The organism is Bradyrhizobium oligotrophicum S58 (assembly GCF_000344805.1).
In the GTDB taxonomy this organism is placed as follows: Bacteria; Pseudomonadota; Alphaproteobacteria; order Rhizobiales; family Xanthobacteraceae; genus Bradyrhizobium; species Bradyrhizobium oligotrophicum.
The window spans coordinates 3,195,001-3,425,686 of the sequence record NC_020453.1; the positions used below are offsets into that span (position 1 = coordinate 3,195,001).

172 protein-coding genes, 1 tRNA gene and 5 pseudogenes (2 of these 178 running past the window's edge) are annotated in these 230,686 nt (G+C 65.4%); 104 read left to right on the forward strand and 74 right to left on the reverse strand.

The window, feature by feature from the left end:
• Positions 1–619, reverse strand: partial view of a polysaccharide biosynthesis/export family protein gene (locus S58_RS13930; RefSeq protein WP_015665964.1) — the 5' portion only. Its footprint begins 563 nt before the window's first position; 619 of the gene's 1,182 nt are visible here — the first part of the coding sequence; it begins with the start codon at positions 617–619; its stop codon lies off the left edge, out of view.
• Between the two features lie 639 nt (positions 620–1,258).
• Between S58_RS13930 and S58_RS13935 the strand changes: the two genes are divergently transcribed.
• The 3 genes from S58_RS13935 to S58_RS13940 all read left to right on the forward strand — a co-directional run bounded on the left by S58_RS13935 (position 1,259) and on the right by S58_RS13940 (position 3,818).
• Complete coding sequence (locus S58_RS13935; protein ID WP_015665965.1) at positions 1,259–1,537, forward strand: hypothetical protein; 279 nt, start codon at positions 1,259–1,261, stop codon at positions 1,535–1,537.
• 448 nt (positions 1,538–1,985) lie between these two features.
• Positions 1,986–2,333: a hypothetical protein gene (locus S58_RS36425; RefSeq protein ID WP_244440762.1), complete on the forward strand. Its 348-nt coding sequence runs from the start codon at positions 1,986–1,988 to the stop codon at positions 2,331–2,333.
• A gap of 1,101 nt (positions 2,334–3,434) precedes the next feature.
• Positions 3,435–3,818 (forward strand): H-NS histone family protein, encoded by a 384-nt coding sequence (locus tag S58_RS13940; RefSeq protein WP_015665967.1) that lies wholly within the window; start codon positions 3,435–3,437, stop codon positions 3,816–3,818.
• Between the two features lie 410 nt (positions 3,819–4,228).
• On the opposite strand, the gene S58_RS13945 is transcribed toward S58_RS13940, so the two are convergent.
• Positions 4,229–5,704 carry an undecaprenyl-phosphate glucose phosphotransferase gene (locus S58_RS13945; RefSeq protein ID WP_052351209.1) on the reverse strand — a complete coding sequence of 492 codons (1,476 nt, stop codon included), beginning with the start codon at positions 5,702–5,704 and terminating at the stop codon, positions 4,229–4,231.
• 452 nt (positions 5,705–6,156) lie between these two features.
• Between S58_RS13945 and S58_RS13950 the strand changes: the two genes are divergently transcribed.
• Together S58_RS13950 and S58_RS13955 are read left to right on the forward strand one after the other, a co-directional pair.
• Positions 6,157–6,954 carry a sugar phosphate nucleotidyltransferase gene (locus S58_RS13950; protein ID WP_015665969.1) on the forward strand — a complete coding sequence of 266 codons (798 nt, stop codon included), beginning with the start codon at positions 6,157–6,159 and terminating at the stop codon, positions 6,952–6,954.
• Positions 6,951–7,604, forward strand: a complete 654-nt coding sequence (locus S58_RS13955; protein ID WP_015665970.1) for a PIG-L deacetylase family protein — start codon at positions 6,951–6,953, stop codon at positions 7,602–7,604. Before S58_RS13950 ends, S58_RS13955 begins: the two co-directional genes overlap by 4 nt.
• Before the next feature lie 207 nt (positions 7,605–7,811).
• Here the strand turns inward: S58_RS13955 and S58_RS13960 are convergent, their stop codons facing one another.
• Positions 7,812–8,912: a hypothetical protein gene (locus tag S58_RS13960; protein WP_015665971.1), complete on the reverse strand. Its 1,101-nt coding sequence runs from the start codon at positions 8,910–8,912 to the stop codon at positions 7,812–7,814.
• 324 nt (positions 8,913–9,236) lie between these two features.
• Here S58_RS13960 and S58_RS13965 point away from each other — a divergent pair, with 324 nt between their 5' ends.
• The 10 genes from S58_RS13965 to asnB all read left to right on the forward strand — a co-directional run bounded on the left by S58_RS13965 (position 9,237) and on the right by asnB (position 22,088).
• A complete protein-coding gene (locus tag S58_RS13965; protein WP_042340734.1) occupies positions 9,237–10,274 on the forward strand; it encodes an NAD-dependent epimerase/dehydratase family protein in 1,038 nt (345 codons plus the stop codon).
• Positions 10,275–10,326: 52 nt separating this feature from the next.
• Positions 10,327–11,589: a class I SAM-dependent methyltransferase gene (locus tag S58_RS13970; RefSeq protein ID WP_015665973.1), complete on the forward strand. Its 1,263-nt coding sequence runs from the start codon at positions 10,327–10,329 to the stop codon at positions 11,587–11,589.
• Between the two features lie 111 nt (positions 11,590–11,700).
• Entirely contained in the window at positions 11,701–12,243 is a 543-nt protein-coding gene (locus tag S58_RS13975) for a dTDP-4-dehydrorhamnose 3,5-epimerase family protein (protein ID WP_015665974.1), read from the forward strand.
• 77 nt (positions 12,244–12,320) lie between these two features.
• Positions 12,321–13,586 (forward strand): DUF4910 domain-containing protein, encoded by a 1,266-nt coding sequence (locus S58_RS13980; protein ID WP_015665975.1) that lies wholly within the window; start codon positions 12,321–12,323, stop codon positions 13,584–13,586.
• Between the two features lie 69 nt (positions 13,587–13,655).
• Complete coding sequence (locus S58_RS13985) at positions 13,656–14,813, forward strand: glycosyltransferase family protein (protein ID WP_015665976.1); 1,158 nt, start codon at positions 13,656–13,658, stop codon at positions 14,811–14,813.
• A 183-nt stretch (positions 14,814–14,996) separates the two neighbouring features.
• Positions 14,997–16,496, forward strand: coding sequence for a lipopolysaccharide biosynthesis protein (locus tag S58_RS13990; RefSeq protein ID WP_015665977.1), 1,500 nt, complete (start codon positions 14,997–14,999; stop codon positions 16,494–16,496).
• A 103-nt stretch (positions 16,497–16,599) separates the two neighbouring features.
• Entirely contained in the window at positions 16,600–17,940 is a 1,341-nt protein-coding gene (locus S58_RS13995) for a glycosyltransferase family 4 protein (protein ID WP_015665978.1), read from the forward strand.
• Entirely contained in the window at positions 17,937–18,995 is a 1,059-nt protein-coding gene (locus tag S58_RS14000) for a Gfo/Idh/MocA family protein (RefSeq protein WP_015665979.1), read from the forward strand. Before S58_RS13995 ends, S58_RS14000 begins: the two co-directional genes overlap by 4 nt.
• Positions 18,992–20,023: an NAD-dependent epimerase/dehydratase family protein gene (locus S58_RS14005; protein ID WP_015665980.1), complete on the forward strand. Its 1,032-nt coding sequence runs from the start codon at positions 18,992–18,994 to the stop codon at positions 20,021–20,023. Before S58_RS14000 ends, S58_RS14005 begins: the two co-directional genes overlap by 4 nt.
• 124 nt (positions 20,024–20,147) lie before the next feature.
• On the forward strand, positions 20,148–22,088 hold the full coding sequence (gene asnB / locus S58_RS14010; RefSeq protein ID WP_015665981.1) for an asparagine synthase (glutamine-hydrolyzing): 1,941 nt from the start codon (positions 20,148–20,150) through the stop codon (positions 22,086–22,088).
• Here asnB and S58_RS14015 read toward each other — a convergent pair.
• From S58_RS14015 to S58_RS14035, 5 genes are all read right to left on the reverse strand, one after another.
• Positions 22,026–22,958, reverse strand: a complete 933-nt coding sequence (locus S58_RS14015; RefSeq protein WP_015665982.1) for a thioesterase domain-containing protein — start codon at positions 22,956–22,958, stop codon at positions 22,026–22,028. The two genes, asnB and S58_RS14015, sit on opposite strands and share 63 nt — an antisense overlap.
• A complete protein-coding gene (locus S58_RS14020; protein WP_015665983.1) occupies positions 22,955–24,160 on the reverse strand; it encodes an NAD(P)-binding domain-containing protein in 1,206 nt (401 codons plus the stop codon). Before S58_RS14020 ends, S58_RS14015 begins: the two co-directional genes overlap by 4 nt.
• 12 nt (positions 24,161–24,172) lie before the next feature.
• A complete protein-coding gene (locus S58_RS14025; RefSeq protein ID WP_015665984.1) occupies positions 24,173–25,477 on the reverse strand; it encodes a hypothetical protein in 1,305 nt (434 codons plus the stop codon).
• Positions 25,474–26,694: an acyltransferase family protein gene (locus S58_RS14030; protein WP_015665985.1), complete on the reverse strand. Its 1,221-nt coding sequence runs from the start codon at positions 26,692–26,694 to the stop codon at positions 25,474–25,476. The genes S58_RS14025 and S58_RS14030 overlap by 4 nt, the downstream gene beginning before the upstream one ends.
• An 81-nt stretch (positions 26,695–26,775) precedes the next feature.
• Entirely contained in the window at positions 26,776–27,726 is a 951-nt protein-coding gene (locus S58_RS14035; protein ID WP_015665986.1) for a glycosyltransferase, read from the reverse strand.
• A gap of 325 nt (positions 27,727–28,051) precedes the next feature.
• Here S58_RS14035 and S58_RS14040 point away from each other — a divergent pair, with 325 nt between their 5' ends.
• Entirely contained in the window at positions 28,052–29,998 is a 1,947-nt protein-coding gene (locus S58_RS14040) for a right-handed parallel beta-helix repeat-containing protein (protein WP_144058314.1), read from the forward strand.
• Between the two features lie 41 nt (positions 29,999–30,039).
• Here the strand turns inward: S58_RS14040 and S58_RS14045 are convergent, their stop codons facing one another.
• The gene (locus S58_RS14045; RefSeq protein ID WP_015665988.1) at positions 30,040–31,428 is read right to left on the reverse strand and encodes an O-antigen ligase family protein; all 1,389 of its coding nucleotides are present in this window, start codon (positions 31,426–31,428) and stop codon (positions 30,040–30,042) included.
• A 286-nt stretch (positions 31,429–31,714) separates the two neighbouring features.
• On the opposite strand from S58_RS14045, the gene S58_RS14050 reads away from it, so the two are divergent.
• The 3 genes from S58_RS14050 (at position 31,715) to S58_RS14060 (ending at position 34,471) form a co-directional block, all read left to right on the forward strand.
• Positions 31,715–32,920, forward strand: a complete 1,206-nt coding sequence (locus S58_RS14050; protein WP_015665989.1) for a WecB/TagA/CpsF family glycosyltransferase — start codon at positions 31,715–31,717, stop codon at positions 32,918–32,920.
• 136 nt (positions 32,921–33,056) lie between these two features.
• Positions 33,057–34,088 carry an OpgC domain-containing protein gene (opgC, locus tag S58_RS14055; RefSeq protein WP_083938583.1) on the forward strand — a complete coding sequence of 344 codons (1,032 nt, stop codon included), beginning with the start codon at positions 33,057–33,059 and terminating at the stop codon, positions 34,086–34,088.
• Positions 34,089–34,210: 122 nt separating this feature from the next.
• Positions 34,211–34,471 carry a hypothetical protein gene (locus S58_RS14060; RefSeq protein ID WP_015665991.1) on the forward strand — a complete coding sequence of 87 codons (261 nt, stop codon included), beginning with the start codon at positions 34,211–34,213 and terminating at the stop codon, positions 34,469–34,471.
• A 52-nt stretch (positions 34,472–34,523) separates the two neighbouring features.
• On the opposite strand, the gene S58_RS14065 is transcribed toward S58_RS14060, so the two are convergent.
• The 4 genes from S58_RS14065 to S58_RS14080 all read right to left on the reverse strand — a co-directional run bounded on the left by S58_RS14065 (position 34,524) and on the right by S58_RS14080 (position 41,216).
• A complete protein-coding gene (locus S58_RS14065) occupies positions 34,524–36,884 on the reverse strand; it encodes a polysaccharide biosynthesis tyrosine autokinase (protein WP_015665992.1) in 2,361 nt (786 codons plus the stop codon).
• 1,150 nt (positions 36,885–38,034) lie between these two features.
• Positions 38,035–39,060 carry a class II aldolase/adducin family protein gene (locus tag S58_RS14070; protein WP_015665993.1) on the reverse strand — a complete coding sequence of 342 codons (1,026 nt, stop codon included), beginning with the start codon at positions 39,058–39,060 and terminating at the stop codon, positions 38,035–38,037.
• A gap of 15 nt (positions 39,061–39,075) precedes the next feature.
• A complete protein-coding gene (locus S58_RS14075; protein WP_015665994.1) occupies positions 39,076–39,945 on the reverse strand; it encodes a TIGR01459 family HAD-type hydrolase in 870 nt (289 codons plus the stop codon).
• On the reverse strand, positions 39,942–41,216 hold the full coding sequence (locus S58_RS14080; RefSeq protein ID WP_015665995.1) for an FGGY-family carbohydrate kinase: 1,275 nt from the start codon (positions 41,214–41,216) through the stop codon (positions 39,942–39,944). The genes S58_RS14075 and S58_RS14080 overlap by 4 nt, the downstream gene beginning before the upstream one ends.
• Positions 41,217–41,358: 142 nt before the next feature.
• On the opposite strand from S58_RS14080, the gene S58_RS14085 reads away from it, so the two are divergent.
• The 10 genes from S58_RS14085 (at position 41,359) to S58_RS14130 (ending at position 52,843) form a co-directional block, all read left to right on the forward strand.
• Entirely contained in the window at positions 41,359–42,348 is a 990-nt protein-coding gene (locus S58_RS14085; RefSeq protein WP_015665996.1) for a sugar-binding transcriptional regulator, read from the forward strand.
• A 36-nt stretch (positions 42,349–42,384) separates the two neighbouring features.
• Positions 42,385–43,824, forward strand: coding sequence for an extracellular solute-binding protein (locus S58_RS14090; RefSeq protein WP_015665997.1), 1,440 nt, complete (start codon positions 42,385–42,387; stop codon positions 43,822–43,824).
• Positions 43,825–43,928: 104 nt separating this feature from the next.
• Positions 43,929–44,855 carry a carbohydrate ABC transporter permease gene (locus S58_RS14095; protein ID WP_173424426.1) on the forward strand — a complete coding sequence of 309 codons (927 nt, stop codon included), beginning with the start codon at positions 43,929–43,931 and terminating at the stop codon, positions 44,853–44,855.
• A 10-nt stretch (positions 44,856–44,865) separates the two neighbouring features.
• Complete coding sequence (locus tag S58_RS14100; protein ID WP_015665999.1) at positions 44,866–45,723, forward strand: carbohydrate ABC transporter permease; 858 nt, start codon at positions 44,866–44,868, stop codon at positions 45,721–45,723.
• A 7-nt stretch (positions 45,724–45,730) separates the two neighbouring features.
• Positions 45,731–46,828, forward strand: a complete 1,098-nt coding sequence (locus tag S58_RS14105; protein ID WP_015666000.1) for an ABC transporter ATP-binding protein — start codon at positions 45,731–45,733, stop codon at positions 46,826–46,828.
• 11 nt (positions 46,829–46,839) lie between these two features.
• The gene (locus tag S58_RS14110) at positions 46,840–47,949 is read left to right on the forward strand and encodes an ABC transporter ATP-binding protein (protein ID WP_015666001.1); all 1,110 of its coding nucleotides are present in this window, start codon (positions 46,840–46,842) and stop codon (positions 47,947–47,949) included.
• A 2-nt stretch (positions 47,950–47,951) separates the two neighbouring features.
• Positions 47,952–49,532, forward strand: coding sequence for an FGGY-family carbohydrate kinase (locus S58_RS14115; protein WP_015666002.1), 1,581 nt, complete (start codon positions 47,952–47,954; stop codon positions 49,530–49,532).
• A complete protein-coding gene (locus S58_RS14120) occupies positions 49,525–50,565 on the forward strand; it encodes a 2-hydroxyacid dehydrogenase (RefSeq protein ID WP_015666003.1) in 1,041 nt (346 codons plus the stop codon). Before S58_RS14115 ends, S58_RS14120 begins: the two co-directional genes overlap by 8 nt.
• Before the next feature lie 14 nt (positions 50,566–50,579).
• Positions 50,580–51,338 carry a class II aldolase/adducin family protein gene (locus S58_RS14125; RefSeq protein ID WP_015666004.1) on the forward strand — a complete coding sequence of 253 codons (759 nt, stop codon included), beginning with the start codon at positions 50,580–50,582 and terminating at the stop codon, positions 51,336–51,338.
• Complete coding sequence (locus S58_RS14130) at positions 51,335–52,843, forward strand: glycerol-3-phosphate dehydrogenase (RefSeq protein WP_015666005.1); 1,509 nt, start codon at positions 51,335–51,337, stop codon at positions 52,841–52,843. Before S58_RS14125 ends, S58_RS14130 begins: the two co-directional genes overlap by 4 nt.
• Positions 52,844–52,919: 76 nt before the next feature.
• Here the strand turns inward: S58_RS14130 and S58_RS14135 are convergent, their stop codons facing one another.
• The 4 genes from S58_RS14135 to S58_RS14150 form a co-directional block, all read right to left on the reverse strand.
• Positions 52,920–53,900: an ABC transporter permease gene (locus S58_RS14135; RefSeq protein WP_015666006.1), complete on the reverse strand. Its 981-nt coding sequence runs from the start codon at positions 53,898–53,900 to the stop codon at positions 52,920–52,922.
• A complete protein-coding gene (locus S58_RS14140) occupies positions 53,897–54,877 on the reverse strand; it encodes an ABC transporter permease (protein WP_015666007.1) in 981 nt (326 codons plus the stop codon). Before S58_RS14140 ends, S58_RS14135 begins: the two co-directional genes overlap by 4 nt.
• Positions 54,874–56,415 carry a sugar ABC transporter ATP-binding protein gene (locus tag S58_RS14145; protein WP_015666008.1) on the reverse strand — a complete coding sequence of 514 codons (1,542 nt, stop codon included), beginning with the start codon at positions 56,413–56,415 and terminating at the stop codon, positions 54,874–54,876. Before S58_RS14145 ends, S58_RS14140 begins: the two co-directional genes overlap by 4 nt.
• Before the next feature lie 150 nt (positions 56,416–56,565).
• On the reverse strand, positions 56,566–57,702 hold the full coding sequence (locus S58_RS14150) for a sugar ABC transporter substrate-binding protein (RefSeq protein WP_015666009.1): 1,137 nt from the start codon (positions 57,700–57,702) through the stop codon (positions 56,566–56,568).
• A gap of 224 nt (positions 57,703–57,926) precedes the next feature.
• Between S58_RS14150 and S58_RS14155 the strand changes: the two genes are divergently transcribed.
• From S58_RS14155 to S58_RS14255, 21 genes are all read left to right on the forward strand, one after another.
• A complete protein-coding gene (locus S58_RS14155) occupies positions 57,927–58,952 on the forward strand; it encodes a LacI family DNA-binding transcriptional regulator (RefSeq protein WP_015666010.1) in 1,026 nt (341 codons plus the stop codon).
• 226 nt (positions 58,953–59,178) lie between these two features.
• Entirely contained in the window at positions 59,179–60,429 is a 1,251-nt protein-coding gene (locus S58_RS14160; RefSeq protein WP_015666011.1) for an ABC transporter substrate-binding protein, read from the forward strand.
• Between the two features lie 123 nt (positions 60,430–60,552).
• Positions 60,553–61,377 carry an AraC family transcriptional regulator gene (locus S58_RS14165; RefSeq protein WP_015666012.1) on the forward strand — a complete coding sequence of 275 codons (825 nt, stop codon included), beginning with the start codon at positions 60,553–60,555 and terminating at the stop codon, positions 61,375–61,377.
• Positions 61,378–61,660: 283 nt separating this feature from the next.
• Positions 61,661–62,671 carry a branched-chain amino acid ABC transporter permease gene (locus S58_RS14170; protein WP_015666013.1) on the forward strand — a complete coding sequence of 337 codons (1,011 nt, stop codon included), beginning with the start codon at positions 61,661–61,663 and terminating at the stop codon, positions 62,669–62,671.
• Between the two features lies 1 nt (position 62,672).
• Positions 62,673–63,761: a branched-chain amino acid ABC transporter permease gene (locus S58_RS14175; RefSeq protein ID WP_015666014.1), complete on the forward strand. Its 1,089-nt coding sequence runs from the start codon at positions 62,673–62,675 to the stop codon at positions 63,759–63,761.
• Positions 63,754–64,536, forward strand: coding sequence for an ABC transporter ATP-binding protein (locus S58_RS14180; RefSeq protein ID WP_015666015.1), 783 nt, complete (start codon positions 63,754–63,756; stop codon positions 64,534–64,536). Before S58_RS14175 ends, S58_RS14180 begins: the two co-directional genes overlap by 8 nt.
• Positions 64,529–66,745 (forward strand): ABC transporter permease, encoded by a 2,217-nt coding sequence (locus S58_RS14185; RefSeq protein ID WP_015666016.1) that lies wholly within the window; start codon positions 64,529–64,531, stop codon positions 66,743–66,745. The genes S58_RS14180 and S58_RS14185 overlap by 8 nt, the downstream gene beginning before the upstream one ends.
• A 5-nt stretch (positions 66,746–66,750) precedes the next feature.
• Positions 66,751–67,596, forward strand: coding sequence for a phosphoenolpyruvate hydrolase family protein (locus S58_RS14190; RefSeq protein WP_042339458.1), 846 nt, complete (start codon positions 66,751–66,753; stop codon positions 67,594–67,596).
• 75 nt (positions 67,597–67,671) lie between these two features.
• Positions 67,672–70,566 carry a flotillin family protein gene (locus S58_RS14195; RefSeq protein WP_015666018.1) on the forward strand — a complete coding sequence of 965 codons (2,895 nt, stop codon included), beginning with the start codon at positions 67,672–67,674 and terminating at the stop codon, positions 70,564–70,566.
• Positions 70,567–70,572: 6 nt separating this feature from the next.
• Entirely contained in the window at positions 70,573–71,010 is a 438-nt protein-coding gene (locus tag S58_RS14200; protein WP_015666019.1) for an SRPBCC family protein, read from the forward strand.
• A 3-nt stretch (positions 71,011–71,013) separates the two neighbouring features.
• Positions 71,014–71,457, forward strand: coding sequence for an SRPBCC family protein (locus S58_RS14205; RefSeq protein WP_015666020.1), 444 nt, complete (start codon positions 71,014–71,016; stop codon positions 71,455–71,457).
• Between the two features lie 16 nt (positions 71,458–71,473).
• Positions 71,474–72,295: an FAD binding domain-containing protein gene (locus S58_RS14210; RefSeq protein ID WP_015666021.1), complete on the forward strand. Its 822-nt coding sequence runs from the start codon at positions 71,474–71,476 to the stop codon at positions 72,293–72,295.
• Between the two features lie 3 nt (positions 72,296–72,298).
• Positions 72,299–72,778: a (2Fe-2S)-binding protein gene (locus S58_RS14215; protein WP_015666022.1), complete on the forward strand. Its 480-nt coding sequence runs from the start codon at positions 72,299–72,301 to the stop codon at positions 72,776–72,778.
• Between the two features lie 12 nt (positions 72,779–72,790).
• A complete protein-coding gene (locus tag S58_RS14220; RefSeq protein ID WP_015666023.1) occupies positions 72,791–74,359 on the forward strand; it encodes a xanthine dehydrogenase family protein molybdopterin-binding subunit in 1,569 nt (522 codons plus the stop codon).
• A 1-nt stretch (position 74,360) separates the two neighbouring features.
• The gene (locus tag S58_RS14225) at positions 74,361–75,383 is read left to right on the forward strand and encodes a xanthine dehydrogenase family protein molybdopterin-binding subunit (protein ID WP_015666024.1); all 1,023 of its coding nucleotides are present in this window, start codon (positions 74,361–74,363) and stop codon (positions 75,381–75,383) included.
• Positions 75,384–75,389: 6 nt separating this feature from the next.
• On the forward strand, positions 75,390–76,271 hold the full coding sequence (locus S58_RS14230) for an AAA family ATPase (protein WP_015666025.1): 882 nt from the start codon (positions 75,390–75,392) through the stop codon (positions 76,269–76,271).
• Positions 76,268–77,386: a VWA domain-containing protein gene (locus S58_RS14235; protein WP_015666026.1), complete on the forward strand. Its 1,119-nt coding sequence runs from the start codon at positions 76,268–76,270 to the stop codon at positions 77,384–77,386. The genes S58_RS14230 and S58_RS14235 overlap by 4 nt, the downstream gene beginning before the upstream one ends.
• Complete coding sequence (locus tag S58_RS14240; RefSeq protein WP_015666027.1) at positions 77,383–78,270, forward strand: amidohydrolase family protein; 888 nt, start codon at positions 77,383–77,385, stop codon at positions 78,268–78,270. The genes S58_RS14235 and S58_RS14240 overlap by 4 nt, the downstream gene beginning before the upstream one ends.
• A gap of 39 nt (positions 78,271–78,309) precedes the next feature.
• A complete protein-coding gene (locus tag S58_RS14245; protein WP_015666028.1) occupies positions 78,310–79,158 on the forward strand; it encodes an MBL fold metallo-hydrolase in 849 nt (282 codons plus the stop codon).
• Positions 79,159–79,176: 18 nt separating this feature from the next.
• Positions 79,177–80,781 (forward strand): isochorismatase family protein, encoded by a 1,605-nt coding sequence (locus S58_RS14250; protein WP_015666029.1) that lies wholly within the window; start codon positions 79,177–79,179, stop codon positions 80,779–80,781.
• Between the two features lie 3 nt (positions 80,782–80,784).
• A complete protein-coding gene (locus S58_RS14255) occupies positions 80,785–81,411 on the forward strand; it encodes an FMN-dependent NADH-azoreductase (protein WP_015666030.1) in 627 nt (208 codons plus the stop codon).
• An 84-nt stretch (positions 81,412–81,495) separates the two neighbouring features.
• Here the strand turns inward: S58_RS14255 and S58_RS14260 are convergent, their stop codons facing one another.
• Together S58_RS14260 and S58_RS39465 are read right to left on the reverse strand one after the other, a co-directional pair.
• Positions 81,496–84,687 (reverse strand): DEAD/DEAH box helicase, encoded by a 3,192-nt coding sequence (locus S58_RS14260; RefSeq protein ID WP_244440765.1) that lies wholly within the window; start codon positions 84,685–84,687, stop codon positions 81,496–81,498.
• A 224-nt stretch (positions 84,688–84,911) separates the two neighbouring features.
• Positions 84,912–85,247, reverse strand: coding sequence for a response regulator (locus tag S58_RS39465; RefSeq protein ID WP_015666032.1), 336 nt, complete (start codon positions 85,245–85,247; stop codon positions 84,912–84,914).
• 174 nt (positions 85,248–85,421) lie between these two features.
• Between S58_RS39465 and S58_RS14270 the strand changes: the two genes are divergently transcribed.
• Positions 85,422–86,426, forward strand: coding sequence for a chemotaxis protein CheB (locus S58_RS14270; protein WP_015666033.1), 1,005 nt, complete (start codon positions 85,422–85,424; stop codon positions 86,424–86,426).
• Between the two features lie 6 nt (positions 86,427–86,432).
• On the forward strand, positions 86,433–86,723 hold the full coding sequence (locus S58_RS14275) for a hypothetical protein (RefSeq protein WP_015666034.1): 291 nt from the start codon (positions 86,433–86,435) through the stop codon (positions 86,721–86,723).
• Between the two features lie 33 nt (positions 86,724–86,756).
• Here S58_RS14275 and S58_RS14280 read toward each other — a convergent pair whose 3' ends face one another.
• Entirely contained in the window at positions 86,757–86,975 is a 219-nt protein-coding gene (locus tag S58_RS14280) for a hypothetical protein (protein WP_015666035.1), read from the reverse strand.
• Positions 86,976–87,148: 173 nt separating this feature from the next.
• Between S58_RS14280 and S58_RS14285 the strand changes: the two genes are divergently transcribed.
• Together S58_RS14285 and S58_RS14295 are read left to right on the forward strand one after the other, a co-directional pair.
• On the forward strand, positions 87,149–90,319 hold the full coding sequence (locus S58_RS14285) for a CheR family methyltransferase (protein ID WP_042339464.1): 3,171 nt from the start codon (positions 87,149–87,151) through the stop codon (positions 90,317–90,319).
• Positions 90,316–91,061 (forward strand): annotated as a pseudogene (locus S58_RS14295) (Crp/Fnr family transcriptional regulator). The gene S58_RS14285 and the pseudogene S58_RS14295 overlap by 4 nt, the downstream one beginning before the upstream one ends.
• A 720-nt stretch (positions 91,062–91,781) precedes the next feature.
• Here the strand turns inward: S58_RS14295 and S58_RS37540 are convergent.
• Both S58_RS37540 and S58_RS36435 read right to left on the reverse strand, forming a co-directional pair.
• Positions 91,782–92,222, reverse strand: a complete 441-nt coding sequence (locus S58_RS37540) for a hypothetical protein (RefSeq protein WP_015666040.1) — start codon at positions 92,220–92,222, stop codon at positions 91,782–91,784.
• The gene (locus tag S58_RS36435) at positions 92,191–92,985 is read right to left on the reverse strand and encodes a thioesterase II family protein (RefSeq protein ID WP_083938586.1); all 795 of its coding nucleotides are present in this window, start codon (positions 92,983–92,985) and stop codon (positions 92,191–92,193) included. Before S58_RS36435 ends, S58_RS37540 begins: the two co-directional genes overlap by 32 nt.
• 278 nt (positions 92,986–93,263) lie before the next feature.
• Between S58_RS36435 and S58_RS14310 the strand changes: the two genes are divergently transcribed.
• The 7 genes from S58_RS14310 (at position 93,264) to S58_RS14345 (ending at position 134,777) form a co-directional block, all read left to right on the forward strand.
• Complete coding sequence (locus S58_RS14310; RefSeq protein ID WP_015666042.1) at positions 93,264–93,488, forward strand: MbtH family protein; 225 nt, start codon at positions 93,264–93,266, stop codon at positions 93,486–93,488.
• Positions 93,489–93,890: 402 nt separating this feature from the next.
• Positions 93,891–95,993, forward strand: a complete 2,103-nt coding sequence (locus tag S58_RS14315; protein WP_015666043.1) for an AMP-binding protein — start codon at positions 93,891–93,893, stop codon at positions 95,991–95,993.
• A gap of 184 nt (positions 95,994–96,177) precedes the next feature.
• On the forward strand, positions 96,178–108,438 hold the full coding sequence (locus S58_RS14325) for a non-ribosomal peptide synthetase (RefSeq protein WP_015666044.1): 12,261 nt from the start codon (positions 96,178–96,180) through the stop codon (positions 108,436–108,438).
• Positions 108,438–120,836 carry a non-ribosomal peptide synthetase gene (locus S58_RS14330; protein ID WP_015666045.1) on the forward strand — a complete coding sequence of 4,133 codons (12,399 nt, stop codon included), beginning with the start codon at positions 108,438–108,440 and terminating at the stop codon, positions 120,834–120,836. Before S58_RS14325 ends, S58_RS14330 begins: the two co-directional genes overlap by 1 nt.
• 15 nt (positions 120,837–120,851) lie before the next feature.
• Entirely contained in the window at positions 120,852–127,259 is a 6,408-nt protein-coding gene (locus S58_RS36440) for a non-ribosomal peptide synthetase (protein ID WP_052351212.1), read from the forward strand.
• 15 nt (positions 127,260–127,274) lie between these two features.
• Entirely contained in the window at positions 127,275–133,316 is a 6,042-nt protein-coding gene (locus S58_RS14340) for a non-ribosomal peptide synthetase (RefSeq protein ID WP_015666047.1), read from the forward strand.
• 24 nt (positions 133,317–133,340) lie between these two features.
• A complete protein-coding gene (locus S58_RS14345) occupies positions 133,341–134,777 on the forward strand; it encodes an MATE family efflux transporter (protein WP_015666048.1) in 1,437 nt (478 codons plus the stop codon).
• A gap of 211 nt (positions 134,778–134,988) precedes the next feature.
• On the opposite strand, the gene S58_RS14350 is transcribed toward S58_RS14345, so the two are convergent.
• The 4 genes from S58_RS14350 to S58_RS14365 all read right to left on the reverse strand — a co-directional run bounded on the left by S58_RS14350 (position 134,989) and on the right by S58_RS14365 (position 140,523).
• Entirely contained in the window at positions 134,989–138,162 is a 3,174-nt protein-coding gene (locus S58_RS14350) for an efflux RND transporter permease subunit (RefSeq protein WP_015666049.1), read from the reverse strand.
• Positions 138,159–139,583: an efflux RND transporter periplasmic adaptor subunit gene (locus S58_RS14355; RefSeq protein WP_015666050.1), complete on the reverse strand. Its 1,425-nt coding sequence runs from the start codon at positions 139,581–139,583 to the stop codon at positions 138,159–138,161. Before S58_RS14355 ends, S58_RS14350 begins: the two co-directional genes overlap by 4 nt.
• Before the next feature lie 78 nt (positions 139,584–139,661).
• Positions 139,662–140,054, reverse strand: a complete 393-nt coding sequence (locus tag S58_RS14360; protein ID WP_015666051.1) for a FixH family protein — start codon at positions 140,052–140,054, stop codon at positions 139,662–139,664.
• Between the two features lie 100 nt (positions 140,055–140,154).
• Positions 140,155–140,523 (reverse strand): hypothetical protein, encoded by a 369-nt coding sequence (locus tag S58_RS14365; protein WP_015666052.1) that lies wholly within the window; start codon positions 140,521–140,523, stop codon positions 140,155–140,157.
• A gap of 323 nt (positions 140,524–140,846) precedes the next feature.
• Between S58_RS14365 and S58_RS14370 the strand changes: the two genes are divergently transcribed.
• The 3 genes and pseudogenes from S58_RS14370 (at position 140,847) to S58_RS36445 (ending at position 141,896) form a co-directional block, all read left to right on the forward strand.
• Complete coding sequence (locus tag S58_RS14370) at positions 140,847–141,371, forward strand: gamma-glutamyltransferase (protein WP_277996612.1); 525 nt, start codon at positions 140,847–140,849, stop codon at positions 141,369–141,371.
• Positions 141,372–141,489: 118 nt separating this feature from the next.
• Positions 141,490–141,655, forward strand: a pseudogene (locus S58_RS38995) (TrbI/VirB10 family protein); the annotation flags it as partial.
• A pseudogene (locus S58_RS36445) lies at positions 141,653–141,896 on the forward strand (DUF2274 domain-containing protein). The pseudogenes S58_RS38995 and S58_RS36445, both read left to right, overlap by 3 nt.
• 83 nt (positions 141,897–141,979) lie before the next feature.
• On the opposite strand, the gene S58_RS39315 reads toward S58_RS36445, so the two are convergent.
• Both S58_RS39315 and S58_RS39320 read right to left on the reverse strand, forming a co-directional pair.
• Positions 141,980–142,390 carry an aldo/keto reductase gene (locus tag S58_RS39315; protein WP_277996607.1) on the reverse strand — a complete coding sequence of 137 codons (411 nt, stop codon included), beginning with the start codon at positions 142,388–142,390 and terminating at the stop codon, positions 141,980–141,982.
• Between the two features lie 82 nt (positions 142,391–142,472).
• Positions 142,473–142,994: pseudogene (locus S58_RS39320) on the reverse strand (aldo/keto reductase); the annotation flags it as partial.
• A 348-nt stretch (positions 142,995–143,342) separates the two neighbouring features.
• Between S58_RS39320 and S58_RS14380 the strand changes: the two are divergent.
• Positions 143,343–143,639 (forward strand): HU family DNA-binding protein, encoded by a 297-nt coding sequence (locus tag S58_RS14380; RefSeq protein WP_015666056.1) that lies wholly within the window; start codon positions 143,343–143,345, stop codon positions 143,637–143,639.
• A 2-nt stretch (positions 143,640–143,641) separates the two neighbouring features.
• Here S58_RS14380 and S58_RS37545 read toward each other — a convergent pair whose 3' ends face one another.
• The gene (locus S58_RS37545; protein ID WP_144058315.1) at positions 143,642–143,863 is read right to left on the reverse strand and encodes a hypothetical protein; all 222 of its coding nucleotides are present in this window, start codon (positions 143,861–143,863) and stop codon (positions 143,642–143,644) included.
• Between the two features lie 74 nt (positions 143,864–143,937).
• On the reverse strand, positions 143,938–144,960 hold the full coding sequence (locus tag S58_RS14385; protein ID WP_244440766.1) for an MBL fold metallo-hydrolase: 1,023 nt from the start codon (positions 144,958–144,960) through the stop codon (positions 143,938–143,940).
• 238 nt (positions 144,961–145,198) lie between these two features.
• On the opposite strand from S58_RS14385, the gene S58_RS14390 reads away from it, so the two are divergent.
• The gene (locus S58_RS14390; protein WP_015666058.1) at positions 145,199–145,693 is read left to right on the forward strand and encodes a MarR family winged helix-turn-helix transcriptional regulator; all 495 of its coding nucleotides are present in this window, start codon (positions 145,199–145,201) and stop codon (positions 145,691–145,693) included.
• A gap of 126 nt (positions 145,694–145,819) precedes the next feature.
• Here the strand turns inward: S58_RS14390 and S58_RS14395 are convergent, their stop codons facing one another.
• Both S58_RS14395 and S58_RS39325 read right to left on the reverse strand, forming a co-directional pair.
• Complete coding sequence (locus S58_RS14395; protein ID WP_244440807.1) at positions 145,820–146,515, reverse strand: LysR substrate-binding domain-containing protein; 696 nt, start codon at positions 146,513–146,515, stop codon at positions 145,820–145,822.
• Positions 146,516–146,557: 42 nt separating this feature from the next.
• A pseudogene (locus tag S58_RS39325) lies at positions 146,558–146,719 on the reverse strand (LysR family transcriptional regulator); the annotation flags it as partial.
• A 241-nt stretch (positions 146,720–146,960) separates the two neighbouring features.
• On the opposite strand from S58_RS39325, the gene dusA reads away from it, so the two are divergent.
• Positions 146,961–147,980: a tRNA dihydrouridine(20/20a) synthase DusA gene (gene dusA, locus S58_RS14400; protein ID WP_083938590.1), complete on the forward strand. Its 1,020-nt coding sequence runs from the start codon at positions 146,961–146,963 to the stop codon at positions 147,978–147,980.
• A gap of 5 nt (positions 147,981–147,985) precedes the next feature.
• Here the strand turns inward: dusA and S58_RS14405 are convergent, their stop codons facing one another.
• The 7 genes from S58_RS14405 to S58_RS14430 all read right to left on the reverse strand — a co-directional run bounded on the left by S58_RS14405 (position 147,986) and on the right by S58_RS14430 (position 156,803).
• Positions 147,986–149,083: a pyridoxal phosphate-dependent aminotransferase gene (locus S58_RS14405; RefSeq protein ID WP_015666061.1), complete on the reverse strand. Its 1,098-nt coding sequence runs from the start codon at positions 149,081–149,083 to the stop codon at positions 147,986–147,988.
• Positions 149,084–149,208: 125 nt separating this feature from the next.
• The gene (locus S58_RS14410; protein ID WP_015666062.1) at positions 149,209–149,745 is read right to left on the reverse strand and encodes a TIGR02281 family clan AA aspartic protease; all 537 of its coding nucleotides are present in this window, start codon (positions 149,743–149,745) and stop codon (positions 149,209–149,211) included.
• Between the two features lie 28 nt (positions 149,746–149,773).
• Positions 149,774–149,971, reverse strand: a complete 198-nt coding sequence (locus tag S58_RS36005; RefSeq protein ID WP_015666063.1) for a DUF1289 domain-containing protein — start codon at positions 149,969–149,971, stop codon at positions 149,774–149,776.
• 47 nt (positions 149,972–150,018) lie between these two features.
• On the reverse strand, positions 150,019–151,614 hold the full coding sequence (locus S58_RS14415; RefSeq protein WP_015666064.1) for a sensor histidine kinase: 1,596 nt from the start codon (positions 151,612–151,614) through the stop codon (positions 150,019–150,021).
• Positions 151,615–151,733: 119 nt separating this feature from the next.
• Entirely contained in the window at positions 151,734–153,182 is a 1,449-nt protein-coding gene (locus S58_RS14420) for a PepSY domain-containing protein (protein WP_015666065.1), read from the reverse strand.
• 7 nt (positions 153,183–153,189) lie between these two features.
• On the reverse strand, positions 153,190–155,586 hold the full coding sequence (locus S58_RS14425) for a TonB-dependent receptor (protein ID WP_042339479.1): 2,397 nt from the start codon (positions 155,584–155,586) through the stop codon (positions 153,190–153,192).
• Positions 155,587–155,933: 347 nt separating this feature from the next.
• Positions 155,934–156,803, reverse strand: a complete 870-nt coding sequence (locus tag S58_RS14430; protein WP_015666068.1) for an NAD(P)-dependent oxidoreductase — start codon at positions 156,801–156,803, stop codon at positions 155,934–155,936.
• A gap of 264 nt (positions 156,804–157,067) precedes the next feature.
• Here S58_RS14430 and S58_RS14435 point away from each other — a divergent pair, with 264 nt between their 5' ends.
• From S58_RS14435 to S58_RS14450, 4 genes are all read left to right on the forward strand, one after another.
• Complete coding sequence (locus S58_RS14435; RefSeq protein ID WP_015666069.1) at positions 157,068–157,514, forward strand: VOC family protein; 447 nt, start codon at positions 157,068–157,070, stop codon at positions 157,512–157,514.
• Positions 157,515–157,646: 132 nt separating this feature from the next.
• Complete coding sequence (locus tag S58_RS14440; RefSeq protein WP_015666070.1) at positions 157,647–158,777, forward strand: Mrp/NBP35 family ATP-binding protein; 1,131 nt, start codon at positions 157,647–157,649, stop codon at positions 158,775–158,777.
• Between the two features lie 177 nt (positions 158,778–158,954).
• Positions 158,955–160,046, forward strand: coding sequence for a TRAP transporter substrate-binding protein (locus S58_RS14445; RefSeq protein WP_015666071.1), 1,092 nt, complete (start codon positions 158,955–158,957; stop codon positions 160,044–160,046).
• A gap of 180 nt (positions 160,047–160,226) precedes the next feature.
• Positions 160,227–161,315, forward strand: coding sequence for a TRAP transporter substrate-binding protein (locus tag S58_RS14450; RefSeq protein WP_015666072.1), 1,089 nt, complete (start codon positions 160,227–160,229; stop codon positions 161,313–161,315).
• A gap of 105 nt (positions 161,316–161,420) precedes the next feature.
• Here S58_RS14450 and S58_RS14455 read toward each other — a convergent pair whose 3' ends face one another.
• From S58_RS14455 to S58_RS14495, 9 genes are all read right to left on the reverse strand, one after another.
• Positions 161,421–163,097: a TRAP transporter large permease gene (locus tag S58_RS14455; protein ID WP_015666073.1), complete on the reverse strand. Its 1,677-nt coding sequence runs from the start codon at positions 163,095–163,097 to the stop codon at positions 161,421–161,423.
• 23 nt (positions 163,098–163,120) lie between these two features.
• Positions 163,121–163,702 (reverse strand): TRAP transporter small permease subunit, encoded by a 582-nt coding sequence (locus tag S58_RS14460; RefSeq protein WP_015666074.1) that lies wholly within the window; start codon positions 163,700–163,702, stop codon positions 163,121–163,123.
• 327 nt (positions 163,703–164,029) lie between these two features.
• On the reverse strand, positions 164,030–164,920 hold the full coding sequence (locus S58_RS14465) for a cation diffusion facilitator family transporter (protein ID WP_042340750.1): 891 nt from the start codon (positions 164,918–164,920) through the stop codon (positions 164,030–164,032).
• A gap of 263 nt (positions 164,921–165,183) precedes the next feature.
• Entirely contained in the window at positions 165,184–165,459 is a 276-nt protein-coding gene (locus S58_RS14470) for a hypothetical protein (RefSeq protein WP_015666076.1), read from the reverse strand.
• A gap of 236 nt (positions 165,460–165,695) precedes the next feature.
• Positions 165,696–166,091 carry a nuclear transport factor 2 family protein gene (locus tag S58_RS14475; protein ID WP_015666077.1) on the reverse strand — a complete coding sequence of 132 codons (396 nt, stop codon included), beginning with the start codon at positions 166,089–166,091 and terminating at the stop codon, positions 165,696–165,698.
• 161 nt (positions 166,092–166,252) lie between these two features.
• A complete protein-coding gene (locus S58_RS14480) occupies positions 166,253–166,933 on the reverse strand; it encodes a spermidine synthase (protein ID WP_015666078.1) in 681 nt (226 codons plus the stop codon).
• A gap of 4 nt (positions 166,934–166,937) precedes the next feature.
• Positions 166,938–167,969 carry a GTP 3',8-cyclase MoaA gene (moaA, locus tag S58_RS14485; RefSeq protein WP_015666079.1) on the reverse strand — a complete coding sequence of 344 codons (1,032 nt, stop codon included), beginning with the start codon at positions 167,967–167,969 and terminating at the stop codon, positions 166,938–166,940.
• 171 nt (positions 167,970–168,140) lie between these two features.
• The gene (locus S58_RS14490) at positions 168,141–168,623 is read right to left on the reverse strand and encodes a hypothetical protein (RefSeq protein WP_015666080.1); all 483 of its coding nucleotides are present in this window, start codon (positions 168,621–168,623) and stop codon (positions 168,141–168,143) included.
• Between the two features lie 220 nt (positions 168,624–168,843).
• On the reverse strand, positions 168,844–169,530 hold the full coding sequence (locus S58_RS14495; protein WP_015666081.1) for an HAD family hydrolase: 687 nt from the start codon (positions 169,528–169,530) through the stop codon (positions 168,844–168,846).
• Positions 169,531–169,696: 166 nt separating this feature from the next.
• Between S58_RS14495 and rpiA the strand changes: the two genes are divergently transcribed.
• Genes rpiA through gor form a run of 3 tightly spaced genes read left to right on the forward strand, consistent with a single transcriptional unit; the run spans position 169,697 to position 172,391 of the window.
• Positions 169,697–170,395: a ribose-5-phosphate isomerase RpiA gene (rpiA, locus tag S58_RS14500; RefSeq protein WP_144058509.1), complete on the forward strand. Its 699-nt coding sequence runs from the start codon at positions 169,697–169,699 to the stop codon at positions 170,393–170,395.
• Between the two features lie 49 nt (positions 170,396–170,444).
• Positions 170,445–170,972 (forward strand): DUF2059 domain-containing protein, encoded by a 528-nt coding sequence (locus S58_RS14505; RefSeq protein WP_015666083.1) that lies wholly within the window; start codon positions 170,445–170,447, stop codon positions 170,970–170,972.
• Positions 170,973–171,005: 33 nt separating this feature from the next.
• Complete coding sequence (gor, locus tag S58_RS14510; protein ID WP_015666084.1) at positions 171,006–172,391, forward strand: glutathione-disulfide reductase; 1,386 nt, start codon at positions 171,006–171,008, stop codon at positions 172,389–172,391.
• Between the two features lie 155 nt (positions 172,392–172,546).
• Here the strand turns inward: gor and S58_RS14515 are convergent, their stop codons facing one another.
• Genes S58_RS14515 through S58_RS14525 form a run of 3 tightly spaced genes read right to left on the reverse strand, consistent with a single transcriptional unit; the run spans position 172,547 to position 173,530 of the window.
• Entirely contained in the window at positions 172,547–172,765 is a 219-nt protein-coding gene (locus S58_RS14515) for a hypothetical protein (RefSeq protein ID WP_015666085.1), read from the reverse strand.
• A 34-nt stretch (positions 172,766–172,799) separates the two neighbouring features.
• Positions 172,800–173,210, reverse strand: coding sequence for an SRPBCC family protein (locus tag S58_RS14520; RefSeq protein WP_015666086.1), 411 nt, complete (start codon positions 173,208–173,210; stop codon positions 172,800–172,802).
• Positions 173,207–173,530, reverse strand: coding sequence for an ArsR/SmtB family transcription factor (locus S58_RS14525; RefSeq protein WP_015666087.1), 324 nt, complete (start codon positions 173,528–173,530; stop codon positions 173,207–173,209). The genes S58_RS14520 and S58_RS14525 overlap by 4 nt, the downstream gene beginning before the upstream one ends.
• 320 nt (positions 173,531–173,850) lie before the next feature.
• On the opposite strand from S58_RS14525, the gene S58_RS14530 reads away from it, so the two are divergent.
• Together S58_RS14530 and S58_RS14535 are read left to right on the forward strand one after the other, a co-directional pair.
• Complete coding sequence (locus S58_RS14530) at positions 173,851–174,033, forward strand: hypothetical protein (RefSeq protein WP_015666088.1); 183 nt, start codon at positions 173,851–173,853, stop codon at positions 174,031–174,033.
• Positions 174,034–174,074: 41 nt separating this feature from the next.
• Positions 174,075–174,803, forward strand: coding sequence for a sulfite exporter TauE/SafE family protein (locus S58_RS14535; protein WP_015666089.1), 729 nt, complete (start codon positions 174,075–174,077; stop codon positions 174,801–174,803).
• Positions 174,804–174,896: 93 nt separating this feature from the next.
• On the opposite strand, the gene S58_RS14540 is transcribed toward S58_RS14535, so the two are convergent.
• Positions 174,897–176,609 (reverse strand): jacalin-like lectin, encoded by a 1,713-nt coding sequence (locus S58_RS14540; RefSeq protein WP_015666090.1) that lies wholly within the window; start codon positions 176,607–176,609, stop codon positions 174,897–174,899.
• A gap of 495 nt (positions 176,610–177,104) precedes the next feature.
• Positions 177,105–177,620, reverse strand: coding sequence for a calcium/calmodulin dependent protein kinase II association-domain protein (locus S58_RS14545; protein ID WP_015666091.1), 516 nt, complete (start codon positions 177,618–177,620; stop codon positions 177,105–177,107).
• 203 nt (positions 177,621–177,823) lie between these two features.
• Here S58_RS14545 and S58_RS14550 point away from each other — a divergent pair, with 203 nt between their 5' ends.
• From S58_RS14550 to S58_RS14570, 5 genes are all read left to right on the forward strand, one after another.
• Positions 177,824–179,167 (forward strand): sensor histidine kinase, encoded by a 1,344-nt coding sequence (locus S58_RS14550; protein ID WP_244440767.1) that lies wholly within the window; start codon positions 177,824–177,826, stop codon positions 179,165–179,167.
• Between the two features lie 13 nt (positions 179,168–179,180).
• Entirely contained in the window at positions 179,181–179,681 is a 501-nt protein-coding gene (locus S58_RS14555) for a DUF4265 domain-containing protein (RefSeq protein WP_015666093.1), read from the forward strand.
• An 872-nt stretch (positions 179,682–180,553) separates the two neighbouring features.
• Positions 180,554–181,942 (forward strand): class II 3-deoxy-7-phosphoheptulonate synthase, encoded by a 1,389-nt coding sequence (locus S58_RS14560; protein WP_015666094.1) that lies wholly within the window; start codon positions 180,554–180,556, stop codon positions 181,940–181,942.
• Positions 181,942–182,295 (forward strand): diacylglycerol kinase, encoded by a 354-nt coding sequence (locus tag S58_RS14565; protein ID WP_015666095.1) that lies wholly within the window; start codon positions 181,942–181,944, stop codon positions 182,293–182,295. The genes S58_RS14560 and S58_RS14565 overlap by 1 nt, the downstream gene beginning before the upstream one ends.
• 12 nt (positions 182,296–182,307) lie before the next feature.
• The gene (locus tag S58_RS14570; protein WP_015666096.1) at positions 182,308–183,708 is read left to right on the forward strand and encodes a nitrilase-related carbon-nitrogen hydrolase; all 1,401 of its coding nucleotides are present in this window, start codon (positions 182,308–182,310) and stop codon (positions 183,706–183,708) included.
• Positions 183,709–183,731: 23 nt separating this feature from the next.
• On the opposite strand, the gene S58_RS14575 is transcribed toward S58_RS14570, so the two are convergent.
• Together S58_RS14575 and S58_RS14580 are read right to left on the reverse strand one after the other, a co-directional pair.
• Positions 183,732–184,895 carry a DUF2865 domain-containing protein gene (locus S58_RS14575; protein ID WP_015666097.1) on the reverse strand — a complete coding sequence of 388 codons (1,164 nt, stop codon included), beginning with the start codon at positions 184,893–184,895 and terminating at the stop codon, positions 183,732–183,734.
• 153 nt (positions 184,896–185,048) lie between these two features.
• Positions 185,049–185,357, reverse strand: a complete 309-nt coding sequence (locus tag S58_RS14580) for a hypothetical protein (RefSeq protein ID WP_015666098.1) — start codon at positions 185,355–185,357, stop codon at positions 185,049–185,051.
• A 372-nt stretch (positions 185,358–185,729) separates the two neighbouring features.
• On the opposite strand from S58_RS14580, the gene cysS reads away from it, so the two are divergent.
• From cysS to S58_RS14600, 4 genes are all read left to right on the forward strand, one after another.
• Positions 185,730–187,139 carry a cysteine--tRNA ligase gene (cysS, locus tag S58_RS14585; protein WP_015666099.1) on the forward strand — a complete coding sequence of 470 codons (1,410 nt, stop codon included), beginning with the start codon at positions 185,730–185,732 and terminating at the stop codon, positions 187,137–187,139.
• Positions 187,140–187,253: 114 nt separating this feature from the next.
• The gene (locus S58_RS14590) at positions 187,254–187,757 is read left to right on the forward strand and encodes a GNAT family N-acetyltransferase (RefSeq protein ID WP_015666100.1); all 504 of its coding nucleotides are present in this window, start codon (positions 187,254–187,256) and stop codon (positions 187,755–187,757) included.
• The gene (cimA, locus tag S58_RS14595; protein ID WP_015666101.1) at positions 187,754–189,367 is read left to right on the forward strand and encodes a citramalate synthase; all 1,614 of its coding nucleotides are present in this window, start codon (positions 187,754–187,756) and stop codon (positions 189,365–189,367) included. Before S58_RS14590 ends, cimA begins: the two co-directional genes overlap by 4 nt.
• A 116-nt stretch (positions 189,368–189,483) precedes the next feature.
• Positions 189,484–189,861 (forward strand): VOC family protein, encoded by a 378-nt coding sequence (locus tag S58_RS14600; protein WP_015666102.1) that lies wholly within the window; start codon positions 189,484–189,486, stop codon positions 189,859–189,861.
• 3 nt (positions 189,862–189,864) lie between these two features.
• Here the strand turns inward: S58_RS14600 and S58_RS14605 are convergent, their stop codons facing one another.
• The gene (locus tag S58_RS14605) at positions 189,865–190,467 is read right to left on the reverse strand and encodes an LOG family protein (RefSeq protein WP_015666103.1); all 603 of its coding nucleotides are present in this window, start codon (positions 190,465–190,467) and stop codon (positions 189,865–189,867) included.
• Positions 190,468–190,710: 243 nt separating this feature from the next.
• Between S58_RS14605 and S58_RS14610 the strand changes: the two genes are divergently transcribed.
• The 13 genes from S58_RS14610 (at position 190,711) to S58_RS14670 (ending at position 206,916) form a co-directional block, all read left to right on the forward strand.
• Positions 190,711–192,669, forward strand: a complete 1,959-nt coding sequence (locus S58_RS14610; RefSeq protein WP_015666104.1) for an ABCB family ABC transporter ATP-binding protein/permease — start codon at positions 190,711–190,713, stop codon at positions 192,667–192,669.
• A 101-nt stretch (positions 192,670–192,770) separates the two neighbouring features.
• Entirely contained in the window at positions 192,771–193,487 is a 717-nt protein-coding gene (locus S58_RS14615) for a phosphatidylserine decarboxylase (protein ID WP_277996613.1), read from the forward strand.
• An 87-nt stretch (positions 193,488–193,574) separates the two neighbouring features.
• Positions 193,575–194,468, forward strand: a complete 894-nt coding sequence (locus S58_RS14620; protein WP_015666106.1) for a CDP-alcohol phosphatidyltransferase family protein — start codon at positions 193,575–193,577, stop codon at positions 194,466–194,468.
• Positions 194,469–194,579: 111 nt separating this feature from the next.
• Entirely contained in the window at positions 194,580–195,299 is a 720-nt protein-coding gene (locus tag S58_RS14625) for an RraA family protein (RefSeq protein WP_015666107.1), read from the forward strand.
• A gap of 255 nt (positions 195,300–195,554) precedes the next feature.
• On the forward strand, positions 195,555–197,750 hold the full coding sequence (locus S58_RS14630) for a hybrid sensor histidine kinase/response regulator (RefSeq protein ID WP_042339489.1): 2,196 nt from the start codon (positions 195,555–195,557) through the stop codon (positions 197,748–197,750).
• Positions 197,747–198,109: an Hpt domain-containing protein gene (locus S58_RS14635; protein ID WP_015666109.1), complete on the forward strand. Its 363-nt coding sequence runs from the start codon at positions 197,747–197,749 to the stop codon at positions 198,107–198,109. The genes S58_RS14630 and S58_RS14635 overlap by 4 nt, the downstream gene beginning before the upstream one ends.
• 155 nt (positions 198,110–198,264) lie before the next feature.
• On the forward strand, positions 198,265–199,038 hold the full coding sequence (locus tag S58_RS14640) for a motility protein A (protein WP_015666110.1): 774 nt from the start codon (positions 198,265–198,267) through the stop codon (positions 199,036–199,038).
• Positions 199,039–199,074: 36 nt separating this feature from the next.
• Positions 199,075–199,905, forward strand: a complete 831-nt coding sequence (locus tag S58_RS14645) for an OmpA/MotB family protein (protein ID WP_015666111.1) — start codon at positions 199,075–199,077, stop codon at positions 199,903–199,905.
• Positions 199,906–200,175: 270 nt separating this feature from the next.
• The gene (locus S58_RS14650; protein WP_015666112.1) at positions 200,176–202,074 is read left to right on the forward strand and encodes a potassium transporter Kup; all 1,899 of its coding nucleotides are present in this window, start codon (positions 200,176–200,178) and stop codon (positions 202,072–202,074) included.
• Between the two features lie 153 nt (positions 202,075–202,227).
• A complete protein-coding gene (locus tag S58_RS14655) occupies positions 202,228–204,150 on the forward strand; it encodes a potassium transporter Kup (protein ID WP_015666113.1) in 1,923 nt (640 codons plus the stop codon).
• Positions 204,151–204,246: 96 nt separating this feature from the next.
• Positions 204,247–204,576, forward strand: a complete 330-nt coding sequence (locus tag S58_RS14660; RefSeq protein WP_015666114.1) for a rhodanese-like domain-containing protein — start codon at positions 204,247–204,249, stop codon at positions 204,574–204,576.
• 9 nt (positions 204,577–204,585) lie between these two features.
• Complete coding sequence (locus S58_RS14665) at positions 204,586–205,749, forward strand: aminotransferase (protein ID WP_015666115.1); 1,164 nt, start codon at positions 204,586–204,588, stop codon at positions 205,747–205,749.
• 66 nt (positions 205,750–205,815) lie between these two features.
• Positions 205,816–206,916, forward strand: coding sequence for a polyamine ABC transporter substrate-binding protein (locus S58_RS14670; RefSeq protein WP_042339494.1), 1,101 nt, complete (start codon positions 205,816–205,818; stop codon positions 206,914–206,916).
• A gap of 133 nt (positions 206,917–207,049) precedes the next feature.
• Here the strand turns inward: S58_RS14670 and S58_RS14675 are convergent, their stop codons facing one another.
• The 7 genes from S58_RS14675 to S58_RS14705 all read right to left on the reverse strand — a co-directional run bounded on the left by S58_RS14675 (position 207,050) and on the right by S58_RS14705 (position 212,374).
• On the reverse strand, positions 207,050–207,427 hold the full coding sequence (locus S58_RS14675; protein WP_015666117.1) for a VOC family protein: 378 nt from the start codon (positions 207,425–207,427) through the stop codon (positions 207,050–207,052).
• A gap of 156 nt (positions 207,428–207,583) precedes the next feature.
• Entirely contained in the window at positions 207,584–208,516 is a 933-nt protein-coding gene (locus S58_RS14680) for a lipid A biosynthesis lauroyl acyltransferase (RefSeq protein ID WP_015666118.1), read from the reverse strand.
• A 16-nt stretch (positions 208,517–208,532) separates the two neighbouring features.
• On the reverse strand, positions 208,533–209,810 hold the full coding sequence (locus S58_RS14685) for a beta-ketoacyl-ACP synthase (protein WP_042339496.1): 1,278 nt from the start codon (positions 209,808–209,810) through the stop codon (positions 208,533–208,535).
• A gap of 34 nt (positions 209,811–209,844) precedes the next feature.
• Positions 209,845–211,047: a beta-ketoacyl-ACP synthase gene (locus S58_RS14690; protein WP_015666120.1), complete on the reverse strand. Its 1,203-nt coding sequence runs from the start codon at positions 211,045–211,047 to the stop codon at positions 209,845–209,847.
• Complete coding sequence (locus S58_RS14695) at positions 211,044–211,514, reverse strand: 3-hydroxyacyl-ACP dehydratase FabZ family protein (RefSeq protein WP_015666121.1); 471 nt, start codon at positions 211,512–211,514, stop codon at positions 211,044–211,046. Before S58_RS14695 ends, S58_RS14690 begins: the two co-directional genes overlap by 4 nt.
• 9 nt (positions 211,515–211,523) lie before the next feature.
• Positions 211,524–211,805 (reverse strand): acyl carrier protein, encoded by a 282-nt coding sequence (locus S58_RS14700; RefSeq protein WP_006609130.1) that lies wholly within the window; start codon positions 211,803–211,805, stop codon positions 211,524–211,526.
• Positions 211,806–212,023: 218 nt separating this feature from the next.
• A complete protein-coding gene (locus S58_RS14705) occupies positions 212,024–212,374 on the reverse strand; it encodes a hypothetical protein (RefSeq protein ID WP_015666122.1) in 351 nt (116 codons plus the stop codon).
• A gap of 238 nt (positions 212,375–212,612) precedes the next feature.
• On the opposite strand from S58_RS14705, the gene S58_RS14710 reads away from it, so the two are divergent.
• Complete coding sequence (locus S58_RS14710; protein ID WP_015666123.1) at positions 212,613–213,239, forward strand: ParB-like protein; 627 nt, start codon at positions 212,613–212,615, stop codon at positions 213,237–213,239.
• Positions 213,240–213,244: 5 nt separating this feature from the next.
• Here S58_RS14710 and S58_RS14715 read toward each other — a convergent pair whose 3' ends face one another.
• The 6 genes from S58_RS14715 to S58_RS14740 form a co-directional block, all read right to left on the reverse strand.
• Complete coding sequence (locus S58_RS14715) at positions 213,245–213,829, reverse strand: peroxidase-related enzyme (protein WP_015666124.1); 585 nt, start codon at positions 213,827–213,829, stop codon at positions 213,245–213,247.
• A gap of 72 nt (positions 213,830–213,901) precedes the next feature.
• The gene (locus tag S58_RS14720) at positions 213,902–214,759 is read right to left on the reverse strand and encodes an efflux RND transporter periplasmic adaptor subunit (RefSeq protein WP_144058510.1); all 858 of its coding nucleotides are present in this window, start codon (positions 214,757–214,759) and stop codon (positions 213,902–213,904) included.
• 5 nt (positions 214,760–214,764) lie between these two features.
• Complete coding sequence (locus S58_RS14725; RefSeq protein WP_015666126.1) at positions 214,765–214,974, reverse strand: DUF1656 domain-containing protein; 210 nt, start codon at positions 214,972–214,974, stop codon at positions 214,765–214,767.
• Positions 214,971–217,019 (reverse strand): FUSC family protein, encoded by a 2,049-nt coding sequence (locus S58_RS14730; RefSeq protein WP_042339501.1) that lies wholly within the window; start codon positions 217,017–217,019, stop codon positions 214,971–214,973. The genes S58_RS14725 and S58_RS14730 overlap by 4 nt, the downstream gene beginning before the upstream one ends.
• A complete protein-coding gene (locus tag S58_RS14735) occupies positions 217,007–217,501 on the reverse strand; it encodes a MarR family winged helix-turn-helix transcriptional regulator (protein ID WP_015666128.1) in 495 nt (164 codons plus the stop codon). Before S58_RS14735 ends, S58_RS14730 begins: the two co-directional genes overlap by 13 nt.
• Positions 217,502–217,616: 115 nt before the next feature.
• Positions 217,617–219,371: an ATP-binding protein gene (locus tag S58_RS14740; RefSeq protein ID WP_015666129.1), complete on the reverse strand. Its 1,755-nt coding sequence runs from the start codon at positions 219,369–219,371 to the stop codon at positions 217,617–217,619.
• Between the two features lie 470 nt (positions 219,372–219,841).
• Here S58_RS14740 and S58_RS14745 point away from each other — a divergent pair, with 470 nt between their 5' ends.
• Positions 219,842–220,363, forward strand: coding sequence for an Hsp20/alpha crystallin family protein (locus S58_RS14745; RefSeq protein WP_015666130.1), 522 nt, complete (start codon positions 219,842–219,844; stop codon positions 220,361–220,363).
• A 181-nt stretch (positions 220,364–220,544) separates the two neighbouring features.
• Positions 220,545–221,462: a 3,4-dihydroxyphenylacetate 2,3-dioxygenase gene (hpaD, locus tag S58_RS14750; protein ID WP_015666131.1), complete on the forward strand. Its 918-nt coding sequence runs from the start codon at positions 220,545–220,547 to the stop codon at positions 221,460–221,462.
• Between the two features lie 13 nt (positions 221,463–221,475).
• Here hpaD and S58_RS14755 read toward each other — a convergent pair whose 3' ends face one another.
• A complete protein-coding gene (locus S58_RS14755) occupies positions 221,476–221,925 on the reverse strand; it encodes an NUDIX hydrolase (RefSeq protein ID WP_015666132.1) in 450 nt (149 codons plus the stop codon).
• A gap of 241 nt (positions 221,926–222,166) precedes the next feature.
• Between S58_RS14755 and S58_RS14760 the strand changes: the two genes are divergently transcribed.
• Positions 222,167–222,685 carry a hypothetical protein gene (locus S58_RS14760; protein ID WP_015666133.1) on the forward strand — a complete coding sequence of 173 codons (519 nt, stop codon included), beginning with the start codon at positions 222,167–222,169 and terminating at the stop codon, positions 222,683–222,685.
• A gap of 40 nt (positions 222,686–222,725) precedes the next feature.
• Here S58_RS14760 and S58_RS38405 read toward each other — a convergent pair whose 3' ends face one another.
• Complete coding sequence (locus tag S58_RS38405; RefSeq protein WP_015666134.1) at positions 222,726–222,881, reverse strand: hypothetical protein; 156 nt, start codon at positions 222,879–222,881, stop codon at positions 222,726–222,728.
• 123 nt (positions 222,882–223,004) lie between these two features.
• On the opposite strand from S58_RS38405, the gene S58_RS14765 reads away from it, so the two are divergent.
• Entirely contained in the window at positions 223,005–224,459 is a 1,455-nt protein-coding gene (locus tag S58_RS14765) for a sulfotransferase family protein (protein ID WP_244440768.1), read from the forward strand.
• 106 nt (positions 224,460–224,565) lie between these two features.
• On the opposite strand, the gene S58_RS14770 is transcribed toward S58_RS14765, so the two are convergent.
• Both S58_RS14770 and S58_RS14775 read right to left on the reverse strand, forming a co-directional pair.
• Positions 224,566–224,639, reverse strand: a tRNA-Gln gene (locus tag S58_RS14770).
• 195 nt (positions 224,640–224,834) lie between these two features.
• Positions 224,835–225,560 (reverse strand): TetR/AcrR family transcriptional regulator, encoded by a 726-nt coding sequence (locus S58_RS14775; RefSeq protein WP_015666136.1) that lies wholly within the window; start codon positions 225,558–225,560, stop codon positions 224,835–224,837.
• A gap of 168 nt (positions 225,561–225,728) precedes the next feature.
• Between S58_RS14775 and S58_RS14780 the strand changes: the two genes are divergently transcribed.
• On the forward strand, positions 225,729–228,008 hold the full coding sequence (locus tag S58_RS14780; RefSeq protein WP_015666137.1) for an arylsulfatase: 2,280 nt from the start codon (positions 225,729–225,731) through the stop codon (positions 228,006–228,008).
• 21 nt (positions 228,009–228,029) lie between these two features.
• On the opposite strand, the gene S58_RS14785 is transcribed toward S58_RS14780, so the two are convergent.
• Positions 228,030–230,686: the 3' portion of an efflux RND transporter permease subunit gene (locus tag S58_RS14785; RefSeq protein WP_015666138.1), read on the reverse strand. 490 nt of this gene lie beyond the right edge of the window; the window shows 2,657 of its 3,147 coding nt (coding positions 491–3,147); its start codon lies beyond the right edge, outside the window; its stop codon occupies positions 228,030–228,032.

Consider the following 230,686-nt stretch of genomic DNA (forward strand, 5'->3'; position numbering starts at 1 on the left):
CGATCGCCTCGTGCTTCGGCCCGCCGGCGCGTGCAACCACCGCCAGGAGCCGCTCGCCCACGCTGTTGAGGGCCAGCACGCCCGGCGTGTTGACGTCGCCGAGAACGCTGACCACGCTCGAATGCTGCTGGTTCAGGCTGACCACGACCTGCGGCTCCAACGCGCGCTTCTGCAGCCGGAAGACGATCTCCTGCTCGATCTGGGGGAGAGTCCGGCCGGCAGCGGCGATCTCGCCTGCATAGGGCACGCGGATGTTGCCTTGCTGGTCCACCGCCTGCGCCGGCAGATCGACGAAGTTGCCCGGACGGGCGCCGGCGGCGGTCGGCGGCGTGAACAGTCCGCCCGGTGCCGCTTCGAAAATCGAGACGTTCAGGACGTCACCGATCCCGGCGACCTGCACCGGCTTCGGCCGCTTGTCCGGAAACACGCCCTGGAAGGTAATGAGATTGGGCTGCGACAGGAAGCCGATGGTGTCAGAGCTGACATCGACCAGGGCATAGGGGAGCGCCGTGTTCGATCGGACGCTGGCGGTGGCATTGTCGCTGACCGCGTCGCTCGTCGGACCCGTCCCAGGCAGCCAGGAGCAGGCCGGCAGAACCGCCAGCAATGCGACGACCATCAGGGCGCGCGACCCCCGGCAAAGGCTGTAAGAACCGCGTGGGCTCACAGCGCCATCGCAGATCGAGGATCCGGCGAGGCCGGCCGATCCGCGCGCTCCGGACGGATTGATTAAATCGTTCAAACGCATCCCCGGATACGACAAAAATACGTTTCCCCACGCCACTCCCTCCGCCCCCCGGAGGAAGAACGCCGTCCTACCTAGTTCCCAACCTACCCGGCGGCCAATCCAGGCGAAAGCGCACCCCTGTTCGTCCAGGGCCGCTTTTGCCGCGCCGTGCCAATTAGGTCACAGTCTGGCCGCACCAAATTACCTTCATGGGGACTAGATCGTCACCGATGTGCCGAGCCTGCGGAGCGGCGTGGCTTCGACCTAATGGAACCCGTAAAATTCTAGACAGAAAGCCGTTGATCAACGGTTATCCGAGTCGTTCGCGCCACGCCTGAACGCAGGGGCGCAGGCGGTGCGTCGCCGCGTCGCACGACGCGAGCTTGCCGGGCCGGAACGGTCCCGGGCTGTCGGTCGTGTCATCGGCAGGGCCGGGCAGGGGGCAGCGGCCGGCTATCAGTTGTCCGCGGCTGCCATTCAAGTCTATGGTGCTGCAGCAGCCGCTGAGCGTCTTGCAAGGGGAGCACGTCGTTGTCGAACGTCATCAGGATCGCAGCCGTCACGCTTGCCGCTGCGCTTGCCGGCTTGCCTGGCACCGCGTCGGCGCGTGGGCTCTATCCGCTCACCGAGTGCGGCCCGGATCTCAGCCGGCTGTGCCGGCTGCACGGCGCGTTCGAGGCCACTCCGTTTCGCTACAATCTTGCGATCTATCCCGGGTGCATCCGGCGCGTGGCGGTGGAGACCCGCTGGGGTGCGCAGTATCGCCGCGCCGTGGTCTGCGGGGCGCCGCAACGACCGATGGTCTGGTGAGTTCGAGCCGTCTTTCGCGATGGAGCCGGGTGCTCTCTGTCTGTAGCCTCTCGGCGCCCCCCTATGGTCGCCCATGCGGAGCCGCGGGGAGTATCCAGTGGACGTAATCTACTGGTTGTGTTTTATATTTTTCACAATCTGAAATTAAATTATTTACTCGACCAATTGCGGAGACGATCGAAATAAAAAAGCGTCGCCAGAACACACTTAAGCTTCAATCGTCGCGGAATAAAGTGGGTTAATAAGTCCTTTCGGAGACGCGGTAAGAATTTACTGTAGCCGCAATGAGTACCGGAAGTGTTTAATATCTTGCCTTCAAGATGGTAAATTAACTTGTCGCGAGTGGTTAATTTAATCCTGATCCTCGAATTCGTGCGTTCCTGCGATGACAGTTCGCCGGCGTTCGATAAAAAATCCCTTAGAACTCGCAAGCGAGTGGGGTCCGTCCTTGTGTGACGAGCTTTGTACAGCGTTGATTGAGGATCATGTGATGGATATTGGCGGCGGCGGGCCATTGAATGCCGTTATGAAATCATTAAACAAAATACGTGCTACAAAATCTCGCTTCCGTCGGCTGGCGTCGGGCAATTCAAGCCAATCAGCTTTGCTCTCGCAGATCGAGCTCTGTGACATCCTCCTCAACGAAATTCGCTCGATCAGTTCCTGCGTGGAGAAGCGGGCGGAGAAGTCCGGTGCCCCCAGCCGCCGCCCGATGGCAAACAGGCGTCACCGCGGCACTGCTCACCTGGTGGCGCCGCGTCGCCCCGCGCCGGGCCGCACCAAGCAGCGGAAATGACGAGCAGCCCGCGTCATCGGTCGCCCCTCGGCGACCGATGACCTTTGGCGGCCAACAGTGCAATTCGCCGTTGCGCCGACGCCCAGGGAGCTGCAGCGGGGCGACGGCTACGACGCCTCGCAGTCCGACAGCGATAGCCTCTCGGCGGCCTTCCGGTGACCGAGTTCATCGAGATCTGCGTTTCAAGATTTTTCGCTGATTCGGAAATCATTGCCGAATGTATCCCGGAGGACGTCCGGGCGCCGGCAGAGAACGCACCGGTCTGCAGTCTTGCGGCCGATCCGCTTCGCAGCCGATCCGTTGTGTCCCGTGATCCCTGAGTGCAACCTGCGGGCGGCATTCTGAGCGGTGGGCAACGCGCGAGCATCCGGTGTCGGGCATAACGAAAGGCGGGCAGGGCGATCGTCGGCTCCCGGGACTGGTCCCTCCGGTCGACCGTGCCTTCATTCATTCAATCGATCGTCGGCAAGCCCCACCTCCAGCCGAAGCCGACAACGCTCCAGTGCGGCAATTCGTCATGGCGTGGGCGTGGGGCGTGTTTGCTCAGCGGAAGACGATGGTCGACGTTGGCAGGAGCATCAGTTCGATGTTCGGCAAATGAATGCATCTCGGCGGCTTCGTGGCATATTCCCGGTGTCGTGCGTAATTAAACCTGCATCCGGCATTTTGCGCGGATACAAAATATCTCGATCCGGGTTATCGGCTTCGTCGCTCGAATAGGTTGTATGCATTCGTCAGTCGCTGTGCATGACAGCGTGCGGCAAACGACTCGGCCGCGAAAATGCGTCTCACTCCGCCCTTGGGACTACGTGATTTCGGCGCGATCTTGCCGCATAGCAGCGAAAATCCGAGCCGATCTCGTCGATTTGATGTTTTCCAATCCCGTGCAGCCCGCCAAGGTCGCTCGGTGTAATTTGTACGCCACATTTTCTGCGAGCGGGGTTGCAGGTTGATATTTGATTGAGTTACAACCATTCGCGTCGGTCGAGTGAATATGACTGAAATATTCAGTTTTTCCGACAGCGAACCACTTGCGGATCGAAATACCGAATTATATGACATTAATCCGGCAGGATAGAGATCACAGATAAAGGTCGCTGTATGTCCACCAAGAAGATCGATTTCGAGACGATGTCTTTCGATGACCTCTGGTCGCTCCATGAGCAGATCAGCCAGATCCTCGCTGTGAGGATCACGTCGGAGAAGCGCGAGCTCGAACGTCGTCTGGCGGTTCTCAACCGCAGTCGCGGTGCCATCGAGGGGGCGACCAACGAAGGCGCGCAGTCCTACGGCTCCAGTGGCAAGGCGCGACGCAAATATCCGAGGGTCCTGCCGAAATATCGCAATCCGCAGACCTCCGAGACCTGGTCGGGCCGCGGAAAGCAGCCGCGCTGGCTGGTCGCTGCGATCAAGACCGGACATCGGATCGAGGAGTTCGCGATCAACGGCGCAAGTGCCCCGAAGGGCCGCCGTCAGCGGGCCTGATCGCTTGCGGTTCAGTCACCGCCCTGTTGTGCATGGCAATCGGCGTTGCTCGTAAAGCTTGCATCTGATTCGTCATCGCGGCATCGGCCGAACGGCACTCTCAGCGATGGTGACGACGAGATACTGGGACGCTCGTCAGTCTCGTGACCGCAGGGCGCCGGGCGCCGCCGGCCGGAAGATGAGCCCCACCACCGAACGATCTCCTGAGGTCAGCAGCGGCCGTGATCGGGCGGCATCCAGTGAATCGCGCGGGCGTCGCGTTTCCAAAGCCCGCAGCGTCCAGCCGCGCGACATTGACGACCATCGGGAAATGAAAGTGGTTGCGTACGATCGATTCTCTTCTGGAGCCTCGATCGGAAGCTCGCGCGACGCGTGCGCCGCAGAATCGCTTGGAGCTCTACACCCCGGAGCTAGTAGGCGTTGTCGCCGCGGATCAGCTCGATCGGCGTCCTGAGCAGGATGGCGATGTCCAGCGACAGGCTCCAATTGTCGATGTACCAGAGGTCGAACTCGACCCGTTGTTCGATGGACGCGCGGGTCGGTGTCGGTCCCCTGCAGCCGTGCACCTGGGCCCATCCCGTCAGCCCCGGCTTGACGCGCCGGCGGAACGCGTAATTGCGCACCAGCTTGTCGAATTCGTTGTCATGCGCCAGTGCGTGCGGACGGGGGCCGACCAGGGACATGCTCCCGTTCAGCACGTTGAGCAGCTGAGGCAGCTCGTCGATGCTGGTCCGGCGCAGCCATGCGCCCAGGCGGGTGAACCTGCTGTCGCCGATCCGGGCCTGAACGATGGAGGGGCCGTCCTCGAGCACGTACATGGTGCGGAATTTGTAGATCTGGAAGGCTCGGCCGTTGAAGCCGCAGCGCTGCTGTCGGAACAGCACCGGTCCCTGCGAATCGAGCTTGATGGCGATTGCGACCAGCAGCAGCAGCGGCGACAGCAGTGCCAGCGCCATTCCGGCCATCACGACGTCCATGAGCCGCTTCGTCGCGTGCTCGAGCGGGCTCATCAAGCCACGGTGCAACTCGACGCAGACGGCGCTGCCCAGTTCGCGGCGCGGACGCTTGAATATCTCCGAGGCCGTTCCGACGGGGACGAAGCTCACCGGAAACGGCAGAACTCTCAGCTCGGCGCCCAGCGTGCGCAGATCGGACCATGGGGCGGGACTGGCGCCGACCACGATCTCCTCGATGTCGGAGCCGCGCACATAATCGATCACGCTTGAAACGATATGTTGTCGCTGGTTGGGATCCGCGCCGGGCTCAGGAAGCAGGAAGTGCCTCTTGACGCGGAAGCCGGTATCCGTGAGCGCCTGAGCCAGGCCCGCATTGTCCTTGCCCGCGTCGTCGGTGATCAGCACGACGTTCCGGCCAGAGAACCGTTTCTCCGCCAAACCCTTCGCCAGCAGATATTCGGTGATTCGGCGATTCAGGATCAGCGCCATGATCCCGAAAATGGCGAACACGATGCTGGTGCCGCGCGAGAATTCGCTGCCGATCTTCAGCGCGAACAGGGCGCCGGCCAGCACGAGGAACGCGGTGATCCAGGTCAGGCAAGCCGCGCGGATCTGGCGTGGCAGGATCAGGAGCTCGGCCGGGCGATACATTCCCCGGATCTTCATCATCGAGACGAACAGGGCTGAGACCAGGATCGCCAGCCCGACCGATTTACTGACGTCGTTCGCCCCTGCAGCGTCCTGCAGGTGATACAGAAATCCGGACAGGACGCTGGATGCGGTGATGGTGGCGATGTCCGCCGCGATCGCGAAGGGCTCGACGGCGGCGTAATGGACCGGCCATTTGCGCCCTTGGAATTGCCGTTCCGCCAGGATGGCGGCGGGCATGCCGTTCCTATCGAGAGTCTCGGGCTGATCCGCGTAATGCATGGGAATATGGGTTGTTCGAAACTCGGTTAATATGGCGGCTCGGCCGTCATTATATAAATCAACATTTAATTTAAACAAATAAAATCGCCGGGGAAATGCGCTGCCGCGGCAGAATGGTCTCGCGATACCGTGCTGCGGTAGCAGGTGGCGGAATGCGACGGCCCCGAGCCGAAAAACGCCGAAAGGCTGCGTGATTTCAGAGGGCCGCGAACGGCATGCTCAGTCGGGCGATGCGGTCGGTCATACCAGGCGTGTGGCAGATTAATGTCGGTGAAACTGATATTTCAATGGCCGTCCCTGAAAATGCTGTTTAAAGTAGAAAATAATCGGGCTATTAAATTTGCGTGCGAGCCAAACGTTCGCCTGGCATTGGTTTTCCGCGACCGAGTCCGGCGAGCTTGGAAGATAATGATGCCCATTTCCAAGATTATGAATCCGAAGGACGTCGAGCCATGAAGGTCGTGTTGTTCTGTGGCGGACTTGGTACGCGGATCAGGGAATATTCCGAAAGCGTCCCGAAGCCGATGATTCCGATCGGCCATCAGCCCATCCTGTGGCATGTGATGCAGTACTACAGCCAGTATGGCCATCGGGACTTCGTGCTGTGCCTCGGCTACAAGGCCAACGTCGTCAAGGACTACTTCCTGAACTACAATCAGGCGGCCACCACCGACTGTACGATCTCGCAGTTCGGCAAGAAGGTCGAGCTGCTGGGCGAACGCCCGGCCGATTGGCGGGTCTCGCTGGTCGATACCGGCATCTGGCGCAACATCGGCCAGCGGCTGCGGGCCGTCCGTCACATGGTGCAGGACGAGGACATCTTCCTGGCCAACTACAGTGACGGCCTGACCGATGCGCCGCTCCCGGACATGATCGACAAGTTCAAGCGCAGCGGGATGATCGGCTGTTTCATCGCCATCCATCCGCCGATCAGCTTCCACCTCGCCGAGTTCGACGGCGACGGCAAGGTTGGTCGCATGGCCGCGAGCAACGATTCCGACATCTGGATCAACGGCGGCTACTTCATCTTCCGCAAGGAGATCTTCGACTACATCGAGGAGGGCGACGAACTCGTCGTGCAGCCGTTCAAGCGGCTCATCGACCAGGGCCTGCTGATGGCCTATCGCTACGAAGGATTCTGGCGGGCCATGGACACGCTGCGGGACCGCCAGGTGCTCGAGGAAATGATCGAGCGTGGCGACACCCCGTGGCATCTCGGCACCAGCCTTCCGGCGGTGGTCAACGGATGAGAGCGCTGCAGCTTGCCGGTCGTGGTGACCGGCTGTCGGTCCTGTGTCTCGGTGCGCATTCGGACGACATCGAGATCGGCGCAGGAGGCACGCTTCTGACCTGGCTCGACCAGGGCGTTCGCCTGGAGGTTCATTGGTGCGTGCTGAGCGGCAATGACGAGCGTGGCGTCGAGGCGAGGGCGTCGGCCGACGATTTTCTCGCGGAAGCGGCCGGCCGCAATCTCGACATCATGAATTTCCGCGACGGGTTTTTCCCGGAGCAGGGCGAGGAGATCAAGGCCTGGTTCGAGCAGCTGAAGGGCCGGATCAATCCCGACGTCATCCTCGCCCACCGCCGCGATGATGCGCATCAGGATCATCGCCAGGTCAACCGGCTGGTCTGGAACACGTTCCGCGATCATCTCGTGCTCGAATACGAAATTCCGAAATGGGATGGTGACCTCGGGCGGCCCAACATCTACATGCCGGTCTCTGAATTCGTCATGAAGCGGAAGGTCGCGTTGCTGATGTCGCATTTCGGCAGCCAGCGCTCCAAGCAGTGGTTCGACCCCGAAACATTCATGGGCCTGGCGCGGCTGCGGGGCATGGAATGCCGTGCTCCCGAGCGCTATGCCGAGGCGTTCGTCGTCCGCAAGCTGTCGCTGGGGTGATCGGCGCGGTCGGTCGCCGTTCGCGGCATCATAGGCGCATCAGTTTCTGAGAAGCGGCGGGCAGACATCACGGCCATCCTGCCGCGATGTCTCGGCGTGCGGACAAGCACCTCGGCTACAGCGTTGGTGCGAACCTGAGCGTCGTTATCCGACGCAGCCAGGCGAGCCAGCGGCTACGTCTTGACGCGTGGGCCGGCGCGATCGCGCTCAGCCGGCCGCACGCCTGGGAAGTTCGACGGCTTCGTGCGATGGCGGCGTCCCGATCGCCGTGGCCGGCACCTTCTCGAGCCAGACTTCGCGCCACCAGGCGAAGATGCCGCGCGGGCAGAACAGGCGGTTCTCGCTGTAGCGTGATTGGCAGTAGACGCCGTCGAGGATGACGGCGGGCGTCTTCATCCGCCTGATGTAGCCGGTCCGCTCGTCGATGAATTTCTCGACGCGGGTGCGCACCCGGAACACTTTTCCACAATAGGGCACCATCTCGGCGTCGAAGCCCATGCCGCGATTGTTGGTCTGCTTGTCGATGGTGGCGAGGATGTCCTTGTGCGGGCGCACGCGGACGAGGTCGCCCGGCTGCAGCCCGAGATGCGCGATCGGCGCGTCCTTGTCGGTTGCGAGGTCTCCACGCCGCCGCGGGAACGGCACGCCGCCCCACAGCGACTGGAAGCGGTCGTAGATCCATCGCGCCGGACGTCCGAGCCTCGGCCGGCGCGCCATCGTGGCGCCGACATAGGCGAAGTAGAGCAGGCCGCGGAACATCTTGCCCGCAGACACATTGCCGGACGCGATGTCCTCGGCATATTGCCGTGCGTCCCACCATTTGAGCGGCTGGGTGTAGCTCGGCAACTCGGTGGCCTGACAGGCATAGCGAGGACCTTTTCCCGGCGCCTGGTCGGACGACTTGGTCGCGTCCCACACGTCGCGCGCCGTGCATCCGCCGGACGGCTGGCGGGCTGCCGCATGGTCGCGGCCGGCCGCCGCGGCCTGGGCCGGGTCGACCGGGGACAGCCACGCCTCTTTCCAGAAGATCAGGCAGGCCGCCTGACAGCCGCCATAGGCCTCACCGTCGCAGCGAAGCTCGAGATGGACCGCGTTGGGCAGCCGCCGGCCGAGCCATTCGCCGGTGTTGTAGCCGGTCACCGTATCGCAGGTCTTGTGGGCGCGCTTGTAGACCTGGAAGCGCTGGCCGCACCATTTGAACATCTGGGGCATGAACGGCAGCCCTTCGAGGCGCCCGTTCGCATCGAGTGTAGCAAGGATCTCCTCCTTGCTGCGAACCTCAACCCAGTCGCCGGCCGATAGCGTCATGCTCTGTCTCTCAAATCTTCAAGGAATGCGTCTGAATTAAAGCAGGCGAGGTTTGCGGTTCCGATTTGTCGGATTCATGGCAAGCATTTAATTTGACGGAATATGATTAATTCGCGCGGCGGCCGGCGGCTGGCCCGCAGGTTGGCCGTCGTGCCGTATTTTGGCTTGAATCAAGTGCATTTGGCTGTCTCTCGGCTCGTCGCACTCGCGCCGCCGTCGGTGCTCCGGGGTGTGGATGGACTGGACGCGAGCAAATATAATCAATTATAATGCGATGCAGGTAATTTAAATCGTGCTTTGGTTGATGCGCAAGGGGTGACGAATTTGAGAGTGCTCATCACTGGAAACATGGGCTATGTCGGCCCCGAGGTCGCAAAGCATCTGCGGGCGCAGCGGCCGGATGCCATCCTGCACGGCTTCGACAATGCCTACTTCGCGCACTGCCTGACCGGAGCCCCGGTCCTTCCCGAGCGCTATCTCGACGAGCAGTTCCATGGCGACGTCCGCGAGATGTCGCTGGACCTGCGCGGCTACGATGCCGTGGTCCAGCTGGCTGCGATCTCGAACGACCCGATGGGCAATCGCTTCCAGGACGTGACGCTGGACATCAACCAGAACACCACCGTGTCGCTCGCCAAGGCGGCTGCGGCGGCGGGCGTAAAGAACTTCGTGTTCGCCTCGAGCTGCAGCGTCTACGGCATCGCCGACGGACCGCCGCGCAAGGAGAGCGACCCGCTCAATCCGATCACCGCCTATGCCAAGTCGAAGATCGGATCGGAGCAGGAGCTGGCGGCGATCGACACCGGCATGACCATCACATGCCTGCGCTTTGCGACCGCCTGCGGCATGTCGGATCGGCTGAGGCTCGATCTGGTCCTCAATGATTTCGTGGCCTGTGCGCTCACGCGCCGGCAGATCAGCGTGCTCTCCGACGGCACGCCGTGGCGCCCGCTGATCGACGTGGCCGACATGGCGCGGGCGATCGATTGGGCCGTCGACCGGCCGGCTGACACAGGCGGCCGCTTCCTCACCGTCAATGCCGGTTCGGACGACCGCAACTACCAGGTCAAGGATCTCGCCAACGCCGTGGCCGCTCGAGTGCCGGGCACCGATGTGTCGATCAATATCTCCGCGCCGGTGGACAGCCGCTCCTACAAGGTCGATTTCGGCCTGTACCGGAAGCTTGCGCCCGATCACCAGCCAAGGGTGACGCTGGAGCAGTCGATCAGGAATCTGATCGATGGCCTCAAGCGAATGAATTTCAAGGATGCCGATTTTCGCTCATCCGATCTGATCCGTCTCAAGGTCCTGCAGGACCATATGGAGACGTCCAGGATCAACGACCGGCTGCAATGGATCTGATGCCGCGCGGCGCGCCGGGCAGGCCTTCGCTTCGACCGATAGTGGAGAAACCATGGAACTGACCCTTCCCACGGCCGTGGGCGTCGCGCCCAAGTGCCGGCATTGCGGCGATGATCTCACGCTCAAGCTGATCGACCTCGGCGCCTCGCCGGTCGCCAACGACTACGTGGATCCGGCCAATTACATGCGGGCCGAGCCGTTCTACCCGCTGGAGACGTTCGTCTGCCGCGAGTGCCGTCTGGCACAGACGCGCGACCTCTTGGCCGCGTCCGAGATCTTCCGGGCGGACTATGCCTACTTCTCCTCGCATTCGACCTCGTGGCTCGAGCACGCGCGGAGCTATGTCGAAGTCGTGACCGAGCGCTTCAAGCTCGGTCCGGCATCGCGCCATGTCGAGATCGCATCGAACGACGGCTACCTGCTGCAATACTCGCTTCAGAAGGGGATCAGCTGTCTCGGCGTCGAGCCTTGCGAGAGCGTCGCGCTGGCTGCGCGCGCGAAGGGCATCGAGACCCGGGTCGAATTCTTCGGCCGTGGCTCCGCGACGCTTCTTCGGGAGGAGGGATGGTCGGCCGATCTGGTTACGGCGAACAACGTGCTCGCCCATGTTCCGGACATCAATGACTTCGTCGGCGGGGTCAAGATCCTGCTGGCTCCGGAAGGGGTCGCGACCTTCGAGGTCCAGCATCTGCTGACGCTGATGCAGCGGCACCAGTTCGATACGATCTATCACGAGCACTTTTCCTACCTGTCGCTGATCGCCGGCTTGCGCATCTTCGCCCGGGCGGGCCTGCGCGTGTTCGACGTCGAACTCCCCGAAACCCATGGCGGTTCGATCAGGTTCTTCGTCTGCCACGAGGGCGCGTCGCATGCCGAGAGCCCGAACGTCGCCGATGTCCTGGCGCGGGAGCGGGCCTACGGCCTGCACGAGGACGCGATCTACATGGCCTGGAACGAACAGGTCAAAGAGACGAAGCGCGCGCTTCTCGAACTCCTGACGGCGCTGAAGCGCGACAACAAGAAGATCGTCGCCTACGGCGCGCCGGCCAAGGGTGTCACGCTGCTCAACTACTGCGGCGTCCGGACCGATTTTCTCGACTTCACGGTCGATCGCGCCCCGTCCAAGCAGGGACGCTACATGCCGGGCGTACGCATTCCGATCCTGCCGCCGGAAGCGATCTTCGAAGCCAGGCCCGACTACGTCCTGATCCTGCCCTGGAACATCAAGAACGAGATCAAGGCGCAGATCGCGGAGATCCGCAACTGGGGCGGTCGTTTCATCGTGCCCGTGCCCAAGGCGACCATCGAGGATTAGCGGGCGTCATCGCTCGTCGTCGGGCGCCCTGCATACAGAGGGCGTCCCTTTGACGAGGAAATTGTCGAGATCGACGGCACCGCCGGATCATTGCGCGAAAGAGTTGTTGCCATGAGGTTTGTCCAGCTGGGACGGTCGGATGCGCGGCTGATCGAGCTCACGGTCCGCGCCGACGAGCGTGGCAGCTTCACGCGGACCTGGTGTGCGAAGACCTTCGCTGACGAGGGCATCGACTTCCAGCCGGTTCAGGGCAATAGCTCGGTGACCCGTATCAGCGGAAGCGTGCGCGGCATGCATTTTCAGCGCGCGCCGAAGCCCGACGCCAAGATCGTGCGCTGCTCCGCCGGACTCATCCATGACGTCATCGTCGATATCAGGCCGAATTCGCCGACGCGGGGCGAGATCTATGCCTGTGAGCTCGGGCCGACCACAGCGCGGATGCTCTACATTCCCGCAGGCTTTGCCCACGGCTTCCAGGCGCTCACCGACGACGTGACGGTCGAGTACCTGATGGGCATCGAATATGTCGAGGATCTGTCGGATGGTTTCCGCCACGATGATCCGATGATCGGGATCAAGTGGCCGCAGCCCGTGACCGTCCTGTCGGCGAAGGATGCCGCCTGGCCATTGCTTGCAGAACGAGGTCTGTGGTGAACCGGCACGTGCAGATGGCGGCAACGCCAGGCCATCGTGGCGGTCTGGACCGTAGGCCCGGAATCGACCTCCACGCGATGATCCGCGACATGTTTCCGATCAATCGGAGCCTTACCGGGGCGGGCGTTCGCCAAACGCTTGCGATCATCGCGCGCCATATCGATCTCACCGTTCACGAGGTGGCGACGGGCACCCCCGTGCTCGACTGGCACGTGCCGATGGAGTGGAATATCCGCGGCGGCACGATCAGAACGCTCGATGGGCGATGCCTGGTCGATTTCGCCCAGAATAACCTTCACATCATGGGGTACAGCAAGCCGGTTCACGGTGTTTTCAGCCGGGCCGAGCTCGCGCGCCACGTGCACGCGCTGCCGGATCAGCCCGACCTCATTCCATACCGCACCGGCTACTACGCCGATGATTGGGGTTTCTGTCTGCCCGACCGGCTCTGGCAGACGATGACGGACGATTCCTACCAGGTCGATATCGACAGCGATCTGTCGCCGGGCGCGATGACCTATGGCGAGTTCTTCGTTCCCGGCGAGACCCAGGACGAGGTCCTGATCACCTGCCACGTCTGCCATCCCAGTCTCGCCAACGACAATCTCTCGGGCATTGCCGTCGCGACCGCGCTGGCCGCGTTACGGGCAGGGCGACGAGGGCGGCTCGGCTATCGCTTCCTGTTCCTGCCGGCAACCATCGGCGCCATCACCTGGCTTGCACGCAACGAGGCGCGTCTCGATCGCATCGTGCATGGGCTGGTGCTGACCTGCCTCGGAGACGACGGCCCGTTCCACTACAAGCAGAGCCGCAGGGAAGGGGCGACGATCGATCGCGCCGTCGCACATGTCCTCGCCCAGGCCGGCGCGCCGCATGCGATCATGCCGTTCAATCCCTACGGCTATGACGAGCGTCAGTTTTGTTCGCCCGGCTTCGACCTTCCGGTCGGATGCTTCATGCGCGGCGTTCACGGCACTTTTCCGGAATATCACACCTCGGCAGATGACCTCGATTTCGTGAAGCCCGAGGCGCTCGACGGCTCCTTTGCCGTCTTGGACACGCTGTTGGACCTGCTCGATCGCGACTGCACCTATGAGCGCATCGATGGCCGAGGCGAGCCGCAACTCGGCCGGCGCGGGCTGTACCGCGCGATCGCTGGACAGCGCGAAGCCGGCGGCGCCACCCAGATGGACCTGTTGTGGTTCCTCAACCTGGCCGACGGCCGGCACAGCCTGCTCGATATGGCCATCCGTGCCGATGTCCCTTTCGGACGGATCGAGGCTGCCGCGCGGCTGGCCCTGGACGCCGATCTCGTCCGTCCAGTTGCCGCGCGTGAAGCGTGATGCGGTCGTTCGGGCTCAGTCGTGAGACCGCGGCGACCGGCCGCGCAGAGGCGCGCCAAGGAGGTGTCGATGGTCGACCAGCCTGACAAGCCGCGGGTTCTGATCTTTTCGCTGAGGAATATCTTCGGCAGGGCGCTCAACCGCGGCCCGCATTATGAGTTCGAAGACATCATCCGTGAGATCGATTCCGCCGAACTGGTCGCGCCAAAGGTCGACCCGGCCAGCCGACGTGCGAGCTTGGCCACCCGGCTCGCTTATCACGCACCTGTCGCACTGAACCCCGGCATCCCCAAAATAGCAGCCAAGGGGCCTTACGATCTCCTGTTCACGATCTGCGGCTTTCCGCAGGATCTGCTCATGTTCAATGCGGTGGAGCATCTGCGGGATGTCTGCAAGACTTCGGTCTGCCTTCTCGACGAGCTCTGGGCCAAGGACATCCACAAGCACCGCCATTTCCTGCCGATCCTCGCCAAGTTCGACGTCGTGCTTCAGTATCACAGCTCGAGCGTCAAGCCGCTCAGCGAGCTGATCGGGCCGCGATGCCGGTACTTTCCGCCGGGCGTGGATGCGAGCCTGTTCTGCCCCTATCCTGATCCGCCCGCGCGCGTGGTCGACGTCTACAGCATGGGGCGGCGGCCGGCCGCCGTGCATCAGAAGCTGCTCGGCATGGCCCGCGATGCCGGTCTGTTCTACGTCCACGATACGATCAGCGGGAGCCAGGCGATCGAGCCGCGGGAACATCGTGCGCAGGTCGCCAGCATCGCCAAGCGAAGCAGATACTTTCTGGTCAATCCCGGGAAGTTCGACAGCCCCGAGGAAACCGGCCATCAGGTCGAGTTCGGCTACCGCTATTTCGAAGGTGCGGCTTCCGGCGCCATCATGCTCGGCGAGCGACCGAACAACGCGGTATTTCCTGGCCTGTTCGATTGGCCGGACGCCGTGATCGAGGTGCCGCAGCAGTCCGGCGAGATCGACCGGGTGATCAGCGAACTGGATCGCGATCCCGGACGCCAGGACCGCATACGGCGCACCGGCATGGAGCAGGCGCTGATGCGGCATGACTGGGTGTATCGGTGGGAGACGGTCCTGGAGGCGGCCGGCCTGCGACCGCTGCCAGGGCTCGCCGCACGGAAGCATCGCCTCGCGACGCTGGCCGGCCTGGTTTCCGGCCATCGTCCAATCGGGCCGTCTGAATTTAATCATGAGCGGCGATTATCGGCACGGTGACATTTAATCCTTTTCTCCGCCACAAAGAAACGTCATCGATCCGCTGTTGCCCCGAACTTGGTGCAATCTTTTCGCGATAGCTCGTTTTCGACCGCTGGATATTTCATGCCGCTGATGGACCTGACCTGCGCGCGACACAGCATCCCAAGGTCCGCCGCCAAGACCAAAGGCGATTGATCCGACATGTCTGAAGTCGTCGCCGCCTATTTCGAAGAGCACCGGGAATCGAAGGATCTGGGACGCCGCGCCCTGCGCGGCGGCATCATCTCCATCGTCATTCAGTACGGCAACGCTGCGCTTCAGATCGTCGCCGCCATCGTTCTGGCCCGGCTGCTCGCGCCGGAGGATTTCGGTCTCGTCGCCATCGTCAGCGTGCTGACGAGCTTTGCTCCGCTCCTGATCGATTTCGGCCTGCTCGATGCGACGGCGCAGAGAAGCCGGATCACGCCGGCCCAGGTCAGCGGTCTCTTCTGGGTCAGCGCCGGCATTGGCGTGACGGTCGCTGTGATCGTCGCGGCGTGCAGTCCGTTGATTGCCTGGATCTACGGTGATCCGCGGCTGCAGCCCATCGCGCTGTGTATCGCGATCACCTTCGTGCTGTCCGGACTGACCAATCAGCACATGGCGCTGCTACGGCGCACGATGCAGTTCGGCCGCATCGGTCAGATTCAGCTGTTCGGCACGCTCACCGGCACCGTGGTCGCCATCGCCGCCGCGGTCGCCGGATACGGCTATTGGGCCCTGGTGCTGCGTCCGATCACGACGTCGGTCTGCGTCGTCGTTGCGGCATGGTCGGCCTGCCGCTGGCGCCCCGGTGCCCCGGTGTTCGACGACGAGGTCAAATCGATGGTCCGGTTCGGCCTCCACGTCGTCGGCTTCACCGTCGCCTACACGCTGTCCCGTGCCGTGGACCGGATCGCGCTCGGTCTGCTCTACCGGCCCGATCAGGTCGGCTATTACCAGAACGCGATGAACCTGTACGACAACTCGGTTTATGCCGCGCTCAATCAGACACATGCCGTCGGAAGCGCGGCCCTCAGCAAGCTGCAGTCGAATCCGGCCGCGCTGCGGCAGAAATACGAGGCGGCGCTCTCGATCCTGGCCTTTTTCCTGATGCCGGTTGCAGCGATCCTTTCCGTCACCGCCGAGGACCTGACCGTCGTCCTGCTGGGCCAGAAGTGGCAGGCCGCCGGTGCGCTGCTGAGCATCATCGCTCTGCGCGGCATCTCGCATGTGGTCGAGGGCTCGCAGGGCTGGCTGCATTTGTCGCTCGGGAGAGCCGACCGGTGGCAGACATGGGGCATCATCTCCCTCGTGGTGCAGGTGATAGCCGTGCTCGCCGGCCTGCCTTTTGGTCCGGTCGGGGTGGCCTGGGGTGTCGTGATCGGATGCTCGCTGATCGCGCTGCCGTCGGTCATCTATGCGGGCCGCCCGCTCGACATCGGCGCCGAGCTCGTGATCCGGGCCGTGGGTCCGCAGACGATCGGCGCGGTTGCGGCCACGGCCGCTGGCTGGTGGCTGCAAGCGGCGGTTCTGACCGGTTATCCCGCGTTGGTGCGCATGATCCTGTCGGGCTGCTTCTGCAGCTGTCTCTATCTCGCGGTTGTCGTCGGTGTGTTCCGGCACCGCGAGCCGCTCCGGATCGCAGGTACGATCATCCAGGATTTCATCAGGAAGCGATGACCAGCGGGTGAAAGCAGCCTCAGACTGCACGCGGCGGGTCCTATTAACCCTCGCCGTCAATTAAATTGAAATATATGATCCGGTCGTGATTTAATCGTTTTAAATGGCCATGCCCCACGACACCGCAATTTCCGATGTAGTCGACCTCCGGCCTGCGCCGCCGGCACGGCGCGATGTATCGCGGCCCCAGGACAGTGTCGGGGATCGGCGTCGTCTCAACATTCTCTACGTCTCGCACATGCCGGCAAGTCCGCCGCGGTTCGGGGCGCAGGCACGCATGCACGGACTGATGACGCAGCTCGCGCGCCGCCACGATCTCACGGCGGTGATGCTGGTGGACGACGCCTTCGATATCGACGAGTGCCAGCAGGCGATGCAGTCGTATTGCCGGGACGTCGTTCTGGTGCGCAATCCCGATGGGGGCGATGGTCTCGGCAAACGGCTCCTGCAGCTGCGCTCGCTGGTGTCGGTCAACAGCTTCGACCGGCTGCGCGTCGCACGGCCCGAACTGCAGCAGGTGCTGGATCGGGTGCTGCGCGCGACCCGGTTCGACATCGTCAACCTCGAGTTTCCCTACCTCGGTCAATTCGATTTCCGCCAGGCTCCGGCCGGCGAGAGACCGCCGCGGCTGATCGTGGACTCCCATGAGATCGCCTACGATCTGGCGCGGCAGTTTGCGGCCACCGGCGCCAGCGTCGGCCGCCGGCTCTATGCCGGTGCGAATTGGCGCAAGCTGCGCCGCGAGGAGCTCACGATCTATGGTGCGGCCGACGGCGTCTATCTGTGCAGTACGGATGACGAAAAGCGTCTGCACGACGATCTTCCCAACACCTGCACGGCGGTGATCCCGAACGCGGCCGATATCGAGTTCTATCAGCCACGCAGCACGGACCCGGCGCCGGACGGCCGCACCATCGTGTATTTCGGGCTGCTGTCGACCGTGCCGAACATCGATGCCGTCATCCACTTCGTCCAGGACATCTGGCCGCGCATCGCCGATGCGCATCCTGACGCGCGTTGCAAGATCATCGGTGGCCGGCCGCCGCCGTCGTTGCTGGAACTGGCGGGACCGCGGATCGAACTGACCGGCTTCGTTCCGGACCTGCGACCGCATCTCGCGTCAGCCGCGGCTATCGTCGTTCCGCTGCGCCTCGGTGGCGGAACGCGGCTGAAGATCGTCGAGGCGATGGCGATGGGCAAGGCGATCGTTTCGACCAGCCTGGGTGCGGAGGGGATCGAAGCCATGGCTGGGCGCGACATGCTGATCGAGAACGAGCCTGCAGCGTTCGCCGACGCCGTCAACCGGCTGCTTGCCGAGCCCTCGCTTGCGGCGCGCATCGGCAGCGCCGCGCGGCAGGTGGCCGTCGACAAATACGCGTGGAGCGCGGCCGCGCAGGCGCTGGAGAGCTTCTACCGCGAGATCCTGGAGACCACGCCGTCATGAAGGCCGCGCTCATCGGGGCCGGGCAGATCGCCCGCCAGCACCTGGCCTGCCTCAACACCCTGCCGGGAGTTCAACTCGCCGCCATCTGCGATCTGTCGCCGGCGACCGCGGAAGCTGCGGCCGAGCGCTATGCGATCCCGTCCTGGTACACCGATCACCGGGCGATGCTCGACGCGGTACGTCCTGACGTCGTGCATGTGACGACGCCGCCGACCTCGCATTTCCGCCTGGCGCTTGATGCGCTCGAGGCCGGTGCGCATGTGATCGTGGAGAAGCCGGCGACCTCGACCTTCGAGGAGCTGCAGATCCTGACCCTGCGCGCCAAGCAGACCGGTCGCCATGTCGTCGAGGACTACAACTACGTCTTCAACCGCGCGCCGCAGGAGATCCTGCGTCGCATCGAGACCGGCGAGTTCGGCGCGGTCACCCATGTCGACGTGCTGATCTGCCTCGACATCCTCGGCCCCGACGGCTTTGCCGATCCCAACTCGCCGCATCCGGCGCTCAACCTGGCCGGCGGCGCGATCGCCGATTTCCTGCCGCATCTCGCCTCGCTGTCGCATGCGTTCCTCGGTCCGCATCGCAATGCGCAGACGGTCTGGAGCAAGCGCAAACCGTCGCCGCTGCCGTTCGACGAGTTTCGCTGCGTGGTCGAGGCCGAGCGCAGCACGGCGACGCTCGGCTTCAGCGCGAGCGCGCAGCCGGATGCCTTCTGGCTGCGGGTCTATGGCGAGCGGATGCAGGCCACCGCCAATCTGTTCGAGACGCGGCTGACCTTCGACGGACCGCGCAACGTGCCGAAGCCGCTGCGCCCGTTCTTCAGCGGCCTGGAGGAGGGCGGCGACATCCGGCGTGCGGCGCTGTCGACCTTGCTGCGCAAGTTCAAGGGCCCGGGCGCCTATGAGGGGCTATGGGAATGCCTGGCGCGCACCTATCAGGCGCTGGCCGCGGGCGTAGCGTTGCCGATCACGAGTGAAGACGTGCTCGAGGTGAACCGCATGGTGGAGGCGATGAAGCCGAGGGAGCAGGTGAAGATGAAGGAGCCGGCGATATGAAAGCGCTCGTCACCGGCGCCAATGGCTTTCTCGGCCGGCACGTCGTCAACGCGTTGCTCGCGCGTGGCATCGAAGTTCGCGCCATGGTGCGTCCTGCGACCCGCGTGGAGCCGCTCGGCTGGCCGTCGTCCGTCGATATCGTCAGGGCCGACCTGCGCACGTCGCGTGATCTTGCTGATGCATTCGAGAATGTCGATGTGCTGATCCATCTGGCGGCCGTGGTCTCCGGAGGCGAGGACGCGCAGTTCGCCGGCACGGTCGGTGGCACCGAGCGGCTGCTCGAGGCGATGTCGGGCACGGCGTGTCGCCGGCTGGTGCTGTGCAGCAGCTTCTCGGTCTACGACTACACGGCGACGCGCGATGTGCTCGATGAGACTTCACCGCTGCAGCAGACGCCTGATGTCTACACCCGCGGCGGCTACACCGTCGCCAAATGGTGGCAGGAGCGGGTGACGCGCCGCTACGTCGAGAAGCACGGCTGGGATCTCACCGTGCTCCGCCCTGGATTCATCTGGGGACGGGAGCACGGCTATCTCGCGGCGCTGGGACAGCAGATCGGACGACATCACGTCGTCATCGGGCCGTTGACCCGCATCCCGATGACCCATGTCGAGAACTGCGCCGACGTCTTCGCCTTGGCGGCCGCCGACGCTCGCGCGCGCGGTCAGACGCTGAACATCGTCGATGGTCCGGGCGAGCAGGTCTGGACCTATTTGTCCGATTACCTCAGCGGAAGTGGTGAGCGCGGCTTGCGGCTGCCTGTTCCTCATTGGCTCGCCAGTGCGATCGTGCGGCTGGCCTTCGCCACCGTCTTCAGGCGGGCGACGAAGGTGCCGGCGATCCTGACGCCCAAGAAGTTCGATGCGATGCTCAAGCCGCTGCGCTTCGACAATCGAAGGCTGAGAGAGACGCTCGGCTGGACCCCGCCGCTCGACTACAAGCAATGCCTGGCGCGGACCTATGGCCCGGTGCCGACGCCGGCCGAAGCGCCAGCGTCGTGGTCTCCCGGAACGCCTGCGTCGATTTGAGCTCCGCGATGATCAGGCGACGACGAGGTGAAGCGCTGCTGTCATCGAGATTGGCGAGCTCTGCGTCGCATATGTTCTGCATCCTTCGTCATTGTGATCAGCACATTGCAAACGGAACGGCCTGATGTGTGGCATCGCCGGGATCATCGGCCGAACGGATGACGCCAACCGCGCAGCGCTGCAGCGGATGAACGACGCCATGCTGCACCGGGGACCGGATGCCGGAGGCACGTGGGCCTCGGAGCCGGACGAGCGTGGTTGGGGCGCGCTGCTCGCGCACCGCCGCCTGGCCATCCTCGATCTGTCGCCTGCCGGCGCGCAGCCGATGACGGACCCGGTGACCGGGCACGTCATCGTCTTCAATGGTGAGATCTACAACTTCGCCGATCTGCGGCAACGCCTGATCGCCGGGGGGCAGCAGTTCAGCTCCACCGGCGACACCGCGGTGATGTTGCGCGCGCTCGGCCTGCACGGTCCCGAAGCCGTGGCGTGGCTGCGCGGCATGTTCGCATTCGCCTGCTGGGATCCGCGTGAGCGCCGGCTGCTGCTGGCGCGCGATCCCCTCGGCATCAAGCCGCTCTATGTTGCCCGCGCGACAAGTCCAGACGCCGGCTGGTCGCTGGCCTTCGCGTCGGAGCTGCGCGCTCTGCTGGCGTCGGGTCTCCTGGGCAAGGCGCAGCTCGATCCGCAGGGGCTCGCCAGCGGGGTGTGGAACGGCTTTGTCGTCGGCCCCGGCACGGCGGTGAGGGGGGTCGAGCTGCTGTCTCCCGGACATCTGACCGTGTTTGACGGCGTCGGAAACACGCTCCGCGACGAGGATTTCTGGTCGATCCCAGGACATACGCCCGAACCGAGCATGGATGAGGAGCAACTGGCCGACGTGCTGGAGGAGGGGCTGCGGCTGCATCTGGCCAGCGACGTGCCGCTGGCTGTCTTCCTGTCGGGCGGTATCGATTCCTCGGTCATGGCCAATCTGGCGCAGCGCGCGGCGAAGAGCCCGATCCACACCTTCACGCTGGCGTTCGAGGAGCAGGAGCTGAACGAGGGGCCGATCGCGCGGCAGATTGCGACAGCCATCGGCACAGAGCATCACGAGGTGGTGCTGACCGAGCAGCACTTCGTCGACAATCTCGACGCCGCGCTCGACAGCCTCGACCAGCCGACCTTCGATGGCCTGAACTCCTACTACATGTCGCACGCGATCCGCGGCGCCGGCTTCACGGTGGCGCTCTCGGGGACAGGGGGCGACGAGCTGTTTGGCGGCTATACGTCGTTCCGCGACCTGCCCGTCCTGCAGCGATGGTCGCAACGAACCGCATGGGTACCGGCCGGCTTGAAGGTGGCCGCGGCAGCGCTGGCCTCGCGGATGCTGTCGCCGTCCGGCAGCGCCGTCGCCTCGCAGACGCGCTGGGCCAAGCTCCCCGACATGGTCCGCCGCAGCGATGATCTAATGGCGCTCTATCAGATGGCGTATGCGCTGTTCCTTCCCGGCTTCCAGCGCGAGCTGCTGGCGCCAGACCTCGTGGCGACATTGAGCGACGGACTGCCCGCCGCGATGAAGGCGAAGCTGAACCGGGAGACCCGCGCGCGCACACCGCTTTCAGCGATCAGCGTCATGGAGCAGCGCCTGTTCCTCGGCGAGCGGCTGTTGCGTGACAACGACGTCGCGAGCATGGCGGCCTCGCTGGAGCAGCGTGTGCCGCTGGTGGATCAGGTGCTGTTCGAAAGCGTCGATCGGCTGCCGGACCAGAAACGCTATGAGCCGTTGCGCAGCAAGGCGATGCTGAGGCGAATCGGCCTGCGCGGACTGGACCCGGCCTTGTTCGATCGGCCGAAGAGCGGCTTCGTGCTGCCGCTGGATCGCTGGATTCGCCGTGGTCTGCAGGACGCGATGGATCAGACGTTGCGCGATCCGCAGGCGGTTGCGCCGGTTGGCCTCGACCCTGCAGCCGTGGAGCGGCTCTGGCGCGCCTTCCTGGACGGCGCACCGGGCCTCTATTGGTCACGCGTGTGGTCGATCTACGTGTTCGTGCGGTGGTGTCACCGCCACCGCGTGTTCCGCTGAGACGAGAGGGACGTGCGGGGTGCCCCCGTCATCATCTCGGTGCTGCTGTGACGATGACGATCGAACCCCTGGCCCCTTGCGCCAGCCGGACGTCGCCCTGACGAACCTTTCATGCAACGCGCCGACATTCTCGGCATCGAACAAGGTGTGATGCTTGCCTGGAATGTCGGCGATGTCGATATCGGGACATCGCCGTCGCCATGCTTGATCGTGTTCTGCTGCAAATCCGGTGCGCAGCAGGATGGTGGGCGCTCCCAATGTGACGGGATTTCGATCGGCCGATCCCATCCAGGGGGCAACGATCCTGATCAGGAGACGCATGCTGAGCTCCTGCTCGAAGATCGGATCGAGCGCGAACAGCAGCGGCAATCCTGGGGAGCAGCGTCGAGCGATCCAGGGCAGCCGATCGCCTGGCGCCCTCGCCAGACTGCGCCACAACCTCGAACGCATGAAACGCGCGAGATCGCCCAGGCGGAAGCCACGCAGTTGTTCCAACGCCAGCTCCAGAGCGCGCCGCTTCCATCCTGGCGAGGGGCGCGACGATTCGATCATCGTTGAATCGATGGCGCACAGACCGGCGATGTCACGGCCCTGCGCCTGAAGCCGAAGGCCGACCGCGTAGCCAAGGTGCCCGCCGATCGAGACGCCGACGATTCTGATCGGTCCGGCCGGTATCGTTGCTGCGATCTTGACCGCGATGTCGTCGATCAGCGCGTCCGCCGAGTAGCCTTCCGTGATGTAGCGTCGCCATCCCGGATAGTCGATCACCATGATGTCGATGAGATCATCGGGACCGTTCCGAAATACGTTTAGGTCGGGTGCGTCACCACCCGCTGCGGGCAGGAATGCTATCGCGGCACGCGGACTCATGCGGCCAGCGATGCTTTCGGTGCGATGCGACCGGACAGGACATGCGCGCTATAGTCTGCGCCCACCACGAATCGGAACAGCGGTCCGAAACTCATTGCCGATGCCGGACCGATGAAATGAAGTCCCGGCACCGACGATTCGAACGAGGCGTCGAGCCTCGGATAGCGCTTCAGGCGCGTGATTGAGGCGCGCATTTCGTCTTCGATGAAAGAGAGGCGGTCGACGTCGATATCATAGCCGGTGCCGGCCACGACGTGGTCGACCACGAGCCGTCGTTCGAGGTTGTTCTTTGACGTATCGCGCAATGTCAGCGCCACGCGCCCGTCGGCTTCAAGCGCCTGGACGACATTGATGCTGCAATGAATCGGAAACTTGTCTTCGACGCGGCTGCGAAGCCACCATGCGCCCTCTGGCGGGAGATGGTTGCGCGTAAAGCGTGTGCGCCACGTGTCGGGCAAGCTGTGCATGGCTCCCGGAAAATGCGTCAAGGTCCAGGCCTTGGGGCCGGTCCCCAGACCTGCAATGGGCGAGCGCATTCGTCGCCACAGGCTGCGCTCGCGCGACACGCGGGTCTGCCAGAAAATTTCGTCTTCGCGCACCAGGAGCTGCGGCCGCGCGCCCGCCTCGAAGAGCAGCGCAGCGGCCTCGAGCGCGGATTGTCCGGCGCCGACGACGGCGATGTCGCGCCCCTTGAAGGCGGCGAAGCTGCTGACATCGGAGGTATGGACGACCAGCGGAGTGGGTAACGTCGCGAGGAGATCAGGGACGTATGCAAATCCCGACAGCCCCGTCGCGATCACGACGCGCTCAGCCTCGCAGCGGCTGCCGTCAGCGAGGCTGAGACCAAAGCCGCCGGCCTGGCGATCGAGGCGCGCGACGTCGATGTCCTCGACCCAGGGCACGACGTTCTGCTGAAACCACTGGCCGTACGCCGCGAAGTTCTGCATCGAGCACGGCTCGAACGTCTCGAGCCCGCGCGGCCCGTTGTAGTCGGCAAAGCTGTAGCCGGGCATCGGCGCCGAGATGTTCGTCCCGAAGCAGTACGATTTCAGGTATCGGTCGCCGCCGGTCTCGGCGATGCGCGACCAGAACTGCATCGGACGTCCAAAAATGCGGTGGTCGATGGCCTGCCCGGCGAGGTGTGCGGCGAGCGAAAGACCGTAGGGTCCCGCTCCGATGATTGCGACTGAGACCTTCTTCACGAGCGCTGCCTCTCACATACTCTCGTTGAACACACGCCGGGTCGGCAAGGCCGCTCGCGGTTTCGCGCGCATGAAGCGCGGCAGGGATCTGAGACCGAGGTAGACTTCCGAAAACGCGTGAACGATACCCGGCAGGAGGTCGTCGCGGTCAGCGGCAAAATCGACGGCATGGCCCGCATGCTGTTTCATCCAGCCGTACCATTTGCGAAATTCCTGGTTCGATATGCGCGCGGTGAGCACCTGAGCGACAAGGATTGCCCGCAGAGTGAAGCGATCGCGAAAGACCGCCTGCCTGTCGTCTTGCGTCTGCGCCTTTGCGACTTCCAAGCACAGCGATGCGCTGTCACCGATCGCATCCAGGCAGGCGAGAAGTGGCAGCGGCATGCCGCGGCTGATGTCCATTCCAACCTGGCTGAACATGCGCGGGTTGAAGTCGATGATGGCCCAATGACCGTCGAACCAGACGAATTCGGCTTCGAACAGGCCGAAATAGCCGAGCTCGCGGCAGAGATGGCGAATGAGATCAGGCAGATGCTCGGGCGAGGGCTGTGACTCGAAGCAGACGCCCACGCCTACGGGCTGTGAGCGCTGAAACACCTTTCTTGCGGCTCGGGTCACGAACAGCTCGGTCGAGCGGTCGATGAAGCCGGTGATCGACAGGACGCCCTCGCTTCTCACGCGAACGAACTGCTGCAGGAGAGGCCGCTTGGCGTCGGGCAGCAGTGGAGTGTCGGTGACCCGTTCCTGCTCGCGATCGAGGAAACTGCGATATTGCCGGATCAGCTCCTCGGGTGAACTGACCACCACGCCTTTGTCGTTGCGAACGCGATGAACGTGGGTCCGCGGTTTTATCAGGATCGGAAACGGCAGGTTCGGCGCCAGTGCGGCGAGTTCTTCCAGGCTGGTCGGGTCCCAGCTCGGCAGCACCGCCAGCCCCGCGCTGATCGCCGCATCGGAGAAGAGCTTCTTGTCGAGGATACGCCGGAGGCTCGAAAGCGGCGGATGATATAAGCGGAAATGCGGCTGCAGCATTGCTGCGTTTTCCGCGTAGATCCACGCGGTCTCGTCCGAGGTGGGGAGCAGGATATGTCCGGGATTGGACCTGCCGATCGCGAGCAGCCGCTCGAGGAATCGCGGGCTGTCGCTCTCGGGCGGCGCCGAAAAGGTGCGTTTGGCGTAGCGCGACCAGGCTGCCGCGCCGAGGCGCTCGCTCGAGACGACATTGACGTCGAAGCCCCTCGCGCCGAGGCTGCGGACGGCCGCGATGGTGCCGCCGGCGCCTGCGGTCGCCAGAATGACGGAAAGTCCCTCACTCATGACGGCACCCCGTTGCGGCTTTGTCGTTCGGTCGACGCTGGCCTGAGCTTGTGTCGGAGTTGCCTGAAATACGGCTCGATGAAGCGTTCGAGCGCCGCGGCATAGATGATCGAGAGCAGCAACGTCAGCGGAAAAAGCAGATAGGGTTTGGCGGCGATGGCCGGGAGGTTCTTGTCGATCGCCCTGATGATCACATTGTGGATCAGGTAGATCGCGTAGGAATAGGTCCCGAGCGTCATCAGCCAGGAGCGATTGAGGTTTCGGAACAGGGGTGAATTAGAGAAGCGGACTGCGAAATAGAACAGCGGCATCAGGGCCAGGCCCTGGATGCTGTAACGGGCGGTCTCCCGAAACGTCGGGTCGCGGTAGAGCAGGGAGACCAGCAGCGCGGCTGCCGCGCCCAGCATCAGCGCCCATTGCGCTAATGACATCGCGCCGGACGTCGATCGCCGTCGCACAGGATTGATGACGAGCGCCAGGAGGCAGCCATAGGCAATCGAGTCGATGCGCGTATCCGAGCCGTAATAGGTGCGGTCAGGAAAGAAGCCGGGGGCGTGCACCAGATGGATGCGCCAGGCGAGAACGGCGAGACAGACGGCCCCGAGCACCGCGCCGATGGTGCGAGGGCGTAGCGCCGATCCCAGCAACAGGGTCATCAGCAGCGGATAGACGATGTAGAAATGCTCCTCGACCGCGAGCGACCACAGGATCCCGGTGCCGTCGGGGACCGTGTTGCCGGGATCGAAGAACAGGCCATAGTAGTTGGCGAAATACAGCAGTTGCGCCGCCAATCCCTTGGCAGTGATCCCGCCGTCGAGCAGGCCGGCTGAGGTAAGCCCATAGGCGATCGCCAATGTGAGCAGCAGGGGCGGCATCAGCCGGAACACGCGACGGGCGTAAAAGCGCGGGATGTCGAGGGTGCCGGTGCGCTCGTGCTCGGACAGCATGAGGGTCGAGATCAGAAAGCCGCTCAGGAAGAAGAAGATGGTGACGCCGAGGCCGCCGGGGATCAGCGTCTGCAGCCCGGAATGACCCAGGACGACGATCAGCACCGACAGCGCGCGAATGCCATCCAGCGACGGAATGACAGCGGATCCGCTGATCTGCGCGTGCGTCGGGAGAGCCGCCGCGCCGAACGTGGCGTTGTCATCGGAGATCCCGGCCGGCGAAGGTATCGAGGCGGCGCGGAATTGGCTGAACGCGAGAGTCTTGGCCATGGTGTCCAGAAAAATGGGTCGGAGATAAATTTCGGCTTGGCAAATGTTGCTTCGACACCGCCGTCATCGGCCGGGCGAAGATCACCTTGCGTCGGCGACGGGATGGCTGGCGCTCCACAGTTGAGCCCGCTCCGCATTGATCCGCGCCGTGGCGGCGCGTTTGCCGAGCCGCAGGCAGGTTTTCTGGTAGGTGCGGAGGAAGCGCCTGAACTCGAGATCGTCATAGCGCGGCAGGCCCTTCAGCCAGCTGCGGAAGTAGCCCCACAGCATCGCCGCGCTGCCGATCAGCGCGGGATAGGCGGGCAGGTGATAGACCGCCACCGCGAGATGATAGAGCGGCGACGTCCCCATGAAGTACTGGCCGAAGCCTTTGCGCAGACGTCCGGTCCAGATCCCGTTGTGGCTCGCACCCTGCGGCCGCAGATGGACGAAGCGCAGCGCTTCGGTATCGATGCTCTCGGCGATCCAGCCGAGCATGCGGCAGCGGTGGCAGTCGATGCCGTCCCACATCACCTGGCGCACGAAGCCACCGATCTCCTGGAAGCACGAAACACGGTAGAACTTGGTCATGCCGACCGACATCTCGTCGCCGCAGACCTCGGGCTCCAAGGCACCGGTCTGGGGATGGACGAACCACGGCTTGCCCGAGGTCGTCCCGACCCTTGGATCGGCCTCCATCCGTTCCATCAGTAGTTCGAAGTAGCGCGGGGGCAGGTCGAGGTCCATGTCGAGCTTGCAGAGATAGTCGAAATCCTCGAGCCGCACGGTGTCCATGCCGGCATAGAAGGCTTCGATCACACCAGGGCCGACCTTGCGCCCGCCGCGATCGGCGCGGCGCACGACGCGCAGATAGGGCAGCCGCTGGGCGTAGTCCTCGAGAATGGCCGGGGTCTCGTCGGTCGATCCGTCATCGACGACGATCCACAGCGCGGGCGGCACCGATTGCGCCGCCACGCTGTCGAGCGTCCGGCGGAGATATTGTGCCTCGTCCCGGCACGGCGAGATCAGCAGGTAGCGGCGCGATGGCGTCACGTATGAAATCCCTTTATGGAAGCACGGAACACCGGCGCATCCTTTTGGAACAGGTGGGCATGCCGGCGCCGTTGAATAAATTAAATCGTGATTTAATATTATGTTGCGGCCCGTGTCAAAATCATGGTGTTTTTAAATCTGCTGCCCAGCCGCACCGCGTCCCGTCCCGTCAATCGGGCCCGGTCCGCTCAACGAGACCAGCTTTACGGAGAGCATGCGCGTCGTGATCCCCAGCAAAACGCAAACGCCGCTTCTACCATGCCGTTCGGACTGGCTTCGAGCGACCGGCAAGCGGGGCCGCATCTGTCTTGCGGCGACGCTCGCCATGCTGATCGTTCATGGCCTCTCGGAGCCGCGCGCCGCGGCCGGCGAGACAGCCGTGCCGACCGGGGCGCCGGCATTGGCTGGCAGCCTGCTACCGGCAGAGCGAATGGTCGCGTGGAATCCCGGCCTGATGTCGGTGGGCGGGATTCCGAACCGCACCACCATCTATCGGACGCTGTCTCCGACCGGGAAGGACGACACCAGCGCGATCCAGGCCGCGCTGAGCAGTGCACCCGTTGGCCAGGTCGTGATGCTCGGGTCCGGCACCTTCATCGTCAATGAGCCGCTCTTGATCAATCGCCCGGTCACGCTGCGCGGCGCGGGCGCGGGCACGACGAGGCTGCTGAAGTCCAATGGCGCGCGTGCCAGAACGCCGGCAGTCATCGCCGGCACCAGCGGCATCCTGACGCCGGTCGATCCGAGCTCATACCGCTACGATCCCAAGCCGGTCATCATCGTCGGGCCCTCACGCTGGAACAATGGGCCTGACAGCAGCGCCTCGCAGAACCTGCTGGTGGACGGCGCTCAGGGGGCGACCACCATCAGACTGACCAATACAGCTGGCCTCAGGGCCGGCGACGTCGTGCTGTTGGACGAAGCCTCGGGCGCATCGTGGCAGGCGACGCCAGCGGGCTTCCCGGGGGCCGCGAAGGTCTGGCAAGGCGACCGCGTCGCCTGGAACATGCATGATCCCGTCCAGCCCGGCGACGACAATGGCGGTGCGAATGCCGAGGGCCCCTATGATCAGACACCCGGCGTGCTGCCGAAATCGATGACGTGGTTCGCGCGGCCCGACCGCGCCACCGCCGAGATCAAGGAGATCGCATCAGTTTCCGGCAGCGCCGTGACGTTCACCTCGCCGCTGACGATCAGCTATCGCATCAGTCACCAGGCGCAGCTTACGCCCTACAGCACCGATCCAAACAGCGGCGGCCACGCTGCGAACAATCTCGACATCCACATCGCCCATGCCGGCGTTGAAAACCTGAGCATCCTGGGTGGCGCGGATGGTGCGTTGAGGTTCGAGGCTGCGGCCTATTCCTGGGCCAAATCCATCGAAGTGACGCAGTGGCTCGGCGAGGGCGTGGCGATCGACAATTCGTTCCGGGTCGAGCTCCGCGACTCCCATATTCACGCGGGGTCATGGCCTCAGCCCGGCGGCGCCGGATACGCGATCAGCCTTGCCTGGGGCTCGTCGGAGGTGCTGATCGAAAACAACATCCTGGTCGACGTCTGCAAGAACATGGTGTTCCGTTCATCCGGCGCGGGCAGTGTCGTCGGCTACAACTATGTCGACGACTCGTTCGATTTCGACAATCCGGGCTGGGTCGAAGTCGGCATCAATGCCTCGCACATGGCCGGCTCCCACCACGTCCTGTTCGAAGGCAATCTGTCGCACAATGCCGACAGCGACTACACGCATGGCAACGCCATCTATCTGACCTTCTTCCGCAATCATTTGACGGGCCAGCGCCAGCGCCTCGACGACCGTTCAGGCATCCGCACGGCCGGTCTTGCGTATGGGTCGTGGTGGGACTCCTTCGTCGGCAACGTGCTCGGCCGCCCCGGGCGTATGCGTGGCTGGACCTACGATGATCCTTCGATGCGGAGCAATACGGCGCTCTGGGGGAGGGGCGGCGTCGGGAGTGTCTGGATGCTGGGTTACGATCCGGAGCGCTGGACGATGGCGCCCGATCCGAAGACATTGGCAACGGTGATCCGCGGCGGTAATTTCGACTATCTCACCAGCAAAACGGTCTGGGCCGACGGCCTGCCGGCACAGCCGCTGCCGCCGTCGCTTTATTTGAACGCCAAGCCCGGCTTCTTCGGCAACCTTCCCTGGCCTTGGGTGGATCCCACCGGTGACGCCAAGCTCCAAACGCTGCCCGCCAAGGCGAGGCTCGATGCGGGCACACCGTTCGCCGTCGCGCCTGGAGCAACCCAATAGGGCTGCTGTGAGCGAGGTCCTGACGTTCCGGCACGAGATCGTCAGAAACGGACGCCGAGCCGCGGCCTCCACGCCAATCGTGGGCGACCGGAACGAACCGGCATTCTAGGCACCGGCTGATGAGCGGGCACGGCTCGCTGCGACCGGCGCCAGTACCGCGCGGCCTCGACCGTCACCAGGACGAACACGACCCAGGAGACGTCGAAAGCGCGCAGCCACAAGGTTTCGAGGAAATTGTAGACCATGACGAACAGGGCGACGGACAACAGAATCCAGGCTCGCTTGGCGTCGTAGTTCATCACGCGCCCGATGACGTGAACGGTCGTCACGAGAAAGACGAGGAGCAGGCCGAGACCGACGTAGCCAAGTTCCAGAATCGCGTCGTAGTAGCCGTTGTGGGAGTTCGGCATCGCCTTCACCCAGCCGGGGGCTTCGGTGACGCTCGGAGCGTCCGCTCCGACCAGCCAGAAGCTCTGATAGCCCCATCCGAGAAGCGGCCTCTGCGCGATCTCCATCTCCGAGAACGCCCATATCGTCGTGCGGCCCGTGAAGCTGGAATCCCCGGTCAACAGATAGGCAATGCGGCCGGTGTTGAAGCCTGCGAGCTCGCCGAACACGACATAGCCCAGCACGATGGCCGCGAGGATCAGGACCGGAGCGAGCCGCAATGTCCTCGCGATCGCGAGCGTCAGGATCGCCAGGACGGGGGCGACGAGTGCGAGACCCAGCGCCGTCTTGGAGCTGGAGAGGAAGATCAGGACGACGGCTGCCACCGCCACGATGAGCCCGAGCGCACGACGGTAGCCGGGATACAGCATTTCGTGCACCGACAGCAGAAAGGCGATGGCGGCGAACTCGCCGAGCAGGTTCTTTCCCGAGAAATAGCCCTGATAGCCGATGTCCACCAATGCGGTGCCATATTGCGCGTAGGTCGCATAGCCGCCGGGGATCAGCAGGACGTTCAGGATCACGCCGGCCGCGAAGCAGAGGAACACGCCGCGCATGATGTTCGCCGTCGGGCTCGCCAGCAACGCGGGCAGCACTACGGCGGTGAGGACCATCGCTTCCTGGACGAAACGGACGAAGGCGAATTCGGGTTTCAACGCCCATACCACGCTGGCGCCGGCGAAACCGAAATACACGCAAAGGCCGACGATGTTCGGCGGCATGGAGAGCCTGCCGCCGCGACCTAGGCGTTGCGCCGCAACGACGATGGCGAGGACCGCCAATACCGGCCAGAAGATCCGGTTCTCGACGCGGCTCTCGAGCAGGCCTTGAAGCCCGGCGGACGGCGGGAAGGCGAAATAGATCAGCGGCTGAATGAGCGACGAATAGGCGAACGCCACGACCGGGATCAGCGCGCAGACGTCGAAGGTCCCCACGGCCCGCGGCCCGGCGGCCGTGAATGTCGTCGCTGGAATTCTGGGCATTCGCGCTCTACTTCTGAAAATCCGATTCCAACGTCTGGCGAGCCGGTCCGGAGCGCCGCGGTAAGGATGATATCCGGGCCGAAGATTAAATCAAAGCTTTGGGGCGCGCCAGACTTTGCTGCACGGCTGCCGAAAATATGTCTGTCATTCACAAATAAACCGTATTAAATAAATCAAATGATTTAAAATTAAATGATGATTTTCGCCGGGTCAGCCGGGCGCGGCCGGGATCTCCGCAAACCCCGGCCTCCTCGTGCGGACAGGGCAGATTGAGGGAGAGCGGTCGATGCTGACCACGCAGGAATTGCAGGAGGCCGGACGCTCCTATTATCGCGTGGACCGTTTCGGGACGGATCGCGACCGGCCCGACGTCGATACCGCAACGACGGACACCGCCGCCGTCGATGACCTCGACCGCGACGTCTACTGCGTCCTTGGAATACCGATCGATGCCATCGGCATGCGCGGCGTCCTGCGCCGCATCCGCGACGCCGCGCGGCGCAAGACACGTCTTCTGATCTCGACTCCCAATCTCAATTTCCTGGTCGCCAGTCAGTCGGACAGGAGCTTCAGGGACTCGCTGATCCTGAGCGACCTCTGTACCGTCGACGGCATGCCGGTGGTCTGGATCGCGCGGCTGATCGGAATTCCGATCAAGAGCCGCACCGCCGGCGCCGATATCTTCGATGCCCTGAAGGCGGACATCGGTTCTGCGAGCACCCTGAAGCTGTTTCTGTTCGGGGGACCGGAAGGTGGCGCCGAACGTGCCGCCCACAGGCTGAACAGCCAGCCGGGGGGATTGCACTGCGTCGGCTGGTCCAATCCGGGCTACTGCTCGGCCGAGGAGATGAGCCGGGACCACATCATCGAAGAGATCAACGCCAGCGGCGCGGACTTTCTGGTCGCCTCCTTGAGCAGCCAGAAGGGGCAGTCGTGGCTGCAGCGCAATCATCAGCGGCTCGAGATTCCGGTTCGCGCCCATCTGGGCGCTGCGCTCAATTTCCAGGCCGGCACGGTCAAGCGCGCGCCGCCGATCCTGCGCAGGCTGGGGCTGGAGTGGCTGTGGCGCATCAAGGAGGAGCCCTATCTCTGGCGCCGCTACTGGAACGACGGGACGGCGATGCTGCGGCTGCTGTTCACCCACGTGCTGCCATTCGTGTTCTGGACCTGGTGGATGCGGCGCACGCATGAGCGGGGGGAGGCCCTCACCATCACCCAGGACTATGGCTCGCGCACGGTCACGCTCAGTCTTTCAGGGCCGGCCGATGCACGGCACGTCGACAGGGCCATTCCGGTGTTCCGCGCCGCGACGGCTTCCCGCAAGCGCGTCACGCTCGATTTCTCCAATGTCTGCGCCATCGATGCGCGTTTTCTCGGATTGCTGCTGATGCTGAGGAAGCAATTGGAGGCCCAGGGCTGCGCCGGGACGTTCGTGGGCGTCTCGCCCCTGATGGCGCGAATATTCCGCATGGGCGGCCTGGATCTTCCATGAGCGCAGCGCGCGAATATCGTCCCTCTCGCCGCTGGTCCGATGATCCACGACATCCGGCTTCGGCGCGACGGGCTACCCTGCGCTCGATCGCTGCGGACCATCCTTCACGTGAGGAGTCGTCGCTGGAGGTCGAGCGTTGAGCGCGGTAGCCCAGACTCGGCGCGAGGTCCTGATCGACTTCTATCGAAGCTGCTCGATGCTGTTCGTGTTCTACCATCACACCGCGAACGTGTTTCCCGATTCCGTCGACCTGTTCACCAAATTCAATCCCTTCGCCGAGCTGTTCATCGTCATTTCGGGCTTCATGGTCGGCTACGTCTATCTGCACAAGGAGCAGCATGGAGAGCTCGTCGTCCGCGGGCTGAAAGTGCTCGCCGCCTATTTCGTCATCTCGGTGCCGGTCGCCATCGGCATGGCCGTCCTCGGCAAGAAGCGCGAGCCGGTCGGGGAGGCGATCTTCGACGTGCTGACGTTCCAATCCGAACCGACGGCCATCACGATCCTGAAATTCTACGGGTTGATGTTCCTGCTGCTGCCGCTGATCCTGCCGCTGTTCAAGCGGCACAGGGGGCTGATGCTCGCGCTCTCGGCAGCGATCTTCGTGCTCTGCACCTGGTTCGCCAACACCAGGGATCCTGCACTGGAGAATCCCGCCGCGATCCTGCTGCTGTTCTCGCTGCAGGCGCAGCTCTTTCTCATGCTGGGCACCTGGCTCGGCGACCTCCACCGCCGCAACCGCCTGATCGGCCCCCGGTTCTACGCGATCATGTTGGCGCTGTTCGTGTTTGGGCTGGTGCTGGACGGTTGCCTGGGATTTCCGAGCAATGGGGAGAAATATCCCTACCGGTTCGACAAGCTGGTCAACCTGCTTTGGACCTTGCCGCTGCTGCTGGCGCTGCTGTGGGCGTTGTTCGCGGCCACCCGGCAATGGGCGGCGGTCGCGCTGGTCCTCAATGTCGGCCAGAACTCGCTGATCGCGTTCCTGGGCTCGGAGGTCGTGCGCCAATCGGTGAAGCTGGCGCTCCTGCTCGGCGGCGTTCATCCCCAGGTCTATGGCCAGACCATGATGGGCCTGTTCGACGTCGTCCTGGTCACCGCGGTGCTCTGGCTCTACCGAGCGCATGGGCTGCAGCGGCATCCCGTGCTGCACCCGCTGGGCGGCCGATAGCGGTATTTTCCGCACCGCAGTGTTGCCCCGATGCGCTTGCTCAAATCCCCCCGAGCCGCTTAGCTCATCCCTAACCATTCGCCGCTAGCCTCTCGCCACGGCCCGAGGAGGCATGAAAACTGATGTGGGTGATCGCACTTCATTTTGGAGCCGGGGCTGTGGCCGGGGCGATCTTCAATGTTCGCACGCTGCTCGTGCTCGTCGCCGTGGTTTTCGTGGAATGCATCGCGGTGTCGGTCGCGAGCGGCCTGTCTGCTGCGCTCGTATCGGTCGGCGGCCTGGTCGCAGTCCAGCTGGGCTATCTCGCCGGCATCTATCTTCGCAGCGTTCTGGAGCGCGTCGGGATCGCGCATCCGTCCATCCGGCCAGAACATCAGCGCTGAGCTAAGCCCGGGATGATCGACGGCGCGCACCCACCGGCGCGCGCCGGATCATCTATTCCGCCATGACGCTGCCGTAGCGGGCATAATATTCGTGGTTGTAGTAGTCGCCGAAATGATGGGCGTAGCGCTTCAGCGCCTTCATGTCGGTCTTGTTGAGCACGACCCCGAGCAGCGTATCGTAGACGTTCGGCGCGGTGTTCAACGCGTGCTCGACCACGTCGGCCGGCGTCCGTCCCCATTCGACGACCAGAACGAAGCTGTCGAGCAGCGCCGAGATGGCGCGCGCGTCGACCACCGGCGCGAGCGGTGGAAGATCGACGATGATGTAGTCGTAGGTCTCACGCAGCTGCTCGAACAGCTTGCGCATCTCCTTGTTGGCGAGGATGTCGCTGGTGTCGTGCTGCGCCGCGCCCTTGCCCGGCAGGAAATGCAGGCGCGTCACCGGGTCGGTCCAGATCGTGTCCTCGAGCCGGCGCGCGCCGGAGACGACGTCGGCGATGCCGGAGCCGGCATCGGGGGCGAGCGTGGCGGAGAGGGACGGATTTCGCAGGTCGCAGTCGACCACGATGACCCGCTTGCCCGAACTGGCGATCAGCTGGGCGAGCGAGGCGGCGATGATCGACTTGCCCTCGTTGGGTAGCGCCGACGTCAGTCCGAACACCTTCCGCGACGCGCGACTCGGATCCTGGTCGATGGCCACTTTCAGCGAACGGATCGATTCCGCGAAGCGGGACGAGGGCATCGCCGATGCGGCCCAGCAGGTCCCCGTGCCCCGCGATACCATGCGCTGGCCGCCATCCGTGTCGGCCTTGTCGGCGACCCTGAGCGCAGCCTCCCTGGTGACCCTGTTCACCTCGCCATGTTTCAGCAGAGGCACGACCGACAGGCAGGGCAGGCGCAGGCGGTCTTCGACCTGGTCGGTCGTTCGAAAGCTGCGGTCCTTGACCTCCGCCAGCAGCCCCAGGCCGCCGCCCAATGCGAGGCCGCCGAACAGGCCGATCGCCAGCAGCACGATGGATTTCGGCTTGCTCTTCTTCTTCGGCGGAGTGGCGGCCGAAATGACCCGCGCCTTCGTAATCGGGAACGATCCCTGCTGGACCGAGCCCATGTAGCGCTGCAGAAAGGTGTCGTAGAGCGCGCGGTATCCCTTGGCGCTGGTCTCCAGCTCGCGGATGCTGACCTCGGCGGCCCTGGTGTCCTGAGACCGTGCCACCGCCTGCGCGAGCTGCTTTTCGACCTCCTGCTGCTGCTGCTTGGCCTCCGCGTAATCATGCTTGGCGACGTCGGCGAGTCGCCGCACCTCGTCGAGCATGGCCTGGCGGATGCTCTTCATCGCGGCGCGGATGTTGACGACGGCCAGATGGTCACTGCCGTATTTGGCGGAATACTCGTATTCCCGCTTCGCATTGTCGAGGTATTGCTGGCGCAGGCTGTTGATGATCGCCGTGCTGTTCGAATTGCTCAGCGAAAGCCCGTCGGGCGGATTGAGATTGCCGCTCAGCTCCGCGGGGGAAAAGTCCGAGATCGCGGCGATGCTGTCGATCGGCGTGTCGGCGTTGTTCGTGGCGAGCATGTCGTCGAACCGGCTGAGACGGGTCATCAGCGAGGCCGTATGCGTACGCGCGGCCACCAGGCGATTGGTGAGCTCGGTGACCTGCTGCTGGTCCATGAACTTGCCGTCGGCCGAGACGATGTTGTGCCGGCTCTTCAGCTCGTTCACCGCGCGCTCGGCCGCGGTCGCGTCATTGCCCAGATCCTGCAGACGCTCGTGCAGCCAGGCGGTGACGGTGCGGTGCTCGTTCGTCTCTGCTTTCAGCTGCTGATCGAAATATTCCTTGGCGATCGCATTGGCGATCATCGCGGCCCGTTTCGGGTCGCTGGCGCTGAAATCGACTTCGACGACGGTGCTGGTGCCGATCCTGAAAGCGGTCATTCGGCGCTGAAATTCGTCGAGGAGATCGTCCGTCGACGGCGCGCTCGGCTCCGGCGTGGAGCCGACGAGCCGGCGGATGGCGTCGGTTGCGGCTTGAAGCGGGCCGCCTTTGCCGTTGAAGTCCGGATCATCGGCAAGGTTCAGCTTGCCGATGACGGCTGTCGCGACCGACTTCGACTTCAGGATCTCGATCTGGGATTCCATGTCGAGCGGCGGATCGTCCTGGGTCGGCTGCGGCTGCACGGCCGGGGGCTTCGCGCTGCCGAGCATGATCTTCACGTCCGCCGAATAGGTCGGCGGCAGGACCTTCAGGATGGCGATGCTCGCCGCCACCGAAAGCACCGTGGCGATCGCAATCACCAGATAATGCCGGCGAAGAAATCCCAGCGCCGTGTTGAACGGACCGGGCCCGGTCCGTTGCCAACCATGGTCCTGCTGAGGATTATAGGCAACCGCGCTCACGTTGGGATTGTGCAGCATGTTTTTGAAGCTTCATCAGTTTCGCTTCGGACGTCGGAGCCGCCCGGGTGCCTGCTAAAACAAAGGTTTGTCGTCTGAGTCATTAAATGGTTTGATCGTGCCGCTTAAATTATTTATATTAAATCTAATTTTGGCGAGCAAGTGGCCGGAAATAATTAAATGTCGTCTGTGGCCAAAAGCATGCAGCGCGGCGCTGCCGGTGCATGGTTCGATCGTGCAGGCGGCTCGACCGACGCGGCCGCCGACGCTGGTATCGTGCGGGCGTATGGGACAAAATTAAATCGGGCGAACGGCCGGGGTGGATTGAATTTTGCAGTATGGTTATCGGTGGCGGGTTGAAGCCCTTCGGCCCGGGCGCTGCCGGGACGAAGCTTCGGGCGGACCGGGGAGCTTGACCTTCGATCGGTTCTCGCACGCTGATCCCCGCCGTTCATCCTTCGCCCCGGATCGTCTGCGCCTTCTGCGTCATGCCACTGCGGCCTCGCGGCGCCTGTCGCGTCCGAGCTGTGGCGGTCGGTCCGCCCTCTCTGATCGCGAGGGCGCAGGGAATGCCGGGCGCTGGCCGCACCCATGGCCCGCCAGCTGAAAAAATGCTGGCGGCAGGAACCACAGGTTCAGCCGAGACATCCCGGCATTCCCCGCGCGATAGTTGGACGGCTTATACGTACTCTCCCCGGGGACCGGGCTTGTTTGCCCCCGTCACGGACGGATCATCGTCACCATCCGCTTGGCCTCAGCATCGGGAGACCAGGACCATACGACTTCGCCGGCGCATCGGCTCGTTCGTCCGCACGACCAAGGTCATGCTGCGAAACCGTTGCGCCTACCGCATCCCGCACCCGACGTTCCGTGACGATCGCGAAGCGCCCCTCGTGGCGAGGCAGGATGGGAGCAGTCAATCATGATTTCGGTAAAAAAGAAAGATGGATTTTTTACGCGTGGGGACTGGACAGCGGTGATGTGGTTGAGGCCGCGGGTGAAATCAGCTTTTCGGCGCAGGCGTTCGAGCTGCGATCGTGCCCATGTCGGACGGATTGCCGCGGGAGCGGCTCGGGAGGAAGCGCAACGGGGACGGCATGAGTCGCCCGGCGGGCAGCGAGCCCAGGATGGCTTGTTGTGCGCGCTCACGGCGTATCCGCACGCCTTGATGTCACTGGCGGTCTGCCGTCAGTTGCTGCCGGTAACGCTCGGCGTCCCAGTTCAGCAGGGCCTGCTCGTGCACGGCCGAGAGATAGATGACATCCGCGTCGAGCGGCAGGCGGCTGGTCACGAGCGCGAGGCAGCTCAGCATCGCCTCGGCGCCGGGACTGGCGTCGCTGCGGATGATGGCGCCGAGGCCCGGCGCCAGGGCCGCGACGGGAGCGGGCAGGCGGCTCGATGCCGTGCGCGCGAGCATCGTGGCGAGGCCGTCAGCGCCGTCGATCGTCGGCAGGGCCGGACCGAGAAACACGACGTGGTCGGGATAGAGCGAACCACCGGTCGCGATCATCAGGCTGAACGGATCGGTGGCGATGCCGTGGCTACCAGCATCCTGCGGCAGGCGATAGTCGGTGCCGGCGCACAGACGGCGCAATGCCGCTTCGTCGGCAGCAGGTGTCGGGCGCACTGGCAGCGCCAGCCGGCGCTCCACCTCATGGACCAGCGCCTCGGCCTCGTCGCAGGTCTCGGCGCCGACGACGAGGCCGTGATTGCCGAGGATCAGCACATCGATGCGCTCGCGCGCGACGATCTCGCTGACGGCGCGCGCCAGCGGCAGCCCTGGATGAAAGTAGTCGAGATCGCGCCAGGCGAGCCCATCCAGTCGCGCCGCAAATTCATCGCGGGCCTCGCGCCGGACCGCCCAGGCGATGGTGTTGACGGCGTGGACGTGCAGCACGATCCGGTGCGGCAGCAGCGCATGCAGCGAGGTCTCGATCGAGGCGCGCAACGGACCGGGCGCGGCGAGCGGGATGCGCTCATCGTCACCGGCGAGCGTCTCGCGGGCGGCCGGCAGCAGCACCGGCACGAAGATGTTCGTCTCGTTGGCGTCGGCAAGCCAGGTGCCGGACGCCTTCACCCAGAGCACGTCGTCCTGCTTGAGCGACGAGTTGCCGCCGGCGCCTTGCACCAGCAGCATGTTGCGGCCGACTCGTGCCGACATCTCGCTGAGATCATGAAGCTCTGCAGGCTCGCGCATCTCGCGTCTCCCTCGTCACCAGGCCAGATGTTGCATCGTCCAATTCGGCATGCGGCTCGGCGACGCCGCGAGCTTGCGCGTGGCGGCAGCCAGGTCCGAGGCGCCGGCCAAGGTGGTGCGATGCACGCCATCGGCGAGCAGCAGCGTCTGCAGCCCCTGCGCGCGGGCGCCGGCGACGTCGTGGTCGAGCGAGTCGCCGATCATCAGCACGCGATGCGGGTCCGGGTTGCCGAGCTGCGCCAGCGCCGCCGCGAAGATCGGCTGATACGGCTTGCCGACGAACGACACCGGGCCGCCGAGCCACTCATAGGCGCGCGCGAGCGTGCCGGGCGCGGGCACGAGGCCGGTTGCACCGAACATCATCAGGTCGGGGTTGGCGCAGATCATCGGCACGCCTCGGGCCGCTGCGCGCGCGAACTGATCGCGCCAGAGGTCGGGCTCGGTGAGGTCGTCGTCGAGGCCGCCGAGCAGGATGAAATCGGCATCGCGCGTGTCGTTCACGATCACGAGGTCGAGGCCGTCGATCAGCGAGCCGTCGCCGCCCCTGGTGATCAGGAAGCAGGCGTCGCCGCAGTCGGTGAACGGCGCGCGCGTGCGGTCGCGCAGGCCCGTCCAGGTCACCTCGCCCGAGGTGAGAATGCCGTCGTACGTCGAGCGCGGCAGGCCGAGCCGCGCCAGCCGCTCGGCATTGGGGCCCGCGCGCTTGCCGGAATTCGATAGCACGAGAATGTGCTTGCCGGCTTCCTTCAATCTGATGACGCAGTCGTGTGCCGCCGGAAACACCGTTCGGCCGTCATGCAGCGTGCCCCATTGGTCGAGCAGCACGTGATCGAACCGGTCGGCGATCGCGGAGAGGCCGCTGATCTCACACGCCGCGGCCGTCATCGTGGCGGCCCCTGCAGCGCCAGCAGCGCCGTGCCGTAGCTCGCCTCGGTCTGCGCCGCGACGCTCACCGGCACGCCGACGACACTCTGGCGAATGCGCGTCCAGGCCGCGTTCCTGGCGCCGCCGCCGATGCTGATCACGCGCCGCAGCGCCGGTGCGCCGAGCGCCTGGAGACGCCGATAGGCCAGCGCCTCGACGCTTGCAATGCCTTCGAGCAACGCCTGAAAGAAGCGGTGGTCTTCAGGCGGGCGCGGCGTGATCCGTGGCGCCAGCGCAGGATCGGCGATCGGAAAACGCTCGCCGGGCTTCGGCAGCGGATAGTAGTCGAGCCCGGTCGGCTGGTCGGGGCGCAGCAGCGGCGTCATGCGGGCCATGTCGTCGGTGGAGAAATGTGCGAGCAGCGCGGCGCCGCCGGAGTTCGATGCGCCGCCGGCGAGCCATTTGTCGCCGAGCCGGTGCGAGTACACGCCCTGGGCGGCGGCGAAGATCGGCTGTGTGGCGATCAGCTTCACCACCAGCGTGGTGCCGAGCGAGGTCACGGCATCGCCGGGCGTATCGGCGCCGGTCGCGATGAAGGCGGCGACGCCGTCGGTGGTGCCGGCCACGATGCGCGCCGATGGGGATAGTCCGAGCGTGCGCGCGATCGACGGATCGATGTCGGCGAACGGCGTGCCCGGCACCAGGATGATCGGCAGCACGTCAGGTGCGATGCCGAGCTGGTCGAGCCAGTATGGCCAGCAGCGCCGCACCGGATCATAGCCGAGCTTGAGAGCGTTGTTCTCGTCGCTGAAACCGTGACGGCCCGCGAGCCGTCCTGCGATCCAGTCGGCCTGGTGCACGGCGCGGTGCGCACCGTCAGTCTTGCCCAGCAGATGCAAGAGCTTGGCGAGCGCGCTGCTCGCACCATGCGCGCCGCTCTCGGGCGGCGCGACCGCGGCGATGCGTTTGGCCTCGCCGGTCGCGCGCGCATCGTTGTACATCAGGCCGGGCGAGCAGGGCCGTCCATCCGCATCGATCAGCAGCAGCGTGCCCGAGGTGCCGTCGACCGCGATGCGCGTGACGGCACCGAGATCGATGATCTCGCCGAGCTTCTCGATCGTCGCGACCACGGCCTGCCACCACAGCTCCGGATCCTGATCGATCGCGCCGCCGTCCTGACACGGGGCGGCGAGCGGAACGGCGGCCGCGCCACGGGCCGCACCGCTGTTATCGACGGCGCAGGCGCGCACGCCGCTGGTTCCCACGTCGATGCCGACAAATAACTCCGTCATGCGACCTCGTCTCGATTGCGCTGCAGCACGTTTGGGGGATTGACGGGCGGAGCAGCGTCTGCAATTTTTTGCAAGGCGTGAAGAATTTTGCAAGCAGACATTCGAGCAGGCATTCGTGACGACAGCTTCCGACAGGGCGCCCATGGTGGACGGCGAAGCCTCGCTGGCGACGCGCGCGGCGTGGCTGTATTTCGCGGCCGGGCTGACGCAGTCGGAGGTGGCGGACCGCCTCAACATCCAGAGCACCAAGGCGCATCGGCTGATCGCGCGCGCCAGCCGCGAGGGCATGATCCGCGTCTTCGTCGAGGGGCCCGTGGCGGAATGCGTCGCGCTGGAGAACGCGCTGGCCGACCGTTACGGGCTGGCGTTCTGCCGCGTCGCGCCGGATCTCGGCGAGGGCGAGCTGCCGCTGAAGGCGCTGGCCCTGGAGGGCGCGAGCTTCCTGCGCCAGGTGCTGGAGCGCGGCGACGACAAGATCATCGGCGTCGGCCATGGCCGCACGCTCGCGGCCGTCGTCGCGCAACTGCCGCAGACGCCGGCGCGCGACGTCCAGTTCGTGTCGCTGCTCGGCGGCCTCACGCGCAAATTCGCCGCCAATCCGTTCGACGTGATCCACCGCCTGGCCGAGCGCACCGGCGCGGAGGCCTATCTGCTGCCGGTGCCGGTGTTCGCCAACTCGGTCGCCGACCGCGCCGTGCTGATGCAGCAGTTCGGCATCGCCGACGTGTTCGCGCTCGCGCGCGCGGCATCGCTGCTGTTCGTCGGCATCGGCCAGATCCACGCCGACGGCTTCCTGGTGTCGAGCGGCATGATCAAGCCCGACGAGGTTGTCGAGTTGAAGCGCGCCGGCGCCTGCGCCGATCTGCTCGGGCATTTCTTCAATGCCGACGGCAAGCTGCTCGATCTCGATCTGTCGGCGCGCGCCACCTCGATGGCGGCCCGCGATCTCAAGAAACACCGCATCGTCGCCATCGGCGGCGGGCCGGCCAAGATCACGGCTCTGCGCGCCGTGCTGCGCAGCGGCTTCCTGAATGGCTTGATCATCGATGAGGTGACCGCTCAGGCACTATCTACCGACAAGCCGGAGAAAACATCCGGCAACTCCAAAAACAAAAGTCGGAAGGGCAGGTAACGCGAACAAGCAACTACAAACAAATGGGAGGGTAAGATGTACGATCGCGAGAAGAACCTATTTGCGTCCTACGCCGGCAAGCGCATCAGCCGGCGCGATCTGCTCGACGGCGCCGCCAAGCTCGGCATCGCCGGTGTCGCCGCCAATTCCGCCTTTGCGTCCGCGATGTCGAAGGCGATGGCCGCCGACTTCGACTGGAAGGCCCAGAGCGGCAAGACCGTCAAGCTGCTGCTCAACAAGCATCCTTACGTCGACGCGATGATCGGCGACATCGAGGCGTTCAAGAGCCTGACCGGCATGAATGTCAGCTACGACATCTTCCCGGAGGACGTCTATTTCGACAAGGTGACAGCGGCGCTGTCGTCGAAGTCCGATCAGTACGATGCCTTCATGACCGGCGCCTACATGACCTGGACCTATGGTCCGGCCGGATGGATCGAGGACCTCAACACCTACATCAAGGACCCCGCCAAGACCAATCCGGCCTTCGCCTGGGACGACGTGCTGCCCGGCCTGCGCTCGTCGACCGCGTGGGACGGCGTCGCCGGCTCCGAGCTCGGCTCGGGCAAGGCCAAGCAATGGTGCATCCCGTGGGGCTACGAGCTCAACAACATCACCTATAACCGCAACATCTTCGACAAGGTCGGCGTCAAGCCGCCGAAGAACCTGGACGAGATGCTCGACGTCGCCGCCAAGATCACCAAGGACGCCGGTGGTCCCTACGGCGTCGGTGTGCGCGGCTCGCGCTCCTGGGCCACCATCCATCCGGGCTTCCTGTCCGCCTATTCGAATTTCGGGCAGAAGGACTTCGTGATGGAGGGCGGCAAGCTCAAGGCCGCGATGAATACCAAGGCCTCGAAGGAGTTTCACGAGAAGTGGGTCAGGATGATCCAGGGCTCGGGCCCGAAGAACTGGTCGACCTACACCTGGTACCAGGTCGGCACCGACCTCGGCGCCGGCGCCTCCGGCATGATCTTCGACGCCGACATCCTCGGCTATTTCATGAACGGCGGCGAGAACAAGGAGCGCGGCAATCTCGGCTACGCGCCGTTCGCGGCCAACCCGGCCGCCAAGGCGCCGACGCCGAACGTCTGGATCTGGTCGCTCGCGATGTCGAGCTTCTCCAAGCAGAAGGACGCGGCGTGGCTGTTCATGCAGTGGGCGGCCTCGGTCGAGCACGATCTGTTCGGCGCCCGCAAGATGGACTTCGTCAATCCGGTCCGCACCTCGGTATGGAAGGACAGCGAGTTCCGTGACCGCATCGCCAAGTCCTATCCCGGCTATCTCGAGCAGCATGACCTGTCCGCGCCGGGTGCCAAGATCTACTTCACGGCGCAGCCGCTGTTCTTCGATCTCACGACCGAGTGGGCGGCCTCGCTGCAGAAGATGGTGGCCAAGGAGGTCAGCGTCGATGAAGGCCTCGACAAGCTGGCCGACAGCATCAACCGTCAGCTGAAGCAGGCCGGCCTCGGCTGAGGCTGGGCGCGGACCCTCCACGACCACCTGCCGGTCCGGCCGCTCCCCCACGGGCGTCCGGACCGGCCCATCACTGCGAATGTGTGATCACGCCTGTCATGAGCATGGCTGAACTTGTCGAGACCGAGGCGGCGCCGCGCCGCACGAAACGCTGGCGCGGGCGGCTGCTGCCGTATCTGCTGAGCCTGCCGGCGCTGCTGGTGTGCATCGCCATTCTGGTGCCGTTCGTGACCGCGGCGATCTATTCGCTGCAGCGCTACCGGCTCAATCTGCCGTATCTGCGCGGCTTCATCGGGGTCGACAACTACATCGACTTCCTGTCCGATCCGGCGTTCTGGAATACGCTGCGGATCTCGCTGGTCTATACCGCGGTGACTGTCATCGCCGAGCTGCTGCTCGGCCTCGGCATCGCGCTGCTGCTGCGCCGGCCGACCCGCTTTCACAACGCGGTCTCGATCGCATTGCTGCTGCCGCTGATGACGGCGCCGGCGATCGCGGCGCTGATGTGGAAGCTGATGACCAATCCGAGCTTCGGCATCCTGTCCTATCTGGTCGGCCTGTTCGGCGCGCATGATTTCAAATGGGCGTCCGATCCGTCGACTGCGCTGTTCACGGTGGTGCTGGTCGACGTCTGGGTCTACACGCCGTTCATCATGATCCTGCTGCTGGCGGGGCTGCGCTCGCTGCCGCGGCAGCCGTTCGAGGCGGCGGCGCTCGACGGCGTTCCGGCGAGCTTCGTGTTCTTCCGCATCACCTTGCCGATGCTCGCGCCCTACATCATCACCGCGTCGCTGTTCCGGCTGCTCGATTCCATTCAGCAGTTCGACATCGTCTATGCGATGACGCAAGGCGGGCCCGGCGACCGGCTGATGGTGTTCCAGGTCCAGGCCTACCTGGAGTTCTTCCAATACACCAATGTCGGACGTTCGGCGGCGCTGCTGATGATTCTCTGGCTGATCACCAACATCCTGTCCAACATCTTCATCAAGAACTGGCTTCGGCTGCGTGCGCGCGCCCACGGTCACGCCTGAGGAGGACGTCATGGATCACTCCACTTTGGCAGGGCGTATCTTTCGCGGCGTGGCGCTGTCGCTGGTGCTCGTGTTCTTCATGTTTCCGATCGTCTGGATTTTCCTGATGTCGTTCCAGACCAACGAGCAGATCCTGCGGATTCCGCCGCGCCTCCTGTTCGAGCCGACGCTCGCCAATTACGAGGCGCTGATCTCGGGACAGTTGCGCACCGCGGCCGGCAATCTGCAGCTTACCTTCATGCGCAATCTCATGAACAGCTTCATCCTGTCGAGCGCGTCGGTGATCCTGGCGCTGCTGCTCGGCGTGCCCGCGGCCTATGCGTTCGCGCGGTTCAAGTTCCGCCTCGGCGAGACCATTGCGTTCACGCTGCTGTCGTTCCGCTTCGCGCCGCCGCTGCTGGTGCTGCTGCCGTTGTCGCTCTACTACCAGCAGCTCGGGCTCAACGACACGTATTTCGGTATCGTCTGGGTCTACCAGCTGATCGCGCTGCCGCTGATCCTGTGGATCGTGCGCGGCTATTTCGAGGACATCAGCCCGGACATCGAGCACGCCTACCGGCTCGCCGGCCATTCCTGGCGCGAGGCCTTCACGCGCATCGCCGTGCCGCTGGCGGGGCCGGGCATTGCGGCGGCGGGGCTGCTGTCCTTCATCTTCTGCTGGAACAATTTCGTGTTCGCACTGATCCTGGCTTCCGCTGACAAGCAGCCGGTGACGGTCGGCGCGCTCGCCTTCGTCACAGCGTCGGGCATCCAATACGGCCAGATCGCCGCGGCGATCGTGCTGTCGGTGACGCCGACCCTGCTGCTTGCGCTGTATGCGCAGCGCTATCTGGTCGAGGGGCTCTCGCTCGGTGCGGTCAAGGGTTGAGGACATCATGGCGCGTCTCGAACTCAAATCCGTCAGCAAGGCGTTCGGCGCCGCGAGTTGTGCCAAGGGCGTGTCGCTGGCCGTCGAGCCCGGCGAGATCGTCGCCGTGTTCGGTCCGTCCGGTAGCGGCAAGACGGTGCTGTTGCGCATGATCGCCGGCATGTTCGAGCCGGACGGCGGCGACATCCTGGTCGGTGGCCGCTCGATCGTCGATGCACCGCCGGAGCGGCGCGGCATCGGCATGGCGTTCCAGAACTTTGCATTGTTTCCGCATATGAGCGCGCGCGACAACATCGCCAGCGGCCTGCGTGCGACGGGCGCAGGCGATATTGCGGCGAAGGTCGCGGCGATGAGCCGGCTGTTGAAAATCGAGCACGTGCTCGGCCACAGACCGCGCGAATTGTCCAATGGCCAGAAGCAGCGCACCGCGCTGGCACGCGCGCTGATCGGCAATCCCGAGGTGCTGCTGCTCGACGATCCCCTGCGCAATGTCGACGCCAAGCTGCGCTACGAGATGCGGCTGGAGCTGCCGAGCCTGTTGCGCCGGAACGCGGCGGCCGTGCTCTATGTCACGCAGGACTATCGCGAGGCGATGGCGATCGCCGATCGCATCGCGGTGCTGATCAATGGCCGCCTCGTGCAGGTGGCGCGCCCCGAGGAGATCTACGCCCGCCCGGCGTCGGTCGCGGTGGCGCGGCTGTTCGGCGATCCCAGCATCAACCTCTCCGAGGTGATGCCGGTTGCGGAGCAGGGGCGGATGACGGCGGCCATTGCCGGAACGCAAATCCGGCTCGACGCGGACGAGTTGCCGTCCAACACGCGTTGCTGGCTTGGCGTCCGTCCGGACGATGTCATGGTGACGCGTCAGGGCGGCGACGGCGCGATCCCCGCGCGCACCGTCGCGGTCACGCCGATCCACGAGCGTGCGGTGGTGCTGCTGCGCTTCGCCGACGGCTCGGAATGGCTGGCGGCGCTGGCGCCCGAGGCGCTGGAGGCCGGCCCCGACGAGGATGTGTTCGTGCGGTTCGCGCCCAATGCGGCGCTGCTGTTCGACCATGCGACGGGAGACCGCATCGGCCTGCCGGCGCGGCGGCAGGCGGCGTGAGGACCAGTCACATGCTCGAGATCCGCAACGTCGACAAGCTCTATCACAGCCGCGGCAAGCCGCCGGTTCATGCCGTGCGCGCGCTCGACATGGCGGTGAAAGCAGGCGAGATCGTCGCGCTGCTCGGCTCGTCCGGCTGCGGCAAGACCTCGACCTTGCGCATGATCGCCGGCTTCGAAAGCGTGTCGTCGGGATCGATCGCGCTGGCACAGCGGCCGATCCATGAGCTCCCGCCGGCGAAGCGCAAGGTCGCGATGGCATTCGAAGGCTATTCGCTGTATCCGCCGCTGACCGTGCGCGAGAACATCGCCTTCGCGCTGAAGGCGCAGCAGCTGTCGCGCGCCGAGATCGCCCATCGGGTCGACAGCATCGCCCGCCTGGTCGAGATCGAGGACATTCTCGATCATCATCCGCGCGCGCTCTCCGGCGGACAGCAGCAGCGGGTGTCGCTGGCACGTGCGCTGGTGCGCGACGCCGACCTCTATCTGCTCGACGAGCCGATGGGGCAGTTGGAGCCGCAGCTCCGCGCCGTGCTGCGCGGCCGCATCAAGGGCCTGCTGGCCGAGCGCGGCATGACCGCGATCTTCGTCACCCATGACCAGACCGAGGCCAGCGCGCTCGCCGATCGCATCGCCGTCATGGAGGACGGCGTGCTGCAGCAGTTCGCCAGCGAGAAGGAATTGAAGAACCGTCCGGCCAACCTGTTCGTCGCGAGCTTCATCGGCGAGCCGCCGATGAATTTGCTGGAGACGAATGTGGCGCAGGAGGAGGGCGGTTTCCGGCTCGCGGTCGGCGCCGATGTCGCCTTTCACATTCCCCGGCAGACGCTGGACGTCACCGCGCAGCAGGCGCTGGTGCAGGCCGATCGGATCAAGGTCGGCATCCGGCCGCAGCGGATCGCGATCGGGACCGGAGAGTCGCGGCTGCGCGTGGTCTCCAACCAATGGCTCGGCGATCAGTCGCATGTTGCCGGGGAATGCGCAGGGCATCTGCTGGTCGCGGTGACGTCGAGCAAGGTCGCTGCGAGGCCCGGTGACGTCGTGCCGTGTGCGCTGGAGGCGCGTCATCTGCATATCTTCGGCGCCGACGGCGTCTGCGTCCGCCATGCGGAGGCACGCTGACCATGGCGGCCGCTGCGACCCGCGATGTGATCATCGGCATCGACGCCGGGACGTCGGTGATCAAGGCGGTCGCGTTCGCGCGCAATGGCCGCCAGCTGGGCGATTTCGCCATTCCCAACAGCTACACCACGGCGCCGGGCGGCCGCGTCGAGCAGGACATGGAGCGGACCTGGACCGACACCGTGGCCGCTCTGCGTGGGCTCGGCGCAGCGCTTCCGGACCTGGCGCAGCGCGTGGCCGCGATCGCCGTGACCGGGCAGGGCGATGGCACCTGGCTGATCGATGCCGATGGCCGTCCGGTCGCGCCCGCCTTGTTGTGGCTGGACTCGCGTGCGGCGGGCTTGGTCGAATCCTTCCGCGCTGGCGAGCGCAACGCTGCGCACTATCAACGCACCGGATCGGGCCTCAACGCCTGCCAGCAGGGCCCGCAACTGGCCTGGCTGCAGGCGCATGACGCCGACATGCTGGCGCGCGCCAGCACGGTGTTCCACTGCAAGGACTGGCTCTATTTCAGGCTCACAGGCCAGCGCGCCACCGATCCGTCGGAGGCGTCGTTCTCCTGCGGCGATTTCCGCAAGCGTTGCTTCGACGGCGAAGCCGCTGATCTGATCGGCATCGCGGAGTCCATGCGCCTGTTCCCTGATGTCGTCGACGGCGTTGCCACGACGCATCCGTTGACGGCAAGTGCCGCGGTAGAGACCGGATTGCCCGAGGGCGTGCCGGTGTCGCTCGGCTATGTCGACGTGATCTGCAATGCGCTCGGCGGTGGGCTGTATGATCCCGCACCCGACGTCGGCTGCAGCATCATCGGCTCGACCGGCATGCACATGCGGCTGGTGAACAGCGCCGATGCGGTCAAGCTCAACGCCGAGGCGACCGGCTACACGATGCCGTTCCCAGTACCGGGCCAATATGCACAGATGCAGTCGACGATGGCCGCGACCCTGAACATCGACTGGCTGCTCGACGTCGCGCGCGGCGTGCTCGCGATGGAAGGCATCGCGCGGTCGCGCAATGATCTGATCAAGCGCCTGGACGAGCGTGTGCTGGCGGCGAGGCCGGGCGAGCTGCTATATCACCCCTTCATCTCCGATGCCGGCGAACGCGGCCCCTTTGTCTCTCATGAAGCGTCTGCGCAACTGATCGGCCTGCGCACCCGGCACGGCTATTGGGATCTGATGCGGGCGGTGATGGAGGGACTGGCCTTCGCCGCACGTGACTGCTACGCGGCGATGGGATCGCTGCCGAACGAGATACGGCTGACGGGAGGCGCGGCACGCAGCCGTGCGCTCGGCGCCATCATCGGCGCTGCGCTCGGCAGCACCATTCGGGTCTGCCGTCGCGAGGAGGCCGGCGCGTCGGGCGCCGCGATGATCGCGGCGGTCGCCACCGGACTCTACACGAACATGATGGACTGCGCGGAGGAGTGGGTGAGACCGTATCTGGATGGGCCGCAGGCGCCGGACGCCGCGTTGGCGGAACGATATGCGCAGCTGTTCCCGACCTATGTCGAAGCGCGTCTTGCCGCGCGGCCGGTGTGGAAGCAGCTCGCCAGACAGCGTGCAGGAGCCGATCATGTCTAGCTCCATCGCCATCATCGGCGACCGCTTCATGCTGCCCTCGGTGTTTGCCGAGCGCATCACGGCCACCTGCGGCGATGGCATCGACATCCGCATGCTCGAGCAGCCCTGGCCGGATGAGCCGATGGAGCACGGTTATGCCGGCTCCAAGCTCGACGGCCTGAAGGAGTTCATGGGCGACCCGGACGAACTGGCCGAGTTCATCGGGGAGGCGCCCCTGCTGGTGACGCATCTGGCGCCGATCTCGCGGGCGATGCTGCAGCGGCTGCCGAGCCTGAAATTCATCGCGGTGTCGCGCGGCGGCCCGGTCAATGTCGACATGCAGGCGGCGCGCGATCACGGCGTGCTGGTGGTCAACACGCCCGGCCGCAACGCCAGCGCGGTGGCCGAATTCACCATCGGGGCGATGCTGGCGGAGACCAGGCTCATTCGCAGCGGTCACGAATCCATGCGCGGCGGCGATTGGCGCGGCGATCTCTACCGCGCCGACCGCACGGGGCGCGAGCTCGGCGAAATGACGGTCGGCATCGTCGGCTATGGCGCGATCGGCACCCGCGTGGTGAAGCTGTTGAAGGCGTTCGGCTGCAAGGTCCTGGTGACCGATCCCTACGTCCAGCTCAGTGCCCAGGACCGCAATGACGGCGTCGAGCATGTCGCGCTCGCCGAGCTGCTGGCGCGTGCCGACGTCATCAGCCTGCATGCCCGCGTGACCGCGGAGACCACCGGCTTCATCGATCGCGAGGCGCTCGCGCAAATCAAGCCGGGCGCGATCCTGATCAACACGGCGCGCGGTCCACTGGTGGACTATGACGCGCTGTACGAGGCGCTCAGCTCACAGCGGCTTGCAGGCGCGATGCTCGACACGTTCGCGGTCGAACCGGCGCCGCCGGACTGGCCGCTGTTGCAACTGCCCAATGTCACGCTGACGCCGCACATCGCCGGCGCCTCCGTGCGCACCGTCACCTTTGCCGCCGACCAGGCGGCCGAAGAGGTTCGCCGCTATCTCGCCGGCGAGCCGCCGCTCAATCCCTGCTGACGAAAGGTTTTTCAATGAATCGCGAGGAACGACTGCTCCGCGAAAACATCATCGCCAAATGCCGGTGGATGAACGCGTCGGGCCTGAACCAGGGCACCTCGGGCAACATCTCCGCCCGCTACAAGGATCGCATGCTGATCACGCCGTCGGCCACGCCCTATGACTTGATGAAGCCGGACATGATCGCCTCGATGCCGCTCGAGGGCGACTACGGATCCTGGGACGGGCCGCTGAAGCCCTCGACGGAATGGCGCTTTCATCTCGACATCATGCGCGGGCGCGCCGATGTCGGTGGTGTCGTGCACACCCACTCGACCTACGCCACCGTGCTTGCGATCGCGCGCAAGTCGATCCCGGCCTGCCACTACATGATGGCAGCGTTCGGCGGCAATGACGTCCGCTGCGCCGGCTATGCGCGCTACGGCACAGCGGAGCTGTCGGAGCTCGCGCTCGCCGCGCTCGAGGGTCGCAACGGCTGCCTGCTCGCCAATCATGGCATGATCGCGGTGGGTGCCAATCTCGACAAGGCGATGTGGCTCGCGGTCGAGCTCGAGACCATTGCGAAGCAGTACTATCTGTCGCTCGCGCTCGGCCAGCCGCACATCCTCGGTGACGCCGAGATCGCCGAGACGGCGCAGGGCTTTTCGACTTACGGGCTGCAGGAGCCCAAAGCGAAGGCGACCAAGTCGGCCAAGCCTGTCAAGGCGGCAACGAAGACGCGTGCCGCCGCCGAGCGTCGCAAGCCTGAGAAGAAGCGCAGCATCAAGCGATGAACGCGACGGTCTCACGCAGCGGATCCGGTCACGGCTTGTTGGACCTCGCCGTGATCGGCGGCGGCATCAATGGCGCTGGTATCGCCCGTGATGCCGCCGGCCGCGGCCTGAAGGTGCTGTTGTGCGAGAAGGATGACTTTGCCGAAGGGACCTCGTCGCGCTCGGGCAAGCTGATCCATGGCGGCCTGCGCTATCTCGAGTACTACGAGTTCCGGCTGGTCCGTGAAGCTTTGATCGAGCGCGAGGTGCTGCTGGCGTCCGCGCCGCACATCATCTGGCCGATGCGCTTCGTGCTGCCGCATTCGCCGGAGCAGCGCCCCGCCTGGCTCGTGCGCACCGGGCTGTTCCTCTACGACCATCTCGGCGGCCGCAAGCAGCTGCCGGCGAGCCGCAACGTCGATCTCGCGCATGAGCCGGAAGGCGCACCGCTTCGCCCCGAATTCCGGCGCGGCTTCGAATATTCGGATTGCTGGGTCGACGATTCCAGGCTCGTGATCCTCAATCTGGTCGATGCCGCGCGCAAAGGCGCGGTCATCCTGCCGCGCACCCGTGCCGTGAGCGCGCGGCGAGAGGACGGTGTGTGGCTGCTGGACATGCACCGCGAGAATGGCGAGGTGCAGACCGTTCGTGCGCGGGCGCTGGTCAATGCCGCCGGGCCATGGGTGCAGGACGTCGTGCAGGGCGTCGCCGGGCTCAATTCAGCACACAATGTGCGCCTGGTGAAGGGCAGCCATCTGGTGGTGCCGAAGTTCTGGAGCGGCTCGCAGGCCTATCTGCTGCAGAACACCGACCGTCGCGTCATCTTCGTCAACCCCTACGAGACCGATCTGGCGCTGATCGGCACGACCGACATCGTGCATGATGGCCGCGCAGAAGACGTCGCGATCGATGGCGGCGAGATCGACTATCTTCTGGCTGTGCTCGATCGCTATTTCCGGGCTGCGCCTCGCAAGGCCGACATCATCCATGCCTTCTCGGGCGTGCGGCCGCTGTACGACGACAATGCCGACAATCCCTCGGCTGTCACGCGCGACTACGTGTTCGAGGTGCATGGCACCCCCGAGCAGCCGCCGCTGCTGTCGATCTTCGGCGGCAAGATCACGACCTTCCGCCGGCTCGCCGAGCAGGCGCTGGAGCGCCTCGCGCCGTGGTTTCCGCAGATGGCGCCGGCGTGGACGGCCGACGCCTGTCTTCCGGGCGGCAACCTCGGTTCGTCCTTCGAGCAGTTTCTCGCCGACCTCGCTGCTGCATATCCGGCATTGCCGCAGCAGGCGGTGACGCATTATGCGCGGCTCTACGGCACCTGCGCGCGGGATCTGCTCGGCTCGGCCCGCAGCACAGATGATCTCGGCCGTCATTTCGGCGGCACCTTCTATGAGCGCGAGCTTGCTTACCTGCGCGAGCGCGAGTGGGCTTCGACCGCAGCCGACGTCCTGGAACGGCGCACCAAGCATGGCCTGCATCTGACCCGCGCCGAGCGCGAGACGTTCGAGGCGCAGCTCTGACCAGGTCCGGCGTATTCGCAGCGCGAGAGGCAGTTCGGACCCGCCGGCCCGCTGCATCCGCGCCAGGTTTCGCTCGTCACACCTTCTGGCGGCCGTAGATCAGCAGCATCAGGATGATCACCGCGCCGTAGATCAACTGGCGGCCAGCCTCGCTGATCTGCATCACCGACAGGATCGACTGCAGCAGCGTGATCAGCACGACGCCGGCGACCGTGCCGAGATAGCTGCCGCGGCCGCCGAGGATGTGGGTGCCGCCGAGCACGACGGCTGCGATCGAGGGCAGCAGATAGGCGTCGCCCATCGACTGCGCGGCTTTCGACGCATAGCCCGCGAGCAGCACGCCGCCGAAGGCGGAGAGGGCGCCCGACAGCGCGAAGGCCAGCATCGTGACGCGGCGTGTGTCGATTCCGGAGAGGTAGGCGGCCCGCTCGCGATTGCCGATGGCGTAGATGGCGCGGCCGAAGGTCGTGCGCGACAGCAGCCAGATCGCTGCTGCACCGATGATCGCCCAGACCAGCACCGCATTCGGAAGGCCGGGAACGACATTGCCGGTGGCGAGATAGCGCATCGCCTTGGACGCGGAATCCTGCGGTGAGAAGCCGCCGGTGTAGGCCACCATCAGCCCCTGGGCGACCGCATTGGTCGCCAGCGTGATGATCATCGAGGGAATGCGCAAATAGGCGACGCCGATGCCGTTGAGGAAGCCGATGGCCGCCCCACAGAGGATGCCGCAGGGAATCGCGAGGATGACGCCGGCCGTGCCATGCGAAGCGACCGCGCACGCCATCATCGCGCCCGTGGTGACCACCCATGGCACGGACAGATCGATCTGCCCGAGCAGGATCACCAGCATCATGCCGGTGGCGATTACGCCGAGGAAGCTCGCGACCTTCAGCTGTTGCAGCAGGTAGTCCGGCGACAGGAAGCTGCGCGAATACAGGCTGCCCACCAGCAGCAACAGCAGGATGCAGCCGAACGACGCCGCCACCGCCGGGTCGATCCGGCGCAGCATGGCAATGCCGCGATGGGCCTGTTGTGATGCCATTGCGTCGCTCATCCGAACCACTCCAGCCGATTGCGCACACGAACCAGCCCGAACGCGCCGATCGAGACCGCGAGCATGAGCACGAGCCCCTGGAACAGCGGCTGCCACAGCGGATCGAAGTCGAACACGAACAGCAGGTCGCCGATGGTGCGGAAGGCGAGCGCGCCGAAGATCGCGCCGATCGCGCTGCCGCGGCCGCCCATCAGCGAGACGCCGCCGAGCACGACGGCCGCGATCGAGAACAGCGTGTAAGCGTTGCCGCTCGCATAGGCCGCCTCGCCCGTATACGAGAAGAATGTCAGGAACAGGCCGCCGATCGCGGACAACAGGCCGGCCAAGGTGTAGGCGGCGAACTTGGCGGCGCGGACCGGCGCGCCGGACATGTAGGCTGCGACCTCCGAGGAGCCGGTCGCGAACGCGGCCCGACCGACGACCGAGCGGCTGTAGGGCACCCAGATCAGGAGCGCGACGAGGGTCAGCGTCACCAGGCTGGTCGGCAGCACGCCGAACAGCCGCCCGGTCAAGGCATCCGCCAAGGTCTCGTTGACCGATCCGCCGGGATTGGGCCGCAGGAACAGCGCAATGCCGTAGTACATCGCGCCGGTGGCGATCGTGGTCACGATCGGCTGCAGCCGGCCGAAGATCACGATCGCGCCGTTGATCATGCCGCAGACGAGGCCGGTGCCGAGCACGCCGGCGACGCCGAGCGCGGTCTCGGTGGCGGTGCCGACCACGATCCAGGAGGCGAGGCAATTGGTCAGGGTCAGGATCATGCCGACCGACAGATCAATGCCGGCGGTGATCACCACGATCGCCTGCGCCATGGCGACGAAGGCCAAGAGCGTTGCCTTGTTGGCGGCGGTCTGCACCATGTTGGCGCTGAAGCCGGCCGGATGGTTGGTCGCATAGATCAGGAACATCGCGACGAAGATGCCGATCGCCAGCAACGTGCCGCGCTGTTCAGCGAGCCAGAACCGCCATTCGGTCATCCCACACTCGCTTCCGTCGGTTCGTGGTCGTCGACGTTGAGGGCGCTGCTGATCAGCGCGCGCTCGGTGATCTCGGCGCCCGCGAGCTCGCGCCTGATCGCGCCATCATACATCACCAGCACGCGGTCACAGCAGCCGATCAGCTCGTCATAGTCGGTCGAGTAGAGCAGGATCGCGGCGCCGTCGTCGGCGAGCCGGCGCAGCAGCCGATAGATCTCCTGCTTGGTGCCGACGTCGATGCCGCGCGTCGGATCGTTCAGCAGGATGATGCGCGGCCTGTTCATCAGCCATTTCGCGATCACGACCTTCTGCTGGTTGCCGCCGGACAGCGCGCTGACGGGGAGGTCGGGGGAGGCGGTCTTGATCTCGATCAGGCGGATCATCTCGTCGATCAGCGCCGACTGCCGTTGCCGGTCGATGATGCCGAACGTCGCGAAGCGGTCGAACGCGGCCGCCGAGAGATTGTCGCGCACCGACATCGGCAGCATCAGACCCTCGGTCTTGCGATCCTCCGGGATCAGCGCGAGGCCGATGTGGTCCGACTTGGCAGCGACCGGGCTGTCGATCTTCACGGTGTCGCCGTCGATCAGGATGTCGCCGCGGCAGTCTCTGAGCACGCCGAACAGCGCCAGCAGCAGCTCGCGCTGGCCCTGGCCGTCGAGGCCGCCGAGGCCGATGATCTCTCCGGCGTGCAGCGAGAACGAGATGTCCTTCAGCCGATCGCCCCAGCCGAGCCGCTTGCATTGCAGCGCCGGCGGCCGGCCGTTACTCTTGCGGACCGGCTTGTCGGGAAAGGCATGCTTGTATTCGCGGCCGATCATGAGTTCGATCACTTCGGCATCCGTCTTGGTGCCGGCGGCGAAGGTCGAGATCCTGCGGCCGTTGCGGAATACGCTGCACTCGTCGGCGAGTTCGGCGATCTCGTGCATGCGGTGGGAGATGTAGAGCAGCGCGAGTCCTTCGGTCCGCAGCCGCTTCAGCACCTCGAACACCTTGCTGACGTCGGAGGCCGTCAGCGCCGATGTTGCCTCGTCGAGGATCAGGATCTTCGGCCGCCGCGCCAGCGCTTTGGCGATTTCGACCATCTGCCGGCGCGACAGCGGCAGGTCCTTCACCAGCGCACGCGGATGGATGTCGCCGGCGCCGGCGCGATGCAGCGCCTGCTCGGCGATGGCGCGCTGGCGCCGCCGGTCGATCATGCCAAGCCGCGTCGGCGGATGAGAGATCATGATGTTGTCGGCGACCGACAGATCGGGGATCAGCGACAGCTCCTGGAAGATGCAGACGACGCCGGCATCGGTTGCGGCCGCCGGGCGCGCGAAGGCCACCTCGCGGCCTTGCAGCGTCATGCGTCCTTCGTCCGGCGCGACCACGCCGACCATCAGCTTGATCAGCGTCGACTTGCCGGCGCCGTTCTCGCCGAGAATGGCGTGGATGCGGCCGGGGTGAACTTCGAGGTCGGCCCGGTCGAGCGCAATGACGCCGCCATAGCGCTTGGACAGTCCTTCCGCGCGAAACAGCGGCTCTGCCGCGATCATGCTGATCCCCTCAGCGGTTCTGCAACAGGGACGTGCTCGCCGCGAACGGGCTCACGAACCAACGATGATGTGCGGAGCGACACGCCCGAATTGCCGCATCCGATCCGCCGCGCAATTCGGCGCGCGGCGGATCGGGACGCCTATTGCCGCCTATTGGTTTTCCTTCGACTGGCCCATGATCTCCTGCGCCGTGAAGTTGATGCCGCAGGTCGGGAAGGAGTTGCCCACGAAGAAGTTGTCCGACTGCGCCGGGAAGTAGTCCTGATCCTTCTTGAAGTTCGGATCCTCGACGACGGCGAGCGGCAGCTTGACCGACTGCGGCACCACCTTGCCCTCGAGCGCCGCAAGCGCGACCTTGATCGCGACCGCGACCTGCGCGGGACCGGTGCCGGCCGAGGAGCATTTCAGGCCTTCCGACGCCTTGGCGGCGCAGAACTTGCGGAAGCCGTTCTCGGTCTCGCCGCCGAACGGCACCATCTTGTGTTTGGCGTCCAGCATGGCCTGCACGATGCCGGTGTCGCCGCCCTGGCCGGAGATCGCATCGAATGGGCCGTTGGTCGCAATCGCGTCCGCGGTAGCCTTCTGTGCGACGCCATCGTCCCATTTGCCGACGACCTCGGTGACCTGCCACTTCTTGCCGGAGCCGTTGAGAACGGAGTGGAAGCCGTTGTGGCGGTCGGTATCGACCGACGTGCCGGCCACGCCGCGCACTTCGAGCACCTTGCCGCCATCGGCGACGTTCTTGACCAGCCACTTCGCCCAGAGCTCGCCGAGTCCCTTCTGGTCGACATTGACGTTGATGGCATCTTCGGTCGCGAGAATGTTGTCGAAGGCGACGAGCACGACGCCGGCCTGCTTGGCGCGCTTGATCACCGGGCCGAAGGCGGTCGGGTTCTGCGCGTTGACGACGATGGCGTCATAGCCGGAATCGATGAAGTTGTTGATCGCCGAGATCTGAGCCGGGACGTCCTCGCCGGTCGAAACGACCTTGAACTCCTTCAGCTTGGCCTTGACCTCGGGCTGCGCCGCATAGGCCTTCGCCGTCTGGATCATCTGGATACGCCAGGTGTTGGCGATGTAGCCGTTGGCCAACGCGACGCGGTAGGGGCCTTTCTTGGCCGGGAATTTGAAGAACTTGGTGTCGCCGGCCCATGGCACCATGCATTCGGGCTCGGCCGCCGGGCCCTTGACCGTCTCGGGCTCTGCCAGCGCCTTGCCGGCGAAGGCCGACAGCAGCACCAGCGATGCGCAAGTGGCAAGGCATCGCGCCCTCATCGACTTCGACATTCGTGACCTCCCCTGTTGTTGTCGCGCCACTGATTGACGCATGTGCGAGACGCCTCACTTGTTTCCGGAGGTTGTTCGAGCATCGCTCGTCGTCCCGACGGCCCAAGGGTTACTGAGCTATGACAGCGCTGTCAATTACCGTCGCCCGGCTTTTGCCAAGCGGCCATTGCCGTGCCAAGAATGAGGTCCGGGCCAGAACCTCAGAGATCAGTGCATCGCAGATCATGTTTCAGAAGCGCCGCACAACGCTGGAGGACGTCGCGCGCATCGCCAATGTCAGCGCTGTCACCGTGTCACGGGCGCTGCGTCGGCCCGACATGGTCTCGGCAGAGCTGCGCAAGCGGATCGATGCCGCGGTCGAGAGGCTGGCCTACGTGCCGAATTTCGCCGCCAGCCGGTTGGCCTCGGCACGCACGCACGCGATCGGCGTCGTGGTGTCGTCGCTCTCCAACGGCATCTTCGCGGACTATCTGCAGGCGATCTACAACAGCCTGCTGCCGCTCGGCTTTCGCCCGGTGGTCGTGAGCAGCCGCTACTCGGCGGAAGAGGAGGAAGCAGCGATCAAGGCGCTGCTCGGTCAGAACGTCGAGGCGCTGATCCTGGTCGGCGTCAACCAGACCAGGGCCGCGCGCCGCGTCCTGGCGCGGGCGCGAATTCCGGTGGTGCAGACGTTCGAGCTGACCGATGACCCGATCAATCTCAATGTGGGTTTGTCGCAGCGCAAGGGCGGCTATGCCGCGACCCGCTTCCTGCTGGACCTCGGGCATCGGCGGATTGCCTATCTCTCCGGACAGCGCGACGACCGGGCGAGGGCGCGCCTCGAGGGTTACCGCGCGGCGCTCGCTGAGGCCTGTCTGGACTGCTCGTCGCTGGTCGCCTCGCTGCCGGCGCAGGCGACGATCTCGCTCGGGCGCAAGCTGACCTTGGACATGCTGGCCGCCGAAGTGCCCGATGCGATCTTCTGCTGCGACGACAACATCGCGCTCGGAGCGCTGTTTGCGTGCGAGCAGACGCAACTGGACGTCCCGGGCCGGATTTCCCTGATCGGCTTCAACGATCTCGAATTCGCCGCGGCATGCAATCCGCCGCTGTCGACGGTGCTGACACCGCGCGCCGACATGGGCCGGGTGGCGTCGGAGCTGGTGCTGCGGGCGATTGCGACCGGCAAGCGGCCCGCGAGCAGGCAGATCGACCTCGGCTTCGAGATCGTCGCGCGTGGCAGCACGGGCCCTCGCATCGTTGAGCCCTAGCTGCGCTGTTGCGGCGCATCATGCAAAATGAGACTGCCCGTCAAGGTCGGCGTGACGACAGCGCTCGCGCAGCCTGTGGCTTCGGATAGCGTCCGCCCGGATCGTGGCTCATGGCCGTACACGACGCACCGCTGTGCGCATGAGGTCACTATCAAACAAGGTCAGCAACGACTGGCCGGGTACACATTCGGGTGCCTCAGCGATTGACGACAAAGGGAGGAGTTCGATGGTCATGCGAAGTGTGGGGTTCGCTGCGCTCACGGCATTGCTGCTGTCAGGCACGGCCTCTGCCCAGGAGAAGATCAAGGTCGGCGTCACCGCGACGCTCGAGGGCACCTACACGGTGCTCGGCGAGGACGGCATGCGCGGTCATGTCACTGCGCTCAATGTGCTCGGCAAGAAGATCGGCGACAAGGAGCTGGAATTCGTCGTGGCTTCGACCGACGCCACGCCGGACTCTGCGGTGCGCGCCGTGCGCAAGCTGATCGAGCAGGACAAGGTCCAGATCCTGCTGTCGCCGCTGTCGGGTGACGAAGGCATCGCGGTCAAGAATTTCGCCAAGACGCATCCCGAGCTCACCTTCGTCAACGCCGCCTCGGGCGCGCAGGAGACGACCTATGTCGATCCCGCGCCGAACTTCTTCCGCTACAACATGGATGGCGCTCAGTGGCAGGTCGGCCTCGGCAAATACGCCTATGAGACCAAGGGATACCGCAAGATCGCGACCGTGGGCGAGGACTACTCCTTCATCTACACTCAGGTGTTCGGCCTGGTGCTGGAGTTCTGTGGGCTCGGTGGCAAGGTCACCAATCGGCAGTGGGTCCCGCTCGGAACCAAGGATTTCGCCTCGGTGATCGCGGCGCTCCCCGACGATGTCGACGCGATCTATCTCGGCCTTGGCGGCGCCGACGCCGTCAATTTCCTCAATCAGTATCAGCAGGCCGGCGGCAAGGCGCACCTCATGGGCGGCTCGATCATGATCGATCAGACCATCCTGTCGTCGAAGGGCAGCGCCAAGAACGCCCTGATCGGAACGATCGCCGCGTCCGGCCAGGCCGACACCTGGGAGGATCCGCGCTGGCAGAAATTCGTCAAGGCCTATCAGGACGCGTTCCCACCGGAGAAGCGCTTCCCGAGCCCGTCGCTGCTCGCCACCAACTACTACGGCTCGACCATGGCGCTGATCCTGGCGCTTCGTGAGGTCAATGGCGACCTCTCGAACAACCAGGCCAAGCTCAAGGAAGCGCTGGCCAAGATCGAGATCGATGCGCCCAATGGCAAGATCAAGCTCGACTCCAACCGCCAGGCGATCGGCACCAACTTCGTCACCGAGGTCGTCGATGACGGCAAGGGCGCGCTGTTCAGCAAGGTCGTCAAGGTGATCCCCGACGTCAACCAGACCCTGGGATACGAGCCGGCGACCTTCGCCAAGATCGGCCTGCCGAGCCGGACGGTGCCTGAATGTAAGAAGTACTGACCTTTCCGCAGAGAGAGCGGCGCGGCTCGAGCCGGCTCGGGCCGCGTCGTCGCGTCTCTTGCTTTCTGTGAAGCAATGATCGACGCTGAAAAGCAAACAAGAAGATGTTTCGGTGAGGAAGTGATGAGTAGGGCGCTCGCCGTCTTTCATGCTCGCTTCGGTCGCGCGACGGTCTATCAGCTCAATCGGCCGTTCAACGTGCATGCCCACCGCGAGGGGCATCTGATCTTCCATGTCGGTGGAACACCGGCCGACATCGACGTGTGCGACCAGCGCTATCAGATCGGCGAAAACTGGATCGTTGCGGTCAACCCGTGGGAACCGCACAATTTCCTGCCCAACGATGTCGATAACGGCGCGATTTTCTTCGTGCTCTACGTCAACGCGGAGTGGTTCGCGCCGCCGGCGGCGCGCGACCAGACCCTGCGGTTTGGTCGCACCTGTTTCCGGCGGACCGCAACGCTCGACCGATGCATTCGCCGCACTGCGGCGCTGGTATGTGGCGCGCCATCTCTCGGCTGTCTCGATGGCGAGCTGCGGCAGCTGATCGACAGCTGCTACGAGGAAAGCTGGCGCGTGCCGGAGCTGATGCCGGAGCGGCCATGTGCCGAGGTGACGGACTTTCGTGTTCGCAAGTCCATCAAGCTGATGTCGGACAGCCCGTGCGCCGAGATCGAACTCGATCATATTGCGAAGGAGTCAGGGCTGTCGCGGCCGCATTTCTATCGCCTGTTCCGCAGCCAGACGGGTGTGACGCCGAACCTCTATCTCAATACGCTGCTGATGGAGAGGGCGCTGGATGCGCTGGTCGCGACGGAGTCGCCGATCGCCGACATCGGCTTCGATCTCGGCTTCTCCTCGCAAAGCGGCTTCACGCGGTTCTTCGCCGGCAATGTCGGCATGGCGCCGACGGATTATCGCCGCGCTGCAAAAGTGCTGCGCGCCTGACGCGCTGCTGCGCGTCGCGCGAAAAGAGACTGTCGATCAAACAGGCGCTCTCGTCTGCCGCTACACTCTGCGGAACGTGATCCGACAAGGGATCCGACGAGGGAGGACGAGCGATGGCCGGCAGACGCGGCTGTCTTCGGCTGCATGCGAGTCACCGAGGACGTGACGGAGCGTTGCCGTTCGCTGGCAGCTGCAACGCCGCTGGTGGCGCACCTCGAACCATGAAGCCCGAGCAAAGCGGGTTGACGTACAATCACCCGGTCTTTCGACGGAGGGGCGCTGCGTGAGCCGCTTCATCGAGCGCCATCCGGTCTGGTCTCTCGTTGTGCTGCTGGCCGTGGCTCTCCTGGTCTGGTTGATCTTTGCGGTGTGGCCGGCCGGCCTCGAGGAAGCGATCGGCCGCAAGAAGGTGTTCCTCAACGCGGTCTTCAACGGCATCACGCTCGGCGGGCTGTATTTCCTGGTCGCGAGCGGCTTCACGCTCATTTTCGGCCTGATGCGCAACGTCAATCTGGCGCATGGCTCGTTGTATCTGCTCGGCGGCTATGTCGGCTACGGCATCTCGACGGCGACCGGCTCCTGGGTCCTCGCCTTCATCGCCGCCTTTGTCGTCGTTGCCATCGTCGGCGTGTTGCTGCAGGTCCTGGTGTTCCGGCGGATGGAGGGGCAGGACCTGCGCCAGACCATGGTGACGATCGGCCTCTCGATCGTGTTCGCCGACCTGATGCTGTGGGCGTTCGGCGGCGATTTCTACCAGGTGCAGACTCCGGCCTGGCTGATCGGGCCGGTGCAGCTGCCGCTGATGACGGCGATGAAATCGTCGGGCGAGGCGGTGTTCCTGCAATATCCGGCGGTGCGGCTGGTGATCTTCGGCGGCTCGGTCGTGATCGGCGTCGCGATGTGGCTCGCGCTCAACCGCACCCGGGTCGGCATGATCGTCCGCGCCGGCGTCGACGATCGCGACATTCTCGCCGCCACCGGTGTGCAGATCCAACTGGTGTTTGTGCTGGTGTTCGCGCTCGGCGCCGGCCTAGCCGGCATTGCTGGCGTGGTCGGCGGAACTTTCCAGTCGCTCTCGCCCGGCGAAGACACGCGGTTTCTGCTGGCGTCGCTCGTGGTCGTCATCGTCGGCGGCATGGGATCGATTCCGGGGGCCGCGCTCGGCGCCGTGATCATCGGGCTCGCCGAACAGCTCGGCTCGGTCTACATCCCGACCTACGCGATCGTCGTGACCTTCCTGATCATGGTGCTGGTGCTGGCGTTGCGGCCCCAGGGCCTGCTGGCGAGGCGTTGAGATGTCCTTGATCCAGGAAGCACGGGCGCGGGAGGTCACGCTGGCACGGAGCGCCGCCGCGCAGCCGGCCGCGTGGTCGGTGACCGAGCAGCCCTGGGCGTGGGCCGTGGCGGCGCTGCTCTTGATCATGCCGGTCATCGCCAACGGCTTCTTTTTGATCGAGATCTTCGGCACCACCCTGATCCTCGGCACCATCGCGCTGAGCCTGATGTTCCTCGCCGGCTACGGCGGCATGGTCAGCCTGATGCAGCTGACGATCGCGGGCTTTGCCGGCTACATGGTCGCCGTGTTCGGCGTCAGCGGCAACGCCAATATCAGCCTGGGCTGGCCGTGGTGGCTGGCGACGCCGATGGCGCTGGTGCTCGCGGTGCTGTTCGGCACGCTCGGCGGGGCGCTCGCAGTGCGCACCGAAGGCATCTACACCATCATGATCACGCTCGCGATCGGCGCGGCGTTCTACTACTTCACCAACCAGAACTGGGCGATCTTCAACGGGCATACCGGCATCAACACGGTCGCCACGCCGCATTTTCTCGGCGTCGATTGGCGCATGGACATCGCGTTCTATTACCTGACGCTGGCGGTGGCGGCGCTGTGCTATTTCGCCGTGCTGTATCTGTCGCGCGCGCCGTTCGGCCTGGCGCTGCAGGGCGTGCGCGACAATCCCAGGCGGATGGCGGCGCTGGGCTTCAACGTCAATGCGCATCGGATCGCCGCCTATGCCGTCGCGGCCCTGGTTGCCGGACTGGCCGGCGTGCTGCAGGTCTGGAACTACCGGCAGATCTCGCCGGGCTCGGTCGCGGTCGAGCGCTGCATCGACATTCTGATCGTCGCCGTGGTCGGCGGCATCACCCGCCCGGTCGGGCCCTATATCGGTGCCTTCATCTTCGTCATCCTGCGCACCTTCGCGCTCGACTTCCTGGTCAAGGTCGGGCTCGACGGCAACCGATTCCGCCTGCTGATCGGGCTCGGTTTCCTCGCCATCGTGTTCTGGTCGTCCGATGGCGTCATCGGCCTCTATGAGCGGTGGCGGCGTCGCGGCCGGCCCGTGGAGACGCGGCCGCGTCCGGGAGGTCACGGCCATGGATAGGGTGGCGGACCGGCTCTCGGCGCTCGGCTCGACCGCAGCTCTCGAACTGCGCGGGGTGACGCGGATGTTCGGCGCGCTGGCCGCACTCACCGACGTCACCATCACCGTCCGGCCCGGCGAGCGGCGCGCCGTGCTCGGCTCGAACGGCGCCGGCAAGACCACTTTGTTCAATTGCGTCACCGGTGATTTCCTGCCGACCTCCGGCACGATCCGCTTCTTCGGCGAGGACATCACGGGGTTTCCGCCCTACGAGCGGATCCGTCGCGGACTGCGCCGGACCTACCAGATCTCGGCGCTGTTCCTCGGCCTCTCGGTCCGCGACAACGTCTATCTGGCCTGCCGCGGCGTCTCGCGCTCGCGCTTCTCGATGTTGCGTCCCCGCGCCAACGACGCGCTGATGCAGGCGACGGAACGCCTGATCGAGGCCGTGCATCTCACTTCCGTGCGCGACCAGCTGGTGTCCGAGCTCGCGCATGGCCAGCAGCGGCAGCTCGAGATCGCGCTGGCGCTTGCAGGTGCGCCGCGCTTCATCCTGTTCGACGAGCCGGCGGCGGGACTGTCGCCGACCGAGCGGCGTGAGCTCGTGGAAATCCTGACGTCACTGCCGCCGCACATCGGCTACATCATCATCGAGCACGACATGGACGTGGCGCTGCGCGTCGTCGAGAGCGTGACGATGATGCATAACGGCCGCATCTTCAAGGAGGGCGCGCCGCAGGAGATCGAGTCCGATCCGGAGGTGCAGGAGCTGTATCTCGGAGGCGGCCATGAATGATGCCAGCCGCTCCGCCCCTGCGCTCGAGGTTCGCGGCCTCGACGTCTATTACGGTCATTCGCATGCGCTGCAAGGCGTCGACCTCCGGCTCGACAGCGGCGTGTTCTCGCTGGTCGGCCGCAACGGCATGGGCAAGACCACGCTGTGCAAGGCCATCATGGGCCTGCTGCGGCCGTCCGGCGGATCGGTGCGGCTGCGCGGCAACGATATCACCGGACTCAATCCCGCGCGCATCGCCCGGCTCGGCGTCGGCTATGTGCCGCAGGGACGGCGTCTCTGGCGCTCGCTCAGCGTTGACGAGCATCTGCGGCTGGCGGCGGGACTGCGCCGCGGTGCCTGGACTGTCGATCGCGTCTACGAGACGTTCCCCAGGTTGGCCGAGCGTCGCAACAATGGCGGCGGGCAATTGTCGGGCGGCGAGCAGCAGATGCTGGCGATCTCGCGCGCGCTGCTGACCAATCCGCAGCTCCTGATCATGGACGAGCCGACCGAGGGCCTGGCGCCTGTCATCGTCGCCCAGGTCGAGGAGATGCTGATCCGGTTGGGGCAGGACGGCGACATGGCGGTGCTCGTGATCGAGCAGAACATCGGTGTCGCCACCGCGATCTCGCCCCGCGTCGCGATCATGGTCAATGGCCGCGTCAACCGCATCATCGATTCAGGCCGGCTCGCCGCCGACCGCGAGTTGCAGCAGCGCCTGCTCGGCGTCGGCCAGCACGCCGGCGACGAGACCGATCTCGGGACGGAGCCGGTCAGGGACGAACCCGCGCGCGCCGCGGCGCCGGCGACGCCCAGGGCTGCGCCCGTCAAGGTCTACGTCTCCAATCCCGTCCTGCCGACGCGCTGGTCGCAGCCGGTGCCGATCGCGCAGATCGAGGCCAAGGCGCGCACGGTCTCCACCAGCGTCACCCGTCTCGACGAGACCGGGAGATCAAGTCGCGAGCGCGTGCCATCGGTCGCGTCGGGGCCACCGGCCGTGATCGTCGTCGGCACGCTCGATACCAAGGGCGAGGAGCTGCGCTTCATCCGCGACCTCGTTGCGAGCCATGGCCTGCGCACCCGGCTGGTCGATGTCTCCACCAGCGGACGGCATACGAGCTGCGATGTCTCGGCCCAGGAGATCGCGCTCAATCATCCGCGTGGCGGCTCTGCCGTGTTCGGCGTCGATCGCGGCGCATCGGTCACGGCGATGGCCGACGCGTTCGCACGCTGGCTGCGCCGGCAGGACAATGTCGCCGGCATCATCTCGGCGGGCGGCTCCGGCGGCACCTCGCTGGTCGCGCCGGGGATGCGCGAGCTTCCCGTCGGCGTGCCAAAGCTGATCATCTCCTCGGTCGCCTCGGGTGACGTCGGCGCCTATGTCGGACCGGCCGATATCGCGATGATGTACTCGGTCACCGACGTCCAGGGCCTCAATTCGATTTCGCTGATGGTGCTGGGCAATGGCGCGCATGCACTCGCCGGCATGGTGACGGCGCGCCAGCAGCAATCCGCGGCGGTCGATCGCACACGGCCGCGGCGGCCGGCGATCGGCATCACGATGTTCGGCGTGACCACGCCGGCCGTGCAGAAGATCACGGCGGAGCTGCGCGATGACTATGAGTGCCTCGTCTTCCACGCCACCGGTGTCGGCGGCCGCTCAATGGAGAAGCTGGTCGAGTCCGGCATGCTTGCCGGTGTCATCGATCTCACCACGACCGAGGTCTGTGACCTCTTGATGGGCGGCGTCTTCCCGGCCACCGAGGATCGCTTCGGCGCCATTATCCGCAGTCGCGTGCCCTATGTCGGCTCGGTCGGCGCACTCGACATGGTGAATTTCGGGGCGCCCGAGACCATTCCGGACCGCTATCGCGGCCGCAAGTTTCACGTCCACAATCCGCAGGTCACGCTGATGCGCACGACCGCTGCTGAAAATGCGCAGATCGGACGCTGGATCGGCGAACGGCTCAATCGCATGGATGGGCCCGTCAGGTTCTTCCTGCCGGAGAAGGGCGTCTCGGCGCTCGATGCGCCGGGGCAGCCGTTCTTCGATCGCGAGGCGGACGAGGCGCTGTTCCGCAGCCTCGAACAGACGATGCGGCAGACGTCGAACCGGCGGCTGATCCGCGTGCCGCATCACATCAACGACAATGAGTTCGTCGCAGCGATCATCGGTGCCCTCAGGCCGATGCTCGGGCGGCTGCCGGCACGGCGCGGACAGGCGAGGTGATGGTGATGCCGAGATATGAGCGCGCACCGCTGCTGAAGAAGTTTCGCGACATGGTACGCCGGGGCGTGCCGATCATCGGCGGCGGCGCCGGCACGGGGCTGTCCGCCAAGTGCGAGGAGGCCGGCGGCATCGATCTGATCGTGATCTACAATTCCGGCCGCTACCGCATGGCCGGCCGCGGCTCGCTGGCCGGGCTGATGGCCTATGGTGACGCCAATGCGATCGTGGTCGAGATGGCGAGCGAGGTGCTGCCGGTGGTGAAGAGCACGCCGGTGCTCGCCGGCGTTAACGGCACCGATCCGTTCCGCGACATGGATGTATTTCTCGATCAGCTGAAGACGCTCGGCTTCTCCGGCGTGCAGAACTTCCCGACGGTCGGCCTGATCGACGGCACCTTCCGCGCCAATCTCGAGGAGACGGGAATTTCCTACGCACTGGAGATCGACATGATCGGCCGCGCCCACGACATGGACCTGCTGACGACGCCCTACGTCTTCAACGAGGCGCAGGCGACGGGCATGGCGATCGCCGGCGCCGACATCATCGTCTGCCATCTCGGCCTCACCACGGGCGGCTCGATCGGCGCGCAGACCGCGCCGAAGCTCGAGGATTGCCCCGGCCTGATCGACAGCTGGGCGTCTGCCGCGCTCAGCGTCAATCCGGAGATCCTGGTGCTGGCGCATGGCGGTCCGATTGCGGAGCCGGCCGACGCCGATTTCATCCTGAAGCATACGAAGAACTGCCACGGCTTCTACGGCGCCTCCTCGATGGAACGACTGCCGGTGGAGCGGGCGCTGACCGAGCAGGTAAGACATTTCAAGGCGATCAGCGCGCGGCCACGCCGCGTCTGAGGCGACAACGCGAGATCCGGCAGCCATGGCGCCTGGCGCTACGCTCGTCGGACGGGAGACTGAAGGAGGAATGAGATGTCCGGGGTTCTGATCGGTGAGCTGATCCTTTGGCTGATCGTCGCGATCATCGTCATCGTCGTCGCTGTCTACATCGTCAACTGGCTGTATCACCGCTCATCCAAGGAGGTCTCCTTCGTCCGCACCGGCTTCCTCGGTGAGCGCGTCGTGATCAATGGCGGCGCCTTCGTGCTGCCGTTCATTCACGACACCACGCCGGTCAACATGAACGTGCTGCCGATGGGCATCACGCGGGCGCGGCAGGACGCCGTCATCACGCGCGATCGGATGCGTGTCGACGTCGAGGCCGACTTCTACGTCCGTGTCCAGCCGACGCGCGAGGCGGTCTCGATCGCCGCAGCCACGCTCGGCCGGCGTACGCTCGAACCGGAACAGCTGCACGCGCTGCTGTCCGGCAAGTTCATCTCGTCCTTGCGCGCGGTCGCGGCCGAGATGACGATGGAGCAGATGCACGAGCAGCGCGGCGACTATGTCGGCCGGGTCAAGGCGGCCGCGGCCGAGGCGCTCGCCCAGAACGGGCTGGAGCTGGAGTCGGTCGCGATCACGGATCTGGACCAGACCGACCTCGAATTCTTCAACCCGTCGAACCGGTTCGATGCCGAAGGCCTGACCCGGCTGATGGAGGACATCGAGAGCAAGCGCAAGCTGCGCAACGACATCGAGCAGGACTCGATGATCAAGATCCGCACCCGCAATCTGGAAGCCGAGCGCGAGGCGCTCGACATCGAGCGCGAGAGCGAAACCGCGCGGCTGGACCAGGAGCGCGACATCGAGATGCGCCGCGCGCTGCAGCGGACGGAGGTCGCGCGCGAGCGTGCGTTGCGCGAGACCGAGGCCGAGCAGGCCCAGATCGCGGCGCGCGAGACGATCGAGAAGGCGCGGATCGCCAACGAACTGACGATCGCGGAGGCCCGCATTGCGGCCGAGCGCGACACAAGGCAACGCGAGATCGAGCGCACGCGCGCGGTCGAAGAGCGCGAGCTGTTGGCGCGCGAGGACATCGAAAAGGCGCGGATCGCCAACCAGCGCGCGATCGACGCCGCGCGGATCGAGTCCGAGCGCGAGGTGCGCCAGCGCGACATCGAGCGCACACGCACCATCGAAGAAGCTGAGATCACGGCCCGCGAGGCGGTGGAGAAGGCGCGGATCCAGCAGGATCGCGCGGTCTCCGATGCCCGTATCGCCAATGACGAGGAGACGCGACGCCGCGAGATCGAGCGCACCCGCGCCATCGAGCAGGCCGAGATCGCCGCCCGCGAATCGACCGAAAAGGCGCGGATCGCGCAGACCATGATCGTCAACCTGGAGCGCATCAGCTCCGACGAGCGTACCCGCGCCACCGAGATCGCGCAGGTGCGCGCCATCCAGGAGGCGGAGATCGAGGCGCAGAAGGCTGTCGAGGCGGCAAGGATCGCGCGCGAGCAGGCGCTGTCGGCCGAGCGCATCACGGCCGAGCATGCGACACGCAGGCTGGAGATCGAGCGCAACCAGGGCATCGAGATCGCCGGCATTGCCGCGCGCGAGGCCACCGAAGCGAGCCGCATTGCGCAGGAGGAGCGGGTCCGCGGGCTGGAGATCGCGCGGATCAGGACGATCGAGGAGGCCGACATCGCCTCGCGCGAGGCGATCGAGGCGGCGCGGATCGCGCAGGAGCAGGCGGTCGCAGAGAAGCGCATCCGCTCGGAGAAGGAGACGCGGAGCCTGGAGATCGCACGCACCGAAGCCGTCGAAGCCGCCGATCTCAAGCGGCGCGAGGCGGTCGAGCGGCGCCGCATCGAGGTCGAGCTGACGCTGGAGGCCGAGCGCATCGCCTCGTCGCGGACTCGCGAAGTGCTCAACATCGACCAGAAGAAGGCGGTCGAGCTTGCCGATGAAATCAGGGTGATTGAGCTCGCCGCAAAGCGCTCCGAGCGGATCGATGCCGACCGCCAGGTCAAGGAAGCCGAGATCGTGGCGCGCAAGCAGGTCGAGACCGCCGACGTGTCGCGCGAGCAGGCGCTGGAGGCGGTCCGGCTGGAGCGCCGCCGTTCCATCGAGCAGCTCGAGGTCGCCCGCGTCCAGTCGCTGCAGGAGGCCGAGATCGCGGCCCGCGAGGAGGTCGAACGCGCCCGCATTGCCTCGGATCGTGGTCTCGACGAGGCCCGCATCGGCAGGGAGCGCGAGCTGCGCAAGCTGGAAGTGAACCGCGAGAAGGACGTCGAGACGGCGCTGATGGAAAAGGCGATCGCGCTCTATCAGAAATCGCTGGAGGAGTCGGCGGCGAAGGTCTCGGCAGAAGAGGCCCGCACGCGTGCCACGGAAGCAGCCGAGAAAGTCATCACCGCGCGCGAGAGCGAGATCGCGCGGCGACGCAAGACGGTCGAGGTGCTGATTGCCGAGAAGCAGGCCGAGGAAACCAAGATCGCCGCAGATGCCGAACGGGTTCGCGCCGCCGTCGAGGCGGAGGCGCAGCGGCTGCTCAACGAGGCCGAGAACGTCTTGACCGACCAGGCGCGCTACTCGCTGTTCCGCCGCAAGCTGCTCGATCGCATCGAGGGCATCGTGCGCGAGAGCGTCAAGCCGATGGAGAAGATCGAGGGCATCCGCATTCTCCAGGTCGATGGCCTGAACGGCAGTGGCGGCAACGGCAATGGCGGCCGCAGCGCCACCGACGAGGTGATCGACTCGGCGTTGCGCTACCGCGTGCAGGCGCCGCTGATCGACTCCCTTCTGGCCGACATTGGCGTCGAGGGCGGCAGCCTCGCCAAGATGCCGGGGCTGATCCGCGAAGCCAGGGACATGCAGGGGATCCGCAAGGAGACCTCGGCGCGCAAGGACGCAGGCGGAGGTGGCGCGGGTGACGGCGCTCCGTCGGAGCCGCCGGCCGACCGCGGCCCACGCAAGAAGGGGTGAGGCATCATGGCGAGGGTCTACGTCTCCACCGTCGTCAATGCCCGCAACGACCGGGTGTGGGCGCGCGTCCGCGACTTCAACGGCCTGCCGAACTGGCACCCCGCGATCGCCGAGAGCCGGATCGAGGGCGGCGAGCCCGCCGACAAGATCGGCTGCGTCAGGGATTTTCGGCTGCGCAATGGCGACCGCATTCGCGAGAAACTCCTCGGCCTGTCGGACTACGACATGTTCTGCACCTACTCGATCCTGGAATCGCCGATGGGGGTTTCGAACTACGTCGCGACCATCAGGCTCACGCCGGTCACGGATGGCGACAAGACATTCCTGGAATGGACCGCCGAGTTCGACTGCGCGCCCGAGCGCGAGGCCGATCTGGTCGCGTCCATCGGCGGCGGCGTGTTCCAGGGCGGCTTCGATGCGCTCAAGCGTGGGTTCGGAGGCTAAGCCGTGCCCCACGTCGTCAAGAGCACCATCATCGACGCGCCGACCGGGATGGTCTGGGAGGTGCTGCGCGACTTCAACGGCCATGATCGCTGGCATCCGGCGGTGGCGACGTCGGCGATCGAGCGGTCGCAGACGTCCGACAAGATCGGCTGCGTCAGGCGCTTCAGGCTGAAGGACGGCTCCGAGCTGCGTGAGCAACTGCTGGCGCTGTCCGATCTCGAACAGAGCTTCAGCTACTGCCTGCTCGATACGCCGATCCAGCTGTTCAACTACGTGGCCCATGTTCGGCTGTTGCCGGTCACTGATGGTGACCGCACCTTCTGGCACTGGGAAAGCCGCTTCACGACGCGGCCCGAGCAATCCGAGGCGCTCGCGCGCATGGTCGCAGAAGATATCTATCAGGCCGGCTTCGAAGCGATCCGATCGCATCTGAAGCAGGCGGCATGAGCCAAGAGGTGAGCCGATGCCGGTCACGGTGAAAACGTTTCAGGCGGTTGGCGAGGCGGCGTCCGCGCTGTCGTCCGATCGCGGCGCGCGCTATCTCGGCGGCGGCACGCTGGTCATGCGCGATCTCAACGAGGGCGACGTGTCGATTGTGACGGTGATCCGTGCCACCGATCGCGCTTTGCAGGGCATCGATGCGGCCGGCGCGCGCATCCGAATCGGCGCCGGGGTCACCTTCGCGCGCGTGCTGGCCGAGCGCGACCTCGGCTTCCTGCATCCGGCGGCGCGTTCGATCGGCGGGCCGGCCGTGCGCAACATGGGCACCGTGGGCGGCAATCTGTTCGCGCCGGCACCGTTCGGCGATTTCACGGTCGCGCTGCTGGCGCTTGATGGCATGGTTTCTCTCCAAGGCGGTTTTGGTCTGCGTGACATGCCGCTCGAGGAGTTCCTGCAATCGCGCGACCGCCAGGCTGGCGCGCTGGCCGTGGGAGTGTCCTGCATCAGGCCCGCCTCTACCGATGCGTTCCGCTACCGCAAGATCGCGCGCATCAAGCCGAAGGGCGGATCGGTGATCACGCTCGCTGCGCATCTTCCGCAGAGCGGCGGCCGCGTGACCGGTGCCCGGATCGCGCTGGGCTCGATGGCGCCGACCGCCGTCCGCGCCAAGGCCGCCGAGCGCGCGCTCGAAGGCCGGCCGCTCGATGCGGCTGCGATCAGTGCCGCGGCCGCGGCGGCGGGCGAGGGGACAGCGCCGGCTGACAATTCGCTGGCCAGTGCGTGGTATCGCCGCGAAGTCGTCGGCGTGCATCTGCGACGACTGCTGTCGGGACAGGAGAGCTAGACCATGGCCAAGACTCCGCTTCAGTTCCGTCACAACGGCCGCGACGTTGCGCTGTTCGTCGAGGGCGGCAGCAATCTCCTGGTCGTGCTGCGCGAGATGGTCGGCGACACCACGCCAAAGTTCGGCTGCGGGCAGGGCGGCTGCGGCGCCTGCACCGTGCTGATCGATGGCGATGCGCATCTCTCCTGCCTGACGCTCGCCGAGACCGTCGAGGGCCGCGCGGTCGAAACATTGGACGGCATCAAGAACGGACCGAATCTGCATCCGCTGCAGCGGGCCTTTGCCGACGGCTTTGCTGCCCAGTGCGGCTATTGCACGCCGGGCATGCTGATGGCCGCCAAGGCGCTGCTCGACAAGGTTGCGCAGCCGAGCCGCGAGCAGGTCGTGGAGGCCATCTCGGGAAACATCTGCCGCTGCACCGGCTACGAGCCGATCATCAATGCGGTGCTGGCGGCTGCCGCGTCGCTGCGCGCGAGCGCGTAAGGGGAGATCGCCATGCTGGAATTGCGCAAGGACATCTTCGCCGACGAGCGCGACGACAATCTGAACGAGGTCGGCAAGGGCACGCAGCGCCAGGACATGCTCGGCCATGTCACGGGGACCTCGACCTACTTCAACGATCATAAGCTGCAGGGCATGCTGCACCTGAAGGTCGTCAGAGCCGCGCAGTCGCATGCGCGATTGCGCCGCATCGACACCAGCGAGGCAGAGCGGACCGAAGGCGTGCGGCGGATCATCAGGGGCAGCGACGTGCCGCGCAATCTCAACACGCTGCTCAGCCTGATCAATTTCGGCAAGGACGATGAGCCGACGCTCGCTGTCGACAAGGTCCGCTACAAAGGCGAGCCGATCGTTGCCGTGGTCGCGGATACGCCGCGGGCAGCCTATGAGGCCGCCGCCAAGGTGCGGGTGGACTACGAGACCTTGCCGGCGGTGTTCGATGTGGAGGAGGCGCTGAAGCCGGGGGCGCCTGTTGTCAACGAGACCTATCCGAAGAATACGTTCACCTATCACGACCGCTACGACCATCAGAAGCTGCGCTTCGGCGATGTCGAGCGTGGCTTCGCCGGCGCCGACCATGTGCTGGAGCAGCGCTACCAGATGTCGCCGATCGAGCATGCGCCGGTCGAGACCAACGGCTCGATCGCCGCGCCCGACACCAACGGACGTTATGTCGTCTATACGTCCACCCAGGCGCTGTTCTTTTCGCTCGACACCTGCGCCAAGATTCTCGATTTGCCGTCCAACACCTTCCACTTCATCGGCGGTACGGTCGGCGGCGGCTTCGGCGGGAAGGTCGACACGCTGACCGAGCCGCTCGCGATCCTCGCCGCGATGCTGACAGGACGGCCGGTGCGGTACGTGTTCGGCCGCGAAGAGGAGATGCAGTTCGGCCCGCCGCGCGGCGCCGAGCGGATCTACGTCAAGGACGGCGTGATGCGCGACGGCCGCATCGTCGCGCGCCAGGTCCGCGGCTATTTCGACTCCGGCGCCTACACGCGGCTGTCGAGCTACGCGGTGGTCAAATGCGCGGCGCATCTGCCGGGTCCCTATACAATCCCGAACGTGCATGGCGACATCTACTGCGTCTTCACCAATCGCACGCCGGCGACCGCGATGCGCGGTTTCGGCATCACCGGCATGGACTTCGCGCTCGAATGCCAGATGGACAAGCTCGCGCAGCTGATCGGCATGGACCCGATGGAGTTCCGCATCCTCAACGCCTATCGCGATGGCGACATGAAGGCGCATCGGCGCGAGGCGAAGAACACCGCGCTGATCGAATGCGTCCAGGTCGCGGCCGAGAAGGCCAAATGGCCGATCCGCGAGGAATTCCGCCGGATGTCGTCACGCAAGGATGGCGGCGGAGCACGTGCGGCAGTGCCGTCCACGCCACGTGAGCCGGCGAGCGCGCGGCCTGCGCCGGCGCAGCAGCGTACAAGCTACGACCGCGGGCTCCCCATCTCTGCGCCTCCTGAACCGCCACCACCGCATAGCCCGGCACCGGCGCCCGCACATGGCGCGACGCGGTTCTCGTCGGTGTTCGGAACCAGGAGGCGCTGACATGACCAGGCACCGCGGCCGCGGCATGGCGGCGATCAACTATCCCATCGGCATGAATCTCGGCGGCGATCCAAGCCAGGCGCTGGTGCATTCCAACCCCAGCGGCAAGTTCACGGTGGCGCTGTCGTCGATCGATCTCGGGCAGGGCATGAAGTCGGTGACGCGGCAGATCTGCGCCGAGACGCTCGGCGTGCCCGTCGAGGACGTCTATGTCGACACGGCGGACTCCGACACCGGCCCCCATTGCATGGGCTCGTTCGCGTCCCGCGGCACCCATCGCGTCGGCAATGCCGTGATGGCGGCGGCCAAGGAGGCGCGCGGCGTCATGATGGAGGCGGCGGCGGAGGAGCTCGAGGTCAACGCCGGGGATCTCGAGACTGACGGCCGCGGCAACATCCACGTCAAGGGCGCGCCGCATCGTTCGATCTCGGTGAAGGACGTCGCCATTGCCGCGCAGTTCCGCCAGGGCAAGACCATCTCCGGCCGCGGCATCTTCCTGGTGCCGCTGTCGGATGTCGATCCGGAGACCGGCGAGATGTCGCCGGCCACCTGCTATGCGCATGCCTGCCTCGTCGCCGAGGTCGATGTCGATGACGAAACCGGCGAGGTCGGCGTGGTCAGGATGGACAGCGCCTATGAACTCGGGCGCGCGCTCAATCCGCGGCTGGTCGAGCAGCAACTGGTCGGCGGCGCCTGGATGGGAATGAGCCACGCGCTCTACGAGACGACCGAGCCCTACTATCCCGACCCGAAGCAGGGACCGCGCGACTTCGTCGACTATCTGATGCCCGGGCCGGGCGACATCTGCCCGCACGACATCGCGGTGCTGGAGCGTCCTGCGCCGGATGGTCCGTTCGGTGGCAAGGGGCCCGGCGAAATGTGCGCCAATCCGGTGCTGCCGGCGATCGCGAATGCGATCTTCAACGCTGTCGGCGTGCGCATCGACGAGCTGCCGATCACGCCTGAAAAGGTGCTGCGCGCGATCAAGGCCCAGGGCGGCGCGCGGCCGCAGACGCGACGGTGAGACGAGATGGTGGTCCGCAGCAACATCGTCGGCATCGACTCGCCGCAGGCGCTGGAGAAGGCGCTCCGCGCGGCCTATTACCTCGCCGACGAGGGCCTCTCGACCGCCGCCTATCTGGCGCTCGCACTCGGCAAGCCGCTGCTGCTGGAAGGCGCGCCCGGCGTCGGCAAGACCGAGGCCGCGAAGGCGATCGCCGCAGTGCTCGGCCGCAAGCTGATCCGGCTGCAATGCTACGAGGGCATCGATGCCGCCGCGGCACTTTATGAGTGGAACTATCCGCGCCAGATGCTGGCGATCCGCCAGGCCGGCGAGGAGAGCATCGACATCTATGGCGAGACCTTCCTGATCGAGCGGCCGATGCTGGCCTGTCTGCGCGCGCCGGATTCGACCGTGCTCCTGATCGACGAGATCGATCGCGCCGACCAGGAGTTCGAGGCGTTCCTGCTGGAATTCCTCTCCGACTTCCAGATCTCGATCCCCGAGCGCGGCACGATCCGCGCCGGCGAGCGGCCGATCGTCGTCCTGACATCAAACCGCACCCGTGACCTGCATGAGGCGTTGCGCCGCCGTTGCGTCTATCATTGGATCGACTATCCGGATTCTGAGCGCGAGGCGCGGATCGTGATGATGCGCGCCTCCAGCGTTGCCGAAGCCACCGCGCGCGCAGTGGTGCAGGCGGTGGCGAAGCTGCGGCGCGAGCCGCTGAGCAAGGCGCCCGGGATTGCCGAGGCGGTCGATTGGGCGGAAGCCGCAACGCTTCTGAACCAAGGCGGCGCGCGCTGGCCCGATGCCTTCAAGCGCGCGATCGGAGTCGCGCTGAAGGACGAGGAGGATCTGTCCTTCATCGCGCCACGGCTCGATGCGCTGCTCGCGGAGGCGATGACATGACCGAGCCCCGCCTGCCGCCGGCCACCGAGATCTTCGTGACCTTCGCCGCGCTGCTGCGGCGGAACGGCTTTGCCATTGCGCCGGAGCAGACCACGGCTTTTCTCGCCGCCATCGCGCTGCTGGGGCCGACAAGCATTGACGACATCCGCCGCGCGGGTGCGGCGACGCTGGCGCCGCCGCCGGAGCGTCTCGCGACCTACAATCTGCTGTTCGACATCCATTTCGGCGTCAGCACGGCCGCTGGCTTCAGCGAGACGGATCAGCAGGATGATGTCGTGCGTCTCCAGGAGGAAGGGGATGGCGCCGTTGATCCCGACCTCGCCCAGGAGCAGAACGAGTCGGGGCTGGCGGCGACGCGCGCCGAGGCGCTGGTCGCGCGCCGCCTCTCGGCGACGTCCGGCGGAAATGCCCTGCAGCGTCTCGCCCGCCAAGCGCGTGCAAAGTTGCCGAAGCGGCGCGGCCATCGTCGTATGCGGGCGCGGCGCGGCAGCTTCGTCGACCTGCGCAGAACTCTTCGTGAAAGCGTGCGGCGCGACGGCGAGGTGCTGTCGCTGCGGCGCCTGAAGCGGCGGCTCCGGCTGCGTCGCCTGCTGCTGCTGATCGATGTCTCCGGCTCGATGAAGGCGCGCACCGAGGACAACATGCGGCTCGCGCATGTTGTGATGCAGGCCGTGCCGCAGGTCGAGGTGTTCACCTTGGGCACGCGGCTGACGCGGGTGACGCGCCCCTTGCGCCTGAAGCGGCGCGAGCAGGCGCTGCTGGCGGCCTCGCATCTCGTCAGCGACTGGGATGGCGGCACGCGCATCGGTGAGGCGCTGCAAGCATTTCTCAGCGCGCCTCGTTTCTCGACCTACGCGCGCGGCGCCGCGGTGTTGATCATTTCGGACGGACTGGAACGCGGCGGTCACGATGCCCTCCGCGAGGCCGTGTGGAAGCTGTCGCTGCGAGCCTGGCGCGTCAGCTGGCTGACGCCGCTGGCAATGGGGCCGGGCTTCCGGCCGCAGACCGAGGCGCTGCAGGCGATTGCGTCATTGGTCGACGACATCGTTCCCGGAGGTTCGGACGAGGCCATTGTCGCGCACATCCTGTCGCTGGCGCAGAGGAGGGCGGCATGAGCGGCTACGTCGATGCGCATCATCACATCTGGCGCCAGGCCGATCTGCCCTGGCTGGTCGGCCCGATGCAGCCGCGGATCTTCGGGCCCTACGAGCCGATCCGGCGCGACTACACGATCCAGGAATATCTTGGTGACATCGCAGGCAGCGGCGTCACGCAGTCCGTCTACGTCCAGACCAACTGGGCCAAGGACGGCTTCGAGGACGAGGCTGCCTGGGTGCAGCGAACCGCCGACCAGCACGGCTTTCCTCATGCCATCGTCGCCTACGCCGATCTCTCCGTTGACGACGCGCGACCGCAGTTCGACCGGCTCGCGCGCTATCCGCTGCTGCGCGGCGTCCGGATGCAGCTGCATTGGCACGACAACCCGCTCTATCGCTTCGCTGCGTCTCCGGACCTTTGCAGTGATCCTGATATTCAGGCCAACATCGCGCGGCTCGCCGACTACGGCTGGTCGTTCGACCTGCAGGTGTTCGCCGGCCAGATGGAGGGTGCCGCAGAGCTCGCGGAGCGCTGTCCATCCGTCACCTTCATTCTCCAGCATGCCGGCATGCTGGAAGATCTCTCGCCGGCCGGACGCGATGAATGGCGCAGCGGCATGCAGCGGCTCGCGGCCTGCAGCAACGTCGTCAGCAAGCTCTCGGGTCTCGGCACCTTCTTCCGCCGCAACGATCCCGCTCATGTCGCAAGCATCGTCCGCGAGACCATCGTCATGTTCGGCGCCGAACGCTGCCTGTTTGGTTCGAACTTCCCGATCGAAAAACTCTGGACGGATTATCGCGCGCTCGTTGAAGCCTACGAGGCTGCTATCAAGGATCTCGACGCGCACGCGCGTACGCAGGTGATGGGAGAGACCGCGCGGCGCGTCTATCGGCTCAGATGACGCTGAGCGCAACGACAACAAAAGCAACAGGGAACGCTCATGGCGCTGGAAATCAAGATTCTCGACTATGGTGATATCGAATTGGAGTCGAGCTTCCTGGTGCTCGGCCGCGATTGCGGCCGCACCCGCCGGGTCCTGACGCTCGGCTTTCTCATTCTCGGCGGTCCTTATCCGGTCGTGGTCGATACCGGCTACCGCTCCAACCAGATCATGGAGACGCTGGGCATGCGAGGGCTGCAATACCACGAGAACATGATCGAGAACCAGCTGGCGCGGCACGGCGTGCGCATGGGCGACGTCCGCTACGTCTGCCACACCCATCTGCACATCGATCACGCCGGGAAAGACGATCTGTTCCCGATGAACACGACCGTCGTGCTGAACCGGCGTGAGCTGGAATATTCGGTGTCGGGACTGATGCACCCGCAATATCCGGCACCCGACATCAAGCATCTGATCGACCGGCTGCACACCAAGAGCGCGTTGCGCTTCCTCGACCTGGAACTGACTGGACCGGTGGAGCTGATGCCTGGCGTGTATTGCGACGCTGCCAACGCGCACACCGAAGGCTCGATGAACATCCACGTCCACACCGCCGACGGCATCGCCACCATCTGCGGCGACGTGATCTATGACTTCAACGACCAGATCGTGACGCCGTTCAACGAGATCCAGGATGCCGAGCCACGCACGACCGGCAATCACGGCACGTCGAAGCGCGCGGAGAAGGCGGCGATCAAGAAACTGTTGTCGAGCTCGCGTTATCTGCTCCCCGTCCATGATCGCCCCGCCAAGATTGAGGGCGGCGTGGTGACGGGACGGTTGCACGACCAGGTGCCGGGCCCGGTCGTGCAGTCGCTGCCGCAGCGACATTGGTTTCCGGCTTGACCGGCGCGAGGATCGGCGATGACCCATGTGACCTTGCGCCCTGAGTTCGAGAGCCTGATCGACCCCTATGCCCCGGTCGGACAGGTGGCGACCGGTTTCGAGTTCACGGAGGGACCGATCTGGCATCCGGTCGAGCAGTTCCTGCTGTTCTCCGACATGCCGGCCGATATCCGCCGCCGCTGGGATGGCAAGCGCGGCGTGGTCGAGATGCGGCGTCCCTCGAACAAGTGCAACGGCATGACCTATGATGCCGAGCTGAACCTGATCGTCTGCGAGCACGCGACGTCGTCGCTGGTGCGCGAGCGTCCGGACGGGCGTCGTGAGATCCTGGCCTCGCACTATGAGAACCAGGAGCTCAACAGCCCGAACGACGTCTGCGTCCACTCCAGCGGCGCGATCTATTTCTCCGATCCCTGGTACGGCCGCATGCCGGTCTATGGCGTCGAGCGGCCGCGCCAGCTCGGCTTCCAGGGCGTCTACCGCGTCCCGCCGGGCGGTGGCGCGCCGCTTCTGCTGGTCGACCGCCATCTGTTCGATCAGCCGAACGGGCTGTGCTTCTCGCCGGATGAGCGGCTGCTCTACGTCAATGACACTGTGCAGGCCTTGATCCGCGTGTTCGACGTCGGCAGCGACGGCGCGCTGTCGAATGGCCGCGTGCTCGCCAGCGGCATCCGCTCCGAGCTCGAGCCCGGTGTGCCCGACGGCATGAAGTGCGATCAGCGCGGCAATGTCTGGGTCACCGCGCCCGGTGGCGTGTGGGTCTACGCGCCGACCGGTGAGCTGCTCGGCAAAGTGCGCGTGCCGGAGCTTGTGGCCAACCTGGCCTGGGGCGGGCCTGAGTTTCGCACGCTCTACCTCACCGCCACGCATTCGGTCTATACTATCGCGACCAAGGTCGGCCCGCGGCATGAGCCTTATATGGGCGCGCGCAATCGCGGTTCGACCGGGTCGGGCTCGCCCGCGTCGAGCGCATCGTCGCCAAACGCGTCGTTCGCGGCGCCGCTGCTGGCGGCTGGTGACATGCAGCTCGACCCGCGCCGTTGCGCCATGATCATCCAGGACCTGCAGAACGACGTCATCATGGATGGCGGCGCCTTTGCCGACTCCGGCGCACCCGGGCATGCCAAGCAGCAGCGCGTCATCGACAACGTCCGGCGTCTTGCCGAAGCGGCGCGGGCGCGCGGCGTCGTCGTCATTCACGTCTGGTTCGTGGTCGAGCCCGGTGCGCCCGGCGTGACCTTGAACGCACCACTGTTCGAGGGGCTGGTCGACAGCAAGGCGATGGTGCGCGGCAGCTGGGGCGCGGCACCGGTGGCGGGGCTCGAACCTCGGAGCGGGGACTTCATCGTCGAGAAGATGCGCATGAGCGCGTGGGAGGGCACGCGGCTTGAGACCATTCTCAAGGCGACCGGCCGTGACGTCATCATCAACACTGGGGCGTGGACCAACATGTCGGTCGAGCACACCGCGCGCACCGGCGCGGACAAGGGCTATTTCATGGTGGTGCCGGAAGATTGCTGCTCGACGATGAATGCGGACTGGCACAACGCATCGATCAACTTTGCCATGCAGAACGTCTCCGTCGTGACCAGGGCCGATGCGGTGATCAAGGCGCTGGGGTGAGGCATGCCCAAGCTGTTTCACCTCGTCGCCTCGCCACGACCGGACTCCGAATCCGGCGCCGGCGCGCGCGCTTTCCTGGATCGCTTCCGGCAGGCGCGGCCAGACTGGGAGATCGACGAGCTGAATCTGTGGCGCGAGCATCTGCCGGAGTTCGACGGCGAGATCCTGCAGGCCAAATATGCCCGCATGGGCGGACGTGCCTTCACGGACGGCCAACGCGCGGCTTTCGCTGTGGCCGAGCGCATGGCGGTGCGGCTCGATCTGGCCGAGCGCGTCGTGATCTCGACGCCGATGTGGAATTTCGGCATCCCCTACAAGCTCAAGCATTGGCTCGATATCATCAACCAGCCCGGGCTCACCTTCCGCTTCGATCCCAACAGGGGCTATCTGCCGCTGCTAAAGGATCGTCCGACGCTGGTGATCCTCGCGAGCGGCGGCGACTTCACGACCGGCATGAGCCGCGGCCGGACCGATCTCGTAACGCCTTATCTGCGTGAGGCGCTTCGTTTCATCGGGCTTCGCGACGTCACGTTCATCGCGATCGGCCCGACCAGCGGACCTGCGGAACATACCGCGGCGGCGCAGGAGCGGGCGCACCGGATACTCGTGGAGATGGCCGCGCGATTTTGAAGCGACGGCAAGTGTGACGCTTGGCGTGCGCCCCACTCGGGAAGCCGGCATTCTCGTCGAGCTCGGCTGGCCGGAGACTCGTATTCAGGACACACAATCATCGTCATGGCATTCCTGGCGGACCGCCACGCGATCGCGTGCACGGGAAGCACCTTTGCGATCGGGCACGTCGTTTCGTTTGAGAGCCGCGAGAAACCGCATCGCAGCCTGGAGCATCCGGTTGCGGTCGATCTTGTGCTTGTAGACGAGCCGGGATCGAGCACTGTCCGTCCGCTGCGCGCCAGGCTTGGCCGATGCAGAAGGCTGCAGCCGCGCGGCAATTCCATCCGTTCCGACATCCAGGCGCGCGATGCCGAGGGCGCGGCAATCCAATCCGATCCGCGCCGTATCGATCAGGCCAGATGCTTCCGGCGGCGGAGGACCGAAGCGAAGCTGCATGTCGTCCTCGATATCGTCGATCTCCGCGGCAGTCTCGGCGTGGGCCAACCGCGCGTAGACATCGAGCCGCGTGGTCTGGTCCTGCACATAGTCGGTCGGCAGGAACGCCGGCCGGTCGATGTGCAGCTCCGGAAGCCACATGTCGGCGGCGCGGTGCGGCCGGCCGCTCAACGCGCGCGACAGCAAGTCGTGGTAGAGCGCAGGGCCGAAGATCTGGACGTGCCCGGCCTGCTGCTCGGACAACAGATCTCCCGCGCCACGCAGGTCGAGATCTCGTGCGCTGATCTGAAATCCGGCGCCGGTCCAGCTCAGCTCCTGAAGCGCGGTGAGCCGCTTCTCGGCGTTCTCGCCCGGCTCGTCCGTGAGCAGGTAGGCAAATGCCCGAATGCCGCCGCGTCCGACCCGGCCGCGCAGCTGATGCAATTGCGAGAGGCCGAAATGTTCGGCGCCCGAGATCAGGATCGTATTGGCGCGCGGAATGTCCAGCCCGTTCTCGACGATGTTGGTGGCGAGGAGCACGTCGGCCTCGCCTGCGACGAACCGCATCATCTGCGCGTCGATGTCCCGCCCCGGCATCCGCCCGTGGATCACGGCGACGCTGAGCTCGGGGACGGCATGGCGAAGGCGCTCCTGCATCGGCGCGAGATCCTTGATCCGTGGACAGATGACGAAGCTCTGGCCACGCCGCCGATGCTCCCTCCGCAACGCCATCGCCAGCGTGGAATCGAGCGAGGACGCGACCTTGGTGACGACGGGGCGCCGCTGCACCGGCGCTGTCGCGATGACGCTGAGATCGCGCAGGCCGGCCAAGGCTGCTGCCATGGTGCGAGGGATTGGCGTGGCGCTCATCGTGAGCGTGTGGACGCCGGCCCGCAACGCAGAGAGCCTGGCCTTGTCGGCAGCGCCGAAATGCTGCTCCTCGTCGATGATGACGAGGCAGAGATCGGCAAATACGAGGTCGTCAGCAGCCAGCGCCGTGGTCCCGATCACGAGCTCGAGTGAGCCGTCCTCGAGTTGCCGTTTGGTGCGGCGCGCCTCGGCTGCCGAAGACAGCCGTGACAGCTGGCCGACCCTGATGTCGAACGGCGCGAAGCGTTTCTCGAAGGTCTGAACATGCTGGGCCGCAAGCACCGTGGTCGGAACGATGAGCACGACCTGGCGGCCTGCGAACACGGTCGCCGCGGCGGCCCGCAGGGCAACCTCGGTCTTGCCGAATCCGACATCACCGCAGACAATCCGGTCCATCGGATGTCCCGCGCCGAGATCTCTCAGCAGGTCCTCGATGGCCGCCGCCTGATCCGGCGTGACGAGATAAGGAAAGCGCGCGACGAAGCGCTCATAGGCAATGGCAGGAGCCGCGATGCGCGGTGCCTCGGTTCGCCGGCGCGCGCGGATCAGTTCGGACAGCGTCTCGGCAGTCTGGTCGATCTCACCTTCCGCCTGCAGGCAGCGGGCCGCCCAGGAACGTCCGTCGGCATCGTCCAGCCTGACGCCACTCGGATCGCGCGCGTAGGGCCAGATCAGCGCGAGATCGCCGATCGGCACCAGGATCGCCTCGCTGTCGGCGAAGACCAGGCGGATCATCTCGCGCGTGCTGACATCCGGCGCAGAGACGAGTTCCAGCCCTTGCAGCAGCGCGAGCCCGCGCTGCAGATGAATGACGGCACTGCCGGGCACAGGTCTGGTATCCAGACCGGCCGCTGTCGCCTGCTGGCGTGCCATCGGTTGAAGATGGCGTGCCCTGCTGCCGAGAACCTCGGCGGCGCTGATGACCATCAGAGGCCGTGTCGTACCGGTTGCAAAGCCGCGCTCGAGATCGACCAGCAGCGAGGTGGTCGCACCTCGGGGCATTCGCGCTGCAGCCGACCAGTTCGCCCGGCGTTCGGTTTTCAACCCGGCGAGGCGCTCCATGCGCTGAAGATCGCGCTCGGTACCGGCGGCGAACATGATCCGGACGCCGCGCTGACTGCAGCTCGCAATGAATCGCCGGAGCGCCGTCCGGGCCGATCTCTGCTGGGCGAAAGGTGGGATCGGCTCGAAGTCAGCTGTTTTCGGCAGAACTTCAGCCGCGCGCAATGCGCGCTGCCAGGCGGCGCGGCCGATGAATGCGCGTTCGCGATGGCCGGCATCGACGGCGCTCTCATCCAGCGCGGCATGTCGCACATCGGCACGCTCCGGCACCTCGGCATCGACGATGATCTCGACGTTGCCGAGATAGGTGAAAATATCCACCAGGGCCGTTTCGTCGCTGATCTCTCGCTCCGACATCCGATCGATGACCAGCGCGTCGACGGCGGCGATCTCGTCCTGACGCACCGGATCGAAGAAGTGGATGGCACTGATGATGCCGTCCGGATGATGGATCCTGACCGGGCCGAGGGCGCCGGCGGGAAACAGCTCGGTGGTCTGGCCATGAAACAAAGCGCCTCCGGGAAAGTCGGGCGGCTCCTCGGGATCATAGCCTGCAGCGGCCAGACAGCTGCGGAAGTCGTTGACGTCGATCGATTGCGCGACGGCGACATGCAGGCACGCGTCGGTCCAGCATTGCGGCGGCGGAACGCGTGGCAGCATCGCCTCGACCGTCGAGATCAGGAGCGGAGCGCTCACCCTTTCTGCAAGCCGCCGCAGCACGTGAGCGCGACGCCCGGCCACCTCGGGCGACGGCTCGGCATCATCGAACGGCAACGTATCGAAACGCGGCAGCACGAGGACGTCGCAATCGGGATCCATGGCATGGAGCACGGCCGCAAGGCGTTCGGCGCGTGCCTCGTTGTCGGCGATGAACACCAGCCCCTGCGATGTCGGTCGTTGCCGCGCGCGCAACAGATGGAGCGCCAATAGTCCGAGCGGCGCATCCGACGACGGCCGAAAACGGGTTCGCGCGGTGTCTCTGCGAGCGACAACTGTTTTTCTGGAGTTGGGTGGAGCTGATGAGCTGGCCATTGCAGACGAAACACGGAAAACTCTACGAGAGTTCCGAGGGCATCGCTTCGCGCGCGATTTTTCCAACGCCGGTCGATTCACATGGATCCGGAGAATCGCGGCGGCGCCGAGGGCGGAGATCAATGCTGATCAATCTTGGAAGCAAGAAACTCGGCCATGGCGGAAATGTCGATGGGCTTCTCCCGCAGCGGAACGTTGGGAAATTCGGGCCGGATCGACGCCTTGTCGTATCCGGTCGTGAACACGAACGGGATCTTGCGCTCGCGCAGCATACGCGCCACGGGGAAGACCATCTCATTCCTGAGATTGATGTCGAGCAATGCAGCATCGAGCGCGGGTCCCGACCGCAGCAGCTCCTGCGCCTCGGAGACGTCCGACATCGGGCCGATCACGTCGGCGTCGAGCCGCCTGAATTCACCGACGAGATCGTCGGCGAGAAAATACTCGTCCTCCAAGATGAGGATGCAGCGTCCGGCGAAGGGCTGGGAGGTGGGACGGACATTGGCCGAACCGTGCGGCGTGGGGCTCTCCCTGAAAACGAGAATAGGAACGACTTCCGGACAAGGGCCTTGTCGCGCAACGGCGCGGAGCTCGCAGAGTTCTCACGCAGCCGTTGGAGGGACCAGACCTTGTCCAACCGCGACATCATCGTCATCGGCGGCTCGTCGGGAGCAACGGCTCCCTTGAAAGACATTCTCGGGCGATTGCCCCGGGATGTTCCTGCGGCCGTGTTCGTGGTTCTGCACATCCCGGCGCGCGGGATCGGCATCCTGTCGACGGTTGTGAGCGCGGCCGGCTCGCTGCCCGTCAAGCATGCCACCCAGGGAATGCCGATCGAACATGGAACGGTCTATCTCGCTGCCCCCGACCATCACCTGCTGATCGCAGACCGTCATCTGGTGCTCGGTCGGGGCCCACGTGAGAACATGGTCCGCCCGGCGATCGATCCACTGTTCCGTTCTGCCGCGCTGCACTACGGGCCGAGGGTCATTGGAGTGGTCCTGAGTGGGCTTCTATCAGACGGTGCTGCGGGGCTCGACGCAATTAAGCGCTGTGGGGGGACGGCCGTGGTGCAGGCGCCGACGGACGCCCTGGCGGATGAGATGCCGCGGCGCGCGCTCGCGGCGAGCTCGGTCGATTATTGCCTTCCGAGTGCGGAGATCGGCGACGTGCTCGCCGGTCTCGCCAAGGCTCAGGTAAATGCGGTAGGGCCGGCTCCGCCGGACATCCGGCTGGAGGTCGAAATCGCCGCCGGCGAGCGGATCGACAGCGAGACCATGGGCACGATCGGCAGCCCGGCGGCCTTGACTTGCCCGAGCTGCGGTGGCGTCCTGTCGCGCATCACGGTCGATGAGACGCTCCGGTTTCTCTGCCAGGTTGGCCATGCCTTCACCGCGGATGTGCTCGGCAAGGAGCAGGAGGGCCGGGTCGACGAAGCAATGCGGGTCGCGCTGCGCATCATCGAGGAGCGTGTCGAACTCGTGCGCCGGATGGCGGATGATGCCCGCGCCAGCGGCCGAACCTCGATCGCGGACATGTACGACAGCAGGCGCGCCGAGTACCGCGGCTATGCCGATCTGATCAAGCGGGTCGTGCTCCAGGCGCTTGATCTGCCGTCGGCCCAGAAGAGGTGAGCTGAGATGCCGATCTGCCTTTTGCATTTCCCTGGCGCGGATACGGAAGCCGCGATTCGCGCGGAGGAGCTGCAGCTGCGCCAGGCAAAAGCCGACGTTTCGGCCGGTCAGGCGCGGCTGCGGGACCAGGAGTGTCTGCTCGTGGACATGACGGTCGGGTCCAGGACGGTGCCGGAGGCCGAGCGGTTCGTCGCGCTGTTGAAGGGCTGCCTGGTCGAGTGGGAACGGCATCGTGTGCTGATCGAGCAAAGGCTGGCTTATCTGAAGGAGCGGCACCGGCGCGAGGCGCAATCCTGACCCGACACGCCTCTCACGCGCTCCCTGGCCTCCTCAGCGCTCGCCCCGGGGCAGCTTGACGAACTGCACGCCCGATCCGGACCAGGCGAACATGCAGCCGTGGCCCTCCGCGAAATTCCTGATCCGTCCGTTTGCCACATCGTCGTGGCCGAACATCCGCTCGACCTCCGATGTCGGAAGATGCAGGCCCTGGCCTGGAACCAAATGGTCCAGCTGCATTTGCAAGAGGGGCAGGCTGAGCGGTTCTGTCATGACAAAAGGCTAGAGGACACGCGGTCGCTCGGCTTGCGGCAGATCAAGCGGCTCAAAACGTCAGCTTTCGGCGGAGGAGGCGGCATGTCCGGGGCAGTCGGCGCTATTTCAGTTGCCCGGCGCTTCGGCTAGTTTGGTTCTCTTTTGGCTGAGGCGCATTGGTTCACGGCGATATGACGGTTGGTGGTGGATCTCAATCTGGAGAGAGTCAGAAGACGCGGCGGCCCCTGATCGTCGGTGTCGGCGCCTCGACCGCCAGTCGCGCGAGTCTCGAGCGATTCCTGTCGAAATGCGCCCTGGACCAGGATCTCGCCATCGTCTTGGTGCTGCAGCATCGCGAAGTGCTGGATGAAGACTGGCTGCGCCAGGTGCTGCAGCCGCTCGAAAGCGTCAGGCTGCGCGATCTGGAGGATGGGACCGAAGTCGAAGGGCAGGCGATCTATCTCTGCCCGCCCAACGTGATCGCGACCCTTCAGGACAATCGTTTCATGCTGCGCGCAAGCCCGACGGCTCCCGGCGAACGTGCAACGATCGACAGCCTGCTGGTGTCGCTCGCCGAGGAGCGTGCGGAGCAGTCGATCGGTGTCATCCTGTCGGGCACCGGCGGTGACGGCACGCTCGGCGTCGCCACGCTCAAGGATCATGGCGGGCTCGCCATCGCCGAACGCCCCCTCGACGAGGGCGAAGAGGGGCTGAAGGACAGCAGCAGGGCCGCCGCGATCGCCGACTTCGTGCTCGCGGCCGAGGACATCCCGGATCACATTCAGGTCTACGCCCGCCACCTGCGCCGGCTCGAGGAGCGCCAGGGTTTCGACGATGTCCTCGCCGCCGCCGCTGCCTCGCTCGGCCGCATCGCCGACATCCTGCGCAACAAGACCGGCAACGACTTCCACGGCTACAAGCAGAACACGTTCCTGCGCCGCGTCCAGCGCCGCATGCAGGTGGTGCAGATCGACGACATCGCGGCCTATGTCGAGTTCCTGCGCACCGACAAGGACGAGGTTCAGAACCTCTTCAACGACCTGCTGATCGGCGTGACCGAGTTCTTCCGCGACAAGCGCGAGTTCGAGGTGCTCGAGCAGGACGTCATTCCGCAGATGTTCGCGGGCAAGCAAAGTGGGCAGCAGATCCGCATCTGGGTGCTGGGCTGTGCGACCGGCGAGGAAGCCTACTCGATCGCCATCCTGCTGCGCGAGCATGCCGCAAGGCTCGACACGCCGCCCTCGCTGCAGATCTTCGCGACTGATATCGACGGCCGGGCGCTCGCGGCGGCCCGGGTCGGCCGCTATCGCACCGACATCGAGGCCAACATCACGCCGGAGCGCTTGGCGCGCTGGTTCGTGCGTGAGGGCGACACCTATTGCGTCGTCAAGGAGCTGCGCGAGATGTGCATCTTCTCGCAGCACAACGTCATCAAGGATGCGCCGTTCTCCAAGCTCGACCTGGTGTCGTGCCGCAACCTCCTGATCTACCTGAATGCCGAGCTGCAGAACCGGGTCATCCCGCTGTTTCATTTCGCCCTGCTGCCCGGGCGTTTCCTGTTTCTCGGCAATTCGGAGAACGTGACGCGGCATCCGAAGCTGTTCGTTCCGGTCGACCGCCGCGCGCGCATTTTCAGGAAGCTCGACAATGGATCGCGGCTGCCGCCGGAATTCCCCATCACGACGTCCACCGGTCGTACGCCGGTCGAGCTGCCGGTGATCCGGACGGCGGGCTCCGATGTCGGGCTGGAGCGCAAGGCACAGCGCATCGCCGATCGCTACGCGCCCGCTTATGTCATCATCGACGGCAACTTCCAGATCCTGCATTTCTCTGGCCGCACCGGCCGCTTCATCGAGCCGACGGCCGGCACTGCCACCCTCGACCTGCTCAGTCTCGTCCACCGCGACCTGCATCTGGAGCTGCGTACGGCGCTCGGCCGTGCGCGCGACGCCAACCAGACCGTCCACGCCGATCAGGTTCTGCTCGGCGTCAACGGCCACACGGTCGGCGTCGACATCACGATCGAGCCGATCGAGGAAACGATGGACGGGCATCACAACTTCGTCGTGCTGTTCAATCATGGCCCGTTGCGCCCATCGTCGGTGCTGGCGGGCAGCAGCAACGCCCTGGTGCGCAGCGAGCACGTCGAGCGTCTCGAGAGCGAGCTGCGCGCGACGCGAGAACGGCTGCAGGCCACGATCGAGGAGCTGGAAAGCACCAACGAGGAGCTCAAATCCTCCAACGAGGAATATCAGTCGTTGAACGAGGAGCTGCAATCGGCCAACGAGGAGCTCGAGACCTCGCGCGAGGAGTTGCAGTCGGTCAACGAGGAACTGACAACGGTCAATGGCGAGCTCGGGCATCGGGTTGAGGAACTGACGCGCGCGACCAGCGACCTGAAGAATTTCTTCGAAAGCACCCGGATCGCGACGGTGTTCGTCGACAACGACATGCGGGTGATGAACTTCACACCGGCGATCACCCAGGTGCTGCATCTGGTCGAGACCGATATCGGCCGTCCCATCGCGCACATCAAGGCGAAAATCCCGATCGAGGTGCTCTACGAGGACATCCGCCGCGTCCTGCGCACGCTCGCGAGCGCCGAGCGCGAACTGACGGCACCGGACAGCGGGACCCGTTTCATCGTGCGCATGCTGCCTTACCGCAGCATCGACAACTTCATCGCCGGCGTGGTGATGACCTTCATCGACGTCACGGCTATCATCCGCGCCGAGGAGCGCCAGCGCCTGCTGCTGGCCGAATTGCAGCACCGCGTGCGCAACACGCTCGGCGTGGTCCGCTCGATTGCGCGGAGGTCTGCCCAAACCAGCGCGACGGTCGATGAATATGCCGCCCATCTGGATGGCCGGCTGGGGGCGCTGGCTCGCACCCACGCGGCAGTCACACGGGATCCGGAAGCGGGGGTCGATCTCGAATATCTGCTCGCTGATGAACTGATGGCCTACAAGGCGCGCGAGGGCGAGCAGGTGCGCATCTCCGGGCCTTCGTTGCGGCTGCAGCCCAAGGCCGCCGAGACGTTGTCGCTCGCGGTTCATGAGCTGGCGACGAACGCGGTGAAATACGGCGCCCTCAGCCAGCCCAACGGGCGTGTCGACATCAGCTGGCGCCTCGACGGGAGCGTCGATCCGTCGGAGCTGGTGTTCGAATGGCGTGAGAAAGGAGGACCCCAGGTGAAACCGACGCGACGGAAGGGATTTGGCACGGAGGTCCTCGAGCGCACGCTCGCCTTCGAGCTGAAGGCAAGAACGTCGCTCTCGTTCAATCCCGCTGGCTTGCATTACCAGATCACCCTTCCGGTCGGCCGCAGTTTCCTTCAGAGCCCCGCGACCAACAAGCGATGACCGGCGGCCGCATCAACGAGCATACGGCGGACGTCGTGGTTCGGCGGCTGCGCGCATTCCGCGCCGTCTCGAACGAAGCCGCCGCGAAGCTGGAAGACGTCGTGCGCGGCCGCATCGTTGTGGCGCAGCGGGGCAGGACCTGGCCTGCGAGGGCGATGCCGCCAGCAGCATACGCATGATCCTCACCGGCTGGGCTGCGCGCTACAAAAGCCTGGCGGATGGCCGTCGGCAGATCGTCAACTTCGTCCTTCCCGGCGATACCTGTGATGCTCAGATCTATCTGCTCGAGCGGCTCGATCACTCGATTGCGGCGCTCACGTCCATCAGCTACGCCGAGCTCGACCGCGACCGCTTCGAGAGCCTGCTCGCGGCTGACCGTCGGCTCGCCGAAGCTCTCTGGTGCGAGACGCTCTCCAATGCCGCCATCCAGCGCGAGTGGACGCTGAATCTCGGGCGGCGCGACGCCTTCGAGCGCGTCGCCCATCTGCTGTGCGAGGTGATGGCGCGGCTGCGGGTCGTCGGACTGATCGACGGCAACAGCTGCGCGTTTCCGATCACCCAGATGGATCTGGCCGACGCCACCGGCCTGTCGGTGGTCCACGTCAACCGGACGCTGCAGGAGCTGCGGTCTGCGGGTCTCATCGTGCTGCGCGACCGGACGCTCACGATCCGCGATCCCGAGGCGCTGATGGACGCGGCGCTGTTCGATCCCGACTATCTCCACTACGTGTCGACGGACTGATCGCCGCGGTCGTCGGTGGCCGGACGGAACGATGATCGCATATGGCTGATGCTCGCAGCAGGCAGCGCGCCTGTGACCGTTCTGCGCGACGCCCGCCTGCGACGGGCTCCCCAGGACGAGGCCGATTTTACCGCGCAAGTCGAGAGCCGCGTGGTGGGCAGCGTCGCTCGCGGCGCAATCATGAAGCCCGGAATGATGAGAGACCGTGTGCGATGGCCTTGGGCGGCACAGGAGGACTGCACCCATCATGGCGCGGCTCGTGTCAGATCTGCTTTGGCTGTGTTGCATGGACGATGTCATGCCTCGGCGTTCTCGCGGCGCATCCTGCGTCCGAGCTGTGCGGATGATCGGGCCCTCGAAGCGAGAGGGCGCGGGGAATGCCGGGCGCTGGCCGCACCCATGGCCCGCCTGCGAAAAAAATGCAGGCGGCAGGAACCACAGGTTCAGCCGAGACATCCCGGCATTCCCCGCGCGATGGTTTTCACGCTTATGTCGCGCTCTCCTCGGTGTCCGGCTCGTTAGCCACCGTCATCCGCAGGGATCATCACCCCTCGGACTTGACGCCAGCATCGGGGCGCCAGGACCACGCGTCTTCACGTCCGCAAGCCGCCGTTCGTCGGCGGACCCGGAGGCCCGCTGCAGCAGCTTGCAGCCACCGCATCCCGCAACCCAACGTCTCGTGACGACCGCGAAGCGCCCCTCTCGTGAGGCGGGATGGCGTCACTCAATCACATATTCCGAAAAAAAGAAATAGGAATATTTTTGAGGAGGGGGCTGGACAGGCCAAATCAGCTTGAGACTGCTGATGAAATCGGCCGCGGGGCGGAGGCTTGGTGCGTCCGTCATGAGCGGCGGAGCGACACGCTCCGCCATCGTGGCGAGCGGACGTTTCATCTGTCCGCGATTGTGGTGTTGATCGTGCTTCTCAGTCTTGTCGCGCTGTATGAGAGATGATCGTCGGAGTCGCTCAGTAGTTCCCGGTGAGACGCGACGCTGATCGATGCCGCTGTCGCGGCTCGGCATCGCCCGTGGGATATCCAGCTTCATCCGCATTGAGGAACGAATGCAAGAACCAGGACAGAATTGCAGCCCCATGCGGAAGGCGCGGGCCGCCATCCGCACGGCATCGTCAGTGTCGACGATTCGAATCGCCTGTGCCATGTGAGCCTGCCGACATCTCGCGAAGGTCGCGCTGCAAAGTTGCGGTGACGATCGCTGCATGGTCCCGGATGAAAAAATGACCGCCGGGGAACAATCGCACGACGCACGGCCCCGTCGTTTCATGTTGCCATCCCCGGAGTGCGCCGCCGTCGACATCTGCGTCGGAGAGACCGCCATAGACGGCCATTGGAACGCGCAGCTTTCGATCGGGATTGGGCTCATAGGTTTCGCATGCACGGAAATCAGCGCGGAGGATCGGAAGAAAGAGTTCCATGAGCTCATCAGTCGCAATCACATCGGGCGGTGTCGCGCCAAGTTCTCCGAGATATGCGATGAAGCGTTCGTCGGACACTGCGTGCATCAGCGGTGATCGACGCGGAAGGTTTGGCCCGCGATGTCCGGACACGACCAGAAGTTCGGGTTGCGATCCGCCAAGGCAAGCAAGGCGATGGCATGTTTCAAAGGCAACGATGCTGCCCATGCTGTGCCCGAACAACGCATAACGTGCGTGGCGCTCGGCTGCGATGGTATCGGCGATCTCATCCGCAATTTGCGAAACCTGATCTAACAGCGGCTCATGGATGCGGGTTCCACGTCCCGGATAGTCGATGGAAACTATCCTGATCTCCGGGTGGAAGAGTTGTTGCCAAGCATTGAAAACTCTCGCGCTTCCTCCCGCATAGGGCAGACAATAGAGATGAAGAACGCCTCCGGCCCGCTGTTCCCTGAGCGGTGATGCGGTGAATATATCAGTCGTCGGCATTTTTGTTGTTCCTCGAGCGCGCGATGCTACGTGCCTCGCGAAGTCAGCCGTTGTTTGTAAACGTTTTGTGGTGGCATCTCTTGCGGAGCAAATGAGGGTCATCAAAAAAAAGTTAGATCGAGTTTACAACCACAAGTGAGTTTCTACCTTACATTGGTATTGAAGTAGGGCGGTCGGTGCTGTATTAGTAAGGATATAGGATGCGGCTCGTGCTGCTCTTCCTGACTGTGCGAACGATGTGCTGTCAGGAGTGCCGTCGATAACAGGAGGGCGACCCGATGCATGCCAAGACGAAGCTGGAGGAGCCGGCGGAGGAAAACTTCATCGTCGTCATCAACGATGAAGAACAATATTCCATCTGGTCTGCAGAGCGTGCAGTTCCCGATGGCTGGCGATCGGTTGGCAAGCGCGGCACGAAGGCGGAGTGCTTGCAGCACGTCGAAGAAGTCTGGACCGACATGAGGCCGCGAAGCTTGCGTCTTCGCATGTCGGCGACGTCGTAAGCGGCGCGTTTGAGCCGCTGCTGACGTTCAGGTTCTCCGTGCGAGTGGAGGTTTGAAGTTCGGGCGTTCTTCAACCGCAAGCATGGATCCGTAGCGCGTTTCGTCTGCCGTCGTGTCTCCCGGGCATGCCGCGCAATGCCTGCGGTTCTAAAGTGGGCTCAGCCGGAGCTGCGTTCCGAATCCATGGAAGAGCCGTTGATGGCCGGGTGGGTGGGTCGTCGGCGTCTCGTTCCTCTCCCCCTCCAATCCTGACTGTATCCCTCGACAGGGTGACGTTGGTCGAGGCGGGGTGGGCTTGTCGCATACAAGTAGCCGATGTTCGCCGAACTGCCGGCGGACGTAGTTGTTGATGAGTTCGGCTGGGGAGCGAGGCCGATGATGAGTTCTAATAATGCAGTGACGATGGTCGAGGCGTTGCGGTCGAATGCGCGCGCGATGCCGGAGCGACCGGCATTCCGCTTTTTGCCCGCAGCGTCGGTGACGGTGGATATCAGCTACGCCGAGCTGGATCGGGCGGCAGTCCGACTCTCGGCGTGGCTGCGAAAACAGGGCGTCGGGCGCGGCGACCGGGTCCTGATGTTCTATCCCCCGGGACTCGACTTCGTGAGCGCCTTCTTCGGCGTGCTCTATGCAGGAGCCGTCGCTGTGCCGTTGAGTCTCCCGCGGCGCGCGGGTGGCGGCGGGGCGATCGAGGCGCTGATCGAGAACGCCGAGCCGGCACTGGTGCTGACGTCCTCGTCGCTGCTGTCTCGCATCGATGGTCTGGTCTCCGCACCAGGCCGCGCGCTGAGAGCGCTGGCGACGGACGCGCTCGTGATCGATGGCGCAGACGACAATGACTGGATCGAGCCGGCGCCAGACGAGCCGTGCGTCCTTCAATATACCTCCGGCTCGACCGGGATCCCTCGCGGCGTCGCGGTCACTCACGGCAATGCCGCCCGCAACGCGCTGCTGCTGGGCAACCTGTTGGAGCTCGACACCCGCTCGGTCTGGGTCAGCTGGGTGCCGCATTTTCATGATCTCGGCCTGTTCGGCAGCCTATGTACGTCGCTCTATCATGGCGCGACGGCGGTGTTGATGCCGCCGGCCGCCTTCGTCAGCCGCCCGGTTCGCTGGCTGGAGGCGATCTCGCGATTCGGCGGTACGGTCACGATTGCACCGAACTTCGCGTATGATCTCTGTCTCCGTCAGATCTCTGAAGAAGACTGTGTCGGTCTCGATCTGCGCCATTGGCGTGTCGCCGGGTCGGGTGCCGAGCCGATCAATCAGCAGACGGCGGATCGCTTTGCCGATCGCTTTGCACAGTACGGACTTGCGCGTGAGACCATGTGTCCATTCTATGGACTCGCGGAGGCGACGTTGCTGGTGTCCGGCGGGCCGGTCGGCCGTGGGCAGTCGGCCCTGACCGTCTCTAAGACGGAAATGAGGCGGCACAGGATAAGACAGCCGGAAAATGTGGATGATGCCTACAGCATTCCTTCCTGCGGCAGGCCAAGTCCCGAGCACCGCATCTTGATCGTCGATCCGGAAACCAAACGGCCATGCGCGCCCGACGACATCGGCGAGATCTGGATCGATGGGTCGACGACGGGGCCAGGTTATTGGCGCAAGCCGGAAGAGACCGAACGTGTCTTCGGCGCCTATCTCGCCAGTGGTGAGGGTCCGTATCTGCGGACCGGCGATCTGGGTTTCATGCGGGACGGCGACCTCCATGTCAGCGGGCGCATCAAGGACGTGATGGTGGTTCACGGCCAGAACGTCTATCCGCAGGACATCGAGTTGACGGCACGAGAAGCCGTTCCCGAGATCACCGAGGCCGCCGCGTTCACGACGATCGATCGAACGGATGAGCGGCCGATCCTCGTGATCGAGCAGCCCAGGCGCGGTTGGCGTGACAGCGCGTCGGTGATCGAGATGGTGCGCAGCGCCGTCTCCGCGCATCAGGCCATCGAGCTCACGCGGATCGTGGTGACGCAACACCGTTGCCTGCCCAAGACGTCCAGCGGCAAGATTCAGCGCTCGCGTGCGCGCGCGATGCTGGCGGAGGGGGCGCTTCCGATTCAGGCCGAATGGAATTCGGAGCTGGATGAGGAGGCGGCCGACGAGCATCGGCTCGATGCGATCGAGCTTGTGATTGCCCTCAAGCAACGGACGAATCGTCAGCAGGCGCAATCGATCGAGGGATATCTTCGCCGCATCCTCGACGATCTGGCCGGCCTCGACACCGGCAATCTCGGTGCTGATGATCCGCTGATGGCCTCCGGCGTCACGTCGCTCGGACTCATGCGGATCAAGAGCAGGATCGAGAGCGACTTCATGATTCGGATCGATCCGCGAACGTTATGGCGGGACTGCAGTCTGGCTGATCTGGCGGAGGAACTGCACGCCTGCCTGTTGGTTTCACCGCTGTGGGCCAACGCAGATGAGCTGCAGAGTCTTGCGATCGAAATCGCCGGAATGGACGACAACGAGATCGCGCGTGCGTTGAGCTCACAACGAGCCTGAGTCACGCGAGACAAACCCCGATCGCGATCCGAGGCCATCATCGATTGATCGCCTCGACCGGTCGTCAACCTTTCTCATAATCAAAAACACAATCTAAGATTGAATTTCGTCAACTGCGTCGCCGTGACGTGTTCACGCGCGATGTTGATCTCCGAGCGAGTTCTCCCACCAGCAGGCGACCGTGATGCAGAAAGCCGAGAGCCAGACGATGTCGAAGACGGCCATCAGAGACAGTCGTCGTGCATTGCTACAGCGCAAAGTCCGCGATCTCCTGGAAGGCCAATCGGCTGGGATTCCGAGGACGCCGCGCGGCGGTGATCTGCAATTGTCGTTCGCGCAGGAACGGCTTTGGTTTTTCGACCGGCTCGGACGTCTGGGGCCGGCCTACCAGATCGGACTCTCGGTGCGCCTCAAGGGGGCGCTCGATATCGCGGCGCTCTCGGCGGCGCTCACCGAGATCGTCCGACGTCAGGAGAGCCTTCGAACCCGGTTCTGCCTGAGAGATGGCGTACCCACCCAGCAGATCGACCAGCCCTGGCAGATCGCGCTCGCGATTGCGGACAGTGCGGATGTGTCGCCGGAGGCGTGGGCACGCCGCCTGATGGAAGCGACGTTCGAGATCGACAGCGATCAGCTGTTTCGATGCGGATTGCTGAGAACAGGCCAGCAGGAGCACGTCCTTGCGGTCTCGATGCATCACATCATCTCGGACGGCTGGTCGGTCGGCCTTCTCTTCCGCGAGATGGCGGCACTCTACGGCGCCTATTCCGCGGGGCGGCCGTCGCCGCTGCCCGAGCTTCCGATCCAATATGCCGACTATGCGGTCTGGCACCGCCGATGGGTGGACGATGAGGTGCAGCGGCCGCAACTCGCTTACTGGCGGCAGCGGCTGGCGGACGCGCCGGCTGGCCTCGCGCTGCCGGCCGATCGGGTTCGTCCTGCTGCGCAGAGTTTTCGGGGCGCGGTGCATCGCTTCGCTCTGGATCGAGAAACCTCGGCAGCGCTTGCAGCTCTGAGCCGCCGCGAGGGCGCCTCGCTGTTCATGGTGCTGCTGGCCGCCTTCAAGGCCCTGATGATGCGATGGAGCGGCCAGAGCGATGTCGTCGTCGGAACGCCGATTGCGGGGCGGGTGCGCGCAGAAGTCGATGATCTGATCGGTTTCTTCGTCAACCTGCTGGCGCTGCGTACCGATCTGCAGGGCGATCCGTCGTTTCGCGAGTTGGTGCAAAGGGTGAAGTCGACGGCGCTGGGCGCGTATGAACACCAGGACCTGCCGTTCGAAAAGGTCGTCGACGCGCTGCAGCCGACCAGGGACCTCAGCCGGCAGCCGATCTTTCAGACGGTGTTCGTGCTGCAGGACGTCTCGCTCGAGCAGATGACGCTTCCTGGGCTTCAGGTCGAGCGCTTCGACGAAGGCGCCAATGCCGTCCGGTTCGACATCGAAATGGCGATGACGGAGGTCGGCGGACGACTGGCTGGATCGCTGCTGTATGCGACGGATCTGTTCGACGCCGCAACGATGCAGCGGCTTGCGTCGCAATTCATCGAATTGCTCCACAGCGCGGCTGCGGATCCCGAGGTGCGGCTGTCACGCTTGCGGCTGCTGTCTGACGAGGAGCGCAGCCGGATCCTGACTGATTTGAGTCCTGCCCCGAAGATCGCGGTGCCGCACGGCACGATGCACGGGCTGTTCGCGGCGCAGGCGGCGCGCACCCCGGACCTCCCGGCGCTCGCCAGGCGGGACGAGGAGCTGACCTACAAGGAGGTGGACGCGCGCGCCAATCAGCTCGCGCATTACCTCCGCGGTCTCGGCGTTGGCCCCGACGTCGTCGTCGGCATCTGCGTCGAGCGCTCGTTCGACATGGTGATCGCGGTTCTCGGCGTCCTCAAGGCTGGCGGCGCCTATCTGCCGCTCGACCCGAGCTATCCGACCGAGCGGCTCGCCTACATGATGGTCGATTCCGGCGCGCGCGTGGTGCTGACGCAGACTGGCCTCGTCGATCGGCTCGTGACCGATGGTGTCACGGTCGCTTCTCTCGATGCGCTGAGCTCGGAGATCGCCGATCTCCCGATCAGCGCTCCGGCGGTTGCCGTCGACGCCGACCATCTCGCTTATGTCATTTACACCTCGGGCTCGACCGGCCGGCCCAAGGCCGTGATGATTCCTCATCGCGGCGCGACCAACCTGGCGGAAGCGCAGCTTGCGCCGCTGCGGATCGGGGCGCACAGCCGTGTCCTGCAGTTCGCGTCGTTCAGCTTCGATGCCGCGGTGTGGGAGCTGCTGATGAGTTGGCGCAGCGGCGCTGCGCTGGTGATCGCCGATCGTCACGAGACGATGCCGGGAGAGTCGCTGCATGGTCTGCTGCGGCGGGAGCGGATCGGGGTGGTTCTGCTGCCGCCGTCTGCGCTCGGCACGCTCGGTGCCGAGCCGCTGCCGGATTTGAAGACGCTGCTCGTCGGCGGGGAGGCCTGCGCCGGCGAGGTCGTCGCGCCCTGGATCGGCGCGCGCGTCGTGCTCAATGCCTACGGGCCGACGGAGGCGAGCGTCTGCACCACCGTCCATCCCTGCGCGGCCGAGACGCGCGCGCCGGCGATCGGGCGGCCTTTGGCCAATACGTGCGTCCATGTCCTCGATCAGCATTTCGAGCCGGCGCCGATCGGCGTGCCGGGCGAGCTGTATATCGCCGGGCCCGGGTTGGCGCGCGGCTACCTGTCGCGTCCCGGCCTGACTGCCGAGCGTTTCGTCCCCGATCCGTTCGGGCACGGCGATCGACTGTATCGGACCGGAGATCTCGGACGCTGGCGGCCCGACGGCGCGTTGGAGTTTCTCGGCCGCGTCGATCAGCAGGTCAAGCTGCGCGGCTTCAGGATCGAGCTGGGAGAGATCGAAGCCGCGCTGCTGGCGGAGTCGAACGTCAGCCAGGCGATCGCACTGGCGCGTGAGGACAGACCCGGTCACAAGCGGCTGGTCGCCTATGTCGTCGCCGATCTCGATCGACTGAAGACGGAAAGCCGCCAGACGCGGGCGAGTGAGAGCGACGACGGCGTTGCCGGCTGGCAGTCGCTGTTCGACGAGACCTATGGCGGCACGGGGCAGGCAAAGGCGCCGAGCTTCGTCGGGTGGAACGACAGCTACACCGGAGAGCCGATTCCCGAAGCAGAAATGCGCGAATGGCAGATGGCCACCGTGCAACGCATCGCAGCCTTTGCGCCGGAGCGCATCCTCGAGATCGGCTGTGGTGTCGGCTTGTTGCTGCAACAGCTTGCCCCCGCGTGCCGCGTCTATCGCGGCACCGACATCTCGCTGGCGGCGATCGACGGCCTGCGGCGATGGGCCCAGAGCCGGCCCGAGCTGGCGCATGTCGAGCTTGCGCAGCGCGAAGCCATCGCGTTGTCCGATTTGAAGTCCGCATCGGTCGATACGGTCGTCATCAACTCGGTGGTGCAATACTTTCCGGACACCGGCTATCTGGAGGACGTGATCAGCGGGGCGCTGAATGCCGTCGCCGACGGCGGCCGCATCTTCGTCGGCGACGTCCGTCACTTCGGGCTGCTCGTGACGTTCCGCACCTCGATCGAGATCGAGCTTGCGAAGCCGGGCGCACGCGCCGGCGACATCAAGTCGCGTGCGCTCGCGGCCGCCAAGCGTGAGACCGAACTTGCGGTCGATCCCAGCTTTTTTCTGGCGCTGCAAGACCGTCTGCCACGCATCAGCGATGTCGAGATCCTGCTGAAGAGGGGACAGGCGCATAACGAGCTGAGCCGCTACCGCTACGATGTGGTTCTCCATGTCGGCGGCAGCACGCCGGACTTGCCGGTCCGCACCGTCGATTGGGCAACGAGTTCGCTGCCCGAGCTTTCGGCCATTCTTGCCGAGGAACGACCTGCCAGTCTCTCCGTGCTCGGCGTTTCCAACGACCGGCTGGCGCGCGATCTGGCGCGCATGACATGGCTGGACGCATGTGAGCCGACCGCGCCATTGACGGATCTGGCCATTGTCCAGGATCGTGATCCCGCCGGTGAGGACCCCGAGACGTTCTGGCTGCTGGGCGAGCGGCTCGGCTACGACGTTCGTGTAAGTTGGACGTCGGCGTCGGGCTCCGGGTGCTACGATGTCGTCTTCGTCGACCGTGCGCGGGTCGATCGCCCGGTGGCGCTGCCGCGTCCGTCCGCGCCCTCGTCACGCGCCCATGGCAATGATCCCGGCGCTGCCGAACTGCTCCACAGATATGCGCAACGATTGCGCCAGGCGCTGCAGCAGAGGTTGCCGGACTACATGATCCCGGCGGCGATCGTGCCAATCGAAGCCATGCCGCTGACCCCCGGAGGCAAGATCGACCGGGCGGCGCTCCCCGCGCCCGAAGGCCGACCGGAGCTGGGCAAGATGATCGCTCCCCGGACCGAGAGCGAACGCAAGCTCGCGTCGATCTGGTGCGACATCCTGAAGCTGGATCAGGTCGGGATCGAGGACAATTTCTTCGCGCTCGGCGGCGACTCGATTCAGTCGATCCAGGTCGTGGCGCGCGCCAACCGGGTCGGCATGAGGCTGACGTCCCGGCAGATCTTCGAACACCAGACGATCGCCGCGCTCGCCGCCGCGGCAGGCCACGCCGATGCAGCGCCACGACAAGCGCCACAACACCTGGCGCCGCTGGTCCCGGCTGCACAGCCCGACGAGATATTGCGCGCGGATCTGGACGAACTGCTCGGCGCCGTCCATGACCCGGAGAATGTCGAGGACGCCTATCCGCTGACTCCGACGCAGCAGGGCATGCTGTTCCACAGCCTGTATGAACCGCAGTCGCGCGCCTATGTCACGACGCTGGGCTGCCGCCTCCACGGCAAGCTCGACGTCGATGCGTTTCATCGCGCTTGGGACAGCATGGTCGCCCGCCATACGGCGTTGCGCTCCGCCTTCCTCGGTCAGCATCTCGATACGCCTCTGCAGGTCGTCATGCGTGATGCCAAGCCGGCCTTTTCCGTCGAGGATTGGCGCATGCTTTCGCCATCCGACCAGAGCCGCCGGATGGCAAACCTGGAGGAGGCCGAGTGCGCCGGTGGATTTGATTTTGCGCGGCCGCCGCTGATGCGTCTGTTGCTCGTCAGGTTTGCGGAGCAGGACTATCGCCTCGTCTGGTCCTGTCATCACATTCTGCTGGATGGCTGGTCGATCACGATTCTGCTCGACGAGCTGTTCGACTGCTATGGCGCGTTGAGCCGGCGCGAGCTGCCGCGGCTTGCTGCGGCGCGCCCGTTCCGCGACTATGTCACGTGGTTGCAGAGCCGGAGTCCTGTGGTTGCAGAGGCGCTGTGGCGTCGTCGGCTGGCGGGATTTGAGGCGCCCACTCCACTCCCTCTCGAGCGGAGGTCGCGCGCCGTGCCCCCCGCGGGGCGCTACGCGGAGCATCAGGAAGGCCTGCAGGTTGAGCTGCAAGCCTTGGAAGGTTTTGCCCGGCGGCATCATCTGACGATCAATACATTGGTGCAGGGCGCATGGGCGCTGCTGCTCGGACGTTATAGTGGCTCCGAGGACGTGGTGTTCGGCGTCACGGTGTCGGGCCGTCCGGCGGAGCTGCCCGATGTGGAGCGCACGGTCGGGCTGTTCATCAACACGCTGCCGCTGCGCGTCGAGCTATCGCGCTCCGCCACCGTAGTGGATTGGCTGGGGGAGATCCAGGCGCGGCAGAGCGAATTGACCGAGCATCAATATAGCGCGCTCGCGGATGTGCAGCGCTGGGGCGAAGTCGCGGGCGGGAAGTCGCTGTTCGAGAGCATCGTGGTGTTCGAGAACTATCCGACCGAGCTGCGCGCGCAGGCGTCCGACCATACTATCCACATCGACATGATCCGTGCCGTGAACCGGATCAACTATCCACTCGCGCTTCAAGTCGCGATGGGAGCATCGCCGTCGATGAAGCTGATGTATGATCCGGCGCGTTTCGACCAGCCGTCGATTGCGCAATTGGCGCGGCATCTGCGCCGGCTGCTCGGGGAGATCGTTGCGGCTCCTGCGCGACAGCTGGGGTCGATCGCTCTGCTGAGCGGCGAAGAACGCCAGGAGGTCGTGAGCGCCTTCAACGCAACAGCGGTGAGCTATCGTGAGGGGCTGCTGCATGAGCTGATCGAGGCGCAGGCGCGACGGACACCCGAGGCGATCGCGTTGCGCTATGAGAGCGAGACGCTCAGTTACGACGGGCTGGAGCGTCGAGCCAACCAGCTTGCACGTCACCTGCAGAGCCTCGGCGTCGGCTCCGACGTCGTGGTCGGCATCTGCGCCGAGCGCTCGCTGGAGATGGTGATCGGGCTGCTCGGCATTCTCAAGGCTGGCGGCGCCTATCTGCCGCTCGATCCGGGCCTTCCGCCGGAGCGGCTGGCGATCATGCTGGAGGATGCCAGCGCGCGCGTGGTGCTGGCGCAGGATGCGCTCACCGCGCGGCTGCCAACCACTGATGCGATCGTAGTGCAGTTCGAAGCGGATGCTGCCGCGATCTCATGCCGGTCTGATATGGCACCCATCTCAGCCTGCGCCCCGGACAACCTCGCTTACGTGATCTACACGTCCGGCTCGACGGGGCGGCCGAAGGGCGTGATGAACAGCCATCGTGGCATCGTCAACCGGCTCGCCTGGATGCAGGACGCCTACCGGCTGAGGCCGGAGGACGTCGTGATGCAAAAGACGCCGTTCGGCTTCGACGTCTCGGTGTGGGAGTTCTTCTGGCCGCTGATGCAAGGCGCAGCGCTGGTGATCGCGCGGCCCGGCGGGCATCAGGATCCGGCCTATCTGTCAGAGCTGATCGAACGTCACAGTGTGACGGTGATGCACTTCGTGCCGTCGATGCTGCAGGCGTTCCTGGAGACGGCGGAGCTCGACCGCTGCGGTAGCCTGCGCGACGTGATCTGCAGCGGCGAGGCGCTGCCGGCGGAGACGCAGACCCGATTCCTCACCGCGCTCGGGAGCCGGCTGCACAATCTGTACGGCCCGACGGAGGCGGCGGTCGACGTCAGCGCCTGGGCGTGTCGGCTCGAGCCGGAGGCAACGCAGGTGCCGATCGGCCGGCCGATCAGCAACATCCAGCTCTACGTGCTTGATGCACGACTTGAGCCGATGCCGGTCGGTGTTGCCGGCGAGCTGTATATCGGCGGCGTCGGATTGGCGCGAGGTTATCTGCATCGTCCCTCGCTGACCGCGGAGCGGTTCGTGCCGAGCCCGTTCGCGCGTGGCGAGCGGCTGTATCGCACCGGGGACCTGGCGCGGTGGCGGGCGGATGGCGCGCTGGATTATCTCGGCCGGCTCGACCACCAGGTGAAGCTGCGCGGCTTCCGGATCGAGCTTGGCGAGATCGAGGCGGCGTTGTCGGCGCAGGCCGGCGTCGCGCAGGCCGCGGTGGTGTTGCGCGATGACGCCAGCGGCAGGCGGCTGGTGGGCTATGTGGTGGCGCAGCCTGAGGTCCAGCTCGATGTAGCGACGTTGCGCGGAGAACTGCAGCGGACACTACCGGACTACATGGTGCCGTCGGCGATCGTGATGCTCGCGGCGTTGCCGCTGACACCGAACGGCAAGCTCGACCGCAACGCGCTGCCGGCGCCGGACGTGAGCCCGGCCGGCGCGATGGTGGCGCCGCGCAATGCCACCGAGGCGGCGCTGGCGGCGATCTGGCGCGACGTGCTCAAGCGCGACCATATCAGCGTCACCGACAACTTCTTTGCACTCGGCGGCGACTCGATCCAGTCGATCCAGGTGGTGGCCCGCGCCAGGCAGGCGGGATTGTCGCTGACGGCGCGGCAGGTGTTCGAGCAGCAGACGATCGCGGCCCTTGCGGCGGTGGCCGGCAAGGCGGCGGTCGCCACAGCGGAGCAGGGCCTGGTGACAGGGGCCGTGCCGCTGACGCCGATCCAGCATTGGTTCTTCGCCCAGGATCTGGCGGTGCCGGATCACTTCAACCAGGCGGTGCTGCTCGACGGCACGGGATTGACACCAGAGCCGGTGGTGTCGGCGTTGGACGTGCTGCTGCGCCAGCACGATGCGCTGCGGCTGCGGTTTGCACGTGGTGAGCACGGCTGGCAGCAGACGCATGATGCGAGCGCAGCCGCGTTGCAGTCGGCAGAGCTGTTCGAGGCGATCGATCTGTCGGGCCTCGATGCCGCCGTGCACGGACCTGCGTTGCGGCGGCATGCGGAGCGGCTGCAGGCGAGCCTGGATCTGGCGCAGGGGCCGGTGCTGCGGGCGGCGCTGTTCGATCTGGGCGAGGGTGGCCAGCGGCTGCTGCTGATCGCCCATCACCTCGTGGTCGACGGGGTGTCGTGGCGGATCCTGCTGGAGGATCTCGGCACGGCGCTGTCGGCGCTGCGGCAGGGCGAGCAGGTGCGGCTGCCGCCGAAGACGACCGCGTTCCGGCACTGGGCGGAGCGGCTGACGGCGTATGCGCAATCGCAGGCCGCACGAGATGAGCTGAGCTACTGGCGGAGTCAGCCCTGGGAGACGGCGCCGCGCCTGCCGCGTGACCACGCGGATGGTGCGAACACGGCCGGCCACGTGCAGCTGGTGAAGATCGCGCTCGATGCTGACGAGACCCGGGCGCTGTTGCAGGAGGTGCCGGCGGTCTACCACACAGAGATCAACGACGTGCTGCTGACGGCGCTGGTGCAGACGTTTGCCGGCTGGACCGGGCAGAAACGGTTGCTGGTTGGCCTGGAGGGGCACGGCCGCGAGGAGCTGTTCGGCGAGGTCGACGTGTCGCGGACGGTGGGCTGGTTCACCAGCCTGTTCCCGGTTCTGTTGGAGGTGGAGGGAGCCGGCGATCCCGACGCGGCGCTGAAGCAGGTGAAAGAGCAGTTGCGGGCGGTGCCGCATCGTGGCGTCGGCTACGGTGTGTTGCGTCATCTCGGCGGCGTCGATCTGCCGGCGCCGGAGGTCGAGGTGAGCTTCAACTATCTCGGCCAGCTCGACGGCGCAGCCGGCGGGCAGGGCTTCGGCTTTGCGGCGGAGGATGTCGGCCGCGAGCAGCACGCGGCCAACCGCCGCGCGCATCTGATCGACGTGTCCGCCCATGTCGGTCATGGCAGCCTGGAGCTGCGTTGGTTCTACGGCGGCGAGCTGCACGAGGCCGCGACGATCGAGCGGTTGGCCCTGCGCCATGTCGCGGCACTGCGCGAGCTGATCGCGCATTGCCGGAGGAGTGAAGGCGGCCTGACGCCGTCGGACGTGCCGCTGGCGCAGCTGGAGCAGGACGATCTCGACCGTGTCGTTACTTCGGTCGGCGGCGCGCGGCGGATCGAAGACATCTATCCGCTGTCGCCGCTGCAGCGCGGGCTACTGTTCCACAGCCTGTATGAGCCGGATGCAGCGGTCTATGTGATCTCGCTGGCGTGCCGGCTGCAGGGTGCGCTCGATGCCGAGGCGTTCGAGCAGGCGTGGCGGCTGGTAGTCTCGCGGCACGCGGTGCTGCGCACGGCCTTCGTCGGCCATGATCTCGACGTGCCCCAGCAGGTGGTGCTGCGCGAGGCGGCGCTGCCGTTCGTCCGCGAGGACTGGCGGCATCTGCCGGCAGATGAGCAGGCGACGCGCTTCGCCGAGCTGCAGCGGTCAGAGCGCAGCCGCGGCTTCGACTTCGCCCAGCCGCCGTTGATGCGGCTCAACCTGATCCGGATCGGCGACGACGATCACCGGCTGCTGTGGAACGTGCATCACATCGTGCTGGACGGCTGGTCGCTGCCGCTGCTGCTCGACGAGGTGTTTGCGGCCTATGCGGCGCTGAGCCGGCGCGAGGCGCCGGCGCTGTCGCCGGTGCGGCCGTTCAAGGATTATATCGGCTGGCTGCAGCGCCAGGACCTGGTGCGGGCAGAAGCGCATTGGCGCCGGCGTCTCGCCGGGTTCGACACGCCATCCTCGTTCGGGCTCGGCCGCCCGATGCCGACGTCGCATGCCGATGCGACGGAGCGCCATGTCGAGCATCAAAGCGAGCTGGCGCTCGGCGATCTCGAGCGTTTTGCGCGGCAGCATCGTCTGACCATCAACACCTTGGTGCAGGGCGCGTGGGCGCTGCTGCTCGGCCGCTACGGCGGCAGCGACGACGTGGTGTTCGGCGTCACCGTCTCGGGCCGGCCGGCGGAGCTGGCGGATGTCGAGCGTACGGTCGGACTGTTCATCAATACACTGCCGCTGCGGGTGGGATTGCCGGGTTCGGCAACGGTGCTGGAGTGGCTGGGCGAGATCCAGGCGCGGCAGAGCGAGCTGACCGAGCATCAGTCGAGCGCGCTCGTGGATGTGCAGCGCTGGAGCGAGGTCGCCGAAGGCACGGCGCTGTTCGAGAGCATCGTGGCGTTCGAGAACTATCCGGTGGAGATGACGGCGTTGAGCGGCCAGCAGCGGCTGCGGGTCAGCGAGGTGGCGCCGCTGGAGCGGACCAACTATCCGCTGACGCTGCAGGTGACGGTGGGCGCTGCATTGTCGTTGCGGCTGATCGCCGACAGCACGCGGGTCGCCGGGGACGCAGCCGGGCGGCTCATCGCGCATCTGGCTCGACTGCTCGCCGAGATCGTCGCAGATCCCGGGCGACAATTATCTTCCATCTCGCTGTTGAGCAAGGAGGAGCGTCATGAAGTGGTGAGCGCCTTCAACGCAACAGCGGTGAGCTATCGTGAGGGGCTGCTGCATGAGCTGATCGAGGCGCAGGCGCGACGGACACCCGAGGCGATCGCGTTGCGCTATGAGAGCGAGACGCTCAGTTACGACGGGCTGGAGCGTCGAGCCAACCAGCTTGCACGTCACCTGCAGAGCCTCGGCGTCGGCTCCGACGTCGTGGTCGGCATCTGCGCCGAGCGCTCGCTGGAGATGGTGATCGGGCTGCTCGGCATTCTCAAGGCTGGCGGCGCCTATCTGCCGCTCGATCCGGGCCTTCCGCCGGAGCGGCTGGCGATCATGCTGGAGGATGCCAGCGCGCGCGTGGTGCTGGCGCAGGATCTGCTCACCGCGCGGCTGCCAACCACTGATGCGATCGTAGTGCAGTTCGAAGCGGATGCTGCCGCGATCTCATGCCGGTCTGATATGGCACCCATCTCAGCCTGCGCCCCGGACAACCTCGCTTACGTGATCTACACGTCCGGCTCGACGGGGCGGCCGAAGGGCGTGATGAACAGCCATCGCGGCATTGTCAACCGGCTCGCCTGGATGCAAGACGCCTACCGGCTGAGGCCGGAGGACGTCGTGATGCAGAAGACGCCGTTCGGCTTCGACGTCTCGGTGTGGGAGTTATTCTGGCCGCTGATGCAAGGCGCAGAGCTGGTGATCGCGCGTCCCGGCGGGCATCAGGATCCGGCCTATCTGTCAGAGCTGATCGAACGTCACAGTGTGACGGTGATGCACTTCGTGCCGTCGATGCTGCAGGCGTTCCTGGAGACAGCGGAGCTCGGCCGCTGCGGCAGCCTGCGCGACGTGATCTGCAGCGGCGAGGCGCTGCCGGCGGAGACGCAGACCCGATTCCTCACCGCGCTCGCGAGCCGGCTGCACAATCTGTACGGCCCCACGGAGGCGGCGGTCGACGTCAGCGCCTGGGCGTGTCGGCTCGAGCCGGAGGCAACGCAGGTGCCGATCGGCCGGCCGATCAGCAACATCCAGCTCTACGTGCTTGATGCACGACTTGAGCCGATGCCGGTCGGTGTTGCCGGCGAGCTGTATATCGGCGGCGTCGGATTGGCGCGAGGTTATCTGCATCGTCCCTCGCTGACCGCGGAGCGGTTCGTGCCGAGCCCGTTCGCGCGTGGCGAGCGGCTCTATCGGACGGGGGATCTGGCGCGGTGGCGGGCGGATGGCGCGCTGGATTATCTCGGCCGGCTCGACCACCAGGTGAAGCTGCGCGGCTTCCGGATCGAACTCGGCGAGATCGAGGCGGCGCTGACGGCGCAAATCGGTGTTGCCCAGGCGGCGGTGGTGCTTCGCGAGGACGCCGGTGGCAAGCGGCTGGTGGGCTATGTGGTGGCGCAGCCTGAGGTCCAGCTCCATGTGGAGACATTGCGGGGGCGGCTGCAGCGGACACTGCCGGACTACATGGTGCCGTCGGCGATCGTGATGCTCGCGGCGTTGCCGCTGACGCCGAACGGCAAGCTCGACCGCAACGCGCTGCCGGCGCCGGACGTGAGCCCGGCCGGCGCGGTGGTGGCGCCGCGCAATGCCTCCGAGGCGGCGCTGGCGGCGATCTGGCGCGACGTGCTCAAGCGCGAGCACATCAGCGTCACCGACAACTTCTTTGCGCTCGGCGGCGACTCGCTTTCCGCAACGCGCGCAATCGCACGCACGCAGAAGGAGCTTGGGCTGAATGTTCCCCTGAGGGCGATGTTCGAGGCGACGAATCTCGGAGAGCTCGCGGAGCGGCTCGAGGCGTTCGGCTGGGCGCATCCGCAACAATATTCGCCGGCAGACGGGACAGAGCTCGAGGAAGGAGTCATCTGATGATCGAGAAGCTGCTTTCCTCGCTGCGCCGAGACGGCGTGCAGATCTGGTCCGAGAACGGCCGTGTCCGCTATCGCGCACCGAAGGGCGTCATGACCCGCGAACGGCTCGACGAGCTGCGTGTGCGTCAATCGGAAATTTCGACATTTCTGCAGGACGCATATTCGGCGAGTGATGAGCTGCCTCCGATCGAGGTCGCCCGCAGCGGTGATCTCCCGTTGTCCTTTGCCCAGGAGCGCCTTTGGTTTCTCGAACAGCTCGGCCTCGCCAAGTCGTCCTACCACGTCGCGGCGGCCTTTCGGTTGGAGGGAGATCTCGATGAGCAGGCGCTGCGAAAAACCTTCGACACGATCGTCAGGCGGCATGAAGTCCTGCGGACGCGGTTCGAAATCGCGGCAGGGCAGCCGCGGCAGATCGCGGATGCGGAGCCGTCATGTCAACTCGAGCTGATCGATCTGTCGCCTTTGCCCGTGGAGGAGCAGGCGGCCGAGCTCGACGAGCAATGTTCCGCTCACGCCGGACAGCCGTTCGATCTCCAAGCCGCGCCACCATTCCGCGTTCGACTGCTCCGGTTGGCGCCTCGCCGCCACGTGCTGCTCATTGCCATGCATCACATCGTCTCCGATGCGTGGTCGACGGAAGTCCTGATTGGAGAGATCACCGGGCTGTACCGCGCATTTTGCGCGGGAGAACCGTCTCCACTCCGCCCCTTGCCGGTGCAATATGCCGACTATGCGCTCTGGCAACGCCACTGGCTGGCCGGCGAGGCTCTCGAACGCCAATTGACTTATTGGACGAAGCAGCTGTCGGGCGCGCCACCGCAACTGGAACTGCCGATCCATCGAACGCGCGCCGCCGTCTCGACCTTTACCGCCGCGAATTACTCATTCGGCATGTCCGAGGCGGCTGCCTCGAAGCTGCGGGCGCTGGCTCGCGGCGAGAACGCCACCCTGTTCATGGTCCTGCTTTCGGCGTTTCAACTGCTGCTGTCACGCTACAGCGGCCAGACTGACGTGGTGGTGGGATCGCCGGTCGCGGGCCGTCGCCGCCACGAGCTGCAGGATCTGATCGGCTTCTTCGCCAATATCCTCGTGATCCGCGCCGATTGCTCCGGAAGCCAGCGCTTCGTCGATCTGCTGGCGCAGGTGAAGGCCACGGTGCTCGATGCCTATGCGTATCAGGATCTGCCGTTCGAACGACTGGTTGAGGCGCTGCAGCCTGATCGCGACCTGACCATGCATCCCCTGGTGCAGGTGATGTTTGCTCTCCAGCAGGAGCCGTTCGAGGAGTTCGTGCTTCCCGGGTTGCGGCTCACTCCGATTCCCGGCCGGTCCCGGCAGACCAAATTCGACCTGACGCTCCATGTCTATGAGAAGACTGCAGGGCTCGATGTCTCGATCGAATACGCCGCGGAGCTGTTCCATCCCGATACGATTTCTAATCTAGCAGCTCATTTTCAGCATCTGCTGCACGCGATCGTTGCGGATCCGCATGCACGCGTGGCCGACTTGCCGCTGATGAAGGACGCCGAACGTCTCGATCTCATCTTCGGTCTGAACAGGACGTCTCGCTTGTTTCCGCGCGATCGGTCCCTTCATGGGCTGTTTGCGGATCAGGTGGCGCGTGATCCGCAGGCCGTTGCCATCGTGGATGGCGCGCGCAGCATCAGCTATCAGGAGCTCGATCGCTGGAGCAATGGCATTGCGGCCGGGTTGCGCGAACGAGGGATCGGGGCGGGCGCCAGCGTTGGACTTTCCGGCGAGCGTTCCGCCGGCCTCGTCGCCGGCATGCTGGGGATCATCAAGGCCGGCGCTTGCTACGTGCCGCTCGACCCCAGCTATCCCGAGGAGCGCCTCGGCTTCATGATGAAGGACGCCGGCGTCGCTGCCGTCGTGGCGGGTCCGGGCGGCATGGTTCCGGCGGACTTGCCGTTCCTTGGGACGGACCAGGTGGATCCCACCGATGCTCCCTGCACCAGCGGAGCCGGCGGCGAAGCCGTCGCCTACATCATGTTCACGTCGGGCTCGACGGGTTTTCCCAAGGGCATCGCCGTGCCGCATCGGGCGATCTCCCGGCTTTTGCTTGGAACTGATTACATCAAGCTCTCTCCGGACGATCGGATCGCTCACCTCGCCAGCCCGTCTTTCGACGCGGCAACTTTCGAATTGTGGGGCGCGCTTCTCAACGGCGCTGCCATCGTGATCATCGACCGGGATACGGCGCTGTCCTCGCAGCGGCTCGCAGCTTGTCTCCGCGACCAGCGCATCAGTTGCACGATCGTGACCACGGCGCTGTTCAATCGGCTGTCGCAAGATACTCCGGACATCTTCGCTCCGCTGCGGGTCGTCCTGTTTGGCGGCGAGGCGGCCGATCCGCGTGCGGTGGCAAGCGTGCTGGCCGGTGGCGCGCCGCAACGGCTGCTGCACATGTACGGGCCGACCGAGGCAACCGCATTCAGCACCTGGCTCGAAGTCGCGCACGTAGCTGCGGACGCCCGGACCATTCCGATCGGTGGTCCGCTCGCCAACGGCAGCTGTCATGTCCTCGATGACAGGTTGCAGCCGGTTCCGCTCAACGTGCCGGGCGAACTCCATGTCGGCGGCGATGGCCTCGCACATGGCTATTGGCGGCGGCCCGCATTGACGGCCGAGAAATTCATCCCCGATCCATTCGGCAGGCCGGGCAGCCGTCTGTATGCGACGGGAGACATCGTCAGGCGGTTGGCCGACGGCAACATCGAGTATCTCAGCCGGCGCGATGGACAGGTCAAGATCCGTGGCTTCCGTATCGAGCTGCAGGAGATCGAAGCCGCATTGCGCGAGCTGCACGCCGTTGGACAGGCGGTTGTGCTGGTTCGCGAAGGCGCGAACGGCAAGCAGCTCATCGCCTATGTCACGCCGGCGTCCGATGGCAGCCCATCGACAGAGCAGATCCGACAGCAGCTGAAGCAGTCGTTGCCCGACTACATGGTGCCGTCGCAAGTGGTGGTCCTGGATCGGTTGCCTTTGACGTCGAACGGAAAACTTGATCGGGCAAGGTTGCCGGAGCCGGCCTCGCTCGTTGCGAAACGACGCGTCGCTCCGGCAACGGCCACCCAGGAGTTGGTCGCTGCCATCTGGAGCGATGCGCTCGGTGGGACGGCACCGAGCATTGACGACGACTTCTTCGAATCGGGCGGTCACTCGCTGGTCGCTGCACGTCTGATCGGACTGCTGAACGCTGCGCTCGACGTTGAATTGCCGCTGCGGCGGGTGTTCGAGGCGCCGACGATCAGAATGCTCGCAACTGCCGTCGAGCAGGCGCGGCGCGAAACCACGGGAATTGTGTCGCTGCCCGTGACCGCCGCGCCGCGACCGCATCTGATTCCGCTCTCATGCGCGCAGGAGGCATTGTGGTTTCTCGACCAGGTCGGGCTGGTTGGCGCGGCCTACAACATGGCGGGGGCGCTCCGGCTGGAGGGAGAACTTGATCTCGGGGCATTGCAGGCGAGCCTGCACGAGATCGTGCGCCGTCACGAAAGTCTGCGCACCCGCTTCGCGATTGTGGACGGGCAGGGGGCTCAGATCATCGAGGACGACAGTGCGTTCCGCTGCGAGCTGGTCGATCTGTCGGTGCGCGGCGACGATCACGTGCGAAGTGAAGTTCAACGCCTGATTCACGCGCATGGCAGCGAGCGGTTCGATCTTCAGGCTGGGCCCTTGCTCCGTGCAGCCGTCCTGCGTCTGGACGATCGAGAGCACCTGCTGCTGATCAACGTGCACCACATCGTTGCGGATGGCTGGTCGGTCGGGCTGCTGCTGCGGGAGCTTGGGGTCGCCTACAGCGCGCGGCGCGAGCGACGTTCCTCGCGCCTCGGGCCTCTGGCTGTTCAATACGCCGATTATGCGATCTGGCAGCGCAATTTGCTCGATGGCCATGGCTGCGACGAATGTCTCGACTATTGGCGTCGGCGGCTCGCGGGTGCGGCGACGACTCTGGTTTTGCCGACCGATCGCCCGCGTCCTGCCGTACAGTCCTTCGCCGGGGCAACGTCGCGCTTCGTCCTGGCCAGCGACCTGTCCGAACAGCTCAGGACGCTGGCGCGCCGCGAAGGCGCCACCCTCTATATGGTTTTTCTCGCGGCCTTCTCCGCGCTGCTGTCTCGCTATAGCGATCAACACGATATTCTCATCGGCTCGCCCGTAACCGGTCGCTCGCGACCCGAGCTCGACGATCTGATCGGCATGTTCGTCAACATGCTGGTGATGCGCTGCGACCTGTCGAATGATCCCCGATTTCGCGAGCTCCTGGCGCGCACCAAGCGGACGGCGCTGGACGCTTATGCGCACCAGGAGCTGCCGTTCGAAAAGCTGCTCGAAGCGATACAGCCCGAACGTGACCTGTCACGGCAGCCGTTGTTTCAGGCCTGCCTGTCGTTCGAAAACTTTCCCTTCGACGCATTGGCGCTCGAGGGACTGACGGTCAGCCGGGTGGAAATGGAGGTCGACCATCATACGACGAAGTTCGACCTTACGCTCTTTGTGAGTGAGTCTCCTGCGGGGATCGAGTGCGCCTTGGAATACGCCACGGATCTGTTCGATGCAGCGACGATCGTACGGTTTTCAGATCACTTCGTCCGACTGCTGCAGGGGATCGCGGCAAACCCCGACGGGCGCTTGTCGGAGCTGAGCCTGCTGAGTGCAGCGGAGCGGCAGCAACTGGTGGCGTGGAGCGGCGGCAGCGCGGTCTATGCGCAGGATCGCTGTTTGCACGAGCTGTTCGCGGAGCAGGCGGCGCGCCGGCCGGACGCGGTCGCGCTGGTGATGGATGACGCGGAGCTTAGCTATGGCGCGCTGGAGCGGCGAGCCAATCAACTGGCGCATCATCTGCAGAGCCTCGGCGTCGGTCCCGATGTGATCGTCGGACTGTACCTGGAGCGCTCGCTCGACATGGTGGTCGGCGTGCTCGGCATTCTCAAGGCGGGCGGCGCCTACCTGCCGCTGGACCCGCGTTATCCGGCGGAGCGGCTGGCCTATATCCTGGATGATGCCAGGGTGAGCGTGCTGGTGACGCAGGCGGCGCTGCTGGAGCGGCTGCCGGCGACGGACGCGATGCTGGTGCGGCTCGATGGTGATGCGGCCGCCATCGGTCGTCATCTCGACACAGCGCCGTCGCCCCCCTGCGATGCGGATCACCTAGCCTACGTAATCTACACCTCGGGCTCGACCGGGCGGCCGAAGGGCGTGATGACGTCGCATCGCGGCATCATGAATCTCGCCGATGCGCAGCTCGACCAGCTGCCGCTGCAAGCAAGTGATCGCATCCTGCAGTTCGCGTCGATCAGCTTCGATGCGGCGGTGTGGGATCTGGTGATGAGCTGGCGGGTCGGCGCGGCACTGGTGCTGGCGGCCCAGCATGATCTGATGCCGGGCGAGCCGCTGCATGAGCTGTTGCTGCGGCAGCGAGTGACGGCGGTGCTGCTGCCGCCGGCAGCGCTGGCAGCCTTGCCGGTGACGCCGCTGCCTGACCTGAAGATCCTGATCGCAGGCGGCGAGGCCTGCACGGCGGAGCTGCTGCGGCCGTGGCTTCCGGGCCGCAGCGTGTTCAACGCCTATGGCCCGACCGAGTCCAGCGTATGCACGACGATGGCTCGCTGCGGCGACGAGCGCCGTCCGCCGATCGGCCGTGCGTTGCCGAACACCCGGGTTTACCTCCTGGACGCACGACTTGAGCCGGTGCCGATCGGCGTTGCCGGTGAGCTCTACATCGGCGGCGTCGGATTGGCGCGGGGCTATCTGCATCGTCCCTCGCTGACCGCGGAGCGGTTCGTGCCGAGTCCGTTCGCGCGTGGCGAGCGGCTGTATCGCACCGGGGACCTGGCGCGGTGGCGGGCGGATGGCGCGCTGGATTATCTCGGCCGGCTCGACCACCAGGTGAAGCTGCGCGGCTTCCGGATCGAACTCGGCGAGATCGAGGCGGCGCTGACGGCGCAAATCGGTGTTGCCCAGGCGGCGGTGGTGCTACGCGAGGACGCCAGCGGCAAGCGGCTGGTGGGCTATGTGGTGGCGCAGCCTGAGGTCCAGCTCGATGTAGCGACGTTGCGCGGAGAACTGCAGCGGACACTACCGGACTACATGGTGCCGTCGGCGATCGTGATGCTCGCGGCGTTGCCGCTGACACCGAACGGCAAGCTCGACCGCAACGCGCTGCCGGCGCCGGACGTGAGCCCGGCCGGCGCGATGGTGGCGCCGCGCAATGCCACCGAGGCGGCGCTGGCGGCGATCTGGCGCGACGTGCTCAAGCGCGACCATATCAGCGTCACCGACAACTTCTTTGCACTCGGCGGCGACTCGATCCAGTCGATCCAGGTGGTGGCCCGCGCCAGGCAGGCGGGATTGTCGCTGACGGCGCGGCAGGTGTTCGAGCAGCAGACGATCGCGGCCCTTGCGGCGGTGGCCGGCAAGGCGGCGGTCGCCACAGCGGAGCAGGGCCTGGTGACAGGGGCCGTGCCGCTGACGCCGATCCAGCATTGGTTCTTCGCCCAGGATCTGGCGGTGCCGGATCACTTCAACCAGGCGGTGCTGCTCGACGGCACGGGATTGACACCAGAGCCGGTGGTGTCGGCGTTGGACGTGCTGCTGCGCCAGCACGATGCGCTGCGGCTGCGGTTTGCACGTGGTGAGCACGGCTGGCAGCAGACGCATGATGCGAGCGCAGCCGCGTTGCAGTCGGCAGAGCTGTTCGAGGCGATCGATCTGTCGGGCCTCGATGCCGCCGTGCACGGACCTGCGTTGCGGCGGCATGCGGAGCGGCTGCAGGCGAGCCTGGATCTGGCGCAGGGGCCGGTGCTGCGGGCGGCGCTGTTCGATCTGGGCGAGGGTGGCCAGCGGCTGCTGCTGATCGCCCATCACCTCGTGGTCGACGGGGTGTCGTGGCGGATCCTGCTGGAGGATCTCGGCACGGCGCTGTCGGCGCTGCGGCAGGGCGAGCAGGTGCGGCTGCCGCCGAAGACGACCGCGTTCCGGCACTGGGCGGAGCGGCTGACGGCGTATGCGCAATCGCAGGCCGCACGAGATGAGCTGAGCTACTGGCGGAGTCAGCCCTGGGAGACGGCGCCGCGCCTGCCGCGTGACCACGCGGATGGTGCGAACACGGCCGGCCACGTGCAGCTGGTGAAGATCGCGCTCGATGCTGACGAGACCCGGGCGCTGTTGCAGGAGGTGCCGGCGGTCTACCACACAGAGATCAACGACGTGCTGCTGACGGCGCTGGTGCAGACGTTTGCCGGCTGGACCGGGCAGAAACGGTTGCTGGTTGGCCTGGAGGGGCACGGCCGCGAGGAGCTGTTCGGCGAGGTCGACGTGTCGCGGACGGTGGGCTGGTTCACCAGCCTGTTCCCGGTTCTGTTGGAGGTGGAGGGAGCCGGCGATCCCGACGCGGCGCTGAAGCAGGTGAAAGAGCAGTTGCGGGCGGTGCCGCATCGTGGCGTCGGCTACGGTGTGTTGCGTCATCTCGGCGGCGTCGATCTGCCGGCGCCGGAGGTCGAGGTGAGCTTCAACTATCTCGGCCAGCTCGACGGCGCAGCCGGCGGGCAGGGCTTCGGCTTTGCGGCGGAGGATGTCGGCCGCGAGCAGCACGCGGCCAACCGCCGCGCGCATCTGATCGACGTGTCCGCCCATGTCGGTCATGGCAGCCTGGAGCTGCGTTGGTTCTACGGCGGCGAGCTGCACGAGGCCGCGACGATCGAGCGGTTGGCCCTGCGCCATGTCGCGGCACTGCGCGAGCTGATCGCGCATTGCCGGAGGAGTGAAGGCGGCCTGACGCCGTCGGACGTGCCGCTGGCGCAGCTGGAGCAGGACGATCTCGACCGTGTCGTTACTTCGGTCGGCGGCGCGCGGCGGATCGAAGACATCTATCCGCTGTCGCCGCTGCAGCGCGGGCTACTGTTCCACAGCCTGTATGAGCCGGATGCAGCGGTCTATGTGATCTCGCTGGCGTGCCGGCTGCAGGGTGCGCTCGATGCCGAGGCGTTCGAGCAGGCGTGGCGGCTGGTAGTCTCGCGGCACGCGGTGCTGCGCACGGCCTTCGTCGGCCATGATCTCGACGTGCCCCAGCAGGTGGTGCTGCGCGAGGCGGCGCTGCCGTTCGTCCGCGAGGACTGGCGGCATCTGCCGGCAGATGAGCAGGCGACGCGCTTCGCCGAGCTGCAGCGGTCAGAGCGCAGCCGCGGCTTCGACTTCGCCCAGCCGCCGTTGATGCGGCTCAACCTGATCCGGATCGGCGACGACGATCACCGGCTGCTGTGGAACGTGCATCACATCGTGCTGGACGGCTGGTCGCTGCCGCTGCTGCTCGACGAGGTGTTTGCGGCCTATGCGGCGCTGAGCCGGCGCGAGGCGCCGGCGCTGTCGCCGGTGCGGCCGTTCAAGGATTATATCGGCTGGCTGCAGCGCCAGGACCTGGTGCGGGCAGAAGCGCATTGGCGCCGGCGTCTCGCCGGGTTCGACACGCCATCCTCGTTCGGGCTCGGCCGCCCGATGCCGACGTCGCATGCCGATGCGACGGAGCGCCATGTCGAGCATCAAAGCGAGCTGGCGCTCGGCGATCTCGAGCGTTTTGCGCGGCAGCATCGTCTGACCATCAACACCTTGGTGCAGGGCGCGTGGGCGCTGCTGCTCGGCCGCTACGGCGGCAGCGACGACGTGGTGTTCGGCGTCACCGTCTCGGGCCGGCCGGCGGAGCTGGCGGATGTCGAGCGTACGGTCGGACTGTTCATCAATACACTGCCGCTGCGGGTGGGATTGCCGGGTTCGGCAACGGTGCTGGAGTGGCTGGGCGAGATCCAGGCGCGGCAGAGCGAGCTGACCGAGCATCAGTCGAGCGCGCTCGTGGATGTGCAGCGCTGGAGCGAGGTCGCCGAAGGCACGGCGCTGTTCGAGAGCATCGTGGCGTTCGAGAACTATCCGGTGGAGATGACGGCGTTGAGCGGCCAGCAGCGGCTGCGGGTCAGCGAGGTGGCGCCGCTGGAGCGGACCAACTATCCGCTGACGCTGCAGGTGACGGTGGGCGCTGCATTGTCGTTGCGGCTGATCGCCGACAGCACGCGGGTCGCCGGGGACGCAGCCGGGCGGCTCATCGCGCATCTGGCTCGACTGCTCGCCGAGATCGTCGCAGATCCCGGGCGACAACTATCTTCCATCTCGCTGTTGAGCGAGGAGGAGCGTCAGCAACTCGTTGCTCCCGCTGCTGATCCGACCGCCTATCGGCAACACGAATGCTTGCACGAGCTGTTCGCATCGCAGGCGAAGCGGACGCCGAAGGCGATGGCTGTCAGCTGCGAGGATCAGACGCTGAGCTACCGGGCGCTGGAGCAACGCGCCAACCAGCTCGCACATCACCTGCGCGGCCTCGGTGTCGGTCCCGATGTGATCGTCGGACTATATGCCGAACGTTCGATCGACATGGTGGTCGGCGTGCTCGGCATCCTCAAGGCGGGCGGCGCATATCTGCCGCTCGACCCAAGCCATCCGCCGGAGCGGCTGGCTAGCACGCTGGAGGATGCCGGCGCGCGCGTGCTGCTGGCGCAGGATGCGCTCATGGAACGGCTGCCGGCGACCGCTGCCATCGTCGTGCAGTTCAAAGCTGATGCTGCAGCAATCGCGGAGCAGGCTGAGACGGAGCCGGTCAATTGCTGCGTGCCGGACAACCTCGCTTACGTGATCTACACGTCCGGTTCGACCGGACGGCCGAAGGGAACGCTGATCACCCATGCCTGCGTCACCCGGCTGTTCGCGGCCACCGAGGCCTGGTTCTGCTTCGGTCCGCAGGACGTCTGGACGCTGTTTCATTCGCTCGCCTTCGACTTCTCGGTCTGGGAGCTGTGGGGGCCGCTGCTCAAGGGCGGCCGGCTGGTGGTGGTACCGTATTGGATCAGCCGCTCGCCGGAGGAATTCCACGCGCTGCTGTCGCGTGAGGGCGTGACGGTGCTGAACCAGACGCCGTCAGCGTTTGCCGGCTTGATCCGTGCGGATCGGGAAACGTCGCGTCCCCTCGCGCTACGCACCGTGATCTTCGGCGGCGAGGCCTTGAATTTCGCCGAGCTGGCACCTTGGTTCGAGCGGCATGGCGACACCACGCCGCAACTGATCAACATGTACGGGATCACCGAGACCACGGTGCATGTGACCTGGCGGCCGGTGCGGCAGGCCGACATCGGCGCGGCCGCGAGCGCGATCGGTCAGACCATTCCCGATCTGCAGGCCTACGTGCTCGACCCGCGGCTGGAGCCGATGCCGATCGGTGTTGCCGGCGAGCTGTATATTGGCGGCGCCGGACTCGCGCGTGGCTATCTGAAACGTCCGGGATTGACGGCGGAGCGGTTCGTGCCGAGCCCGTTCGCGCGGGGCGAGCGGCTGTATCGCACCGGGGACCTGGCACGGTGGAGCGCGGCCGGCGCGCTCGATTATCTCGGCCGTATCGATCATCAGGTCAAGATCCGCGGCTTCCGGATCGAGCTCGGCGAGATCGAGGCGGCAATGCTGGCGCTGCCCGATGTCGAGCAGGCAGCGGTTGTCGTGCGGGAGGACAGCGGTGATCGCCGATTGGTCGGCTATGCCGTGCTGCGCGAGGGGGCGGCTGTCGATATGGACGTCATGCGTCAGCAGTTGCAGCAGGGCTTGCCGGACTACATGGTGCCGTCGGCGATCGTAAAGCTCGCCTCGCTGCCGCTGACGCCGAACGGCAAGCTCGACCGCAACGCGCTGCCGACGCCCGACTGGAGCCCGGCCGGCGCGATGGTGGCGCCGCGCAATGCCACCGAGGCGGCGCTGGCGGCGATCTGGCGCGACGTGCTCAAGCGCGACCATATCAGCGTCACCGACAACTTCTTTGCACTCGGCGGCGACTCGATCCAGTCGATCCAGGTGGTGGCCCGCGCCAGGCAGTCGGGATTGTCGCTGACGGCGCGGCAGGTGTTCGAGCAGCAGACGATCGCGGCGCTGGCTGCGGTGGCGGGCAAAGCGAGCACTGCGACGGCGGAGCAGGGATTGGTAGTCGGCGCGGTGCCGCTGACGCCGATCCAGCATTGGTTCTTCGCCCAGGATCTAACGATGCCGGATCACTTCAACCAGGCGGTGCTGCTCGACGGCAGCGATCTGACACCAGAGCCGGTGGTGTCGGCGTTGGACGTGCTGCTGCGCCAGCACGATGCGCTGCGGCTGCGGTTTGCACGTGGTGAGCACGGCTGGCAGCAGACCCATGATGCAAGCGACACGGCGCTGCAGTCGGCAGAGCTGTTCGAGGCGATCGATCTGTCGGGCCTGGATGATGCCGTGCGAGGACCGGCATTGCAGAGGCATGCGGAGCGGCTGCAGGCGAGCCTGGATCTGGCGCAGGGACCGGTGTTGCGGGTGGCGCTGTTCGATCTGGGCGAGGGTGGCCAGCGGCTGCTGCTGATTGCTCATCATCTGGTGGTCGACGGGGTGTCGTGGCGGATCCTGCTGGAGGATCTCGGCACGGCGCTGTCGGCGCTGCGGCGGGACGAGCAGGTGCGGCTGCCGCCGAAGACGACCGCGTTCCGGCACTGGGCGGAGCGGCTGGTGGCCTATGCGCAATCCGAGGCCGCACGGGAGGAACTGAGCTACTGGCGGAGTCAGCCATGGGAAACAGCGCCGCGCCTGCCGCGTGACCATGCGGATGGTGCCAACACGGCCGGCCACGTGCAGCTGGTGAAGCTCGCGCTGGATGCTGACGAGACCCGGGCGCTGCTGCAGGAGGTGCCGGAGGTCTACCATACAGAGATCAACGACGTGCTGCTGACGGCGCTGGTGCAGGCGTTCGCCGGCTGGACCGGGCAGCGGCGGTTGCTGGTCGGCCTGGAGGGTCACGGCCGCGAGGAGCTGTTCGGCGAGATCGACGTGTCGCGGACGGTGGGCTGGTTCACCAGCCTGTTCCCGGTGCTGCTGGAGCTGGAAGGGGACGCCGATCCCGGCGCGGCGCTGAAGCAGGTGAAGGAGCAGTTGCGGGCGGTGCCGCATCGTGGCGTCGGCTACGGTGTGTTGCGTCATCTCGGCGGCGTCGATGTGCCGGCACCTGAAGTCGAGGTGAGCTTCAACTATCTCGGCCAGCTCGACGGCGCGGCCGGCGGGCAGGGCTTCGGCTTTGCCGCCGAGGACGTCGGCCGCGAGCAGCACGCGGCCAACCGCCGCGCGCATCTGATCGACGTGTCCGCCCATGTCGGCGACGGCCGCCTGCAGATGCAATGGGCCTACAGCCATGCATGTCACGAGGCATCAACCATCGAGGCCTTGGCGGAGGAGTTTGCCTCGCGTCTTCGCCACATGATCGAGCACTGCGAGACGAGCGACGGCGGCTTTACGCTGTCCGATTTTCCGCTCCTGCAGGACGCTCTGCATATCTGAGATTGGAGCCGAGCAATGACCATGGACTCGAACCAGAACAAGAAGCGGCTCGGTCAGGAGGCGCTGGAGCGCGTGATCGCATCGGTCGGAGGTCCGCGGCGGGTCGCGGACATCTATCCGCTGTCACCGCTGCAGCGGGGCCTGTTGTTCCACAGCCTGTATGAGCCGGATGCAGCGGTCTATGTGATCTCGCTGGCGTGCCGGCTGCAAGGCGCGCTGGATGCCGATGCGTTCGAGCAAGCCTGGAAGCTGGCGATTGCGCGGCATGCGGTGCTGCGCACCGCCTTCGTCGGCCACGATCTCGACGTGCCCTTGCAGGTGGTGCTGCGCGAGGCGGCATTGCGGTTTGACTGCGAGGACTGGCGGCATCTGCCGGCAGCGGAGCAGGACAGACGCTTTGCCGAGCTGCAGCAGGCCGAGCGCAGCCGTGGCTTCGACTTTGCGCAGCCGCCCCTGATGCGGCTCAGCCTGATCCGGATCGGCGATCACGATCACCGGCTGTTGTGGAATGTGCATCACATCGTGCTGGACGGCTGGTCGATCCCGCTTTTGCTCGACGACGTGCTGACGGCCTATGCGGCGCTGAGCCGGCATGAGACGCCGAAGCTGTCGCCGCTACGGCCGTTCAAGGACTATATCGGCTGGCTGCAGCGCCAGGACCTGGCGCGGGCGGAAGCGCATTGGCGCCGGCGCCTGGCCGGGTTCGATACACCGTCCTCGTTGACGCTTGCGAGGCCAAGCGGTGACGAGCGGCACGGGGAGCGACATGGCGAGCTTCATCACACTCCAAAGGTCGATTTCGCCGCGGTCGAAAGATTCGCGCGAGAACACAAGTTGACCATGAACACCCTGGTGCAGGGCGCCTGGGCGCTGCTGCTCGGCCGCTACTGCGGCTCTGACGACGTGGTATTCGGTGTGACGCTGTCGGGCCGTCCGGCGGAGCTTCCCGATGTCGAGCGTACGGTGGGTCTCTTCGTCAATACGCTGCCACTGCGAGTCGGATTGTCGGACGCCGCGACGGTGCTGGAATGGCTGCGCGTGATCCAGGCGCGGCAGAGCGAGCTGACAGAGTATCAATATAGTCCATTGCCGCTGGTGCAGCGCTGGAGCGAGGTTGCGGACGGAACGGCGCTGTTCGAGAGCATCGTCGCCTATGAGAACTATCCGGTGGCGATGTCGGCTACGACCGGCATTTCGGAGCAACTCCGGATCAGCGACGCCTGCACGACGGAACGGACGAGCTATCCACTGACGCTGCAGGTCACGGTCGACACATCGGTCACTTTCAAACTGATCTATGATGCGGAGCGGTTCGCTGCGACCGCGCTCGAACGCATGCTTGGGCATCTCGGGCATTTGCTCGGTGAGATCGTCGCGGATCCCGCCCGGCAGCTGGGATCGATCCCGTTGCTGAGCGGAGCGGAACGCCAGGAGGTCGTGAGCGCCTTCAACGCGACGGCGATGAGCTATCCGCAGGGGCTGCTGCATGAGCTGATCGAGGCGCAGGCGCGGCGGACACCCGAGGCGATTGCGTTGCGCTTCGAGGGCGAGACGCTCGGTTACGACGGGCTGGAGCGTCAAGCCAACCAGCTTGCACGTCAGCTGCAGAGCCGCGGCGTCGGCCCCGATGTCGTGGTCGGCATCTGCGCCGAGCGCTCGCTGGAGATGGTGATCGGGCTGCTCGGCATCTTGAAGGCTGGCGGCGCCTACCTGCCGCTGGATCCGAGCCTCCCACCGGAGCGGCTGGCAATCATGCTGGAGGATGCCGGCGCGCGCGTGCTGCTGGCGCAGGATGCGCTCACCGCGCGGTTGCCGGCGAGTGATGCGGTCGTGGTGCAGTTCAAAGCCGATGCTGCCGCTATCGCGGGTTATCCTGATAGTGCGCCCGTCGTGGCCTGCACTCCGGACAACCTCGCTTACGTGATCTACACGTCCGGCTCGACGGGGCGGCCGAAGGGCGTGATGAACAGTCATCGCGGCATCGTCAACCGGCTCGCCTGGATGCAGGACGCCTACCGGCTGAGGCCGGAGGACGTCGTGATGCAGAAGACGCCGTTCGGCTTCGATGTCTCGGTTTGGGAGTTCTTCTGGCCGCTGATGCAAGGCGCAGAACTGGTGATCGCGCGTCCCGGCGGGCATCAGGATCCGGCCTATCTGTCAGAGCTGATCGAGCGTCACAGTGTGACGGTGATGCACTTCGTGCCGTCGATGCTGCAGGCGTTCCTGGAGACGGCGGAACTCGGCCGCTGCGGCAGCCTGCGCGACGTGATCTGCAGCGGCGAGGCGCTGCCGGCGGAGACGCAGACCCGATTCCTCACGGCGCTCGCGAGCCGGCTGCACAATCTGTACGGCCCGACGGAGGCGGCGGTCGACGTCAGCGCCTGGGCGTGTCGGCTCGAGCCGGAGGCAACGCAGGTGCCGATCGGCCGGCCGATCAGCAACATCCAGCTCTACGTGCTCGACCCCCGTCTGGAGCCGGTGCCGATCGGCGTTGCCGGCGAGCTCTACATCAGCGGCGTCGGATTGGCGCGGGGTTATCTGCATCGTCCCTCGCTGACGGCGGAGCGGTTCGTGCCGAGTCCATTCGCGCGTGGCGAGCGGCTGTATCGCACCGGGGACCTGGCGCGGTGGCGGGCGGATGGCGCGCTGGATTATCTCGGCCGGCTCGATCACCAGGTGAAGCTGCGCGGCTTCCGGATCGAACTCGGCGAGATCGAGGCGGCGCTGACGGCGCAAATCGGTGTTGCCCAGGCCGCGGTGGTGCTGCGCGAGGACGCCGGTGGCAAGCGGCTGGTGGGTTACGTGGTGGTGCAACCTGGCGCCGCGATCGACGTGGAGACGTTGCGGGGGCGGCTGCAGCGGACACTGCCGGACTACATGGTGCCGTCGGCGATCGTGATGCTCGCGGCGTTGCCGCTGACGCCGAACGGCAAGCTCGACCGCAACGCGCTGCCGGCGCCGGAGTTCGGATCGACGGACATCGATGCGGCGCCGCGCAATGCCGCCGAAACCATCCTGGCGTCGATCTTTATGGACGTTCTTGGCGTCGAACACGTGGGCATCCACGATGATTTCTTCGCCTGCGGAGGACACTCGCTGCTCGCCACCCAGGTCGTGGCACGTGCCCAGCGAGAGCTGAGTGTCCAGGTCCCGTTGCGCGTGCTGTTCGAGGCGCCAACGGTCGCAGGCCTGGCTGCGCGCTTGAGCCTCGCACCGGAGAGCACCGTCGCACCGTTGCTGCCGGTCCCAAGACAACAGCCGTTGCCGCTCTCGCATGGCCAGGAGCGGCTGTGGTTCGTGGAGCAGCTTGGCCTGTCCGGCAGCAGCTATCTGGTGACGGCGGCGGTACGTCTGGTGGGGAAGCTGGATGCCGACGCGCTGTCGGCGGCGTTGAGCGACGTGGTGCGGCGGCATGAGAGCCTGCGGACGCGGTTCGAGGTGCGCGGCGAGAGTGCGATGCAGGTGATCGATCCGCCATGGCCGGTGGCGCTGGCACCGGAGATGGTCGCGACGGAGGACGAGGCGCGGCAACGGGCGGACGCGCTGATGCGGCAGCCGTTCGATCTGTCACGGGACCGGCTGTTGCGCGTGGCGCTGTTGCAGATGTCGCCCGACGTGCACGTGCTGGTGCTGTCGATGCATCACATCGTGTCGGATGGCTGGTCGATGGGGGTCCTGCTCGGCGAGGTCGAGACGCTGTATGCGGCGTTCTGCACGGGGCGGCCGTCACCGCTGCCGGACTTGCCGATCCAATATGCCGACTATGCGGTGTGGCAGCGGCGCTGGCTGGAGGAGACCGCGCTGCAGCGGCAGCTCGACTACTGGACGACGCAGCTTGCCGGCGCGCCGGTCGGCATCGAGCTGGCCACCGACCGGCCGCGGCCGGCAGTGCCGAGCCTCCGCGGCGCGGTGCACCGGTTCTCAGTGGAGTCGACCTGCACGGCGGCGCTGACGGCGCTGGCACGGCAGGAAGGTGCGACGCTGTTCATGGTGCTGCTGGCTGCTTACGACGTGCTGCTGTCGCGCTGGAGCGGGCAGGACGATGTGGTGGTGGGGACGCCGGTCGCGGGCCGCAGCCGGATCGAGACCGAGCGGCTGATCGGCTTCTTCGTCAACATGCTGGCGTTGCGCTGCGACGTCTCGGGCACCGGCTCATTCCGCGACGTGCTGCGGCAGATCAAGGCGACCGCGCTCGACGCCTATGCGCATCAGGACCTGCCGTTCGAGAAGCTGGTGGAGGCGCTGCATCCGGTCCGCGATCTCAGCCGCGAGCCGGTGTTCCAAATCGTGTTCGCGCTGCAGAACACACCGCAACGTTCGCGCGGTCTGCCCGGGCTGAAGCTGGAGCCGTTCGCGGCGGACGCGGTGGCGGCGAAGTTCGATCTCGAACTGGCGATGACCGAGGAGCAGGGCGCCCTGTCGGCGACGCTGGTCTATGCCACGGACCTGTTCGATGCCGAGACGATCGCGCGGCTGGCGGAGCATTTCGTCCGGCTGCTGCAGGGCATCGCGGCGAACCCCGACGGGCGTCTGTCGGAGCTGAGTTTGCTGAGTGCTGCGGAGCGGCAGCAGCTTGTGGCTTGGAACGGCAGCAGCGCGGTCTATGCGCAGGATCGCTGTTTGCACGAGCTGTTCGCGGAGCAGGCGGAACGGGATCCGGCAGCGGTCGCGCTGGTGATGGATGACGAGGAGCTGAGCTATGGCGCGCTGGAGCGGCGAGCCAATCAGCTGGCGCATCATCTGCAGAGCCTCGGCGTCGGTCCCGACGTGATTGTTGGCCTCTGTGTGGAGCGTTCGCTCGACATGGTGGTCGGCGTGCTCGGCATCCTCAAGGCGGGCGGCGCGTACCTGCCGCTCGATCCGCGTTATCCGGCGGAGCGGCTGGCCTATATGGTGGATGATGCCAGGGTGAACGTGCTGGTGACGCAGGCGGCGCTGCTGGAGCGGCTGCCGGCGACGGATACGACGTTGGTGCGGCTCGATGCAGATGCTGCCGCCATCGCGGCGCATCCGGACATTGCGCCAGTCACGGCCTGCGATGCGGATCACCTGGCCTATGTGATCTACACCTCCGGCTCGACGGGGCGGCCGAAGGGAGTGATGACGTCGCATCGCGGCATCATGAACCTGGCCGATGCGCAGCTCGGCCAGCTGCCGCTGCAAGCAAGTGATCGAATCCTGCAGTTCGCGTCGATCAGCTTCGATGCGGCGGTGTGGGATCTGGTGATGAGCTGGCGGGTGGGCGCGGCGCTGGTGCTGGCGGCCCAGCATGATCTGATGCCGGGCGAGCCGCTGCGCGAGGTTCTGCAGCGGCAGCGGGTGACGGCGGTGCTGCTGCCGCCGGCGGCGCTGGCAGCCTTGCCGGTGGCATTGCTGCCTGAGCTGAAGGTCCTGATCGCGGGCGGCGAGGCCTGCACGGCCGAGCTGCTGCGGCCGTGGCTTGCGGGCCGCAGCGTGTTCAACGCCTACGGCCCGACCGAGGCCAGCGTATGCACGACGATGGCTCGCTGCGGTGACGAGCGCCGTCCGCCGATCGGCCGTGCCTTGCCGAACACCCGGGTTTACCTCCTGGACGCACGACTTGAACCGGTGCCGATCGGCGTTGCGGGCGAGCTCTACATCGGCGGCGTCGGATTGGCGCGGGGCTATCTGCACCGCCCCTCGCTGACCGCGGAGCGGTTCGTGCCGAGTCCATTCGCGCGTGGCGAGCGGCTGTATCGCACCGGGGACCTGGCGCGGTGGCGGGCGGATGGCGCGCTGGATTATCTCGGCCGGCTCGACCACCAGGTGAAGCTGCGCGGCTTCCGCATCGAGCTCGGTGAGATCGAGGCGGCGCTGTCGGCGCAAACAGGGATCGCCCAGGCGGCGGTAGTGCTGCGCGAGGATGGCGGCGGCAAGCGGCTGGTGGGCTATGTGGTGGCGCAGCCTGAGACCCAGCTCGATGTCGAGAGCCTGCGTCAGCAGCTGCAGCGATCGCTGCCGGACTACATGGTGCCGTCGGCGATCGTGGCGCTGGCGTCGCTGCCGCTGACACCGAACGGCAAGCTCGACCGCAATGCGCTGCCGGCGCCGGATCGTCGCCGTGACGGCGCCGACCAGCCGCCGCGCAACCCGGTCGAGACCGTGCTCGCCGGCCTGTTCGCCGACGTGCTCAACCTCGAACGTGTCGGCATCCACGACAACTTCTTCGAGCTCGGCGGCCATTCGTTGCTGGCGATGCAACTGCTCGAACGTATCAGGGCCACGCTCGGCATCGCACTGCCCGTTCGTCTGATCTTCATGGCCCCGACAATTGCAGGGCTGGCGGAGCATGCGGAGCAGGCACTCGCGAGCGAGATCGAAACGATGACGCCGGCAGAAATCGAAATCGCCTTGCAGGACCTGGACCGGATCGAACTCCAGTCCATCGAATCCGTGAGTTGAGCCGGAGCATCAGAGATGACCGATATTGCATCGTTGCGACGAGAGCTGCTGCAGCGCCGGCTCGCGACGGCCGCGGTGGGGCGGCCTGGATCTCCGGGCATTCCCCGTCTCGCCCAGGTCGAAGCGCCGCTCTCGCATGGCCAGGAGCGGCTGTGGTTCGTGGAGCAGCTTGGCCTGTCCGGCAGCAGCTATCTGGTGACGGCGGCGGTACGTCTGGTGGGGAAGCTGGATGCCGACGCGCTGTCGGCGGCGTTGAGCGACGTGGTGCGGCGGCATGAGAGCCTGCGGACGCGGTTCGAGGTGCGCGGCGAGAGCGCGATGCAGGTGATTGATCCGCCATGGCCGGTGGCGCTGGCACCGGAGATGGTCGCGACGGAGGACGAGGCGCGGCAACGGGCGGACGCGCTGATGCGGCAGCCGTTCGATCTGTCACGAGACCGGCTGTTGCGCGTGGCGCTGTTGCAGATGTCGCCCGACGTGCACGTGCTGGTGCTGTCGATGCATCACATCGTGTCGGATGGCTGGTCGATGGGGGTCCTGCTCGGCGAGGTCGAGACGCTGTATGCGGCGTTCTGCACGGGGCGGCCGTCACCGCTGCCGGACTTGCCGATCCAATATGCCGACTATGCGGTGTGGCAGCGGCGCTGGCTGGAGGAGACCGCGCTGCAGCGGCAGCTCGACTACTGGACGACGCAGCTTGCCGGCGCGCCGGTCGGCATCGAGCTGGCCACCGACCGGCCGCGGCCGGCAGTGCCGAGCCTCCGCGGCGCGGTGCACCGGTTCTCAGTGGAGTCGACCTGCACGGCGGCGCTGACGGCGCTGGCACGGCAGGAAGGTGCGACGCTGTTCATGGTGCTGCTGGCTGCTTACGACGTGCTGCTGTCGCGCTGGAGCGGGCAGGACGATGTGGTGGTGGGGACGCCGGTCGCGGGCCGCAGCCGGATCGAGACCGAGCGGCTGATCGGCTTCTTCGTCAACATGCTGGCATTGCGCTGCGACGTCTCGGGCGCCGGCTCATTCCGCGACGTGCTGCGGCAGATCAAGGCGACCGCGCTCGACGCCTATGCGCATCAGGACCTGCCGTTCGAGAAGCTGGTGGAGGCGCTGCATCCGGTCCGCGATCTCAGCCGCGAGCCGGTGTTCCAAATGGTGTTCGCGCTGCAGAACACACCGCAGCGTTCGCGCGGTCTGCCCGGGCTGAAGCTGGAGCCGTTCGCGGCGGACGCGGTGGCGGCGAAGTTCGATCTCGAACTGGCGATGACCGAGGAGCAGGGCGGCCTGGCGGCGACGCTGGTCTATGCCACGGACCTGTTCGATGCCGACACGATCGCGCGGCTGGCGGAGCATTTCGTCCGGCTGCTGCAGGGCATCGCGGCGAACCCCGACGGGCGTCTGTCGGAGCTGAGCCTGCTGAGTGCTGCGGAGCGGCAGCAGCTTGTGGCGTGGAGCGGCGGCAGCGCGGTCTATGCGCAGGATCGCTGTTTGCACGAGCTGTTCGCGGAGCAGGCGGAACGGGATCCGGCAGCGGTCGCGCTGGTGATGGATGACGCGGAGCTGAGCTATGGCGCGCTGGAGCGGCGAGCCAATCAGCTCGCGCATCATCTGCAGAGCCTCGGCGTCGGCCCCGACGTCATCGTTGGACTGTGTGTGGAGCGTTCGCTCGACATGGTGGTCGGCGTGCTCGGCATCCTCAAGGCGGGCGGCGCGTACCTGCCGCTCGATCCGCGTTATCCGGCGGAGCGGCTGGCCTATATGCTGGATGATGCCAAGGTGAACGTGCTGGTGACGCAGGCGGCGCTGCTGGAGCGGCTGCCGGCGGCGGATACGACGTTGGTGCGGCTCGATGCAGATGCTGCCGCCATCGCGGCGCATCCGGACATTGCGCCAGTCACGGCCTGCGATGCGGATCACCTGGCCTATGTGATCTACACCTCCGGCTCGACGGGACGGCCGAAGGGAGTGATGACGTCGCATCGCGGCATCATGAACCTGGCCGATGCGCAGCTCGACCAGCTGCCGCTCACGGCGAGCGACCGCATCCTGCAGTTCGCGTCGATCAGCTTCGATGCGGCGGTGTGGGATCTGGTGATGAGCTGGCGGGTGGGCGCGGCGCTGGTGCTGGCGGCCCAGCATGATCTGATGCCGGGCGAGCCGCTGCGCGAGGTTCTGCAGCGGCAGCGGGTGACGGCGGTGCTGCTGCCGCCGGCGGCGCTGGCAGCCTTGCCGGTGGCATTGCTGCCTGAGCTGAAGGTCCTGATCGCGGGCGGCGAGGCCTGCACGGCCGAGCTGCTGCGGCCGTGGCTCGCGGGCCGCAGCGTGTTCAACGCCTACGGCCCGACCGAGTCCAGCGTGTGCACGACGATGGCTCGCTGCGGTGACGAGCGCCGTCCGCCGATCGGCCGTGCCTTGCCGAACACCCGGGTTTACCTCCTGGACGCACGACTTGAACCGGTGCCGATCGGCGTTGCGGGCGAGCTCTACATCGGCGGCGTCGGATTGGCGCGGGGCTATCTGCACCGCCCCTCGCTGACCGCGGAGCGGTTCGTGCCGAGTCCATTCGCGCGTGGCGAGCGGCTGTATCGCACCGGGGACCTGGCGCGGTGGCGGGCGGATGGCGCGCTGGATTATCTCGGCCGGCTCGACCACCAGGTGAAGCTGCGCGGCTTCCGCATCGAGCTCGGTGAGATCGAGGCGGCGCTGTCGGCGCAAACAGGGATCGCCCAGGCGGCGGTAGTGCTGCGCGAGGATGGCGGCGGCAAGCGGCTGGTGGGCTATGTGGTGGCGCAGCCTGAGACCCAGCTCGATGTCGAGAGCCTGCGTCAGCAGCTGCAGCGATCGCTGCCGGACTACATGGTGCCGTCGGCGATCGTGGCGCTGGCGTCGCTGCCGCTGACACCGAACGGCAAGCTCGACCGCAATGCGCTGCCGGCGCCGGATCGTCGCCGTGACGGCGCCGACCAGCCGCCGCGCAACCCGGTCGAGACCGTGCTCGCCGGCCTGTTCGCCGACGTGCTCAACCTCGAACGTGTCGGCATCCACGACAACTTCTTCGAGCTCGGCGGCGACTCGATTCAGTCCATGCAGGTGGTATCGCGTGCGCGGGCTGCGGGGATCGCGATCACGCCTCGACAGATCTTTCAGCATCAAACGGTCGCCGCGCTGGCCCGCACGGCCGCTGCGTCGCAAAGTCCTGCCGAGCCGGATCAGATCGGAGGACCATCGCCACTGATCCCGATCCAGCATTGGTTCTTTGCTCAATCCGGCCCGATCAACTACTTCAATCAATCCGTGTTGCTGCAGGTGCCGCCCGACATCAGGCCTGCGCGGCTCGAGCGCGCGATTGCGTCACTCCTGATCCATCATGACGCGCTGCGCAGCCGCTTTGTCCAGGACGCGACTGGCTGGCGGCAGGAGCCCCTCTCGGTTGGAGACGTCCCGGTCACGCTCGTCCATGTCGACCTCGCCGAGCTCGCGCCACAGCTCCGCGCCGAACAGCTGACCGCGGCCGCTGCGACGCTTCAGGGAAGCCTGGATCCGACGGACGGCCGGCTCGTCGCCGCGGCATGGTTCGACTTCGGCGCCGAGACACCCGGGCGGCTGTTGCTGGTGATCCATCATCTGGTTGTCGATGGCGTCTCGTGGCGGATCATCATTGAGGATTTGATGGCTGGCTACGACCAGCTCGAACGCGGAGAGACCATCACTCTGCCGGAGAAGGCAACATCGTTCGGGAGCTGGGCAAGACGGCTGGCGAACCATGCGCAGGGAGTCCAAGCGGTCGGCGAACTCGAATACTGGATATCGACCTGTCGAGATGCCCTGCCACTGTCCGTCGACCGCACGATGGGTCTGCGCCATCAGACCTACGGAGAAACCGAGAGCCTGACGACCGAGCTGTCGGCCGACGAGACCCAGGCGCTCTTGACCGAGGTGCCGAAAGCCTATCACAGCCGGATCAACGACGTTTTGCTCGCCGCGCTCGGCGTCGGGCTGGCTGATTGGCGCGCCGCACGGGGCGCGAGGGAGACGGTCAGTCTCGTCGACCTCGAAGGGCATGGCCGGGATGATATCTTCGAAAGCGTCGATTTGTCCCGCACCGTCGGCTGGTTCACCACGATGTTTCCCGTCCGGCTCGACGCCGGAGGGATTGATATCGCTGATGTCAGGAGCGGCGGTCCCGCCGCGGGAACGGTGCTGCGGCGAACCAAGGACTACCTCCGTGATGTGCCGCAAGACGGCATCGGCTGGGGCCTTCTGCGCCACCTGAATGAAAAGACGGCCGGCATCCTGCAAGCGCTGCCGCGTGCGTCGGTCAGCTTCAACTATCTTGGACGCTTCGATCAACGCAATGCGGCGGGGTGGCAGCTGGCGCTCGAAGACCCGGGCCCGGTGATCGCGCCGGAGCGGGAGAGGGATCATCTGCTCGAAATCGTCTCGGTGATCAGAGGCGACGCGTTGCTCATCGAGTGGCGGTGGTCGCCTGGCGCGCATGATCGGGCCTCGATCGCAGATCTGGCCGAACGCTTCATGGCGGCGCTGACGGGATTGATTCGTCATTGCCGCGCACGTCAGGTGGGACAGTTCACGCGCTCCGATTTTTCGCTGGTCGAGCTCGACGAAGCTCGCCTGAACCTGCTCCAGGACAGATACCCTGATATCGACGATATCTGGCCGCTCGGTCCGATGCAGCATATCATGCTCACGCATGCGCGCCGCGCGCCGGACAGCGGCGCCTACCATGAGCAACTCTGGCTGACCCTCGAGGGAGCGCTGGATGAACATGCGCTCGATACGGCTTGGCAGGGATTGATCGCGCGTCACGGATCCTTGCGCGTAGCATTCCCGGATGACGATGGCGATCCGGTCCAGATCGTAAGGCGGACAGCTCGACCTCGCTTGTTCTTTGCAGACTGGACGGCGTTGCCGCCGGACGTGATGGAATCTGACCTGGCCACCTTTCTCGCCGAAGACAGGGCAGGCGGCTTCGATCTTTCCGGCGGCGACGTGCTGCGGGCCGCTCTGCTCCGTCATTCCAGGACGCGCCATACCCTGGTCCTGAGCTTCCATCACATCCTGCTCGACGGTTGGTCGGTCCCGATGGTGTTGCGCGAGCTATTGGAGCTATATGATGCCGCGCATCAGGATCGGACGCCGATGCTGCCGGCGCCGGCTTCGTATCGTGACTATCTGGCCTGGCATGGTTCGGCGGACCGCAATACAAGCCGCGCATTCTGGACGAGCCGTCTGAACGGCGCAGACCTACCGTGCCGGCTCAACCTGCCGAGCGGCAGTGCGACGGAAACGGCCGATAGCGCAGGCGAGGTCCATGCCCGCATTCTGGAACGCCTGACTGCGAAGATTCAGACCGCCGCGCAGGCGTTGCGGGTGACGGCCAATACGCTGGTCCAAGCGGCCTGGAGCCTCGCGCTTGCGCGTCAAGCCGATGGCGGTGCCGAGCAGTTGTTCGGCATGACGACGGCTGTCCGGCCAGGTGATGTCAAAGGCGTCGAACGGATCGTCGGACTTTGTACCAACAATCTGCCACGGCGGATCAAGCTCCTGCGCGACCTGCGTCTGGCCGAGTGGCTCGCGGAGCTGCAGGCGGGGCAGGCGGAAGAGCAGATGCACGACCGCTGTCTGTTGAGTGAGATTCAAGGCTGGCTCGATCTGCCGTCCGATCAGCGGATGTTCGAGTCGGTCGTGGTCTTCGAGAACTATCCCGCCAATCACTCGATTGCAGGCCATGAGGTGGACGATCCAGACAGGATCAGGGTCGTTTCGTTCGGAAGTTTCGAGGCCGGTCTCGACTTTCCGCTATGCCTTGTGATCTCTCTCGATAGCTGCATGAGCTTTCGCCTGATCTTCGGTCGGCGACGTTTCGACGCGAGCGCCATGAAACGCCTGCTCGACGACGTCGTCGAACTGGTATTGGCCATCGTGGCGAACCCGGAACAACGGGTCGCCGATCTCTGGCCCGGTCAAGGCAGCCCCCTCATGATGTATCGCGCATCCGACGATGACGTTGCTGGCGATGCGGCGCCTGTGCCGATGCGATGACATGACACTGAGGTGCTTCCCCGGATGCTGAAACAGCGCTCTCGTGTGGTCGGCGAATTCGCTGCGGCAGTGCCGGGCGTGGCGCCCGATCGGGAGGAGGCGGTCATTCCGCCTCTATTGAAGGGCCGGTCGTCGCTGTGGCGGCCGATGATACGTTTTGCCATTCCGCAGACCGCCAGCGCGGCATTGCAGCTGTTGTCGGGAACGGTCACCGCGATCTATTTCGGACAACTCCTCGGCGGATCGGCACTTGCAGTCGCGTCGGTGTTTTTTCCGATCTTCTTTCTCCTCATCTCCTTTCTGATCGGATTGATTTCCGGCGGGATCGTGCTCGTGGCGCGCGCCTACGGCGCGGGTGATCTGCAGGATGCCAGGGCCGTGGTCGGAACGACCCTCTGCATCTGTTTCTCGATCAGCGTTGTGATCGCGATCGCAGGGAGCTGGCTGGCTCCGGAGTTGCTCGGGGTCATGGCGACCCCCGGGGACATCCTCGGTTCGGCGATCGGCTATGCGCGGATGACGTTCGTGTCATTGCCGCTCCTGACGGTGCTTTTTGCCTACGCATTTCTCCTGAGAGGAACAGGAGACGCGCAAACCCCCTTCGTCGTGATGATCGTCTACTTCGCCATCTCTCTGCTGCTTACTCCGGCCTTGATCCTGGGATGGGCGGGACTACCGCAACTCGGTGTCACGAGCGCGCCCTGGGCGAACATGGTCGCTACGATCATCGCGCTTCCCTGCCTCGTGGTCTATCTCGGAGTGCGCAGGCATCCCTTGGCATTCGATGGCCGGCTGATGCGGCGGCTACGGATCGATCGAAAGATCGTTGGGCCGTTTTTCGCCATCGGCATTCCAGGCGGCGTTCAAACGATGGTGGTCGCGCTGGCCGAAGTGGCCGTCATCACATTGGTCAACTCGTTTGGATCAAGTGCGACCGCTGCCTACGGCGCGATGAACCAGGTGGTGGGCTATCTGCTCGCCCCGATGCAAGCCGTCGGGCTCGCCGCGACCGTGATCGCGGCACAGGCGATCGGGGCGAGGCAACTGAACGGCCTCCACGGGGTGACACGGGCCGGCACGATCCTCTCCGTTCTCGTGGGGACCTCGAGCGTCGCTGGGCTTCTGTTGTTCTCGGAGCGGATCTTGTCTTGGTTCGTCGTCGATCCCCAGACGTTGGCCATTGCGGTGCACGCCCTACAGATCGTGCTGTGGAGCTATGTGTTCGTCGGTGTCACCGACGTGCTCGCCGGCGTCATGCGCTCGTCGGGAACGGTTGGGTGGCCAACCGTGATGACGCTGGCCAGCGTCTGGCTGGTGCAGGTGCCCGTCGCCTACCTGATGTCCGGGACATTTGGGCTGGACGGCGTCTGGATGGGCTATCCAGCAGGGTTCGCCGCAGCGCTCGTCGCACAGCTCGCGTATTATGGCTTTGTCTGGCGCTATCGCATGAGCCGCCTCTGACCGAGATCAGGCGATTTTTTGCGAAGGCATCTTGGTCGTCCCGTAAGAGATCTCACGGCTGAAGAAGCAACGATTGATTCGTACGGCACGTGGGCTCCCGTCTCATGGCCGGCCGACGGACTCATCTTCCGAGTGCCGTCGGCCGCCGACGCTGGAATCATCAGGCGGGTCCCTTGATCGCCCTTGGGGGCGATGCCGCTGAAGGCGTTGCTCAGGCCGCCTTCGGCACGTCTTGCGATCCGTCGGTCGGCAGGCCGCCCGCGAGATTGCTGCCGATGGCAAGCCCGCGCCCCTTCACCAGACCGAAGATGGCCGGGATGACGATCAGCGTCAGCAGGGTCGAGGAGATCATGCCGCCGATCATCGGAACGGCGATGCGCTGCATGATCTCAGAGCCGGTGCCGGTGCTCCACATGATCGGCAGCAGGCCCGCCATGATGGCGACCACGGTCATCATTTTCGGCCGGACGCGCTCGACTGCGCCTTCCATGATGGCGTCCTGCAGATCCTGCCGGCTCAATGATCGGCCCTCGGCGCTCCGCAAGGCCTTCATCTCGGCCAGTGCATGATCGAGATAGATCAGCATCACCACACCCGTTTCGGCGGCCACGCCGGCGAGGGCGATGAAGCCGACCGCGACGGCGACCGAGAGGTTGAAGCCGAGCCACCACATCATCCAGATGCCGCCGACCAGCGCGAACGGCAGCGACAGCATCACGATCAGGGTCTCGGTGATGGCCCTGAAGTTCAGGTACAGCAGCAGGAAGATGATCGTGAGCGTCACGGGAATGACGATCTTCAGGCGAGCCGCCGCGCGCTGCAGATATTCGTACTGGCCGCTCCAGATCACGTAATATCCGGCCGGAAACTGGATGCTCTCGGTGACGGCACGCTGTGCGTCGGCGACGTAGCTTCCGATGTCGCGTTCACGGATATCGACGTAGATGTAGGTCGCAAGCTGCCCGTTCTCGGTGCGGATCGAGGTCGGTCCGCGAGCAGGCTCCACCTTGGCGACTTCGCCGAGGGGGACCGCGCCGCCGGCCGGCATCGGCACCAGGATGTCGCTGGCGATGGCCTTCGGATTGTCCCGGAGATCGCGCGGGTAGCGCATGTTGACCGTGAAGCGCTGGCGGCCTTCGACGGTCGTGGTGACCGTCTGGCCGCCGAGAGCCGCCGCAATCGTGTCCTGGACGTCCTGCACCAGGATTCCGTAGCGTGCGAGCGCCTCGCGGTCCGGCGTGATCTCCAGGTAGTAGCCGCCGATCCCGCGTTCGGCATAGGCGGACGACGTTCCCGGCACGGTCTTGATCACCCGCTCGATCTGCTTGGCGAGGCGGTCGATCTCGGTCAGGTCGGTGCCCATCACCTTGACCCCGATCGGCGTGCGGATGCCGGTCGAGAGCATGTCGATGCGTGCCTTGATCGGCATGGTCCAGGCGTTGGAGACGCCGGGGAATTGCAGCGCCTTGTCCATCTCGGCAATGAGGCTGTCGATGGTGACGCCGGGGCGCCATTGCTCCTTTGGCTTGAGGTTCACGATCGTCTCGAACATCTCGGTCGGGGCAGGATCGGTCGCGGTCGCCGCCCGTCCGGCCTTGCCGTAGACCGAAGCGACCTCCGGGAACGACTTGATGATCCGGTCCTGCATCTGCATCAGGTCGGCCGCCTTGGTGACGGAGATGCCGGGCAGGGTGGTCGGCATGTAGAGCAGCGTGCCCTCGTTCAAACTGGGCATGAACTCGGTGCCGAGCTGTCGGGCCGGCCAAATCGAGACGGCAAGCACGACGATCGCGACCAGGATCACTAACGTCTTGGCCCGCAGCACGCCCTTGATGACCGGCCGGTAGATCCAGATCAGGAAGCGGTTGATGAAATTCCGGTGCTCGGGAACGATCCTGCCGCGGACAAAGATGACCATCAGCGCCGGCACCAGCGTCACCGACAGCAGCGCTGCCGCGGCCATCGAAAACGTCTTGGTGAAGGCGAGCGGGCTGAACAGCCGGCCTTCCTGCGATTCGAGCGTGAAGATCGGCATGAACGACACGGTGATGATCAGCAGGCTGAAGAACAACGCAGGTCCAACCTCGGCTGCCGCATCGATCAGAATCTGCACGCGCGACTGATCGGGCTTGGCGCGCTCGATATGCTTGTGCGCGTTCTCGATCATGACGATGGCGGCGTCCACCATCGCGCCGATGGCGATGGCGATGCCGCCCAGGCTCATGATGTTGGAGCCGAGCCCCAGCAGCTTCATGGCGCCGAACGCCATCAATACGCCGACCGGCAACATCAGGATCGCAACCAGGGCGCTGCGAATGTGCAGCAGGAACACGACACAGACCAGCGCGACGACGATGCTTTCCTCGAGAAGCGTGTGCTTCAGCGTATCGACGGCCGCATAGATCAGGTTCGAGCGGTCGTAGACCGGCACGATCTCGACTGATTTCGGCAGGCTGCTCGCGATCTCCTTGAAGCGCGTCTTGACGTTCTCGATGACGTCCAGCGCGTTGACGCCGAACCGCTGCAGCACGATGCCGCTGGCGACTTCGCCTTCGCCGTTCAGCTCGGCAATGCCGCGCCGCTCGTCCGGTCCGAGCTCGACATGGGCGACGTCGCGCAGCAGCACCGGCGTCCCGCCGGAGGACTTCAGCACGACATTGCCGAGATCGTTGATGCTCTTCAGATAGCCCTTGCCGCGGATGACGTATTCGAACTCGGACAGCTCGACCGTTCGTCCGCCGACGTCGGCATTGCTGGCGCGGATCGCGTCGCGGATCTTCTGCATGCTGATGCCGCGGTCGCGCATCCGCTGCGGATCGAGCACCACGTTGTACTGCTTGACGAAGCCGCCGATGCTCGCGACCTCGGCAACGCCTTCGGCCTTGGCCAGGGCAAACTTCAGATTCCAGTCCTGGATCGTGCGGGTGTCGGCGAGGTTCAGCTCCTTCGAGACAACAGCGTATTGGTAGACCCAGCCGACGCCGGTGGCGTCCGGCCCGATCGTCGGTGTCACGCCCGTCGGGAGCCGCGAGGTTGCGCTGTTCAGGAACTCCAGGACGCGTGACCGTGCCCAGTAGATGTCGGTGCCGTCCTCGAAGATCACGTAGACGAACGACACGCCGAAGAACGAGAAGCCGCGCACGACCTTCGACTTCGGCACCGTCAGCATGGCCGTCGTCAAGGGATAGGTGACCTGATCTTCGATGACCTGCGGCGCCTGGCCGGGGTATTCGGTGTAGACGATGACCTGAGTGTCGGACAGATCTGGGATTGCGTCGAGTGGAAGGTGAATGAGCGCGTAGAAGCCGGCGGCGGCTGCGAAGCCGGTGCCGAACAGGACCAGCAGGAGATTGCGGGCCGACCAGGCGATGATGCGGGCGATCATTTGTGCTCTCCCATCCCGGCGTGGTCGCCGTCGGCAGGCTGCGATTCACCTGCTTCTGCGAAGCTCTTCAGCGCGGCCTTCAGGTTGCTTTCGGCGTCGATCAGGAAGTTGGCGGACGTGACCACCGCCTCGCCATCCGACAGGCCGTCGCGGACCTCGATATAGCTGCCGCCGCGGCGGCCGAGCTTCACGGCGCGCGGCTCGTAGCGGCCTTCGCCCTTGTCGACGAGAACGGCCTGACGGCTGCCGGTGTCGAGCACGGCATTGTCCGGTACGGCCAGCACGGGGGTCGAGGCGGCGGTGTCGATCTCGGCGTCGACATACATGTCGGGCAGCAGAGCGAGGTCGGGATTGGCCAATTCGATCCGCACGCGCGCCGTCCGCGTGTCCTTGTTCACCTGCGGGTAGATGACCGCGATCGAGCCAGTGAAGCTGCGTCCGGGAAAGCTGCGCGCGCGGATCGTGACCGGCTGTCCAACCGCGATGCTGCCGAGGTCGCGCTCGGCGACGTCCACCAACGCCCAGACCACCGAGATGTCCGCGATCCGGAACAGCACGTCGCCCGGATTGGCGCGCATGCCTTCGATCGCGTTGCGCTCGAGCACGATGCCGTCACGCGGCGCCGACCATTGCACCGTGACGGGGGCGATGCGCGATTTCTCCATCGCAGTGATGACCGGCTCCGGGACGTCCAGATTGGTCAGGCGTTGGCGCGAGCCGCGGCCGTAGGATACGTTACCGCCGACGAGGTTGGAATTGATGGTGGAGAGATATTCCGCCGTAGCCGCAGCGATGGCGGAGCTGTAGATCTCCATCAGCGGCTGGCCGGCCTTGACGCGGGTGCCCGTGGTCACGTCGGCCACCTTCTGGACGAAGCTTTCAGCTCGCATCGCAATCACGGAGACACGGCGCTCGTCGAGCTGGATCGTGCCGGGCGCCTTGACGGCAATTTGGAGCGTGCGCCGCTCGACCGGCGTCGATCTCACGCCGGTGCGCTGGATCTTGCCGGGCGAAAGCTTGACTACGCCATCATCGGCATCGTCGCCTTCGTAGACGGGAACGTAGTTCATCCCCATCGGATCCTTCTTGGGGGTGGCAGACGTGTCCGGCAGGCCCATCGGATTGCGGTAGTACAGAATCTTGCGTGACGCGTCCGCCTGCTGCTTTGGCTTCGCAGGCTCCGGCGCTGCTTGATCGTCGTCGTAGACCGGCAGGTAGTCCCGCCCGCGATCATCCTTCCTGGGGCTCGCGGACCACGCCGGAGCTCCGCTCGGATCGCGATAATAGAGCGGCACCCGATCGGCAGCCGCGGCAGCGAAAGGGGTGTGAAGAGACGAGGGCGACGTTCGGGTCGACCAATATCCGCCCAGACCAATGCCGGCCCCGAGTGCGACGGTCGCGAGCAAACGCAATGTGTTCATGGCATCACCGTGAGGCGCGCGAGCGCGCGCTATCCGCAGGAGGTAGGCGGGGCGCTCCTCGGGAGCGCCCCCGCGAGCTCACTTCGTCGCCTTGACGATGACCTTGCCGGTGACGGTCTCCGGCTCGCCCTGCACCTTGGCCGAGAGCGTGACCTGGTAGCGGCCGGCCATCGGCAGGTCGGTCTTGAAGGCGTAGATGCCCGGCTCCTTGGACGGCAGCGGCGCCACCGGCGATTCCATGTCGGCCATGCCGTCCGGAGCCATGTCGACCCGGGTCTTGAAAATGACCGCGTCAGTGACGGCCTTGCCGGTCTGCTTGTTGGTGAGACGAATGGCGAGCGTGACGTCGTCGCCCTTCTTCATCTCCGGATTGAGCGGCTCGAACGTGTAGTCGCCGGCGCCTGCCATGGCGGCCGATGCGGCAAGCGAAAGGGTGGCGGCGAGCGCCGCGATGCTGATTCTGGAAAGCATGGTCCTGTCCTCATGAATGGATCTCGGCCGTGGCGCTCGCTGCGCGCACGTCAGTCGTTGGCGCGGGCAGACGTTGCGCGCGCGTCGAACTCTGGCGAGATCAGATTCGAGGAGGTCGGAAGGGCGGACTGCCGCTGTGAAGAGAGACGACCTGATCGGCGGGAAGCGCGACCGTGGTCGCCGTCATGGCAATGGGCGCAAGGGTGACGACCCTGACATCGCCGAGGGCCACCGTCCCGCCGGCGCAGCAGAAACCCATCCCGCATTTGGTGCTGTGCGCGGGGGAGGTTTGTCCCTTCATGCCGTCGGGACAGCACTCGTCCATCGACATGTCGGAGCCATCGCCCATGTGCATGCTCGTCTGCATGTCATCCGACGACATCACGACGCCACCCGCCGATGCGCCGATCGGCAGCATCGTTAGCGAGAGGGCGATCGCGAACGCTATGATGGTACGGACGAGCCGCATCGAGATCGAGTCTACCTTTGTGACGCGAATACCATCTTCTGACTAACATACTCGAGCGGCCGAGGCAGCACTTGATTTTGCTCAAAGCCTCGTGACCGTCACCTCCGCGGGTTGGAGAGGAAAGTCCAATAATTTCAGCTGGATGTGAGACCTGCAGGCCGTGACGGACGCCGCGCCTTCGAAACGACGCAAAGGCCGCAGCGGGAGAGCGCAGTGATTTCTGGGCCAGTCAATCAGCCGATCGGTCGAGGCGCTGAGCCGCGCGGGCGCGCGCTCCGGCACCCAGCGAAAGTGCTGCCGCGATCGCCACCAGTGCCGTCTCGCTGATCCAGAGCCTGTATGGCGCCTTCGGCTCGTGCCTGGTCGCGGGCCGCACCGGTGTCGTACTCCAGAACCGTAGCGCGTATTTCTCGCTCGATCCCGATCATCCCAATCGGCTCGAGCCCGGCAAGATTCCCTTGCACACCTTGATCGCCTCAATCGCAAAGCGCGACGGCAGATTGTGGTCCGTGCTCGGCTGCATGGGGGCGGACGGACAGCCGCAGATCCAGTTGCAGCTCTATTCGGCGATGATTGATCACGGCCTCGACATCCAGGAGGCGATCGAAATGCCGCGCTTCCTGTCCGGCCGCCTCGGCCTTGGTGAAGCCCGCGATACCCTGCACCTTGAGGGCCGTTTTCCCGAAGACGCAGTGGGTGCGCTTCTGCAAAGAGGACACATCATCAATCGCTGGGGCGCATGGAACGAGATGGCCGGCCACGCGCACAGCATTGCGCTCGATCCGCAGAGTGGCACATTGGCCGGAGGGGCTGATCCGCGCCGTGACGGCGCTGCGCTTGGATGGTAGCTGGCGCCCGCAGCCTGGAATCGTATCTTGGGCTTCGCGGCTGACGCGCGTCCAATTTGGTGGCGAAGAGTAAGCTTGGCCGGTCTCAACGACCAAAGTCTTTTCCGAGCCTTTCAAGTCCTCGAACAACGCCACAATTGTCCAGGCGCTGCGTCAGGGCTTTGGCAACGCGATCAGCCAGACCGGCCAGCAGCTCGTACCACAGCAGATGAACGTCCGGCCGACCTTGACGGTGAAACCCGGATTTCCCGATCCGGGTCATCGTCAGTCGCGATCTGAGCTTGAACCGTATTCGGTGCGAACGCTCGTCTGCGAGACTGAAGATCACGGCGATCCCTGATGCCAAACCAGCCAGGGTGACCGTGGAGCTTCCTGCTGCTGTCTACAAGGATCTCATATGCGGAGGTCTTGTCGAGAGAGACGGGAGAGCAGATCAAGGACGCTACACGGCTCATCGGCTCCGTGATTGGGCGCTTCATGGTATCCGATCGGGCATTTGCGAAAGCACGCAAGAAGCCGTGCTGACGCTCGGTCCGCAACAAGCCCATGAGACGTGATGAGACGTGATCATCGCGAAATCGCGGATGCGGGGGATCACGTCTCATACTTTAGCCCATCGGGTAGAGGATCTCCTTCGACACTGTGTCGATCTTGGCGAGGACGTCCGGGTCCAAGGTCAGGTCGGCGGCCGCCAGGATGTCGTCGAGCTGGTCGGGATGAGTCGCGCCGACGATGGTCGAGGCGACGAAGTCATGCTGCTTGCTCCACGCCGTGGCCAGGGTGACCACGGAGATCCCGGCCTCCGCGGCGATCGTGGCGAAGCGCTCGGTCGAGGCCAGGGTCTTGTCGTTGACGAACCGCCGCGCCATCGTCGCCTGACGGCCGCCCATTTTGAGGTAGTTGCTGAAACGCGCGCCCTCCGGCAGCTTGCCGCCATTGTACTTGCCAGACAGCACGCCGCCGCCGAGCGGCGAGAACGGGATCAGGCTGATCTCCTCCTTGCGGCAGGCCTGCGCCAACTCGTCCTCGAAGCGGCGGGTTCAGGCTGAAATTGTTCTGGATCGTCTCATAGCGCGCAAAGCCGTCGCGCTCCGAGGTCGCCAGGCTCTTCATGAGGCCCCAGGTGGTCTCGTTGCTGCAGCCGATGATGCGGATCTTGCCGGCCCTGACCAGATCATCGAGCGTCTCCAGCGCATCCTCGTAGCGGGCGCCGTGGTCGGGCCAATGTGTCTGGTAGAGGTCGATATAGTCGGTGTTTAGCCGCCGCAGGCTCGCCTCGAGCGCGCGGGTGATGTTGTGACGGTCCAGGGCCGTCATGCCGCTGCGCTGGGCGCCCCTGATCCAGCCGTGGCTCGGGCCGCAGACCTTCGTCGCCATGATGATCGCGTCGCGGCTCTTGCCCTTCATCCAGCGGCCGAGGATCTCCTCGGTGCGGCCCGCCCATTTCTCGTCCGGTGGTACCGGATAGTTCTCGGCGGCATCGAAAAAATTGATGCCGGCGTCGAAGGCCTTATCCAGAATCCGAAACGAGGTGGCCTCGTCGGCCTGGTTGCCGAACGTCATGGTGCCCATGCAGATCTTGGAAACCACGATGGGGCTTCTGCCCAGGCGCTTGGTCTGCATCAAACATCTTCCTTAGATAATACCGCAGGCTGTCGTCGGATTGCTTGTCCCGCACGGGCTTGCAACGTCGCTACAGGGTAACCAGCAATGGACGTCGTCGTCCACCATTGTCGCAGGAGTCATCGTTCTGGCTGCAACAGGATCCAAAAAAGCACATGACTGGTCGGTGTTGTTGCGCGCCAAGCGAAAAGGTCGGCCTGAACTGTCGCTTGCGTTTTGGATATCCATGGGTTTTAAGCGCATTGAAACTGCATCCGCCGCGCCAAGCGAACCGTATCGTGTGGCCTAGCCACGTTCCGCGCCGAGGCCTTCATAGCTGGCGCTCACTGAATTCACGAGGAATCCCACATGGCCAAGATGACCAAGACCCAACTGATCGACGCAATTGCAGATGGCACGCAGATCACCAAAGGTGATGTGAAGCAGGTCATCGATTACATGGCGACCGTCGGCTACAAGGAGCTGAACGAGTCTGGCGAGTTCGTTGTTCCTGGCTTTGTCAAAATGTCGGTCGTGAACAAGCCCGCTACGGAAGCTCGGATGGGCATAAATCCGTTTACGAAGGAGCCAATGCAGTTCGCCGCGAAGCCGGCAAGCAAGTCGGTCAAGGCGTCACCGCTGAAGGCGGCCAAGGATGCCGTTTGAAGCTAAGGTCTGCCCTGCTTCTGTTCATGTCTGTAGCCCGGCAAACCAAGAGCAATTCGTGATTGCTGACCTACGATCCAGGCTGAACCTGCCGAATCGAAGATGCCGAGGTGCGCCATCAATTCGAGTACATCATTCTCGCCAAGGCGCTCTTCAGCCAGGAAGCGCTTACTTGTTTGCAGAATCCCGTCGAATTGATGGTTCGTTTCGAGATCCTGTCTCAACGAGATCCCACGTGGCGGGCCGTACGCTCGCCGGCTTTGCTGCCACGACGTCGACAAGCCAGCTAGGCCTGTTATCAGCGCTGGTCATCGCCCATCAACGGCTTGATTGGCTCGCCATTTGGACCATAGGACGACACGCCGTCTCCGACGGAAAAGGACATCAGGTCGTGTCCGATGACTAATGGACCCTGGTACGTCGCGCGAGTGCGCCGAAGCAGCGCCTCCTCGGGCACATCCTGCACCGGCTTCACCGTCGCAAATACGATATGCGAATAGACCGCCAGCTTCGGCTTCGCCAGCGAGAAGATCCGCCCGGCTTCCTCGGGTGAGGTGTGATGGGCTTCGATATCACGATAAGAGGGATAATCCTTCACGAGATCAGGTTCGATGATTGCGACCTCGTGAACCAGCAGATCGGCGCCTTTCGCGGCGTTCGCGACGCGCTCGTCATATTTGGTGTCACCCGATAGAACGACTTTCTTGCCGCCATACTCGATCACGTAGCCGAAGGCTGGCTTGATCTTCTCGCCATGATTGACCTCGATCGCCGTGACCTGCACGCCGTTTTTCTCATAGACGAGTCCTGGCTGAATGTCGCTGGCATTGAACGCCACGCCTTCCGGCGGCAGATGTTCGTCATCCTCGCGAATGCGAATATCCTCCGAGAATGCCTTGGTGAGGTTCTGCGTCATTGCGACGGTGCCTGTCGGCCCGAAGATCACCATCGGGGATTTTCGCGAGGCCCAGGGCGTTCCGATCCAGCCGCTGAGCCACATGTCCGGCAAACCGACGATATGGTCGGAGTGGAGATGCGTAATGAAATGAGCTGTGATCGCGCCGAGCGGAATTCGCTTCTGGAAGAGGCGAACGGTCGAGCCCCGCCCCATATCAAACAGCAATTTTTCGGGTCCGGCCTCGACGAGTGTTGACGCACTAAAGCTTCCGATGCGTGGGGTCGGTGTGCCGGTTCCGAGCAACGTTACCTTCATTTCATCTGCCGCGGACGGATGTCCCCACAGCAGAACACAGGCCGCAATTGTAGAAGCAACCAGTCTCACGATGCCAGTTTCGATTGCTAGCATTTGAACACCGGACATTTTCGAGGTTGCTGATAGCGTGGGTGCCTGTGGCCGTCGCCACCTTGATCAGCTTGGTCCATTTAGGGGGCGCGGCTCGATCGTTGATGTGTGTTTTGCGGCTCAGCGTCAATGGTCGACAAACGATTGACCAAATCAAATGTGTTTTGCGATGCACAATGTTGCTGTTGGAGAAGGTCAAACGACGGTTTAGAAAAAGTCACCTCATCCGCCATTCTCCAACCTCAGCCGGAACGCCATGAGCAATCTGAAGGATCCGTCAAACATCGACGAGTATCTCGCGTTTCGAATCTATAATCTTGGAAAGCTTGCCGCGCGGGGCGCGGGAATGATGCTGCGGCGAGAGTTGGGGATCGGACGCCGAGACTGGCGCATTCTTGCTTACGTTGCGCAACGGCCTGGCTTAAGCCTGGGCGAACTCGCCGAAGTCGCCGACATTGAGCCGGAGCTTGCAAGTCGAGGGGTAGGTAAGCTCGTGGGTAGCGGAATCATTGCGAAGACAAGGCTCCCCGAAAACAAGCGACTCCTGGCACTTTCGCTGACGGATGCTGGGCAGGCCTTGTACGAGCAGGCGCAACGGAAAACCAAGGCGTACAATAGGGATTTCGCAGCGTGTTTGAGCGATGAAGACGCACATGTATTGGACAGACTGCTAAGGAAACTTTCGGAACGAGCTGCGGAGCTCACGCATCTGCAGGCCGCCGCTGGCGGCCAAGATGATATCGTCGAATAGGGTATGCGATGCCGTTGTGACCCGTGGTAGGTGGGGCCGATGCGGTTGCGTTTCACCAGCAGAGAGCCGTCAGCTCATAGAGATCGATCTGCTCGATACGACGTGTGTTCATATCCGAAGGCCGCTTCACCATTTCGTCGGGCGTGCTGCCAGTCGGCGGATCTCCAAGAGAAGCTGGGCTGCTGGCGCCGGTAGAATGCCCAGTCGGCGCTTGAAGGCGGTCAGCGTCCTCACGCTCGTTGCTCCGGGGATGTCCAACAGATTGACCAACCGCGCGCGACGGTCCGCGTCGTAGATCGATTCCGGCATCCAGCCGAGAAAGCCCGAGCGGGTCACGAGGCTCTTGAGGACGATGACCGACCGGGTCTCGACCACGATGTTCGGCAGCCCGAGGCCGCTGTCGCGAAACACCTGCTGCAGTTGCTGGTAGGGCGCGGTGCCGCGCGGCGTGATCGCCCAGCGCTCGTTCATTGTATCCTCGAGCGTCAGCTTTCGCTTCCGGCGCAGCGGGTGACCGGTCGCTGCGACGATATTGCTGCGGTCCTGCCAGCGGCAGTCGGGAATGGCTTCGATCTCGTCGGGCGTTTCGGCGGTGGCGCTCAGGGCGAGGTCGATTTCATGCTTGATCAGTCCCTCGGCAAGCCGGTCCCAGACTCCTTCCATGACCGACACAGTGAGCTGAGGCCAGGCCTTCAGAACACCTTCGATCGCCAGCGGGAGAATGAGACTCGCGATCGCGCCCACCGCGCCGACGCGTATCGTCCTCCTCGCCAATCCGCGCATCGCGTTGATTTCTTCGGTCGCGTTCTCCGCCTCGCGCAACAGCAGCGTTGCATGCGGCAGCAGCGCGCTGCCGATCGCCGTCAGTTGCATCCCCTTTGAATGACGTTCGAACAGCGGTGAGCCGACCTCCTGCTCGAGACGCCGCACCGTGCGGCTGAGTGCCGGCTGGGTCACGTGCAGCGCCTCGGCAGCCCGGCCGAGACTGCCGGTCGCGCTTCGGTGGGCTGACGTCCGAGAGGGCAGGGTCCAGAACTTTTTCCTGACGAGCCCCCGGGAGCCGCCAGTTCGCTCTCACGCCTCTCGAGCCAAGCCGCGGCCGCCTTCCGGTCGAATGTTCGGGCTTTCCGATGAAGGATGGCTCCGCCGCACTTGATGAGGACCTGGGCCAGATGGGGTGGTGCCGTCTTTGCGCTTGCGAGCGGTGATCGTTGCCATTAATCGGCGTAAATGGGTGGTGATCGGATGCTTTCGGTGCAACATCTAAATGATTGATATCTCGAATAAAACGGAAAATTCGATGCGTTGTCGCTTCTCGGTGGCGCCGATGATGGATTGGACAGACCGGCATTGCCGGGTGTTCCATCGGCTGCTGTCGCGCCGGGCGCTGCTGTATACGGAGATGGTCACGACCGGCGCGGTCATTCATGGCGATCGCCGGCGGCTGCTCGGCTTCGACCGAAGCGAGCATCCTGTGGCGTTGCAGCTCGGCGGCTCCGATCCAGGCGATCTTGCGACCTCGGCGAAGATTGGCGAGGAGTTCGGCTACGACGAAATCAATCTCAATGTCGGCTGCCCGTCGGACCGGGTGAAAGACGGCCGCTTCGGCGCCTGCCTGATGGCCGAGCCAGCGCTGGTCGCGGCCTGCGTCGCGGCGATGAAGCGCGTGGTGCGCATTCCCGTCACCGTGAAGTGCCGCATCGGCATCGACGATCAGGACCCGGAGGTCGCGCTCGATACGCTGGCGGATGCGGTGGTGGACAGCGGCGCGGACGCGCTGATCGTGCACGCGCGCAAGGCGTGGTTGAACGGCCTGTCGCCGAAGGAGAACCGCGACGTTCCGCCGCTCGACTACGACCGGGTGTACCGGCTGAAGGCGAGGCTGCCGCATGTGCCCGTCATCATCAATGGCGGCATTCCCGGCGTCGAGGCCGCTCAGCAGCATCTGGCGCATGTCGATGGCGTCATGCTCGGCCGCGCCGCCTATCAGGAGCCGTGGCGGCTGCTCGATGTCGACCCTGTGCTGTTCGGCGAGACCGCGCCGCATCAGACCATGAAGGACGCATTGGCTGCGCTCGAGCCGTACATCGCGCGCCAGCTCGCCGAAGGCTCGCGGCTGCACGCGATCACGCGGCATCTCGTCGGCGCCTATCACGCGGTGCCCGGCGCGCGTGCGTTTCGCCGTCATCTTGCGGAGCACGGCGTCAGGCCTGGAGCGGGCATCGAGGTGCTGCGCGAGGCAGTCGCGATGGTCGAAGCGCGCGCGCCGGCGGCCGCGCTCGCCTGAGCCGGTCATGGCGGCGGCAGCAGCTCCGCCACGGCCTGCCGTGCGATCGCATTCTCGTGCGGAAGGCCGATCGAGATGCGCAGCCAGGTGTCGAAATGCGGCTGCACGCGGCCGATGATGATGCCGCGCGCCGCCAGCGCTGCCGCGGCGTCCGGATGCGGACGACCGCAATCGAAGAACACGAAATTGGCCTGTGAGGCACTGAAGCGCCGCTTGTGTTGGCGCAACAGCGCGTGCCACGCCTCGCGCTCGGCCGCGACCTTGGTGCGGACAGCGTCCACATAGTCGCGATCGCGAAGGCTGGCCGAGGCGGCCACGAGGCTCAGCCGGTTCAGCCCGAAGAAGGCGCCGATGCCCATCTGCTTCAGCGCCGCGGCCAAAGGCTTCGGCGCCAGCGTGTAGCCGATCGCGAGACTCGCGAGCCCGTAGATCTTGGAGAAGGTTCGGAACACGGCGACGTTGCCGCCATCGCGCACCAGCGGCGCCACCGTGCGCGCCTGGTAGTCCGGCATGAATTCGAGATAGGCCTCGTCGACGATCACCAGCGCACGCGCCGAAAGCCCGCGCACGGCCTCGATGAACAGGGCGGTGTCGCTCACCGTGCCCGATGGATTGTGCGGATTGACGAGGTAGACCGCGCGCGTCCGCTCGCCGACGGCCGCCGCAATCGCGGGCAGGTCGTTCTCGAGCCGGTCGTTCAGCGGCACGCCGACGACTGTGCCGCCGGCCGGAGCCACCGCATCGACCAGCGCCGTGTAGCCAGGCTCCGAATAGACGAACGTGCCACCGGGCCCGCCCTGTGCGGCGAGATGGAGCCCGAGCACGTTGAGGTTCTCGCCGAGTACGATCTGGTCAGCCGCAACGTTTTCGCGGGCGGCGATCGCAGCCGTCAGCTCGTCGACTTCACCTCCAGTGTAGCGCGCGAGGCCCGCGAGATCGGCCTCGATCGCCGCGACGGCGAGAGGCGAGGGCCCGAATGGGTTCTCGTTGAGGGCAAGCCGGATCGGCGGATGGGGCGGACTGTCGGACATCACGGGAGTTGGCGGGCTCAGCGTTGCGGCCCCGGCCAGCAACAGCCATGCGCGGCGGTGGAGCAGGGGCACGGGGTGTTCCTCGCGACGGGAGCGGCGGATACGTCATCATCCACCGCCGACGCCACGGCGCAAGTCGGCATCACCGCCGCGCCTTCAACTCGTGTTGATACGGCTGGTCAGGCCCGCGCGATGCGTCAACTGCGGTCGGGATAACCGTGCAGCATCAGCCGGTCGGAGCGCACCTCCCAGCGTTCCAGCCGGTCGAGGAAGCTCATGCCAAGCAAATTGGTCTTCATCTGGCCATGCGGCACCACGAGCGCCGGCACCGAGCGCTCCACCAGTCTGCCGATCGCGAGGCGGTCCAGCGTCAGCCGCGCCGCCTTGGTGTGTCCGCCTGCGGTCTCGACGTCGACGTCGTATTCCAGCAGCTCCAGCGGCAGGCCTGCAGCCTTGGCGGTCTCGTAGGTCAGCACCACCGAGGTGGCGCCGGTGTCGACCACCATCGGCGCGGCGACACCGTTGATCTTGGCGCGCAACGCGAACTCGCCGCCCCTGGTGCGCTCGATCTCGACCGCGTTGGTCGGAGGGCTGGCCTTGGCCCTGAGGGCGCGGCTGCGCAGCACCTCGGACACGGTGTCGCTGGCGAGTGCCGCCTGTTCGGGATCCTTGTAGACGATGACGGCGCCTGCGGTGAGCACCATCGTGACGAGAACCAGCGCGATCTTGTTCATGCCACGCCTCCCATCCGGGCGGCTGCGCTCAGTCGTGCTTTCGCGTCATCGCGGGCAGGCCGGCGTCGTGCATGCGCGCGCCCAGCCCGTCCATCAACGCGAGCCGCTCGTCGCGCGCCATGCGGCCCCAGCGCGCGATCTCCGGCAGCGTGCGGCCGCAGCCGAAGCAGAGCTTCGTTTTCGGATCGATCATGCAGACGGCAATGCACGGCGTGTCTTGGCTCATCGTGCGAGTGTGAAAGGTTCTGGCACGGCTTTGCAAGGGCAATCATCTCACAGTCCCGTTCCGGCATTCATGATCGGTTTGCGGAGCCGTCGCTTCTCCTGAGCGGGGGCGGTCGCAGCGTCGGGCTGCAATGGCGGCGCTTCGTCAGATAAGGGCGCGAGCGCCGACATCACCCGCTCCGGCGGGAAGGTAACGATCACCTCGGTGCCGATGCGGACCTTCGACTTGAGCGTGAACGTGCCGCCATGCATCTCGATCAGGTTCTTGGCGATCGGCAGGCCGAGGCCGGCGCCCTGCTCGGCTGACTTGATCGAGTTCGAGCCCTGGCCGAACGAGGCGAGCACGATCGGAATCTCGTTTTCCGGAATGCCGGAACCGGTGTCCTTGACGCTGAGATATTGTCCGCCGGAGGCGGTCCAGCCGGCCTTCAGCCAGATATCGCCGCCTTGCGGCGTGAACTTGATCGCATTGGACAGCAGGTTGAGCACGACCTGGCGGATGGCGCGCTCGTCGGCCCACAGCCGCGGCATGTTCTGCTCGAACACCTCGTGAATGGTGAGGCCGCGGCTGGTGGCGCGCAGCTTCAGCAGATGATGGCAGTCGGCGATGACGTGCACCAGCGCCACGGCCTCCTCGTTCAGCTCGTAGCGGCCGGCCTCGATGCGCGAGAGGTCGAGGATCTCGTTGATCAGGTTGAGCAGGTGCACGCCCGAATTGTGGATGTCGGCGGAATATTCCTTGTAGACGGGCACCGCATGGACGCCGAAGATCTCGCTCTTCATCACCTCGGAAAAGCCGAGGATGGCGTTCAGCGGCGTGCGCAGCTCGTGGCTCATCTGGGCGAGGAAGCGCGACTTCGCGACATTGGCGGCCTCGGCGCGGTAGCGCGCCTCATCCGAGATCGACTTGGCCTGCTCGAGCTCGCCGATCAGCGCGTCCTTCTCGGCGCGGGCTTCGAGGGTCGCCAGCGTGGTCGAATGCAGCTGGTGAGCGAGCAGCACGAAATAGCATTCGGCTGCGACTGCGAATCCGGCCAGCAGGTAGTTATCGAGCGTGCCCGACAGTGCGAGGCTGAGCGTGATCGCGACCGTCACCGGTGCCGTCACCGCAACGGCCGCGACCGGCAGATTGGCGGCGAGCATGCTGGAGACGGCGATCACCAGCAGCATCAGGAACATCATCAGCGTGCCCGACACCTCGGCCAGAGCCGGGTGGATCAGGATCGCCATCCAGCACACGCCATAGAGCAGGTCGAGCAGCACGAAGCGCGTGCGCCAGCGCCGCGTCGCCGCCAGCGACGGCTGGTCGGCGAGGAAGTTCGAGCAATTGCGGACGATCGCGGCATGGATGCAGAGCACGCCGGCCGTCCAGGCGCCGGCCGCCAGCGCATGCAGCCAGACACTGAGCATCAGCCCGGTCGCAACCACGAGCAGCATCACGATGTAGGATGCGGAGATGCGGGTCTGCGCATATTGGCGCAGCAACTCGCGATCGAATGCCGGTCGCGTTCCCGAGGTCGACGTTAACCGGTCGCGCGCCTCGCGCACCCGTTGCTGCGCGGCCCGGCGCTGACTTGCCGGTGCAAGCGCCGGCGCATCGGCCGGAAGCTCGACAATCTCGGGCCTTTCAGCGGGTTTACTCATCAACAACACAAATCCTGCCCGGGGCCGCACGGGCTGCTTTCTGCATCGTCTATAACTGGCTCGAAATCCTTAAGACGGATTATAGACAACGAAAAATTTGCGTTAACGTCGCGTTAAAATTAACCATTGCGGCGAGGCGCGAGCCTGGGCGCGCGCAGCCGCCGCCAGCCGATCACGACGCCGGTGATGCTGAAGGCAAAGCCCATCGCGCACAGGCCGACGATGATCAGCGTGCGCAGCGTCGCATGGGCGAGCAGGGTCGGAAAGTCGAGCGTGTGCAGCGCCTGGTAGAGCCAGCGATAGGCGCGCCGGGACGGATCGAGCTTTTCGAGCACGGCGCCCGACGCCGCATCGACCTGATACCAGATGTCGCCGCAGATCACGCGATAGACCGGCGCTCCTGGCACATCGGACGCGAAAGGATAATCGTCGCCGGGCTCGACCTCGGTCGATCGCGCGCAATCGCCGCGCAGCCGGGTCGTCGCCGCATTGACGTCGGCCGGCTGCAGGAAGCGGCCCACGATCCTCGTAGCAGAGCCGTCGAGCACCGCGATCTGCTGCTGGCCCAGCGCTCGCCGGGCGCGCTGATGGATGTGGCCACCGAAGGCAAACCACTCGATCTCGCGGGCCTCGCCATGAAGGGCGGAGAGCGTGGTGGCGGTCAGGCTGCCCCAATCCGGTTCACCGATGAGAACGGCCGCTTCGGAGGTCGTGAGATGGCCGGTCGCGAACAGCCTGCCATGGTCCATCGATAGCCAGCCGCTGACGATCCAGGTCAGCACGAACTGCGTGCAGACGAGGCCCGCCCAGTGATGCCACAGATGCCAGCCGCGGTAGCGCGACGATAGGCGCGCTTTGCGCAGCCTGAGCCTGACGACTCCGAGCACGGCGCCGGTCACGGCAGCGATGACCGCCGCGAGCGACAGCCACCACACCGTGACGTTCCAGGCCGCCCAATCCTTGCGCAGCAGTGTCGGATAGATCCAGTGGACGACGCTGCCGACGTAATTCCAGCTGCGCTCGAAGCGCGTGGTGTCGAGCACGACCTCGCCGGTCCGGGAGGAGACGTAGAGCTCGGTGCCATCGGGATCGCTCAGCGCAATCCGATGCAGCGGGCGATGCGCGTCGAACCGGTTCGGCACCGTCCATTGGTCATAGCCCTCCATCGCCACGGCGGCGGCGCCGTTGGCCTCGAGTCCGCGCCGCTGTGCCGCTGCGCGCGCAATCGACAACGCGAGGTCGGGCTCTCTTACATCGGCTGCGACCAGAGTGTCGGCATGAAGGGCCGCGCTGCGGTCGTGCGCGGAGATGACATAGACCGGGCCATCCGCGCGCTGCATCAGCCGGATGCGGTCGGGATGATCGATTCCGGCAGCGGCGAGCGCCTCCGCCGGACTGCGCAGCGACATGGCGAGGTCGAGCGGCGCCAGCGCGGCGAAGCGCTCGCTTTCGGTCTGCGCCGGGAATGGCACATAGTGCATGACGATCCCGGTCGCGAACCACAGCACGAACAGCGGACCGAGCGGGATGCTCAACCAGCGGTGCGTGAGGATCAGCGCCCGGATCATGCCGTCATCAGAACTTGAACGAGGCTTCGACCTCGTAGGTGCGGGGCGCGCCGAGGAAGATCTGGTCGGGGTAGAACGGATCGCTCCAGGCCGCGTAGCGCTTGTCAGTGACGTTGCGGACCCGGAAGGCGAGCCGCGTGCTGGTCGCCGTCGCGAACAGCGGCACCTTCGGCAGATCGACGAACGCGAACAGGTCGGCGGTCGTGTAGGCGTTGAGCTTCACCGTATTGGCATCGGTGCTCCAGCGGTCGCCGACATGGCGTACCGAGAAGCCGAGCTCGACCGGCCACCAGCCCGGATTGAGGAAGCGGTACGAGCCGCCGCCGTTGACGATCAGGGCAGGGATGTTGGGCGGCGTGTTGCCGGAGAACGAGCCGCCGCCGGCGAGATCGTAGTCGGCGTAGCGTGCGCGCACATAGGCAACGTTGCCCCACAGTCTGCTTTCCGGCGTCGGCCTGACCGCGGCGGCAATCTCGATGCCCTGCGATTTGACCTTGCCGGCAAGGTTGAGCTGCTGGCCAGCCTGGGCGCTATAGACGTTGTTGCGTTCGATGTCGAAGGCCGAGAACGTCCACTCCGTGCGCCCATTCCACGTGAGCTGCTTGACGCCGGTCTCATAGCTGCGCGAATCCGACAGCGCGAGGTTCTGCGTCGGGCTCAACAGGAAGATGCTGTCGGCCGAGATGTCCGCGGCCGTCGCATACTGGCTGTAGAAGGTGGTGCCCGGCAGCGCTTCCCAGGTATAGCCGATGCGTCCGGTGAGCGGCTGCCAGCTTGTCGAATAGGGGAAGCCGCTCTTCACCACGCCATTCTTGTCGATGGAGTTGCGGTCGAGCGAGAACGGGTTGTAGCGCAGCCCGCCGACCAGCGCGAAAGTGTCGGTAAGCTTCAGCCGGTCTTCGAGGTTGAGGGCGATGCTGTCGATCGTGGCGGTCTGCAACTGGGTCGTCAGAAGGCCGTAGGTCCCCCGGTCGAAGCCGACAAGTGGGACGGATTCACCGGGGAAATTCGCCGCGCCGGGCCGCGTGAAGTCGGTGTGGGAGCTTTCGACCGAGGCGACCATGCGATTGGCGAGACCGAGGATGCTGCCGTTCCAGGTCACGTCGGTGGTGTTGCCGACCATGTTGTGGTTGTGGTGGACGAAGAACCGCTCGCGATCCACCAGATTGCTGGCGGCATTGAAGGCCGAAACCTCGTTGTTGTACCAGTCACGGCTGGCATTGTAGTTGTAGATCTGGCTCCGCAGCGTGACGTCGTTGCTCAGGTCCCATTCGAAGCCGCTGCGCACCCACGACTCCTTGATCGTCTTGTGGCCGTCGACGACATTGTAGTTGGTCGACAGCGTGCGGCCGTCGATCGTGACGGCGCCGAGATTGGTCAGGTTGTAGGCCGACACTTTGGTGCCGGAGACGATGCCGCTGGTCGCATTCGCGCCGCTGTAGGTCACCGGCACCAGCGGCGTGCCCTCATAGGGCCTGGCCTTGTAGTCCTTGAACTCGACGGCGACGAAAGTCTTGAAGCTGTCGGACACGCGGTAGTCGAGCTGGCCCGAGACGTGGACGTTCTTGAACTCGGTGTCGTCGATGAAGCCGACCTCCCTGGTCCGACTGATGTCGAAGCGATAGTCGAGACCCTTGATGGTCGTGCTGCCGCCCGAGCCGAAGCCGCTGCGGAAGCTGCCGCGCTGGTCGAAGCCGACGAAGGCTTCGTTCTGGATCGGCCCGGTGTGCGGCACCTTGGTGACGAAATTGATGGTGCCGCCGACCGCGCCCTGGCCCGAGATCAGCGAGGAGGGGCCTTTAAGAAACTCGACCCGGTCGAGATTGAACGTCTCCATCGTCAGCGCGGTGAAGCCGGTCGGCCCGACATTGATGCCGTTGTAGAGCACGTTGACCTGGTTGCCCTGGAAGCCGCGCATCGCATAGCCGACGTCGTTCGGCGCATCGCCGGCGCTGACGCCGGTGGCGCCTTTCACCGCATCGACTGTGGTGTGGTAGCCCTGCTCGCGCAGCGTCGCGGCGCCGACCACCTCGACCGTCGCCGGCACCTCGCGCGAGGTGAGGCCGAGCCGGCTGCCGCTGGCGGGCGTCGCATTGCCGTTGAGCGGTGTCGCGGCCGAGTCGGTGAAAGAGGGCACTGACGGCGCTGAGGCGGGTGACGACGCGGCCGGACGTGGTGGCGCAGGTCGTGGGCTCCGGTTCGCCGTCCGATTCGATGGCAGACGTCCGGCGGCCTGCCGCTGGCGCGGGGCATCCACCGTGACGTCCGGCAGCAGGGTGTCGCCGCGTGCCTGACTTCCGGCCGGGCTCGGTGCCTGTTGTGCGTGGGCCGCCGGCACGGTCGATCCGCCTGCCACCACCATCCCCGCCAGACACATCGAGCCCCAGACGTCCCGCACGTTCATTCCGATCCCCCATCGCGGATGCCGGCTGCGCCGACGCCCCGCGCCCCTACGCTCATGATGACGGATCGAGAACTAGCCCAAGTTCGAGAATATGTAATGTTATAACATTACATATAGCTCATTCCGAGCAAACGTGTCTCGATCCGGCAACACATGCGAACGATTAGCGATTGCAACGGGTAGCAGCGAGTCGCGGAGCGCGCAATGGCGCTGGGGGAACGCATTGGGCGGGCTCACCGGCAGGGGGGCCGGCTGGCGGCCGCGACGAGCCAATCGGCCGCCACGGAAATGAAAATGCCGTCGCTCGAAGCGAGCGGCGGCACGTTGAGGGAATGCGAGGGAGCGGGTTACTTCTCCAGCCGCGCCAACAGGCTCGACGTATCCCAGCGCTTGCCGCCGAGCTTCTCGACCTCGGAGTAGAACTGGTCGACCAGCGCGGTCACCGGCAGATGGGCGCCGTTGCGACGCGCCTCGCTGATGCAGATCGACAGGTCCTTGCGCATCCATTCCACCGCAAAACCAAAGTCATATTTGCCGTCGTTCATGGCCTTGTAGCGGTTCTCCATCTGCCAGGACTGGGCGGCGCCCTTGGAGATGGTTTCGATCACGGCGGCAACGTCGAGGTCGGACTTCTTCGCAAAATGGATGCCTTCGGCAAGGCCCTGCACGAGGCCCGCGATGCAGATCTGGTTGACCATCTTGGTCAGCTGGCCGGAGCCCGCCGGTCCGAGCAGCTTGCACATCCGGGCATAGGCCGCGATCACCGGCTCGGCGCCGGCATAGGCGTCCGCGGTGCCGCCGCACATCACCGTCAGCACGCCGTTCTCGGCACCGGCCTGGCCGCCGGACACGGGGCCGTCGATGAATTTGAAGCCGGCCTTGGTCGCTGCGGCATCGAGTTCGCGTGCCACTTCAGCCGAGGCGGTGGTGTGGTCGACGAAGGTCGCGCCCTTGGCCATGCCGGCGAAGGCGCCGTCGGGGCCGATCGTGACCGAGCGCAGGTCGTTGTCGTTGCCGACGCAGCACATCACGAAGTCCTGGCCCTCGGCGGCCTGCTTCGGCGTCGGCGCTGCCTTGCCGCCGAACTTGTCGGCCCATTCCTTCGCCTTGGCCGCTGTGCGGTTGTAGACCGTGACCTCGTGACCACCCTTCTTCACGAGATGTCCTGCCATGGGGAAACCCATGACGCCGAGACCGATGAAAGCGACTTTAGCCATATGAGCTACCTTGACCTTGGGGTTCGGGCCTGCGGCCTTGGGATGGCCGGGCTGTTCTTGGAAAGGAACACATCAGCATCCGGTCGGGTCGCGGCGGCATGCTGGACGCCGCACCATACCGGCTTGAGAGGCGGGGGCAACGGCTTCGTGACGGATGCGAAAGCTCCGGCTCGTGCTAAAGAGGCATCATCATGACGGCTTGCAAAGCCGTCCTCCGGCAACGAAATCCAGTCAACCAACGAACCAGCCAGGGGAGTGTCTCGCATGGGCATCAGCGTCGGCGTGCTCGATCATTTCAATATCCGGACCCGCAACCTGCAGGAGACGGTGCGCTTCTATGAAGACGTGCTCGGGCTCGAGAACGGCGCCCGGCCGAACTTCGCCTTTCCCGGCGCCTGGATGTACAGCGAGGGTCGTCCCGTGGTGCATCTGGTCGACATCTCGCAGACCTCGGAGCCACAGAAGCCGGACTCCGGCGTCGTCCACCACGTCGCTTTCGTCAGCCGTGGCTTTGCCGGGATGAAGGCGCGGCTCGCCGCCAAGGACATGCCGTTCGACGCCCGCCAGGTTCCGGGCGGCGAACTGTGGCAGATCTTCGTGCGCGACCCCAACGGCGTGATGATCGAGCTGAATTACGAGGCAGCGAAAGAGCAGGCCGAGGATGCGCCTGTCGAGACCGCCGGCGACATCGGAACCATGGTGGCGTTTTGAGCTGACCTTCATTATGAAGCAGCGCAACAGAAGGCTGGCGCGATCCTCTCGGCAACGACGGAAGATCGCGTCCGGCCAACAGGATAGGGCGCGACGATGTGGCGCGTTCTGAACGTTTTCAGGAGACGCGCCGTGAGCGTGACGCAGCAGCAGGTTCTTGAGGCACTCAAACGGGTCCGCTCGCCGCGCGGCGTGGCGCTCACCGACGCCGGCGTGCTGTCGCCGATCACGGCCAATGACGGCAAGGTGTTCTTCTCGATCAATGTCGAGGCCAGCGAGGCCCGCGCCTGGGAAGATACCCGCACCCAGGCCGAAGCGGCCGTCCGCGCCATTCCCGGCGTGACCATGGCCATGATCGCGCTGACCGCCGAGCGCAAGGCGGGCGCTGCCGCCCCGCCGGCGCGGCAGGGCGGCGTGCAGCCGGTCTCTGCGCATCGTCCGCATCAGCACCAGCATCCGGCTGATTCGCCGATGTCGAAGCAGGCGGCGATTCCCGGCATCGCCGCGGTGATCGCGGTGGCCTCGGGCAAGGGCGGCGTCGGCAAGTCGACCACCGCCATCAATCTCGCACTGGGCTTGCGCGATCTCGGCCTCAAGGTCGGCCTGCTCGATGCCGACATTTACGGTCCCTCGGTGCCGCGGCTGACCGGCCTGCAGGAGAAGCCGCAGCTGACGCCCGAGAAGAAGATGATCCCGCTGTCGCGCTTCGGGCTTTCGATCATGTCGATCGGCTTCCTGGTCGACGAGGACAGCCCGATGATCTGGCGCGGGCCGATGGTGATGTCGGCAATCAACCAGATGCTGCGCGACGTCGCCTGGGGCACGCTCGACGTTCTCGTCGTCGACATGCCGCCGGGCACCGGTGATGCCCAGCTCACTTTGGCGCAGAACGTGCCGCTCAAGGGCGCGGTGATCGTGTCGACCCCCCAGGACCTGTCGCTGATCGATGCCCGCCGCGGGCTCGCGATGTTCCGCAAGGTCAACGTGCCCGTGCTCGGCATCATCGAGAACATGAGCTACTTCCAGTGTCCGGAGTGCGGCACAAGGTCCGACATCTTCGGTCATGGCGGCGCACGCCACGAGGCGGAGCGGCTCGGCGTGCCGTTCCTTGGTGAGATCCCGTTGCACATGGACATCCGCGCGACCTCCGATGCCGGCAAGCCGTTGGTCGAGAGCGAGCCGAACGGACCGCACGCGGCGATCTACCGGGCGATCGCTTCGTCCGTCCGGGATCAGCTCAAGGAGGCGATCGCTGCTGCTTGATGCACTGCAGCGAAGCCCCTGCGACCATTGGACGGTTCGTCATTCCAACGTCGCGTTTCCGCTTAACCGGTTCCGTGCTAAAGCCCGGCCCGGATCGTCTTCGACCGTATGCGGACAATCGCGTCGGCGGATAAATGCTTTCAAACGGGAAACGCCCCAACAAGGAGATGCCTTAAGATGAAGCGTCGTGATTTTCTGAAGGTCTCGGCCGCCGGTGCGGCAGCCACCGCGGCGGTTGCGTCGCCTGCGATCGCGCAGTCGATGCCCGAAATCAAATGGCGGTTGACCTCGAGCTTCCCGAAGTCGCTCGACACGATCTATGGCGGCGCCGAGTTTATGGCGAAGCAGGTCGCGGAGATGACCGACAACAAGTTCCAGATCCAGGTCTTCCAGGCTGGTGAACTGGTGCCGGGCCTGCAGGCGCTCGATGCGACCTCCAAGAACACCGTCGAGATGTGCCATACGGTGTCGTACTACTATGTCGGCAAGGACCCGACCTTCGCGATCTTCGCCTCGGTGCCGTTCGGCCTCAATGCCCGGCAGCAGAACTCCTGGCTGTACCAGGGCGGCGGCAACGAGCTCGCCAACGAGTTCTTCAAGAAGTCCAACGTGATCGGCTTCCCCTGTGGCAACACCGGCACCCAGATGGGCGGCTGGTTCCGCAAGGAGATCAAGACCGTTGCCGACCTCTCGGGCCTCAAATTCCGCATCGGCGGCATCGCCGGCCAGGTGCTGCAGAAGCTCGGCGTCGTGCCGCAGCAGCTTGCGGGCGGCGACATCTATCCGTCGCTGGAGAAGGGCACCATCGACGCCGCCGAGTGGGTCGGTCCCTATGACGACGAGAAGCTCGGCTTCCAGAAGGTCGCCAAGTACTACTACTATCCGGGCTTCTGGGAAGGTGGTCCGACCGTCCACGCCTTCGCCAACCTCGACAAGTACAACGAGCTGCCGAAGCACTATCAGTCGATCCTCGCCAACGCGACGGTGAACGCCAACACCTGGATGGCCGCGCGCTACGACCAGGTGAACCCGGCGGCGCTGAAGCGCCTGGTCGCCGGCGGCACGCAGTTGCGCCCGTTCACCAACGAGGTGCTCGAAGCCTGCCTCAAGGCGACGAACGAGCTGTGGGGCGAGATCTCGGCCAAGAACGCCGACTTCAAGAAGGTCATCGACGCGATGCAGGCCTACCGCTCTGATGAGTATCTGTGGTGGCAGGTCGCAGAGTACACCTACGACAGCTTCATGATCCGCTCGCGCACCCGCGGCTGATCTCGATACTCAATCGGCGGATCGACTTGAGCCCGGCCTCGCAAGAGGCCGGGCTTTTGCGTTGCGTTGCGACAACGTTTCGCAATGGCACTCCGACGCACTTTGATCCACACTGGAACCGAGGCCTCGCAAGAAGGCTGCCCAGGAAACGAACACACATCACCCCAGGGAGAGAAGACCATGAAGCGGAGAGACTTCATCAAGGTCACGGGGCTCGGCGCTGCCAGTGCGGCCGCGATCGCAGCGCCTGCCATTGCGCAATCGATGCCCGAGCTGAAATGGCGGATGCCGACCAGCTGGCCGAAATCGCTCGATACGCTGTATGGCGGCGCCGAGATCATGGCCAAGGTGGTCGGCGAAGCCACCGACAACAAATTCCAGATCCAGCCGTTCGCCGCCGGCGAAATCGTGCCCGGTCTGCAGGTCGTCGACGCCGTGCAGAACGGCACCGTCGAGATCGGCCACACCGCGTCCTACTACTACTTCGGCAAAGACCCGACCTTCACCTTCGGCTCGTCGGTGCCGTTCGGCCCGAACATGCGCATCAACCAAGCCTGGTACATGCTGGGCGGGGGACGCGAGATCCTCAACGAGTTCTACAAGAAGTACAATGTGGTCTCGCTGCTGGCCGGCAACACCGGCTGCCAGATGGGAGGCTGGTTTCGCAAGGAGCTGACCAGCGTCAACGATCTCAAGGGCCTGAAATTCCGCATTGGCGGCTTTGCCGGCCGCGTGCTGCAGAAGCTCGGCGCGGTGCCGCAGCAGATCGCCGGCGGCGACATCTATCCGGCGCTGGAGAAGGGCACCATCGACGCCGCCGAATGGGTCGGCCCATATGACGACGAGAAGCTCGGCTTCGTCAAGGTCGCGCCACACTACTACTATCCGGGCTGGTGGGAGGGCGGGCCGATGCTGCTCGCCTTCGTCAATCAGGATCGCTGGAATGCGCTGCCCAAGCACTACCAGAAGGTCCTCGAGCAGGCCGGTCATTACGCCAACAACTGGATGATGGCGAAGTACGACCAGGGCAATCCGCCGGCCCTGCGCCGGCTGCTTGCCGCCGGCGCCAAGCTGCATGCGTTCTCGCCGGAGATCATGCAGGCCTGCCTGAAGGCGGCGCGCGAGCTGCACAACGAGGTGTCGGCCACCAATCCCGATTTCAAGAAGACCTACGAGTCGCTGTCGGCCTTCGCCGGCAACGGCTATTCCTGGTTCCAGGTCGCCGAGATCGGCTACGACGCGTTCATGGCGCGCAACTCGCAGAGCTGAAAGCGCGCCGCGGCGGCGCGTCTGCTCCAGTGCGGATGCAAAACAAAACCCCGGCGCATTGCGCCGGGGTTTTTCATTGTCGGGAGCGATCGAGCGCGGGGGCCGTCACTGCTTCGGCGGTCCGACGTCGATCTGCGGCGGGCCGAAATCGAGCGGCGGCGCATCGATCTGCGGAATCTCAATCTTGATCGAGTTCGGATCGACGGCCGAGGCCGTGCCCTTGTAGTGCATGACCATCGAGGGGAACAGGATCACCAGCATCACCATGACCAACTGAATCACGACGAACGGCACGGCGCCCCAATAGATCTGGCCGGTCGTCACCGGCTCCATCCGCTTGCCGGTGACGCGATCGAGATACGACTCCTTCGGTGCCACCGAGCGCAGGTAGAACAGTGCGAAGCCGAACGGCGGATGCATGAAGGAGGTCTGCATGTTGACGCCGAGGATGACGCCGAACCAGATCAGGTCGATGCCGAGCTTTTCGGCCGCGGGTCCCAGCAGCGGGATGATGATGAAGGCCAGCTCGAAGAAATCGAGGAAGAAGGCCAGCACGAACACGAAGGCATTGACGAAGATCAGGAAGCCGATCTGGCCGCCGGGCAGGGAGGTCAAGAGGTGCTCGACCCAGACGTGGCCGTTGACGCCGTAGAAGGTCAGCGAGAATACGCGGGCGCCGACCAGGATGAAGACCACGAAGGCCGACAGCTTGGCGGTGGATTCGACCGCCTGGCGGACCAGGTCGAAGCTGAGCCGGCGCTTGATCGCGCCGAGGATGATTGCGCCCGCCGCGCCCATGGCGCCGCCCTCGGTCGGGGTCGCGAGCCCGATGAAGATCGTGCCGAGCACCAGGAAGATCAGGAACAGCGGCGGCACCATCACGAAGGTGGTCTGCTGCGCCATCCGCGACAGGAATCGGAAGCCGGTGGTGCGCTCCAGCGCCCAGTTCACGACCGCAACGGCGAAGGCGAACACGATGCCGTAGAACATGCTGAGCACGACGAAATCGGCGCCGTGATATTCGGAGCCGCGCATCATCAACCAGCCGAACACGCAGGATGCGAGGAACAGCACGCCGAGCGATTTCAGGCCGCGATCGCCGGAGTCCTCACGAAAGCCGATGGCCTCCGCCGGCAGGCCGGGCGCGGCCTTCGGAAAGATCAGGCTGGTGATGAAGGCGTAGAGCGCATAGATCGCAGACAGCACGAGGCCGGGGATGAAGGCGCCTTCGTACATGTCGCCGACGGACTTGCCGAGCTGGTCGGCCATCACGATCAGGACCAGCGACGGCGGGATGATCTGCGCCAGGGTGCCGGAGGCGGCGATGATGCCGCTGGCAAGCCGGCGGTCATAGCCGTAGCGCAGCATGATCGGCAGCGAGATCAGGCCCATCGAGATCACGGACGCGGCGACCACGCCGGTGGTAGCCGCGAGGAGGGCACCGACGAATACGACCGCGTAGGCGAGGCCGCCGCGGATCGTGCCGAACAGCTGGCCGATGGTGTCCAGCAGATCCTCGGCCATGCCCGATCGTTCCAGCACCAGACCCATGAAGGTGAAGAACGGAATCGCCAGCAACGTGTCGTTGTTCATCACGCCGTAGACGCGTTCGGGTAGTGCTTGCAGGAAGTCCGGCCGGAATTCGCCGAGCCCGATGCCGATGAGGGCATAGAACAGGCCGACGGCGCCGAGCGAGAACGCCGCCGGATAGCCGAGCAGCAGCATGACGACCAGCGAGCCGAACATGATCGGCGCCATATTGGCGATCAGAAACGCTTCCATTGGATAATCCCCCAGCCCGCCGCTTACTTCTTCTCGATCGCTTCGACGAGGTGCTCGACCTCGGCCTCGATCCCGTGGGATTTCGAAGCGTGGGGATCTGGAATGAGTCCGCGCATCACGGCGATGCGCTTGATCAGTTCGGAGACGGCCTGCACCAGCAGGAAGGCGAAGCCGAGCATGATGAGCGACTTCGCCGGCCATTGCGGCAGGCCGCCGGCGTTGCTGGACTGCTCGTTGATCTCGATCGAGCGCAGGAAAAACGGTACGCTGGTGATGATCATGACGATGCAGAGCGGGATCAGGAACAGCACATGACCGACCACGTCGATGGTGTCACGCAGCCATTTCGGCATCATGGCGTTGACGATGTCGATGCGGATGTGCTCGTTGTCGAGCAGCGTCCAGGGCGAGCACAGCAGGAAGACGGCCGAGAACAGCACCCACTGCAGCTCCAGCCAGGAATTCGACGACGTGTCGAGCGTCTTGCGGACGATGGCGTTGATGGTCGAGATGATGACGGCCAGCAGGATCAGCCAGGCCAGTCGTTTGCCGGTCCAGGTCGTAAACGCATCGATCCCACGGCTCAGTTTCAGCAACGCTTGCAACGCAATCCTCCCCGATGTCTCGCGACGTCCCCATAGGCCCGTTCTGGCTGCGCAGCATGCGGCGCAACGGCCTATCCGGCCCGGCAGGCTCTTAAAAACCGGGGCACCATTTCAGCGCCTCGTGTTGCCGTCAATCGGAAAATGGGCAAAAAGCGGCGCTGCCGCAACATGTTGCAGCAGTGGCGGCGTCGGGCAACACCGGGTCGCTGAGGTCGCAGGCGGTCCTCGCGAGCAAGCGAGCCGAATGCACCGGGCCGGTCGTCATCCACATCCGAAGGCCGGGTGGCCGTGTGAAGGCCGATGTTCGGGTCCGCGCGCCGCGCGGCCTCAGAGCACGACGACGCCGGAGTGCTTGGCCTTGTTTTCCGGCTCGACGTGAATCGTGATCCAGCTGTGCTCGTCGTCTTCGTGCAGGGCCGCTTCGATCCGGTCGCAGATCTCGTGCGCCTGATGGACCGACATCTCGCCGGGAACGACCAGGTGAAACTCGATGAAGGTCATCTTGCCGGCATGCCGGGTGCGCACATCGTGTGCCTCCAGCGCGCCGTCGGCGTGCTCGCTGATGATCTGCCGGATGCGCTTGAGCGTGGCATCGGAGACCGCTTCGTCCATCAGCCCGCCGGTCGACTCCTTCAGCACCTGCCATCCCGACCACAGGATGTTGACGGCGACCAGCAGTGCCAGGGCAGGGTCGAGGATCGGCAGCTTCAACATCACCGCGAGCCCGAGTCCGATCACGACGCCGCCCGAGGAGACGACGTCGGTCAGCAAATGGCGGCCGTCCGCGACCAGCGCCGGCGACCGCACCCGCTTGCCGCGCGTGATCAGGAGCCAGCACCAGACGGCGTTGATCACGCTGGCGAAGCCATTCACGGCGAGGCCCTCGACCGGCGCCGAGAACGGCCGCGGATTGAACAGATTTCCATAGGCTTCGTGGACGATCAGGAGCGCCGCCACGATGATCATGACGCCTTCGATCACGGCGCTGAAATACTCGACCTTGTGGTGGCCGAACGGATGGTTGGCATCGGCCGGCTTGGCCGATATCCGCACGGCGAGCAGCGCGACACCGGCAGTGACGACGTTGACGATGCTCTCGAGAGCATCGGAGTAGAGCGCGACCGACCCGGTGATCCAATACGCGAAATACTTGAGGCCGAGGACGATCACCCCGACCACGAGGCTGCCGACGGCGAGCTTGAGCGATTGCGAATGCATGGTGTCCTCACCCCGCATGGGGCGTACTCAACTCCGTTGCGGAACGCAACGCCCGTTGCTGCGACCGAGTCCGGGGAGCCGAAGCGTCGGGTCATGGCCGCTGTGATGCGCGAGACCGCGATGTGCGGACGCTCTCATTCAGGGACATCGGCGGTGCGAGCAGGGGACGGCTGAAGCCGTCAGAAGGCGCTCTGCCAATGAAAAAGGGCCGCGCCCCCGACTTGGGCGCGACCCGGCCAGAAGTGGATGGGCGATGATTCCGACTACTTCTCTTTGATGATCGTCGTGGTGCTGGTGCCGGTGCTGCCGACGGTGCCGGTGTCCTCGCAGACCTTGGTCTGCTTGATGCGGTCCTCGGCTTCCACGCGGCTCGTAAACGCCATCGGTCCGATCTGTGTCACGACTTCCCTGTCGGCGGGGCGCGTGGTGGTGATCGTGCAGCGGTGGCTCGGTCCCTGCACCACGTAGTACTCGTCAGCGAGTGCGGTGGCAGCGGATCCGATGACCAGCGCGCCCGCAAGAAGAAGGGATGCTTTCATTGTCGCCTCTCTTTTCCAGTGACTGCCGAATGGAGGATCGTCGCGAGGAACAGTGGCGCTGTTCATCGTTCAAACCTCTCCGCGGCTGTGCAACTCGCGTGAGGGACGGCGGTTCCGGCATGCGCGAAAAGGCAGGCCGTCTCAACGGCGGTGGTCCCGATGCTGGACGTGCGATCGCGTCATGGCTGGCTGACAGGCGCTGGTGCAACCAGGCCGCCTTGGCTTGCCGCGACCTTTCAGACTGATCTGGTCGGGTCGACGCGCTCGACGAGATGTGCGCGCGACGGCGCTGCATCGAACGGGTCGCCGAAATATTGCGTTTCGTGCGCTACTGCACCGTCGCGGAACTCCATGATGCTCACGACGTAAGAGGGCATCCCGTCATAGGTCAGGACCAGCTCGGTCACCCAGAGATCACCGCCGCCGATGATCCGTCGCACCGCGAAGCGCTTCTTGTTGGGCTGCACGAAGCGGCTTTCCTGAATGTTGCGCCGGCCGTGAATACGCTCACCCGATTGCGGATAGTCCAGCACGGCATCGTCGCGATAGATGTCGTGCTCCGCCTCGAAATCATTGGCATCCGATGCATCCCAATGCTGCTGCAGGGCAGCCCGCCTGGCGTCGTCATCCATCGCGATCTCCCATCCAGCTGCGCGCTCTCATTGCAGAGCATGGCGCAACAGCGGACGCATCGTAGGACGATGGCCGACGGGTCACTACTCCGGTCAGAATGGGCGCGCGGAGATGTGAGCGGCGATGATTGAGCCGTCGGAAGGAGTTCTTCAGGCCGGCGTCACGCCGGCCTCGTCGCGATCCAGATCACGTGGCGGGCGCCGCCGCCACCGCGGCCGGTGGCGCGGATGTTGATCTCCTCAGTGGCGAAGCCGGCCTTGCGCAGGCGCGGGGCGAATTTGTCGTCCGGGTGTGACGACCACACCGCCAGCACGCCGCCGGGGCGCAAGGCGGTGAACGCGGTTCGCAAGCCCGAGGAATCGTAGAGCGCGTCGTTGGATTGGCGGGTCAGGCCCTGCGGGCCGTTGTCGACGTCGAGCAGGATCGCGTCATAGGCGCCGCGTGCCGCGGCGATCAGCTTGACGACGTCGGTCTCGCGGATGTCGACGCGCGGATCCGCGAGGCTTGCGCCGGACAATTCGGCCATCGGCCCGCGCGCCCAGGCGATCACTGCCGGCACCAGCTCGGCGACGGTGACGTGCGCCTGCGGACCCAGCACCTTCAGCGCCGCGCGCAGGGTGAAGCCCATGCCGAGGCCGCCGATCAGCAGATGCGGGGCAGGCCGCGCCTTGATGCGGGCGCAGCTCAAGGTCGCCAGCGCCTCCTCGGAGCCGTAGAGACGGCTGCTCATCAGCTCGTTCTGGCCGAGCTTGATGGTGAAGTCCCGGCCGCGCTGCATCAGCCGCAGCGGCTCGCCGCCGCCCGGCACGTCAGCGGTGTCGATCAGCTTCCAGGGCAGCACTGGATCAGCCGCCCGTCACGCTCATGTGCCGGCTGACGCTCGGGCGGTTGTGGCGACGGTCGATGATGAAGTCGTGGCCTTTCGGCTTCAGGCCGATGGCGCGGTCGATCGCGTCGCTCAACTGCTCGTCGCTGGCGGAGGCGCGCAGCGGCTTGCGCAAATCGGAGGCGTCCTCGTGGCCGAGGCAGGTGTGCAGGGTGCCGGTGCAGGTGACGCGCACGCGGTTGCAGCTCTCGCAGAAATTATGCGTCATCGGCGTGATGAAGCCGATCGTACCACCGGTCTCGGCGACGCGGACGTAGCGGGCAGGGCCGCCGGTGGTCTCGTCGAGATCGGTCATCGTGTACTTCTGCGCGAGCCGGCCGCGCAGCAGCGACAGCGGCAGATACTGGTCGATGCGGCCTTCGCCGATCTCGCCCATCGGCATCACCTCGATCAAGGTCAGCGCCATGCCCTTGCCGTGCGCCCAGTCGATCAGCGCCGGGATTTCATCCTCGTTCATGTTCTTGAGCGCGACTGCGTTGATCTTCACCGCCAAGCCCGCCGCACGCGCTGCCTCGATGCCGGCGAGCACGTGGTCGAGATCGCCCCAGCGGGTGATGGTGCGGAATTTGTCGGGATCGAGCGTGTCGAGCGAGACGTTGATGCGGCGGACGCCGCAATCGGCGAGCTCCGCGGCGTATTTGGCGAGCTGCGTCGCATTGGTCGTCAGCGTCAGCTCGTTGAGGGCCCCGCTCTTCAGATGCCGCGACAGCGAGCGCACCAGGCCCATGACGTTGCGGCGGACCAGCGGCTCGCCGCCGGTCAGCCGCAGCTTCTTGACGCCCTTGTGGATGAAGGCCGAGCACAGCCGGTCGAGCTCTTCGAGCGTCAGGAGGTCGGCCTTCGGCAGGAAGGTCATGTCCTCCGACATGCAGTAGAAGCATCGGAGGTCGCAGCGGTCGGTGACCGAGACGCGCAGATAGCTGATGCGACGGCCGAACGGGTCGGTCATCGGGCGCGTCAGGGCGGTGTCACTCAACGAGTCAGCGGTCATGGAAGGCCTTGGCAGGTGGCTGCGGCACGTGGCGTCGGTGCCACGCGGCGGCCGCGTCAGGTACGGCCGAGGAAGCTTTGCATGCCAATCTAATCACGATCGGCCCGCCTCACAATCGTCGAGGCGCGTCCGTCGATGCTGCGATGCACGCTGGCGCAGGCGCTCAGGCGCCTATTGGCGCGCGGCGCCCGGAACCGGTGCGGGAAAGGTCGACCCGGTCGTCGCTGGCGCCGCGGCCGCGGGGGTGGCGGCGGATTTCTGCGGCTTCGGCTTCTTCGGCCGCATGTGCTTGACGGCTTTCGGCGGCGCCCCCGGCGCCGGCTGCAGTTCGGCGACGACGGGGCTCGGATCCATCACCACCGGCGGTGACGAGTTGAAATCGCCGGTGTTGCGGATCACTTGCACCGGGATGGTCGCCGGCAGGTACTTGTCCATCGTGAAGGTGACGCTGAAGCCGGAATCGGGCGCCGGCACCTGGACGGTGCAGGGGGTGCGGCAGCCCGGTCCGAGCGATGTCTTCGCCTCGGCGCCCGGCGGCACCGAATCGAGCTGCACGGGAATCTCCGGCGCCGCCATCTTGAAGCTGTCCATGGAGAAGGATGAGCAGCCGGCAAGGCCCGCTCCCGCAACCGCAATTGCGATGACACGCCGCATCATGATGTCCGCCCCACAACCCTGCGGCCATCCGCCGCAATCCCACGGCGACCATAGGAGCGTCAGAACAGCGGCGCAACTGCGGTCAACCCTATTCTCAACAGAACGTTAACGCCCGCAGAGGTGCAGATTTCGGGTGCAGCGACAGCAGGTTAGGGCGAAAGGCGGCGCGCCGGGCGGACGTGCCGGAGGTTGCAAATTGGGGCGATCGATCGGCTATTCAGGCGCTCTTCGGGGCCGGGCGAAGGGCTGCGACAGCGGCCGGCAGCTCGCGCATGTGGTCGATCAGGTGGTCCGGATTCAGCTCGGCGATCGGTACGTCCGTATAGCCGAAGGTGCAGCCGATCACCGGCACGCCGGCGCGGCGGGCGGCGCCGACGTCGGTGCCGGCATCACCGACCATGATCGCCGCGCCGATCTCGCCACCGGCCTGGGCGATCGTCTGGCGCAGGATCGTCGGATCCGGCTTGGCGACGCCAAAGGTGTCGGCGCCGCAGATCGCCGCGAAGCGGGAGGACAGGCCGAGCTGGTCGAGCAGCCGCTTCGACAGGAATTCGAGCTTGTTGGTGCACACCGCGAATTGACAGCCGCGCTCGGCAAGCTCGTCGAGTGCCGCCTCCAGCCCCTCGAACGGCCGCGATTCGACCGCGATGTTCTCGGCGTAGAAATCGATGAAATCGGTCGTGAGCCGGTCCATGTCCGCAGGACTGGCGAAGCGGCCCTCCGCCTCCAGCCCGCGCTCGAGCAGCTTGCGCGCGCCATGCCCGATCATCTTGCGGGCCGAGGCCAGCGGCACCGGCCGCAATCCTTCGCGCTGCAATATGTGGTTGAGCGCGCTGATGAGGTCCGGCGCGGTGTCGACCAGGGTGCCGTCGAGGTCGAAGACGATGGTGCTGGAGATGCGCATCGGTATCCGCTACCGGGCGGCCTGCGCGCTTGCAAGAGGCCGCCAACGGCTTTTTGTCCAATTTCCTGACCGCCGAGAGCTAGGCCCCGTGGCAAAACACCGCTAGATATGCGGCGCTTTCGGCCCCCGTCCTCCGGGGGCCCCGGGTCCGAGGGGCGGGTTCTTGATCGACATGGACGCATTGAAACGGCAGGCGGCGGCGCGCGCGCTGGAGGAGGTCGAGAGCGGCATGAGGCTTGGCCTCGGCACCGGCTCGACCGCCAAGCATTTCGTCGATCTGCTCGGGGAAAAGGTGCGCGCCGGCGTGAAGATCGTGGGCGTGCCGACCTCGGAGGCGACGCGGGCGCAGGCGGAAGCCTGCGGCGTGCCGCTGACGACGCTCGACGAGATCGACCGGCTCGACATCACGATCGACGGCGCCGACGAGATCAATCCGGCGCTCGACCTGATCAAGGGCGGCGGCGGGGCCCTGCTGCGCGAGAAGATCGTCGCCAGCGCCTCGGCTCGCATGATCGTGATCGCCGACGACAGCAAATGGGTCGAGCGGCTCGGCCGCTTCCCGCTGCCGATCGAGGTGATTCCATTCGGGCTCGCCGCCACGCAGCGGGCGATGGGCGAGGCGTTCGCCAAGGCCGGCGTGTCCGGGCAGATGCTGCTGCGCAAGTCCGCAGATGGCCACGTTTTCGTCACCGATGGCGGCCACTGGATTATCGACGTCCGCCTTGGGGAGATCGAGGATCCCCCGCGTCTGGCGGGCCTTTTGAGCGCAATTCCGGGCGTGGTCGAGCACGGGCTGTTCATCGGTCTCGGCAGCACGGCGATCCTGGCGGGCGCGCAAGGAATTCGCGTTATCCAGCGGCCGTGAGCGCAGCAGCAACCTGCACTTGAGGCCGCAATCTTACAGGAGACTTGGAATGAAGAGCGTGTTCAGAATCTTGCCGGCCGCCGGCATCCTGCTGGCCGTGGCCGCGGCCAGCCCCGCTGCGGCGCAAGCGCAGGGCCAGCCGCCGGCGCTGAAACCGGCCTCGCCCGCCTGCATGGCCGGCGCGCGCGAGATTCTGGGGATGAAGAACGCGGCTGCGATGTACGCCAACGCCGTTCCCGGCATCGTGCAGCAGACCAAGCAGGCGCTGTTGCAGTCCAACCTCAACTACCAGAAGGACCTCGACGAGGTCGCCGTGGTGGTCGCGCAGACCTATGCCGGCAAGGAGAAGGAGATCGGCGAGAGGATGGCGCAGATCTACTGCAACGAGTTCACCGATGCCGAGATCGCGAACCTCGTCACCTTCTACAAGTCGACGATCGGCCAGAAGCTGCTTGCGGCGGAGCCGAAGGCGATCCAGATGAGCATGGCTTCCATGAACCAGTGGGCTGCGGAGTTCTCCGACACCGTGACCGCGCAGTTCCGCGCCGAGATGCGCAAGCGCAACAAGCCGATCTGAGGCTCGTGGCGGCAGAGGCAGGTCGGGGGAGAGATGGCTGAATTCGACGTCGACCTGTTCGTGATCGGTGGCGGATCGGGTGGCGTGCGCGCCGCCCGCATCGCCGCCGGCTATGGCGCCCGCGTGACGGTCGCCGAGGAATACCGCATGGGCGGCACCTGCGTGATCCGCGGCTGCGTGCCCAAGAAGTTGTTCGTGATCGGCTCGCATGTCCGCCAGGAGGTCGCCGATGCCGCGGGCTTCGGCTGGACCATCCCGACCGCGACATTCGACTGGAAGACGCTGATCGCCAACAAGGACAAGGAGATCGCGCGGCTCGAGGCGGCCTACACCGCCAATGTCGAGAAGTCGGGCGCCAGGATCGTCAAGACCCGCGCCGTGATCGAGGACGCCCACACGGTGCGGCTGATGACCGGCGAGACCGTCAGCGCGAAGACCATCCTGATCGCGACAGGCGGCGCGCCCAATCACGGCACGCCGATTCCCGGCATCGAGCACGTCATTTCGTCGAACGAGGCTTTCCATCTCGACGAACTGCCGCGCCGCATCGTGATCCAGGGCGGCGGCTACATCGCGCTCGAATTCGCCTGCATCTTCGCCAATTTCGGCTCCGACGTGACCGTGGTCTATCGCGGCGACAACATCCTGCGCGGCTTCGACGAGGATGTCCGCAGGCACGTCCGCTCGGAGATGGAGAAGGAAGGCATCACCATCCTGACCGGCTGCACCGTCAACGGGATCGACAAGCACGGCAAGGACTACACGACGCATCTGTCGAACGGCTCCAGCATCGCCTCCGACAAGGTGATGTTCGCGATCGGCCGTCACCCGGCCGTGGCCAATCTCGGCCTGGACAAGGCGGGCGTCGCCATCAATCCGCGCAATGGCGGCATCGCGGTCGACGCGTTCTCGCAGAGCTCGGTGCCGAGCATTTATGCGATCGGCGACGTCACCCATCGCTTCAACCTGACGCCGGTCGCGATCCGCGAGGGCCATGCCTTTGCCGACACCGTGTTCGGCAACAAGACCGTCCGCGTCGATCACGCCGACATCCCGACCGCCGTGTTCTGCCAGCCTGAGGTCGGCACCGTCGGCCTCACCGAAACGCAGGCGCGCGAGATGTACGATCGCGTCGACATCTACAAGACCAGTTTCCGCCCGATCAAGGCGACGATGTCCGGCCGCGACACCCGCGTGCTGATGAAGCTCGTCGTCGATGGCACCAGCGACCGCGTGCTGGGCTGCCACATCGTCGGCGACATGGCCGCCGAGATCACCCAGGCCGTGGCCATCGCCATCAAGATGAAGGCGACCAAGGCCGATTTCGACGCCACCATCGCGCTGCATCCGTCGGCCGCGGAGGAGTTGGTGACGATGCGCACGGTGACCGAGCGCCACGTGAGGCAGGCGGCGGAGTAGGGCCGTGTGAATTCGTGAGGCGATCGCAGACGTCGATGGGGCACAGCGGTTGCTACTAAACGCCGTCATTGCGAGCGTAGCGAAGCAATCCAGAGTCCTTGCTGAGCCCTGGATTGCTTCGCTGCGCTCGCAATGACAGGTGAGCGACTGTGCCTTCAACCCGCCTGCTGCGCGCCGCGCCGTCTTGCGAGGTACGGCAGTCCGAACATGTAGAGGCCCGTGCCGAGCAGCACGATCAGCGGAATGAGCGCCAGCAGGCCGATCCAGAAAGCGGGCTGTGTCTGGGTCATCGCCCCGATGTTGATGATGACGCCGATCGTGAAGGCGATCGAGACCCAGCGGTGCACCTGCCGGATCGTGTTGCTCCAGTTCATTCGTTCCTCCCCCTGATGTCGTGCTGCGCGCGGCTTAGTCGAGCCCTGCCAAAGTCTGCTCCAGGCCATCGAAGAACTTCGGCCAGCCGTAGCGCGCACCCTGATAGGCGCGGGTCTGATCGGCGGTGAAGCCGGTCTGCTCCATGCGCAGATGCGTACCAGTTGCCGTCGGCGTCAGCGTCCAGGTCACGACGCTGTCGAGCCCGAGCGCGGCCCAGCTGTAGGACAGGGTTTTGTTCGGTTCGATGGTCACGACCTGGCAGTCGACCACGCCCCAATCGGCTTCGAGCTTGAAGCGGTGATCAACCTTCGGCGCGAAGTCGTTCTTCATCAGCCACTCCGCGATCAGATGCGGCTGCGTCAGCGCGCGCCAGAGCTTTTCCGGCGGATGCGCGAACTCGCGCTCCACGACCACGGTGCGGGTTTCGGACGCGGCTTTCGTCATTGATCCATCCTGTTGAGCAGATTGTCGAGATCGTCGAACCGGCTCTCCCAGAACGCGGCCATGCGGCTGGTCCAGTCGAGCAGGGGGACGAGCGCCTTCGGCTGCGCGCGATAATGCGTCTGGCGGCCTTCGTGGCGCTCGCGCACGAGGCCGGCCTGCTTGAGCACGCCGAGATGCTTGGATACGGCCGGTTGCGACACGCCGGCCTTGGCCGTCAGCGCGCCGACCGTCTGCTCGCCCTGGCGGCACAGGCCCTCGAAGATGGCCCGCCGCGTCGGATCGGCAAGTGTTCTGAACAGGAGGTCGGGCGAGCGCGCCATTTGATCCATAACTCATTGGTTATGGATTAATGCATAACCGGATGGTTATGGATCGGTCAAGTGGGAATTCTCGTCAGCACGGCGGGATCCATCCGGCCCGATGCGCGCGCCGCGAGGTCAGTGCCCGCGGTGATGCACGCGCGCGCCGCATCAGCGCCGTCATTCCTCGACGCCTCGCACAGCGGCGCGTCCGGAGTTCGATATGTGATCTCGGGCGCTGACGAGCTGACGCGACACGCTTCATCGTCCGGTCGGGGGACGCTCAGGGGACGCTGCGATGCTAGCTAGCAATCCGACATCGGTTGCAGGAGATGACGGACATGCAGGCCCATGAGATCCCGCCGCGGCGCAAGCCGTCGATCACGTCGCAGGCGGCGCTCGCTGCCGGCATACTCGCCGTGTTCCTGCTGCTACACGTTCTCGCCGGCGCAATCCTGCAACGAACTGCAACGACAGACGGAGCGCAGGCGAAGCCGGCTTCGACGCTCCAGCCATACGATTGAATCCCGCTCATTTTTCATTCTCATCAAGCCGGAGATATTTCATGCCCGGGCCTGACTCGTTTTTGCTCCTCAGCGCCGCCGTTTTCTCTGGCGCCTTCGTCTCCGGATTGGCCGGGTTCGCCTTTTCGGCCGTCGCCGGCGCGATTCTCCTGCACATGCTGCAGCCGTTGGAGGCAGTCCCTTTGATGATGGCGTGCAGCGTCGGCGTGCAGGCGACGAATCTGTGGGCGCTTCGCAACAGCATCCGATGGAAGGACACCATCGTCCTGACCCTGGGCGGCCTTCTCGGCGTGCCCTTGGCGCTCTGGCTGCTTCACAATGCGGACGCGCGCCTGTTCCAGCGGGTGTTCGGACTGACGATCGCGACCTATGCCGCCTACATGCTGTTCAAGCCCGGACTGGGCCGTCTTCACGAGATGAGCAGAAGCCGGACCGCCATCGTCGGGTTCGGCGGCGGTCTGATCGGTGGACTCACCGCGATGCCCGGCGCGCTGCCGACCATCTGGTGCGAAATGCATGGCTTGCCGAAAACCGAGCAGCGCGGCCTGGTGCAGCCGTTCATCGCCGTCATGCAGATGTCGTCGCTGACGATGATGCTGGCGCGAAACGAGCTCTCGACCAAGGTGCTCGTCGATCTGGCCTGGAGCATTCCGGCTCTGCTCGCCGGCACGGCGCTCGGCATCCTCGCCTTTCGCAGGCTCAACGATGCGTTGTTCAGGCGGATCATCCTGAGCATCCTGCTGCTCTCGGGTCTGCTGCTCGTCGTCTGATCCGTGACGGAGCCCTTGCGCAAATCCGACGATATCGTAGCGGATCCGATCCGGACGGCATGGCCGCCCGGATCGTCCGCCGTCGTCGCCAGGTCAAGGCGCGAGCGTCCACAGCTGCGATCCCGCAGCCGTGGCGGTGGCGGTCAGCAGCTGGTTGCCGACGGAGGTGCCGTTCTGGCTCATCACCTCGACGGGATAGCTGCGCACCGCGATCGTGCCCGCGGCGGCGTCGTAGCGGAACCGCTGGTTGTTGTTGCCGGTGCAGGTCCAGATGATCAGCTGCGCGCCGTCGCCATAGGTGCCGTTGTTGTCCAGGCAGTAGTGCGGGTCCTGCATGCTGCGGATCATGCCGCTCGCCTCGTCGTAGCTCCAGGTCTGGTTGGCGGCGCCGGTGCAGTACCACTGGATCACGGCGGTGCCGTCGGCCATCGCGCCGCCATTGACGTCCATGCACAGCGCGGACGTGCGGTTGACGATGCGGACCGGCTGCCGCGACGGCGCGGCGGCGGTGGAGACCGGCGCATAGACGACGCCGAGCTTGTCGATGCCGTCGCCGGACCGGCCATGGAAGCCTGCAATCTGCCAACCGCCCGGAGCGGTGTAGCTGGTGCAGCTCGAGGTCGTCGTGCCGCCCGACAAAGTGCGGCCCGTGCTGGTGCCGAACGTGATCCGGAAGATGCGGGTGTGGCCCTGATACTGGTCGCTGCACAGATTGACCGAGGCGAGATATTCGCCGCTGCCGAGCGTCAGGCTCTGCGCCGTGCCGCCGGTGCCGCCATGGCTGTAGACATAGCCGTTGGAGAGCGTCAGCTCGACCTGGTCGACCCGGCTTCCGGTCCGGATCGTCAGCTTGCTCGCCACCGGGTTGGCCGGCAGCGCGGAGACGTCGTTGTAGCTCGTGCCGTGCGGCCCGCCGAACTGATCGCTCAGCCTGCGGCTCGCAGTCGTGGAGAAGCTCCAGTCGACCTCGACTGGATGATGATCGGAGAGTTGTGCGCCGCTCGAATCGAGCGCGTCCTGGCGGTCGACATAGCCTGACGCCTGCAGGTTCAGGAAGCCGTTGTTGCGCCACAGCACCTTGTCGACGATCTCGCAATCCGGCCGTGCCGTCTGCGAATCGCCGCACACCAGCGCATCACCGATCGGCGGCACGCTGCCGCCGCGCACCGTCTCGATCCAGGCGTCGCTGAAGCCGTGGTGCAGGAATTCCCACATGTTCTGGCCGGCCCTGGTGTAGCGCGTATTGGTGTCGCCCATCACCATCACCGCGTTGCCGGCGGAATTCGCCTCGATGTAGGTCAAGATCTGCGCCACGTCGGACTCGCTATCGGCGAGGTCGGTGGACGAGGTGCCGGACTGTGCGTGCAGGTTGTAGAAGTCGAGATAGACGCCTTCCGCCAGTCGGGTGCGGACCAGCGAGAATCCCTTCGGAGTCAGCGCATCCGAGTCAGCGCGCTTGGTCCAGGTCACGCGATCGAGATCGTCGAACGAATACGTGCTGAGCGTGTTCAGGCCGTCGCCGATGCCGGCCGTGCCCGACGTCGGCGTGCGATAGGGATGGTCGTCGCAGGTGTCGTAGAGCGCGGCGTGCCAGAGAAAATCTTCCTGCACGTTGACGATGCCGAATTGGCGCAGATAGCAGCTGATGACGCGCGAATGCGCGTCGCTGCCGCCATTATAGGCCGTCGGCGTTTCAGCGACGTTGTAGGTCAGCGTGTTGAACGTTCCGTCCGCCGCATGCAGCGGGCCGCCGAGCAGAGTGGCGCATCCGAGCGCGATGGCGCCCGTCAGCAAGCGAAGTGTCATTGGTCGATCCCCCTCGATCCCATTCGAAAGAGGCGGCGCGATACCATCCGTCGCGTGTCGGTGTGATGACAGATCGATGGATGTTCTGCGCGGCACGTGTCGCGAGGACGCGTGCAAGCTGGAGTTGTTGTGCCTTCGGACCGGAAAGATCGCAGGTCGTGCGGAAGACAGTGCGGGCCGTATGAGCGGCAGGATGATCGCCGACGACGTCATCGAATGCCGAGCGCCGCGATGTTGACCAGAACGACGCGCAAGCGCGTGGAAATTCCGTGGATCAAGCCTCCGCGACCGCGCAAGCCGCACAGCCCTTCCGGGCAGGACGAAACTAGATCACGTTCGCATGCGGTCGTCGCGCCGCTGCCCGTCTTGGTCGAGCCTCATCATGTGACGGCGGTGATCGCGGCCACACCCGTCAGGGCGTGCGCCCATGAGTTTTGCTGAACATGAGTTCTGCTGAACATGAGTTCTGCTGGAGTGGGGTCCCCGCCGCTGATCCTACTCCGGTTTCTCCTTGCAGAGGGCCCTCGGAACATTCCCTCTCCCTTGCGGCTCCAGCGAGGAGTGATGCTGCACGATCTTGTTGCCGTGGAAGACATAGGTATATCGCGCGCGCAGCACTGCGTTGTCCTGCGTCGTGAAAGTATACAGCCCGCTGGCAAAGGCGAAATTGCAATCGCCGCCGATCAGTGCCTTGTCCGGGTCGATGTCGGCTTTCGGGCGGTCTTTGAGAAAAACGAAGAAGTATGACGTGATCTGCTCCCTCGTCGTCAGGGGCCCGTTGGCGCAAGTCGGCAGCAGCACCGCGCGCTCGGCATAGGTTGCGACGACAGGGCCGGGCTTGGTCGCCGTCGATTCATTCAGCGCCGTCTGCCAATTCTTCAGGAGCGCCTTGACCCTTTCCGGGGTGACGACGCAATGGCGCCTGGCCGTCCGCGCCGCGCCTTCTGAAGGCAGGGCGAGAAGGATGGCGACGGCGGCGCATCCGAGCAGGGACATCCAATGGCGCTTCAAGGCAGACCTCCTTGGTCGTCGTAGTCATTGTGGGCAGCGGCCTCCTCGATCCGAAGCGGAGGACGCGGCATTTCGGACAGTGCCCGCAAACTGATCGTCGAACTTGCGATCGAAGTTGATTGTAGCACGCGGCAATCGGATAATACAGTCAAAAAGAGAGTAGATAACGAATAGCAATTATTAGTAGAGTTATTGTTGTTGTGATGCGCGCATTTGTCGACTCCAGCACTGCAATTGTGCAAATAGCTTGCGGACGCGCGCGCATCCTTCCTGCTTCGTTCATTCGTCCTTCCGGTCGCTCGGCGCGTGTCGGAGAGGCGCAGGATCAGCGCCTTGGCGCCACTCTGCCTCGTCTGCTCGATCAGAGCCTGGCGGCTTTGGTCTGCGCACCCCATTGTACAGTCGCGACCTGTGGCTATAGGTTTGCGGCGGACAATGAGGAGGGGTTTTCTGGCATGGCGGGGGAAGGAGCGAGCGACTTCCTGGCGGGAGGGGGCGAGATGGGCGCCCTGACGCGCGCATTCGACTGGTCAAAAACCTCGCTCGGACCCCCGGACACATGGCCGCAAAGCCTGCGGGTGACGGTTCGCCTCGTGCTCACCTCGCGCCACCCGATGTTCGTGTGGTGGGGACCGGAGCTGATCCAGTTCTACAACGACGCCTATCGCGGGACGATGGGGCCCGAGCGGCATCCGAGCGCGCTGGGCGCTCGCGGCCACGAATGCTGGGCAGAGATATGGGACATCATTGGCCCCCAGATCGCCTACGTCATGGCCGGTCACGGTGCGACCTGGAACGAGGACCAGCTGGTCCCGGTGACGCGCCATGGCCGTCGCGAGGATGTCTGGTGGACTTACAGCTTTGGTCCGATCGATCTCGACGGCAAAGTGGGCGGCGTGCTCGTCGTCTGCAGGGATGTCACCTCCGAGCACGTGGCCAAGAGTTCGCTGAACCTCATCAATGAGGAGCTCACGCATCGCGTCAAGAACACGCTTGCGATCCTTGGTGCCGTGGCCACTCAGACATTCAGAGACCCTGCGAGCAGAGCCGATCTCGAAAAGTACCAGGGACGACTGGCTGCGTTTGGACGCGCCCACGATCTGCTCACGGCCGCGAACTGGGCTGCGGCGCCCCTCGATGACGTGATCGACGCTGCCCTGATTCCCTACAGGACAGGCGAAGACCAGTTCACGGTCTCGGGTGCTCCCCTCGTCGTCAAATCCCGGCAGGCGCTGGCTCTGTCCCTGGCCATCCATGAGCTTGCGACCAACGCCTTGAAGTATGGCGCTCTGACCGTGGCGGACGGACGTGTGTCCATCACCTGGACGGCCGACGATCAAAAGGGCGAGCCCAGGTTCGTTTTCGTCTGGCAGGAGTCCGGCGGCCCGGCTGCGTCGAAGCCGGCCGGTGTCGGCTTTGGGTCGCGCCTCATCTCGCGTGTGTTGCAAGACGATTTCGGAGGCACCGTTGCGGTGTCTTATGATCCGACCGGGCTCGTTTGCCGCCTGACGGCGCCGCTCGACAATCTGAGGCCGTCCCCGGACTAGTGGCGAGGCTGTTTTGGACATTCGCCCGGGCGGGCTAAGCCTGATTGAAAATCTCATCAAGATCCGGTTCGAACTCGACGTGTCGGACTGGCATGGGCACGGCAGCGAGACTCTCTGGGCCGAGCCAGTGAGGGAACGCGGCCCGGACGTCTTCCGCATTCGGAGTTCGCCCTTCTTCACGCGAGGGATCAATCACCTCGACATCGTCAAGTCCTTGCCCACCGATCGTCGCGAATTGTATGTGTTCAGTTCGGTCATCGAGCGCGGCGGACACTCCACCTACATGCTGCTGTTCGAACCAGGCGATGAGCGTGTCGCTTTTCACTGGAAGATGATCGAGGATATCGGCTGCTCGTTCGAGAGCATGATGATCCGGGTGAGCATGGGGCCGCGAACCCTTTATGCGGTGGATGTGCCTGGGAATGCCGATCTTGCGGAAGTCTACAGACTGCTGGCGCAGGGCGAGTCCATGGGGCTCTGGATGTTCCAGGAGGGGCACGCGAACGCGCGCTGACGCGTGAATACATCGGCGTTGGACGGCGGCGAAGATTTTACTTTACGATTTCCAGAAATCATGCTCTATTGTGCGCATCCCGCCTCACTCGGAGGGGCGTTGCGCGCGATCGTCACGACACGCGGGGCGGGGAGCGATGGCCGCGAGGTTGCCGGCAGCGCGTCCTTGGACGTGCGGACGAACGGCAACGCGCGGACGTGAAGTCGCAGCGTGCTGACACCCCGACGCTGGTGTCCCGCACGGCGCGCGAAAGCGCGTCGTTGCGAATGGTGGCCAACAAGCCGGCACACCAGGCAGACTGCGTATAAGCGTTAAGACTGTCGCGCAGGGAATGCCGGTTGATCGGCTTTGCCTGTGGTACCTGCCGCCTGCACTTTCTTCCGCAGGCGGGCCATGGGTGGGGCCTTCACCCGGCATTCCCTGCGCCCTCCGACTTTCACGAGGGTGAACAGAAGAATGAGAACTCGGGCATGCGTGCCGCGGGAACGACGATGCATGTCGGCTGATCCGCTGTCGTCGCGTCAAACACCACTGTCGTCCAGGGCAAGCCGCGACGGCGCGACGCGGCGGCGGGGCGCCGACCCCGGGACCATACGCTGGGGGGCAGTTGGCGAGCGCAAGTCCATCGACCTCACGTCGCGACGACTGCCGGTGGTGGTTGTCGAGATACCGCGGTGCGCGCAATGACGGAGGAGAGAGGGGGCGGCCTCGATCATCCGGAATCTCAGGCCAGTCCGGAATCCCTTCGCAGCCGCAACGGCTTGGCGGGGCGACTTAAATTCCAAGTGGCGGTTCGGGGACAGGCTGTGTATAACGCGCGCGCCGCAGCGCGGGGACTGGACGCGCGGTGTTTCGTGAAGGGAGTTGAAGCCATGACCGAGCGCTGGAGCCCGGAAAGCTGGCGTTCCAAGCCGGTGCAGCAGGTGCCTGACTATCCCGACCAGAAGGCGCTGGCCGACGTCGAGGCGCAGCTCGCGACCTTTCCGCCGCTGGTGTTCGCCGGCGAGGCGCGCAACCTGAAGAAATCGCTGGCGCGGGTGGCGGCCGGCGAGGCCTTCCTGCTGCAGGGCGGCGACTGCGCCGAGAGCTTTGCCGAGCACGGCGCCAACAACATCCGCGACTTCTTCCGCGTGCTGCTGCAGATGGCGGTCGTCATGACCTATGCCGGCGCGGTGCCGGTGGTGAAGGTGGGCCGCATCGCCGGCCAGTTCGCCAAGCCGCGCTCGTCGCCGACCGAGAAGATCAACGGCGTCGAACTGCCGAGCTATCGCGGCGACATCGTCAACGACACCGCGTTCACGCCCGAGGCGCGCATCCCCAACCCGCAGCGTCAGCTCGATGCCTACCGGCAGTCGGCGGCGACCTTGAACCTGCTGCGTGCGTTTGCCACCGGCGGCTTCGCCAATCTCGGCAGCGTGCATCAATGGATGCTCGGCTTCGTCAAGGATAGCCCGCAGTCGCGCCGCTACAAGGAGCTCGCCGACCGCATCTCCGAGGCGCTCAACTTCATGCGTGCCTGCGGCCTCGACCTCGAGAGCCATCCGGAGCTGCGCGCCACCGACTTCTACACCAGCCACGAGGCGCTGCTGCTCGGCTACGAGCAGGCCTTCACCCGGGTCGATTCCACCACCGGCGACTGGTACGCGACATCAGGCCATTTCATCTGGATCGGCGATCGCACCCGCCAGCTCGATCACGGCCATGTCGAATATTTCCGCGGCATCAAGAACCCGATCGGCCTGAAATGCGGCCCGTCGCTGAAACCGGACGAACTGCTCAAGCTGATCGACATCCTCAACCCCGACAACGAGCCCGGGCGGCTGACGCTGATCAACCGTTTCGGCGCCGACAAGGTTGGCGATCACCTGCCCGGACTGATCCGTGCGGTGCAGCGGGAAGGGCGCAAGGTGGTGTGGTCGTGCGACCCGATGCACGGCAACACCATCACCTCGACATCGGGCTACAAGACGCGGCCGTTCGACCGCATCGTCGCCGAGGTGCGGGCGTTCTTCGCAGTGCATGCCGCCGAGGGCACCCATGCCGGCGGCATCCATCTGGAGATGACCGGCCAGGACGTCACCGAGTGCATCGGCGGCGCGCGCGCGATCACCGACGAGGCCCTCAACGACCGCTATCACACGGTGTGCGATCCCAGGCTCAATGCCGAGCAGTCGATCGACATGGCGTTCCTGATCGCCGAGCTGTTGAAGCAGCAGCGCGGCGGCAAGTCCGCACTGATGCCGGCAGTCGCGGGCTTCTGATGCTGCGCATCTGGCGCGCGACGCTCAACTCGCGCAATGGCCTGGCCTTCGCGCTCCGCTCCGAGCAGGCGGTGCGCGAGGAGGTTGTCGCGTTCCTGCTGGCGCTGCCGCTCGCTTATGTCGTCGGCGTGACGCCGATGCGCAGCGTCGAACTGGTCTGCGCGGTGGTGCTGGTGCTGGTGGTGGAGTTGCTCAACACCGCGATCGAGAAGCTCGCCGACCGCCTGACCACCGAGCACGACCTGCAGATCGGCCGGGTCAAGGATCTCGGCTCGGCCGCGGTCGGTGTCGCGCTGTTGATGTCCGGCAGCTTCTGGCTGTTCGCGCTCGCCGAGCGGCTCGGGCTGTTGTGAATGGATTGAGCAATGGCCGCCGACGTCTTCAGGATCACGCTGGCCCAGCTCAATCCGACGGCCGGCGATATCAGTGGCAACACCGCGAAGGTGCGCGAGGCGCGCGCGAAGGCCTTGGCCGACGGCGCCGATCTGCTGGTGCTGCCTGAGCTGTTCATCGCCGGTTATCCGCCGCGCGATCTCGTTCGCGACCCGGCGGTCGAATCCGCCTGCCGCGCCGCAATCGAGGCGCTGGCGCGCGAGTCCGCGGATGGCGGGCCGGCCGTGCTGGTCGGCACGCCCTGGTTCGAGGATGGCAGGCTCTACAACGCCTGTGCGCTGCTCGACAGCGGCCGCATCGCCGCGCTGCGCTTCAAGACCAACCTGCCTGATGAAGGGACGCGCCTGTTCGCCCGTGGTCCCGCCGCCGGGCCGGTCAGCGTGCGGGGTGTTCGCATCGGCGTGGCCATCGGTGAAGATATCCGGATCGACGAGTCCTCCGAGTACGAGAACGTGGTCGAGACTCTGGCCGAGACCGGTGCTGAGCTCATCGTGGTCCCCGCCGGTGAGCCCTACATCCGCGGTGGCGGTGATCGGCGCCTCTCGGCCGCGGTGGCCCGCATCACCGAGAGCGAGCTGCCGCTGGTCTGGCTCAATCAGACCGGCGGCCAGGGCAACGAGGTGTTCGACGGCGCATCCTTCGCGCTCAACGCCGATCTCTCGATGGCCGTGCAACTGCCGGCATTCGTTGATCACGTCACCACGTTGGCCTGGAGCAGGGGCGACGATGGCTGGGCGTGCCGCGGACCGGTCGCAACGCTGATCGAGGGCGACGAGGCCGACTACGCGGCGCGCGTCGTCAGCCTGCGCGACCACGTCGGCAAGAACGGCTTCACCGGTGTCGTCATCGGCCTGACCGGCCGCATCGAATCGGCGCTGGCGTTGGCGATGGCGGCCGATGCGCTCGGACCAGACAGGGTCCGCGGCGTGGTGCTGTCCGGGCCCGACATGTCGCAGCCGGCGCAGGATGCGGCCGAAGCGCTCGCGCGGCAGCTCGGCGTCAGCTCCGAGGTGTTGCCGATCGCGGCTGCAGTCGAAGACTTCGAAAGGATCCTGCCCGGGCCGCTGGCGAGCGGCGCCCGTCACGACCTGGTAGCGCGCGTACGCGGCACGCTCCTGTTGGCGCTGGCGAGCTTGTCCGGCGCTCTGGCCGTTGCCGTCGGCGACACATCGGACCAACTGGTCGGTGACGCGACCGGCGGTTTCACGCCGCTCGAGGATGTGACCGCGGCGCAGGTGATTCGTCTTGCAGCGCTGCGCAATCGCTGGAAGCCCGCGGACGCGCTCGGACCGTCGGGCGGTGTGATACCGCCCGATCTGATCGCACGCCCGTCGAGCGGCAGCCGAGCGTCGTCCGACGCGATCGAAGGATGATGGCGATGGCCCGGCGATCTCTCTCAGCGCGCCGGGATGAAGGTCGGTCCGACCGTGCGGATCTGCTTGTCGCCGCCGGCGCCGGTCGTGGCATCCGCGGTCGCGGGAGCGGCGTCGGCGGGCGCTGCGCCCTTCTTGGCGGCGGTCGGCTTGCCGGTCTGGCGCTGCTGCATCCGCTTGGCGCTCTCTTCGGTGACGATGATGTCGCCCTGCTGCTCGGCCGAAGTCTTGTCGTCGATCGATTTCAGCGCGTCGGCCCAGGTCTGGCCCGGCGCCTTGCAGGAGCAGCTCGGGTTGAACTCGGTGCGATATTTGAACGCGTTGGCGAGCGCGCTGTAGGGCTGGCCGTTGACCGAGACCGCCTGGTTCATGTCCTCGCCGGGATTGCGGTAGGTGAACAGCGTCGCGTCGGCGGCCGGGCATTGCGCCTTGCAGGCGCGCTCGTCGTCGGCGAAGCGGCCCGGAACGGTGGCGAACGAGATCGGGAAATAGGCGCCGTCGCAACTGCGCACGCAGACGGTACGGTAGGTGCCCTGCGGCGCCGCGAGATCGGCGCTCGGCGGAGGCAGCGATGCGGCCGGGTTGTTGTCGGGTCCGCCGCCGAACAGGCTGGTCAGGAAGTTGCCGCCGGCATTGCCTCCGCCGCCACGATTGGCGTTGGCGTATTGCTGGTACTGCGGGCCGCAATTGTTCTGGCCGAGCGCCGCCAGCACCGAGCGGCGCTGATTGTCACGCTCGCCGCCGAAGCCGCCGCCGCGCAGCCGCTCGAGGTTGCTTGTGATCTGGTCCAGATTGGCGCGCATCTGCTGGATCTGGTTGTTGACCGGGCCGCATTCGGCCGAGCGGCCGTTGAAGATCGAGAAGAAGCCGGGGCTGTCGCAGCCCATGCGCTTGGCCTGCATGCTGACGCGGTCGAGTTCGCCCTGCTGCTTGGCGGCCGCATCCTGATAGCGCCGGATCTGGTCCTCGCGGCCGGGATCACCACCGCCGCCGCGATCGATCGAGGCGAGCTGCCCTTCGAGACGCGGGCAGATTGGGTTGACGCCGGCCTGCGGTCCGGGCTGGGCAGATGGGGCCATCTGCCCGTAGGACTCGGAACTGGATTGCGCCAGGGCGTACGAGCCGGTGAGGGTCAATCCCAGCAGAGCAGTGCAGGCCAACAGGCGCGGAGACAGGGAAGCGATCAAGATGCGGTATTCCGGTCCATGGGTGCTGCCGCGGGACGCGCACAGAATTCGGAAAAATCGCGGCAGCGGCGGGCATCCCATAGCCGCTTTGTCGGGCAGCGTCACGTCGTTTCCAGGGCGCTCAGATGGCGGGAACCACCGCCGGCAGCTGCCTCAGCGCTGGCAGGTGATCGCGACATACTCGCTGCAGCCGCTATGGGTGCAGTTTGCACCGGCTTTCGGCACCGATCCGGTGATCTCGTCGGGGTCGACGCGGCGGTAGGAGGAGGCCTGTGCAAAATCCCGTGATTGGCAGTAGGAGCGGGCGGCCGAGGCGCCGCATCTGTCGCCCTTGGCGAGGCACTGGTCGACGCCATAGCCGTCGGCTTCGTTGGCGATGATGAAGATGCGGCTCTCCGCCGAGGCGGCGGTCGCGGTGGCGAGGAGAATGCTGCAGGCGAGCAGGCCCGAGGAGATTCGCATGGTGCACCGGTGAGTGTAGGAGACAACCCATGGTTAGGCCCAAAAGGTTAAAAATGATTAACCATGAGGCAGGGCGCGAGCATTTGGGCGGCGAAAACGGCCGTTTTGCGGCTCTTGACGGAAACATCCTGCTGCCTCATGGTGAGTTTCATGAACGGTTTCCTCGCCATCTGCTGCATTTGCCGCGAGATTACGCGCTAGCGATTCGCTGGCTGAGGCCGTCTTTTCTCAACAGAGATGATCAGGACGCCCGGCCGGCAGGTCGATGGCGTGATTCGTGCCATGGCGGCCCCCTGCGGGCCGTCATCTGGCGGAGGACACCCGTTGCGGCTCGCCCGGCGAGACGCAAGCACAGGCATTCGGGGACGGACCATGGAATTGCGTTTGTACGACACGGCGTCGCGGGAGAAGCGCCCCTTCGTGCCGCTCGATCCCGGCAATGTCCGCATGTATGTCTGCGGACCGACGGTCTATGACTTCGCCCATATCGGCAATGCGCGCCCGGTCATCGTCTTCGATCTGCTGTTCCGGCTGCTGCGGCATGTCTATGGCGCCGACCACGTCACCTATGTCCGCAACATCACGGATGTCGACGACAAGATCAACGCGCGCGCCGCGCGTGACTTTCCCGGGCTGCCGCTCAACGAGGCGATCCGCAAGGTCACCGAGGTGACGGCTAATCAGTTCCACAGCGATACTGCTGCGCTCGGCAGTCTGCCGCCGACCTTCGAGCCGCGCGCCACCGACTTCGTGCTGCCGCGTCTCGACGGCAAGGCGGACATGGTGACGCTGATCCTGCAACTGATCGCGCGCGGCCATGCCTATGAAGCGGGCGGCGAGGTGCTGTTCGATACCCAATCGATGCCGGACTATGGCGCGCTGTCCGGCCGCAAGCTCGACGAGCAGCTCGCGGGCGCCCGCGTCGCCGTCGATGCGCACAAGAAGAACCCGGCCGACTTCGTGCTGTGGAAGCAGTCGTCGGCGGATGAGCCCGGCTGGGACAGCCCGTGGGGCCGCGGCCGTCCGGGCTGGCACATCGAGTGCTCGGCGATGAGCGCGGCCTATCTCGGCGATGTCTTCGACATCCATGGCGGCGGGCTCGATCTGATCTTCCCGCACCATGAGAACGAGATCGCGCAGTCGCGCTGCGCCCATGGCACCTCGGTGATGGCGAACTACTGGCTGCACAACGGCTTCTTGGAAGTCGAGGGCGCGAAGATGTCGAAGAGCCTCGGTAACTTCGTCACCATCCGCGACCTGCTGGCGGACTGGCCCGGCGAGGTGCTGCGGCTCAACATGCTCAAGATGCATTATCGCTCGCCGGCCGATTGGACGGTCAAGGGCCTGGAGGAGAGCGCGAAGACGCTCGACGACTGGTATCGCGTCGCGGCCGATGCGCCGGGTGAGCAGCCGGCGCCTGCGATCGTCGCTGCGCTGCTCGACGACATCAACACGCCGCTGATGATCGCCGAACTGCACGCGTTGCGCGGACGGGCTGCGTCGGGCAGTGAATCCGACCGCGCAGCATTTGCCGGCTCGCTCCGCTATTTCGGCTTCCTGTCCGACACCGCGGCGCAATGGGAAGCCCGCAAGCAGCAGGCGCGTGGCGTCGATGCCGCCAAGGTCGAGAGCCTCATCGACGAACGCACCGCCGCCCGCGCGCGCAAGGACTTCAAGGAATCCGACCGCTTGCGCGACGAACTCGTCGCGATGGGCGTCGTATTGAAGGACGGCAAGGGGGCCGACGGCAAGCCGGTCACGACCTGGGAGATCGCGCGATGAGCAAGCCCGACACGCCGTTTCCGCGGCACTGGCTCTATTACATCGGGCTCAAGCTGGTGCTGATCGCCGGCGCGGTGGCGCTGGTCACGAAACTCTACGGCATGTGGTGAGGACATGGGACAGGCTCTCCCGAGGCCCGCGTTGCGGCCGTTTCTTCCCGCTGATGCGCCGGTGCTGGCCGCGATCTTCGTCGCCAGCATCCAGGAGCTGACGTCGGACGACTACAGCGAGGATCAGCAGGAAGCCTGGGCCTCCGCCGCGGATGACGAAGTCAGCTTCGGCAAGAAGCTCGCATCCGAGCTGACCTTGATTGCAACCCTGCAGGGCTCGCCGGTCGGCTTCGCGGCGCTGAAGGGCAACGACCATATCGACATGCTCTATGTGCATCCGAGTGCGGCGGGACAGGGTGTCGGCGCATTGCTGTGCGACGCGCTGGAAAAGCTCGCGGGCGCGCGCGGCGCGACCGGCCTGTCGGTGGACGCCAGCGACACCGCGGTCGATTTCTTCCGCAAGCGCGGCTACGTCGCACGTCAGCGCAACAGCGTCTCCATCAACGGCGAGTGGCTCGCCAACACCACGATGAAGAAAGAGCTCGGTTCTGGGGGAGCTCAGGCATGAGCAGGGCAGGCACAAGCAGGGAACGCCTTTATCTGTTCGACACCACCTTGCGCGATGGCGCGCAGACCAATGGTGTGGACTTCACGCTCGCGGACAAGCAGGCCATCGCGCGCCTGCTTGACGATCTCGGCATCGACTATGTCGAGGGCGGCTATCCCGGCGCCAATCCGCTCGACACCGAGTTCTTTGCCGTCAAGCCGAAGCTCGGCCACGCCCGCTTCACCGCCTTCGGCATGACGCGCCGCGCCGGGCGTTCGGTCTCCAACGATCCGGGAGTCGCCGCACTGCTGGACGCCAAGGCGGACGCGATCTGCTTCGTGGCGAAAGCCTCGGCGTATCAGGTGCGCGTGGCGCTCGAGACCACCAACGAGGAGAACCTGGCCTCGATCCGCGACAGCGTCACGGCGGCCAAGGCGGCGGGACGCGAGGTGATGCTCGACTGCGAGCATTTCTTCGATGGCTACAAGGAGAACGCAGAGTTCGCGCTGGCCTGCGCACGCACGGCCTATGAGGCCGGTGCGCGCTGGGTCGTGCTGTGCGACACCAATGGTGGCACCATGCCGCACGAGATCGAGGCGATCGTCGGCGAGGTCGTCAGGCATGTGCCGGGCGATCATCTCGGCATTCACGCCCATAACGATACCGAGCAGGCGGTGGCGAATTCACTTGCCGCCGTGCGCGCCGGCGCGCGCCAGATCCAGGGCACGTTGAACGGGCTCGGCGAGCGCTGCGGCAATGCCAATCTGTGCTCGCTGATCCCGACCTTGAAGCTGAAGACCGAGTTCTCGGACCGCTTCGAGATCGCCGTCTCCGACCAGCAGCTCGGCGGTCTGATGAAGGTGTCGCGCACGCTCGACGACATGCTCAACCGGGCGCCGAACCGCCACGCGCCCTATGTCGGTGAGAGCGCCTTCGTGACCAAGACCGGTATCCATGCCTCGGCCGTGCTGAAGGATCCGCAGACCTACGAGCACGTGCTGCCGGAATCGGTCGGCAATCATCGCAAGGTGCTGGTCTCCGACCAGGCCGGCCGCTCCAACGTGATCGCGGCGCTCGAACGCGGCGGCATTCCCTTTACCAAGAGCGATCCGAAGCTGACGCGCCTGGTCGAGGAGCTGAAGGAGCGCGAGGCCATCGGCTACGCCTACGAATCTGCCAACGCCTCGTTCGAGCTGCTGGCCCGGCGTACGCTCGGCTCGGTCCCGGAGTATTTCCGGGTCGAGCAGTTCGACGTCAATGTCGAGCAGCGCTACAACGCCGTCGGCGAGCGCGTCACGGTGGCGCTTGCGGTGGTCAAGGTCGACGTCGCCGGCGAGCGGCTGATCTCGGCGGCCGAAGGCAATGGTCCGGTCAACGCGCTCGACGTCGCGCTGCGCAAGGATCTCGGCAAATACCAGGGCTTCATCGACGGCCTCAAGCTGATCGACTATCGCGTCCGTATCCTCAATGGCGGCACCGAGGCGGTCACCCGCGTGCTGATCGAGAGCGAGGACGAAACCGGCGAGCGCTGGACCACGGTCGGCGTCTCGCCCAACATCATCGACGCCTCGTTCCAGGCACTGATGGATTCGGTATTCTACAAGCTGGTGAAGTCAGGCGCGCCGGGGTGAGATGTTTCATCCGTCATTGCGAGCGAAGCGAAGCAATCCAGGGTCCCGCCCGCGACTCTGGATTGCTTCGTCGCTTCGCTCCTCGCAATGACGAGGAGAGAGCGGGGGGATAATGCATGATCGACCACGTCTCCGTCGGCGTCAGCGATCTCGCGCGCAGCGCACGCTTCTATGAGCGCGCGCTGGCGCCGCTCGGCCTGATGCGCCTAGTCGAGCGCCCCGCGACCATCGGCTTCGGCAAGGCCTATCCGGAGTTCTGGATCAATCTCCGCACCAGCATGGCGCGCGTGCCCGCCGACACCGGCTCGCATCTCTGCTTCCGTGCCAAGAGCACCGCCGACGTCGATGCATTCCACGCGGCGGCGCTGGAGGCGGGCGGTGTTTCGGATGGCGCACCTGGGCTGCGGCCGCACGACCGCGTGCGCTACTATGCGGCCTTTGTGCTCGATCCGGATGGCAACCGGATCGAGGCCGTTACGTTTCCGCCGGAATGAGGATCACAGCCGCTTGGCGATCTCCGGCGCCATCTCGGTCTCTTCCTTGGCCACGCGGGCGGCGGCCTCGCGCAGGCGGGGAAGGATGTCCTCGGCGCGGTCGGCCTTGAGCAGGTCGATCTGGAAGCCGGGACGGATGAACTCGGTCTCGCGCATATGGGCGAGCAGCGAGAACAGCGGTTCCCAGAAGCCGTCGATATTGGCCATCAGCACCGGCTTGGCGTGGCGCCCGAGCTGCTTCCAGGTCAGCTGCTCGACCAGCTCCTCGAGCGTGCCGATGCCGCCGGGCAGCGCGACGAAGGCATCGGAGTGCTCGAACATCAGCCGCTTGCGCTCGTGCATGTCGGGCGTGACGATGAGATCCTTCAGCGGCATCATGACTTCCTTCTTCACCAGGAAGTCCGGAATGATGCCGGTGACGTCGCCACCATGGTCCAGCACCGCCTTGGCAACCGCGCCCATCATGCCGATGGAGCCGCCGCCATAGACGAGCCTGACGCCGTTCTCGGCGAGTGCCTTGCCGAGTGCTTTCGCCGATTCGATGAAGCTGGGATTGGTGCCCGGGCCGGAGCCGCAATAGACACAGACGGTGCGGATTTCAGTCATTGGACGGATGTGACACTGCAGTTGAAAGGCGTCAAGACGAAGGCGGAGGGGCTGGATTCGCGGGCTTTCACGGAATGATGCAGACGGTTCGGATCCATTTATCTGAAAACAAGTATGCAAATACTGCGCCGCCGCAACGGATTCCGTCGACGCCCCGGTGCATGTGGCGTCCGGACACTCTATATGACGGAGGCAACGCCGGCATCACAACATGCCAACACCCTCGCTGTTCCAGATCGCTTGATGCCCCCTGATTTGTCCTCCGATCCAGCCGCCAATCAGCCGCAAACGTCCCTCGAGCAGGGAACGCTCGCGGGCACGCTGCGGCACCTCTGGCCTTTCATTTGGCCGAGCGATCGGGCCGACCTGAAGGCGCGCGTGCTATGGTCGGTGGTGCTGCTGCTCGCGGCCAAGGTCGCGACGCTCATCCTGCCCTTCACCTTCAAATGGGCGACCGACGCGCTCACCGGCGCCAACACCGCGCCGATCCAGCCCGACAACTGGGCGTTCTGGCTGGTGGCCTCGCCGATCGTCATGACGGCGAGCTACGGCGCGATGCGGGTGCTGATGGCGGTGCTGACGCAGTGGCGCGACGGTATTTTCGCTCGCGTCGCCATGCATGCGGTGCGTAAGCTAGCGACCATCACCTTCGTCCACATGCACGAATTGTCGCTGCGCTTTCATCTGGAGCGCAAGACCGGCGGCCTGACCCGCGTGCTCGAGCGTGGCCGCAACGCGATCGAGACCATCGTGCGCATGGTGATCCTGCAGCTGATCCCGACCATCGTGGAGGTCTCGCTGCTCACCGCCGTGCTGCTGTGGCAGTTCGACTGGCGCTACGTGCTGGTCACGCTGACGATGGTCGCGGCCTATCTCCTCTACACTTATATTGCGACCGAGTGGCGCATCGAGATCCGGCGTCGCATGAACGACTCGGATACCGACGCCAACACCAAGGCGATCGACTCGCTGCTCAACTATGAGACGGTGAAATATTTCGGCGCCGAGGCGCGCGAGGCAAAGCGCTACGACCGCTCGATGGAGCGCTACGAGAGCGCCAGCGTGAAGACCTATACCTCGCTCGCCGTGCTGAATGCGGGGCAGGCGGTGATCTTCACCATCGGCCTGACGGTGGCGATGCTGATGTGCGCCCAGGGCGTGCGCCAGGGGCGCAACACGGTCGGCGACTTCGTCATGGTCAACAGCATGATGATCCAGCTGTACCAGCCGCTGAACTTCATGGGCATGGTCTATCGCGAGATCAAGCAGGCGATCATCGACATCGAGAAGATGTTCGGCGTCCTCACCCGCGACGCCGAGGTGAACGATGCGCCGGGTGCGACGCCGCTGGTGGTGACGTCAGGCCATGTTCGCTTCGAGGACGTGCAGTTCGCCTATGAGCCGGAGCGGCCGATCCTGCAGGGCCTGAGCTTCGAGGTGCCGGCCGGCAAGACGGTCGCGATCGTGGGTCCCTCCGGCGCCGGCAAGTCGACCATCTCGCGGCTGCTGTTCCGGCTCTACGACGTCTCCGGCGGCCGTATCCTGATCGACGGCCAGGACATTCGCGACGTCACCCAGGTGTCGCTGCGCGCCCAGATCGGCATGGTGCCGCAGGACACGGTGCTGTTCAACGACACCATCCGCTACAACATCCGCTACGGACGCTGGGATGCAGACGATGCCGCCGTCGAGGAGGCGGCGAGACTCGCCCAGATCGACGGTCTGATCCGGATGGCCCCCAAGGGCTATGAGACGCAGGTGGGCGAGCGCGGTCTCAAGCTGTCCGGCGGCGAGAAGCAGCGCGTCGCGATCGCGCGCACGATCCTGAAGGGACCGCCGATCCTGGTGCTCGACGAGGCAACCTCGGCGCTCGACAGCCATACCGAGCACGAGATCCAGGAGGCGCTCGATGGCGTGTCGCGCAACCGCACCTCGCTCGTGATCGCGCACCGGCTCTCGACCATCGTGGCGGCTGATGACATCATCGTGCTCGACCGCGGCCGCATCGCCGAGCGCGGCACCCACGCCGAGCTGCTCGCGCAAGGCGGACTGTATGCAAGCATGTGGAACCGGCAGCGCGAAGCCGAGGAGGCGCGCGAAAAGCTGGCGCAGATCGGCGACGAAGCCGCCGCGCCCAACCGCAACCCGCCCGGATTGGCCGATCCTGACATGAACGGGCCGGTTGCGACCGCCGCCGAATGAGCCCGCGAACCGCCGTTATCGCGATTTAAGGAATCATTTTGACCTTCGCCGCGCATCGACCTAGTCAAGGCGGCGGTCCGCTCTGAGGTCAGAGGGACACAATCTCAACGAAGCAGGCCATGTCGATCAGCAACTCCATCCGCGCTCAGATCCCGCCGATCCATCCCGAGGGCTATCCGTTCATCGGAGGCTTCGCACTGGTCAGCCTGATCCTGTTCTGGATCTTCACGCCGCTCGGCTGGATCGGCACGCTGCTCACCGTCTGGTGCGCGCTGTTCTTCCGGGATCCGATCCGGGTGACCCCGCAGCGGGAAACCCTGGTGGTGGCGCCGGCCGACGGACGCATCTCCATGATCACCCGGGCGCTGCCGCCGGCCGAGCTTGGCCTCGGCGACCGGCCGCTGCTGCGCGTGTCGATCTTCATGAGCGTGTTCAACGTCCACGTGAACCGCAGCCCGGTGGCTGGCCGGATCGACAAGATCGCCTACCGTCCAGGCGCCTTCATCAATGCCGAGCTCGACAAGGCCAGCGAGGACAATGAGCGCAACTCGCTTGCGATCTCTACCCCTCACGGCAAGATCGGCGTGGTCCAGATCGCGGGTCTGGTGGCGCGCCGGATCGTGTCGTTCGTGCGCGAGGGCCAGACCATCGGCGCCGGCGAGCGCTTCGGCTTGATCCGCTTCGGCTCGCGGCTCGATGTCTATCTGCCTGACGGCACGGAGGTTCTGGTCTCGGAAGGGCAGACCGCCATTGCCGGCGAAACCATCCTGGCCGATTTCGACGTGGCCGTGCCCGGGCTGACATTCCGGAGCCAGTGAACCGTCGTAGGCCGGGAACGACCCATTCATGGGTCCTTGGGGCGTCTTCCGGTACCAGAGGCCTGCAAAACCACACGTGGTGTGATCATGAGCTTCGACCTCAACTCCCCCGAACTGCGCCGTCGCCGTTTCCGCCCCATCCCGGTGCGGCTGCTCGTGCCGAACATGATCACATTGCTGGCGATCTGCGCCGGCCTGACCGCGATCCGGCTGTCGACCGAGGGCCGCATGGAGCTTGCGGTCGGCGCCATCGTGTTTGCCGCCTTCCTGGACGGCATCGACGGCCGCATCGCCCGGATGATCAAGGGGCAGTCGAAATTCGGTGCCGAACTCGACAGCTTGGCCGATTTCGTCAATTTCGGCGTGGCGCCCGGCCTGATCCTGTATTTCTGGCAACTGCATGAGCTGCGCGACGGCGGCTGGATCGCCGCCATGATGTACGCCATCAGCGGCGGGCTGCGGCTGGCGCGCTTCAACGCCAGCATCGATGATCCCACCAAGCCGCCCTTTGCCGCCAACTTCTTCACCGGCGTGCCCGCGCCGCTCGGCGCCATCACGGTGCTGCTGCCGGTCTATCTGGCGTTTCTCGACCTGCCGCGGCCGCCGGCGCTGGTGACTGCGTTCTACACGCTGCTGATTGCGTTCCTGATGGTGTCGCGGCTCCCCGTGTTCTCCGGCAAGACCGCGCGGATGCGCGTCGCGCCCGAGCTCGTGCTGCCGGTGTTCGCAGCGGTGGTGTTCTTCGTCGCGCTGCTGGTGGTCTATCCCTGGCACATCCTGTCGGCAGGCTCGATTCTCTATATGCTCAGCCTGCCGTTCGGCTGGCGGCTGTACCGGCAGCAGGCGGCGCGCCATGCCGCAGCGCTCGGTGGTGCCACGGCTGCAGCGTCAGAATCGCCGTCGTCATCTCCCGCGGCCTTTGCTCCGACCGGCGCGCCCGCGGCCGAGCAGGAGCAGCGGCCGCCGGAACGGCTGCACTGAACGCAGAGCTGTGCGACGCAGCCCGAGCTTTGCCGGCTTGGGCGGCCTCAGCTATACCGGATCGCCAAGGACGGTCGCGGATGCCGTCCGCATCATCCGGAGAAAACGCCTGTGACAAGCTCTGCCGCCGCGCCCCTCGCTGCTTCCGTTCTCGAGGCGCTCGCGCGCTACGACACGCCGACGATCTGCAACGCGATGGAGATCGTGGCGCCCGAGCGCCGCCTGATCGGTTATACGACCAAGCCGCTGGTGTGTCCGTTCCCCGACCTGCCGCCGATGGTCGGCTACGCCCGCACGGCGACCATCCGGTCCGTGGTCAAGTCCGGCCTGCCGGCGGACGAGCAGGGCAGGCGGCGCATCGACTACTATGAGTATGTCGGCACTGGTCATGGCCCGCGCATCGTGGTGCTCCAGGACATCGATGGCCCCGATATCGGCTATGGCGCGTTCTGGGGCGAGGTGCAGAGCAACGTGCACAAGGCGCTGGGCTGTCTCGGCGTGATCACCGACGGATCGATCCGCGACATCCCGCAATGGGCGGCGGGTTTCCAGGCGCTGGCCGGGTCGATCGGGCCGTCCCATGCCTGGGTCCATGCCGAGAGCTTTGGCGGCGAGGTCCGGGTCGCCGGCATGACCGTGCGCTCCGACGATCTGATCCACTCCGACCGCCACGGCGCGATCGTGATCCCGACGGACATCGCGGCCAAGTTGCCCGAGGCGGCCGAACTGTGCGCCCGCCGCGAAACGCCGATCCTCGACATCGCGCGCTCGGCGGACTTCTCGCTCGAGAAGCTCAAGGACGCCCTGAAGCGCTCCGCCGAGATTCATTGAGCCTCGCGTCGTGCATGTCGCGTGCTGGAGTCGCATCGGCTGGCGATGCGACTCCACGCAGCTGTCATATCCGGATGACTACGGGGACGAGCTTCGGCTTCGGCTACGGTGATCAATCGCGGTGACTAATTACCCGCAAGCGCATGAGCGAGCCCGAAGGTTAAGGGGACCTCGCTCGTTGAGAAGATTTTATCCATCAAGCTTTACCTGATGGCGAGCCTGCCCGGATAGTCATGTCGCCCGAGGGCGAAGCACATGCGCAGGCTGATATCCAAATCGATGCCGCTGTTCGGTCGGCTCGACCGGGCCGTCGACAAGATGGTGCGGCTGATCGGGCATTTCGGCAGCGCCGTGATCGGCCTGTCGGCGATTGCCCTGGTGTGGGCCGGCATCTTCTACACGATCTCTGAAGAGTACGCGCGCACCGAGCAGTCGGCGTTGAAGAACGGCGCCAATCTCGCGCGCGCCTTCGAGGAGCAGATCATCCGCTCGATCCGCGCCGCGGATCAGACCTTGCGCTACGTCCGCGATTCCTATGCCAAGGACCCGCAGAACTTCGACATGTCGCTGTGGTCGAAGAACAGCCAGTTCCTGTCCGACTTCTCGTTTCAGGTCGTCGTGATCGGCAAGGACGGCATCATGCTGTCCAGTAACATCGATCCGAAGATGCGCGGCCTTGACCTCCGCGACCGCGAGCACTTTCGCGTTCATGCCGACGGCACCGACGACGTTCTCTTCGTCAGCAAGCCGATCTTCGGCCGCGTCTCCAACAAATGGTCGATCCAGCTGACACGGCGGATCATCATGCCAGACGGTTCGTTCGGTGGCGTCGTCGTGGTCTCGCTCGACCCCGAATATCTGTCGAGCTTCTACAACTCGGTCGATCTCGGCAAGAAGGGCAACGTCACCCTGATCGGTCTCGACGGCATCATACGCGCGCGCGCCTCGGCCGGCCCCGCCGGCGTCGGATCCTCGCTCGCCGGCAGCCCGGTGATGACCGCGGTTCAGCTGCGAAGCAGCGGCTCCTACACCATCAAGAGTCTGGTCGACGGCATCACGCGCATCTACTCCTTCCAGCGCATCAAGGACCAGCCGCTGGTCGTCATCGTCGGCCAGGCGACCGAGGAGATCTTCAGTGCCTTCAAGGTCGATCGCGATCGCGATCTGCTGGTCGGGGCGCTGCTGACGGTGGTCATCGGCATCATTACCATCCTGATCGCGCGCTATCAGGCCGGACTTGCCGCATCGCGCGACGCGGCCGAGGCCGGCACGCGGGCGCGCTCGGAATTCCTGGCGATGATGAGCCACGAGATCCGCACGCCCATGAACGGCGTCATCGGGCTTGCCGACCTGCTGCTGTCGGCGGATCTCGCCCCGGAGCAGCGCAAGATCGCCACCACGCTGCGCGAGTCGGCCGACTACCTGCTGCAGCTCCTCAACGACGTCCTCGATTTCTCCAAGCTCGATGCCGATCGCCTGGAGATCGAGCACATCGAGTTCGACCTGCATCGGTCGGTAACGGCGACGGCCGAGCTCCTGGTGTCGCGCGCCAAGGAGAAGGGCCTGCAACTGACGACCTCGATCGCGCCGGAGGTACCGAACTACGTCGTCGGCGATCCCGCGCGGCTGCGCCAGGTGCTGTTCAACCTCGTCGGCAATGCGCTCAAATTCACCGAAGCTGGCAGCGTCCACATCGGTGTGCGTGCCGAGAACCTCGCCGGGCCGAACCTGACGCTGGTGTTCTCGGTCGCCGATACCGGCGTCGGCATTCCCACGGAAGCCGTTGGCCGGCTGTTCAAGCAGTTCTCGCAGGTCGACAACTCGATCTCGCGCCGCTTCGGCGGCACGGGCCTCGGGCTTGCGATCTGCAAGCGTCTCGTCACCTGCATGGGCGGCGACATCAAGGTGCAGAGCAGGGTGGGCGAGGGCAGCACCTTCACCTTCTCGATCCAAGTTCAGCCGCAACCGCAGCCGGACATCGATCAGGTCGGCGCGTCCCAGGCCACTCTTGTGCCGGTCGGAGGCACCCTCCCGGAGGAACGGCCGGCCAGCATCGAGCCGCTCAAGATCCTCGTTGCAGAGGACAATCTCACCAATCAGTTCGTGATCAAGAAGCTCCTGGACAAGCTCGGTCACGGCCATGACATCGTCGAGAACGGCACCCAGGCGATCGCCGCGGTGCAGAAGCAGGCTTACGACCTCGTGCTGATGGACATGATGATGCCCGAGATGGACGGGCTCACCGCGACGCGGATGATCCGTTCGCTGCCGCCACCCGCCCGGGACATCTACATCATCGCTCTGACCGCCAACGCCACCAGTCAGGATCATCTGGCGTGTACGGACGCAGGCATGAACGACTTCGTGACCAAGCCGGTCACACGCGATCGATTGAATGCCGCTCTGCTTCGCGCGGCCGCGGCCACACACAAGGAAAGGCTTGTCGCATGACCGACTTGGTGCAATTCGATGAATCCGTCTATCAGATCCTGGTCTCCGAGCTCGGCGAGGAGGATGCGCTGGAAGTGCTGCGCACCTTCCTCGACGATACCTCGGGAAAGTTCAGCACGCTGGCGACCAAGTTCGAGGATCGCCTCGAACTGAGGCGCGAAGCGCATTCGATCAAGAGCTCGTCGGCGACGTTCGGGTTCTCGGTGCTGTCTCGTCTGTGTCGCGAGCTCGAGGTCGGCTCGGCGACGATGGAGCCGGCGCAGATGCTGGAGATGGTCCAGAAGATGCAGCAATCGTTCGAGCAGGCCGTCGTCTTCGCCGAAACGAACCTGCTCAAGTCCGGCGCAACAGCCGCTTGAGCAAGGCCTGCGGCGAGGCCGTTTACCTTTCATTATGCCTACCGAATTCAGTAACTCGTCCTTAATGGCGGGCATCTAGTGTCAGGATACGCGGTTCAGAAGCACCGCGTCGATCCGGCAGGGTCGGTGGTTGCGTACGCGGTTGGAGTTGACTCATGGATATTATGACGAGTGCGGGGCTCGTGGCTGGCGTGATCGTCATCGCGACGATGATGCTGCTGGGCGGCGATCTCGAAATGTTCGTCAGCGAGCACGCCGCAATCATCATTTTCGGTGGTTCGATCGCGGCCACCATGATCCGTTTCCCGCTCGGCGTCATGCTGCACGGCGTTCCGCTCGGAATGAAGTTCGCATTCACGATGAGCCGTCTGTCGGCCCGTGAGCTCGTCGACGAGCTCGCCCGCATTGCCGAGATCGCCCGCAAGCAGGGTCCTGTCGGTTTGGAAAAGGTCGAGACCGACGAGCCGTTCCTCGCCAAGGGGATCCGCTACGTGGCCGACGGCTACGACCTCGAATTCATCCGCGACAATCTCGAGCGCGACCGCGACAATTTCCTGATGCACCTGGATGAAGGCAGCAAGATCTATCGCGCCATCGGCGACTGCGCCCCGGCGTTCGGCATGGTCGGCACGCTGATCGGCATGGTGCAGATGTTCGCCAACATGACCGACCCGTCGAAGCTCGGCCCGTTCATGGCGACCGCGCTGCTTGCGACCCTGTACGGTGCGCTGGTGTCGAACCTGATCTGTCTGCCGATCGCCGACAAGCTGCATGGCAAGCTGCTCGACGAGGAAACCAACCGGACCCTGATCATCGACGGCATCCTGATGATCCGCGACTCCAAGAGTCCGGCCCTGGTCCGCGAAATGCTCCTGGCCTATCTGCCGGAGAAGCATCGCCACGCCGAAGGCGAGCCCGTGCCGGCCTGATCGGCTGCAGCAGGGCGATCCGGGGTGGGGTGAACGATGGCCAAGAAGAAGCGGGGCGATGCACATGGCGGCGGTCACGGCTGGTTCGTGACCTTCGCCGACCTGATGGGACTTCTTGTCAGCTTCTTCGTGATGCTGGTCGCGTTCTCGACCATGGACAACAACAAGCTGAAGGTCGTCGCCGGCTCGATGCGTGACGCCTTCGGCGTGCAGACGGTATCGCGCTATTCCGGTATCGTCGAATCCGACGGCCTGCCGACCAGGCCGCGGCTCAAGAACGCGGCGCACGTCTCGCCCGAGGAGACCTCGAACGAGCCGAGCCCCGAGCAGGAGGAGCGCCAGCACACCAATGGCGCCAAGCTCAAGACCGACCGGCAATTTGCGTTGGCATCGGCCTCGCTGCGGCAGGCGTTGCAGGACATGCCGGAGATGACCGAGATCTCCAAGCACATCATGTTCGAGGAGACCAAGCAGGGGCTCAATCTCGAGATCGTCGATCAGGACGGCCGCTCGATGTTCGCCGACGGCTCGAAGGTTCCCTATGACCGCACGCGGCGCCTGATCGAGAAGCTGGCCGCGCCGCTCAAGGCGACGCCGCTCCGGGTCCAGATCACCGGACACACCGCAGCCGGCTTCGTTCCGGCGCGCAGCGACTATGGCGGTTTCGACCTGTCGGCCGATCGCGCCAACGCCGTGCGCCAGATCCTGGAGCGGGAAGGGTTGCCCGCAAGTCATGTCTTTGCCGTCTCAGGCAAGGCCGATACCCAGCCGCTGTTCCCTGACGATCCCTCGCTGGCGGCGAACCGGCGCGTCACGATCACCTTGATGCGGGAAGACCCGCCATTGCCCCCGGACTTGAAGCCCTGATCACGCCGCGTCTCACCGCATCATAATGCCGCACGGCGATTTGTGGCCGACAATGAAAAGCATCGGCAAACCCTTGATTCGTCTGCATCGGACCTGACATCTGCTTCAGGCCGTCTGCGCTGCCCGCAACTTGCCGCGACGCGGCATCGGACATCGCGGTGATGTTTGGTCGCGGTCTGGGAACCGAGGTCTGCTACGGTAGATACTTGACCTGCGGCCGGTCTGCGTCCAAACGCGCGGGCCAAACAGGGAAGATGCGTTCCGAGCAGCATGACGGCCAGCGCCACATCGACAGACGGACAAGAGACCGCGAGCGCATCAGGCTTTTGGGGACTGACGCTCGGCAGCATCGGCGTCGTGTTCGGCGATATCGGCACGTCGCCTCTCTACGCGTTTCGCGAGGCCGCCACCGGCGCTGCTCAGGGCCAGCCGGTCTCGCGGATCATCGTGCTCGGCGTGCTCTCCCTGATCCTCTGGTCGCTGTTCATCGTTGTCACGGCCAAATACGTGCTGCTGCTCTTGCGGGCCGACAACAATGGCGAGGGCGGAACACTGTCGCTGATGGCGCTCGGCCAGCGGGCGCTCGGCCGGCGAAGCCTGTTCCTGCTGACGTTGGGCGTCATCGGAGCTTCGATGTTCATCGGCGATTCGATGATCACCCCTGCGATCTCGGTGCTGTCGGCGGTGGAAGGTCTCAAGCTCGCCGCGCCGGCGCTCGAGCACTACGTCGTGCCGCTCACCGTGTTCATCCTTGTCGTGCTGTTCGCAGTCCAGAGCAAGGGCACCGCGCGCGTCGCCTCTGCCTTCGGCCCGGTGATGGTCGCCTGGTTCACGAGCCTCGCCGTGATGGGGATCGTTCACATCAGCGACGACCCTTCCGTGCTTGCGGCGTTCAATCCGTATTATGCCGTCCAGTTCCTGCTCTCGCATGGCACGATCGGCCTGGTTACGCTCGGCGCGGTGTTTCTCGCGGTCACCGGCGGCGAGGCGCTCTATGCGGATCTCGGTCATTTCGGCCGCAAGCCGATCCAGTCGGCCTGGCTGTTCTTCGTGCTTCCGTCGCTGCTGATCAACTATTTCGGGCAGGGCGCGCTGGTGCTGTCCGATCCCGGCGCGATCGAGAATTCGTTCTACCGCATGGTGCCCGAGCTGTTGCTGCTGCCGCTGGTGGTGCTTGCCACCGCCGCCACGGTGATTGCGAGCCAGGCCGTGATCACCGGCGCGTACTCGCTGGTCAGCCAAGCCGTGCAGCTCGGCCTGCTGCCGCGCTTCGAGGTGCGCTATACGTCGGAGAGCCATGCCGGCCAGATCTACCTGCCGCGCGTCAACCGGCTGCTGCTGATCGGCGTGATGTTGCTGGTTCTGTTGTTCCGGACCTCCAGCAATCTCGCATCCGCCTATGGCATCGCGGTGTCCACCACCATGGTGGCCGACGGCATCATGGGCTTCGTGGTGATCTGGAAGCTCTGGAACCTGCGGGCCGCGGTGGCGGCTGCCATCATCGTGCCCTTCGTGGTCGTCGACATGACCTTTTTCACCGCCAACCTTCTCAAGCTCCTGGAAGGGGCCTGGGTGCCGCTGCTGTTCGGGGCTGCGATGGCGGTGACGATCTGGACCTGGCGGCGTGGCTCGGCGATCCTGACGCTCAAGACGCGGAAGATCGAGGTTCCGCTGGACGATCTGGTCGTCAGCCTGGAGAAACGGCCGCCGCACATCGTCAAGGGCACGGCGGTGTTTCTCACCAGCGACCCCACCTCGGTGCCGACCGCATTGTTGCACAATCTCAAGCACAACAAGGTGCTGCACGAGCACAACGTGATCCTGACGATCGAGACCGCGCAGACGCCGCGGGTCGACGTGTCGGAGCGCGTGCGCATGGAGAAGGTCAGCGAAAAGTTTTCCAAGGTCCGGCTGCGGTTCGGCTTCATGGAATCGCCGAACGTGCCCCGGGCGCTCGCGGTGGCGCGCAAGCTTGGCTGGCAATTCGACATCATGTCGACGTCGTTCTTCGTCTCACGCCGTTCGCTGAAGCCGTCGTCGCAGTCGGGGATGCCGAACTGGCAGGATCATCTGTTCATCGGGCTCAGCCGGTCGGCCAATGATGCGACCGACTATTTTCAGATTCCGACCGGGCGCGTGGTTGAAGTTGGTACTCAGGTAACGATCTGATCTCGTTGGTTTCGCCCAAGCGTTCCGTCTATGCTAAATTGCATGGCTGTTGCGCAGTTTCGTCGGGTCCGTTACGAAGTCTTGCAGCTATAAGCCGCGCGCTCTGCCATCTTGTGCAGTGAAGCATCAACGAGTCCTCGAGGGGGCTACCCCATGACAGCCGAAGTCGCAGCGACGCCCGCGGAAACGCCGGCGACCAACGGGCATGGCGATGCTCATTCCACGGCCGGCTTCGCCGCACTGACGCTGGGGAGCATCGGTGTCGTCTATGGCGACATCGGTACCAGCCCGCTCTACGCCCTGCGCGAGGCTGTGATGGCCGCCAGCAGCAGCGGCGAGCCCGCGCCCCACGCCGTGATGGGCGTGGTCTCCCTGATCCTATGGGCCCTCGTCGTCGTCGTGACGCTCAAATACGTCGTCATCCTGCTGCGCGCCGACAACCACGGCGAGGGCGGCACGCTGGCGCTGATGGCGCTCGCCCAGCGCGGCGTCGCGCGCGGTGCCAGCGTCATCGTCCTGCTCGGCGTCATCAGCGGCGCGCTGTTCTATGGCGACGCGGTGATCACGCCCGCTCTGTCCGTGCTGTCGGCGATCGAGGGCATCAAGCTGGTGACGGCGGCGTTCGACCCCTACGTCGTGCCGCTCACGGTCGTCATCCTGGTCATGCTGTTTGCGGTCCAGTCGCGCGGCACGGCCAAGGTGGCGGCGTTCTTCGGCCCGATCATGCTGATCTGGTTCCTGGTAATCGGCGTTGCAGCCCTTCCGCCGATCCTGCGGCACCCCGAGGTGTTGTGGGCGATCAATCCGCTGAATGCCGTGTCGTTCATGCTGCATCACGGCATCATCGGCTTCATCACCCTCGGCGCCGTGTTCCTGGCCGTGACCGGCGCCGAGGCGCTGTATGCCGACCTCGGCCATTTCGGCAAACGTCCGATCCAGACCGCCTGGCTGTTCATCGTGCTGCCGTCGCTGGCGCTGAACTATCTGGGGCAGGGCGCGCTGGTCATCGCCGATGCCAAGGCGATCGAGAATCCGTTCTTCCTGATGTTTCCCGAGTGGGCGCTGATCCCGATGGTCGCGCTGGCCACCGCTGCGACCGTAATCGCGAGCCAAGCCGTCATCACCGGGGCCTATTCGCTGACGCGGCAGGCGATCCAGCTCGGCCTGCTGCCGCGCTTCGAGATCCGCCACACCTCGGAGGCGCATTCGGGCCAGATCTACATTCCGCGCATCAACAAGCTGCTGCTGATCTCGGTCATGTTGCTGGTGCTGATGTTCAAGTCATCGAGCGCGCTGGCTTCGGCCTATGGCATCTCGGTCACCGGCACCATGGTCGTGACGGCGATGATGGGCTTCGTCGTGATCTGGAAGGTCTGGCGGTGGTCGCCGTTCGCGGCGGCCGCGCTGATTGCCCCGTTCCTGTTCCTGGACCTGACCTTCCTGGCGGCGAACCTGCTGAAGGTGCTCGAAGGCGGCTGGGTGCCGCTGGCGCTGGGCGGCTTCGTGATGACGCTGATGTACACGTGGCGGCGCGGCAGCCGGCTGCTGTTCGACAAGTCGCGCAAGCTCGAATTCCCGCTCGCCGACCTCGTGACCATGCTGGAGAAGCGGCCGCCGCAGCGGGTGGCCGGCACTGCCGTGTTCCTGACCAGCGATCCCTTGAGTGCGCCGACGGCGCTGATGCACAGCCTCAAGCACTACAAGGTGCTGCACGAGAAGAACGTGATCCTGACCATCGAGACCGCGCCGACGCCGCGCATCGATCCGTCCGAGCGCGTTCGCCTCGAGCAGATCAGTCCGACCTTCTCCAAGGTGACGTTGCGCTTCGGCTTCATGGAGTCGCCGAACGTGCCCCGCGCGCTGGCGATCGCGCGCAAGCTCGGCTGGCAGTTCGACATCATGTCGACCTCGTTCTTCCTGTCGCGTCGCGCGCTCAAGCCGGCGGCGCATTCCGGCATGCCGCGCTGGCAGGATCACCTGTTCATCTCGATGAGCCGCTCCGCCAACGACGCCACCGATTACTTCCAGATCCCGAGCGGCCGCGTGGTCGAAGTCGGCACCCAGGTCACGATCTGACCACGGGATCATGCCGAGCCGCTTGATTTTCCCAGCGTCTGGGGTGAGTTTGGCGGCCGGTTCGGGGCTGGTGCGGCTCCGCAGAAGGCTTGGAGGATGGGCGTGGCTGTTGTGCACGATTTGACCCCGGAGGACGTGGCCAAGGGACTCGCGGAAGGGCGAATTCTTCTGGTCGACGTCCGCGAGCCGAACGAAATTGCTGCGGAAGCCTATCCCGACGGCATTGTTGTTCCCCTGTCGAGCTTCGACCCGAAGCTGATCCCCGATCCCGCAGGCAAGGACGTCGTATTCGCCTGCCGCTCCGGCAAGCGCTCGGTGACAGCCTCGATGGCCGCGCAGGCGGCCGGTCTGCCCTATGACAAGCATCTTCAAGGCGGAATGCTCGGCTGGAAGGCGGCCGGCCTGCCGACCAAGACCGGCGGCTGACACGCGATCATGATTTCGCAGAACAAGGTCTTCGCCGACCTGCCGGTCACGATCTTCGAGGTGATGTCGCAGCTGGCGCGCGACAACAACGCCATCAATCTGGGGCAGGGCTTTCCCGACGATCCGGGACCTGAGGACATCCGCCGCGCTGCGGCCGACGCCGTGCTCAACGGCTACAACCAGTATCCGTCGATGATGGGACTGCCGGAGCTGCGGCAGGCGATATCAGCCCATTACAAGCACTGGCACAAGCTCGATCTCGACCCGATGAGCGAGGTGATGGTCACCTCCGGCGGCACCGAGGCGCTGACCTCGGCGATCCTGTCGGTCGTCGAGCCCGGCGACGAGGTGATCTGCTTCCAGCCGGTCTATGATTCTTATCTGCCGATCATCCGGCAGGCCGGCGGCATTCCGCGCCTGGTCCGTCTGGAGCCGCCGCATTGGCGCCTGTCGGAAGAGATGCTGCGCGCGGCGTTCTCGCCGAAGACCAAGGCCGTGCTGTTCAACAACCCGCTCAATCCGGCAGCCGTGGTCTATCCGCGCGAGGACCTCGAGCTGCTGGCGCGCTTCTGCCAGGAGTTCGATGCGGTGGCGATCTGCGACGAGGTCTGGGAGCACGTCGTGTTCGACGGCCGCGCGCACATCCCGCTGATCACCATTCCCGGCATGCGCGACCGCACCATCAAGGTCGGCTCGGCCGGCAAGATCTTCTCGCTGACGGGCTGGAAGATCGGCTTCGTCTGTGCCGCGCCGCAGCTGTTGCGCGTCGCCGCCAAGGTGCACCAGTTCCTCACCTTCACGACGGCGCCGAACCTGCAGATCGCCGTTGCCTATGGTCTCGGCAAGTCCGACGACTATTTCGTCGACATGCGCGCCGATCTCGCGCGCAGCCGCGACCGGCTCACGGCGGGCCTCGAAAGTCTCGGCTTCCCCGTGCTGAAGGCGCAGGGGACCTACTTCCTCACCGTCGACCTGTCGCCGCTCGGTCTCAACGAGACCGATGAGCAGTTCTGCCGGCGCATCGTCCACGACTACAAGGTCGCGGCCATCCCGGTATCGGCCTTCTACGAGAAGGACCCGGTGACCTCGGTGGTGCGGTTCTGCTTTGCCAAGAAGGATGCGACCCTGGATACGGCGCTGGAGCGTCTGTCCGATGCGATCCACCGGCGCTAGAGCATGATCCGGAAAAGTGGAAACCGGTTTTCCGAAGAGATCATGCTCAAACAAAGAGATGCGATCATGAGTGGCGGCTGCATTCGGTCGGCGCTGGCTGTTGCGGCGCTGATGCTGACGGTGTCGGCCGGTCGCGCCGAGCAGCGCGTCGTCAACTTCTACAACTGGTCGAACTACATGGCCCCCGGTGTCCTTGACGACTTTACCAAGGAGACCGGCATCAAGGTCGTCTACGACACCTTCGACGCCAACGAGACCCTGGAGACGCGGCTGCTCGCCGGCAAGTCCGGCTACGATGTCGTGGTCCCCACCGCATATTTCCTGCAGCGCCAGATCAAGGCCAGGATCTTCCAGCCGCTCGACAAGTCGAAGCTGCCCAACCTGGCCAATGCGTGGCCTGTCGTCACCGGGCGTCTCGCCACCTACGATCCCGGCAATCAGTTCGCCGCCAACTACATGTGGGGCACGACGGGGATCGGCTATAATGTGAAGGCGATCGAGAAGATCCTCGGGCCGGGTGCGCAGATCGACAGCTGGGACATCGTGTTCAAGCCGGAGAACCTCGCCAAGTTCAAGGATTGCGGCGTCCACATGCTGGATTCCGCCGACGACATCTTTCCCGCCGCGCTGAACTTCCTCGGCCTCGACCCGAACTCGACCAGGCAGGCCGACCTGGAGAACGCCGCTGACGTCGTCGGCAAGGTCGCACCCTCGGTGCGCAAGTTTCATTCGTCGGAATATCTGAATGCGCTCGCCACTGGCGAGATCTGCCTCGTCGTCGGCTGGTCCGGCGACATCATGCAGGCGCGCAGCCGCGCGGAGGAGGCGAAGAACGGCGTCGAGATCGGCTACGCGATCCCGAAGCAGGGCGCGCAGATGTTCTTCGACAATCTAGCGATCCCGGCCGATGCTCCGCACGTGGCGGAAGCCTATCAGCTCATCAACTATCTGTACCGGTCCGAGGTCGCCGCCAAGAACTCGGACTTCCTGTCCTACGCCAACGGCAATCTGGCGAGTCAGAAGCTGATCGACCCAAAAATCCTCGGCGACAAGAACATCTACCCGGACGAGGCGACGCTGCAGAAGCTGTTCGTCATTACCGCCCGCGAGCCGTCGACCCAGCGGGTGATCAACCGGCTCTGGACGAAGGTGAAGACGGGACGGTGATCATGTCCGTCATTCCGTGATGGTGCGTAAGCACCAGACCCGGAATCTCGAGATTCCGGGTTCGATGCTGCGCATCGCCCCGGAATGACGAGAGTTGGCCGCTTAGTTGACCTCACAATTCGGTCGATGGCGATCACGCCAGCCGATGCATCGCGCAGAGCTTGTTGCCGTCGAGGTCGCGCAGATAGGCGAGGTACAGCTTGCCGGCGGAGCCTTCACGAATGCCGGGCGGGTTCTCGCAAGTGGTGCCGCCGGCTTCGAGCCCCGCCGCATGCCAGGCGTCGGCCTGTTCGGGTGAGCTGCAGGCAAAACCGATGGTGCCGCCATTGGCCGGGGTCGCCGCCTCGCCGTTGATCGGCTTCGACACCGAGAAAATGCCGGTCGGGGTGATGTAGAAGATACGGTGGCCGTCGACCCTGGCGGGGCGCACGCCCAGCGTCCCCAGCAGCTTGTCGTAGAAGACCTTCGCCTTGTCGAGGTCGTTGGTGCCGATCATCACGTGCGAAAACATTCGCGCTTGTCCTCCCTGGAATTTCCGAACAGCCGTCGGATCGCGGCCAAGGTAGCGAGCGTCGATGGAAGAGGTAAGAGTTTTCTTCGAACGGCCTGTCAGCGGTAAAAGATGCTGCAGTCCGGCTTCCTCGCGGTGGAATTTGCTGCGCGGTCCCTAGCGCCAGCGCCGGTGCAGCCAGAGCCATTGCTCCGGATATTCGCGAATCCAGCCCTCGACGACCGAGGTGATGGCCTGCGTCGTGCCCTGGATGTCGATCTGACCGTCGGCCGTCCGCACCGGCTTCACTTCCTCCGATACTTCGGCACGGAAGCGGTTGCCGGGGAGGCGGATGATGCGGACGCCGTGCACCGGGCATTCGACCTGGCGCAAGAGGCGGGCCAGCATCGGATTGGCGCGGGTCTTGCGGCCGAAGAACGTCACCTCGACGCCGCCGGTCAGGTACTGATCGACCAGCATCGCGACGTGCTGGCCGTCCTTGAGCGCCTGGGCCAGCCGCAGCGGGGCGTCGCGGCCGGCCGGGACCAGGGTGCCCATCTTGACCTGCCGCATCTCCTGGATGATGCGGTCGGCGGCGGCGATGTTCGGGCGCCGATAGAGGATCGCCGTATCGAGCTTGTGCGCGACCGCGGCAAGCGCCGGCATCTCCCAGTTGGCGAGATGGCTCGCGAAGATCAGCGCCGGCTTGCCGTCGAGACGGAGCTGGTGAAACAGCTCGTGGGTGCGCGGCGACAGCTCGATGCGGCTGCGCTCCGGATGCTCCTCGTCGAAATCCCAGATCTTGTCGAGATGGGCGAACTCGGCGCCGACCCGGCCGAGATTGTCCCAGACGCCGGCGATGATGGTCTCGATCTCCTCGGGCGACTTCTCGGGGAAGGCCGCCGTGAGATTGTCGCGGGCGATGCGCTGCTCGCGCAGGCGCGGACCGATCCTCTGCGCCATCCGCGCGAACAGGTTGGCCGTCTTCTGCGGATCGAAATAGCGCGTCGTCCTGAGCATGCCGACCGTCAGCGCGCCGACGGCGGAAGCCCCGGCTGACTTCACGGCTCGGCGGATCACGAGCTTGGTCCTGAGGGGCAGGAGACTCATCGATGCCAGTGGCGGATCAGGCCGGTTCGCGCGTCAGGATCAGCGAGGCGTTCTGGCCGCCGAAGCCGAACGAGTTCGACATCACCGTGGTGACGCGCGCGTCGCGGGCCTTGTTGCCGACGACGTCGAACAGGATCGCGGGATCCGGGATGTCGTAGTTGATGGTCGGCGGTATCCGCTGATGCTCGAGCGTGAGCAGCGAGAAGATGGCCTCGACCGCGCCGGCCGCCGAGATCGTGTGTCCAACCATCGACTTGTTCGACGACACCGGGATCTTGCCGGTGTGCTCGCCGAACACGGCGGAGACCCCGACATATTCCATCTTGTCGTTCTCGGGCGTCGCCGTGCCGTGGGCGTTGATGTGGTCGATCTGCTCCGGCGCCATGCCGGCGTCGGCGAGCGCCTTGCGGATGCAGCCGATGATCGGCTTGCCGTCCGGCGAGGAGCGGGTGCGATGGAAGGAGTCGGTCAGCTCGCCGCAGCCGGCGACCACGCCGAGGATCGTCGCGCCGCGAGCAACCGCCGCGTCATAGCTCTCCAGCACAAGCGCGCCGGCGCCTTCGGCCATCACGAAGCCGTCGCGGTTCTTGGAGAACGGCTTCGAGGCAGCCTGCGGCGGGTCGTTCTGTGTCGACAGCGCCGACAGCAGCGAGAACCGCACGAGGCCTTCGGGATTCACGGAGCCCTCGGTGGCGGCGCACAGCGCGACATCGGTTTCGCCGCGCCGGATGGCCTCGACGCCGAGCTGGATCGCGGTGGCGCCGGAGGCGCAGGCGGTCGACAGCGAGATCGGCGAGCCCTTGGTACCGAACGTATCCGACAGCGAATCCGCGACCGAGCCGAACAGGAAGCGATGGTGATAGTTGACGAACTTGCCGCCGCCGCAGACCTTCAGGAGGTCGTCGTAGCTGAACCCGGTGCCGCCCACCTCGTGCGCGAGCTCGAGCCGTTGCGGCCACTCGATCTCGACTGGCGCGACCGCGAGAAACAAGGGGCCCGGAAAGTCGCCCTTCGAGCCGATGCCGGCTTGCGCGATCGCTTCCTCGACGGCCATGTGACCCAGCCGTTCGGAAAGCCCCGTGGACGTGAACGGAGCCACGGGGACGAAGTCGACCGTGCCGGCCATCGTCGTCTTCAGCCCGTCGATCGGGAAGCGCGTGATGGTGCGGATGCCGGACTCGCCGGCAACGAGCTTGCTCCAATTGTCCGACTTGCCGGCCCCGAGCGAGGTGACGATGCCCATCCCGGTCACGACCACGATGGGACGTCCAAACTTGTCGCGTGCACTCATGATGTCCCCCGTCGCGTCTCTCTAGGCCGTGCCGCGTTCACTTGACTGCTTCGACCAAGGCCATGCCTTCGCCGCGGTAATGGCCGGCACCGACCACGACGATCTGGGTCGGAGCCTCCTTCATCTCGCGCTCGACGCCCGAGGAGTCGCCCGGTGCGAACAGGGCACCGCGCGAGATCGAGAGCGCTGCGAGCGCAAGACCGAGGGCGAAGTGCGCCTCCATCGTATGGCCGAAGCGGGTCCCGCTCGAGCGTACCGCGAACGACTTGTGATGATCGAGGAACGCACGCTCCTCCGACGTCACGGGCTCGGCGCCGGTCGCGCCCGTGATGATCGCGCCGGGCGTCTCATGGACGTCGAGCGCCGACCACAGCCGGTCCAGCGTTCCGGTGACGGCGCCGGCTTCCTTGCGGCGGGCACGGTCGGCGACGACCTTGCTCAGTCGCGCGAGCGGCCTGGCCCCGCGTGCCTCGGCATGCGGCTTGGATTCCAGCACCAGGAATGCGCCGGCCGATCCGAGCGCGAAGCCCGGATGGTCCTGGCGGGCCCAGACCGGCTTGAACTCGTTCTTCAGGTTGTAGTCGCCGAACTCGTACAGCACGAGCAGGTCCTTGCGCTCGCCATTGTGCGAGCCGCCGATCAGCGCGATGTCGCTCTGGCCGCCGGCGATGCGCGCGAGCGCGATCTTGAAGGCGTCGACGCCGGCGACCTCTTCGCCCATGAAGGTGCGCGAGGTGCCGCACACGCCGTGCGAGATCGCGATGTTGCCGGCGAGCAGGTTCGACAGTTGCGCCAGGAACAGAGTGGGGCGCAGGTCGCTCATCAGCCGGTCGTTGAGGAAGCCGGGCGTGCAGTTGCCCTGCGCTTCGGCGTTGAGGATCGCGGTATCGACGGAGATGTCGCGCTCGCCGCCACCGGCGGCGACGATCATGTCCATCCGGGACAGGATGTCCTTGTTGCCCTTGAGGCCGGCGGAATCCAGCGCAAGCCCGGCGGCATAGGTGCCGATGCGCTGCCAGGCCTCCATCTGGCGCTGTTCCTTCTTGGGGATCTGCGCTTCCAGATTCACCTTGGCCCAGGGATGCACGATGTAGGGCGCGAAACCCTGCTCATCGACATTGATCTGGCCTGAGTTCAGGGCTTCCCAGTTCGCGTCGAGTCCCTCGCCGAGCGAGGTGGCAAGGCCGATACCGGTGATCCAGACTTCGACGGGCTCGGAGGTCACGGCTGTCTCATTCATCGCTGCAAGGCCTGTTGCGGAAAGCCGACGCGCTCGGCCACGGCGTCCATGTGTCCGCGCAGCTCCGGATTGGGGAAGGGGACATGGCTGAAGGTGAGCGTCGCGTTGGAGCGCAGCTTGCCATCGACCTTCACGCGCGCTTCGGTGATGGCGTAGCCGGACCCCTCATGCAGCACGTTGGCCTCGACGGTCAGCACCTCGCCGGGCGAGACGAAGCCGCGCATCTTGGCTTCCTTCACGGCGGCAAGGAACGGCATCCGCTCGAACTTCATCAGCGCGAGCAGCAGCCAGCCGGACGTCTGTGCCATGGACTCGATCAGGAGAACGCCGGGCATGATCGGATAGCCCGGAAAATGTCCTTCGAAGATCGTGCTCTCGGTAGGAACCTTGGCTTCGACGGTGATGGTCTTCTCGTCCAGTCTAAGGTCGAGAATGCGGTCGATGAGCAGGAAGTATTCGATCTGCATGGCGGGCGCTCAGGCGCCCTTGGCTGCGACCAGCTCGTCGATGCGGGCGCACAGGTTCTTCAGCACGAAATACTGCTCGGTGCTGGCTTTGCCGTCGTTGACTTCCTGCGTCCACTTCTCAAGCGGGAGCTTGATGCCGAAGGCCTTGTCGATCGCGAAAGCGATATCGAGGAAATCGAGGCTGTCGATGCCCAGATCGTCGATGGCATGGCTATCCGGCGTGATCGTGTCGCGCGGGATGTCGCAGGTTTCAGCGATGATCGTGGCGACCTGATCGAATGTTGAGGACATCACTAAGCCTTTGATATTTTGGAACTAATCCGATGTGGGGCGACGAGAGGACACCGCGCCCCCGGGGGCGTCTGATGCGCGCCCTTTTACCCCCGTCGCCGAGGAGTCGTGTGCCCGTATATCGGAGCGCCGCGGTGAGTTCAATGGAGCCGGACACGGCGGTTGTGGCGGGATTGTGATACGCTGTCAGCCGCGGCTCCGCCGCAGCCCGCAGCGGCTCAGGGCGTGTAGGTCTCGGTGATGAGGCGGGCGCAGTCGCGCCGTCCGGTCAGGAGGCAATCCTGGGTCTTGCGCAGATCCGCAATGCTCATCGCCAGCCAGATGCCGATGGCGGTCAGCGCGACCGTGAAGGCGATGGCGGCGATGTTGGCCAGGATGCGGTGGCGGAAATCGTCGGGCTCCTCGCGCGGCTGCTCATAGCGGGAGAGGTCGAGCGGCGCCGGCTCGCGCCGGTGCAGCGGGATGGGCGGACTGCCGCCCTCGGCCACGCGCCGCGCCGGACCGTTGCGGGGCCGGAACGGCACCACGCGATGCTCTTCCTCCGCTGCAATGGGGCGCTGGGTCTTCATGCTCGACTCCGATGCTCCTTCTTAGCACGCGGGCGCAACCTCTCACAAAGAAACTTTGCCATGGCCGGGCTGCATCAGGAGCGTGCCTCGCTCTCTGGATGTGTCCGCTCGGCGCACGTCGGGCCCGTGTTGGAACCGGCCACGGCCGCCGGGTTTCGGATGCGCTGCAATAGCCGGCCAGACGTGGCATAATGCCGGCCTGCGAACGGTATCGTTCGTGATTCATCGGAGCTCACGCATGGCCAATACAAGGGAGCCGCTGCTGCATCCCGTGCCGATCACGTCGCTGCGGCCGACGCAGATGACGGTCGGCATGCGCGAGGTGAAGGAGAAGCGCGAGCGCTGGCGCGAGCACAAATCCACCAAGAAGCAGGCCGAGCTGCTCGGCAAGCACATGATCCCGGTCGTGCTCGGACCGGACAAGCGGCACTACGTGGTCGACCACCATCACCTGGCCCGCGCGCTCCATGACGAGGGCGTCAAGGACGTGCTGGTCACCGTGATCGGCGATCTCACGATGGTCGATCGCGACGCGTTCTGGGGCGTGATGGACAACAAGCGCTGGGTCTATCCCTATGACTCCAAGGGCGAGCGGCGGCATTTCAAGGACCTGCCCAAGTCGGTGGCGGATCTGAAGGACGATCCGTTCCGCAGCCTCGCCGGCGAGCTGCGCCGGGCTGGAGGCTTTGCCAAGGACACCACGCCGTTCAGCGAGTTCCTGTGGGCCGACTTCCTGCGCCGCAAGGTCAAGCGCAAGACGGTCGAGACGCATTTCGCCGCGGCCATGGAGCACGCGCTGGCGCTGGCCAAGAGCCATGATGCGGTCTATCTGCCCGGCTGGTGCGGGCCGGCGTCGGACGACTGATCGCCTCACGTCGCCTTCGGCAGCCGCCCCATCAGATAGAACTCGTCATTGGGGCGCATGCCGGTGACGTTGGCCATCCGGTTGGACAGCGCGAAGAACGCTGCGATCGCGGCGATGTCCCAGATGTCGTCGTCGCTGAAGCCGTGGCCGGCCAGCGCCGTGAAATCGGCATCGCCGACGGTCTGCGCCTGCAGCGCGACCTTCATCGCGAAGTCGAGCATGGCGCGCTGCCGCGGCGTGATGTCCGCCTTGCGGTAGTTGGCGGCAATCTGATCGGCAATCAGCGGATTCTTGGCGCGGATGCGCAGGATCGCGCCATGCGCGATCACGCAATACTGGCACTGGTTGGCGCTCGATGTCGCCACCACGATCATCTCGCGCTCGGCCTTGCTCAGGCCGCCGTCCTTGTCCATCAGCGCGTCGTGATAGGCGAAGAAGGCGCGGAATTCGTCCGGCCGATGCGCCAGCGTCAGGAAGACGTTCGGCACGAAACCGCTCTTCTCCTGCACGCCGAGCAGCCGCGTGCGGATGTCCTCGGGCAGCGCGTCGATCGCGGGGACGGGGAAGCGGCTGATGGGAGCTTGCGTCATGGCAACGGGTCCGGGATGGCGTGTCAGGGAGCGAACCTTAGTCGATCGCGGCGAGGGCGCAACGGGTCCAGCTCAGTTCAACACCTCTACGGTGGCGGAGCGGCCCGCGACCAGCTCGCTGCGCTCCGGTACGTCGTCGAGCGCGATGCGCACGGGAACGCGCTGCGCCAGCCGCACCCAGTTGAAGGTCGGATTGACATTGGCGAGCAGGCTTGCGCCCTCGGCGCGGTCGCGATCCTCGATGCCGGCAGCGACGCTCTCGACATGCCCGGTCAGCTGCTGCCCGGTCCCCATCAGGCGGATCCGTACCGGCGCGCCGATGCGGATGCGCGGCAGCTTGGTCTCCTCGAAATAGCCTTCGACGTGCAGCGTATCGGTATCGACCAGCGCCATGACGCCTTTGCCCGCGCTGACATAGGTCCCAGGACGCAGATCCATGTTGGTGATGACGCCGTTGACTGGGGCATGCACCTCGCTGCGGTCGAGATTGAGCTTGGCGACCGCCTGGTCCGCCAGCGCCTGATCATAGGAGGCCTGCGCCTGCTGCTGCGTAGCGAACACCTGTTCCTGCTTCTGTTGCGACACGGCCTCGGTGGTCAGCGACTGGTAGCGGTTGAGGTCGGCATTGGCCTGGTTGAGGGTTGCGAGCCGGCCGGCCACGACCGCGTCGGCCTGCTGCAAAGCGAGCTTGAAGCGGGCGCGGTCGATCCTGAAAATCACGTCGCCCTGATGCACCGGCTGGTTGTCGCGCACCAGCACCTCGGTCACGAAGCCCGACACGTCGGGCGCGACCTGGACGATGTCGGCGCGCACGCGGCCGTCGCGGGTCCAGGGCGCCTTGATGTAGTAGCCCCAGAGAAAGAAGCCCACCACGATGGCGAGAGCCAGGGCGGCGAGCGTCATCGCGACGCGGCCGAGCAGGCCGATCATGTTTCTCACGAGAGCAGCTCCGCTGAGAGATAGACGACGCCTCCGAGAAGGCAGATGAACAGCGCAAAATCGAACAGCGCGCGATGCCAGACCAGGCGATAGAAGCCGGTCCGCTGCAGGCCTGCGCCGAGGAGCCGTGACGCGCCATAGGCCAGCACGAGCCACAGCAGCAGCGACGGAACGAGCACGCCGGCCAGGTCGATCTCGTACCTCATGCCACGAGACTCCGCAGATCGGCTTCGCCAGCCGGGTAGGCCGGCGCAGCCGGGAACAGCCCCATGCGAATGCCGACGAGGCCGATCAGCGCATCTTCCTGCGCCTGCGCCTTCGGCTCATCGAGCGTCCTGGCCAATGCGGCATCGATCGAGGCGAGCAATGCCGGCGCCATCGGCCGCGCCGGCTGAACTCGGCACGCAGCCGCGAGCCGGTCGAGCATCGCGTCGATGGCGGCCAAGGTCGCGGCAGTCAGGCTGTGACGCGCGCGGCGGAGGTCGATGATGTTGAGGCCGACCCGGATCTGGCCGAGATTGTCGAGGGTGCGGCGATCATCCTCGGGGATCGACGCGAAGCGTTGTGCGAGCAGGCCGAGGCGATCCAGCATCAGACCGACGAAGGCCGCGCGATCGTGGTGACCGCGCCGCTCCGCGGTGAGCGCCAGCGTTTCCCAGCTGGAGCGGAGCAGCCGCTGCGCGATCCATTCGGCGCGCGCCGAGCGCACCAGGCGGGTGAGGACCACCGCGGCGATCATCCCGACCATGAACGCGATCGCCGAATTGGCGTAGCTCTGGAAGTCCGCGGCATAGGTCGACTGCAGCGCCAGCAAGGTCGCGCCATTGGCGCCGAGCGCCATGCCGATCGGGGTCGTCCGGGGACGCGCGATCAGGATGCCGAACAGCAGAAAGGCCGGCGCCAAGCTGGCGATCAGCATCTCGACGTCGGAGATCGCTGGAATGATCGCGAACAGGTACACCGCATCGATCACGATGGCGACCAGCGACCACGCCGCGAAACGGACGATGCTGGGCGCAGGATCATCCTGGGCGGCGAAGAACGAGCAGGCGACCGCGGCCATCATCGGCGCCGAGGCGCCGTCGGTCCATCCTGTCGCGATCCAGAACGCGCAGCAGACCAGGATGGCGACCACCACGCCCGCGGCCGACCACAAAGCCAGCGCGTGATCGCGGTGCCGCGCCGGGGCGATGCCTTCCTCGGTCCGCAAGGCGAGTGGAACGTCCGATGTGTCCTGGTCCGCCGCGATCGCGACACTGAGGGTGCGGCAGTCATCGGAGATGTCGACCAGCTCGCGCAGCCGGATCAGCAGGCTTGCCGTGACGATCTGCTCCCAGGACGATTCTGCGTGAAGGGAGGGCTGCAGCGCCGCGATGGCGCCGCGGAGCTGCGCGGCCGGCTCGCGATGGTGGGTTTCGTCCACGATCCAGCGGGCCAAGCGCTGCAGCAGTTCTGCCAGCTGTGGCGCAATGTGTCCCTCGAGAGCGGCCAGACGGTCGTGAACCGAGCCGAGCAGCGGGAGCAGCAGCTGCATGTGCAGCCGCAGCGCCCGCAAGCCGCGAACGGCATTGTGATCGGCCAGCCGGTCGAAGGCGAGATGCGTGGCGAGCGTGTCGATCTCGAGCGCCTCGGCGGCGAGGCCGAGACGGCGGGCCCGGTCGTCCCAGGTGCCGCCTTGTCCGAGCAGCACGTCGCGGCTCAGGCGGCGTGCATCCCGGAGCCAGTTGTCGACCTTGGCCGCGACCGCCGGCGCAGCACTGCGCGGAAAGACGATCGTCGACACCAGCGTGGCGCAGACGATGCCGAGCGTGATCTCCTGCGACCGCGCCACCGCGACATCGAAGATGCTGCCGGGGTCGGTGACGGCCGGAAAACCGATCAGCGCGAGCGTGTAGCCCGCCAGCATGAACAGGTAGCTGCGGGGTGTGCGGTGGAGCAGCGATACGTAAAGGCAGGCGCCGGTCCACAGCGCCACCACGAGGCAGAGCAGCTCCGGTGCATTGACGAAATTGGGCACGATCGCAACGGAGGCCGCGGCTCCGGCGAGCGTTCCGAGCACGCGGTAGAACGCCTTCGACGCCGTTGCGCCCGCCAGCGGCTGCGACGTGATGTAGACGGTCGCCATCGCCCAATATGGCCGGGGCAGGTCGATCCACAGCGCGATCAGCAGCGCCAGCATGGCCGCGCCGAACGTCTTGAGTGAGAATGCGAGGTCCGGGCCCCGCACCGAAAATGACGTCATGTCCGGCATGAGGCACCAGGATCGACCGGCGCGGCTTCGTGCAGCCGCTTCATGCGCTGCTCGATGCGATGCAAAACGTCGTAGGCAACCGCGAGGTCCTCCGGCGAGATGTCTTTCAGCAGAAAGCCTCTCACCCGCCGCAGCACCCCCTCGATCTCATCGGCCTTCGCTTCGCCCTTCGCGGTCAGATGCAGTGTCTTGGCGCGGCGGTCGGTGGGATCCTCGCGTCGTTCCACCAGCTGCTCGGTCTGCAGCAGGTCGATCAAACGGACCAGCGAGGGGCCTTCGATGCCGACGTCCTCGGCCAGGGCGCCCTGGCGAATGCCGGCGTTGTTCCGCCTGCCGTGTCTGGCCAAGGCGCGGAGCGGGTGGGCGGTGGCCTGCGACAGGCCGTGATCCACCAGCGCCCGATCGGCCTCACGTCGCCATAGCCGCGCGAGGCGGGCGATGAGAAGTCCGAATTCCGATTGGATCGTCTGGGCAGAAGTCATGTCGTTTAGATAGGAAGATAATCATTAGCTTACAATCGATTCGGCCGAAGATGGGGTATGTTGGGCTGGGGTAGCTGGAGCTGGTTCCCCGGCTTCGACAGGAACTCGCCGCCGCTCAGCGCAGCGGCTTCTTCAGCAGCGAGAAGCGGTCGGGGTCGAGACCCATCGACGGCTGCAGCATCGGCGCGTCCAGCGAGGCGGACATCGCGCCGCGATCTCCGAGACTGCTGGCGCCGCCGTCGCCGCTCGCGGCATCGCGGCTCGAGGTCGCGCCGCGCCAGCGTTCCAGCACGGCGCTGACGAAATGCATGTCGTGTCCGGCATTGACGGAGCGGACGGTCGCGATCGTCGCTTCGCTGCGCGGCAGTTGATGCAGCGGCACCTCCTTGAAGCGCAGCCGGGTCGGTAGCGCGACGCCTTCGCCGAAGGCCAGCACTTCGCGGGTGCCGAGCGAGGGCACGAAGGACAGCAGGTTGGCGGCGGCGTCCGAGACCGCGGAGCGCAGCAGCGACTGGTCGCGCTCGTTGGCCAAGCGCATCGTGAACAGCGTGTTGCACTGGGAGATGATGGTGGCGTCGAGCTCGGCCGGCCGCTGGGTGATCAGGCCGAGATAGACGCCGTATTTGCGGCCTTCCTTGGCGATGCGCGAGATCGCCTTGCGGGTCGGCCCGAAGCCGATCGAGCGGTCGGCGGAGGCGTAGCGGTGGGCTTCTTCGCAGACGAACAGCAGCGGCGAGACGCCATCGCTCCACAGCCCGAAATCGAACGCCATGCGGCACACCACCGACACGACGGAATCGACCACCTCGGCCGGGAAACCGGCGAGCTGCATCACTGTCATCGGCCGGCCGTTGGCGGGCAGGCGGAACAGATGGCTGATGACCTCGGCCATGGTGTCGCCGCCGACATTGGCGTTGTCGAACATGAAGGCGTAGCGCGGGTCGTTGCGCACGGTCTCGATGCGCGAGATCAGCTTGTGATAGATGATGCGCGAGGAGCGGTTCTCGAGCTTGCCCATGCGCTCGTCGATCAGGTTGATCAGGTCGACGAGGCGATAGGGCACCGGCGTATCGACCGTGTAGCCGACGGTCTTGGGATCGACGCGCTTCAGCCCGATGCGGTCCGTGTTCTGGTACTGGGTGTAGATGCCCTTGGCCAGCGGAATGACCTCGGCGAGGATGTCGAGCTCTTCCGGCACGCCGGGCCGGCCGCCGAACAGGACGTCGACGATCTCCTCGAAATTGAACAGCCAGAACGGCAGCTTCAGATTGCGCGGGTTCAGCACCAGCGCGCGCTCGCCGAAGCAGCGGCCATATTCGTTGTGGACGTCGAGCAGGAAGATGCGCAGGTTCGGCCGGGCCTTGAGGATCTCGTTGAGCAGCAGCGAGACGCCGGTGGATTTGCCGACGCCGGTCGATCCCAGCACGGCGAAGTGCTTCGACAGCATTTCCTCGACATTGACGCAGGCCCGCACCGTGGTGTCCTGCTGCAGCGCGCCGATGTCGATGTGGTCTCCCGCCGTCGGCGTGTAGATCGTGCGCAGCTCCTGGCTGGTGATCATCTCGACCGCGTCGCCGATGGTCGGATAATGCGTGACGCCGCGCTGGAACTTGGGCCGGTCGGCGGGCCCGAGAATCTCGCCGAGCAGGTCCACCGACGCCGTCGCGACGTATTCGCTGGCCTGCGAGAGGTCTTCGCTGGTGACCTCGGTGATGATCGCGATGATCGTGGCGCTCGGGCAGCGAATGCTGATGAAACGGCCGACCGTCGCGCGGACATCGGAGACGGTCATCTGCTGGGTCGACAGAATGCCGACGCGGGCCAGGGAGCCTCGCACCGAGATCACGCGTCCGAAGGATGTCACGGTCATGAAACCTGTGGTGATGTGTTGAGCTGACACCTTCTCTGCAGGGACTGGAAAATTTGTTAAGCGGCTCACAGTTGAGGGGCCCTCAGCGCCCGCCGGTGCGATTCAAGGCCTGTTCGCCGGGTCGCGAAAGCGGCTTCTCAAAGCGACGTAACGCATTGGGGCATAACGCTTTCTGCGTCCTGCGCTAAACCATCGCACGAGCCGATCCGATTTACGTTCGATTCACCATCTTTAAGGCTGCTTCGGATGTTGGCCCGGATCGGGGAACGCTGCGCCTATGTGCCAGTCCGGCCGCCGGTGGCTCCCCGGCCGCGCGGGGATTTGATCGCGGTCAATCTGGAATTCCTGGCGGCCGGTTATAGTCTTCGCGTCAAGCGCGAGGGGGCGGATGCCGGCCGATCTCGTCGAACGCAATGGTCGCGCCCATGCCGCCAGAGAACGATCCTCGCGTGAAGCAGGAGGATGAAGTCATGGCTGAACCCACCAAGCTGCCCGTCAATACCGAGAATGCCAACGCGCCATCCGTGCAGGGATGGCGGCCGTTCGAGAACCTGCGCCGCGAGATCGATCGCGTGTTCGAGGACTTCCACGGCGGAATCTGGCGCACGCCGTCGCTGTTCGATTCGTTGCCGAGCCTGGCGCGGGCGCGGTCCTTTGCCGTGGCGCCGGCGGTCGACGTTGCCGAACACGCCAACGCCTATGAGGTCTCGGCCGAGCTGCCGGGGCTCGACGAGAAGAACGTCGAGGTGAAAGTCGCCAACGGCGTGCTGTCGATCAGGGGCGAGAAGCAGGAGGACAAGGAGGAGAAGAAGAAGGACTATTACGTCCGTGAGCGCAGCTTCGGATCGTTCGAACGTTCCTTCCAGATCCCCGACGGCGTCGACACCGACAAGATCGAGGCGGTGTTCAAGCAGGGGGTGCTCAAGGTCTCCCTGCCGAAGAAGCCGGAGGTGCAGAAGTCTGCCAAGACCATCGACATCAAGGCGGCCTGAGCCGGCGTTGCGTTCTGGAGCCCGCCGCGCTGTCCCATGATCATGGGACAGCCGACGGCCTGGATGCCGACGAAGGGCCGCACTCGCGGCCCTTTTTTTCACCGGGCCGTCCGGCTAATCTATCGGTCAAGCAGACGGTCGGCGATGCCGGACCGGGGACGATCGAAAGGGAGACGAGACGATGGGCAAGCTCGCGCTGGCGGCCAAGATCACGCATGTGCCGTCGATGTATCTCAGCGAGCTGGATGGCCCAGCCAAGGGCAAGCGGCAGCCGGCGATCGACGGCCACCTCGAGATCGGCCGGCGTTGCCGCGAGGCCGGCGTCGACACCATCGTCGTGTTCGACACTCATTGGCTGGTGAATGCCGGCTATCACATCAACTGCGCGCCGCATTTCGAAGGGCTCTACACCTCGAACGAGCTGCCGCACTTCATCGCCAACATGACTTATGCGTATGACGGCAATCCGGAGCTCGGCCGCATCCTGGCGGACGGCGCCAATGCACATGGCATCACCACGATGGCGCATGCGGCGACCTCGCTGGCGCTGGAATACGGCACCTTGGTGCCAATGCGCTACATGAACGCCGACCGCCACTTCAAGGTGGTCTCGGTCTCGGCGCTGTGCACCTCGCATTATCTCGCCGACAGCGCCAAGCTCGGCTGGGCATTCCGCCGCGCGGTCGAGGATCACTACGAGGGCACGGTGGCGTTCTTCGCGTCGGGTTCGCTGAGCCACCGCTTTGCCCAGAACGGCACCGCCGACGAATATCGCGACCGGATGTTCAGCCCGTTCCTGGAGCGGCTCGATCACGAGGTGATCCAGATGTGGGAGCACGGCGAGTGGCCGGATTTCTGCGACATGCTGCCCGAATATGCCAGCAAGGGCCACGGCGAGGGCTTCATGCACGACACCGCCATGCTGCTCGGCGCGCTCGGCTGGAACCATTACGACCGTGGCGTCGAGGTGGTGACGCCGTTCTTCCCATCGTCGGGTACGGGCCAGATCAATGCGATCTTTCCGGTCGCGCCGATGCCCAGCGCGATCGACGATATCGGCCGGCCGCGCGCCGCCGCGCTCGCCGGCGGACGTCTGTAACGCGCGGATCGCTTCACCAGACGCCTGCGCGCCTGAGCATCTCGACGATGTCCTCGGGATAGACCTGATCGCTCGTCGCCGAGAGTTCTGCCTGGTGCCACCAGCGCTGTGCGGCGATGGCGGCGCGCTCGAGCTCGGTCCAATGCGTCGATGAGATGTCGGCGCTGCCGACCTTGATGAGAAAGTAGCGCTCGTCCGAGCTGACCTGCTCGCCGTCCACCAGCGTGAACGTGACCGATCGCCGGGCGATCTGTGGCCCGGCATCGTCGATTCGGATCCCGGTCTCTTCGAACATCTCCCGGCACGCCGCGGCCCCATAGCTCTCGCCCGGATCGAGCCCGCCACCCGGCGTCGCCCAGAACTGCTGTCCGGTCAACGCGCCGGCGAGGTGAACGAATTTGAACAGCAGGAGCCTGCCGTCGGGATCGATGACGAGCAGGCGGGACGAGGGACGTTCACGCATGTGACGAGCGCTTTCTGGTGAGCTCCGGAGCAGGGCGCGTGCGCGCTCTGCATGACGCATGTCGTCGCTGGCGACCATGTGTCCGAGCTTTGCAAGCATATCACCTTGTGAGCCGCCGACGTCACCATCGCGGCGTTCTGCCGATATGAGAGGCGCTACGACGTCGAGGATTTTGCGCGTTGAACTTTGGCGCCCTCGGCACGACCAATGCGTGACGAATCCGAGGCCCGGTGATCGCCTGATGCTGATGAGAATTCTTTTGCTGAGCGCGTTGCTCGCGGCGTCCAGCGCGGTGGCTGCGCCTGCGTCTGATCGTGCGGCCTGCAACGTCGAGGTCGACATCACCGACCGCGATCCGAACGGCGCCAATGTCCGTGCCGAGCCTGGCGGCAGCATCGTCAAGGCCATGAAGAATCCGAGCAGCGACGGCTGGATCGTCGTGCACCTCACCGCGCAGCAGGGCGACTGGTTCGAGATCGACCGGGCCGTTCTGATCGACGTCGATCAGGGCAAGGAAAACGTGATCTTCCAGGGCAGGGGCTTCGTGCATCGGGGCGTGGTGGGGGCCAGTGGCCTGCAGAACGGCGCGGTGATTTATCGCGATCATGCCGCCTCGAGCGCGAAGCTCGATCCGCATGCGAGCGGGGATCAGGCGGTCGAACTGCTCGGCTGCTTCGGCGACTTTGCCAGGATCCGCGTCAAGAAGGGCATCGGCTGGACCCGGCAGCTCTGCACCAACATGGTGACGACGTGCTCGTGAGCCGCCACTGCCGGACTACGGCGGCGGCCGATCGGACGCTTCAGGCCGCGTGGCGGTGCTGCGACAGCCGCTCGCGCTCGCGCCGGCACTCCGCCGCGAACTGGCGCAGCCGTTCGATGGTCAACGTGTCGGTGATGCTCCGCTCGAGCCGCTCGGCCCGCTCGATCTGGTCTTCGAGATCCGTCAGCTTGGTCATGTCCCGTCTCCCTGACCAGACAATTTGAAGCAAATTGCTTCGTTCCGGCCGGCTGAGGATCGTGGTGAATGGCAGGTTAATTCCGTGATCCGGCGCACGCTGGCGACGTTGTGATGGGGCGCTGTGCGGGTCGCGCTGACCCGCAGAACGGCTTCATCGGCGCGCAGCAGCCGTCGTATTCAAGGTTCAAGCGGGGGCGCGTTTGTTGCGGTCGGGCAGCGTTGTGATCGGGCAGCCCGTTCGCTAGCATGCGCGCATCATCCGCCTCCAAGGAAGCGTTCCATGCGTCGCCGGAAAGTCGATTCCGACGAAACGATCGTCGTCGCTCCAGAGCAGCGCTCGCCGAGGTCTGCACAGCTCCTGACCAGGCTGCTCTCGCTGGACCGCGAACTCGGCGCAAGCAAACTGCTGGACGTCGATCAACAACTCGACCTCGCGCAACGTCGCCTCGGGCCGTTGTCGCTCGGCGCGGACAGCGATCTCCATCTTGAAGGGATCAGGTGCCTGGCGCGTTCGATCGCGCGAGATCCGTCTTACGACGACCTCGGCCGGTACATGGCCAGCCACTACATCTATGGCTGGGTCGAACGGTACGTCCGGTTCGAGCAGGATCTGGCCGATTTCCCTGAGATCGTCGACGTTCCCATTGCAAGACCTCTGTTTCTCGTCGGTTTCGGCCGGACCGGGAGCACCTTCCTGCATCACCTGCTCGCGCTCGACCCGCGGGCGCGGGCGCCGCGACTTTGGGAGCTGCAGGAGCCATCGCCACCGCCTCGGCCGGAGACCTACGAGACGGATCCACGGATCGGCCGGCTTCGCTCGCAGTCCGAGTTCCGGTCGGCCGTGATGCCGGATCTGCACAAGATCCATGAGTTCGCCGTGCAGGCTCCCGAGGAGTGCCAGCTCATGATGTGGCACGGACCGCAGCACATGATCCTCGGGCTCAGATCGCCGGACTACTGGCAATGGTTTCGGGGTCTAAGTCCGTCCCAGCTCGATGTGCTCTGTGCAGGCTACCGACGTCAGGTTCAGCACCTGCAGCTGTTTCATCGCGGCGGCCACTGGGTCAGCAAGTCCCTGGCGCATGCCCACTTCCTTCCGGTGCTGTTCAAGAGCTTTCCCGATGCGCGGATCGTTCGGCTGCACAGAGATCCCTGCCAGATCATTCCGGCGCTCGCCAGCCTGATCGCGCAGCTGCAGATCGCCTATACGCCTCGCATCGATTTTCCTGATCTCGGTCAGCGGATGCTGGAGCTGTTCGAACAGTCCATGGCCGGGATGATGCAGGCCGACGAGGAGGCGCGTTCGGACCGTTTCGTCGACGTCGTGTTTGACGATTTGATCAAGGATCCGATCGCAACCGTCCGTGCGGTCTATGCAAAGTTCGGCTACGACTGCACGGCCGAGTTCGAGAACCTCATGAGGAGGCACTTGAAGACGGATTCCATCAGCCGCCGTTTCAAGCACGTCTACACGCTCGAGCAGTTCGGCTTGTCCCGCGCGCAGGTCATGGCGCGGTCGGAAGGCTACCTGTCCTGGGTGGAACGACGCATGGGCGCGAGGCTCTGCCGGCCCTGATCATCGCGCGGTGGTGGAGGGGAGCTGGGCTTCGGCCCATGGTTTTGCCGTGCCCGTTCCGATATGGCGCGGTAGCTCTGGATTATGGGCAAGCCGAAGTCAGAGCTGGCTGGGGAACCTGGATTCGAACCAAGACAAACAGAGTCAGAGTCTGTTGTGCTACCGTTACACCATTCCCCAACGGAATGCCGAGCAAATTCAACCAATTGCCGAATTGTCTGGCATCGTTGTGCGAGCCGGCGCGCAAATCGCGGCGGCGACGACGCGTCCTTCTACCCGCATGTCTCAGGCTTTGGCAAGCCGCTGGATGACGGATTTCCAACGTGCTGTGGCAGTGTGCGGGGCCCCCGGGTCGGCGCCGGCTGGCCGGGCGTCCTATCGCCGGACTCGGCCCGCGCCGGACTTGCGCGGCGCCGCAGGGCGCGTGGGGTCCGGGCCGGCGCGCAGCAGCAGGAGCAGGCAGGCGCCGAGCCGGTCCGCGATCTCGTCATCGTCGATCGACAGCGGGCCGGGGTCGTTGAGGATGGCGTTCACGAGCGTGCCGAGCACCACCTGAATGCCGAAGGCGACGGTGCGCTTCTCGGCCGCCGTGGCTGCGGCCCGGCGGCCGGCCGTGGCGGTGCCGCGCATGGCGGGCAGCAGAACCATCGTTGCACGCTCCGACAGCGCCTGCGCGAGGTCCTTGAAGCCGCTCCAGTTGTTCGGCCCATGCTCGCTGCGCTGGAGGGCAGCGCGCAGCACGCCTTTGTGTTGGCGCATCCAGAGCACGATGCCGCGGACCAGCAGGCGGCAGCGTTGGTCCAGGTCGCTCCTGGCCGCGGGATCGGCCGGCGGCGGCGTCAACAACTGCTCCCGGCCGTCGCGCAGGGTGAGCGCGAGCAGGGCGTTGAAATAGGCCTCCTTGCTGTCGAACCGGCTGTAGAAGGCGCCGACGGTCGCCCCGATCTTCGCGCAGAGCTCGCTGATCGACAGCTCCGCGAGGCCGCGCGTGCACAGCAGCTCCGCGCCGGCTGCGAGCAGGGCGAGTGTCGTCTCGCGGCTGCGCTGCTGCCGCGAAGGCGTGACGCCGGGCAGGTCGACCGGCGAAATCCGCTGGGGCATCGATATCTCCGTCTGGAATAAAAATCATAATTATGATTATCATTCCGGGCAAGCGCGCCCAGGCGGCCCGGCGGAGGGCGGCTGCAGATGCGCAAAAAACAACAAGCTCACGGACGTCAGTGCCGGGACACACGGGCGACTGACGCGAGCGACAGGGGAGGACGAGCCATGAGCGAGCCCGCATTCGGCGGCACGATCGGCAGGACCATTGCCGGCTCCAAACCGTGGTGGCCGGCGCCGCAGCAGCCTCCGAAGGGAGCGCCGAACATCCTGGTCGTGCTGTTCGACGACGTCGGCTTCTCCGATTTCGGCTGCTACGGCTCGTCGATCCGCACTCCCGCGATCGACGCGCTGGCGGCGCAGGGCCTGCGCTATTCCGGCTTCCACACCACGGCGATGTGCTCGACGACGCGGGCGGCGCTGCTGACCGGCCGCAACCATCATTCGGTCGGCGTCGGCTGCCTCGCCAATTTCGACTCCGGCTATCCCGGCTATCGCGGCAAGATCGCGCGCGAGGCGGGCACCTTGGCCGAGATGCTGCGCGCCCATGCCTATCGCAACTACATGGTCGGCAAGTGGCACGTCACGCCGCTGACCGAGAGCGGCGCCACCGGGCCGTTCGACGGTTGGCCGCTTGGCCGCGGCTTCGACCGCTTCTACGGCTTCCTCGACGCCGAGACCGATCAATATGCGCCGGAGCTCGTGCTCGACAACACCCACATTCCGCCGCCCGGCAGCTTCGCCGACGGCTATCATTTGACTTCCGATCTGGTCGACCAGGCCATCCGCTTCATCGCCGATCACGCCGCCGACCGGCCCGAATTGCCGTGGCTGACCTGGCTCGCGCTCGGCGCCTGCCACGCGCCGCACCAGGCGCCACGCGACATCATCGAGAGCTACGATACGGTGTTTGCCCATGGCTGGGACGCCGAGCGCGCCCAGCGTCTGGCGCGGCAGAAGGCGATGGGGCTGGTGCCGGAGAATACGGATCTGCCGCCGCGCAATGACGGCGTGAAGGCCTGGGACGCGCATTCCGACGACGAGCGGCGCGTCTTCACCCGGCTGCAATCGGCTTTCGCCGGCATGCTCGATCACGCCGACCAGCATCTGGCGCGGCTGCTCGCCTTCCTGGAGAAAACAGGCCAGCGCGACGACACGCTGATCATCGTGATGTCCGACAATGGCGCGAGCCAAGAGGGCGGGCCGCTCGGCTTTGTCAACGCCATGGGGCCGTTCAACTTCAAGCCGGAGCCGATCGCGGAGAAGCTCGCGCGCATCGACGACATCGGCGGGCCGGATACGCACTCCAACTTCCCGCATGGCTGGGCCATGACGTCGAACACGCCGCTGCGGCGCTACAAGCAGAACACCCATGGCGGCGGCATCCGCGATCCCTTCATCCTGTCATGGCCGAAGCGGATCGCGGCGCGCGGCGAATTGCGCCACCAGTTCGTCCATGCCTGCGATCTCGTGCCGACCTTGCTCGACCTGATCGGCATCGATGCGCCGACGACGATCGCGGGTGTGCCACAGATGCCGCTGGAAGGCGTGAGCTTCGCCGCGTCGATCGCTGATGCAGCGGCGCCGTCGAAGCAGGTCGCGCAATATTTCGAGATGTTCGGCCATCGCGGCCTCTGGCACGACGGCTGGAAGGCGGTCGCCTTTCATCCCTCTGGCACGCCGTTCGACAACGACAAATGGGAGCTGTTCCACCTCGCGCAGGATTTCTCCGAGACGCATGATCTCGCAGCCGAGCAGCCGGAGCGGCTCGCGGCGCTGGTCAAGCTGTGGTGGGAGCAGGCGGAGGCGCACCAGGTGCTGCCGCTCGATGACCGCTTCGGGCCACGTTTTGCCGAGAACGCCGCGCGCTTCCACGGCGCGCGCACCCGCTTCACGTTCCACGCCGGCATGGGTCATGTGCCGACCGACGTCGCGCCCGACGTCCGCAGCCGTGACTATCTGATCGAGGCCCATGTCGAGATCGATGCCGAGGGAGCGGATGGCGTGCTTATCGCCCATGGTGATGCCACCTCCGGCTACAGCCTCTACGTCAAGGACGGCCATCTCGTGCACGATCTCAACATCGGCGGCCGCCACGAGATCGTCAGCTCGAATCGTCCGGTGCCGCCGGGAATTCGTCGCCTGGGCTTGCGCGTCGAGCGTCTGCGGCGGCAGGCCGAACCGGCCAAAGGCGCGCGCACCGGCATCAGCCAGTACACGCTGCTGATCGATGGCGAGGAGGCGGGCGTGCTGACGACGCAGCTCGCCTTCCACACGCTGATCTCCTGGTCGGGACTCGACATCGGCCGCGACCGCGGCAGCCCGGTGTCGGACTACACGGCGCCGTTCGAGTTTACCGGCCGGCTGTCGCACGTCACGGTGACGATGCAGAACGAGCAGAGCCTCGATGGTGAGAGCGTCGGAAATGCCGAGATGGCAAGGCAGTGAAAGGGGACAAAGAGCGGCGGACTATTCCGCCGCTTCCTTGACCGGGCCGGGCGCCGCGTCCTCGGTCTCGTGGTCGATATGTGCGCGGCCCCAGCGCGAGAAGGCGTTGTTGACCTTGTCGAGATAGAGATAGATCACCGGCGTCGTGAACAGGGTCAGCATCTGGCTGACGATCAGGCCGCCGACCATCGCATAGCCGAGCGGCTGGCGGATCTCCGAGCCGGTGCCGTTGCCGAGCATCAGGGGCACGCCGCCGAGCAAGGCCGCCATCGTCGTCATCATGATCGGGCGGAAGCGGAGCAGGGCGGCCTGGCGGATCGACTGCTCCGGCGCGAGGTGCTGGTCGCGCTCGGCGGCGATGGCGAAGTCGACCATCATGATGCCGTTCTTCTTCACGATGCCGATCAGCAGAATGACACCGATCAACGCGATCAGGCTGAAGTCGTAGCCGAACGCCATCAGGATCGCGAGCGCGCCGACACCGGCCGACGGCAGGGTCGACAGAATCGTGATCGGATGGATGTAGCTCTCGTAGAGGATGCCGAGGATCAGATAGACCACGACCAGGGCCGCGAGGATCAGGAGCGGCACGGTCGACAGCGACTGCTGGAACGCCTGCGCCGTGCCCTGGAAGCTCGAATTCAGCGTCGACGGCGCGCCGATCTCGACCATGGCGCGCTGCACCGCGTCGGTGGCTTGGCCGAGCGCGATGCCCTGGGCGAGGTTGAAGCTGATCGTGATCGACGGGAACTGGCCCTGGTGGCTGATCGACAGCGGCCGCACGGGCACCGTGGTCCAGCTGGCGAAGGTGGACAGCGGCACCTGGTCGCCGGTCGTCGGCGACTTCACATAGAGCTTGTTCAACGTGTCGAGATTGCCCTGCAGCTCGGGCAGGATCTCCAGGATCACGCGATAGGAGTTCAGCTGGGTGAAGTACTGCGCGACCTGCCGTTGGCCGAAGGCGTCATAGAGCGTGTCGTCGATCAGCTGCGGCGAGATGCCATAGCGCGAGGCGGTGTCGCGGTTGATGACGAGCTGCACGGTGGTGCCGTCGGCCTGCTGGTCGGTGGCGACGTCGCGCAGCTGCGGCAGCGAGCGCATCTTCTCCAGGACCTTGGGCGCCCACTCGTTGAGCTCGGCGACATTGGGATCCTGCAGCGTGAATTCGAACTGGGTGCGGGACGGGCGGCCGCCAAGCCGGATGTCCTGCGCCGCCTGCATGTAGAGGCGCGCGCCCTCAACCTTTTCGAGCTGCGGCCTGAGGCGCGCAATGATCTGTTGTGCCGTCGCGGAGCGCTCCTCGCGCGGCTTCAGCGTGATGAACATGTTGCCGTTGTTGCCGGCGCGGCCGGAGCCGCCGATGTTCATGGCGATGCTGGCGACGTCATGATCGGCCATCACGATCTTGGCCAGCGCCTCCTGGCGCGACTGCATTGCCTGGAACGAGATGTCCTGCGAGGCTTCGGAGGTCGCGGTGATCAGGCCGACGTCCTGCTGCGGAAAGAAGCCCTTCGGGATCAGGATGAACAGGTAGACCGACAGGCCGAGCGTGGCGAAGAACACCATCAGGGTGACGAGTCTCCAGCGCAGGGCGAGATCGAGACCCTTCTCGTAGGCGCGCAGCAGCGCGTCGAACGCGGCCTCGCTCCACTGGTAGAACTTGCCGTGCTGGGCGGCGTGCTCGTTGCGCAGGAAGCGCGACGCCATCATCGGCGTCAGCGTCAGCGACACGATCATCGAGACGAAGATGGTCATCGCCAAGGTCACCGCGAATTCGCGGAACAGGCGGCCGATGATGCCGCCCATCAGCAGCAGCGGGATCAGCACGGCGACCAGCGAGATCGAGATCGAGACGATGGTGAAGCCGATCTCCTTGGCGCCCTTGTAGGCGGCGGCCATCGGCGATTCGCCTTCCTCGACGTAGCGCGAGATGTTCTCGAGCATCACGATGGCGTCGTCGACCACGAAGCCCACCGCGATCGTCAGTGCCATCAGCGACAGGTTGTCGAGCGTGTAGCCGACCCCCCACATCATCGCGCAGGCACCGAGCAGCGCCAGCGGCACCGTGATGGTCGGGATCACCGTGGCCCAGAAGCTGCGCAGGAAGACGAAGATCACCATCACCACCAGGAAGATGGTCAGGATCAGCGTGAACTGGACGTCCTCGACCGCGGCGCGGATGGTCGTGGTGCGGTCGGAGATCAGGTCGATCTTGATCGCGGGCGGGATCGCTGCGACCAGCCGCGGCAGCAGCGACTTGATGCGATCGACGGTCTCGATGACGTTGGCGCCCGGCTGCTTGAAGATCACCAGGAACACGCCGCGCTGGCCGTTGGCCCAGGCCGCCTGCTTGGCATCCTCGGCCGCCGTCACGGCCTTGCCGATGTCGCGGATGCGCAGCGGACCGCCGTTACGGTAGGCGATGATGACGTCGTTCCAGTCCTTCGACTCGGTGAGCTGGTCGTTGGCGTAGATCGTGTAGGCGCGCCGCTCGCCGTCGATGTTGCCCTTGGGCGCGTCGACCGTGGTGATCGCGATCTGGCTGCGTACGTCCTCCATCGACAGGCCCTTGGCGACGAGCTTGGCCGGGTCGATCTGGATGCGGATGGATGGCTTCTGCTGGCCGCCGATGATCACCTGGGCGACGCCCGCGATCTGGCTGATCTGCTGGGCGAGGC

Bases quoted from the DNA above. Each gene is read 5' to 3' on its own strand.
- S58_RS14590 (WP_015666100.1), top strand. From the start codon at position 187,254: ATGGGACAGGCTCTCCCGAGGCCCGCGTTGCGGCCGTTTCTTCCCGCT.
- S58_RS14070 (WP_015665993.1), bottom strand. From the start codon at position 39,060: ATGCGCGAGCCTGCAGAGCTTCATGATCTCAGCGAGATGTCGGCACGA.
- S58_RS13940 (WP_015665967.1), top strand. From the start codon at position 3,435: ATGTCCACCAAGAAGATCGATTTCGAGACGATGTCTTTCGATGACCTC.
- S58_RS14740 (WP_015666129.1), bottom strand. From the start codon at position 219,371: ATGACCGTGACATCCTTCGGACGCGTGATCTCGGTGCGAGGCTCCCTG.
- S58_RS14345 (WP_015666048.1), top strand. From the start codon at position 133,341: ATGCTGAAACAGCGCTCTCGTGTGGTCGGCGAATTCGCTGCGGCAGTG.
- S58_RS14505 (WP_015666083.1), top strand. From the start codon at position 170,445: ATGAAGAGCGTGTTCAGAATCTTGCCGGCCGCCGGCATCCTGCTGGCC.
- S58_RS14470 (WP_015666076.1), bottom strand. From the start codon at position 165,459: ATGAAAGCATCCCTTCTTCTTGCGGGCGCGCTGGTCATCGGATCCGCT.
- S58_RS14550 (WP_244440767.1), top strand. From the start codon at position 177,824: ATGCGCGCATTTGTCGACTCCAGCACTGCAATTGTGCAAATAGCTTGC.
- S58_RS14135 (WP_015666006.1), bottom strand. From the start codon at position 53,900: ATGAGCGACGCAATGGCATCACAACAGGCCCATCGCGGCATTGCCATG.
- S58_RS14175 (WP_015666014.1), top strand. From the start codon at position 62,673: ATGTCCTTGATCCAGGAAGCACGGGCGCGGGAGGTCACGCTGGCACGG.
- S58_RS14030 (WP_015665985.1), bottom strand. From the start codon at position 26,694: ATGGCCAAGACTCTCGCGTTCAGCCAATTCCGCGCCGCCTCGATACCT.
- S58_RS14705 (WP_015666122.1), bottom strand. From the start codon at position 212,374: ATGAAGACCCAGCGCCCCATTGCAGCGGAGGAAGAGCATCGCGTGGTG.
- S58_RS14220 (WP_015666023.1), top strand. From the start codon at position 72,791: ATGCTGGAATTGCGCAAGGACATCTTCGCCGACGAGCGCGACGACAAT.
- S58_RS14495 (WP_015666081.1), bottom strand. From the start codon at position 169,530: ATGCGCATCTCCAGCACCATCGTCTTCGACCTCGACGGCACCCTGGTC.
- S58_RS14760 (WP_015666133.1), top strand. From the start codon at position 222,167: ATGCTGATGAGAATTCTTTTGCTGAGCGCGTTGCTCGCGGCGTCCAGC.
- S58_RS14530 (WP_015666088.1), top strand. From the start codon at position 173,851: ATGCAGGCCCATGAGATCCCGCCGCGGCGCAAGCCGTCGATCACGTCG.
- S58_RS14720 (WP_144058510.1), bottom strand. From the start codon at position 214,759: ATGATCGGCCTGCTCGGCCGCGTCGCGATGACGCTCGCCGCCCTGGCT.
- cimA (WP_015666101.1), top strand. From the start codon at position 187,754: ATGAGCAGGGCAGGCACAAGCAGGGAACGCCTTTATCTGTTCGACACC.
- S58_RS14525 (WP_015666087.1), bottom strand. From the start codon at position 173,530: ATGGCGCGCTCGCCCGACCTCCTGTTCAGAACACTTGCCGATCCGACG.
- asnB (WP_015665981.1), top strand. From the start codon at position 20,148: ATGTGTGGCATCGCCGGGATCATCGGCCGAACGGATGACGCCAACCGC.
- S58_RS14410 (WP_015666062.1), bottom strand. From the start codon at position 149,745: ATGAACAAGATCGCGCTGGTTCTCGTCACGATGGTGCTCACCGCAGGC.
- S58_RS14650 (WP_015666112.1), top strand. From the start codon at position 200,176: ATGACGGCCAGCGCCACATCGACAGACGGACAAGAGACCGCGAGCGCA.
- S58_RS14200 (WP_015666019.1), top strand. From the start codon at position 70,573: ATGGCGAGGGTCTACGTCTCCACCGTCGTCAATGCCCGCAACGACCGG.
- S58_RS14675 (WP_015666117.1), bottom strand. From the start codon at position 207,427: ATGTTTTCGCACGTGATGATCGGCACCAACGACCTCGACAAGGCGAAG.
- S58_RS14620 (WP_015666106.1), top strand. From the start codon at position 193,575: ATGAGCTTCGACCTCAACTCCCCCGAACTGCGCCGTCGCCGTTTCCGC.
- dusA (WP_083938590.1), top strand. From the start codon at position 146,961: ATGATTGATATCTCGAATAAAACGGAAAATTCGATGCGTTGTCGCTTC.
- S58_RS14005 (WP_015665980.1), top strand. From the start codon at position 18,992: ATGAAAGCGCTCGTCACCGGCGCCAATGGCTTTCTCGGCCGGCACGTC.
- S58_RS14640 (WP_015666110.1), top strand. From the start codon at position 198,265: ATGGATATTATGACGAGTGCGGGGCTCGTGGCTGGCGTGATCGTCATC.
- S58_RS14360 (WP_015666051.1), bottom strand. From the start codon at position 140,054: ATGCTTTCCAGAATCAGCATCGCGGCGCTCGCCGCCACCCTTTCGCTT.
- S58_RS14635 (WP_015666109.1), top strand. From the start codon at position 197,747: ATGACCGACTTGGTGCAATTCGATGAATCCGTCTATCAGATCCTGGTC.
- S58_RS14130 (WP_015666005.1), top strand. From the start codon at position 51,335: ATGAACGCGACGGTCTCACGCAGCGGATCCGGTCACGGCTTGTTGGAC.
- S58_RS14235 (WP_015666026.1), top strand. From the start codon at position 76,268: ATGACCGAGCCCCGCCTGCCGCCGGCCACCGAGATCTTCGTGACCTTC.
- S58_RS14435 (WP_015666069.1), top strand. From the start codon at position 157,068: ATGGGCATCAGCGTCGGCGTGCTCGATCATTTCAATATCCGGACCCGC.
- S58_RS14275 (WP_015666034.1), top strand. From the start codon at position 86,433: ATGCCGATCTGCCTTTTGCATTTCCCTGGCGCGGATACGGAAGCCGCG.
- S58_RS14390 (WP_015666058.1), top strand. From the start codon at position 145,199: ATGAGCAATCTGAAGGATCCGTCAAACATCGACGAGTATCTCGCGTTT.
- S58_RS14465 (WP_042340750.1), bottom strand. From the start codon at position 164,920: ATGCATTCGCAATCGCTCAAGCTCGCCGTCGGCAGCCTCGTGGTCGGG.
- S58_RS14045 (WP_015665988.1), bottom strand. From the start codon at position 31,428: ATGCCCAGAATTCCAGCGACGACATTCACGGCCGCCGGGCCGCGGGCC.
- S58_RS14050 (WP_015665989.1), top strand. From the start codon at position 31,715: ATGCTGACCACGCAGGAATTGCAGGAGGCCGGACGCTCCTATTATCGC.
- S58_RS14325 (WP_015666044.1), top strand. From the start codon at position 96,178: ATGCAGAAAGCCGAGAGCCAGACGATGTCGAAGACGGCCATCAGAGAC.
- S58_RS14160 (WP_015666011.1), top strand. From the start codon at position 59,179: ATGGTCATGCGAAGTGTGGGGTTCGCTGCGCTCACGGCATTGCTGCTG.
- S58_RS14520 (WP_015666086.1), bottom strand. From the start codon at position 173,210: ATGACGAAAGCCGCGTCCGAAACCCGCACCGTGGTCGTGGAGCGCGAG.
- S58_RS14060 (WP_015665991.1), top strand. From the start codon at position 34,211: ATGTGGGTGATCGCACTTCATTTTGGAGCCGGGGCTGTGGCCGGGGCG.
- S58_RS36435 (WP_083938586.1), bottom strand. From the start codon at position 92,985: ATGCCGACGACTGATATATTCACCGCATCACCGCTCAGGGAACAGCGG.
- S58_RS14245 (WP_015666028.1), top strand. From the start codon at position 78,310: ATGGCGCTGGAAATCAAGATTCTCGACTATGGTGATATCGAATTGGAG.
- S58_RS14190 (WP_042339458.1), top strand. From the start codon at position 66,751: ATGCCGAGATATGAGCGCGCACCGCTGCTGAAGAAGTTTCGCGACATG.
- S58_RS14385 (WP_244440766.1), bottom strand. From the start codon at position 144,960: ATGTCCGGTGTTCAAATGCTAGCAATCGAAACTGGCATCGTGAGACTG.
- S58_RS14380 (WP_015666056.1), top strand. From the start codon at position 143,343: ATGGCCAAGATGACCAAGACCCAACTGATCGACGCAATTGCAGATGGC.
- S58_RS13970 (WP_015665973.1), top strand. From the start codon at position 10,327: ATGGAACTGACCCTTCCCACGGCCGTGGGCGTCGCGCCCAAGTGCCGG.
- S58_RS14690 (WP_015666120.1), bottom strand. From the start codon at position 211,047: ATGAATGAGACAGCCGTGACCTCCGAGCCCGTCGAAGTCTGGATCACC.
- S58_RS14125 (WP_015666004.1), top strand. From the start codon at position 50,580: ATGAATCGCGAGGAACGACTGCTCCGCGAAAACATCATCGCCAAATGC.
- moaA (WP_015666079.1), bottom strand. From the start codon at position 167,969: ATGACCGCTGACTCGTTGAGTGACACCGCCCTGACGCGCCCGATGACC.
- S58_RS14735 (WP_015666128.1), bottom strand. From the start codon at position 217,501: ATGACTTCTGCCCAGACGATCCAATCGGAATTCGGACTTCTCATCGCC.
- S58_RS36005 (WP_015666063.1), bottom strand. From the start codon at position 149,971: ATGAGCCAAGACACGCCGTGCATTGCCGTCTGCATGATCGATCCGAAA.
- S58_RS13960 (WP_015665971.1), bottom strand. From the start codon at position 8,912: ATGACGCTATCGGCCGGCGACTGGGTTGAGGTTCGCAGCAAGGAGGAG.
- S58_RS14195 (WP_015666018.1), top strand. From the start codon at position 67,672: ATGTCCGGGGTTCTGATCGGTGAGCTGATCCTTTGGCTGATCGTCGCG.
- S58_RS14255 (WP_015666030.1), top strand. From the start codon at position 80,785: ATGCCCAAGCTGTTTCACCTCGTCGCCTCGCCACGACCGGACTCCGAA.
- S58_RS14165 (WP_015666012.1), top strand. From the start codon at position 60,553: ATGAGTAGGGCGCTCGCCGTCTTTCATGCTCGCTTCGGTCGCGCGACG.
- S58_RS14285 (WP_042339464.1), top strand. From the start codon at position 87,149: ATGACGGTTGGTGGTGGATCTCAATCTGGAGAGAGTCAGAAGACGCGG.
- S58_RS14450 (WP_015666072.1), top strand. From the start codon at position 160,227: ATGAAGCGGAGAGACTTCATCAAGGTCACGGGGCTCGGCGCTGCCAGT.
- S58_RS14645 (WP_015666111.1), top strand. From the start codon at position 199,075: ATGGCCAAGAAGAAGCGGGGCGATGCACATGGCGGCGGTCACGGCTGG.
- S58_RS14185 (WP_015666016.1), top strand. From the start codon at position 64,529: ATGAATGATGCCAGCCGCTCCGCCCCTGCGCTCGAGGTTCGCGGCCTC.
- S58_RS14580 (WP_015666098.1), bottom strand. From the start codon at position 185,357: ATGCGAATCTCCTCGGGCCTGCTCGCCTGCAGCATTCTCCTCGCCACC.
- S58_RS38405 (WP_015666134.1), bottom strand. From the start codon at position 222,881: ATGACCAAGCTGACGGATCTCGAAGACCAGATCGAGCGGGCCGAGCGG.
- S58_RS14150 (WP_015666009.1), bottom strand. From the start codon at position 57,702: ATGTCGAAGTCGATGAGGGCGCGATGCCTTGCCACTTGCGCATCGCTG.
- S58_RS14040 (WP_144058314.1), top strand. From the start codon at position 28,052: ATGCTGATCGTTCATGGCCTCTCGGAGCCGCGCGCCGCGGCCGGCGAG.
- S58_RS14730 (WP_042339501.1), bottom strand. From the start codon at position 217,019: ATGCCGGACATGACGTCATTTTCGGTGCGGGGCCCGGACCTCGCATTC.
- S58_RS14695 (WP_015666121.1), bottom strand. From the start codon at position 211,514: ATGCAGATCGAATACTTCCTGCTCATCGACCGCATTCTCGACCTTAGA.
- S58_RS14085 (WP_015665996.1), top strand. From the start codon at position 41,359: ATGGTGGACGGCGAAGCCTCGCTGGCGACGCGCGCGGCGTGGCTGTAT.
- S58_RS14280 (WP_015666035.1), bottom strand. From the start codon at position 86,975: ATGACAGAACCGCTCAGCCTGCCCCTCTTGCAAATGCAGCTGGACCAT.
- S58_RS14105 (WP_015666000.1), top strand. From the start codon at position 45,731: ATGGCGCGTCTCGAACTCAAATCCGTCAGCAAGGCGTTCGGCGCCGCG.
- S58_RS14100 (WP_015665999.1), top strand. From the start codon at position 44,866: ATGGATCACTCCACTTTGGCAGGGCGTATCTTTCGCGGCGTGGCGCTG.
- S58_RS14420 (WP_015666065.1), bottom strand. From the start codon at position 153,182: ATGATCCGGGCGCTGATCCTCACGCACCGCTGGTTGAGCATCCCGCTC.
- S58_RS14250 (WP_015666029.1), top strand. From the start codon at position 79,177: ATGACCCATGTGACCTTGCGCCCTGAGTTCGAGAGCCTGATCGACCCC.
- S58_RS14680 (WP_015666118.1), bottom strand. From the start codon at position 208,516: ATGAGTCTCCTGCCCCTCAGGACCAAGCTCGTGATCCGCCGAGCCGTG.
- S58_RS14755 (WP_015666132.1), bottom strand. From the start codon at position 221,925: ATGCGTGAACGTCCCTCGTCCCGCCTGCTCGTCATCGATCCCGACGGC.
- S58_RS14660 (WP_015666114.1), top strand. From the start codon at position 204,247: ATGGGCGTGGCTGTTGTGCACGATTTGACCCCGGAGGACGTGGCCAAG.
- S58_RS14605 (WP_015666103.1), bottom strand. From the start codon at position 190,467: ATGACTGAAATCCGCACCGTCTGTGTCTATTGCGGCTCCGGCCCGGGC.
- S58_RS14515 (WP_015666085.1), bottom strand. From the start codon at position 172,765: ATGAACTGGAGCAACACGATCCGGCAGGTGCACCGCTGGGTCTCGATC.
- S58_RS14115 (WP_015666002.1), top strand. From the start codon at position 47,952: ATGGCGGCCGCTGCGACCCGCGATGTGATCATCGGCATCGACGCCGGG.
- S58_RS14490 (WP_015666080.1), bottom strand. From the start codon at position 168,623: ATGCGGCGTGTCATCGCAATTGCGGTTGCGGGAGCGGGCCTTGCCGGC.
- cysS (WP_015666099.1), top strand. From the start codon at position 185,730: ATGGAATTGCGTTTGTACGACACGGCGTCGCGGGAGAAGCGCCCCTTC.
- S58_RS13945 (WP_052351209.1), bottom strand. From the start codon at position 5,704: ATGCATTACGCGGATCAGCCCGAGACTCTCGATAGGAACGGCATGCCC.
- S58_RS14365 (WP_015666052.1), bottom strand. From the start codon at position 140,523: ATGCGGCTCGTCCGTACCATCATAGCGTTCGCGATCGCCCTCTCGCTA.
- S58_RS13950 (WP_015665969.1), top strand. From the start codon at position 6,157: ATGAAGGTCGTGTTGTTCTGTGGCGGACTTGGTACGCGGATCAGGGAA.
- S58_RS14355 (WP_015666050.1), bottom strand. From the start codon at position 139,583: ATGAACACATTGCGTTTGCTCGCGACCGTCGCACTCGGGGCCGGCATT.
- S58_RS14535 (WP_015666089.1), top strand. From the start codon at position 174,075: ATGCCCGGGCCTGACTCGTTTTTGCTCCTCAGCGCCGCCGTTTTCTCT.
- S58_RS14600 (WP_015666102.1), top strand. From the start codon at position 189,484: ATGATCGACCACGTCTCCGTCGGCGTCAGCGATCTCGCGCGCAGCGCA.
- S58_RS14225 (WP_015666024.1), top strand. From the start codon at position 74,361: ATGACCAGGCACCGCGGCCGCGGCATGGCGGCGATCAACTATCCCATC.
- S58_RS14315 (WP_015666043.1), top strand. From the start codon at position 93,891: ATGGTCGAGGCGTTGCGGTCGAATGCGCGCGCGATGCCGGAGCGACCG.
- S58_RS13955 (WP_015665970.1), top strand. From the start codon at position 6,951: ATGAGAGCGCTGCAGCTTGCCGGTCGTGGTGACCGGCTGTCGGTCCTG.
- S58_RS14140 (WP_015666007.1), bottom strand. From the start codon at position 54,877: ATGACCGAATGGCGGTTCTGGCTCGCTGAACAGCGCGGCACGTTGCTG.
- S58_RS14700 (WP_006609130.1), bottom strand. From the start codon at position 211,805: ATGTCCTCAACATTCGATCAGGTCGCCACGATCATCGCTGAAACCTGC.
- S58_RS14725 (WP_015666126.1), bottom strand. From the start codon at position 214,974: ATGAGGTACGAGATCGACCTGGCCGGCGTGCTCGTTCCGTCGCTGCTG.
- S58_RS14240 (WP_015666027.1), top strand. From the start codon at position 77,383: ATGAGCGGCTACGTCGATGCGCATCATCACATCTGGCGCCAGGCCGAT.
- S58_RS36440 (WP_052351212.1), top strand. From the start codon at position 120,852: ATGACCATGGACTCGAACCAGAACAAGAAGCGGCTCGGTCAGGAGGCG.
- S58_RS14340 (WP_015666047.1), top strand. From the start codon at position 127,275: ATGACCGATATTGCATCGTTGCGACGAGAGCTGCTGCAGCGCCGGCTC.
- S58_RS14025 (WP_015665984.1), bottom strand. From the start codon at position 25,477: ATGAGTGAGGGACTTTCCGTCATTCTGGCGACCGCAGGCGCCGGCGGC.
- S58_RS14655 (WP_015666113.1), top strand. From the start codon at position 202,228: ATGACAGCCGAAGTCGCAGCGACGCCCGCGGAAACGCCGGCGACCAAC.
- S58_RS14075 (WP_015665994.1), bottom strand. From the start codon at position 39,945: ATGACGGCCGCGGCGTGTGAGATCAGCGGCCTCTCCGCGATCGCCGAC.
- S58_RS13995 (WP_015665978.1), top strand. From the start codon at position 16,600: ATGGCCATGCCCCACGACACCGCAATTTCCGATGTAGTCGACCTCCGG.
- S58_RS14310 (WP_015666042.1), top strand. From the start codon at position 93,264: ATGCATGCCAAGACGAAGCTGGAGGAGCCGGCGGAGGAAAACTTCATC.
- S58_RS14095 (WP_173424426.1), top strand. From the start codon at position 43,929: ATGGCTGAACTTGTCGAGACCGAGGCGGCGCCGCGCCGCACGAAACGC.
- S58_RS14710 (WP_015666123.1), top strand. From the start codon at position 212,613: ATGGCCAATACAAGGGAGCCGCTGCTGCATCCCGTGCCGATCACGTCG.
- S58_RS14065 (WP_015665992.1), bottom strand. From the start codon at position 36,884: ATGCTGCACAATCCCAACGTGAGCGCGGTTGCCTATAATCCTCAGCAG.
- S58_RS13990 (WP_015665977.1), top strand. From the start codon at position 14,997: ATGTCTGAAGTCGTCGCCGCCTATTTCGAAGAGCACCGGGAATCGAAG.
- S58_RS14120 (WP_015666003.1), top strand. From the start codon at position 49,525: ATGTCTAGCTCCATCGCCATCATCGGCGACCGCTTCATGCTGCCCTCG.
- S58_RS14145 (WP_015666008.1), bottom strand. From the start codon at position 56,415: ATGATCGCGGCAGAGCCGCTGTTTCGCGCGGAAGGACTGTCCAAGCGC.
- hpaD (WP_015666131.1), top strand. From the start codon at position 220,545: ATGGGCAAGCTCGCGCTGGCGGCCAAGATCACGCATGTGCCGTCGATG.
- S58_RS14775 (WP_015666136.1), bottom strand. From the start codon at position 225,560: ATGCCCCAGCGGATTTCGCCGGTCGACCTGCCCGGCGTCACGCCTTCG.
- S58_RS13980 (WP_015665975.1), top strand. From the start codon at position 12,321: ATGATCCGCGACATGTTTCCGATCAATCGGAGCCTTACCGGGGCGGGC.
- S58_RS14430 (WP_015666068.1), bottom strand. From the start codon at position 156,803: ATGGCTAAAGTCGCTTTCATCGGTCTCGGCGTCATGGGTTTCCCCATG.
- S58_RS14715 (WP_015666124.1), bottom strand. From the start codon at position 213,829: ATGACGCAAGCTCCCATCAGCCGCTTCCCCGTCCCCGCGATCGACGCG.
- S58_RS14215 (WP_015666022.1), top strand. From the start codon at position 72,299: ATGGCCAAGACTCCGCTTCAGTTCCGTCACAACGGCCGCGACGTTGCG.
- S58_RS14455 (WP_015666073.1), bottom strand. From the start codon at position 163,097: ATGGAAGCGTTTCTGATCGCCAATATGGCGCCGATCATGTTCGGCTCG.
- S58_RS14155 (WP_015666010.1), top strand. From the start codon at position 57,927: ATGTTTCAGAAGCGCCGCACAACGCTGGAGGACGTCGCGCGCATCGCC.
- S58_RS14670 (WP_042339494.1), top strand. From the start codon at position 205,816: ATGAGTGGCGGCTGCATTCGGTCGGCGCTGGCTGTTGCGGCGCTGATG.
- S58_RS14745 (WP_015666130.1), top strand. From the start codon at position 219,842: ATGGCTGAACCCACCAAGCTGCCCGTCAATACCGAGAATGCCAACGCG.
- S58_RS14570 (WP_015666096.1), top strand. From the start codon at position 182,308: ATGGCCGCCGACGTCTTCAGGATCACGCTGGCCCAGCTCAATCCGACG.
- S58_RS14630 (WP_042339489.1), top strand. From the start codon at position 195,555: ATGCGCAGGCTGATATCCAAATCGATGCCGCTGTTCGGTCGGCTCGAC.
- S58_RS14330 (WP_015666045.1), top strand. From the start codon at position 108,438: ATGATCGAGAAGCTGCTTTCCTCGCTGCGCCGAGACGGCGTGCAGATC.
- S58_RS14000 (WP_015665979.1), top strand. From the start codon at position 17,937: ATGAAGGCCGCGCTCATCGGGGCCGGGCAGATCGCCCGCCAGCACCTG.
- S58_RS13985 (WP_015665976.1), top strand. From the start codon at position 13,656: ATGGTCGACCAGCCTGACAAGCCGCGGGTTCTGATCTTTTCGCTGAGG.
- S58_RS14780 (WP_015666137.1), top strand. From the start codon at position 225,729: ATGAGCGAGCCCGCATTCGGCGGCACGATCGGCAGGACCATTGCCGGC.
- gor (WP_015666084.1), top strand. From the start codon at position 171,006: ATGGCTGAATTCGACGTCGACCTGTTCGTGATCGGTGGCGGATCGGGT.
- S58_RS14560 (WP_015666094.1), top strand. From the start codon at position 180,554: ATGACCGAGCGCTGGAGCCCGGAAAGCTGGCGTTCCAAGCCGGTGCAG.
- S58_RS14415 (WP_015666064.1), bottom strand. From the start codon at position 151,614: ATGAGTAAACCCGCTGAAAGGCCCGAGATTGTCGAGCTTCCGGCCGAT.
- S58_RS14565 (WP_015666095.1), top strand. From the start codon at position 181,942: ATGCTGCGCATCTGGCGCGCGACGCTCAACTCGCGCAATGGCCTGGCC.
- S58_RS14210 (WP_015666021.1), top strand. From the start codon at position 71,474: ATGCCGGTCACGGTGAAAACGTTTCAGGCGGTTGGCGAGGCGGCGTCC.
- S58_RS14445 (WP_015666071.1), top strand. From the start codon at position 158,955: ATGAAGCGTCGTGATTTTCTGAAGGTCTCGGCCGCCGGTGCGGCAGCC.
- S58_RS14015 (WP_015665982.1), bottom strand. From the start codon at position 22,958: ATGAGTCCGCGTGCCGCGATAGCATTCCTGCCCGCAGCGGGTGGTGAC.
- S58_RS14110 (WP_015666001.1), top strand. From the start codon at position 46,840: ATGCTCGAGATCCGCAACGTCGACAAGCTCTATCACAGCCGCGGCAAG.
- S58_RS13975 (WP_015665974.1), top strand. From the start codon at position 11,701: ATGAGGTTTGTCCAGCTGGGACGGTCGGATGCGCGGCTGATCGAGCTC.
- S58_RS14425 (WP_042339479.1), bottom strand. From the start codon at position 155,586: ATGAACGTGCGGGACGTCTGGGGCTCGATGTGTCTGGCGGGGATGGTG.
- S58_RS14475 (WP_015666077.1), bottom strand. From the start codon at position 166,091: ATGGATGACGACGCCAGGCGGGCTGCCCTGCAGCAGCATTGGGATGCA.
- S58_RS14090 (WP_015665997.1), top strand. From the start codon at position 42,385: ATGTACGATCGCGAGAAGAACCTATTTGCGTCCTACGCCGGCAAGCGC.
- S58_RS14180 (WP_015666015.1), top strand. From the start codon at position 63,754: ATGGATAGGGTGGCGGACCGGCTCTCGGCGCTCGGCTCGACCGCAGCT.
- S58_RS14350 (WP_015666049.1), bottom strand. From the start codon at position 138,162: ATGATCGCCCGCATCATCGCCTGGTCGGCCCGCAATCTCCTGCTGGTC.
- S58_RS37540 (WP_015666040.1), bottom strand. From the start codon at position 92,222: ATGGCACAGGCGATTCGAATCGTCGACACTGACGATGCCGTGCGGATG.
- S58_RS14080 (WP_015665995.1), bottom strand. From the start codon at position 41,216: ATGACGGAGTTATTTGTCGGCATCGACGTGGGAACCAGCGGCGTGCGC.
- S58_RS14665 (WP_015666115.1), top strand. From the start codon at position 204,586: ATGATTTCGCAGAACAAGGTCTTCGCCGACCTGCCGGTCACGATCTTC.
- S58_RS14610 (WP_015666104.1), top strand. From the start codon at position 190,711: ATGCCCCCTGATTTGTCCTCCGATCCAGCCGCCAATCAGCCGCAAACG.
- S58_RS14230 (WP_015666025.1), top strand. From the start codon at position 75,390: ATGGTGGTCCGCAGCAACATCGTCGGCATCGACTCGCCGCAGGCGCTG.
- S58_RS14540 (WP_015666090.1), bottom strand. From the start codon at position 176,609: ATGACACTTCGCTTGCTGACGGGCGCCATCGCGCTCGGATGCGCCACT.